Raw genomic sequence first — 188,300 nt, 5'->3', positions numbered from 1 at the left:
GGCTACTGTAGATACATCACATGCAAAGGCATCATGATGTTCTTTGAAGACATAAAATAGAAGTTTCTCTTGATTTTTAACACAGTACCTGACGAATATTAGAATAAATCACTTTGATTCTACCCGGTATTCCGATGGACTTAGATCCCACCGGCTTACATTTTATCCATCAAAAATCGAGATTACAGATGGTAGTTTGAAATTTACAGGAGCTGAGGTTTTAAATCCTGAAAATGCATTTAAAGCAGAAGTCTCTGGAAATTGGTCGTCCGAACTTTCAGTAACCGGCATTAAACGGGATCCGAATTGGCACACCTTAAGTGGTGTCATAGAAAACAGGTATTCATTTAACCCTGATTCCATGACCTTTTCCTCAGAAGAGGAAGACTTCACAAAAACGCAGCACGCCGTCTTTTCAGATTCCGGAACTTACACCTATAAAGAAAACTATTTGGAATTACATTCTTACCAAGGAGCTTTTTACGAACCGGGAAAAGTTGCTTTTGAAAACAATAAGTTCTACTGGATTTTTAAGGATAGGTACAGTAAAGCAAGGAATGCCACGCCAAATATTCAAGTTTTGGAAGCCGGTATTGTTATTGAAAAGTCATATGAATAATGGGCTTCAATTCCATTATAAGGATATATTTTTTTATCCTTTTTGAATGATTCTACCCCTTTTCTACTTTTCAGTGATATGGATCAACAACATTTTCACATAAAAAATATGGTTTGCAGCCACTGCGGTGAAGTACTTCGCGAAAAACTGCAGCAGGCAGGTTTTACCGTAGAAAAAGTAGAACTTGGCGAAGTTCACCTCGCCGAACCCATTAACACCGACCAACAAGACCGCTTTGCGAAACTGGTTCGAGAAAACGGCTTTGATGTCATCAACGACCAAAATAGCCGCTTGGTAGAACAGATCAAACAGCTCATCATTCAATTAGTACGGACCAGCGAAAAACTGGAGGGCCCACTTTCCGATTATCTCGCGCAAAAGGTTCACAGAGATTACCAGCAGCTTAGCCGCCTGTTTTCCAGTGTGGAAGGTAAATCCATTGAGCGCTACTATATTCTCCAAAAAATTGAACGCGCCAAGGAATTGATTGTATATGGCGAGATGAACCTCAGCGAGATTGCCTACGAACTGGATTATAGCAGCCAGCAGCATTTCTCCCGCCAGTTCAAAAAAGAAACCGGTCTCTCCCCTTCCCATTTCAGCGAGATTAAAGAAAACCGGCGTATCTCTATTGATGAGGTGTAGGTGTTTTAAGGGGATAAGGGAATAAGTTGATAGGGAAAATGTGGTGCATTCCGCAGTTTATCGCCCTCCCGAATTTCTTCTTTTGATGACCCCATCCTTCTTAATACACAATCCTGCACAAGAAATACACAAAAGTGTAAGACTCCCTCAGGCCCTCATATTACCTTTACGCCTGATATTGTTAACCTGCGTACAGCTTTTATTCTATGGAGTTTTTAAAAAAATATTATGAGGTTGCCTGGTCATCGGTCTTTTTGGTGGCTGCCCTGTTGGTCCAATACGGACTGTCTTTTGAAGGTCAGGCTTATGTGTACCTCCCCTTGTTTCTTGCTTCCTATTTATTTGTTGGGATTCCCGTTTGGATCAAAGCATTTAAATCCATCCGTAAAGGCACCATCTTCAGCGAGTTTCTGCTGATGGGCATCGCTACCGTGGGTGCTTTCGTACTGGGTGAATATGCCGAAGGCGTGGCCGTGATGCTTTTTTATATGATCGGGGAATATGCACAGGGCAACGCCGTAAGAAAAGCACGTGGCTCCATCGAAGCACTCATCAACCAGCAACCGGATGTAGCCTTGGTAGAACGGAATGGCCAAACAGAGCAAGTGCATCCATCCGAGGTTCAACCTGGCGAAATTATACAAGTGAAGCCCGGCGAAAAGGTTCCGCTTGATGGCGAGCTGGTTACCAACAAAGCATCCTTCAACACGGCTGCTTTAACGGGCGAATCCAAGCCGATGACTCGGGAACAGGGCGAGGAAATCTGGGCGGGCAGCATTAATGAGCTGGTACCGGTCCGTATCAAAGTAACTAAAGCCTTCAAAGACTCCCGACTCTCCGACATCCTGAATATGGTGCAGGAAGCCACGCAGCGCAAAGCCCCCACCCAGCGCTTCATGACCCGATTTGCCAAAGTGTACACGCCCATCGTGGTTTGGCTGGCGGTCGCGCTTACTTTTCTACCCTGGCTTTTTGTAGATACCTATGTATTTGAAGAATGGTTTTACCGTGCCCTCATTTTCCTGGTAGTATCCTGTCCGTGTGGTTTGGTGATATCGATTCCACTGGGATACTTTGGCGGCATCGGGGCTGCATCCCAAAACGGAATTCTATTAAAAGGCTCCGATTATCTCGATCAGCTCCGCAAAATGAAAACCCTGTTCCTGGATAAAACCGGCACTTTAACGGAGGGTTCCTTTGAAGTGCAGGATGTGATCACCCATAATGGATTGTCAGATAATGAGGTCTTGGTTTATGCCGCTTCCCTCGAGCAGCAGTCCACCCACCCAATTGGACAGGCTATTCTAAACTTCAAAAACGGACAGCCTTTGCATGACGTGGAAAATCAGGAGGAGATATCAGGCAAAGGATTAAAAGGCCTCATCAACCAAAAAGAAGTTTTAGTAGGAAACCGGGAATTACTTGAAAAGCATGGTGTAAAACTCTCCGGAGATGCTTACTCCGAACCATACACCTATGTGCACGTAGCTGTTGGCGGTGAACACGCAGGCACCATTACCATCGCCGACCGTATCAAAAAGGATAGCCAACAGGCCATCAGGCAGCTTCGTGAGAAAGGCGTGGAACGACTGGTGATGCTTTCCGGGGATAATCAGGAAGTGGCTTCCCATGTAGCCGCTCACCTGGGGCTGGATGAAGCCTATGGCGGACTGCTGCCCGACGACAAATACAACTATGTAAAAGAGGCGCTGCAATCCAATAGTGTAACCGGTTTTGTGGGGGATGGACTTAATGATGCCCCGGTAATTACCCTGGCCGATGTGGGCATCGCCATGGGCGGCATTGGCTCGGATGCAGCCATCGAAACCGCAGATGTAGTTATCCAAACCGATCATCCCTCTAAAATTGCGCAGGCGGTGGATATTGCCAACTTTACCCATAAAATTGTGTGGCAGAATATTGGCTTTGCCTTGGGCATCAAAGTGCTGGTAATGGGGCTTGCTACGGTTGGTATCGCGACCATGTGGGAAGCTATTTTTGCCGATGTAGGCGTGGCGTTGATTGCCATTGCCAATGCCATCCGTGTGCAGCGTAAGTTTGCCGGTGATGAAAAAACCAACTTACTCGATTTCTTTAAAAAAGACCCAAATCCATCATCTGAGAAGCCTGCCGCCTGCTGCGAGACGTGCAGTGTGTAACCGCAGAGACGCGAAGAGCGCAAAGGTAATTTTGTTTGAATAGAAAACAATAGAGAGCCAGTATTGAGTATCAAACAACAAGAACTATCTGCTCAAATCCACCGGCGAACACTGTTCTTGTATTCCTCAAATTCCCGGCCGAATTTCTCTTCCATCATAGCTTCTTCCGGTTTAATCTGAAAAATATTCATATACCAAATGAAGAGCGGGATAACGGCCAGCGTCAGCACATTTCCCCAGTATACTGCAGGAGCGGCCAATCCAATGGCAAGCGCTAAATACATGGGGTTTCGAGAAATGCCATAAACCCCGTTAGTCACCAAACTTTTGGTGTGTTCTGGTTTGTGTGGATTTACCGTAGTACCCTGTTTCACAAAATGCCAAACGCTTGCGATTCCTATCACCCCGGCAATAGCAAGCACTGCCAAGGCAAGGAAAGTTTGGCCAGGCAGTGAAAATTCCAATGACGGCAGCCTGCGGTGCAGAAACCACTGCGCCCCCAAGGCAAAGAAAAACACAACAACCGGTGGTACTTTTAATGTTAGCATGATGGATGATACAAAAAGCTACCGAGCCTTTGTTGTCGCTTGTTCTGTAAGTATTGCCGTATTTTGATTCTTTTTGATTTACCGCTCCAACGCAGAGCGTGTGGAGCGAGAGAAGGCAAGCCTTGTTACTCACTTTAAAAAAATCAACATAAAAAACCCCGCTCCACATAGAAATATGAAGCGGGGTGAGATATGGTTGTTTATCAGAATAGATTGCTCTTACTGACAAACCTTGTTAGCATCCAAAATTATAAATATTTGAGTGATACAGAGCCTCCGCTGGTTTTGGCTTCAATACGAATACCGCCGCCATTCATGGAGCCTTCCACTTCGTCACGTTCAGCACTACCGTTAAAGTTTCTAAGATCTACTGATACCCGGTTGGCATCCAGCTCCAGGTCGTAGCCCAACTCTTCAGGTACGGTTACGGTGATACTGCCACCACTGGTTTTCAAATCGACATATTCGGACGGAGCCAGTACTTCTGCATTGATAGAACCTCCGCTGGTGCGTGCTTCCACATTACCTTCGATGCCTTTCAGGCGAATAGAGCCGCCACTGGTTTTCACATCCAGGTTACCATAAAAAGCATCAACCCGGATGGTACCCCCACTGGTATTGGCTTCGGTATTGCCTTGGGCATCCGCAATGTTAATACTTCCACCGGATGTTTTTAGCGACATCTTACCGTGAATTCCTTCCGTGGTAATGCTTCCGCCACTGGTTCTTAGTTCCTGGCTGCCCTCCAAATTGCGAGCCGTCAAACTTCCGCCTGACGTTCTCAAACGGGTACGGGTTTCGACTGGAGCATAAACAATGTAAGAGATTGAAATGCTGTTGGAATTCCATCCCCAGCCAGAAGATTCCCGGTCGGCAATCACACGGATTGTATTGCCATCCTGGGTAGAGCTAATATCATAATCACTCAGATCTGCCTCACCAGGTTCCATATATTTGCCGCGTTTGCGCACATACATTTCAACCACTACTTCATCGGTTTCCGTGCCTAAAACTTTTATGGAGCCTCCGGAAGTCTGCACCTCCAGGCTTACTTCGCCGCTGGAGACGCTAAAACTCTCAGTGCTGTACACATCACGGGCGGATTGGGCTTGAATACATTGGGTGGATACGATCAGAAAAGCAGGAATCAAATAAGCAAAAAGACGGGTAGGAGAAAATTTGAATGCGTTCATAGTGGGCGTGGTTATATTAAATGACTGTTGATGTACACGTATCAAATTTGTGATAGTTACACTTGAATTTTATGCGCAGCATCTAACAATTGATTAACTTGGTGCCCGAAAAAAAATGGATGATTTATGAAGTTACCTTTCTTTTTGGCAAAACGGTTTGTGGCAGGAGAGTCTTTTACGGAGTCGGTACCCAAAGCGGAAGCCCTCAATCAAAAAAACCTGAAACTTACCCTCGACCTTCTTGGCGAAAATGTTAAGAATAAAAAGAAGGCCTCCGAAACCGTAGACTCTTACATACGCTTGCTGGATGGCATCCGGGAGCATAATTTGCAAAGCAGCATTTCCATAAAATTGACCATGATGGGGCTGGATATTGACCGGGATTTCTGCCGGGATAATTTGTTCCGCCTGTTGGACGTGGCCCAAAAACACGATCAGTTTGTACGCATTGACATGGAAGGTTCCGATTGTACCCAGCCAACGCTGGATATCTTCAATGAGGCATTTGCCGAATATGGCCGTCATGTGGGAACGGTGATACAGGCGATGCTCCATCGCAGCAAAAAAGATATCGAGGAGCTAGCCGAAAAAGGTGCCGACATCCGCCTTGTGAAGGGTGCTTATAAAGAACCTTCAAAGATTGCCTTACAGGATATGCCGGCTATCCGCGAAGCGTTTAAAGAGCAGTTTAAAGTGCTGTTGTCGAAAACCCCCTGCCCCCGCATTGCCACACACGACGACGAACTAATTGAGTGGATGAAACAGTACGCCGAGCAAGAAAATATCCCCAAAGACCGCTTTGAGTTCCAGATGCTCTATGGCCTGCGAGAAGACACCATGGTACAGCTTAACGAAGAAGGATATCAAACCCGCGTCTACGTTCCTTTTGGCTCCGACTGGCTTCCCTACTTCACCCGCCGGCTCACCGAGCGAAAGGAAAATATCTGGTTTGTGCTAAGCACGATGTTTAAGAAGTGAAAGATAGTGTTAGGGTGTTTGGGTGTTATAGTGTTACGGTGTCTTGTTCTGCAAGAATATAGCACCGTAACACTGTAGCACCTTAACACCAAAAAACTGTAACACAATCACCCAAGCCTATGATGACTTATTTAACCGACCCCACTATCCACCAATACCTCATCGGAGGGATGTTTGTACTTGCGGGTGTGCTGCATTTTATTTTTCCAAAAGTGTATATGAGAATTATGCCGGATTATATTCCATGGCATAAAGCGATGGTGTATCTGAGCGGAGTGGGTGAAATTTTAGGTGGCGCCGGCATGATGATTTCACTGTTACGGGAAGTTGCTTCCTGGGGACTTATTCTGCTGCTCCTGGCCGTTTTCCCCGCCAACATTGAAATGTTCAGAAAAGCCTATCGCCGAAAAGGATTTACCAGGTATACCAGCCTATTGCTGCTTCGTTTGCCCCTGCAGTTTGCACTCATCTACTGGGTATATTGGGCTGGACTTTTACACTAAATTCACTCTGCCGACACGAAGCCCACTTCCTTGTGAGATCCATCGCAGAATGGTTTGGTGTCAGAAGCACCGCATCTGCAAAAACTCATCTTTTTACTACAGGTTTCAGTCCCGGTATCATCCCCCACCAAGTCATAATTTCCCTGTACTAAAAAAGGGGCGTTATCAAACAGTTTCACAGAAAGCTCTCCGCCTTTACCCTCTACCGGTTCGGTTCGCAGGCGCTCGACATTATAGGAAGTATCGGCCTTGAAGCCAGCATCTATATGGGAGTTATCACACAGTGGTTTGTTTTTGGATTTTCCACACCGGCACATCGCAACCCGAGTATCCTTAAGCACCACATTCTCATCCATATCACGAATCACCACTTCGCCATGAATATAAATGGGGCCGTCTTCTTCTATGGTGATGACGTTTTGCTGGGGCGGCTGTTCTTTCTTCTCAGACTTTTTCAACTCGTAATGCAAAGCACCGGTGGGACAGCGCTCAATAACTTCGGTAAGCTCCTCCACCCCTGCCAGTTCAGGTTTCACCCATGGTTTCCGGTCGGGATCAAACACCTTGGGCAGGCCTCTCACGCATTCGGCCGCATGGATGCAGCGTTCTTTATCCCAGCTCACTTTGATGTCGTCGGTTTGGTACTTCAGTACAAGTTCTTTCATGATCGAATAGTTTTTTCTTTAAGCTAACAAATGAGCAGGTAAAAACAAGCGGCAACCATCACTTCACCCTTGCTCCGCGAAAAGTTCATCTAACTCGCTCAATATGTTCCTTTTCTTGGAGTGATTAAAATGGAGCTCTTCCAGTACTTTTTGATTATTCAGCAATTGTCCACAGTGCACAATATCGGCTTTCAGTAGCGCCTGCTTTTCTTTTTTGGTGAGGCTGTTCAGAATGGTAATGGGATGGATATTGGACCGCTCAATGAGATCTTTTAATCCCTCTTTTTGAGGATAATCCCAGCTCAACAACTGTAACCCCATGCATTTCGCGTAGTCAAGCGCATCCCCGGTAAAGCGAGTATTGGTAACGATGTAGCCCACCGCCTCTTTATCCTGATATTCCGGTTCTGATTCCCACGTATCCCGCACATCCAAAAAGCGGGACTGTATGTACAGAGGTGTTTGTATGGAGCTATTGTGATCTTTTCGGTTGTGAAACTTACACTCTACCATCAGCACCTGCCGGTCATCGGTAGCAATCACGTCAATCTCGTGCGAAACGCATTTTCCCTGTACTACTTTTCCAACCTTGGTTTGATATCCAAGCTTTTTAAACAACTCCGACACCAGCACCTCAAACGGATAACCGGAAGGTCCCATTTCAAACAATGCTTCTTTCAGTCTATAGCGCCGGGCTACGGGATGAGACCGTTTCTTCAGCAAGCGATAGGCTTCACGATAAATTTTTTGGGTAGTGATGCCGTCGCGGAAAAGTCCTTCTTCTTCCAGCGTATGGATCACCGATTTTATAACCGGACCACCAGCCCCGGCATTGCTAAGTGAGCTCCGCAACTTCTGCACTTGAAAGATTTCGCGTTCGCCGTTGGCCTTTACAACCTCAAATGATTCCATCTTTTTTTACTGTGATGATACTTCTTCATCCCAACAGTATACAAAAAGAACATTCTGATACAACCGGTTTCAAAACTTTTTTGACATGCTTTACAAAATAAATACGTAGGTGAAGGTAAGCGGACAACAATTGTGTGAATTCTGACGAAAGTACGCCAATGAGGGATATAAAGCTCAGAAAGTCATTTAGTGATCATCCCTGCGCACCTGTCCCGACAAACTTGTCGGTGAGACAGAGATCTAGTTGGATTTCGGGGATACGCCACGAAATGACCATTTAAGCTTCATTCTGCTTAATGCGGTCACCATTTCACACAAAACATCCGCTGTACTGATTAAAACTATGAGTTAACCTAAAGACAAATGTCCACCTTACTTTTTTCCTTAATCTTTGCCCTTCAACTGGTCACTCCTGCCGGGGCCCCTCCCGGCGAGAACCAACAAGCACGTGATGCAAAAGCGGCTACCACTTACATAGTAGATACCGTTGATAACGGAACCTGCAACAATCCTGAAACCGAAATCAATGAATGTGAAGACGGCAGCTGCATGGGCTATGATTCAGAAGGTAATCCCGTTGGGTGCTCGCTGGATGCTGCACTATCCGAGGCAGGCGGACTTGGTGGTGGCACCGTTGGGTTTGACATCAGCGGTACATTTAATACCAACATGACCCCTTTGGCCCCAAATGTAAGCATGGACGGGACTGGAAAAGATGTAACGATTACCACTGACACACCCTTTTTCACCCCTCCTCAAATATTGATAGCCGCTGGAAATAACTTGCTGAAAGGTGTTAACATCGCCTGTCAGTCTGGGCAAAGTGGCATTGCCGTTAACGCTAATTCAGATGTTCAAATCGGGGATTCAGGCAGCGGTGGCGTCAGGATCGACGGCTGCGATATCGGCCTTTCGATCACGTCGGTAGACGGAACTACCACCATCACAAACACGACCATCGTAAACAACCGCCTGGGGGTGAATGTCGCGGGTTCCTCTCGCAACATTATCACCAATAACTTTATTGGAGTGAATAATGATGGAAAAACGGCCAATGGAAATACGGAAGGCCTTAAAGTACTACCGATGGCCTCTAATACAAGTTTGGAAGGAAACGTAATTTCGGGCAACAGCGAATATGGTATTCGCCTTGTGGGTGAAATAGAAACAGAACGGCTGCAAAATGTAAAAATTCATGGGAACTTTATTGGTGTGGGTAACGACAGCACCACCGCCATCCCAAATGGACAGAGCGGTATCGAAATCTTTGGTCCGGCACGTAATATCGTTATTGGAGAAGATACGCTGGGCAATGGGCGTGGAAACGTAATTGCCCATAATGAACATCAGGGCATTCGCCTGATGGCTTATGAAGATACCGGCAACGGGCTTTCGGGAGCGCCCGATCAGGTCACCATTCTCAAAAACATCATCAAAAATAACGGAGCCAAGGGCATCTATGCTTCTGAATCTACGGTATTACCGGAGAAACCTGTGTTACAGGAATTGAAAATGGACACCACCGGTATAGCCCCCGACACTATACATGGAACTGCTTTTCCCGGATCCCGTGTAGATATTTACATCACCGATTCTCCACCTGACGAACAGGGTGCCGGTGAAGGAGAAGAATGGATTAGCACGGTGATTGCCGACAGTACCGGAGCCTTCAAATCGGCGGTCAAGGAATTGCCTCCTGCCGCATCCTGCAGCGAGGCCAGCGCTTACACGGCTACCGTTATTGACTCCATGGGCTCAACCAGTGTGTTTGCTGAAAATTATCGCCCTCTGGGAGCAGTGGTACAGCCGCAATACCGCAAGATTTTTCTGCAAGATGTTCCGCTTGAAAACAGGTTCACAGTCAAAACAGATTGGGGCAATACGCCTGTTGAGGACCGACTGGTTACAATTCGTATCAACGAAGTAAATCCATGGAAGGTTTTGCGGGACGCCCCCGATGAATTTGCCTTTAATGTAGACATGGGTAGCACCTCCAACGGCCTGAATGCTATGCCGGATAATGAAATCGAAGTGCGGATATCCGGCTGCCTCGGATCTGAGCAGGAAATCCTGCATACCGTTTCGGTGGTGAAAGCCCCTGACTGGCTGGAAACAGACAAGGTGGAAGTATTACCCAAAAACGGACACGTAATTTACCAGCGAGAATGGAAAATACCCGATGAACCTATTGAGGCTTCTGTTACTATTCCCAGCGAAGTGCCGTATTGGAGCGGCCTTTGGGGACTGGATAAAACCCAGTTTGAAGCCCGCTTCAACGCTTCCTCTTTGGGTGGCACAACCGAGGGCCTGATTGAAGGCAACACCGCTTTTGGACTGGGGCCTTACCTCCAGATAGCCATTACTGCTGAAGGTTTAACTGAGCTGGAGCTCACACCTCAACAACTGGGACCTTTTACTGGCGACCTTACTCTTGGTGCCTCGGGCAGTGCAAGCTTCCGCAAAAGCATTTGCATTCCCACCCCCTTTGGTTCTGATATCGCCTGTGTAAAAGGCGGTCTCACAGGCTCACTGGATCTCACCTACGACGCTCCCTTTGAATATGAGGATGAAGTAATCTGGGAAGACGGTGAAGGCACGGGACATCCCGCCCTTTCCGGCAATGTAGAAGCCAGTGTTTCCTGGCCGGTATCCATTTCTTTTGGAGTCACGGTGGATGGTACGGCGGTCATCAATTTTGGTCCGCCCGACAACCTGAACCTTAATGGAGAAGGAAAGGTAGTAATGACACCGCATATCGCAGCTTTCGACGAAAACTATTCCACGGAAATTGAATTGTATGACTTTGCCTTTGGCGGAGCGGCCAAACGCCCGGTTATCTTTAACACAAAAAAGAGAACATGGGCTGCAAAAAACCAGGATGGCGTGCGCGCAGCGATCCCTCCTTCTTCTGCCGTTTCTTCTAATGGCACCATTGCGCTGGCTGCTGTGGCTTCAGGAGATAACGATACGCGAGACATTCTCCTCCGGCTCAAAAAGGAAAACCAGTCAGAAATCTCCATGAACCTGACCACCCAGGAAGGCCGAAACCTCTATCCCACTGCTGCTTTCACCGGGGATAACGAGCTTCTGGTAGTATGGATGCACTCCGATGATTCTCCCCCTGCATCACTTGAGGAAGTTGAAAATTACGCTGGTTCATTTGATTTGTCGTACGCGCTGGTGGATGTGGCATCAGAAAGCATTTTGGAATCAGGACGCCTGACCGAAGACAGCCACGCCGATATGGATCCAAAATTAGTACAAGGTACCGGTGGCTCAGTATTATTGGCCTGGGCTTCGCTATCGGGTACATTTGGTGGCAGCGATGAAAATCCGATGAGTTTCAAATCCATACTTTGGAATAACGGACAATGGCAAGCCGAAACCGTGGCGGCAGAAAACCTTGGCAACATTTCCAGCTGGGATGTTGCCCACTTAGACGTACAAAACTCTCTGCTTACTTTTACTACGGATGAAAGTGAACAAGACGATGCCAGCTCTCTGGTAACTATTAACCGTACTGATGGAAACTGGGAATCGCCTTCTACCCTTAACAACGGATCGGTGCACGCAGCGGTGCATGCGGCATATGAATCATCTGGTGAAGCCAAATTATTATGGGCGCGTGATAGCATGATGGTGGCTTCTACTGCATCATCTCCAGCTAATGCAGACACGGTTTTCAGTATCATTCCAGATGATTACAATCTTTTGGCCGCCGGGGAGTTCTCCGCCACCAATGGACGGTTTTTCTTTGGCTGGCCTGGCTCCAATGGTCCTGAGTTTGTCACCGACTCCGCCGATACCTGGACCCGGCCTCAGTTATTGGATGGATTTGAAAAAGGAGCAAAAGCCATAACAGCTACCCCAATTCCTTCCAGTTCCGACAGTGCCAGGGTATATCTGGCCTCTCTGAATTACAGCGATGGTGCGCCTGTCACTGATATTACCAGCCGGCAGCTCACTATTGGAGAACGTTTAGCCACCAGTACGAGGCATCGAGAAGACAAAACCGGCAACGCCATTCCGGAAGGCTACACCTTACATCAGAATTATCCCAACCCATTCAATCCCAGCACTCAAATTCCTTTTGCCCTGCCTAAATCCAGCCACGTAAAATTGGCGGTCTACGATATCCTTGGAAGGGAAGTGGAAACGCTGGTTGACAGGCGCATGGAAGCAGGTCGACATACCGCCCGTTTTAATGCCCATGGACTTTCAAGCGGCGTGTATCTTTATCGTATCACTACCGGCGAGTTCACAAAAACTAAACAACTTATTTTGTTGAAGTGATGTGATATAGTCGAACTATTTAAGCTCTACGGTCACTTTGGGCGGATAGGCATAATCATTCCAGAGCTGGTTTAGCTCATCGGGGTTGGGTTCGCCGTCGTAGGTTACCATGCGGTATTGAACTTTGTAGGGCGTGCCCGGTTCAATCACCAGGTCGCCGCCCTGTACGGGTGCGTAGTTGAAGAAGGCCATATCCGGATGTATGCGTACCGGCTGGGGGTGGCGGATGTTTTGGGGATAATCCATAAAGGTGATTCCAGCCAGTGATCCATCGCTGTACCCGCCGATATGCACCCAGCGGGCTTTGGTAGCATGGCCCTCACGGCCTAATCCTTTGGATGTCAAAAATGATATATTTTCTGGATTATCCCAGTCGGCATGTCCTCGGAAACCCACACCGCCATAGCGGTATTCCGGTAATATCAGCGGCTGACCCGCATCGGCGGACTGCGTTATCATCAAATCAAACATCAGGAATTTGCCATTATGTAATGCCGGATACACCCTCACCTGCCACTCTTCCCGCAACGCAACTACCGGGGTATCTGTCGTCAAATCTATAAACCTATGCGTTGCACGAAATCCGCCCTGAACGGGGCCTTGCCAAGCTTCATATAAAGAATCTGCCTCCACCTTGCCGGTGTTATCATGAACATTCCAAAAATCGGGCTGGCGACCCTGGAACTCTGTTTTGGGCCAGGACGACCAAATGCCGAGGTGGTGCGGATGCAGCTCGGTATTCAGGTGATTGGTAAGCCGAACCCCATTTGGCGAATATACCGGATGTATATACCCGCCCCGTTTATAGCGTTGGTCCAATGCGGCAGGCGGATTGTTATCCCGGTAATAATAACTCAGCACCTCCTGATCATCCCCCAAAAAAGTGATGGTATTTTCGTCCGTACGACTTTGCACTTTGCCTTCAATCGCAACCGGTTCAGCTGAAAATTTGAATGTTTTCATATTCCCTGGAGACAGGTTTTTCAGGATGAACCATCCACGACCGCTATCATCAACCTGAAGGGGCATGGATTCACCCGATTCACCGGACATTTCGTATACGCCGGCTGCCAAACCTTTGGGAGCTTCAAACGACACCACCGTTTCCTGACGGTCAAATTCACCCGCCGAGACCGTTAGTTGGTAGCTTTGGGCTGAAACGATCGAAGTCCAAACAATCGACAAAAACATAAAACTCAGCATGAACGTGAAGCTGCCTAAATATTTCTTCGGGTTTATTGGATTAAAGCGGTTCATGCTATTACCTATAGGTTGAGTTGTAAGATTCGGCCGCCGACAGACTTTGCCCTAAAATCTACCCGTAGCCTCTATTAAAAAACGGCCTGCTTACCTTCTTTCCTGCTTCGCAAGCATAGGCGTACCACGCTTACAAAGCTGAATGCATACGCCCCAGGGATCGCGCATCATCACCAGGTGAGAACCATCTTCGAGGTGTTCATCACTGACTACCGAAGCTCCGGCTTCCTCTAACCGCTCTCTATCTTTTGTTGGATCTTCAGAAACATAAGCAATATGCACAATCAGCGGATCCATGTTTTTGTAGTCCGGCACTTGATCGGCGGGATTTTTATAGATTTCCAGCATCACCCGGCCGCTTTTATCGGCCAGAAAAGTCATAAAAGGCGCTTCATTCTGTTGTTTTTCAATATTCAGCCCCATATGTTTTTTATACCAGTCGGCCATAGCCAGCGGTTCTTCCACGTTAATTGCAAAGTGCTCTATCTTCATTTCCTTTAAATTTATTTATCTGAGAGAATGTTGAACTTCAGCATTCCATTTGTTTCTACCAAATCCAATCGGAAAAACTATGGCTGGCTTATTTCTTCTACTGCATCTCCACAGCTATGCATAGCCTGCCCGTAAAACGGATTTTCAACCTCCTCCTTTTTACTCAACCAGTTACTTCCGCCTTCATACATCGGGCAATATTGTTTGTATAAAGTACCATCATAGCCCTGATTTTCTACAGCCGTAATCAATTCTTTAGATACCTTTTGGAAAGCTGCTCGCAACTCCTCAATGTTCTCTGCAGCCGAAGCTTCCTCTACCGCAACTACCATGTTAGAGTGATGCTTTTCATGTTTTTCCGCATGTTCTTCATGCTGATTCATTTCACTGCTGCTGTGCACTTCATCAGCAAAAGCTTGCATGGAAGCTTTCGCCGACTCAAAATCATCCTGCACCAACGCATTCTTCGCATCCATGTAATGATGGATAAGCGTATCCAAATGCTGCGTATGCCGGTGTGCTTCCTGCATTTCTGCTTGTTGATGATTTTGGTGATCTCCTTGATGCTCATGTTGGGCTGTGGCAGAGAAGCTGATCAAGCTTAATAGGGTAAGTGTGAGTATTGTTTTCATGTTGTTTGTTAAAGGTGAAAAGTTAAAAGTGAAAAATTGTATTTATTCCTGAATTCGGTTCATAGACCGCTATACTGGTTAAAGTCTTGTAGTCATTTCGTGGCGCATGCCCGAAATCTAATTGCTTTGTAGGTTTCACCTAGTGATGTACTGGGAAAAAATAGATTCCTGCCTTCGCAGGAATAACCATTTAGGTCTTTTGAGCCATGTATACAAATACATTCAATGTTCGAGATTCAATGTTCCTTGAAACTCGTTCCGCTGCTCTGCTGCGGAATGCCTGCCGGAACCTCCGGTTCTAATTAATCTTCCATTTTCAAAAACCGTGCATTAATGGCAACGATTACTGTACTCAGAGACATCAGAATAGCGCCCACGGCCGGACTCAATATCACACCCCAAACATACAATGCGCCGGCAGCCAGCGGGATGGCCCCAATATTATAGCCGGAGGCCCACCACAGGTTTTGCACCATCTTCCGGTAGGTGGCTCTGGATAGTTTAACCAGCGCAGTTACATCTTCGGGATTGTCTTTTACCAATACGATATCCCCTGTTTCCACGGCCACATCCGAGCCGGCCCCAATGGCAATGCCGACGTTGGCCTGGGCAAGGGCAGGCGCGTCGTTCACGCCGTCGCCAGTCATGGCTACCAGTTTGCCCTGGTTCTGTACTTCTTTCACTTTGTCGGCTTTTTCATCCGGCAGCACTTCGGCAAACACCTGGTCGATGCCCAGTTCTTTGGCTACGTAATCGGCCGTTTGCTGATTGTCGCCGGTCAACATGATGCACTCAATGCCCATTTCATGCAGCGCATTGATAGCATTTTTGGAGGATTCCCGGATCTCATCACCCAGGGCAATGGCACCGGCCAGCTCATCTTCAATGATCACGAAGACTACCGTTTTTCCCTGGGATGAAAGTTCTTCCACATCCTCTTTGGGATAATCCATCTCCTGTTCTTTTACGTAACCGGGACTTACCACCTTCACGCTTTTCCCGTTCACTTTGCCTTCAATACCCTTACCGGTGATGGAGTTGAATTCCTCCGGTTCCCAGGTATCTTCCGCCTTCTCCAAAATGCCTTTGGCCAGCGGGTGCTCTGAATTGGTTTCCAGCGATGCCCCGTATTTCAGGATTTCCTCGTCCGAAAAATTATCCCCGAAATTTAGAATATCCGTTACGGTGAAAGTGCCCATCGTGAGGGTTCCGGTTTTATCAAAGATCACTGCATCCAGGTTTCGGGCCTGCTCAAAAGCGGCCCGGTCGCGAATCAAAAACCCATTGGTTGCCGCAATGCTGGTTGATCTGGAAACCACCAAAGGTATAGCCAGCCCAAGGGCATGCGGACAGGTAATGACCATCACGGCTACCGTCCGGTTCATCGCAAAATCAAAACTTTGCCCGGTAAAGAAAATCCAGGCACCAAAAGTAATGAGTCCGGCGGTGATGGCAACAATCGTCAGCCAGAAAGCGGCCCGGTTGGCCAGGTCCTGCGTTCGCGATTTGCTTTGCTGGGCTTCCTCCACCAGGTTCATTACTTGTGAAAGAAAAGAATCATCTCCGGTCTTGGAAATTTCAATGGTGATGGATCCTTTCTCATTTACCGAGCCGCCAATCACCTCGTCGCCTTCGGCTTTATCCACCGGCTTGGATTCGCCGGTCAGCATGGCTTCATTTACGCTCGATTTCCCTTTAACTACTACCCCATCCGCCGGAATTTTTTCGCCCGGTTTGATCAGCACTTTGTCCCCTTGTTGAAGCTCTTCAACCGGCACCTCTTTCGTGAAGCCGTCTTCTTTCACCAGGTGAGCTTCCCCCGGCAGCAGCTCAGCAAGTTGCTCGAGTGCGGCCGAGGCGCTCATTACCGACCTCATTTCAATCCAGTGTCCCAGCAACATAATGCCCACCAGGGTTGATAACTCCCAGTACAACAGATCGCCCTCGAAACCGAACACCACGGCCGTACTGTACAGGTAGGCAATAGAGATAGCAAGCCCGATAAGGGTCATCATGCCCGGCTGTTTCTTTTTGAGTTCATCTGCCAGTCCAGAGAGAAAAGGCCATCCGCCAAAGAAATATACAACCGTGGAAAGGGCAGCCAATATCCACTTACCACCGGTAAAGCTCCAATCTACGCCTAAAAACTGCTGGATCATGGGCGACAGCGCCATAATTGGAATGGTCAGCCCAAGCACCCACCAAAAACGGAATTTGAAATCCTTCACCATCTGTTTGTGGTGTTCATGATGGGAGTGTCCGCCGTGCTCTTCATGATCATGGCCGTTATGGCCCGAATGGTTCTCATGATCGTGATGAGCATGATTATGATTCTGGTGTTCGTCGTGATTGTGATTTTTGTGTTCCATGGCCGACTCCATGTCTGGTTAGTTTAATTGCGTCAATTCGATTTGGGATATCAACACGGCACCGTTGCCATTCAACTTCATCCCTGCCGCCCCGCTTTGGGGCGCATCCCCGTGACCATGCACTTTCATCTCCCGGTTCACATATCCGCGAAAGTGCGTTCCATCAGCCACCACGCGGACGAACAGCCTGCCTTCCGGGTCAAACGTTCCTTCTTCGAAAATGGTGGTTTCTCCATTTTGCATTCTGCCCTGACGAATGGTTCCATCCGAATTCAGCGATACGAAATCGTAATTACGCGCATCCTGCACATGATGCACCAGTTCTATTTCACCTGAGAAATCATCCAGGTTCAGGTAATAATCAATCTGCACATTTTGATAATCTGAGTTGGTAACAAAGAAAGAGGTTTCACCGCTGGCATTTAACCTTAGAAAAGATTCCTCACCGCTTACAATTTGGGGATTTAAACCCTGCACAGAGCCTTCAATCCACCTGAAATTTGCGATCAAATCACCCACCGACCTTTCCGTGATGTCCCAATTCCATCCGTTTTCTTTTTGGATGAAGGAAGAGGAAGCTCCCTTCAGGCTATCCGCGGCCGGGGCAGACTCTGTGTCTTGCTGAACCAGCTGCCCGGTTCCCACTCCATATCCAAACACCATCTTCCCGCCATATTCAGCGGTTTCATAGAGCATGAACAAACCCGGAAGTACCGTGATAAATGCTACGATTTTAAAGCTGATTTTTTTCATCAACCCGAACCAATGGAATACTCCCCGCAGAATTGCATACAGCACAAAAAACCAGAGGGTGTACTCTGCCCATCCTGCATGTTCACTCAATACGGATTGAGCCCCGGCCTCCAGGAATACCGAATCGGCGGCAGCCTGCCCCGTGTAATACACCACGATGGCTGAGAGTGCTCCAAGCACATACAATACCGTATTTTTTTGTTCATCCCACCATTTATCAGGCACAAAAAATGATGCCAGGCTTCCCACAGCGGCTATCAGCAACAGGGCAATGGGAAAATGTACCAGCATTGGGTGAATATTGGGAGCCCATTCAGGTAGAAGAAATTCCATAATAAATAGGTTTAGGTTATAATAGTTGGGTATAGGCAAACAGCCCAAGGCCCACCACATTTATCAGTATGAAAATACTGACAGCGATTTTTTTGATTTTTCCGCCGCCCTCCATCTTCATCATCTTCATATCATGGTCTTGCAGGTATTTTTTATTGAGCCATACCAGGATTCCGGCAATCACCGTGAATACGATATTCATCCAAAAGGTGTAATCTATTTTGAACTGCGTGATTTCGGATACCACGCGCTGGCTTTCCGGCACGATGCCCAACAGGGTAAACAAACCGTTCAGAATCAGGGCCGTGATCACAATACTGATGAACATCACCCCGGCGATATACAGAGCCACCCGCCAGCCGTAATACTTGGCGTTGATATGTACCAGCGGCGGCACCATCAGGTCGGAATAAATGAAACCCATGATACCTGCAAAGAGCACGCCATTTTCATTTAGCACGGTAGCCAGCGGGATGTTACCCATGGACCCGATAAATGTGGAAGCTGCCACAAAGGGAGCAATCAAGGCATTCTCGATCGCTACCAGCCATCCTGGAATACCTTGGGCATCGGCTAAAAACAGGGCCGACCAGAATGATTCCGGCACCAGCACGGCTACAAAACCGGCAATGGTGAAGCCAATCAGTATATCTTCCCAGGCCATCTTCCAGTCGTTTACAAACTTATGGCCTACCAGTTGCCAGCCTTCTTTACTTTTGATGCGTTTCTTCCAGTCAAAATCTTCTTCAATCTCCCCGCCTTCGTCTTCCACTTTTTCGCGGGCCGCATCCAGCCAGCTTTTGGGATAGGTTAGTTTGATGAGCACGCTACTGATGGCAATCAATATCAACCCACCGATAATTTCAGCCGCCAGGAACTGCCAGCCAAGAAAAATCAGGATGAGAATACCCAACTCGATCACCAGATTGGTAGAAGCAAACATAAAGGCCACTCCGGCTATAAAATGTGCTCCTTTTTTGATAAGAGCACGTGCCGCCGCCAGGGCTGCGAAAGAACAGGAAGATGAGGCTGCTCCAAAAAAAGTGGAAAGCGAGATACTTTTTAAATCCCCGTCTCCCATGTATTGAGTCAGTTTGCCTTTAGGCACAAAGGCCTGGATCATCCCGGAAACAAAATAACCCAGGATAAAGGCCCAGCCCGACTTCCAGAAGAAGCCCAGGGCTGTTTTTGCCGATTCTCCATATGATTGTATTAATGTCTCCATAAGTTGTTATTTATTATTCGTGAAAATTCTTTCTTAAATAATCTCAAGATTAGCCATCATCCCATTATCTTCGTGCTCCAGGTTGTGGCAATGAAACACATACATCCCTTTTTCTGCATCGAACTTCATGATCACACGCACAGTTTCTCCGGGCATAACCAGCACGGTGTCTTTCCATCCCGTTTCAGTAGGAATTAAACCTCTCGCCCCGCTTCGGTCCAATACTTTAAACTGAACCGCGTGTACATGCATGGGATGAGGCACATTCGAGTTGTTGATGAATTCCCAAATCTCTGTATCTCCCTGAGGCACCCGTTCATCCACCCGCTCCATCTCAAACTGACGTCCGTTGATGGTGTGGCCGGTCATCATTTCCATAGCCAATCGAATGGGACGCGAACGATTTGCATCAGCTTCTTTAGGAAAGGTGGATTCCGAAAGTTTATTCGGCAAGTCAACCGATTTGGAACTGGATGCCCCGTCAATCCTGAACTCCATCAGAGAAAAACCGCCCCCTTGTTCAGGCGCATCACTTCCCATCATATTTTGCATGCCGCCCATCATACCGCCTCCACCGGGTACATCAAAAGGCTTGCTCACAAGCTGAACACGATTCTGATTTTTTACCTTAGAAAAGTCGACCAGCAAATCGGCCCGTTCGCCGGGAGCCATCAGTAGCTCATCTGTTTCAATCGCTTCTGGTAATAAACCGCCATCGGTACCTATCACCGTAAACGGCAAGTCATGTTCAAAGGCAAGATTATAAATACGGGCATTTGATCCATTTAATATTCTCAGGCGATAGGTGCCCGCTTCCACTTCGTGAAAAGGAGCCGGCACACCATTCACTAAAATCGTATCTCCCAAAAACCCCGTCATCATTCGCTCGGGCATAGAAGGATCATACACAACCTGACCATTATCGTTCACTTTCCGGTCTTGTATAAGAAGTGGGAGTTCGTACTTTCCCCGGGGCAAGTTAAGAGCTTTTTCCTCCTCATCTTCAATAATGAAAAAACCGGCCAATCCCCGGTAGACTTGCTCTCCGGTAATTCGGTGAGGATGTGGATGATACCAATAGGTGCCCGTGCGCTGGTTCAGGCTAAACCGGTAGTCATAGCTTCCGATTGCAATTACATCTTTTGGGTGACCGTCCATCTCGGGAGGCACAATCAGTCCGTGCCAGTGAATGATGCTGTCTTGTCCAATGCCATTATTAAACTGAATATCGACTTCACTGCCTTTAGTTTGACGGATGGTGGGCCCCGGCACACTGCCATTGAATTGGAAGCCTGCCAGGGTGATATCATCAGACAGTTCAATATCAGCCGGTGAGGCCGTTAACTCGAAGGAGGTGTTATTGATTTCTCCCGGAAGCGGAAGTTTATTTATAAATTTTCCAACCGAAACTGAATCCGTAAAAGAAACGCAGGAAGTCAACCAGGGCGAAATGGCCAAAACCCCGGTTCCAAGGCCTACACTTTTTAAAAACTGTCTCCTTTTCATCGCATTAGTTTGTTAGTGGCTATTTGGAAACGTACGGCTATGAAAGTAAATCCTTTTTCCGTTCCTCGAATTCTTCTTTGTCAATTTCGCCCTTTGCGTACCTTCTCTTTAATATCTCAAGGGGTGTTTCTTCTCCTGTTCTTGGTTTTGGTGAACCAAATAGCATCCTCGCTACTATTACGATCAGGGCTATAATTACGAACCACCAAACAAACATCATCCAGCCGCCTCCGAAAAATTGAAAATCATGCATAATAACTCCGGTTTAATTTAAAGTTTGGGGATGACCCCAAGCTGCTTATTATGGGTTTCAATCTCTCCTAATTGTGATGATTCATTCCATTGCTTCGGGAAGAATCTGATTTCATTTTCATCTCCATGCCAGAATCCATCATTCCTCCTTTCATCATTCCTGAGTGCATCATTCGCATGCATTTCATATGCATCTTCATCATGTTGTCGTCCTTCATCATGTCCATCATTTGGGCATGGTTCTTGTCCCCGCTTTCCAGCATGGATTGCATTTTTTGAAGATGCTCCAACATCCGCTCTTTCATTTCAGGATTGTTCATCATGGCATGCATTCCCTTCATCATTCCGGAACTGTCATTTTGCATGACCATCATTCGTTGCATCATCATGGCGCGCATCTCCGGGTTCTGCATCATCTGATCCATCATCATGGTCCGTGAGGAAGAATCCTGCATCATGTGCATCATTTGTTGCTTTTTTTCAGCCATTGAATCCTGCTGAGCAAGAGCATTCGTTGAAAGTCCTATAATTATTACAATCGCTAACCAAATTTTGTTCAAATATTTCATGATTTCACCTTATTTATATTCATTATTTATTAGACTTAACTTAAAGGGATAACGCACCAACATCTTGCAGAATACTGACTCATGTTTGGCTTTCTTTGCTTTAAAAACCAAAACCAATACCATTTGCGTCAGTTTATGACCTGTGCCCCCCTCTCTCCGTCCCGGATTCGCACCATTTCCTCAATAGGCATCACATAAATCAGGCCATCTCCCCGGGATCCCGTTGAAGCCGTTTCGCGGATGATTCCAACAATGGAATCTACATCCTGCTCTTTTGCTGCTATTTCAATTTTAACCACATGCGAATGCATAGCTGGAAAGTTCAGGGAACCATGGGCGTGTTCCGGATCAGTGTATTGTCCGGCCCCTTCTCCTCTGAACACCGTAATACAACAGTGGCCTTCCGCTCTAAGGGCTTTGTACACTTCTTCCAAAAGTATCGGCCGGATGTATGCTTTCACTAATTTCATAATGCCTCCACGTTTTCGTTAAGGTTCGATGTTCTTAATTAGATGTTCCTTGTTCGGTGTTTAATTTTTCTACCGTTTCACCGCAGTTATGCATCTGGGAACCATAAAATGGATTTTTAATTTCTTCGCTATCGCTGACCCAATTGCTTCCCCCATCATACATGGGGCAGTATTGCTTGTATAATTCACCCTCGTAACCTTCCGATTCAATTCGGTTAATCAGCCTTTCAGATATCATTTTGAACTCCGCCCGCAACTCTTCTATATCTCCGAAATTATCTCTGCTGAACATCTTGATATGCCGTTGAGCTGCATCAAAATCATCTTCCGTTAAAGCTTCTCGCAGCTTCATGTATTCGGGAACCATTTCCTCAAGCCGCATATCCATCACTTCAGGGTTATTTGAGCCTTCCATCTCTTCTTCCATTTGTTCCATCTGATGTCCGGAATGATCCTCCGCATTTTCCGAAGAATCTCCCATGTCCATATTGCTGTGATCATGAGCTCCCCGGTTGGCCCCGCTGCCTGGATTACGGTTCATCATACTGAGCTTATCGCTGAGCTGTGCGGCGGCATCGATTTTGAATGTACCGTTTGTAACCACCTGCTCACCGGCTTCCAGCCCTGATTTTATCACATAGTCATTGCCGGCCCTGGAGCCCAGTACTACTTCCCGGGCTTCAAACGCAGGGTTGCCGTTTTGGGACACATCTACAAAAACAACCGAGCGTTCTCCGGTCCACAGTACCGCCGAGCGGGGTACCAGCAACTGTTGGTTTTGGTTTGATTGGGAAATGACTTCTCCCTCTGCAAACATACCTGGTTTCATTTGTGTATCAGGATTTTGGGCCGTCACCCGCACATTTACCGTCCGGGAAGCATCATTCAGAAAAGGCTCGATAAAATCAATGGTTCCGCTGAACTGCTCGCCGGGCAGGGAACTCACGGTGAAATCCACTTCATCCCCCTTAGAAAGCTGACTCACTTCCGACTCATACGCCTCAAACTCAACCCACACTTTCGATAAATCCGCTACGCGATATAGCACCGTACCTTCGCTGATGTGATCTTCACGCGAAATCCGGATTTCAGAAACATAGCCCGAAACCGGTGAAAAGAAATCCAGCTCTTCCATAACCTCTCCTGATTGCTCAATCTGGCGGATGGTTTCTTCGGGAAATTCCCATAAAGACAGTTTTCTCCGTGCCGCTTCATACAGCCTTGGATTCTGCTCTTTAAAGCGGGCGGTCTCCAGCAACTCTCGCTGGGCCGTGATCAACTCCGGGGAATAAATAGAGGCTAGTTTTTGGCCTTTGCGCACATAATCACCGGTATAATCCACATACAACTCGCGAACTCGTCCCGGGAAATGCGCCGTAATATTGGATACCAAATTCTGGTTCACCGCCACCTTTCCTGGCAACTGAACGGTATGCTCCGGAATCTCTTCCCGAACCGCCGTTGTCTGAATGTTCGCCAGGGCCATAGCTGCCTGCGATATCTTCACGGCATTGGGGTTTTGGCTTGAACCGTCGTCGTCTTCTGCCTGATCGGCTGGAATGAGTTCCATGCCGCAAATGGGACAATTGCCCGGCTCGCTTTCCCGCACCTGCGGGTGCATGCTGCATGTGTACACAATGTTGCCTGCCTCATCGGTATGGGTTTCGCTGATATGCTCGTCCAGAGTCTGCGGCTCGGATGTCCCGCCAAAGAAGAGGTATCCAAGCAGCAGTCCTCCTATGATCAAACCGGAGTAAATAAGTATGTTTTTCGTGTTCATGATGATTGTTTTTTAGTATTGAAAATGTTTAAACCGCAGAGGGCGCAAAGAGTGCAAAGTTTTTAATTGATAAATTGATCAAGCGAAGAGTGAACTGTTTGAGTCCACTTCGAATAAGTCTCTCCTTGAGGAGAGTACGGCTTTAGCCGGGAGAGGTGTTGGAACCAAAGGCTGTTATGCTTTTCTTCAGACTCGATTGCCCTCCAAACCAGCACCCTCCGTCTTGCTTCGCTATCGCTTCGCAATCCACCTCCCTTACCGAATACTCGGCACAGGCTAAGGGAGGACTTATCTGCCTGCCCGTTCAATGTTCAATGTTCACAATCCTGCCTCCTTCACATTATGGATTCCCGTCAGATATTCGATATAAGCCTCCGCTATATGTTGTGCGGTTTTGGCCTGAATACGTTTAAGCTGGTATTCCAGCTGTTTGCGTTGCATCCGCAGAATTTCTTCAAAATCGGAGCTGTCGGAACTGTAGGCCTCCATCATCACATCGATGGCTTGCTGAATACGCTGAATCTGCTTTTGATCATACAGCTCGTATCGGCGCATGGCATCCCGGTAATCCCGCAGAGAGGCATCCAGCTCGGTTTCCAGGGTGTTTTCGCGAGATGACAACTGGTATTGTGCTTCCTGCCGGTTACGCTCGGCTTGCTGAACCCGCGCACTGTTTTTATTGCTAAAGATGGGCAACCGAATCCCCCCCATCACCATCAGGGCATCCTTGCCGCTGTCGGTGATGTTGGGCATGTCGGTTTCTCCGGTGAAGATGTAATCCACTCCCACCATCAGGCCTGGCTTGTTTTGTTTTTTGGCCAGTGATTTCATTTCATCAGATACTTCTTCCTGATACCGCAATCGGTTTAGCGCCGGATTTTGCTGCCTCACTTGTGCCAGCAACGCTTCTCTGTTTGCCAACTCCGTTTCATCCAAATTATCAGGGATGGCAATCATGGCACCTTTCTCCCGGTTCAGCAATTCATTCATCTTTTGAAAAAGAACCTCGCGGTTGTCTTTCAGCAGCTCGATTTGAATCAGCAAATCTTCTTCTTCGATCTGTGCGCGTAATACATCTACTTGGGAGGCGCGGTCGGTCTCATAGCGCCGCAAGCTGATTTCCACCAATGAATTAAGGATCAACCGATTCTCTTCCGCAATGCGAATACTTTCTTCCAGTTCATATAACTCCAGCATGGTTTTTTCCACCTGGTAGAACAGTTGATTCCGTTCTTCCTGGAAGGCCTCAAATTTTGCTTTGGCCTTTAGATCAGAAGCCGTACGCTGACTAGCCAAGGTGCCAAACCAGGGCAGCATCTGGGAGATAGAAATTCGTCCCTGCTGTGGCCCTATCCGGGTTTCAATAGGTTTGATGAAATAGGAAAAAGAGACTTCCGGATCAGATAGCGTACCTACAATAGGCCGCTCCTCCAAAGCAGAAAGGTACTGCTGGTATTTGGCTTTTAACTCCGGATTATTCTCGGCGGCTTCCTGCTGGTAGTCGGCAATGGTTTGGGCATTTGCCGTAATAGACAACGTGAGCAGGGCAAGCAGTGTGGTTAAACGCAAAGGGCGCAAAGTTTTCGCAAAGAGCGTTAAGCACTTCCCAACCTGCCCATTCAATGTTCCTTGTTCAATGTTCCTTGTTCGATATTCTTTCATACCATTTCTCGTTTCATTTTAAACTCTTTCCACATATAGTATAGCACCGGAATCACCAACAGGGTGATGACTTGTAAAAACATCCCGCCCACACTGGGGATGGCCATCGGCACCATGATGTCGGAGCCGCGGCCGGTGGAGGTAAGCACCGGCAACAATGCCAGAATGGTGGTAGCCGTTGTCATCAAAGTAGGACGGATACGGCGGGTGCTGGCTTCAATAACCACTTCGCGAAGCTCGGCACTGGTTTGTGGTTTTTTGCGATCAAACAGCTGATCGAGGTAGGTGGCCATCACTACGCCACCGTCGGCCGCGATGCCGAATAAGGCGATGAAGCCTACCCATACAGCCACACTCAGGTTTACCGTGCCCATCTGGAAGAGGTCGCGCAGGTTTTGTCCGAAGAGCTCGAAATTCAGGAACCAGCCCTGTCCGTACAGCCAAACGAGTAGGAAGCCGCCAGCCCACGCCACGAAGATGCTGCTGAAAATCATGGAAGTGGTAGCCACCGACTTGAACTGGAAATACATGATCAGGAAAATGATGACCAGCGCGATGGGCAAAATGACGCCTAGTCGTTTTTCAGCCCGCACCTGATTTTCATAATCCCCGGCAAACTCAAAGTTGATACCGGCTGGTATTACCAAGTCTCCTGCTTCTTCCCACTCTTCAATTTCACGACGGGCATTTTCCACGACTTCCACTTCGGCGTAACCGTCCACCTTGTCAAAAATCACGTAGCCCACCAAAAAGGTGTCCTCACTTTTGATGGCTTGTGGTCCCTGTCGGTAGGTGATTTCAGCCAGCTGTGCCAGTGGAACCTGCGCCCCGGTTTTAGTCGGCACCAGCAATTCTCCCAGCACATCCGGGTTATCCCGAAGCTCACGCGCAAAGCGCACGCGGATGGGATAGCGCTCTCGTCCTTCTACCGAGGTGGAAACTGCCATACCGCCTACCCCCATCGCCATGAATTGCTGCACATCCTGAATGGAAAGTCCATAACGCGCCAGTTGCTGCCGGTTCCAATCCACTTCCAGGTAAGGCTTGCCCACTATGCGTTCCGCAAATACTGAAGAAGCCTTCACCCCTTCAGCCTGCCGGAGCACCTCTTCCAGCTTCAGCCCAAAAGCTTCGATTTCTTCCAAGTTGTCGCCCTTCACTTTTACGCCCATGGGAGCCCGCATACCTGATTGTAACATTACCAGGCGCGTTTCAATAGGTTGTAGCTTGGGCGCCGAGGTGGTTCCGGGAATACGGGCCGCATCCACAATTTCATCCCAGATATCATCGGGTGATTCAATGTGATCACGCCACTGCCGATAGTATTCGCCGTCTTCGTCAGGAATAAGTTCATCGTTCTCGTCTCTGACATATTCTCCTTCATCATTCACTCTAAACCGAATTCTGCGACCATTCGCATCGGTTTTGTATTCTGATTTATAAAGGATGACGTTCTCGAACATGGAAATCGGGGCGGGATCCAATGCCGTTTCGGCCCGGCCCATTTTCCCAACCACCAGATCCACTTCCGGGATGGCGTTTACTGATATATCAATCTTGCGCATCACGTCTTCAGCTTCTTCCACACCGGCGTGCGGCATGGTGGTGGGCATCAGCAGAAAAGCTCCTTCATCCAACGCTGGCATAAACTCCTCGCCTAAGCCGGGGAAAGCCTCGGAGGCAGCCCCCCACCCTGAGGTATCGCGAATATCCACGCCTACCACATCAAAGCTTTTGGCTACAAAGCCGAAGGTAGTGGCGAAGCCCAGCCAGATCATCACCCCAAACAATACAAAAGCAGACGGGATGGCCAGGAAGCTTTTCTTATGATCCAGACACCAGCCAATAATGGATTGATAATATTTGATGATGAGCCAGAATACAGCCAGAATAAGCGCAATCAACAATACGATGAAAATCATATTCCCTGCAAAGGAAACCGAAGGACCAAACGGCAGCCAGTATTCCGTCAATATCCAGGTAACCACCACCACCGACAATGCATTGTTTAAAAATGGAATTCGGTTTTTGTAATGCTCTCCGAGGAAATAACCCGCTCCGTTAATCAGTCCAAAACCCAAAATCAGCAAACCAGCCCATCCGGAAATAGTGAAAAAGGTTACGATACCTCCAATCACCAAAAGACTATTCCACCCGAGTTTGAGTTTTCGATTGTTGATCTTCAGCCCAAAGAACCAGTGGGCAAAAGGAGGAATCAGCGTGATGGTGATGATGATAGAGGCTATCAGCGCGAAAGTTTTGGTGTACGCCAGTGGCTTGAATAGTTTTCCTTCGGCGGCAATCATGGTAAATACCGGTAAAAAACTTACAATCGTCGTGGTGATGGCGGTCAATACAGCACCGGCTACCTCAACCGTGGCGTTGTATATCACTTCCAGTAACGACTCATTCTCGTCCATCTCCTCCATATGCCGGAGCATATTCTCGGAGAGTATCACTCCCATATCCACGATGGTACCGATGGCAATGGCGATCCCCGACAGCGCTACAATATTGGCATCCACCCCGAAGTACTTCATGGCAATAAAAGTCATGAGTACCGCAATGGGCAACATGGCTGAGATCAGGAAGGAAGTGCGCAGGTTCATCACCATAATCACAATCACGATAATGGTAATCAGGATCTGCAATGACAACGCTTCTTCCAGGGTGCCCAGTGTTTCGGAAATCAGCGTAGAGCGATCGTAAAAAGGCACCACGGTGACTTTAGATTCGGTGCCGTCTTCCAGTGTTTTGGAAGGGAGTCCGGCCGAGATCTCGGCAATCTGTGCTTTTACATTATCGATCACCTGCTGGGGATTGGCGCCCTGGCGAGCCACCACTACCCCACCCACGGCTTCGGCCCCAGCTTTATCCAGCGCTCCGCGACGTGGCGCAGGTCCCATGGTCACAAAAGCCACATCCTGAATACGCACGGGTGTGTTATCCACCACTTTTACTACGGCTGATTCCAGGTCTTCCAGGTTCTTGATGTATCCCAAGCCCCGTACCAGGTATTCGGCATTGTTCATTTCCAGGGTACGGGCGCCCGTCTCGGCATTGGCTTTGCGTACCGCATCCATCACTTGTGAAAGAGTGACCTCATAGGTTTTTAGTTTATTCGGGTCGATGTCGACTTGGTACTCTTTCACGTATCCTCCGATGGAGGCGACCTCAGCCACTCCCTCTGCGCCAGAAAGTCCGTATTTCACATAAAAATCCTGAATAGAGCGCAATTCCTGCGGATCCCATCCACCGGCCGGATCGCCGTTTTCATCCCGGCCTTCCAGCGTGTACCAGAATATCTGACCGAGTGCCGTGGCGTCTGGCCCCAAAGCAGGCTTAGCAGAAGGCGGCAAGGTACCGGCTGGCAGAGAATTTATTTTTTCAAGGATGCGGGACCGGCTCCAGTAATATTCCACATCTTCTTCAAAAATCACGTAGATGCTGGACAGTCCTGTCATGGAACTGCTGCGTACCGTTTTCACACCCGGTACCGTAAGCAGCTGTGTGGTTAAGGGATAGGTAATCTGATCTTCAATATCCTGCGGGGATTGTCCCTCCCACTCGGTGTATACAATCTGCTGGTTTTCGCCCAGGTTGGGGATGGCATCAACGGGAACACGGTCGCGGGGCAGAAAATCCAGGTTCCAGTTAAAAGGAGCCACGGACAGACCCCAGCCGGCAAGTACCAGTAACAGCAGTACAGCGACCAGTTTATTTTCCAGGAAAAACCGGATGGTTTTGTTTAGCATGTTTAGGGAATAAGTTGATTAGTGAATTAGGGAATAATGGATTGATACTCGTTCCGCTGCTCTGCTGCGGAATGCCTCACGGAACCTCTGGTTCCATGATGGCAGGTTCGAGCTTGGTTGCCCTCACAGCCCTCTCTTCCCGAGTCATTCGGGACAAGCTGCACCTTCTGTCTCTCTCCTCCTCCCGATACATCGGGATCGGAGCAGGCGTAGAGAGATAAATTCTTGTGCAGATTAAGCAGTAGAAATCGAACTGGTACTAAGTGTTGGAGCTCCAACACTTCTATGTTGAATGTTCAGTGTTCGATATTCAATGTTCTACAGCATGGAGGGGCGTCAGTGGTAAGGCAACCGACTCAATAAATCACACCATCCCTAATTCAGAAAAGACTCGTTGGCGAGATAGATGGGAGGTTGGGAATAGGTGTCCGAAACGGGAATTGGATAAGCATTGGCTTCGGATTCATCCGTGTGAATTTCTGCGAATGTTTGTACAACCTTCAGCGCCGGTACTTTCACTTTAATTTGAGCCGGGGCCTGGGTACTTAAAGGAGCTTCATCAACTGAACATGCACAAGCAAATCCCAAATCATGGGACTGGTGGTGTGTTTTGTCAGTTTTGGAGTGATGTTGATGGGCAGGCAGTTCCGCATGCTGGCCATTCATGGGGCAATCTTCGGCATGGTCGCTTACCGGTTGTTGAGGATGATGCATTTCCTGCATCTCATCACACAGCTCTTTCGACATAGCGTGTAATCCAGCCGGCACCGAAACCCCGATCAGGATACTCAAACTGAGCAGCGAGGCGATAAAACGATATGTAACAGATTTATTCACAAACCGAAGGTAGTTAGGAGAAAAGTGATATCAAAGCCTGAGGAATAGAAAGTCAGGATTTGATAAATGTTTGTAGATATTCTGTAAAGCTGAAGAATATCGAACACTGAACATTCAATATTGAATATTGAAGTTTAGACCTCTTTAAGTAAAGGTTTAGTCTTTTTTTTCAAACGCCACTTATTGATGCATGCTAACACTCAAGATGTTGATAAGTAAATCTGATCCAATACTCCCGATATTTCTTACTCTCTACAATATCCCGCCGGGATGATGATGGCGGTGATCTTCAAGGTTATAAGCATGCCAGCCGATAAATATCATGTAAGCCAGTGGGATAAATATCCCAAATCCCAGGGTGCCAAATGCGGCTATGGCACCCACCCAAATGATAAACGGACTAACTAAGATCAAACCAAAACCTGAGGCGAAGTATCCTTTATACACATGACCAAGCCCCGGAATAATACTTGAAACTGCAGCGATAATATTGCGGGTATGGATTAATTTTTGATGAGAAGCAGAGTTCTTAAGAGTATCCATGATTCCCTCCCTTTTTACTCTTGAATTCTATTTAAAATACAAAAAACCGCAGATTATTGATAGAGTGTCAATGGGCTTTTCCCGCTTAAAAATTTTAATAATACCTTCCAGAAATGTCTCAACAAATTGGCATACCATACAAAACGATGTATATTTATATACATCATATTTTATCGAGAACATGGAGAGAATTATGATTCGCACGCAAATATATCTTACCAAAAAAGAAAAGGAAGCCATTGAACGACTTTCGGATGAGCGGGGTACCACGCAGAGCAATATCATCCGGGAAGCGATTGATGAGTATGTGGCGGAGCTTACTGTAGAAGAAAAGAAGAAAAAAATAAAAGCAGCTGCAGGAATGTGGAAAGACAAGAAAGATATTCCTGACATACGAGAATTGAGGGAAGGTTGGAGCAAGAGAATGAAACGACTTGGCTTAGATGATCATTGATACCAACATTATTATTGATCTTTTAAAAGGAAAAGATGAAGCTCAATCTTTTTTAGAGTCCTCTATTGATACAAATCTTTTCCTTTCTGTAATTACTACATCTGAAATCAATACCGGGATCAGGGATGAACGAGAAGAACAGATCTTTGAGGAACTGTTAAGCATATTTGAAGTTATTCCTGTTACTCAAACGATTGCTATAGAAAGTGGCAAGTTGCGGAAAAAGTTTTTAGCAAGTCATGGGATTGAAACTCCAGATGCCATCATTGCAGCAACAGCCAACCTTTTAGAAGTGCCCATTGCTACCCTTGACAAAAAACATTTTTCGGTGCTCACGGACGAGCTTATTGTTCCCTATTAAAACAAAAACCTGAGGCCCAACTACCATGCAAGAACACGAAAAGATCGATTACGTAGAATTTCCGTCCCGGAACCTGGAAGCCACTAAAACTTTCTTCTCTAAGGCCTTTGGCTGGAAGTTCACAGATTACGGCCCCGAATACTGCGACTTTGCTGATGAAGGTATCAACGGCGGCTTCTACAAATCTGAAAAACAATGCACAACAGAAACGGGCGGAGCTTTGGTGATTTTCTACAGCAAAAACCTAGAAGCCACACAACAGAAGGTCGAACAAGCCAGAGGAACTATTACCAAAGACATTTTTGACTTCCCCGGCGGGCGGCGCTTCCATTTCACCGAACCAAGTGGCAATGAGTTTGCTGTATGGTCTGATTTAGAAGCTGAGTGATATTGCCACAAAAATAGTAATTGTTGTGTTAGCGTAGGTAATAAGTAGCCACCATTTCGACAGCTGTGTCCCTCGCGGAGGGACAGGAAAATCAACTCGCTGATTTTACAGGGAGGGTAGTGACTGATTTAGCACCCTTCCTTAATCACCGTAACCTCCCAATATCAAACCGCAGTGAAATACGGTGGGTAAAACCCAGGTCACTGGAGGCCCCGGCAAAGCTAGCGAAACCATAATCCAGCACAAAAGAAGAGAGCTTCAGTCCCACCCCCAAAGTGGGAGAAACGGAAAAGCCCGAAACAGGATCGGTGATAAAATCGGTGAGGCCGGCACGTAAGGCAATCACATCTTTATATGAAACCTCACCCCCTACGTGTGGCTCAAAACTCATGCGTCCTAAGTTGATGTAATAAGCCTGACGGTTTTCAAACAACACATCCACATCGGCGGCTGCGGTTACGAGAAAATCCTCTGAAATCACAAAGGGTCTGGAGGCTCCTAATTTCAAGGATGGCAGCACGTATTCATTTTGTCCGGTAGGTAAGGTAGCGCCGAGGCTGTCGAACTGGGATTCGTAATCCCCAAACTCTGCCTGATCTACATCCCACATTTTCTGCATAGTGGTAAGATCGCGAACGGAGACTCCGAAATCAGCGATTTCGGTTTTGTATTTTGCCCCTACATCCAGACTGTAGCCCCAAGCTTGCGCAAAAGGACCCAGTTTATGATGAATGATCTTGGCCGAAGCTCCATACGATAACTGCTCATTTCGCTGAGTGGCATAAGAAACGAAAACGGCCATATCGGCGGCACTAAAGCGGGTGATATAATCTTCTACATTTCCTTTGGGTTGATCGCGCTCACGGTCCCAGGCGTTCAAGGTATTGGCAATATTATCCACGCCCTGACGGAAAAAACTAATGGCCAGCACACCATCCTGATTCTTGAGTGGCATGGCTGCAGCTCCATAGTCGTAGCCTACAATGCCGCTAAAACGTTCGGAATGCATGTACATGATTTGCGGTTGTTGCATATCGGCCAAACCAGCTACGTTCCAGTAAGCGGCTGTTACATCGTTGGCGAGTGCGGCATGAGCGCCTCCCATCCCTAAAGCACGTGCTCCTCCCCCGGTGCTTAAAAAATCACTGCCGTATTTGGCCTGGGAGGACTGTCCCCACGCCATGACCGGAAACAGAAATAGAAGTGCAAGCGCTGGTATAGACTTTCTCATCTCAAGATAAAAGTAAATTGTTAAGTGTTACCGTAGCGCTAAAACGATATAATCCGGAACTTATTTGGGGTGAAAATTGCACTTTCTGCGGTTGCAGAGAGAGCCAGTATTTCTTAGTATAAGCACACTCCAACGAAAGGGCAACTTCTGTTTTAAAATTGCCCTTTAACCTATTTAAATCATGCATGTATGAAATTTTCTGTTTCGAGTAATGAACTGAACAAAGGGCTGTCGGCCGTGATTGGAGCCGTGCCATCCAAAGCCACTCTTCCCATTTTGGAAACTATTTTGTTTGAGAGCGAAGATGGCAAACTGAAGCTTACCGCTACCGATCTTGAGATTTCCATTATTGAATATATTCAGGCTGATATTGAAGAAGACGGCGCCGTTGCTATTCCCGCCCGCCGCCTGCTGGAAACCCTGAGACAACTGCCTAACATCCCCGTATTTTTTGATGTTGATGAACGTAAAAACATCAACTTCCGTACCGATAAAGGTACCTATAAACTGGTAGGCGATGATGCAGATGAGTTCCCTGAGGTGCCCAGTTTGGACGAAGGCACCACCATTGGAACCACCACGGAGTTGATGCACAACGCCATCCACAAAACACTTTTTGCCGTTTCCAGTGACGATTTGCGTCCGGCCATGATGGGAGTGTATTTCCAGATTGGAACCGAGGAAAGCAAGTTTGTGGCTACGGATGGTCACCGCCTGGTAAAATATACCAACCGCGAGATCAAAGCGGATAAAGACGTGAATTTCATCGTTCCTGATAAAGCGCTGAGCCTTATTCAAAAAACGATTGAAGGCGATGATTGCGACCTGACGGTAACTGAAGATCACGCACGCTTCAAAAGCGGTAACACCATTGTGATTACCCGCCTCATCAACGAGCAGTATCCTAATTATGATTCGGTAATTCCGCGCGATAACGATAAGTTCCTCACCATCAGCAAAGACCAGATGCTGGCTACCGTTAAGCGTGTATCTATTTTCTCAAGCTCTACGACTCGTCAGATTCGGTTGCAACTGGGTGGCGACAAGCTGACTATTCGCGCCGAAGATCTGGATATGAGCAGCGAAGCGAAGGAAACCATCGAATGCGAATATTCAAACGACGAGATGGAAATCGGCTTCAACGCCAAATACCTGGGCGATGTACTGAGCAATATCGATGATGATGAAGTGACTTTCGAATTCTCTTCACCCAACCGTGCAGGAATTGTGAAGCCTTCCGAAGAAAATGAAAACGAAGATATCCTGATGCTGGTGATGCCGGTGATGCTCAACAGCTATGCCTGATGAGTCAAATAATTACCCTTACAACGGATTTTGGCACCCAAGACCATTATGTGAGCGCCATGAAGGCGGTCATGCTGGGCATTGCCCCGGGTGCGCGTTTTGTGGACGTCTCGCATGAGATTCCCCCGCAAGACATCATGGCCGGTGCCTGGGTAATCCGTAACAGTGCGTTTTTGTATCCGCCGGAAACCGTACACCTTGTAGTGGTTGATCCCGGAGTCGGCACTTCCCGCCATCCGATCGCACTGAAAGTTAAAGACCAGTATTTTGTAGGCCCCGACAACGGTATTTTTTCGCTTTTCTTTGATGAGTTTGATTATCAGGCCTGCAAGCTTAATAACAAAAAGTACTGGCGCGAAGGCCTTTCTCAAACTTTTCACGGGCGTGATGTTTTTGCACCGGTGGCCGCTCATATGAGCAACGGGGCCTCACTGGAAGAAATCGGGGAGCCTATTGAAGACTTGGTAACGTATCACTGGGCCGTTCCTATTGCCGACAAAGACGGTCTGCAGGGCTGGGTGGTTCACATCGATCGTTTTGGCAACCTGATCACCAACATTTCGGATGACTTGCTCGACGAACACCTTAAGGATCATCAGTTAAAGATCTACGTGGGCAATACCATGCTCGATAAAATTGTAAACACTTTCGCCGATGTGGAAGACGGCGAGCCGGCCGCCTACATTGGCAGTTCGGGGATGCTGGAAATTGGCATCAACAAAGGAAATGCTGCCCGCATGCTAAGTGTTGACAAGGGTGCGCAAATATCGATTGTGTTGCAGAAGTAAGCTCGTTGCTCGAAACTGGTTATTTTTTACACCTGATTCAAGCGTCTCGCTTGGATCAAATTAATCTTATTCGCACTCGTTCCACACGCTCCGCGTTGGAACGAAAAGATGGCCCAGCAATTATTACAATCTCCGGTTCAATCGTTAAAAATTCAATGAGTCTGTAACACCATCCGGTATTAAGCGTATTCAACCAAAAAACAATGATTAGTTAGCTTATTATGAAGCTCGAATTACGCTCCCCCATAGATGAACGCGCCGGTATTTCCGTCCCCGACGAAATTACCAATTTGGCTACGCCTTTCAACGGCACGGTTGGCTCGCAGCAAGGCGATGAGTACAAGGTCAAAAATAATATCATCGACTTGCTTGGGAAAGAGCCGGAATTTACTTCTATTGCCCAAAGCACCAATCACTGGAAAATTACCGCAGCCATCTATGAAGATATTTGGCGTAAACGCTCCCTCTCCCTCCTCTCCGGTGAAGAATTTCCGATTGAAAAAGAACACGAACTACTCATTGACTGGACTGCCCCTGTAGAAGACGGCTGGTACCTGGATTTAGGATGTTCAACCGCTCTTTACGGTCGTGCCCTGAAGGCTGCCCAAAAACAGGCAAACATCGTGGCACTTGACTTCTCCTACCAGATGCTTGAAGAAGCCCGTCTCAAAGCCGAAGCCGACGAAACCGACATGTACTTTGTGCGTGCCGATGGCCGAGAGCTTCCCTTCTTTTCCAAAACCTTTGACGGTGTTGTTATGGGCGGCACCCTGAATGAACTCACCGATGAACTAAAAGTGCTTTACGAAAGTAAACGAGTACTCAAAGAAGATGGCACGCTGTTTATGATGCACCTCATCAAATCCGATGCATGGTACGGGCGACTGTTACAAGAATCCGTTTCCATTGGCGGCATCCGGTTCTGGAGCGTAGATGAAAGCAATAAGCTGTTCAATCGCGCCGGCTTTGAAGTAGAAGAGCAGTTGGTAAAGGGGATTGTATGCTTTACCAAGTTGAAGCCAGAGTAGCCCCCAAAAGTGTTGAGTTTTAAGTTTCGAGTGTTAAGTGGAATTCTCAAGACATCCACCTAACATTCATAATTCAACATTTAAAATTTCCAATTTCAATAAGAAGAAGCTTCATCAAGTAACCCCATATCTTCCGAGCTTAGTTCCGTCTCGGTTGCTTCCACAAAGGCAGAAAGGTGGTCCTTTTTAGTGGCACTGGCGATGGGCGCGGTTACATTGTCTTTGTGAATCAACCATGCTAAAGCAATTCCAGCTTGAGTCACTTCGTGTTTTTCAGCAAGTTGATCTAAGGCAGACAGGATACGGAAGCCACGGTCGTCCAGGTATTTATCGATGCCCTCGCCCCGAACACTTTTATCCAGATCGTCTTCACCACGGTATTTCCCGGTTAGGAAGCCACTCGCTAAAGAATAGTAAGTGATCACACCAAGACCTTCTTCATGGCAAAGATCCGCCACTCCATTCTCTTATCCCTCCCGATCATAGAGATTATATTCCGGCTGAAAAACTTCATAACGCGGTAAGCCTTCTTTTTCGCTCGCTTCCAAAGAGGCTTTGAGTCTTTCGGGTGAAAGATTGGAAGCGCCGATATTTCTCACTTTGCCTGCATTTATAAGTTTTTGGTAGGCGCCTAATGTTTCCTCAACCGGCGTTCGGTCATCATCCCAGTGAGTCAGGTACAGGTCGATCTGTTCAATTTGCAGTCTTTCAAGGGAATCATCCACCGCCTTGAGAATGTGTTCTTCCGAAATATCTTTTTGCCCCTGCCCCACATCAGATCCTACTTTGGTAATGATATTGACCTCATCCCTGATGCCACGGTCCTTGAGCCACTTGCCAATAATAGTTTCTGACTCTCCACCTTCATTGCCATCGGCCCAATGGGAATAGGAATCGGCCGTATCAATGGTATTGAAGCCTAATTCAACAAAGGCATCCAGAATCTCAAAAGATTCCTTCTCGTTAAGCGTCCATCCAAATACATTACCTCCAAAAACAATGGGTGCTGTTTGAATGTCCGTATTTCCTAATTTTCGTAATTCCATAATGAATAATAATTGATAGTTCTTTTCTCGTTGGATGTATCAACAAAATTAAGGTCGAAAGCGGTCAAAGTAATTTTCAGCCCCATATGATTGTAGAATAGAAGCCAATATTTTTACAGTCACGCGTTTACCGTTTGAAGTTCTTAAGAGAGAAGGAGTCATAACCATGGATGGATGAGCAATCAAGCCGGTCTTTGAAAACCCCGAACGGGGTTTAATGTGAATAGCCACGGGTGAAGGTCGGGCAGCGACCGCAACCCGTGGAAAACGGCACATTTAGATGCTAACCCTGAAAGGGTTCAACCTTGCGAAACATTTGTGTAAACACGGACAATATTCTTATTCAACCCTTTCAGGATGCAGAGGTTTTGGAGGAGACTGGCGAGTTTACGCCGTTCTGTGCTCATTTAAATTATATGCTAAGCAGTAAACGCGTTACAGTCCTCATTAATTAAAGTGAGATCGAGATAAGAATGACGAAAAACAGATGCTATTTTTCCTTAGTCCCCGAATGGGGACAAACAATAATAGCCCAGGGTAAATCCACGTATGTGGATGCAGCCCTGGGTAAACGACTCCCAAACGAAGAACCCGAGAGTTGAATGGTGTTCAGGCATACATGCTTACCGAGATTTGGCAATCATAGCTTTTCAGGATGGTTTGCCAAAGCTTCGTTTGAAATTATCGTTCCCTTTCTTCTTCGGGGCGAAGCTTGATGTTTTTGTTTTTAGAACCCCGGGTTGCGCCTATTTAGGCTTACCTTTAAACAATGTAATTCGCTACCCCGCCATCAACCCGGAGTGCAGCACCGTTGGTAGCTGAAGAAAGCGGACTGGCTACATAAGTCACCAGGTTAGCAACTTCATCTACCTTAGCAAAGCGTTGAATCAAAGAGGTTGGACGTACTTCTTTAAAGAATCCTTCCTCAATTTCATCTCGGCTTTTCCCTGTTTGCTTCACTTGTTCATCCAGCATATTATCTACACCGCGACTTTCAGTTGGTCCCGGCAGCACGCTATTTACCGTTACTTTTGTGCCCTTGGTAAGACGCGCCAGTCCACGGGAGATGGAAAGCTGGGCGGTCTTACTCATTCCGTAATGCACCATTTCTGTGGGGATATTCAAGCCCGACTCACTGGATATAAAAATGATTCTGCCCTCATTCTTATCCATCATTTTGGGGAGATAATGACGGGAAAGGCGTACACCACTCATCACATTCACCTCAAACATTTCAAACCATTCTTCATCGGTGATGTCTTCAAAATCCACTTCGTTGAATATGCCCACGTTATTGATCAGGATATCAACATCCGGAACCTCTTCCATCAGCTTACTGACTTCTTCCTTCTTGGAAAAATCGGCCGCAACACCCGATATGCTTTGGTTCCCGGTATCTTCTTTCAGCTGGTTTACCTGAGCCTCTACTGACTCTTTTGAGCGCCCGTTGATTATCACCTCGGCACCTTCTGTAGCTAATGATTCTGCAACTGCATACCCAATTCCTGCTGTAGAGCCTGTAACCAAAGCTCTCTTACCTTCTAATTGTAAATCCATTTCTCTGTTTTTTTGATGATTCTTTTTAATCTGATCAAAAAACAAAATCTGCACCCTTAACGTGCGCGCATATTTTCCGCATTCCGGATAAACGAAGACTATATCCTACCCCAAAAGTTAAATGCCGCCAGAAATCATCCTTCTAAACAGCATTCAACATTCAAAACTCAAAATTTCCATCACATCTGTTCCGGAGCGGTAATACCCAAAATACCCAATCCGTTTCTGAGGACTTGCGCCACCGCTTTAGCCAGCTCCATCCGGGCCTGGGCCAGCTTTTCGTCTTCGCCGAGAATGCGGCAATCGTGATAAAAACTGGTGAAGGCCGAAGCGAGCTCTTCCAGGAAATTAATCACATGATGAGGCTCCCGCAATCGGGCGGCATTCGCCACGTTCTCTGGGAATTTCAACATGGTTTTAATCAGAGTGATCTCGCTTGGATGAGTAAGCACACTCAAATCAGCCTGTGATTCAAAATCATATTCCTCTTCCACCTTGCGCAGGATGCTGGCGATGCGGGCATGCGCATACTGCAGGTAAAACACAGGGTTCTTTTCTCCGGCCTCTTTGGCGCGGGCAATATCAAACTCCAGGTGCGTGTTGGGCGAGCGCATCAGGAAGAAGAAGCGCGTAACATCAGCACCGACCTCGTCCATCAGTTCATCCAGCGTCACGAAGTTTGCTTTCCGGGTACTCATTTTGAACGGCTTGCCGTCTTTCACCAACGTTACAAACTGGTACACCACCACATCTACTTTTTCGGGATCGTAACCCAGCGACTTGATACCGTTCAGCACATCGGGGTAGGTGGCAATGTGATCGGCTCCAAATACATCCAAACACAAGTCAAAACCGCGGTCCAGCTTGTTGGCGTGGTAGGCAATATCCGGCAGACGGTAAGTGGGCTCGCCAGAGCTTTTCACCAACACGGTGTCTTTGTCTTTGCCAAATTCAGTGGTTTTAAACCAAACTGCGCCGTCTTTATCATACACCAAATCTTTGGCGCGCAGCTTCTCGATGGTTTCTTCAATTTTGCCGTCTTCATACAAACTGCGCTCATTAAAAAACGAATCCATCTTGATGCTCATCCGCTCCAGCGTACCGCTGATGTCGGCAAAAATCTCTTCTTCGGCTTTTTCTTTAAAAGGGGATTCATCCTTGGCATCCGCCAGCTCTTCTCCTTGTTCATCGATCAGCGCCTGTGCAATATCGCGGATGTATTCGCCTTCATAGCCGCCTTCAGGAAATTCGGCGTCTTTACCCAACAACTCCAGGTACCGGGCCTGTACACTTTCACCTAAAACACGCATCTGCCGGCCGGCATCGTTAAAGTAATATTCACGCTCCACCTCTGCGCCGGTCCATTCCAACAGACGGGCTACAGTATCACCCAATACGGCATTACGGCCGTGTCCCACCGTTAGTGGTCCGGTGGGATTGGCACTTACAAATTCTACCAGTACGCGCTGGTCTTTATTTCCTGCTGATTTTCCAAAATCGGCGCCGGCTTCGAGGATACTTTCCAACTCATCAAACAGATAGTCTTCAGCAAAACGGAAATTGATGAAGCCCGGTCCGGCTATTTCCACGGCTGAAATCTTGTTCTCGTCGTATTCCAGTCCGTCTACGATTTGCTGGGCGATAGCGCGGGGATTGTTGCGCAGGGGCTTGGCCAGCGTCATGGCAATGTTGGTGGCGGCATCGCCGTGTTCGGGTTGATTGGGGTCTTCGATCTGGATGTTTGGCTGCTCTTCCAGTTCAAACTGTTTCAGCGATTCGCTGATGATGTGTGCTAAATACTCTTTCATGGAAAAATCGGGTTTCAAAATTCAGCCCAAAGATAAGAGAAATGCACGGGAATGAATATCAAAGTTTTTTGCTGGTTGCTGGTTGCTGGTTGCTGAATTTACAAAGTGTTTGAGATAAGCAAGTTCAAATAACTTTTCAGGATTTGCTATGAGTTTGGACCGTGCGGTGACGCATTTCTAAGGAGTCGTTGTACAAGTAGAATTCTTATTTAAGGAGCAAACATTTCTTGTAATACACTCAACACTTTTTCTTTGGCTGAACCACTAATTGTGCCAAGTTGTTTTAACAAGCGGCTTTTATCCACCGTACGAATTTGGTCTAATACCACTTGTCCCCTTTTTCCCTGAAAGGTAGTAGTGACTCGCGTAGGATAATTTTTTATGGAGGAAGTCATAGGTGCAATGATTACTGTCCGGATATGCTTATTCATCTCATCGGGTGAAATGATGACACATGGTCTGGTTTTCTTGATTTCAGACCCCTTTGTAGGATCAAGGGAAATCAAGTGTACCTCAAACCTTTGAACTGGTGTTTTTGCTACCATTCCCATTCAGTTTCGTCCCAATCGGAAGGATTTTCTATGTCTTCCTGATCCAGCAGAGCATCGTCACCTTCCTTAGCCATCTTTTCGAAGGAATCTTCCCAGCCGTTTCGGGTTTTTTCTGCAGAGCGGAGAACAATCTCATTGTCTCTGAGAATCATCTCAATTTCATCAGTAATTCCACTTTCTTCAATCAGAGGTTTTGGAATTCTAACGCCCTGGGAATTTCCTATACGTATTATTTTTGTTTTCATGACTTGGGCATTGCGTGAACATTAATATAATTACAATGTACTTACATTTCAATGAAAGGTAACGGTTTTAGAGCTTTGAACAACTCTTTTATCCCGATAAGGCATTACCTACTAAACGTCGGGAACGAGTAGAATTAAACACTTTTCCCCAATGTAATCCCATCACCCAAAAAAAAAGCCACTAAAACAGCATTTCCCTTTCAGAAAACATCCGCTTTAATGGCTTTAACCAAACAACCTTAAAGTTCGTCCCTTCAGTATCAGGACTGCTTCATATAACTCTCAACAATGGTTTTGAACTGCTCGTAGGTGCGGGGGTTGCGCTCTAGCTTTTGGCCGTTGATGAAAAACGTCGGAGTAGAGTTTACATTTTTATTGAGACCTTCCCGCTTGTCTTCCATAATAATTCGCTGCATTTCAGCAGAGTTCATATCCTCCCGGAATTCCTCAATATCCAGCTTGAGGTCTTTGGCGTAGCCAATAAAAATAGATTCAGCATTGCCTCTTGACCACTGATCCTGTCCCTCAAAAATCAGGTCGTGCATTTCCTGGTACTTGCCTTGCTGGCGGGCAGCTTCGGCCACACGAGATGCCAACTGGGCGTATTGATGCATATTGAGTGGAAAGTGCTTGGTGGTAAACTCGATGTCATCCCCGAAATCTTCTTTTAACTGTTCCTCAAATGGTACAAAATATGCACAGGCCGGGCACTGGTAATCGCTGTATTTAACAATGGTAACTTTGGCCTCGCTGGCCTCTTCTCCCGACTGTGCAATGGCTGGTGCGGCTGCAAAAAATGCGATGGCGAGCGTAAGCAGAAATAATCCTCGTTTCATGATGTAGGTCCCTTCTTCGATTTGTAGTGATTCACTTTACTAAAGTGTCGTTCTAAAATAACACTCATTTTTTGAATTATCTGTGAAATTTGGTCAAATGTGTTGGCTTTTCCGAAGGACAAACGCACAAACTCGCGTGCTTGTTGTTCGTCTTTCCCGATGGCTGTCATGGTTTTATTGGGTTTCTCCGATCCCACCTGGCAGGCACTGCCTGTCGAAATAGCCAGGCCGGCCTGATTGCACTCCAGCATCAAAAATTGCCCTTCCATCCCCGGCACCCGGATCCCCAAAATATTAGGCACCTGCTTTTCAGGGTGTTCGATGATTTCCACCTCATACGGCAACTTTTTCAATTCCATCACAAATTCAGCCCGGAATTCAGCTATTCGCTGTTGCTCAATATCCATTTTTTGAGTGATTTCTTTGGCCGCCGTGGCAAAGGCTGCAATGGTAGGCACATCCGCCGTTCCAGGCTTAAATTTTTTGGGTTGATCCGGATTGGGAAACACCGGTTTCCAATGGGCTTTGGGGTTCATCCAAACCGCGCCGGCACCTTTGGGTCCATAGATTTTGTGGGATGAAATGGAGATCGCATCTATTTTCATCTGTTTTACATCCAGCGGCAGCCGGCCGTAGCTTTGCACACAATCACTGTGCAGTAATACGCCGCGCTCGTGCAACATGGCTCCAATCGCCTGTAAATCCTGTATCACACCAATTTCTGAATTAACATGCTGGATTGAAGCCAACACGGTATCCTCACGCAATAGATTTTGCAGTTCATTCAGATCTACCCGACCAAATTCATCTACCGGCACCTGGCTTACTTCATATCCTTCCTGTTCCAGCTTCAGAAAAATATTTCGTACAGATGAGTGTTCTATGGGTGTTGTAATGATATGCTTACCCTCCTTGCCTGCCAGTAAGGAATAGATGGCCAAAAAATTGGATTCCGAAGCGCCGGACGTAAAGAATACATCCTTAGGACGGGCATTCAAAGTAGCTGCCAGCGTATTGGCAGAGGCATTTAAAATCTGCTCTGCCGAAGAACCTTCATCGTGCATGCTGCTGGCATTGCCAAAATAATGCTTCGACACATTGATATACACTTCCATCGCCTTATTGCTGATTTGCGTGGTGGCAGCGTGATCGAGGTAAATCATGAAAATGACTCTGTTATGTGATTTAAAAACGGTATCTTAAAAGGCTTCCTTGCGAAGCATCTTTCAGTTTTAGGGCTTTGCAGAACAAGAGATTTTGATCTACAAGGCCACAAGAAAATAGACAATAAAATCGCCCTAATCACTCCATGAATCAGCTTGCCCTTTCCAAAATCATAGAAACCGCCTTTGCCGAAGATATGGGTATGGGCGATCTCACCACCGAATCTATTTTTTCAGGAAACCAGGCCGGCAAGGGCGTCTACACCGCCAAGGCCGATGGCGTGCTGGCGGGGCTCGATATCATCCAAACGGGATACGGTTTGCTGGATGAGTCTGTGAGTGTCACCCTGCATAAAAACGACGGACATCCCGTACAAAAAGGCGAGAAAATTGCCGAAGTAGAAAGCTCTGTGCGGACTTTGCTCAGCGGTGAGCGCGTGATCCTGAACCTGATTCAACATCTAAGCGGCATCGCCACAGCTACCCGCGAAGTGATTAACCTCCTGGATGATTCTTCTATTACCATCACCGATACCCGTAAGACGTTGCCCGGATTACGTGCCCTGCAGAAGTATGCGGTGCGGTGCGGAGGCGGCAAAAACCATCGTTTCCGCCTGGACGATGGCGTCATCATCAAAGACAATCACATCAAAGCGGCCGGCAGCATTCAAAGTGCTGTAAAACTGGTGCGTGCCCGCGTGGGACACATGGTGAACATCGAAGTGGAAACGGAAACGAAAGAGCAAATCCAGGAAGCCGTGAAGGCCAAGGCGGATGTCATCATGCTGGACAACCGATCTCCTGAAGAGGTTAAAGAACTGGCGCAGCTCATTCCCAACGAGATTATCGTGGAGGTTTCGGGCGGCATCACCCCGCAAAATATTGCCGGTTATAAAGGCTGCGGTGCAGATGTGATTTCCCTGGGCTGGCTTACCCACTCGGTAACAGCCCTGGATATCAGCTTTAATTTGGAGTGATCATTTTTGGACTTATAAGAGTTGAGTCTTAGTAAAAAGACCTCAACAGCTCCTCTGTGAATTTATAACCACTATTGTTACTAAAGACCAACCCTCGGCAAACACACATGCTTTAGCCCCATAGGTAACTCGGGTTTGTTGTTTTTTCTCTTTTACCCAGGGCTTCAACCGCTTATGCGGTTTTACCCTGGGCTATTCATGTTTGACCCCATTCGGGGTCTTTTAACTCTTACCAAGCCTCCCACAGGATCCCTCTTTGTTTCTCCCCTTCAATAAGGGGAGAGGACGCTTTGGTGAGAAATAAGTACCAAGTCAAACTAAGATTCGATTGCCATTACAGAGTCCTCTCCCTTGCCCTAAATCCTCGCGAGCAGACACAGAGGGAGCCGCTACCAAGGACTCGAATATCAGCTTATAAGAAAAGATGGTTCCATTGCAGTTCAGTCCCATTTGTGTTACTCTTTGTGTGAACGAACACTCATCGCCAAACCTTTTTCACTCATGCTGATTGGACTGATTTCTGATACGCACGATCACACTTCAAATCTTGAAAAAGCCCTGGAGGTTTTTAGAGACCGGGAAGTTGGGCTGGTATTGCATGCCGGAGATTATTGCAGTCCGTTTATGATCCCACCTTTTGAAGGCCTCAACTTGAAAGGCGTATTTGGCAATAACGATGGCGACAAACGACTGCTCATTTCTAAATTCCAGGACATTGGCGCCGAAATTGCAGGTGATTTTCTAAAGACAGAGGTGAATGGGCTTACCATCGCCGTGTACCACGGGACCTACGCTGAAATTACGGCCTCCCTCGCTGAATCAGGTCGCTACGATGTGCTGGTAACAGGACACACCCACGAGCAGGTTAATAAAACCCAGGGAATCACGTTGGTGATTAACCCCGGCTCGGCCCACGGTTTTGACGGCACGGCCTCCGTCGCCCTGCTGGATACTGAAACTAAAGAAGTGGAATTTGTGGAATTGCAGTAGTCCCCATTCCTGTTATACTATCCAATCAAAGGAGCTAAGTAATGATCAAACAATTTCAAATCAACGCCAACCACCGCAGCCGCGAGCGGCAAATCATCAATGCGCTGCTTACCCTGGCTACCGGCGTACTCACGCTAATATTTCCAAACTTTCTCTACCTGATTGCCGGAGCCTATCTTGTTGCTTTAGGGGTGATGTTTCTTACCTTCCGGTTCCCCACCTTCTTTGCGGCCGTTCCCATCATTGCGGGCGTACTGATTTTTATTTTCCCTGAACTCATCCCCCCCACCTTTGCTGCATTCCTTGGGCTTTTTGGGTTGATGTTTCTCTTTGGTCTGCAACTGAGCATCCTCGGCATTTTGATGATCGTCATTGCCGTCCTTATCGTAATGAACCCCGATTCGGTGGCTTACCTGATAGCATTTTTTATGCTGGTATACGCTACCTCCAACCTGTTTCAATTTTACAGAGAGTGGAAAAACAAACAAGACGAGGGCGATGGCTTTGACAATGATAAGGTGACGATTGAAGAGTGAGTTTAATAGAGTCCTATCCCATGTCCCGAATCCTCGGAAGGGAAAGACAGAAAGGGGTTGTGTAGCCAAGGGCTTCTAACCAATCGATAGCTTATATAGCGTTCCAAGTTTTGGCGATGAACTCCTAATGGACATCGATTCGCAACCCTCGACATACACTCGGACTTTACATATAACCTAAGCTCGGGTTTTCGAACTGGCTTTCCTGTCCACCGGCCTGAAGGCCGGAGCTATTTGACTTTTTCTCATCTTTATCGAAATGACAGACAAAGAGGGTGCGAATAGCGAAGGGTAAAATTTAGTATCAGGATGAAGCCCCATTCACCCTATTCACCGCATCATAAATAAAATAAGGCGGGATGTTCTTCCAACAGAATTCGGTGGTGAAATTGCCAAAGGCTTCCTGCAGAGGATCTTTTAAATGTCCCGAGGTTTGATAAGCCAGGAAGGAACCTTCAGGGCGTAGAGCTTCCCTTGTTTTTGAAAGGATATCTATTTTCATTTCCCAGTCGAAAAAAGAAAAGGGGATACCGGAAACCACGTGGTCTACACTTCCAACCACATCAGCGGGCAGCAGTTCCAGAAGGTCTTCCACGGTTTGGTGGAAAACAGTGAGCCGGTCGTCGTCGATACTGTTTAACAGGTCGTAGAAATTATCATTGGTTTCAAAAACAAATAACCGGGCATCCGGCCGCATCTTTTTGAGAAAGTGCTTGGTAAAAACGCCGGTGCCGCCGCCATATTCCACAATCACATCGGTAGTGGAAAAGTTGATATGCTCAGATAATTTGCGAACGCAATATTTTGAAGATGGGGTGATAGAAGCCACATCTCGGTCGGTGGCAAATGATTTCAAAAACTCAATAGTACCTTTCATGTAGTAAATGGATTAATGGTGTAATGGTTAATGGTGCATTTGCCTATAACAAATAACCATTAACCATTAACTAACTATAGTTCGTCTTCCAGTTTTGCTATCTGGTCGCGGATGCGGGCCGCTTCCTCAAACTCCATATTTTTCGCCGCCTGATGCATGGTTTCCCGCAAATGCTCAAGCAACTCGTCCTTGTTCTCGAAGGTCACTTCCTTCATGGCCGGACTCGCCTTGTATTGTATGCCTTCTTCCGCCACTTTGATCACCTCGAGAGCATCATCTTCCGGCTCTTCATCTTTCTTGGCAAAATCAAAGCTTTGACTCGAAATCAGGCTTGGATCAACCAGCGGCTTCAACTCCTTCTTGATAGTTTCCGGAGTGATGCCGTGTTCCTTATTATATTCTTCCTGAATTTTACGGCGACGGCGTGTTTCATCCACCACCTTTTGAATGCTGTCGGTTATCTTATCCGCATACAGGATGGCTTTACCGCCTACATTCCGTGCCGCTCGTCCTACAATCTGGAACAGCGACGTCTCGGAGCGCAGGAAACCTTCCTTGTCGGCATCCATGATGGCCACCAGGCTAAGTTCGGGAATATCAATTCCCTCACGCAACAAGTTGATCCCAACCAGCACGTCAAAATCGCCGCGCCGGAATTTATACAAAACTTCGATTCTTTCAAGGGCACTTAACTCACTGTGCATATAGGCCGCACTGATGTTGAGATTCTTGAGATATGCACTCAATTCCTCACTCAGGCGCTTGGTAAGTGTAATAACCAACACTCGCTCGTTTTTCTCAATTTTTTCACGGATTTCACCCAACAGGTCATCTACCTGATTATCCAATGGACGTACTTCAATTTCGGGCTCCATCAATCCGGTTGGGCGGATAATCTGTTCGGTGTACACCCCGCCGGATTTCTCCAGTTCGTAATCACTGGGCGTGGCACTTACAAAAATGGCCTGTTTTACCAGCCCTTCCCATTCTTCAAAAGTAAGCGGACGGTTATCCAGCGCAGAGGGCAAACGGAATCCGTGTTCCACCAGCTCCATCTTTCGGGAGCGGTCGCCGCCGTACATAGCATTTATTTGGGGGATGGTCTGGTGGCTCTCATCAATCACCAGCATGAAGTCATCCGGGAAATAATCAAAAAGACAGTACGGGCGCTCCCCGGGTTTTCGTGCACTCAGGTAGCGAGAATAATTCTCAATACCGGAACAATAGCCGATTTCCTGAATCATCTCGATATCAAACAACGTGCGCTGCTCAATGCGCTTGGCCTCCAAGAACTTCTCTTCATCAATGAGAATCTTTTTACGCCACTCCAGCTCTTCCCGGATTTGATCAATAGCCGTATCCAACCGTGATTTGGAGGTCACATAGTGCGAGGCCGGGTACACCCGAAATTCGTTCACATTTTCGATGATGGTGCCGTCGTTCACATCAAACAGCTGCAGCGATTCAATTTCATCGCCCCATTGAGTGATCCGCAACCCCTCATCAGAATAAGCGGGATACACGTCAATCACATCACCCCGCACCCTGAACGTACCGCGTTTAAAATCCAGGTCGTTGCGATTGTAGTGCAAATCCACCAGATCATACAAAATGGTATTACGTGGAATCTCCTGCCCTACTTCCAGGTTCAAAATGAGCTTCTCGTATTCCGAGGGCGAACCGATACCGTAAATACAACTCACCGAAGAGACAATAATCACATCGCGCCGGCCGGAAAGCAGTGAACTGGTGGCTCTGAGCCGCAGTCGCTGAATCTCATCGTTGATGGATAAATCCTTTTCAATGTACTTGTCCTGTGTGGAGATGTAGGCTTCCGGCTGGTAGTAATCATAATAGGAGATAAAAAATTCTACCCTGTTTTCCGGGAAGAAGTCGCTAAGCTCGCGGTACAGCTGTGCAGCCAGCGTTTTGTTGTGGCTCATCACCAGCGTGGGCTTTTGCACATTTTCTATGGTATTGGCTACCGTGCGCGTTTTACCCGAGCCGGTTATACCAAGCAGGGTTTGATACCGATCGCCCGCACGAATGCCCTCTGTGAGTTCAGCAATCGCTTTAGGCTGGTCGCCTGCAGGTTCGTAAGGAGAATGAAGTTTAAATTGAGCCATAAACAGCTTTTAAAGGTACAAACTGTAACGTAACTTAGGAAACCGTAAATTCGATAATTTAATTGCCACGGAAACACTAAAACGTGAAGGCTGAGATATCATTCCATGTTGGAACCTAGTTGCTGGATGTTCGATGCTGGTAACTCAAAATACTGTCTTATTCAATCCGAATAGACTGGTTCAAGCGTCTCGCTTGGACCAATCATTGTTTGCCACAAGCGAGACGCTTGCGGCAGGCACTTTAGCAACGAGCAACGAAAATTAGTGCTTCATTAGTGGCCAAACAAAAAGATACCAAATGTCTCACCGACATAAAGATTTAGAATCGCCCCGCAAACGCATTGACGAAATTGATGAACACATCCTGGACCTGCTGGCCGAGCGGGGTGAAATTGTGCGGGATGTCATCAAAACAAAAGTGGAAAACCAGCTACCGGTTTTTGTACCGAAGCGTGAGGAAGAAAAATCCAAAGCTTTTAAAGAGCTCGCCAAGTCCAAGGGTATTGATCCCGACTGGGCCGAAGATTTTCTGCGCATGATTATGACAGCCTCCCGCGCTACGCAGTCGCAGGAAAAATTTCCCATTGCTACCAAAGAGCCTAAGCATATTTTATTTATTGGCGGTGAAGGTGGCATGGGTAGCCTGTACAAGCGCATTGCCAGCCAAACGGGGCATCACACCTATTCCATTGATAAAAGTAACTGGTATGAGCTAGAAGAGTTGCAGCCAAAACTGGACATGGTAATTGTGACGGTACCCATCAAAGTTACTGAAGCGGTGATTGAGCGGTTGAGCGGGCGCCTCAAAAAAGAAACGATTTTGGCGGATTTCACCAGTAATAAATCTGCGCCTATTGAAGCAATGCTGAAGGCACACAATGGCCCCGTTGTTGGGCTTCACCCCATGCATGGGCCCGATGTACAAAACCTTTCCAAGCAGCTGATGGTCTTTTGTGATGCGCGCGGCGGCGAACATGCGCTGTGGTTTGTAGAACAATGCCGGCTTTGGGGTATGCGCGTCATTGAAGCCGATCCTAAAAAACACGATCACGTGATGCACCTGGTTCAGGGTTTGCGACACTTTGTAGCCCTGCTGCACGGTTCCTTTATGGAGGAATACGACCTGAAGCCAACGGACATGCTGGACTACTCCTCTCCCATCTATCGCGCTGAACTGATGATGACCGGCCGGATTTTTGCCCAGGATGCCGAGCTCTACGCCGACATTGTTTTCGCCAATAAAGAGCGCCGGGATTTGCTCCTGAAGTTCTTCAATCACCATAAAAAACTCGCAGAACTGGTTGAAGAAAACGACCGCGAGGGTTTTGTGAAAGAGTTTGAAGGTGTAACCGATTTCTTCGGAAAGTTTGCGACCCAGGCACTTGAGGAAAGCGGTTACCTGATCAACCGGCTGGCGGACCGTTTCGCATAAAAGCCAGGATGTTTCGTTTGAGGAATGCCGGATATTAAAGTATTGTTAGATTAACCGCCTTTAACAGGGGTCGTTTATTTAATTTTTTTGATGTACTATGGTTAAAGCCTTAGGAGTCCGCTTTCCTGAAAAATAACTCAGGATCTACTTTTTTTATATAAACCAAAAGAGATGCTATGAGGAATATTACATTCTGCTTGTTAATTATCGCTGTTTTTTTGAGCACAGCTACTCCAACAATTGCTCAGCAGCAGGTTTTCCAGCTCAATACCCTTCAACCCGAAACTAATTCCCTGGCCGCAAAAACAGATCGACAGTTTTTTAAGCTGAACGGAAATGTTTTTTCCAATCCCGAATTTAAGAAAGGGGCTGAGTTTACTTTTGACACCGGAGAAGATGAACCCACCCGTTTTGTCGTTACACGCCACACGGAATACCTGCCCGGCACGGTCTCCATCATTGCCCGTAAGGCCGACGGAAACAACCGCGTATTTACGGCAACCTATGCCAACGGGCGCCTCTTGGGTAATTACCATACCGAAAACCACCGCTCTGTCTCCATTTCTTTTGATGCACAAGCTGGCCAGCACTATCTAAGCCGGGGCAAGGTAGCGCAAGAAAAAGAATTATCCTGCGGACTGTATGGCAGGGAGCATGAATTTGTGGCCTGGCCGGATCGTCCTGATCAAAAAAGATCCTGGGCTAAAACTTCCGGTAGCACCTATCAATACAAACCTTCTTCATTAACTTCATCTATTGAAGACAGCACCACCATTGACCTGATGCTGGTGTATACCAATAATGCCGCAAGCTGGGCTTCAGATTCTTCCAGCTTTGGTAGCATTGATGTTATCCTTTCTCAGGCTATGAATCGGTCTCAGACTGCCCTTGATAACAGCCAGCTGGGCATTGAGCTGCGCCTGGTTCATGTATACAAAACCAGTTACGATGAAATTAACGACGGTGTGGAATCTAATGAATTACTGAAGCGACTCACCCAAAACCCTGACAATCCCGTTTATGGTTCGGACGAGGGCTATGACGGATATCTGGAAGAGGTACACGATTTACGGCAGGAATACGGAGCCGACTTAGTAGCTATGATTGCTCAAATTTGGGATGTTGGTGGTTTAGGCTGGCGCCTGGGTAGCACAAGTGGGGATCCGGTCCGTGGATTCAGTGTAAACCGTGTACAACAAATTGCTACGGGATACACACTGATTCATGAAATCGGTCATAACATGGGCAATTCTCATGCCCGTACACAGCGCGAATCAGCAGCGGATACCACCGGCGGTTTATTTCATTATTCAGTAGGATATCAGGATAAAGACGCAGGCATACACACTATCATGGCATATCGCAACAGTGCCGATAATATCAGACTTGAAGAGGTTCCTATTTTCTCCAGTCCCGATTTAGAGTGGGAAGGCGTTACCTTGGGCACTAACAACAATATCACACCGGAAAATAACGCGCTTAGCATGGCACAAATCAAGCGCACCGTTGCCAATTACCAACTCTCTGTGGTAGATCCCCCGGTGGCACAAACATCTACCGATGAAATCGCCCTAACCTTAAACCGGGAAGATGATTTTACTGTGGTCTATAATCTCTCAAACAGCGGGGCCAGCAACCTGATGTGGGAAGTAGATTTTGATTTCCCTGGCAACATTCTTAGCAAACAAAAAGCAAAGTCCAGCGGCCAAAAGCTGGTAAGTACGGAACCTGCTGAGTTACAAGACCCTGTTAGATATCCTGCCAACCTCGCCCCCTTTGCAGGCTCAGCCAAAAGCAGCCAGCGGCAGGAAGAAGTGATTTATGAAACCTCTTTTGAAGGCAGTGAGGGATTTGCCCCCGGCAGCTATAGTGCCATCAGCGACTGGCGGTTGGGCAACAACTCTGAATTTCTTATTTCATCTGCCAACGCCAATTCCGGCAATCAGCATTTACGCCTCGAATACGACGGGAATACCTATACCAACAATGACGGTGAGGAAGTCCCGTCCATTCAGTTTGTTTCAGCCCCTTTCTTTGGATACCAGCCATTCGGTAACTACGAAGTCATCATCAACTTTGAAATTGGCGGCACCGGCTACATCAACGAAACTTTTGACTTCTATCTTATGGATGGTCAGACTGGCAATTTTTCAAGTGGTGTCATTATTTCAAACAGTGATTTTGGGTACACCCTTTTTGCTGCAGATTTGGACGAAACAGGAGCTTTGACTTGGCTATCTAATGGTTCGGCCAACCCCACAAGCGGACGCTACCATACGCTTCGCATTCTATATAATGCCGATGAAGAACAAATCGAGTATTTCCTGAATGGCTCCCGTTTTTACACCGCCAGCTATCTTAACGGTAAAACCCCAGGTGAAATGCAGGTCCTGCACCGTAATTCAGTTGCAGGTACCTATATGAATATAGACGATATCGAAATACGCCGCCTTAATGCGCCAACGGAATGGCTTTCAGTGCCTGATCCATCCGGCATTACGGGTGAAAATGGAAGTTCTTCCATCAATCTGAATTTCAATACACGAGGCGTTTCAGCCGGCACGTATGAAACGCTAATGACCGTTGCCACTAACGATCCCATCAACCCGCTGATAGAGGTACCGGTACAGCTGACAGTCAATAATACGGTATCCAGCGAACTGGAGGAACGTCCACAAAAATTTGAGTTAAATCAGAATTACCCCAACCCATTCAATCCTACCACGGTAATTAGTTACCAGTTGGCTGTCAGCAGTGACGTACAGCTGGAAGTATTTGATATGGCGGGACGGAAAGTAGCTACGCTGGTAAATGAGCGACAAAACGCCGGACAGCACCGCGTAAACTTTGACGGAGCCAATCTTGCCAGCGGAATCTACATGTACCGCCTGAACACGCCCAACCAAACTGTAACCCGCCAAATGGTTTTAATTAAGTAAAATGAAATTCCCCAACTTTTTACATACTTCTCTTTCACTCTTTCTGATTTGCATTGTTGCCATTGGCTGTGGGCCCAGTGATAATAAAACCTCAGAAAAGCCCAACGCTGATTCAGCCCCGATTGAGGCCCCCAGCCAACCTACCCTCACCCAACAAAAGGAATACATAAAAACAAATGTTCCTATTTCTTCCTTAAACGAGCTATCGCAGGGTGATTCGATGAATATAACCAATACTATTCGCAATGAAACCTACACGCTAAAGATTCGCTCGGTTCGTAACACGTTGCCCACTGTGGTTTCTATTACAGCAAATATCGAAGATCGCGAAACGGGTCTCGCTACGCTGAGTATTAAAGACAACCAGCTCTTCGGTATGCTGGAGTTTTATAAAGAAAACCTTCGCTATCAGGTAGCTTACGATTCTGCAGCCGGACAAGCCTACCTGGTGGAGCGTCCTTTCGAAAATGAAGATGAACTCGAAGGCGGCACACCTTTGGAGTCTTCTGAGTATTAAACTGAGTTTGCTTTGACAACTCCCCTGACCTTTCTACCACTTCTATATTTTTTAAGGAAAGGGTGATATGGTGATTTAGTGATATAGTCTTCTTCTGCAACCGAGCTCTCATTCACACCATATTACCATATCACCTAATCACCCTAACATTTAGTCCTTCATCCGGCTGAAGCGCAGGGCCCCGATCATCCAGTTTGGCAGGTTCTTTTTGGGATCGCGCTTGGTCATATCAATGTACCAGCCAATCTTTTTGATGATCGGCACTTTATGTGTTTCCACAAATTCAATGAGAGTGCCGTCAGGATCTTCCACATAAGTAAAACGTCCGGCAGCTTCGCCCATATCAAAACTGTTGGCAGAATCTACCGTGAAAGGGAAACCTTTTGCCTCCAGCTCTTTTTCCAGAGCATCCATACCCTGCACATCAAAGCAAAGGTGAATAAAACCCAGGTCGCCCCAGTAGCGATCTTTAAAGATCTTCCGCGGAGTCCGCGCCTTAACGTCAATCAGTTCAATTTCTGTAGGACCAAACATGGGGCTAAAACCACCCTGCCTTGGTTTGGAATGGCGCAGCAGCACCCTTCTGAATGTGTGCTCGCCGCCAGGCAGTCCCTTCATATCGCTAAACTTTCCGGTTTCATCATACACCACTTCGTCGTAGCCCAGCACATCCGAGTATAGTTTGCGAGCCTCATCAATATCCGTGGATCCAATAACAGCTCCTACAACGCCACCGGTGGAGGCCGGTGTCTTCTCACGGAAAAACTCCCGGCCCTTCACCACCTGCCAGATGTTGCCATAGAGATCTTTAACAAAAAAGGTGTATTCTCCTGCAGGATTTTTCTCAAGCGGTGTCAGGATTTCAACATCAGCTGCTTCCATCTCGTCATAAGTGCCCGGCACATTGATGGATTTAATTTTTCCGCAATTGATACCCAAGTCTCCCATCATCAGGTCAAAATCAGCTGGCTGTGGGGTACGGCTGGTGTATTGCCAGATTTCAAAACCGCCTCCGCCTTTCATATTCAAGGTAAGTATGGCTGTGCGGTCGTGTGGTTTACCACCGGTGTACGGGAGCATCAGCTCGGCTGTAGCTTCATCCTCAAATACTTTAATATCCATCCCAAAATGCCGCCGATACCAGTCTGTAGCCTTATGCACATCCGGTATACCAATGCCTATTTGTTGTATTCCTGCTATTACTTTCTCCATACCTCTTTTATTATTACTTATGAAAAACTGACCAGCGCCAAAGTACGCTTTTTTACAGACGGGTGACAGGCTTATTTAAGTAATAAGGAAATAAGAAGGTAAGGTGATATGTTCATTATTTTTATAGCTACCTGCCCTCTGCAGCTGAAATGGCTTTTAAAAACTCTGTGAACTCCTTTGTGTCATATTTTGCCATGCCCTGATGTTCCATCATAATGCTGCCATCCGGGGCAATTACATAGGTGGTAGGCACTACGGAACTGTCGTAACTGCGAGGTTTGGAGAGTACCGAATACACCGGGAAAGTGAATCCTTTGCGCGCCACAAAATCCCGTGCTTTTTGAGGTTCTTCATCCAGCGAAGCCATCACAAATACAATGTCTTTGGAATGAACTTTTTCATACAAGCTTTGGATGTTGGGCATTTCAGCAATACAAGGCGGACACCAGGTTGCCCAGAAATTCAGGAAGATGGTCTTGCCCTCAAATTCTGCCAGTGAGGTCCGGTCGCCATCCAGGGTGAGTAAGGGCATGTTGTAATCAGCGGTTTGCCCGTGAACGATTGATGCGTCGGTATCCGGCTGCAAGATGCCTGTATATAACAGCACACTTTGCAAGCGGCCAATAACTTCGGCGTGATAGCCGGTTGCATACAAGCCTGCAGCCACCAGAAGTATCACGGCCCACTGGATGAGCTCTTTTTTCAGAGCAGTTTTTTTAGATGATTTGTTCTTCTTATCCATAACGTAAAGATCTGCACAAGTACTAACAATTGCCGGCTTGTTATCACAGGTTTAACTGTGATAGTTTTGATCTTCTGATATGCTGTGATTTATCGCTCATATGCTATATAAAGCTGGCGATCTCGTCGAGTGATTTCTTGGAGATGTCCGGGACTTTCACGTCATCGGCAGGATATCCCACCACCAGCAGCAAAAATGGTTTCTCATGGGATGGCCTCTCCATGATTTCATTCAAAAAGCCCATGGGACTGGGCGTGTGTGTAAGGGTGGCCAGTCCCGCATGGTGCAGTGCCGTTATCAGCATCCCGGTTGCAATCCCCACGGATTCTTTCACATAGTAGTTTTTCTCTTTCTCGCCATTTTCATTCAACGTATAACTTTGTGCAAAAATGCCAATAAGGTACGGAGCGGTCTCGAGAAAAGGCTTATTAGCGTCCGTGTTAAAAGGCTCCAGGTCCTCCAGCCATTCATCAGAAGCACGGTGGTCGTAAAACTTGCGTTCCTCCTCTTCAGCTTCCATCCGGATTTTCTTTTTTACTTCCGGATCACTCACCACCGCAAAATGCCAGGGTTGTTTATTGGCGCCATTTGGAGCTGTTCCCGCAGCCAGCAAGCATTTTTCAATAACCTCCAGGGGAACTGCTTTATCTGAAAAGTCGCGAACGGTACGGCGGCCTTTCATCTTTTCATAAAACTGATCCGCTTGCCGCTGCATCTCTTCAACCGGCAGTTCTTTATAGGAAGTGTGACGTATAAAAATGGCTTCTCGCATTATTTTTGGTTGGATGTTAGATCACAAATCAACCTAAAATACTAAAAAACGGCGTTCTGCTGAAGGCATAGTATAGCGCATATGAAATACCCAGTTCGGGATTGAAAAAATAATTTTCCTATATGGCAAATTCAGCTTTAGTTGGATGGGCGGCGGCAGGAAATCATCCACACTTTCCAACTAACACCCTCCGCCAGTTTTGGCAAACCAAAACCGAGCACCTCCCTCAAGGGAGGACTTTAAACGAGACCTAAAATCCTCCAGTGCCTTTTAATCAAACTTAGCCTAAAACTTAGAATTGAGAAAACACGGCCTTCAATGTAGACTTTGTTCGGTTGGCCAGGAAAAACATACATATTCAAAATTAGGCTTTATAAACATAAATGATAGCATTTCCCCACAACATAGAGCGTATGGAATTAGGACTTCACTGCCTCACACTCTACCAAATCACAGCATCACTATATCACCATATTACAATATCACCTTACTTAACCCCTGAACCTTTAGCCAGCCACCAAGGATGAACTTCCACAGCCAAACGACCTGCTTGTACCATCGGGTCTTTTTCAGCATACTCCCGGGCCTGCTCAATGGTTGCCACGTTGTATACCGAAAAGCCGCGGATATCGCCCTCACCGCCACTGGGGCCGTTTAGGTTGATGATGCCTTCTTCATACAAACCGCCCAAGTAAGCCAAATGCTTCTCCTGCAATTTCATGGCCTCCTCTTCGGTTTGGCTCCGATTGGGACCACTTTTCAAAAATACGATAAAGTACTTTTGCATGGTCATCTGCTCCCCGCCCCATTCGTACTGAAAGGTTTCAGGTTGGGCCGTCGAATCCGCTTGCTGTGCAATAACTGTTCCCGTCATCATCAAAAAGAAAATTACCAGAAATGATTTTTTCATAGCTATACCTGTATTGAGTGCATATTTGTATTCCCTATTGCCAATTATACTCTTTATTCCGATAACTTGAATGATTTTAGAAAAACTTCGCCACCTTCCGGCCATCTCGAGAAAGCAACATGATTACACCTGAGTTTTTATGTTTAGTGACGAAGCGATCTGTTGAATCTTATTTACTCTTTTCCCAACGATTCGTTGTTGCATATCCCAAATGGTATCAAGGAGATTGCCACGTCGGTTTGCACTCTAAACTTACCTTAGGCATAACAGACTCCTACCGATGACAGATTTAAAGACAAAAGTGGTTTATTCAAAAATCTACCCAACGCCTGTCCTCGCGAGGAGGCAAATTGCACGCACTCGAGCTTTACGGCTTTCGACGTGGCGATCTGTTGAATCATAGCAACTACTTTCCCAACGGTTCATTGATAAACATCCCAAGCGGTTTTAGAGAGATTGCCGCGTCGGTAGACATTTCAATCCTACTTTAGGCATTATGGGCTCCTCGCAATGACAGTGTTATTAAGAGATAAGAGTGGTTTTAAAGAAATCACCAATGTTCGGTTTGCCGATCACAGAACTGTCATCACCCCAATGGTGTTGCCCAGCTGCGGGCAAAATTAGTGGCTCGCAATGACGGTGGCGTTTATGGGATTAAAAGTGGTTTTATACTCCATCTTTTAAATCACTGGTTAAACCTTACATACGAAAGCGGGTTCACATGAACCCCATCTTTTATAATCTCAAAATGAAGATGTACGCCCGTTGAAGTCCCGGTATTTCCCGCGCGTCCCACAACCTGCCCTTTGCGCACCCGTTCCCCCTCTTTCACTTTGATGCGCATCATGTGGGCATACACGGTTTCATAGCCACGGGCATGTTTGATGCGAACCATCTTGCCATAACCGCGCCCCTCTCCCGCTTTCACAACCACGCCGCTTTCTGCAGCTACCACATCATCCCGCAATCCGGCTTTTAAATCGATTCCCTGGTGTGGCCGATTCCAGCGCTTTCCAAAGGGAGAGGTCACATAGGTATCTCTCTTTAGCGGCTGACCAAAACTCACCCCGGAAACACGCATCAATGGCGGTAGTTTCATTTCTTTCACTTCGGCCCGGGCCTTTGCGCGGCTGGTCCATGGAACACTTATGGAAATACCTACCGTAAACGAAACGGGATTGAAATCAAAAGACCGAAAAGCAGGATTGCGGGTAAAACTACTTTTTGGGATGATTTCTGTAGGAGGATTTTCCAATTGAGTGATTTCGGCCTGTAACCGTACAAAATTCAACAGGTAATATTTTACACCTGCCGTGAGAGCCGTGGTGTAGCTATCAACAGGTTCTACTGGTTGCGTCCAAAATTCACCGCCATCCCGGGTGGTGCCATGAATTTTCACATCCCAGATTCTGCCAATCTTCACCCCACCATATACGCCCCATTTTGGCCATTGCAAGCCCAGTAAGCCACTGGCATAGGCTTCCTGAAAATTTACGGGACCGCCAAACAATGCGTCCTCCTGATTCTGAAGCAGATATTCTCCTTTACCTGCCAGGTAAAACCGGTAAAAAAGATATCGCTCGAATTCCGCCTCAACCGTACTTTTAACCACCCGATCGATACTGCCACTGTAATTCTTATCCGGTACGTAACTCAGGCTTACACTTTTGATGTTATAACCTGCCGAAGCCCTGAAATGCTGACCTGTTGCAAGAGAATAAAACCCCATCAACGCTACCATCGCCAGCAGGCCTGTTTTGCTTAGAGATGCGAAGAATGTAGTTGCCATAGATGAATGGTAGCACTGGGATTAACGAGGCAGAAACTTGGGTATAATCTGCTTAACCTGCAACGTCAGGATTTAGGGGTATAAGTAGATAAGGGAATAAGGTAATTAGTGAATGTGTATAATTGGTGATGACGGCTTTAACTGTTTCCGGAGTTTTGTAGCATGAATTTCAGCCACTCTTTTTGCTGTTGCAAACGTTCCTGGTGTCGTAGGCGCAAGTCTAGATTTTCTGTTTTCTCTATCCATTTTTTTGCCAGATCATAGTGTCCCAAAAATACAAGCCGGTCAATCGTGCGTTCGTAGATATCAAACCAGTCTTCGTGAGCTTCCTCTTTTAATAACCCTGCTGCATATTTAGTCAGTGATTTATTCTCTCCCCTGCGTAAAGCCTGATCCACACTCAGCATTTTGTTGGGGTGATTAAGCTGTTCAAAAGTGGCGCTGTCCGGTAACCAATTATCATACCTTCGTTTAAGGTGATAGCTCCATTGCAGGCTGTCTGCCCGAAGGTCCAGGGTATACCGAAGATTTCGTGCTTCCGAAGATCGAATTTTGGGGGTATAAATTTGCAATAAAGAATCGGCAGCGGCATAGCCCTTTCCAAGAAATAGAGCGTCTGCATGCATTGCTTGCAAACTCAGCAAGCTGTCGTTTGGGGTGATGGCATTTGTCACGGCTTCCGGCTTTTGTTGCTGAAGCTGAGCCCGCTCCCAGGCTTCTTTAACCAAGGCATTACCCGAATTCATGGCATATAAATCCTCCAACACTTTCCAAATGGCGGAGGTATCATCCTCTGCCACCTCTTTTTGATACTGATCCCATAATCGCCACTCCGGATTCACCGCATGTGGACAGGTTTTCTGAAACAAAGATCGCCGGGCAAAAATGAACTCAGATAGCTGCCGGTCGGTAGAATCCAGCGGCGTAGCTTCCAGAACTTCATGCCATCCTTCGACCAGCTGCTGCGTAGTTTGGGGATATGCCTCTTCGATATCTCCACAGGCATAAGCCTCTTTCAGGAATTCAGGCGGATAATTATCTAATAGGAATTCGGTAAACGAACCGGTAGTGGTATAGCTGATGGCGCCTGCACTTCCATAGAAACCACGGATTGACATGGCGTGCTGCATTTGCCTGGCATCGGGCCAGGGCGTTTCGGCGGCTACAAGCTGGTGCAAGGTAGATTGCCCCGATGCATCTTTGGCAATGGCCTCGGCCAGCCCTTCGATCAACCCAAAACTATAGCTGCCGTTAAATAACCTGTTGCCAAACTGCTTGGAAACCACATGCACCAGCTCATGCTTCAACACGGCATCCAACTGCTGCTTGGCAATGTGCAATTGGTCTTGCTGCAACCAAATGGGTACATAACTGGTGAATTTTGCTCCGGTGATTTTTTTCTTTTGCCAGGCGTGGGCGTAGAGGTAGCTTTCTATTTTTCGGGATGAAGGATGGCTGACATTCAGGGCTTGCTCTATCTCTTCCAGGTGAAATTCGTGCCGGGCAGCCCAATACCGGATTTCCTGTTCGTCGTAATGCTCTTTATCGTAATAAATCTCAAAATGCCCTGATGTATGATGACCGCCCAGTTGCTGCTGTATACTCTGTCGCGGACTGATGATACCCATTTCATTCAGGCTAAGATAACTGAACATCAGGCTGAGCAGAGCCAATCCTGTAATGAGCTTGGTTTGCAATGTTTTGCTCCAGTCCGGGATCAGCCAGAACAACACGATCCAGAGAAAGGTAATCCACCGGAAAAAGAACAACGAACCCGTTAGCTGGATAGCTTCATCGTAAATAGGGCCCGGCCATACGCCCCAAACATGATTGTAGAAATAGACCTGCGGCAGGGTGAAAAACTCAATCAGCCAAATCCCAATGGCACAAAAAAGCAATACAGCTACAGTTATAGTTTTTGGGATAGGCACGTCAAATCGCCTGATTAAGCGCCCCACAGCGGAACCAAAAAATACGGAGGGAATGGGAATCATCAACCAAAAACCAACTCCGTCGATAGTCAGGCAGCCACTAAATAGAGTGTATATGAAAAGAGGAATCGCAGCAATATACAAATACCCCAAAATGTGGAGCGACGCCAAAATATCCTGATGTTTACCGGATTTAGCCGCCCTTATGCCTCCCCAAAAACATCCTAAAATTCCCGCCAGCATCGCTGATTCGAGGTGTAGATCCCTCAGCAGTGGGATGGCCAGTAAAACCAGACCAGCCAATAGTGCAAGCATGTATTTGTAGATTGATTTCAATCGGTTTTTTGTCTTTGAGATTCTCTGGTTAAGGTAATAAAGGTGACGTAAAATCCTGCTTGTATTTTGTTGGCCTTGTTGATAAAAGGCAAAGCCTTGCGCATCGGTTACTTTTGAGGTAGAACCTCAAAAGATCTTAGTATTGATTATATTCAGGTACAAAAAAATATTACAAAATTTTCCAGCCGTCTTTTTATGAACAACCCCAAACTCATCATTTCCATCGCCACTTTATTATTAGCCATTGCTGTGGCTGCCGGAGCTTTTGGTGCGCATGCGCTCAAAAACACACTAACCCCGGAACGACTGGATACCTGGGAGACTGCTGTTCAATACCATGCATGGCACGCTTTGGGACTTATTTTAGTGGCTTTAATTGGTGCGTACTTTCAGGTGAATATCATGTGGCCGGCATCTCTGCTTTTGGCTGGTATTCTCATTTTTTCGGGCAGTTTATACACCTTGTGTTTAAGCGGAATTGGCTGGCTGGGAGCAATTACTCCTATTGGCGGTGTAGCGTTTATTGCAGGTTGGATCGTATTGGCAATACAGTTCTTCCGGGCTGAGTTTTAAATCTTTTTTTCGAGGTTCCCGGAAGTGAATCGATCAAAGCTTATCCTATAAATTGCTTCCGCCATGAGAACCTTTATTCTGCTTTTGCTGTTTATGGTAATGATTAGTTGTGACGATGGAACGGATGGTACGGTTACTGCTAATGTACATCCGCCTGAAATCACACTTCACAATGAAACTAATAAACCGGTCCACTACTTTTTAATTGAAACCGGGACTAGTCATCTTATTGATCTTGCAGATCCCTGTTATAATTTTCGACCAAATTTGCCTGCAAACAGCGAGTTGACCCTTCCCTATGACGAGATTTATGGTTTCAATGAAGAGGCACGTTCCGCCTGGTTTTCTTGGACAGACTGTCAGGGAAATTCAGGTAGTGAGACCATAGAACTTTTTTGATTTATGTGTTACAGAACTATACTGCTGGTCTTAATTTTAGGATTTTGCTTCACTGCAATAAGCTACGCCCAAAACGAAGTGATGCGCGAGCAAGATTCCCTCTACGGCATCCAGGAATTTGGGGTGGTGGTGAATATTGAAAAACCCAACCGACTGGATGATGAAATCAGTCTTAAAGTTGACAGTGTTCGTTCCTTGTTGCTGAAAGAAATTGATGACCTTCCGGTCACCATCCTTGAGGATCAGACCCTTAGGGAATCTGATCAATTTCCCATTTTGCACCTTCATATCAATGTAATGTACACGGAAATTGGAGTATACCCCTTCACGGCCGAACTTAAATTCTACCAGCCTGTAAAGCTGCCCCTCAACAAGGATAACCGTACAATGGGCGCTACCTGGCACGATAGCTTTATCGGGGTTGTATCGCCTGACCTGATCAATTACATTGCGCAACAATCAGTCAACCTGACTGGCAACTTTCGAGATGCCTATTGGGCCGTTAATTAATTTTCTCAGAGATGCATATCGAAGCCTTTTACCACTTTTGTATGGATTTTCCCGGAGCGAAAGAGGACTTTCCTTTCGATGAAAATACCCTGGTTTTTAAGGTGATGGGCAAGATGTTTGCCCTGGCTGATGTAGATGAGTTTGAAAGCATCAACCTAAAATGTGACCCTGTTCGTGCCCTCGAACTCCGAGCTGCTTATGAAGAGGTACAGCCCGGTTATCATATGAATAAGAAACATTGGAACACGGTCAGTATGCAAGGCAACTTACCCGATGATTTGATCAAGGAACTCATCAAGCATTCCTATGAATTGGTTGTAGCCAAGCTGCCCAAAAAAGAACGGGAGAAATTGTGCTAGAAGTTTTAGTTATTAGGTGTGAGGTTTTAGTTTCTCTTGGCACCACCAGCCTATAAGTACCCCTCACTATTAGAGTAGTTATTCCGCGGCGTATCTGTCCCGACAAACTTGTCGGTGAGGCCCGGAATCGTATTGGTTGCCAGATATCAATAGTTGGGTTCAACGCAACATTGAGATCCCTGCCTTTGCAGGGATGACCCTTGGTTTGGGCATAGCAAGTCTTAATGCCTACTAAGCCAGGGTTGCAATTTGGTTCAGCAGCTCTTGGTTGCTATCGGTGTTTTTGAGCACCTTCAGCAAGCCAAGCATGGATTCTTTAGGTGACTTTTTCAGTAAATACCGTCGAACCATATTGCGCTCTTCCAGCGAATCGGTAATAAATTTAGCTTCATTCCGCGTGCCGGATGCACCAATGTTGATCGCAGGATAAATACGATCGTTGGCCAGCTCACGGTCCAGTACCAGTTCCATGTTACCCGTTCCTTTGAATTCCTCAAAAATGAGGTCATCCATCCGGGAGTTGGTTTCAATCAGGCAGGTAGCAATGATGGTAAGCGAGCCGCCGCCTTCAATTTTGCGGGCAGATCCAAAGATTTTTTTCGGGATTTCCAGCGCCCGAATATCCAAACCACCGGAAAGTGTACGTCCACTGTTAGACTGTATAGCATTATAAGCACGGCCTAAACGAGTAAGAGAGTCGATGAGCAGTACCGAGTCTCCGCCCATTTCGGCTTTTCGTTTCGCATATCCCAGCGCCATTTCGGTAATACGGATATGGCTTTGGGTATTTTTATCATTAGACGAAGCAAATACTTCAGCCTGGGTCGTTCTGATAAAATCGGTTACTTCCTCAGGACGCTCATCCACAAGTAGTACGCTTACGTGAATATCGTCGTAATTGTCATTAAGCGACTTGGCAATCTTTTTAAGCAATACGGTTTTACCGGTTCTTGGAGGAGCTACAATCAAAGATCGCTGCCCCTTCCCAATAGGAGAAATCAAATCCATAACACGCATTTCAACATCATCGGGCTGATAACCAAGCTTAATCCACTCTACCGGCATGATTGGAATTTGGCGTTCAAAGCGGCTTGATTTCTTCCATGCATCCACCGGCTGTCCGTTGATGATATCGACCGATACTACATGTTTGTGGCCTTTATTGTCTTCTTCAAACTCACCTTCCAACACTAAACCGGGACGCAAATCCAAGTCTTTTACTTCATCAGGTTTCAAAAACGGATCCTGGGGCTGGTAAGAAAATTCATAATCCAGCTTGCGGATAAAGCCCCATCCTTTAGAGTTAATTTCTAATACCCCTGCATACCTGCCGGCCACTCCCTGGTTATTTTTCCAGTGGAATTTTGGGATAAACACGTTACCGTTTTTGTTACGGTTACGGTTGTTTTTATTGCGCTTCTTATAGTTTTTTTTACGTGCCATTATTATCTACGTATTGTTTAATCCTTCTCCCGATATCGAAAAGTAGTGAAATAACTAAGCTGTACGTGAAAAGAAGGGAAGGGAAAAAAGAGGTGCGGATGTTATCTCCGCACCATTAAATCTTGAAGACAGGAAAAGATACAAATGTTTTTGTTGTTTGCCAATTAACGAACCGTCGTGGTTTCATTAATCCAGCTGTAGCAATCCATTCGTGAGCCATCTATGGTTATAGAATCTCCATCCTCAAGGCTCAGTGTAAAGAACTTGTCCTCGGCATTTGGAGTTACATCTTTATAGGTAGAAAGCTGACGATTCACTGTGTTGGCCACGGATGAATCTACCTGTTTCGCTCTGTTCAGGTAATCAATAACCACCCAGTATACTACTTTATCGGCAGCTTCAAGCTTGCGGTTTTCTGTACATTGCGTAACCGCAGCACCATATACGGTGGCCATTTTCAGGTATACATTCCCGTCATTAGGGGCAATTTCACGAGCTCGTTGTACATACTGTTTTGCTGCTGGCAATTGCTCCAAACTAATATAAGCATCTGCGAGGCGCATGTATAACTCTTCGCGCTGATCGTCAGTTTCTGCCCGGTCTAAGGCTTGCTTAAAATATTTTGCGGCATCAGCATAACGGGCATCACTGGCAGCCTGTTCGGCAACAGCATATGCACTTTCATAACTGCTTTCTAATTCATTCACTTTGATAAGAGCATTTCTCTGCTTTTGGCGCTCACCAACTGAACCATATGCTCCTGCCAAAGCTTTCCAGGCTTCTACATTTTCAGGTTCATCTTTTATCAAAGGCTCGTAGTATGCAATTTGCTCTTCAGGAGAACCCAACAGCTCCTGCTGTTTCTCCTTAATCATATCGAGGGTTTGTCCCTGAGCAACCGGCTCAGCAACATCAATTACTGTTTGAGCCCGCTCTTTCATATCGTTATCAACCAGATATTCCAGCAGTACTCGCAGGTAATAACCATCTCCTGCGCTCACTCCTTTTTCAGGATTAAGCTCAATCATTTTCTGATAGTCATCGTAGGCTTTTTGAAGACCATTTTCGATGGCATCGTAATTTTCCTGATAGAAACGTCCCCTTCGGAAAATGATATCAAATTCTTCTTCAGGAGTATCTCCAAAGAGTTCAAGGCTTTCATTGATCAGTGTCAAAGCGGTATCAATGTATGCTGATCTCTCTTCAGGATCTTCTTTGGCCCGTCCAATTTCAGTGTAGATATTTACCAGGCGATTGTACTGGGTATCTAACTTAAATTGCGGATTGCCCTCAATCTGGTCTGGTTTGGCGCATGCCATCCATTTGCCATACTTGAGAGCAAACTGATAATCGCCATTTCTGTAATTTTCATAGAATAATGAATAAGCAGCAATTGGTGAAAGACCGTCGGGCGGTGTTTCGTTACAATCTGCTTGCGCGCGTGTAAGGGAAGAGCTAACTAAAAGGATCCCTAAAATGAGTATTAACTTTTTCATTGGATTGATACTTGTTGAACCTGTTCGTATCTAAAACTGATTAGATACCTTAAATATTATTGGATTTATGTATTAGTTAAATTTTGGCCGGAAAAACATAAGTTCTGATAGATTAACAGACAAATTTAAGGACCAAATTCTTTCACTTATTAAGTTATTTGTTGTAGTGCCTCTGATGCCATAGCGTGCGCTAATGTCCACGGTGGAACGTGAGCGGCCGGAGACTAATCCAAGACCGGCTGAAAGCCAAAGGGTACTTATATCTTCGTTTTCAATGGTTAGATGGCCGGAATCGAATGATGAACCCAGACTATACCTAAAGTTCGAGAAAAAAGATGAGGAGCTTGATCTATATGGATGATACTCTACTCCCAGACCTAACTTTTGTCTGTCTGTCATCATAATGGAAGCATTGTCGGTATCAAAATCCGACTCATATTCGCTCCATTGCTGAAACTGACCTTCTAATGAAATATTTACCAAGCTACTTGGATAATAAGTTAATCCAGCATTTATTTCTACGGGAAATTTAATATCTCCGGATTCTTTTTCTGAAACCGCCACATCTTGCTCAACCTGGTTCACAATTTTAGAGCTGGTAACTTCTCTCTGTGCATCTATAGTAAAAGGTAAATTCACGCTGGCGCCGATACTCATCCGGTCTCTTTCAGATGCTATCTTACTGAATGACGCTAAAGCTCCAAATCGCTGAGAAAAAGTGCCACCGGTAATTGAACTGTTCAAACTACTGGTTCCGTAAGCTGAACGATCGAAGTATACATCTTCCGAGTTGTTCTGAGAAATAAAAGCAAAGGAAGGTGCATAACCTATAGAGAAGTTTCTGTTAATCTTCCAGCCAAAGCCAATTTCCAATTTATTGATTCCGCCGTCGCCTCTTAAATCAGATACATAGTTAATGTAATCGCTATTGGGTGACGCTAAAGAATCACTCTGAAAATAGCGGTAGTTGGAGCGGGTTACCGAATACATAGAAGCGGAAATACCCAGCTTCTGCCTCAGCACCGGGAAGGTAAACTGAAAGTAATTGGCTCCAAGATTCGCATTGGTACTGGACGTAAAAGGATCTTCGGATTCATATCGTGAAAGATGAAAACCGGAAGAAGCTGTTGTGAAGCTGTTATTGCCCCATAGTGCCGGGTTCTGCAGAGTGTTAGACTGTGTATTATCAAGTGAAACACCGATGATACTCAACCCCAGCTCGCGGGCATTATTGCTTTGGGAAGGATAACCCACCCCAAAAAGGGAATAAAACGACCCACTGTTACTTTTACTGGCTTCCTCTGTTTGTGCATGCAGCATGGTTGTGCCCAAAAGGCTTGCGACAGTAAACACCGTTAAAAAAAGAAGTGCTCTCAATCTCTTCATTTCCATTATTCAGCTAAGGATGTAAAAATTATTTTAGGAGTCAACGAGTCCGGCGCCGATTCATTATAAAGCAACATTGAACGCAGTGCACCCGAACTTGAGCCCACACCAATTAACATCTCATATCGATCCTCGCTACCATACACCACATTATTGATGTAGTTGGTAAGGTTTAGTACAAACTTTTTTGAACCAGTCTCTTCGCGAGAGGCAACAAAATCAACCGCTCCAAATTGGTATTCATAAGCAGCATCATTTTCTTGTAGAAAATCCAGACTTAATGAATTTATCACCAACCGATTATGATTGTCTGGCAGCATTTCTGTTGAAAACTCTTGATTTTCATATAACAAAAATTCTGCTCGCACCAGGTTTTTATCGCCCATCAGAGTCTTGATCTCTTCTTCCGGGAATTGCACTTTAGTCATTCCCTCTAAAGTAGAATGAAGTGCATTTGCTTCTGGCGGAATATTAGTGTTGCTGCGATTCAACGAATATGCCCAATCCATCAAGCCGGCACTCACAGTATCTGTTTGCGCCTCGTTGATGATCTTAAAACGTGATTCACTTGCCACTGCAAATGAAATCTTGCTGGAATTGTTATCGGGAACAATAGCCAAACCTTTAAAATCATAATTATAGGTTGAATCCAGACTGTTATCGGTCAGATATACTTCGTATTCATCTACCCAGTCCTGGCTCAGTTGCTCAACTACCATCGTATCCTCTGCACCAATCGTAAATGATGCCACAGGCCGACTCTCATCAAAATTTAATGCCTGATCGTGACGGAAAGCAGCCCCTCTCCAGTTGGAGGTAACAGGATACGCCGTAAAGCTGGTTTGAGATAGCGTATCGCCATAAGTGTTCAGGCTGTCTATGCCTATCTCCAGATACATGGAAAAATTACCCAGTTCGATGCTGTCCGAACTAATACGGGCAGGCCGGCGTATCGGCTTTACCATACCAATGGCTTCAACTTCGCCAAAAACGGCGTCGTCGTAATAACCTAAAGGTATGAAGGCCAGCCTTCCGGAGTACCCGGAAAAGCTACGGGTTTCGATTTGTGAAACGGCAAGGGTGTCGAAAGTGAGTTCAGGGTTATCAATGTAGTCGTTACCCACACTTCCGGGATTTTCTTTACACCCCGCAACTAGTAAAAGCAGGGCAAACAGGGGGATGCATAAGGAATACAGCCCCTTATTGGTTTTGCTCATCAAATGATTATTTAATTTATCTCTTTCTGTGATTATTCAGCGTCAGAAATAGTCCGGTAATATTCTGCAAACTTATCAGAAACGTCTTCGGGGGAACCCTGAATTTTCTCAGGTGTTATTCCCAGCTCTTCGAATACATCGTCAAATTCGTCTTTCAGGTAATTACCCGTAACAACATGATCGCTGTACTTGAGACCGAGTTTCAACAAATCCACCTTCCCTTTTTCTGTCAGGTTGTCGATATCGGTATCCGCCGGCAGGCCGAGCAACTCAAGTACACGTTGCGAATCTGAATCCCCTTCGTTGATGGGGTGATGCAGGTTATACACAATTTTTGTGTTCTTGAAGATGTCTTGGTCTTTGTACTTGGTACGTACCAAAAGGGGCACCAGTCCGGCAGGCCAGTCATGACAGTGAATAATGTCAGGTTCCCAGCCGAGCTTAATAACTGTTTCCAATACGCCTTTATTGTAGAAGGCCAAACGCTCGTCATTGTCCTCGTAGAACTCTTCCGTGTCAGGCTTTCTGAAAAGGCCTTTTCTCTTGAAATAAGTGTCGTTGTCTAAGAAATAAACCTGTAGCTTGGCATTGGGAATGCTGGCTACTTTAATTTTCATACTTTCTTTGGTATCGCCCACTTCAACCTCAATACCAGACAAACGGATTACCTCGTGAAGACGGTTACGACGGTCATTAATCGTACCGTATTTCGGAAGTAAAATTCGTATTTCAAATCCTTTGTCTTGTAATGAGGCAGGCAAGAACCGAAGTAAATCGGCCGTATAAGTCATGCGTGCAAAAGGGGAGATTTCAGCGGCAACATACAGTATTTTCATAAATAAGTACTCTCAGTGATTACTCTTCGTTAGAGATTTTATTGTCTTTCATTACGTTGTTTAAGTCCTCATCGTCATCCAGAGAGTAGAAATCCAAAAGAGTGTCTCCACGTAAGCCGAGACGCAGGGTTTCTACCGGAATCACTTCAGCGGGCTGAATATTTCCCAAATTCACATTACTGCCGAATTTGCGGATAAACCATACCTGCTGCTCTTTCTGAGGTGCTTCAAAAATCAGTTTTTCCTGGGGTATTTGGTCGGTAATTTCTTCAATTAAACCGGAACGTACTTCTCCATTGGGCCTGAACACCCCAACCGTTCCGCTTTCACGTGCTTCACAAATAACTTTTTCAGCGCCTGCTTCCAGCTCTTTTTCGATGATGCGCACCCATTTGTAAGGCGGGATAATGTCGTTCGGGTTTTTGCTACCCACTTCTGAAAGAACGTTAAACTCTTTGCTCAGTTCACGGATGATAGCCAGCTTTCGCTCGTCCGACAACCAAATGGTGCCATTCGAAACCTCCACATGACCAATTCCATAGCGCTTCATGAGTTCCACATAACCGTCCAGTTGGTCACGAAGTACATAAGCTTCAAACAAAGTACCACCAAAATAAACAGGAATGCCGGCATCATGATAGACCGCCACTTTTTCTTCCAGATTCTGCGTAACGTAGGCCGTACCCCATCCCAATTTGATAATATCTACATAATTGGAGCAGGCTTCTACAAAATCTTTGGCCTGACGTACGCTATACCCTTTATCCAAAACCAACGTTAAACCATCATTCCTTGGTTTTTCGGTCCGCTTCGGTAAATGATTTAATGAAAACGACATATATTTCTTTTGAAATTTCTAAGCCCTGAATATACAAAAACACGGCCTGTATATGAAATCGGGCAATTTTTAGTTAAAATTTTATTTCCTGCGCCGGTTACTCAGTTCGGCTAAATGCTTGATTTGTTCTTCATCTACCTTATCAAGCATGTTGCTGGTGTATCGCCACAACCAGTTGCCCGACGAAGTTCCGGGAATATTCATGCGATCTGCGCTGCCAAGGCCCATATAGTCCTGCAGGGGGAATATAGCCTGATCGGAAACGGAAAGCATTCCCAAACGAATAAACTCCCAGTTAATGGTTTGTCCGGATGAACGGGTGTAAATGCGCGCACGGTGCCGCTCTTGCTCATTGGTTGTATGGTACCATCCCAGTGCAGTGTCATTATCGTGCGTACCGGAATAAGCTACACTGTTTTGCGAATAGTTGTGCGGCAAAAAACTATTTGCAGAGTCCGAATCGAAGGCAAACTGAATGATTTTCATCCCGGGGAAATTATACTTATCGCGCAATTTCTGCACGCCTTCGGTCATAAAGCCGAGATCTTCCGCAATGATGGGAAGCTCTCCGCATTTGTCCAAAATGGTATCAAACAGCTTCTCACCGGGGCCATCCACCCATTCGCCTTTCTCCGCCGTTTTTGCGGATGCTTCCACTTCCCAATAAGCATCAAAGCCACGGAAGTGATCTACACGGATGGCATCACAAATGGTAAACATATGCCGGAAGCGGTCAACCCACCAGCTAAACCCGTCTTTCTCCAGTTCATCCCACTTGTAAAGTGGATTTCCCCAAAGCTGACCGGTTTTACTGAAATAATCGGGCGGTACGCCGGCTACCAATTCACGATTGCCTTGCTTGTCAACTTCAAAATATTTTGGGTTGGCCCATACATCGGCACTATTGTGATCCACAAAAATGGGGATATCACCTACTACACGAATGCCTTTCTCATTGGCATATTCCTTCAGGGCAATCCACTGGTTGTGGAACTCAAATTGCAACCAGTACTGAAACTCAATTTCTTTACTGAATTTTTTGCGATAAGCCTTCAGTGCCGCCGGTTTGCGCTGTGCGACGTCCTTGTCCCAGGTATTCCAGGGTTGTTTATCGTAATGCAGCGAACAGGCCATAAACAGCACAAAGTCATCCAACCAGTGCTTATTCTGCTTCTTGAATGCATTAAAAGCCTTTTTGTCCTTGGCCGTCATATTATCATAAAACCGGTCGCAGGCTTTTTTAAATACGCGGTCTTTATTAGCAAAGGCTTCGTCGTAGGCCGCTTCGGTGCCTTCAGGTAACTCAATTTCTTTTAGTTCCTTTTCCTTAAGCAGCCCCTTTTTTTGTAAAATATCAGGGCTGATCAGATATACATTACCGGCAAAAGCAGAATAGCTGGCATAAGGAGAGTTGCCGTAGCCCGTTGGCGTTAACGGAAGTACCTGCCATATAGTTTGATGGGTGCGTTCTAAAAAATCAATAAAAGTGCGGGCTTCAAATCCGAAATCTCCCATTCCGTATTTTCCAGGAAAAGAAGTGGGATGAACTAAACAACCGCACGAACGTGGAAATCTCATCTAAAAATCTAACTCTTTGGTTTTAATATTACACCAGCCAAAGGCGGTATGGTTATAGATATATGTGCTTTTTGATTGTGCCACTCTCCCCACTCGGCATGGATGTGGCTGTCTCCGGCATTACTGCCCCCGTAAAATTCCGAATCACTGTTCATCAGCACTTCGTATTCGCCGGCATGGGGCACCCCAATTTTGTATCCATATTGCACGGTAGGGGTAAAGTTTAAAATCACTAGTACAAAATCGTCAGGGTCTTTGGCTTTGCGAATGTACGATATAATACTGTTGTCTGCATCACTGATGTCAACCCATTCAAAGCCTCGCCAGTCAAAATCAACTTCATGCAGGGCTTTTTCTTTTTGGTTGATGCCATTCAGGTCTTTAACCAGCTGCTGCAGCCCTTTATGCTTTTCCCACTCTAACAGGTGCCAATCCAGTGAGCGATCTTCACTCCACTCAGACCATTGTCCGAACTCGCCCCCCATAAATAACAGGTTTTTCCCGGGATGCGTGTACATGTAGGTATATAAAAGTCGAACATTGGCAAACTTTTGCCAGTCGTCACCAGGCATTTTTGACAGCATGGATTCCTTCATATGTACTACTTCATCATGCGAAAACGGCAAAATGAAATTCTCGGAAAAAGCATAAATCAACGAAAAAGTCAGTTGATCCTGGTGGTATTTTCGGTAGATGGGATCTTTTTCAATATAAGACAGCGTATCGTTCATCCATCCCATATTCCATTTAAAGTCAAAGCCTAAGCCTCCCGTATCAGTCGGTTTAGAAACGCCACCCCAGGAAGTAGATTCTTCTGCAAAAGTAATCACACCGGGATACTGCTCATGGACCGAGTCATTGAAATTTCTCAAAAATTCGATGGCTTCAATATTTTCCCGGCCACCATATTCATTGGGCACCCACTCACCTTCATCACGGGAATAATCCAGATACAACATAGAGGCTACCGCATCTACACGCAGTCCATCAATATGGAACTTATCACACCAATACACGGCGTTTGAGATAAGGAAATTCTTTACTTCGTTACGGCCAAAGTTGAAAATGCTGGTGCCCCAATCTTTATGTTCGCCTTTGCGGGGATCGTCATGCTCAAAAAGTCCGGTACCATCAAAACGGCGCAACCCGTGTTCATCTTTGGCAAAGTGGGCCGGGACCCAGTCAACAAGCACACCAATGCCCGCCTGGTGACACTGATCCACGAAGTACATAAAATCTTCCGGCTCGCCAAAACGACTGGTTGGGGCATAATAGCCGGTAATTTGATACCCCCAGGAAGGGTCATACGGATGCTCGGCAACCGGCAACAACTCCACATGAGTATATCCCAAATTCTTAAGATAAGGCACCAGCTGGTCAGCCGTTTCCCGGTAATTCAAGAAGCCCGGCTCCTCGCCTACTTTGCGGCGCCATGATCCCAGGTGCATCTCATAAACCGAAATAGGCTGATCTTTAGCCTGGGTCTCGGTCCGGTTTTCCATCCAATTTTTATCTCCCCATTCATATCCTTCAATATCTTTTACAATGGAGGCCGTGCCGGGGCGCAACTCCGAATAAAAAGCAAAAGGATCGGATTTGAGCAAAGGCGGATCTTGTACCGGCGTCTTGATCTCGTACTTATAATAGTCGCCTTCAATTACATGCGGAATGAAAATCTCCCAAAGCCCCTGATCATGAAACTTACGCATGCGGTGCACACGACCATCCCAGTTGTTAAAGCCACCTACCACACTTACGCGCGAGGCGCTGGGGGCTGTCACCACAAAATGGGTTCCCTCCACACCATCCACCGTGCGCGGATGAGCCCCCATAAATTCATATGCTTTCTTATGGGTACCTTCTCCCCACAACTGCAGGTTAAAATCATCAATCAGCGAGTCGTATTGATAGGCATCACTGATGGTAAAGCTCTCGCCATCATAAGGTTCTACCTCTAACTGGTAGCTCACCTTGTTTTTACGGCGGGCAAAAACATATTCGAACAAACCCTCGTCAGAGAGTCGCTCTAACTCATATTTTTTCTTTCCGACAATAGCCGTTAATGCGTTAGCCTCTGGCCTAAAAGCCCGAAGCACTAATTTTGTTTTTCCATCCACCTTCACTTTATGAAGGCCAAGAACCGAAAAAGGATCGCCGTGTGAGCCGTCAGAAATTGAAGCTATTATGTCTTTAGAAAGCGTTGAACTCATCACTATTTTTGAATTCGAAGGGGCGCTTAAGATACTAAAACTTTCATAAAACTCAGTGTCCAATTCAAGTGCTTTCCACGCACTTATTCTATATTTTGGTGATATGAAGAATTCCGGATTCATCGCGCGGCGTTATTTATTTTCGCGTAAGCACATTTCACTCATTTCTACGCTGACATTCATCAGCATCACAGGTATCACCATTGGTACGGCTTTGCTGATTGTAGTACTGTCTGTTTTCAATGGTTTTTTTGATGTGATAAAAAGCTTCCTGCTCTCCTACGACCCCGATGTACGGGTTGAAGCCACCGGCACCTCTACTTTTGCTCAAAACCGTGAGGTGATGGAAAAAATAGAATCCTTGCCGGAAGTGCGTGTAATCTCTCCTTATATGGACGGGAAAGCACTGCTGGCCATGGACGGTGCCCGCAACGAAGTGGTGGATGTAAAGGGCATTGAGCGTGACCTTTTTTTTCAACTGGTAGATATTCAGCAAAGCATCAGTTCCGGTGTGTTTGATATTTCCGTGCGCGATCAAACGCCTGGCATTATCGTCCACGATGAGCTCAAAAACCGGCTGAACCTGCGCATCGGAGAAGACATTGCCCTGCTCAGTGCCGCCGGCATGAAAAATGCCCTTACCCAAATTACCGTGCCCCGCACCTACCGCTTTGATTTGCGCGGCTCCTACTTTCTGCAGCAAATTGTGGGCGGACCCAAAGTTTTTGTTGATATTGAAGCGGCCCAACGCCTCTTTCGCTCTCCTAATCAATTATCCGGTCTGGATATAAAACTACATGACAACGACGAGGCCGAACAGGTAAAAGAAGAATTAGCAACCATGTTGGGCTCCGATTTTGAGATTTCCACCTGGTACGATCTCCAGAAACCGCTCTACGATGTGATGCTATTGGAAAAATGGGGTTCTTTCGTGATTCTCATTCTCATTGTGATTGTTGCCGTGCTCAATATCATCGGTTCACTCACTATGATTGTGATTCAGAAGCAGCGGGATATCGGCATCCTTATGTCGATGGGATACAGCCGGAGCGGTATCAAAAACATTTTCCGCAAGCAAGGGTTTTACATCGGTTTGATTGGCTGTGGCATCGGCGGTTCGCTGGGTTTGTTGCTAAGCTGGGCCCAAATGAAATTTGGACTTGTTAAGCTCTCTTCCGCCTTTATCATTGATGCCTACCCCGTACAAATCCGTCCGCTCGATGTAATCATCATCCTGGCCGCCAGCCTGCTGTTGTGCGTGCTTGCGAGTTGGTACCCAGCCCATCGCGCCTCCAAAGTGCAGCCTGCGGATGCGGTGCGGTATGAATAAGGTGATTGAAGATTGAAAATTGCAGATTGCAGATTTTGAGGGATAAGGTGATAGGTTTTAGTTTTGGGCCTAATTTCTTTTTCCAATTAGGAATAAATAATCCTGCAAATCTTACTCATCCTTTTTAATCCTGGTTCAAAACTATTGGATAGCCAACACACCTCGTTCCACACGCTCTGCTTTGGAACGGAAAGAGCTCAAACAACCATTTTTGGAATCGGAGGTTCCGGCAGGTATTACGAACGAGACGTTCGTAACGAGGGCAATGGCTCTTCAATTAATATTTAGGTTTTGTTGCAATCATTGCTTGTGTCCTTCCCTAATTGGTTACTCTCTTGCCAATTGTTATAAATGCTTTTCTTCCGTCATAACCCACAGCCATAACCGCATTTTCTTTCATAGCTATATCATATAAATTGCCTTCAATTCCCTGCTCGTACAAAGTCCATACGCCCCCGTTGAAATGAATTATTTCACCATATCCGTCTACAGCTACCAAGTCATTTAGCCCATTGGCATCCATAGCAAATAGGTAGGGATGATCAATAACACTTTTGTCAAGAACTCTCCAAGGTCCTGTATAGTCTATGTCAGACTTTACAGAAATTCTGCTTCCCACTACATAGGTTACTCCAGAAGCATCAAACCAGATGCCACTAATACTGAACGGAATGGGTGTAGTGGATAGGGGTTTGGTGGTTAGATCTTCTTTTATCCTTACAATAGCTTTATCCGAGCTTACCGATTGCCGAGCCGCAATGGCCACCACGCCCTGCTGCTCATTCCCGTGGATATCATAAAAATCCAGCTCCGTGCCCGTTTCAATCTTTTGCCAGCTTTGGCCGTTGTAATGGGAAATTGTGCTATTATTTCCAACGGCATAAACGTTTGAGCTATCTGTTCCCCATAGTTTGTTCACAGATGTCGGAATGCATTCTGTCACTATTTGTTCTGTGCCATTGTAACGTGTTACTTGCGAAGCGGAAGAGATCCTAAGATCATTTTCAGAAAAAGCAATTACAGAAGTAGCTGGATATGAGCCTGTATTTGGTTGATTACAAAACGTATAAAATTGTAGTTTTTTAAAATCCCATTCAGTTCCATTCCAATGCGCTACATTATAAGCATCACTATCCGCCTGCCCGGTCGAGTCATTCATATAAATTTCCCCTACGGCCCAGATGTTGTTTTCATCAATAATGGAAACGCCATAGAGCACGCTGGAGGAATGCTCGCCAAAGGAGAAGGTTTGCCAGGTGAAGTTGCTGGAGGTGGTATCTAAAGTAGTGGCTTGCTGTTTGTGGTTTTGCCACCTACCGTTAATAGTGCTTTGGTTGGTTATGCTCCACGTGTAGGAGGTTGCGGGCTCCAGGCCGGTCTCGTAAATCAAGGTGTCGGGCTGGTTGAGACGGAAGGCGTAGCGCTCCTCTCCGCCCCGGGCAATGATAATCTGGTCGCCGGGATTTCCCTGTACTTCCAAAGCCACCTCAACGGCTGAGATAGTTTTTACCTTTAGCAGGGTGTTATCTTCATCACTACTTAAAATTCCGCAGGCAGAAACAAGGGTAAGCAGCATAATAAAACCACCTAATATCCAATACTCTCTTTTCTTATTTACCATCGACTTTCGGTTGGGGCATTATTGACTTCTCTTGTTGTTTCTGTCTTTAATCTAAGGAAAACTCGGCATGATGACTGGCTGATTCACCGAATTCAAAAATTATCCGTTTACATTTGTATGAGGTTTTAGTTTTGAGGTGTTAGGTTTTAGTTCTATTCCCAAACACTTTGACTTAGTGCGAAGATCATCCTGCAAATCTTACTCATCCTTTTTAATCCTGGTTCAAACAATGAACTGATTATACACACCTTGTTCCACACGCTCTGCGTTGGAATAATCAGGCCTCAAATACACAGTTTTGAACCAGAGGTTCAGACAGATATTATCGCGATAACTTCGGGAGGACGTTCATAACGAGCAAGAACGGTGTTAACTGTGATGGGTGAGATGAAGTTGATTCACTGTGATAAAGCACCTCATCTCAGTTTATCAAACACATCATGACTATCACAGTTATTTGGCAGGCGTAATGATTCCTTATTCTATTACTGCTGTACCATGAAATTATCCCCCTGGCAGCATTTACCCACTCCTTAATCCCCGCCCTCCGAATGCTCGGAGCAAGCTAAGCGGGGAAGCTCTTTGGTTAATTAGGAGAATAATAATTCAACATTCAAAACTCATCATTCAAAATTTCTAATTCCAACTACTCATTATACACATCGGGCAGGTCGTTCTCATAAAGTACCACGTCGCCGGCCCGGGCATGTTTTTTTACCAGATCGTTGGCTTCATACAGGGAATTGACCACCCGCACATTCATGGCCGCCCCGTCTTCTTCGCGGATGCCTTCCAGGATGGGCTGTGCACGCTCCTCTCCTACTAAAATCACCAAATCCAGATTGGCGCGTCCGATAGCGGCTCCGAATTTCTTGTTCTCTTCGGCTTCAATCTCACCTAGCTCAATCATTCCCGGGGTGATGATGATGCGCTGTCCGGAATTAAACTGCGCCAGAATCTCTACTGCATTTTTAGCTCCTACGGGATTGGAGTTGAATGCGTCATCAATCACCACTAAATCGCCTTGCTGTTTTAATTCCAGGCGGTGTTCCACAGGTTCAATCCTGGAAGCCGCCAGCGCCATGGTCTTCAGGCGAATGCCAAAATGATGCGCCACGCCAACGGCCAGCAGCAAATTCTGGACATTGTGTGCGCCTAATAACCTGGTTTTAAACTGTTCTTTTTCATCCCCTATACTCACTTCAAATTCCATTCCAGAAGTATCATAGGTGATATTGCTGCCTTGAATCTCGCCCGACTTCAAACCGGCCATGATGCGGGTAATCTCTTTTCGCTTGGCGCCCATTTGCGAAACGCGGGGATCATCGGCATTGAGTACGGCAACATCGCCGGCTTCCAGGTTACGAACGAGTGTCCCTTTTTCCCGGGCAATCACATCCTGTGAGCCAAAAGTCTCCAGGTGCGCCACGCCCACATTAGTTACTACCGAAATATCCGGTTTGGCGATATCGCAAAGCTCCTGGATGTTGCCTTCGTAACGAGCGCCCATCTCCAGGATCAGGATCTGGTGGTTGGACTGCAGGTCGTTGTTGATGACTTTACAAATGCCCATCGGCGTGTTGTAACTCCCCGGCGTGGAACACACGTTGTAGCGCTCCTTCAACAAATCACGAATCATGAATTTGGTGCTGGTTTTACCGTAACTGCCGGTGATAGCCACCACTTTTAAATCAGGCATAGAGGCCAGTTTCTTTCGCGCCTGTTTCTTGAATCCGTTCTGGATGTATTTCTCCACCGGCTTCGTAATCAAGCCCGAAAGAAGTACGTAGAACGGGATAATCATGGTACCAAAAGCCCAACCGAAAACCAGCATCACTAAATCAAACGACTGAAATCCAACAAAATAATTGGGCAGAGGCAACTGGTAATACGGGATGAAGCCAGTGTAGCTCATGTAGAGGAAAAGCGCCGGGAAAAAGACCGACAGCAACACATAAGGTACCAGGAATCGCTTAACCCGGGCGGTGTACACCAGTGGCTTTTTCACTTTCTCTGGCCGGTAGCGTTTCACCGAAGCAAACCACGCGATACTCAATCCCAGGAAAAACACGCTAAGTGACGAGTAGGTAAAGGTGGCCATCAGCCATCCATCAAACCAAAGAAAAACAAAAATGAGAATATTGAGAATGGCGATATCCGGAGGAATGATATAAGCATCCCAGTGGCTTTTCATCCACTGCCAAAATTCGTTGTTCTTATAGCCCACCTGTTGATAGTTGTGCAGAAAAAAGCGCATACGATACCACGTATAGCGGGCAAAAACGAGGCTGAACAGGATAGCCCCGATATCAATAAAAAGGTAATACCAGTTCAAACGAAGATGATGGTTTTTGAAATTTCAAAATTGTGGCCTGAAAATACATAAACAGGGGCAGATTTTTAGTGTTCTTTTAGTCTCATGTTCCATAATAGAAATAATGCTGAAGAAGCTATCGGAACTATTCATTTACCTGAGGATTATAACAAGTCCAGACCTGCTTTAAGAACTGTTATTAAATAATTCTATTTTTTGAATAGTCGAAATCGGAAAGCAGGCTTACTATATTCATCGCCAACAAATACCTAAATACTAATCAAGACAGATTAAGCTCATGAAATTAATAATTCCTATGGCCGGACGGGGTACTCGCGTTCGCCCGCACTCGCATACTGTTCCCAAGCCGCTTTTACCTGTAGCCGGCACCATGATTGTGGAGCGACTCGTAGAAACGTTCAAACGTACGCTGAACCGTGATATCACCGACGTAGTATACATTCTGGGACCAGATTTTGGGGATGACATCAAAGACATGCTGCGCGAGATGAGTAAACGGCAAGACGTGAATGCACTTTTTGAAGTGCAGGCCGAAGCTTTAGGTACCGCACATGCTGTTTCCTGCGCTAAAGAACATCTGGACGGAGAGGTAATCATCGCTTTTGCTGATACTATTTTTGACAGCGAGGAGCCTTTTGAACTGGGCGATGCCGACAGTGTAATCTGGTTGAAGAAGGTTGAAGATCCGTCTCGTTTCGGGGTTGCTACGCACGAAGGTGATACCATTACTGGTTTTGTTGAGAAGCCTAAAGAATTTATTTCTGATCTGGCCATCATCGGGGTGTACTATTTTAAAGATGGCAATTATTTCAAAGAGCAGATCCAGTGGGTTTTGGATAACGACATCAAAGGTCCGGGCGGCGAGTATTTCCTCACCGATGCCCTGGATAAAATGATTAAAGAAGGCAAAGTATTTAAAACGGCCACTGTCGACGAATGGCTGGATTGCGGCACCCTGCCCGCCTGGCTTGATACCACCGGCATCATCACCGAGAAAGAATTTGATGGTGTGGATGAAAGTAAATATCCCGACTCAAAAATCATCCCGCCGGTGTATATCGGGGATAATGTGAAAATCGAAAACAGCACCGTTGGACCAAAAGTAAGCATCGAGAACGATACGGTGATTAAAAACTCTAAGATTGAGAACACTATTATTCGTGATCATGCTGATTTGGATGAAGTGGAAACAGAGGGATCAACCATCGGCGCCCATACCACGCTTAAAAACGTGAAAGGCAAAGTGGATGTGGGCGATCATAGCAGTTTGAATATTGAATAGAGAATATTCAATTTTGAATGTTGAAGTTTTTTTGCCCCGGTTTATTCCGGGGCTTTTTTGTTTCTCACCTGCGTGTGATCTTAACGATCTTTTGAGGTTGTACTTCAAAAGTAAAAGCAATGCAAGGCTTAGCCTTGTGTGATACTGTTATAAGTTCTCTTATAGATATAATATACCCATTTACTCTTCTTCCCAGCTGTACAGATCAGGCAGCTCATCCTCAAAAAGAATGGATTCATCTTGATAAAACTCTACAAAATCATCCGCACTGACTTGCCCTGGATAAGGTGCGTAGTAATGATCGCGTTGCTCCCGTTCGAAATTGGCATTACGCCACACCTGGAGGTAAACAATTTTGCGTGATTGCTCTGTCGCGTTTATTCCTTCCATCATCACATCCGTCCACCAGGTTGAGTCAGGTATAGCCTCCATGCCGGTTTCGGTGAGGGCTGCTACCTTGTTCTTCTTATCTGCAATGGAGGTGGCCAGCTCAAGACTGCGAATAAAGTTGATGGAATCTTCTTCCGCAGAAGCATCATTAGCCGGGTGACCAACGTCCCAATAATTATCCAGGCCAATGATGTCCACATACTCATCGCCGGGATAGCCGTAATAATAAGCCTCCTCGCCCCCGTCCAAATCCATGCGGCTGCGGTCTGGCGAGAAGGCGTAAATCACATTGTGCACTTTTTTTTCATTCATCAGGTAGTCCACAGTAAACTGCCACAGAGTAATGTAATCTTCTTCAGAAGCCAAGCCCTTACCCCACCAAAACCAGTCTCCATTGTGCTCGTGATACGGACGAAAGATTATGGGAATGGGTGAGACATCATGGAAAAAAGAGGCCAATGTATCCAGCACGGTTTTGTAGTATGCATGATTTTCGCCTCCGGGAATGATGGTATACACAGCACTTGTGGTATCATAAAAAGAACGACCGGTAGCCGGATTTGCCTGATGCCACGCATAGGTATTTACGCCTCCCCTTTCGTAAGCTTGCTTCACCCATTCCATATGTTGTTTCTTGTTCTCGAGATAGCTTTCCTCATTCCGTGCAAAGCGTTCAAAGCCACCAAAATCCCAGCCATATACTGCCGGAAACGAGCCGGTCACATCTTTCACGTCCGAGCGGTTTTCTTCCCCTGCCCAGGTGTAGCCATAGTCCAGCGTGGCCTGGTGACCAAACATTGTTTGCTCCGGGGCAAGCTCGTGCAGGTTTTTATATAAAGCCACCGTTTGTGCATTCGCATTTTTGTCGATGAGACTAACTTCTGCTTCTCCGGAGTTTTGTGATTGCGGGCCAGAACAGCCAGTTATCAATATCAGTGTTACCAAAAAGGAAAGAAGCTTATCCATATTCTCCAACAGGTTTATTCAATTTGTTTGAGAATATAAGATTGACAGATTGCAGGCAAATTTTTTTAGCCAATCTAGAATCTGCGCGGCTTTAATGGGAAGGTAAAGGAAAGGGTGGTTCCTTCGCCTTCTTTGTTGATATCCATCTTGGCCTCTAACTTCTCGGTAAAAGAATCGACCAGCAAAGTACCCAAACTACCTCCGTCTCTTTTATAATAAGTATCGGGCAGTCCCGGACCATTATCCGACACTTCCAGAAGAATCTTGTTACGACGAACTTTCAATCGGATGCTAAGTACCCCTTGCTTATCTCTTTTGAAGGCATGCTTGTAAGCGTTTACCACTAACTCATTTACAAGCAACCCGCAAGGTATAGCCCGGTCGGTATCCAGTTCAATGGGATCAAGATCAAAGGTTAATTCAACCGCTTCATGATATTCCGTAAAAGTTTCGTGAATGGTTTCTACCAAATCCCGAAGGTATACATCCAATTCAACCCTGGCCAAAGATTCCGTTTTATACAACTTATCATGTATCAGCGCCACCGACTGAATTCTGCTTTTACTATTTTGCAGCACGCCTTTAGCTTCTTCGCTATCGGTTTCATGAAGCTGCAGTTCTATGAGCCCCGAGACTGTAGAAAGACTGTTTTTTACCCTATGATGTATCTCCCGCAATAACACCTCTTTCTCTTTTAGGGATGTTCTGATCTCAGTAGTTTCGGTTGTAACCCTTCGTCGCAGCATTATAACCCAGCCAGCGATGATAAGTCCCAAGAGTACTGCTCCTCCGACAACCAAATAAAGATAGAATTGAGGAAGCCCTGCATATTGAAGGTCTTCGGGAGTTCGCAAAAACACTTTGAAGATACGTTCCTCGGGGAAGTCCGGATTACTTTCACTTACCACACCTTTTATATCGATTTCATCCCCAACGCTAAGTACGCTAAAGTTAAAGTCTTCATATAATCGGTGAAAATTGGACACGTATACCATAATGCTCTCTTCGGCATCAGCAGGTTTAATTCGCAAGTATTTTCCGTTAAATGTATTTCCTTTTTCAATGATGCATCCCTCTCCTTCAATCAGCATCCCAAGATGGCTGGCAGGATTTTTTGCTGCATCTTTGAGGCTTTTGGGTTCAGGCTCTCTTCCAACATCTTTGTACACCTTATAGCTGTTGGCGTGAACCTCGGTAAGACCATTATAACGCTCTATCTTTCCTTTAACCACCAAACTGTCTCCCACTTCAAAGGGAGTATTAATCTGGTAAGCAAAAATGGACATTCCTGCCGAATCGTTTTGTATGAATACCTGAAGATAATATTCGTGTAAAAGACCGGTAGCTGTATTAGCAATTCCCGTTACGGTTACTTCCCGCCCGTAATAATCCAGATCATTATCGCCGTCCGCATCCATCCGAACTTCTGAAAAAGTCCAAATTGAGTCCTGTTCAACCTGCGAGAGAACCGAACTAGTGCAGGAAACATTAACCGTAATTACAGCTAAACAAAGGCCTATATACTTCTTATACACCCTTTTCCTCATCCAGATTAGCAATGTGCTGGCCTAAGCAATTCATTTTTACTCCAACCAAATCAGATAGATAATTCATCTCCAAAAAGTATTAATTCTTTTTAATATAATTCAATTAAATTATTGGCATTTGTTTTCAGTGATAAAAGGCATAAAGAATTACTCATCAGCTTGCACCATAAATGTACCCGGATTAGTAACAGACTAAGCAGCAGGCATTATATAAAAGTTTTACCGCTTACCATTTAATCCTCCGCTAAAAATACCTTATTTTAGTTGCGTGAAAGGGGTGCCGCCTTTAGAGTGGCTGAGATCATACCCACAGACCTGATCCGGATAATACCGGCGTAGGGATTACACCGCTGCTATTTATTTAGGAAGCTGTTTTTCTGCGCTGCTTATCTCCCCTCCTTTTAAAAAACGCCAAAACAGCACTCCATGAGCAATATTGAAAAGAAGGAATTTAGTCTTGTAACCAAACAACTGGATCAGTGGCAAGACCGTGAGGAATGGTTTTTTAATCGCGAACATACCGACGTTTATGAAGACTATTACGAAGGTCCGTACAAGCGGGCAGAAGTTTGGCAGAAAAAAATACTGGCCAAGCTCATTAAAAAAGATCCCCGCGTAGAAACCTTGCTTGAATATGGCTGTGGCACCACCCGCTTTACCCGCTGGTGGGAAGAAATTGGCATCGAAGCCATGGGCGCTGACATCTCCCCGTTCATGCTGGGGCAAGGTGTACATTTGTTTGACGGCGACCTGGTGCTGGCCGATTCTCATCATATGCCTTTTAAGGAGAACACCTTTGATGCCCTCGCTTTCATTGCCACTTTTGCGTACTACAAAGATCCTATTAAAGTAATCCGCGAGGCAGCCCGGGTTAGCAGGTACGGGTTACTGTTTGGCATTATGAACCGGAACTCTCCCAAGCTGATACGCCGGCGGGTACAGCAGGTATTTGGTAAAAATGAATATTACCGGACCGCCAACTTTTACACGCCCAACAAGCTGATTGAAACGCTGCACGAAGCTTTGGGTGACCGACTGTATAAAATTGAATGGACTTCAACCGGCTTGCCAAAATGGTTTCCGGTGCAACAGTGGGGACTGCCCATCGGCGACTTTTTTGCCTTACATGTTAAATTCACGGATGTAGAATGAGTGCTTTTGACAACAATTTTGGCAAGATAACGGACTCGGTTTTCAAGGATATCCTGCTCCCAAAAACAGGCAAAAAACGCCCCGAAGTTAAAAAGGGCGCCGCTTTTGGGGTTGATGTTTCTGTGATTGACATCGGAAATGGTCAGGGTTTGGCTATTTCCAGCGACCCGCTTTCGCTGATTCCCAATCTTGGATTGAAAGAATCGGCCTGGCTGTCGGTACAGCTGCTGGTGAATGATATGGCCACTACCGGTTTTGCCCCACAATTCGTGCAGTTTGTGTTAAATCTTTCGCCAGATCTGAGCCAGGAAACCTTTGAGGAGTACTGGAATCACATCCATCACTTTTGTGAACAGCGCGGCATTGCCATTACCGGCGGACACACCGGCAAAGTGCCCGGACAGAATTCCACCATTCCCGGAGGCGGCACCATGTTTCTGACCGCTCCGCTGGATGATATCATCAGCAGTGACGGAGCTGAGCCTGGCGACAAGATCATTGTAACTAAAGAAACGGCGCTGAACTCGACCGCCATCTTAGCCATGAGTTTTCCCGAGACGGTACAAAACAAGCTGGGTAAGGAAATCTATGACACGGCTTGCGAGAACTTTTACCGAACTTCCGTGCTGGAAGATGCTCTCTCTGCTTCCGAAATCCTAAAGCCAAACACCGAGCTTAAAGCTATGCACGATGTAACCGAAGGTGGCGTGCTGGGTGCCATCATTGAGATGGCGAAAGCCTCCGGTTGTGGTTTTACAGTGAATAACGATGCCCTGCCTGTTGGCGAAGCTCCAAAACGCATCGCCGAGTTGTTTGAAATTGATCATCGCTTTTGTGTAGGCGCAGGTGCCATGATTATGGCGGTTAAAGCCGGCTGTGAAGATAAACTTGTTGGCCATTTAGAAGCGCAATCCATCCCTGCCGCTGTGGTAGGAACTATGGGCGACGCTGAGGACGGCTTTAATCTCATCGAAGATGGAGCTTCAAATCCCATCTCATTTGAAGGGGATGATCCGTACTGGAATGCTTTTTTCAATGCGTTAAATGCGGGATGGAAGTAGCTATGTCATCAACCCAACAAAAAACCATTACCGGCGGCGTGTATTTAGTTTTGAACCCGGCTATGGATACATCTGAGTTACTCCATAAACTGAAGCAAGCCCTGGATGGCTCAGTAGATGTGCTGCAAATCTGGAACAACTGGCCGGATGACATCACCCCAAAAGAAAAACAAAAAATGGTGCAGCAGTTACTGGAGGTTGCAAAACCCTACGACGTACCCGTTTTGATTAACGATGAATGGGAGCTGTTGGCTGAAACCCAGCTGGACGGAGTTCATTTTGATAAAATCCCGGACAACCTGAAAGAAATTCGACAAAAACTTGACCGGGATTTTTTAATTGGGATTACCTGTGGAAATGATCTGCAGGTTATTCGCCGCGGAGAAGCTTTGGGGGCCGACTACTTTTCGTTTTGCGCAATGTTTCCTTCCAGTTCGGTGGATGACTGCGAGATTGTCCGCCCTGATACCGTACAGAAAGCACGCGAAATTACAGAGAAGCCGCTATTCGTCTCAGGCGGTATCACCCCGGAAAACCTGCCAAAATTAGAGAACCTCGACATTGAAGGCGTGGCTGTAATCTCCGGCATCCTGAGCGCTGACGATCCCCGCCAGGCCAGCCTCGACTATCATCAAGCTTTAAAAAATTTAAACTGAACTGAATTATGAAAGCATCACTTATCGACAAACTGTGCTGCCCCATGGACAAACACGACCTGAACATGCGGGTTTTTGTGAAACATGAAGACGGCGATATCATTGAAGCCCTGCTCACTTGTCCCGAGTGCCGGCGGTATTTCCCGGTCATTTCAGGTGTACCCATTATGACGCTGGATGAGTACCGGGATAAGTCCATAGAAGCTCCCACCTTGCAACGCTGGGGCGTTACCCCTGCTGCCCTTGAGGGTGAAAATAACTTTGAGCTGAAAGAGGAAGAGCTGCTTGCAGCAAGCGGACCGAAGGCTTTGGATGCGCCTGAGTTGCCTGGTGATGAGGGTTAGTTGTACTAATAGCCCCTGGCCACATAACCCATCCTGACTCTAATCCGAAAATCGGAGCTTCCCTCCGTTACGCTGGCGCTCCGCAAGGAAGGAGACGCCTTTAGAACTTTTTCTGAAGGTTTACACAGTTGGTCGTTAAATAGTACGAGTGTTAAGTCAATTGTAAACTGTTGGGTAAAGACCTGTCAGGTTTTATATAAACATCATTGAACTTATCAAATAGAGTCAAACCTGACAGGTCTGCGAATAAATTTCGATTGATAGCACACGAGTATTCCCAATGGTAAGAACCTATGTCCCTCATGGAGGAACAAAAAATTTATTAAAGCCGTCATTCTGAGGCTACTGCCGAAGAACCTTAGTCAGAAAATGATTACTAATAAGCTAAAGTTAGCGCGTTCAGAATTGTTGGAAATAACAGTTCAAGAATTATGTGCAGATGCTCTGCAAAATGAAAGGTCCATCGGAAGAATCCTCTGGATGACTGACTAGAGATTATACAGGGAATTTCAGTTCAGCGTAGTTTAATCATATACGCCTTACCACAGCCCAAACAAAGATCGAGCCGCCCACCAAAAAGCCAATACCGGTACCGATGTTGAAGAAGAAAATCTGCCCGAGTCCGTAGAGATAGAAGAAGATGGCCAGCAGCGACATGGCGATGTTGATGAGTGAGGGCCAGAGCGCGTCAGGTGACGGAATACCATCCGAATATTTTTTCCAGTTTCCCATTGGGTGCACTTTAGCGTAGAACTTCCGAAGGGTCTCTTCGGATTCGGGTTTGGTGATGAAAGTAGCTATCAACCAGGCTATGGTAGAAAAAGTTGTGGTGAAGATCATGCTGGCAGCAAAATCGTAGCCCATTTGGTTGGAGAAAATAGCTCCAATCATGGCGGCAATCATGGCGGTGATTTCACTCCACGCGTTTATACGCCACCAGAACCAGCGCAGCAACAGTACGCCGCCAATACCTGCGCTCAGGGAAAGAATAAATTCCCATCCCCCCGAAACCGAGTCAAAGAAATAGGAAACACCCACGCCTAATGCGGCCATCAGCAAGGTGGCAATGCGGGAGACAAACACGTAATGCTTTTGGGCTTTCTCTTTGGATGCAAACTCCTCCGGGGTTTTCATAAACCGCTTGTAGAAATCGTTGACTACGTAGGATGTTCCCCAGTTCAGCTGGGTGGAAATGGTCGAGACGAAAGCCGAAAGAAAGGCCACCATCAGCAAGCCCATCCAGCCGACGGGGAGCACCTCCAGCATCATCAGCGGGTAGCCTGTTTCTGGATCTTCGAGGTTGGGAAAAACCACCATGGCAACCAGTGCAACTAAGATCCAGGGCCAGGGACGTACGGCATACATCAAAATATTGAAAAGCAGGGTACCTCCCACCGCATTTTTCTCGTCTTTGGCAGAAAACATACGCTGGGCAATATAGCCACCCCCGCCCGGCTCTGCCCCGGGATACCAGGCCGCCCACCAGTTCATTCCCAACCAGATAAGCGCCGTGGTAATGGCAATCTTGGGATTGGTGAAAGGGTTGAAACTGAGCACATCGTAATCTACCGCCTGGGTTAGCTGTGTTTTGAGTTCGGCTAAACCGCCGATATGATCGACTGCAAAATAAGCGAGTGCAATGGTTCCAATCATCGCTAAAATGAATTGTACGAAATCGGTAACAATGACGCCCCATAACCCGGAAATCGCAATGTAGAGAGCAATCAAGCCGTATAGAATCAAAATAACAATCCATTGGTCGGCACCGGTTACTACTGTGAGGATTTTGGCCATGCCAACCGTTACCCAGCCCATTATAATACAGTTGAACGGAAAGGCAAAATACAACGCCCGGAAGCCTCTCAGGAAGCTGGCCGGTTTGCCTCCATAACGGAGTTCTATGAATTCTACATCGGTGAGCACATCCGCACGTTTCCAGAGTTTGGCATAGATAAATACGGTGACGATCCCCGAAATCATCCAGTTCCACCAAAACCAATTGCCGGCAATGCCTTGCTCAGCTACCAGTCCCGTAATGGCCAATGGCGTATCCGCAGCAAAAGTGGTAGCCACCATGGAGACGCCTACCAGCCACCAGGGCAGGTTTTTGCCACCGGCAAAAAAATCATCCAGGGATTCCTGTCCTCGCACTTTAGCCGCCCAGGCGACGGCGATCATCAATACAACATATCCGGCAACAACAAGATAATCTAAAGTCTCAAAGGGCATCTTAGAAATTGAAGATTGAAGAATTTAAAATTAAAGATGGCTTACGGGAGAGTATAATCAAAATTTTTAGTTAATTGTCTGTATATAAAAAAACACTTTACTACTTACTCCTACACCCCTAACCCTCTAACTATTTTTCTATTTACAAATTAACGAAATATCACCTTGGCTGTACCGGTTGGAGCTTGCAGGAATGGAAGGGTTCTTTTTTCAGGGATGATGCCAAGCCCGGACAATTCCTCTCCCAATATGCATCTGTATTTAATTCCGTAGAAGGCAATACTACTTTTTACAGCGTACCGGATCCGGAAACCATTCAAAAATGGGGAGAGCAAACACCAAAAGGTTTTAAGTTTTGCTTTAAGTTTCCGCGGTATATCACCCATGAAAAGCGCATGCATAATGCAAAGGGTGATGTGCTTGATTTTGTACGGCTGTTTGAACCCATACGGGAAAAAGTGGGGCCATTTATGATTCAGTTGCCAGACAGTTTTTCTCCTAATGAGTTGTACCGCTTGGAAGAGGTGCTCTCTGTGTTACCCAAAAGTTTCAGATATTCAGTAGAAGTGCGACACCGCGATTTCTTTGATCACGGTAAACACGAACGGAATCTGGTTTCCCTTTTAAAAAGCTATGATGTGGATCGTGTTATTTTTGATACCCGAAAGCTACATTCCGTTAAGTCGCAGGAGTCCAGTATTCTGGAAGCGCAGAAGAAAAAACCCAAAGTGCCTGTACGGTTTGACAATACGGCATCGCGTCCGATTTTGCGATATGTAGGTACCAATGATATTATCAACAATGAGCCGTACCTGAAAGAATGGGCCATTATTGTGGCAGAATGGATTGATGACGGGCTGCATCCATATATTTTTATACATGCGCCCAATAAAGCGGATCAACCCAAATTATGCCGGCACTTTCACAAGTTGCTGTCTAATTTGATAGATGTGCCCGAGTTGCCTGCCTGGCCTTCTGAAAAACAGAATAAGCAACTCGGACTTTTCTAATAACTGGGTAGAGCTTTTTTCTAATGAACTTGCATCCGGTCGCGTTGCACCGTACCTGTTTGTGACTCTTTCGCTTCCTTACTGTATTTAGCATGGGGCACCACTTCCAGTCGTTCTTTTGCAATGGGCTTACCGGTCACATTGCAAATGCCATAATTGCCGGCCTCAATTTTATCCAGGGCAACCTTGATATCTTCAATCTTTTCTTTTTCCCTTTCAATCATCGTGTAATACTTCTCTCTTTCCTCTTCCGATGAGGCAATATTACCTTGATGATGAGCTGCAGAAGATGTGGTGTCGTTAAGTTTCTCTTCTAATTCTTCCACTCGCTCCTGGAAGGTTTCAATTTTATTTTGAGCCTCTTCCTTTTCCTCGTTTAGAAGTTCTTTAAAATGATCCAGTTCTTCTTCTGAAAATGGCGTGTTATTAACCGGTGTTTCTTGCTTACTCATAATACTTTCTCTTTTTTTTTCAACTTCATTCTCATAACGCGAGTAAACTTGGCAGCATTTCATTTAGACCTATCGGACTCTAAGCATGTGGATATGACTCCAAATGGTAATACAAAAGGCTTATGCTTTCAGGCCTTTTCCGGGGATAACAGCCGTGCTTTCCAACTCAGGGCAGCTACCAGCAGCATGCATATCACAATAAACATAAACCCTCCTGATAGCTGGAAGTATTCAACCAAAGCACCCATAACCGGTTGAGAAATCATCCCACCCAAATAACCCATAGTTGCGACCGATGCTAAGGCAACAGCGCCCTCTCTGCCCGCGGCACTAAAAACCAAAGGAAACGTTAGTGCAACGCCCCCACCTGCAGCGATAAACCCCATCACCCCGACAATAGCATTTGGTGCAAAGATGGCAATTAGAATTCCCACAGCGGCTGTTATGGTCCCTGCCGTAATCAACTTTTGAGAGCCAAATCTTGGCTTAAGTCTATCACCTACCAAGCGCATGGCCAAAAGCGATCCGGCATAGGCTGCATAACCGATGGGAGCTAAACCATCAGACGTTCCGATGTGATCAGTGAAAAACAAAGCCACCCAGTTGGTTACAGAATCTTCAATGGAAGCACTCAGGAAGCAAATTAACCCCAGCCAGATGAGCCCGCCATGCGGTAATACAAAAGCTGGTTTCTTTACGGAACGATCCGGTTGATCTTCGGGCAAAAAACGGTAGATGGCTAGCATTAGCACAAGCAATACACCGGCTGTGCTCCAGAAATGAATAGAAGCTGAAATCTGTGAGGAAGCCAAAGCCGTGCCTAATAATGCGCCTGCGAAGTTACCCACACCAAACCAGGAATGAATCATCGACATATGTGATTTGCCCGTGGCCACCTCAATTTTGGAGCCCAACGCATTAATGGAAATATTGTAGCCGCTTGCACCTACTCCTGCCAAAAACAAAACCACGGTAAGAATCTCCCAATTTGGCGCCATGGTCATGGGTATGAGGGTTAAAATTACCATCAGCCCAAAAAGTAACGATGAAACTTTAGCTCCAAAACGGTGAATAGAAGCCGTTACCGCCGGCATGGTAATCACCATTCCGATCCCCTTACCTAATAGTACATACCCTAAGGTGGCGGGGGTAAGCAAGGAAAGATCGCGAATGGCCGGTATACGGGAAGCCCAGGTGGCGAAGGATGCACCCAGAATAAAAAATGCGGCACAGGTAGCTATCAGCTGTAGCCTTGGTGGTATTTCTTCTCCTTTCCGGAGTTTAAAAAACGAATACTGCATGAGTGATTTTAATCAAGAGTGCGGGCAAAAATACCGCGATTCAATAAGAGTTCATAAAGGCAATCACTTGTTACTACCTAACTTTTGCACGTATCTATCTACCCAAATAATTGCCCCGTTCTTTGCTTCTTTGAATGATCTTTCTGGAATGACTTTGAACCCATTTTCCTGAAGGAGCTTGCTGCTTTTTACATTATTGCGCTCAACTTCAGCCATTATTTTTTTGAGCTTCATATTTCCAAAACCATATTGAAGAATCCCCGGCAATGCTTCGCTCATCCATCCATGGCCTTGGTATTCGGGCAACAACCAGAAGCCTATCTCAGCTGAATGTTCCTGGTGGTTCCAGTCATTAAAGCCGCAAGCTCCTATTTTTTGTTTGGACTCCTTCTCGATTAGCTTCCACCAAATGCCTGTATTTTCTTTCATGAGTTTTGCATACCAGTCCATCTGCTCCTGGGTTTCCTCTAAGGTATCAAAATGCACGTCGTAGTGCCGGGTTACCTTGTGGTTCGACAGGGCTTCATGGATAAAGGGCAAGTCATCCGGTTTGATAATTTGCAGGATCAGCCGCTTGGTTTTTAGCGTATATTTATCTTCATTTGAAAGCATCCCTTAAGATATGCAAAAACTGATCTCCAGCGCATGCCGCAATTCGATATTGTCATCCTTACAGAATCCCGCTACCTGGCCCCAAAATCACCCACTGAGTATCAGAAAAATGTACTCAAAGAAGACATGCTTGTTAAGGATGCGCTCGAAGAAAAAGGGTTAAACGTCACCCGCAAGGATTGGGCGGATGATGGTTTTGACTGGAATAATACCTCAACCGCCTTGTTCAGAACCACTTGGAATTACTTTGACCGTTTTCAGGAATTTTCTACCTGGTTAGATCAAACTTCAACCGCCACAAAGTTTATTAACTCTGCCTCTCTTACACGCTGGAATACCGACAAACATTACCTTAATGACCTGGCTCGAAATGGGATCCCTATTGTTCCTACTCGCTTTATTTCTAGAGGGTCTGGACTTACCATAAATGAACTCCATGAAATAACCGGCTGGAAAGAAACCGTAGTAAAACCAACTATTGGTGGCGGCGGACGGTACACCTATCATATCACGCCCAAGAACCTTGAGGCTATATCCGAAAAAATGGATCAGCTGATGAAACAGGAAGATTTCATGCTGCAGCCTTTTCAGCGTAATGTACCGGGACAAGGTGAATGGTCGTATATGTTTTTTGGAGAAAGATTTAGCCACGCGGTGTTAAAAAAAGCTCGTCCCGGTGATTTCAGGGTTCAAGATGATTTTGGTGGAACGGTGCATCCTCATCAACCCAACCAAACTGAAATAGATTTTGCGCTGGCTGCCGTGAAAGCATGCCCCGAAACACCGGTATATTCGCGCGTGGACATTGTTATGGATAATAACGGAAGGCCCGCCGTTTCAGAGCTTGAGCTGGTGGAGCCGGAACTCTGGTTTCGTCTTGAACCGCAAGCGGCTGAGCTTCTGGCTGATGAGATTGTCGGCCGTTATTTTTGATAGGCATTCAGGTAATTCTTAATGCGTTGGGCATTCACTCCCAAATCCCCTCGTCCGATACGGGATTTTGAACGCACATCGATGCGACTTCCTTCTTCAGTTTCCGTGACGCGTATCACTACATCGTCAATAAAACCGAACCAAGCCAGCTTTTCATAGGCTTCAATGCGGCCTTCTCGCTGATTTTCTGCAACAATGGTCCAGTCCATCTGCCGGGCTGTTTCAAGCGCTTTGTTGTAGGCTTGGTCGTAGTTCAGATCGGTGTAAAGAGGTTCCAGATTCGTATAAAAGTTTCGTTGGGCCTCGGCCGTTTCTTGTCCGGCATAGTTAGCTGGGTTGGGAGCGTCGGCTCTCAGCGGTTCAATAGCTACAAACTCAGGCGGATTTTGCAGATCGGTTGTGATGTCGTGAATGGGAGGATACCCTTGCTGCACCTCGTTGTACCAATAGCCGATGTTGATGAGTGCGGCCAACCCCAAAACGGTACTGACCGTGCCCATAATCTTAAAGTTGGTGGAGATATCATCCATCCTGAAAAAACCAATGCCGGTTGCTATACCTCCCAATACAGCTGCTCCTGTCCCCCACGGTATGATGCTAAAGCCGGTTCCAAAATGCCACCAGCCCCACTGATATCCATAGCCGGAAAGTATCACAGCCAGCGCACCTGCAACCGATAATCCAAATCCCCATTTTACAAAACCTGATCCCTTACTTGCCACGTCATTCATAGCTGCTCCATTCTTTTGTGATGGTTTACCCAATATACATCACAAAAAGGAATTATCGTTCCTTTTCTGCTATGCAGGCAGTTTAAGCCATAAAAAAACCCCGGTAAGTTTTATATCACCGGGGTTTTACATTTTCTTTACCATAAACAGCGGCTAATCAAGTACCGCTTTAATTCGGTTAAAAATTTCATCTATGCTGCCCTGTCCGTTTATCTCGCGCACTTTGTCTTGTTCTTCATAATGGTCGAGTACGGGCTTGGTTTCTTCGCGATACACTTCTAAACGGGTTTTTATTTTTTCTTCTGTGTCATCACTCCGGCCTTCACCCCTGGATAAAATGCGTTTAATAAGCTCTTCTTCAGGAACGGTCAATGAGATGAATGCATCAAGATTATCATCGTTTTTTTCCAGAAAATCATCGAAAGCCTCCGCCTGCACCACAGTTCTGGGAAAGCCGTCCAGGATGTATCCTTCCTGATATTTTTCTTTGTTCAGTTCGTCGGCAACCAAATCTACCACCGTTTGATCCGGAACCAATTCGCCGGCATCCAGGATAGATTTAACTTTTACACCCAGGGGCGTTTTATTTTTGATGGCTGAGCGAAAAATATCACCGGTAGAAAGATGCGGGATACTGTATTCGTCTTGAAGAAGTTTAGCTTGTGTACCTTTACCAGCGCCAGGAGGCCCAAATAGAATGATATTCATCTGGATGATTTTTATTGGAGTAATTAAGGTTGGAACAGCGAAAACTGTATGGATCGTAGAATAACAGGACCACTGGTAGATATGATGCGGCCCGTTGGCTCTTAAGCAAAGTTATACAACATAAAAACAACTGAAACAGAACCTGATGGTTGCTGTTTCAGTGTTTAAATAGTTGTGACAGGCTTTAAAAGCACAAAGAGTGCAAGCTTATTTACTTGCGTCTACGCCTTTTTCTTTAATACGAGCAGCTTTACCACGCAGTGCACGCAGGTAAAACAGTTTGGAGCGACGTACCTTTCCTTTTTTCTTAACTTCAATCTTTGCAATGAACGGAGAGTTCAGCGGAAAAACACGCTCAATACCTATACCACCAGTTACTTTACGTACGGTAAAGGTCTTGTTCGGGCCGCTTCCACGCTCAGAAAGCACAATGCCTTCGTATTGCTGAATACGCTCTTTCTCACCCTCACGTACACGGTAGTGCACATTCACGGTATCGCCTGCAGTAAATTGAGGAATGTCCTCATTTATTAGGCTTTGCTCTACAAGTTTTAACTTATCCATTGTTTCAGTTTTTGATGCCCCCGAAAATCCGGGAGCGACGATTATTAATGTTCTTTCTTAAATTTTTTGTACAAATCTGTTCTTCGCTCTTTGGTGCGCTTTTCTGCTTGCTGTTGTTTCCATTCGGCTATCTTTTTGTGATTACCTGATAACAGTACTTCCGGAACCTGAAGTCCGCGAAAGTCCGACGGTCGCGTATAAACCGGACCTTCAAGCAGTCCATCCTGAAAGGAATCGTTTAACGCGCTTCCGGCATCTCCCAACACACCAGGGAGTAACCGCACAATTGCATCGGTTATCACCAGGGCCGGAAGTTCACCGCCCGACAATACATAATCACCAACCGAAAATTCGCTGGTAATCAGTTCATCGCGCACTCGCTGATCCACACCTTTATAGTGCCCGCATAAAATCATGATGTTTCCTTTCAGTGAAAGCTTGTTGGCATGTTCCTGCTCAAACGTTTCACCATCAGGGGCCGTAAATATGACCTCATCATAATCGCGTTCACTCTGCAAATGTTCCACACAGCTAAATATTGGCTGTGGGGTTAACACCATGCCCGGCTCTCCTCCGTAAGGATAGTCATCTATTTTATTGTGCTTGTCTTCGGTATAGTCCCGAAGGTCATGCACGTGTATCTCTACCAAACCTTTATCTAATGCCCTTTTCACAATACTGTGATTCAGGGGGCTTTCCAACAAGGCTGGAACGGCTGATATGATATCAATCCTCATATAATCAGATGCCCTCCAGGTCGTCAAGGTTTTGGCAATAGATGTTGCCGTTGCGATGTTCCTGCACAAAGTGTTCTACAAAAGGAATCAACCGACTGCCCGAGGTAGTTGCAACCACCAATATTGGGTGAGCCGGATTTTCCAGTACGTCCACAACCAAGCCGATAGCTTCATTCTGTTCGTCAAACACTTCGCAATCCATCAAAGAGTCTTCTGCAGACTCTTCCGGATCTAAAAAAGCAGTGGCATTTCCTGTTTCCAGAAATAGCCCTTTGTTTTTAACTGCTTCTGCTGCAGTGCGGTCAGCAATTTGATCAAGTTGTACAAAGAACGAAATGTTGTGGTTTTTGTCTTCCACACGCAGATTTGTAATACGTGCCGGATAAAAGTCACCTCTTTCGTTTCGAAGATACACCAGGTTTAATTGTTCAATATCGGAAAGCTCGCCTGCCTCAAAAAAAACTGCAAGTTCGCCATCCATACCGTGAGTCCCCACAACGTGGCCCACTTGTACAAAACCCGGGGTATTGGCGTCCCGATTCATAGGCGCCGGAGGTTAATTATCCTTCTTCTTGTTTGCTTTCCCAGGCACGCTGAACCGTTACACGGTCTTCGTCTTCTGTTACAAAGCCTTCCAGCTCACCAAGGTCATTTTCTTCAATATGATCGATAGCCTCTTTGGCTGTCATATCAGTAGAGGTCTGTCCGGATGCTTTTTCTTCAGCATCGCCTTCTTCTTCCTCTTCTTCAGAAGCATCAGCGGCCTCGCTTTCTTCAGCCACATCTTCCGTGTCAGGCTCTTCGTCAGCTTCAGCTACGTTTTCTTCAACGGCTTCAGCAGCTTCTTTAGCTTTTTCTTCTTCCGCTTCGTCATCAGCGGCAGTTTCTTCTTCTGCGGCTTCTTCGTTGGTTTCAGCCTCAGCAACCGGAGTTTCAGCTTCTTTATCCTCTGCTTCTTCCACAGCTTCAGCTGTTTCTTCGGCAGACTCTTCCGCTGACTCGGCTTTTTCTAAAGCTTCTTCGATTTTATCCGCGTCTGACTTTTGCCCTTCTTCTTTCTGGGCTTCGGCTTCTTCAGCTTCTTTGGCCGCTTTTTCAGCTTCTACTTCAGCAGCTGCTTTTTTAGCCTGCTCTTGTAGTTGTGCCTTGTATTCTTTTTCCTCAGCAGCAAGTACGGCTTTGTAGTCTTCCTTACGGCTCTTGGCATCTTCTTTCTTAGAGTCGCGGTATTCTTTCCACTCCGCCAGGGCTTCTTCAATTTCTTCTTCGCTTTTGCCCCAGTTCATCAGGTGGCGCTTGTATAGCAAACCTTCGCGACGTAAAATTTTGCGAACGGTGTCGGTAGGCTGTGCACCGTTGTCCATCCAATAGAAGATACGATCTTCCTCAATACGGACTTCTTTCTTTTCGGTGGCGTTATCATAATATCCAACACGCTCCACAATGCGACCATCGCGGGCTTCGTGTTTTTCGGCAACTACGATATGCCAGATTGGGCGTTTCTTACGTCCTTTTCGTTGTAATCTGATTCTTAACAATGCTGTTCTCCAATATGTGTGTTTGAATTATAAGTTCTTATCGGCCGATAGGCAGATTTTTCAGTCCCTGAAGAGCACGTCCTGCTTTACTCATTTTAGACATGGTCTTCATCATTTTTTTCATTTGATCGAACTGTTTCATGAGCTGGTTTATCTCACGAACTGTGGTGCCAGAACCTTTTGCTATCCGCCTTCTGCGGCTTCCATTTAAGAGCTCGGGGTTCTGACGCTCCTCCGGCGTCATTGATAAGATTATAGCTTCAATCGGTTTGAACGCATCATCGTCGATATCTGCAGTATCCAATGCTTTGCTGGCGCCGGGAATCATATTAACAAGATCACCGAAGTCTCCCATCTTCTTGATCTTCTGAATTTGTTCGAGAAAGTCATTCAGGTCGAACTTGTCCGACTTAATTTTCTTTTGAAGTTTTTCAGCTTCTTTCTCGTCAAATTCTTTTTGAGCTTTTTCAACAAACGATACCACATCCCCCATGCCCAAAATACGCTGGGCCATTCGGTCGGGATAAAAGGGAGAGAGAGCATCCAGCTTTTCGCCGGTACTCACAAACTTGATGGGCTTGTTTACAACGGTTTTGATAGACAGGGCAGCACCACCGCGGGTGTCACCGTCCAGCTTGGTTAAAACCACACCGTCGTAATCAATACGTTCGTTAAATTCTTTGGCTGTATTTACAGCATCCTGCCCGGTCATAGAATCAACCACAAACAGGATCTCATGAGGATTGACGGCTTCCTTAATTTCCGCAACCTCATTCATCATCTCCTCATCTACGTGCAAACGACCCGCGGTATCAATAATAACCGTATCAAGCGCCAAGCTTTTAGCCATGGAAACGGCTTCTTTAGCTACGCGAACGGCATCTTTCTGTTCGATGGAATACACCGGAACATCAATGGATGAAGCGAGTGTCTTAAGCTGGTCAACAGCGGCAGGGCGATAAACATCGGCGGCAGCAAGAAGAGGATTCCTTTTATGCTCCTGCTTTAAGTGTCGGGCTAACTTACCGGTGAAGGTAGTTTTACCCGAACCCTGAAGTCCGGCTATAAGAATTACAGTAGGGGGAGTTTGAGCTTGTGCGATATCGGCCTTTTCGCCACCAAAAGTCTCAACCAGATTGTCGTGCACAATTTTTGTGAACTGCTGGCCGGGATTTACGCTGGTGAGTACATCAGACCCGAGCACTTGCTCTTTAACATCATTTGTAAACTGGCGGGCCACCTCATAGTTAACGTCAGCATCCAGCAATGCACGGCGAATTTCACGGACAGTCTCCGCGATATTCACTTCCGTGATGCGTGCTTCTCCCTTCAGGGATTGAAATGCCTTATCTAATTTTGAGGATAAATCTTCAAACATAATAGTTACTGATTTTTTCTCCGCCAATTACAGAGCCTGTAAAAATACGGGTTCTTTCCGGCGTTATCAACATTAATGTGGATAATTATTTTTTTGTTTGGGGTGATAGTGATTTAGTGATGGGTAATATGGTGATTTCGGGGCTTTATAAGGATTTCTTCCATGATTACTTTTGGTTTTTGTAACTTGACGGACTATGTAGCCGTCAGTCCCCTGCCTATCTATACCTATCTGTTGTTCCATTCCCGTTTAGTAGAAGCCCTTCAGAAGTTTTGTCTCAATAACTAAATCTCATTCTCAACAAACCATGTCAATTATCGGTTATTTCATTATAATAGATGAAACCGTCCTAAAGAGACCAATATTATGAAAGAGATTATCCTGAGAATTCCCGATGAAAAGGTAGATTTTGTATTAGAACTCATTGAAGAGCTTGGCCTTGAAAAAGCTGATGATCTGAAAATTCCGGAAGAACATAAAGAAATTATCCGGAATCGGATTAAGACTTCGAATCCTGAAGATCTAATCCCTTGGGCAGAAGCCCGAGAACAATTCAAATTTAAAACAAAGGATAATGGCTTTTAAAGCTGTACTTGACCCAAGGGCAATGCAGGATATCCAAAAAGCCATAGATTACTATGATGAACAGCAAACAGGTCTTGGTGAAGTTTTTGAAGAAATTGTTCATCAGCATATTCTAAAACTCGAACAAATTCCTTTCTTTCAAACGAGATACGATAATTTCGCTGTTTACCCATTAGCAAATTTTCTTACATGCTCCATTACACCATTGATGAAGAAACAGAAATCATTACCGTTCATGGTGTAATTAATACCTATATCAATCCTAAAAATTGGAAAGACAGAAGCTGAAAATTCACTGCCCCTGTTTTGGCTTATGAAGTTCATGGCCTGTTAGATTGATGTAAACATTTTCAATCTTCAGACCGCTAAAATAACTCAGCCTCCACTTCATTTTTCCAAGGCGGTTGAACAAGTCCGAAATTTCGTGCAATTATTTCTACTCACCTTACGAATGATGTTAAAGACAGTGTTGCCTTTGGCATCTCCATCACCCGGCTCTGGTAGAAGTTGGCAATCCACTCATAATTCAACTGAGCCAAATGATGGGGTTTCTATTACTGCCTAATAGCTTCTCTACCCGATATAATTGCCTGTGGAACGAGGAGAATTCCCATTAGGCCTTTAGCTTTCCCCACTCTTATAATATTCTATAAACTTCTGCTCGTCTTCCGACTGCCCGATTAAAATGATTTCACTGTTTTCGGGGATGGGTTTACCCGGTTCTGGATTGATGTGCTGCTTGCCATCTACCTGCCAGGCAATCACGTTACAACCGGTTTTACTGCGGATATCACATTCTGCCAACGTTTGGCCCGTCAGCTTAGACGGTGTTTTCAGGCTAAATACATTCAGACCCTCCGCGATCATTACAATATCGTTTTCTTCAAAAATATTGAAAATGGCATTTGCGCCCATCGAGGCATACGACATCACAAAATCGGCGCCGGCGCGATGCAGGGTGTTTACGTTACGCTCTAAGGTGGAGCGCGCTATGATATGAATATTGGGCCGCAGGCTTCGTGCATAAATGGTCAGGTAAATATTTACATCATCCGCATGTGTCGTAATGATAATGCTCGGCGCTTCATCGATACCGGCTTTCTTCAGGGTTTCCAGATCAGCCGCGTCTCCATACACATAATGCTCGTCATCTTCCCGGATGCGATCGGGGTTTTTATCTACAATTCTATATTGGATATTTCGCTTGGCCAAATGACGTGCAGTAGCACGCCCCACGCGTCCTGCTCCAATGATGACAATGGGCTCGTCACTTACCCCGTAAATCCCAAATAGCTCGTCGTATTTTCGCAGCTGTTCTACCGAGCCAGCCAGCACCAGAACGCTGTAATTCTTTATTTCTACATCCGGGTGCGAACCGAGGAAGGTGCCCCGCTCCCAAATGCCCACCACATTAATACCCAGGTCCTCGCGCAGACGGCTTTCGCGCAGGGTTTTTCCAACCAACGGTGTGTTGTAGGTCGTGGCTTCAGCAACCACCAGCTCACCAAAACGGCCCACGGTGTGCACGCGCGCATCCTGCCCCAGCGTACGGCGAGATAAGGCTCGTCCTAAAATATTCCCCATATGCAGCACATGATCAGAGCCTGCCAACCTTAGAATATCGATGGAATCATAAGAATTGGCGGTGGAGATAATTTTCACCTCACTACTAAGCTCACGCACTGTATGCGCCACATTTGTATTAAACATATCGGTACCACCGGTTACTACCATGGCGGCATCCTGTACGTACATTTTCCGGTAGGTTTCGGGATCATCGGATTCACCCAACATCACCCGATATCCCTGATCATATAAATCCAGGGCTTTTTGCAGATCATTGACCAGCAGCACATATTCGTGGCCGTATTGTTCCAGCTTTTCAATAAAAGCGCGGGTAACCGGATCAAAGCTGGTGATGATAATGTGATCTTTTGTGCCCAAGGGCAGCTCACGCGGAGCCCGGGCGCGGTGTTGGGCCTCCATCCAGGGCGCGTAGAAAAACTCAATGAAGGTAAAGGGGAGCATGATCAGCAAAGAAATCACCCCGGAACCAAGTACCACGATGGAGAATATCCGGCCAATGTCTGATGTAAAGGTAATATCTCCAAAACCCAGGGTGGTCATGGTGGTTAAAGTCCAGTAGAAGCCGGTAATCCAGGAGTGGCGCTGCCCTTCGTATTCCATGATTTCATGAAACAGCACCCCATACACCACTATCATCAAAATTAAGATGAGGATAAACCGGATCAGCCGTTTTATGTTAGTTCGGGTATTCCGGTTGGAAACGAAATAGCTTATTTGCGAGGTAAAGAATTTCACAGCAAAGATTTAAAATAAAACATTTGGATTACCACAACTTATTAACCTATATACAATTTTAAATTCAATTAGTCTCCAATAGCTTATCCAACGACTCTTGACTCCCCATAATCACAAGACGATCCGTTTTTCGAATCATAGTTAAGGGACCTAAAACTCCCAGCACCTCATAATAGTAATCATCCGCTTGATACAGGCCATTTGAACCTTCATCCTTCCTCTGTCGTTTTATTGTAATAAGGCTCATATCATAACGCTGCCTTATTTTCAGCTCTTTGAGTGAATACCCAACCATCTTTTTAGGAGCATCAATTTCAAATATTCCTATCTTACTACTTAGTTTAAAAAAGTCACTTATTGAGGTACTGAGCAAAGAGGTAGCCATCCGCTTCCCCTCATCTTTTTCAGGGTGAACAACTTCCTTTATTCCAATTTTATTTAGAATAGCTTCTTGAGTATCGTTAGAAGCACGAGCAATAATTCGTCTTACTTTTGCCTTCAACAATTCCATAGCAATAAGTACAACTGGCTCAAAAGCCTCCCCGATAGTTATAATCACTACGTCAACCTCAAAAGCCCCATGTTCCTGTAGTAGAACCGGATCAGTTGCATCAAACTGAACCGCTTGTGCAACATACTTTTTTATTTCTTCTATACGATCATAATCATTGTCAATAGCTAATACATATGCCCCTTCCTCTGCAAGGGACTTTGCTAAAGAAAAACCATACTCTCCAAGCCCGATTACACAAAATTGATCCTTTGTAGTTGCCATAGTACTTCCTGTTAAGCTACAATTACACTTTCAGATGGATATTGATATTTGGTCGCTGTCCTTCTTTTTGCAAAAGCCAAAGCGAGGGTTACAATCCCAACCCGTCCAATAAACATAGATACAATGATAATGGATTTTCCTGCCGTAGTCAGTTCCCCGGTGATCCCTCTGGACAGACCAACGGTTGCAAAGGCCGAAAACTCTTCAAATAATAAATCTATAAAGGGTTGATCTTCAGTGATAGTCAACAAAAAAGTAAAAAAGAACAAACAAACAGCAGCGAGAATAAATACAGTCATTGCCGTAAAAACCGTGTCTTTGGCTATCTTTTTTTTGGCAAATTCCACATCTCGCTTACCAGTAATGGTGCTCCAGGCGGATAACAGTAACACGGAAACGGTCGTAGTTTTAATTCCGCCTGCCGTTGAAGCTGGCGATGCCCCAATAATCATTAGGGTCAAGAATACTAATGTCGTGCTAGTCCCAAGGCCTCCAATGTCTACTGTATTAAAACCAGCTGTACGGGTTGTTACACTTTGGAATAAAGATAAAAGAATTTTATCTGATGTCTGGTAACCTGAAAGCACACCATTCCATTCGAGCACTAAAAATGCAACCGTTCCTACAGTAATTAAAATTCCTGTAGCCCAAAGCACTAAACGGGTATGGATGGAAAATTTCCAATTCCGAAGCCGGTGATGCGGATTCCCTTTTATAAGCTCCCAAAGAGTAGTGAAACCCAACCCGCCTGTGATAATCAAAATCATGGTTGTGATGTTTATACCATAATTAAGGGCATTCACCTGATCGGCTAAACTATTGGTAAATACTGAAAACCCAGCATTACAGAAAGCAGAAACTGCATGAAACATAGAAAAAAATAGTCGCGTTGAATTATCATCAAACAAATCATGCCAACTAAGATAATACCCTAACGCGCCACAGGCCTCAATTAGGAGAGTAATTCCCACAATGCGCTTTATAGTTTGAAAAGTTTCGCTTGTTCGGGTTTCTCCAACAGTTCCTTTTAATAATGTCATTTGGCCAACTCCTAAACCGGAGCTTACAAATAAGGCAAATAAAGTGGCGATGGTGAGTAAGCCTAAACCACCAACTTGAATGAGTATCATTACAATTACCTGGCCAAACATTGTTAAATGGGTAGCAGTGTCAACTACAATTAAGCCGGTAACACAAACCGCGCTTGTAGATGTGAATAACGCGTCAATTAAATCTAATCCTTGTCCATCAACGGTTGCTCTTGGGGTCATCAACAATAAAGCGCCCACGGCAATTACAGATAAAAAACTTCCCGCAACTACTTGGGTCGGCTTTCTTTTTAGAGAAAGAAGAATTGGAGCCGCCCGAATACTCCGTTCAATAATGAGAAGAATTAAATATATTTTTGTAGCTAAAATAAGGATTGGCCAAATCTCCTTACCCCCAAAGAGAGTCGCCACATACTCCAAAAAATCCTGTCCTCCGATTAAATAACTTATTCCAATTAGAGCTAATGAACTAATGAGTATGGTCTCAAAAATCCTACTTCTAACAAGCTGAATTCTTTTTGATGTGAGAAATAGACGCAAGAAATAAGAAAGCGAAAAACCCAGAATAATGGTCAATTCCAGATAATTGTTCCACCTTTTGTATGGAGCTTGCAATTCAAACCCCTCGGCGGCAACCAAGCTGGCAATAGCCAATAAAACCAATAACAAATTAAAGCTATGAACAAATGGCTCTACCACCTTATTTAGGTCATAGAGCTCAACTTCTACATCCTGAAATCGGTTTCGAAACTGCTTTCGGGACTTTTTGAACCTGACCAGGAAATTTATGTAGGTCCGCCTCCATTGCTTTGGTAATTTCATTCAGCAAATATATCAATATTGACGAACCATTTTCGGAAAAGCATGTCTACCAACTAATCATTGGGCTGCCAAGAAAAAGAATACCAAGCTCGATATAATTTTTGGTCAACAGACCACCGTCCCCCACCTTTTATAATTAAAAATAAACTTCCAAGCCACATTGCAAAATCGGTTCGCAGTTCGTGTGCCATACTCCAGAAACCATACACTTCAAGATCCCTGAGAACAAAAGGTCCAAAAGACTCCCTAAAAGCAATCGGTATTTTAGTTGTAATAATAGCAACACTCATGATTGTGATCGTAGAAAAGGCACCGACTCGAGTTAGAACCCCCATTAAAACCATCATTCCTGCCAATAATTCGATAAAACCAATAAAATTCCCAAAAAATTCAGGATAAGGAAAGCCCATACTTTCAAACCTGCCGGTGCCTCTTGCCATTGGATATAAAAACTTTTGAATACCTTCGGAAAAAATCCCCCCAACCATTATTCGTATTAACAAAGTTGTTTTTGAAACATCCGTCTGCAATAATTGCCGCATATGCTCTGTTGATTTTACAAAATTACTATTTGATTTCAATGTATAATATATTCGTTCAATTATAAATTAAATGGGAGGCTATATGGAATTTTTGGGATCATACCGTGGAGCTGCACTTTTTAAAGACCTTGAAGACCTTAATGCACCAGAGAAAGATGTCTTAACTAAACGAGTCAGATCGGAAGGCATACATCCGCATAGTGAAAATTTAAAGGTTGATTTTTCAGCAGAAGGAGAAAACTGGAAAGAAGCTGAAAAAAAGGTCGTCCAGCAAATTGATGCCTATTTAGATAAACACGATTTAGAAACATTCAATTTTGATGCCTTAGACCTTAATAAATTAGAATGACCAAGATCAATAAACTGTGTCAGCAGGAAATGAATGGTCTAATTTCAAGAAGTTAAATTTATGTATGTGGTTAAGGATTCAGCCTGTATTTTCTTTTCCAAAGGCTACATCGCCTTAGTTTAAGTATTTCTTTTCGAACAGTTGAGTGCTATCGTCGGTTCCGGCAAGTATTACGTCATCGCCGTCCTGAAATTCAAATTTTTCAGGATGTAGCGTGGTGATTTTCTTCCCGTCGCGTATCACCCCTAAAATAGTGCAGCCCGTTTCCGCCCTCACGTTGCTCTCGGCCAGCGTTCTACCTACCAAATCCCCGGCCGGCAACTGCACCAGGTTAATTTGTTTTTCTACGGCCAGCGAGCGCTCGTCTTCAAAGATGCACGAGGCCAACATACGCCCGGTTACCGTAGCCAATGATTGCACATAATCCGCTCCGGCTTGGTAGAGCTTCTGCACATCTTCCACGTCATTGGCGCGCACAATGATGTTGGCTTTTTTGTTTTTATTGCGGGCCATAAGCGTGGAAAACAAAGCCGCTGTATCATCTTTAATGGTGATGATAATTGCCGAGGCATCCTCGATATTCATTTGGTCGAGGGTTTCGGGTTTGCTTACGTCGCCCACCATATCCACCCCTTCTTTTTCTTTGATATCCATGATGCGCACGTCTACACTTTTGTCTTTTAAAAACTCAGCCGCCGCCTTACCTGATCTGCCATAACCGAAAATGAAAACCTCATTCCGTATAAAATGCCGGGTTTGAGCCTCTGCTTTTTTCGTTAGTTGTTCCAGCTCGCTTACATCTCCTGCAACCAATAACCGCGTTTTTGAGTCCAGCACCAGGTCCACATCCACCGGACTTTTAAAATCACCATTCAGCCATGCGCCTATAATATTTATGTGGTGTTCATTAAGCAGGTTGGCCTCATGAATGGTTTTATTGCACAGTTCACTGCCTTCTTCAATATCAATTTCCACCAGCTCGATGGTGCTGTCAATTTCTACGCTTTCGTTGATGGAGACCGCCGGAATCTGGGTGGCCAGGCTTTTCCCCACCAGCTGGCGCGGACTAATGGTGATATCAGCACCATTAGTCCGCGCCAGCTTATAATAAATGTCCATATTGTCATCGCGCAGGATGGCAATCACTTTTATGCCCGGCTCAATGTTTTTGGCCGTAAATACAATGCTGATGTTTTTATAAATCTCCGAGTGCACCACCGCCGTAGCCTCCGAAATACAAGCCGCCCGTAAGGTGTCTTCCGATTCAGGATCGCCGGTCATCACGTTGTATCCGTTGGATATCAGCTCCAGCGCATTTGTTTCATCCTGTTCAATGATGATGTAGTCCTTATCGCGGGATTTCAGTTCTTCAATCAATGCATTGGTGTAGGATGAATACTCACAAATAATAACATGGTCTTTCGTATCCACGGCCCGGGGAGCCGTTTTTCCGATGGCATCCCGCAGGTAAGGCAGAAAAAACACCGGAAAGGCAACAAACACCAGCACCACCCCGGTTAAATTCATAAGCAGTACAAAATAATTCATAAAATCACTTTGCCAGGGAGCGAAGCCCCCATAGCCCGTAGTAGTCAACGATTCAATAACCACCTGCACCGATTGCGGGAAAGTAACCGAATGGTTTTCAAATACCGGCATGGCCCACTGGAATATGCTTGAGTACACCCCAACGATAATAATGACAGTTAAAACCGCATTTATGATTTTATTCCGCCAACTTTTTAGCATGATTTCTTTCGTGCTGTCTTTTTTGCTGATTAGAGAAACCGGTATTACATAATACCGGCTGCCTGTTATACTTTTAAATTTTAATGCGAGTGGTTAAGTCTGCTTATTATTATGAGGATAATATGGAACAGTATCTATTCAAATTTTGAAAGATTTGTAACTTTTTTGCAAAAATTTAGTCTGATGTCTTCAGCCCACAGTTCCACATAAAATATTCTATGCGATTTCATTTCCTACTAATTTTGTTAGCTGGACTTTTTGTCAATTTACCGACCGTTGGCCAACCCCTGCCAACTATCACTCCGGAAGAAGCCGGTTTTTCTGCTGAAAGATTGCACGAGCTGGAGGATTTTCTGGAACAGTCCGGTTCTTCTTCTCTTATGTTGGTGTATGATGGAAAAGTATTTTTTGATTGGGGAGCCTCGCATCAAAAACATCTCATCCATTCCATTCGCAAAACTCTCCTAAATAGCCTTTATGGTATTTATGTGGAAAAGGGGGTGATTGACACCTCTGCAACCTTAGCTGAATTAGGCATCGATGATATTGAACCAACACTGACCGAACAAGAGAAACAAGCCCGCATCGCAGATTTGTTGAAATCAAGGTCCGGCATATATCATCCCGCTGCAGCTGTTTCTCAGGGGATGCTGCGCGGAATGCCGGAACGCGAAGCGCATCAACCCGGAGAGCACTATTATTACAACAACTGGGATTTTAATACCCTGGGACACATTCTGGAAATGAAAACCGGCGAATCTATTTACACCTTATTCAAGCAACACATCGCTGACCCTATCGGCATGATCCATTATGAAGGCGCTTATACCAGCATCGACCTGGACAACGATGATAGTCCCATTCCTGATGCAGATGGTTTTTACCAGAATGAACCCAGCAAATCGGATTACCCGGCCTATCACTTCCGGATGTCGGCCCACGACCTCGCTAAATTCGGCACTTTGTATCTTCAGGAAGGGAGGTGGGATGGAAAGCAAATCATTCCCGAAAGTTGGATTGAAGCCAGCACCACGGCCTATTCCATCACCAATCCCCGCATTAACATCGGATACGGCATGCTATGGAACGTGCTGATACCCAATGAAAATCGCGCCACCAAATCCTTTTTCCATACCGGCGCTGGCATCCACATGCTGGGCGTGTATCCTGGTTCCAAACTGGTAATGGTACACCGGGTGGATACCGAAGGCGGACACAATTTTCAGCAAAACAGTTTATACCAGATTATTGACCTGGTATTCGCCGCACAACAAAAATAGACGGTGTGCTTTTAACGGCGGTTTTTCTATCTTTTTGCCTCATTAAATAACTACCGTTGTGCACTACTTCTTTCCTCCAAGAGAGCCTTTTAATGCGTACTCCCATTACCTGGGCGCTTTTATTTCTATCATCTGGCTGGGCTTTTTACTTCATGCCGGCTGGGACGATCCCATCACCTACAAAGTGGCGTTCCTGGTATATGGATTGTCTGTGTTTTTGATGTTTTTCTCCAGCGGTGTGTATCACACCCTAAATGTTGAGAATCGCACCGAAGAGCTTTTCCGTTTGTTTGATCACATCTTCATTTACATTGTGATTGCCGGCACCTATACCCCAATGTGTGTTATTGCACTGCAAGGCGCATGGCAATGGGGCATGTTATTGGGCATCTGGCTTTTTGCTATAGCCGGTATTTTAAAGAAAACGTTTTGGCTGAATGCCCCACGCTGGTTTTCTACGGTTATTTATTTGCTGATGGGCTGGGTATCGGTCATCATACTTCCGGTTATCTGGGATATTTTACCGCACGCTTTTATCTACTGGATTGCTCTCGGCGGATTCTTTTATACGGCAGGCGCCGTGATCTACGCCATTAAAAAACCCAATCCCATTCCCGGTCGCTTTGGCTTTCATGAAATTTGGCACTTGTTTGTTTTAGGCGGTGCCTTTTCGCATTATTGGGCTATTTACGCGTACTTGCCTAACTTCAATATCCCCAGCCTATGATGCGTTTCTTCTTTTTATTGATTGGATTGTGGTTCTTTGGCTCGTCTCAGGGTTACGGGCAAGGATACCTGAACTCGCTGCAACACCGCGCACCAGGCGTAGAATGGCAACAAATTCATACTCCTCATTTTCGCATCATCTTTCCTTCTGCAGATGATTCCCTGGCTTATCGCTCTGCCGCTATTCTTGAAGCTCAATATCCTTCCGTTGCCGAATTAGCGGGCGGAACCTTAAAAAAATTTCCTGTCATACTGAGCAGTTTTACGGACCGCTCCAATGGATATGTGAGTCCCTATAATTTTAGATCAGAAGTGGATTTGGCTCCCATCAAAGGGAAAGGCATGAACCCACAAACCGGCGGATGGCTGGAAACTGTATTGCCACATGAATTGGTTCATGCCTCGCACATGAACGTGCAACAGCCGTTGGATGAGAAAAAAGTCAGCCTGTCCAATTTTATCAGTTTATTTTCTCCTGATGCTGGCCGACTCATCCATGCGCTGGTACCAATGGGGGTTCATGAAGGACTTGCCGTCTATCACGAAAGTGAAGCCATCACCGAAAACGGAGGGCGTGGTAACTATCCCTATTTCCTGAATCGCTTTAATGCCAATTTTGCTTCACCAGACCGGTGGAATATGGGCCAAACCTTCATTCCCTCCGAATATAGTCTGCCGGGTGATCGCCACTATATTGCCGGCCATGAATTCACGTACTGGCTGCAAGAAAACTACGGGGAGAAAGTTTCACGGAAAGCCATCCGCTACCATTATCATCATTTTTTTCTGGGATATGGTTTTGCGCTATATAAAAAAACCGGCAAATGGCCCGGTGAGTTATACAAAGAGTATGAAGCAGACATCCTGGAATCAGAAGAAAAGCGCCTCTCTGAATTTGAAGAGAACACCAGCCAACACTCCCGTATCATTGAACTCCCCTTTGATGGCGAAGAAGTACATGGACCTCGCTGGCTTACAGAGAATGAAATCCTATACAGCGGCTCCTTTCACAACGGGCGTTTCGGATTTTACGGATACGATATAGAAGATGGTTCTACCCGACTGGTCAAAGAAACTTTTATGGTAGGCGACTATCATTACCAACTACTGGAAGATAAACACCTGATCTATGCCGCCTATACGGCACGCCCCACCTACAGCGCTTATTATTCGGATTTATACCGACTGAATCCCCGCTCAGGGAAATCTGAGCGAATCACCCAAAATGCACGCGTTCATTCTCCTACTCAGTCAGGTGAAAAGTTACTAGCCATTCAATCTTTAGGATCTGTAAAACGAATTGTAGAGGTACTCGAAGATGGCTCCCTGGAAACCATTAAATTATTTAGCGAAGCCGAGCCAATTAGCATCACCGCTAATCCCCTTAAGCCGGAGCAGTTAGCTGTAATCATCAACAAAAAAGGCGTGCAGGCCCTTTGGCTTTCATCTTATGAATCACTCCCTCAAAGTTTGGATGCCCCGCCAACCCTGGCTTTTGCTGAAGCTTCTGTATTTGATGCACACTGGCACCCCGACGGAGATCGGCTGCTAGTTAGCCTCGACATTGGCTCTACCCTAAACATCTATGAGTACAACTTGAATAGCGGACAGGTGGTCCAAATCACTAATGCACCATACAATGCTTTTGAAGGTGCTTACAGTCCAGACGGCTCCAGGCTGGCCTATATTATTCAACAGGATGATGAACGAAAACTCGCCATCCTGGATCAGTCAGACTTTCTTAACGCTCCCCTTTCCCCTTTACATTTCTTATCCGCTCAGGCATTTGAAGAACAACAGAATCATCCGTTGCTGGGAGCTTCTTGGTCAGATAGCCTTCAGGATTTGAAGCCAGAGCCCTACCGTAGTGGCCTTGGGTGGCTTAAACCCCGTGCCGTCTACCCGGTATATACCCAAACTGCCGGAACCAATGAACTGGGAGTTTCACTATCCAGCATCGACGCCCTTTCCTCTCAAGCTTATAATATCGAGATCACTGGCATTCAGGATCGGCTTTGGTATGATGTGACCTATGCCAATAAGATGTTCTACCCGGGTTTTGAACTTCAGGCCTACAGCGATCCTTCCTTCACCTCTTTGCTTGTGAACAACGGGCGATATTCCATCATGCGGCAAGAGCGCGGCTTATCTTTATCCCTGCCCTTTAGTTATACCTTCCGGGCCAATACGCGGCTTTCCTCTTTGTATATCTCACCCGAAGTCTCCGCTGAACAACTTCGCTACTTCGATTTGCAGCCTGAACCGATTTCAGATTTTTCTACCCGATACCGCGCAGGTATCTTTTCTCAACTCAATCTCGGTATTTTGAACCTTCGGCGAGATGTGCAGCCTTCGTCCGGCTTGGGGCTATTTGGTTTTTTTGAACGTACCCTCAACAAACCGGAGTACCAATTAGACCTTGGCAACCTATCCCCAAATCTTGTGTTAGATAACCAATGGACGGCCTATTATGGCGCTATGGGTTATGTATCACCGTTGCGCAAATGGAATCAATCCCTCCGGCTTGATCTGCAGTTTTTGCAGCAAAGTGCCTCTCCCATTTATTCCAACGACACTATTTTACCTATGGGTTTTTCCGATATGCCTTTTCCAAGTCCCGCTTCCGGCGACCGGCTCAGGCACCTGGGACGTTTCAGCACCCGCTATACCATTCCGTTGTTTTACCCCGATACCGGCTACTTCACCGTTCCTTTATACGTAAACAGTATCTATTTAACAACTTTTACACACACCCTAACCGATATGAACTCCAATAACTTAGTGGCCTCAAGCAGGAGTTTGTTTGGTGCGGGCCTCCATCTGCAGTTTAAAGTATCTAACTTATTGTTAGATTTAGGTTTCGGGATTGCATACGAACCCACCCGAAATAACACTCAAATTATTTTAGGTCAATTTTGATGAAATCGCCTTTTTCTTCTGTTTTACTCAGCCTGTTTATTGCCTCTGTATTTTTTGCAGCCGCCTGTCAGTCTCAGGAGGACAATACTGATGATTCAAACAATGATATTGGCCACCGTAAAAGCCCGATAGCCATTTCCGCTATCAACCATGCTGATACTTACATAAAAGTGGTATACGGTCAGCCTTACAAACGAGGCCGGGTTATCTTTGGAGAACTGGAAGCCTGGGGCGAGATTTGGAGAACCGGCGCCAATGAAGCCACTGAAATCATTATGACCGACTCTGTAGTGATGGGTGATGAACTTGTTGAACCCAGCACTTACGCATTATTCACTATTCCCCAACCCGATTCTTTTACAGTAATACTCAACCATGAACTGGGACAATGGGGTGCTTTCGAATACGACTCTACTCTGGATTACAAACGCATGAAGTTTCCCGTGCAGAACCTGGAAAGCCCGGTAGAAGCCTTCACTATTGAGTTTTCAGAACCGCAGGATAATGAGACGGTGATGTCGCTGCGATGGGATACGGTCCAGGTAGATGTACCGATTCGTTTTGAGTAGCAAGTTTTTAGGTGCAAGGTTCAAGAAAGTTAAGATTGAAAATTAGAAGATTAAAGATTCTCCCTACCCAATTTCCAGCTGACTTAAGCCTCCCCTAAAGATCAAAGATCTTTTGAGGTTGCACCTCAAAAGTAAAAGCTCTGCAAGGTTGTACCTTGCCTGGCCCAAACGATCCTTTCTTTTAACAACAAGACCTCCAGGCTTTTTGAAACCTTAGAGGTCTGTTCCACTTTCGCGCCCTTAGCGGTTAAACCAAATCCAGTAGCTCATCCGGAACATCGACATCCATCCGAAGAACCTGAGAAGCATGGGTTTTACCCTGGGCATCCAACTTCAGGGAAACCGTACCACCGCCGCCAAGACTTTCATGCAAAATAAAATTAAGGGCACCGATATTTGGCAGTTCGTAGCGCTCCACCTCTCCTTTGCACACATATTTCATATGTTCTTTCACCCGCTCAGCCGTCAGGATCTCTTTAAGGAAGGGATAGATATCCGGATGACGGGCGATGATTCCCACATTACTTCCATTACCTTTATCGCCGCTGCGGCCATGTGCTATCTTCAGGAGTTTTACCGTTGGCATGGTTATTTGGTGAATTAGAGATTTGTTGATTGGTTGATGAGAAGATAATTGAATTGAAGGGAGTTCCCAATTTCGCAAATCTGAATTTTTGGGGATTAAACCCTATTAGCAGTTAGCAGCTAAGCGATAGAAAGGTTAACTTTGGCATTCATTTTAAACCAAGCCCGATTATGTATAAAGCCAAAGTAACCGTAACTCTCCGTCCATCTATCCTGGATCCCAAAGGAAAAGCTGCGCATCACGCCTTGCAAAACCTTGGTTTGAACGAAGTGCAACAGGTGCGCATTGGCAAATTTATTGAACTGGATGTAGACGCTAAAGACGAAGCCGCCGCCAAAGCCGTGGTCGAATCGGCCTGCGCCCAGTTGCTTGCCAATGAAGTGATGGAAGATTTTGAGATTGTCATAGAATCCTAATAAAAGCCAATACCCATGATGTGGTCCTTATCTCAACATATTACTGTAATGGATGCAGATAAGCCCGGGGTAAAGGAAGTCACGGAAACCGAAACCAAGGAAGAAGAGAAAACCGAGGATTCGGTAAACACGCCCTGGCGATTATTTTTGTATGATGATGACATTCATACTTTTGACGAGGTGATCTCCCAGCTAATGAAAGCAACCGGCTGCGGACGCGGTAAAGCCGAAGATCTCACCTGGAAAGTACATAACGAAGGCAAAGCACTGGTGCACGAAGGCGAATTTGAAGAATGCCTGCGTATAGACAGTGTGCTCAAAGAAATTCAACTGGTTACCGAAATAAAAGGATAAAACAATGGCCACATTTGGCGTAATAGTATTTCCCGGCTCCAACTGCGATCACGACGCATACCACGCCATCAAACATGTGATGAATGCAGAAGTAAAATTTCTATGGCACAAGGAGACCGACCTTAGCGGCATCGATTTTCTGATTGTACCCGGCGGTTTCTCTTATGGTGATTACCTGCGCTCCGGAGCCATTGCCCGCTTCTCTCCTATTATGCAGGAAGTGGTGAAATTTGCTGAAAAAGGCGGCCCCGTTCTCGGCATCTGTAATGGATTCCAGATTTTACTGGAAGCTGGCCTGTTGCCCGGCGCCATGCTGCACAACGAAAAGCTCCGGTTTGTGTGCAAGAATGTGTTTATCCGTTGTGAAAGCACCGATTCCTTATTTACCCGTGACCTTGAAAAGGGGCAAGTGCTCGATATCCCCGTCTCGCACGGCGAAGGCAACTACTTTATTGAAGAAGACGGGCTGAAAAACCTGCAGGATAACGACCAGGTGCTGTTCCGCTACACCAATGCCGATGGCAAACTTGTGAAAGAAGCCAACTTCAACGGTTCTGTGGATCATATAGCCGGTATTTGCAATACCCAGCGCAATGTGTTGGGCATGATGCCCCATCCTGAACGCGCCATGGAAAAAGTATTGGGCTCCCAAGACGGTAAAATCATTTTTGAATCTATTCTCAATTCCCTCTCTGTTGCATAACAACCAAAGCTGATATATGGTCCCGGAAACCCCATCACAACTAAAGCTGCACAGCCAGGGACTGGTAAAACGCTATCGCAAGCGTACCGTGGTGGATGATGTGTCCATCAACGTAAAACAGGGAGAGATTGTGGGGCTGCTGGGTCCCAACGGCGCCGGTAAAACCACCACGTTTTATATGATGGTGGGTATTGTGCGTCCGAATGAGGGAAAAATCTATTTAAACGATCGTGATCTGACCCGGGAACCCATGTATAAACGTGCGCGGCTGGGTATCGGTTACCTGGCGCAGGAAGCTAGCGTATTCCGCAACCTCACCGTACGTGAAAACCTGGAATCTGTACTGCAATTCCTGTCTGTTCCCTCCAAAAAAATCAAAGAAAAAGCAGATAAACTGATTGAAGAATTTGGCCTGCAGAAAGTGGTGAATAGCAAGGGCTACAGCCTTTCCGGTGGCGAGCGCCGGCGGACCGAAATTGCCCGTGCCCTGGTCACTGATCCAAAGTTTATTTTGCTGGATGAGCCCTTCGCCGGAGTTGATCCTATTGCCGTGGAAGACATCCAACAAATTGTGGCCGGCCTCCAAAGCCAGAATATCGGCATTCTTATCACCGACCATAACGTGCACGAGACTTTGGCCATCACCGACCGCGCGTACCTGATGTTTGAGGGTAAGATTTTAATGGAAGGTTCGGCCGACCGGCTGGCTGAAGATGAAGAAGCCCGACGATTGTACCTCGGCAAGCAGTTCCGTTTAGACCGTTACAACACAGAGGAATAACCCATTCAACTAAACCATAAATGAAAGAAATTAGCGTACAAGAACTAAAAGAGAAGAAAGAAAACGGCGACGACTTTTTGTTGCTGGATGTCCGGGAAGATTTTGAGTACCTGGTCTCAAATATAGACGGCACCAACATTCCCATGAACCAGCTTGAGGATCGGCTCGAAGAACTTGATGAGTATAAGGACAAAGAAATTGTGGTGATGTGCCGCAGTGGCAACAGAAGTGCCAAAGTAACCGGCTACCTGCAAAAGCAGGGGTTTGATGGAGCTACCAATTTGAAGGGCGGCATCAAAAAATGGGCCAGTGAAATTGATCCCAGCTTGCCGGTAGCTTAGGAACCTGACTTGGTAGGGATAAACCGGCCTATGCTTCTTTTGAAAAAGGCCCAAAAGAAATCAAACTGTCCCAGCAAGGTGCCATAGGCCAACAATAAAATGTTGTATAGCGGAAAGATTAAAAGAATCCACAACACGGCTTTAAACCAAAAAGGATCACTTTCAACCACTCCAAGGAAGTTAAACGCCCACTTGCGGGCAAAAACTACGGTCATGCCTGCAAAAGAAAATACGGCCATGATAATGAGGACTTGCCAGTTACTCTGTATGCCCCACCGGGATTTCAATTTTTCAACAATTTGCATAAAGAAAGATTAATTTCCTTAAAAATATCCTTTTTATATCATAATTAAAGACGATAATTAGTATTCGTTAGGTTTTTATTTTTTTACATTTAATGAAAATCCCGTCTTGCAATTACTAAACCGGGAAAGTAGTTTCAGCTCAACGGAAGGACATAGGAGAATTTTTTGAAGACTAACAAACTGGGTATGAAATCCTACGTAATGGAGGCTATTGGCGCCTTCTTCCTGGTATTGGTATACGGCTTTACAAGCGACGCACTTGCCGTAGGCTTAACCTTAATGGCACTGATTTATATCGGTTTCAAGGTTTCCGGAGCCCATTATAACCCAGCTGTGTCTATTGCCTTTTTTCTTCAGCGTAAAATTTCTGGTGCGGATTTAGCCGGTTATGTAGCCGCACAGCTCATAGGCGGCTTCCTGTCAGCTGGCGCGTTATTTTTCCTTTCGTCCGGAGTGTTTTATTTAGATCCACCCCCCTCTACCGATCTTTATCAACAAGCTTTTGCTGAAGTTGGCTTTACTTTTTTGTTTGTGATGGTGATGCTCACCTTTAGCCTTCCCAAATCTCCCCGCAATTTCCAAACCGTTGGACTAGCCGCAGGTTTAACCTTTACAGGGATATTATTGGCAGGAACACCCGTTTCCGGTGGAGTCTTTAACCCCGCTATCTCTATTGGCACCGCCTTGTTTGATTTACTCTCGGGCGGAAACTCATATGTCCATGCACTTCTTTACACCCTGGCTCCCGTAGCCGGCGGCTCCATTGCAGCGGGTTTGTATTCCTATCTGTACTCCGGCAATAAGTAGCCAAATACATCTGCGAAATCCTTCAATCCGCCAAATCCGTGATTCTATTTTGAAACACGGATTAATTGGATTTCGGGATGAGCACGAACTTTTCTCTAAGGACCTTTTGAAGTTGTACTTCAAAAGAAATTGCTTATAAAGGCTGTGCATTTAGCCCTTTTCCCCTTCCATAATTACTATAGCCCATAAATGTAGTTTAATTAGATTATATCAAAACCTATTTTACTACATCCATAATTAGAAAAAGAGAGGAACTTAAATGAATAAACTTATTAGCATATTTTTAGTCTTAGTAGTTATAACTGGATGTGGACTATTTAACACTGGTCAAGATGAATCTAAAACGTGCGATGAGCAATTCTTTGAAGAGATAAGATCAAAGAAGTCTTTACCAATTAGTATCACATATGATATTAGGTACAGTAACGAAGAAAATCTAAGTGAGGAAAAAGTTCTAAAACAAAGGGAAAGAATAAAAGAAACTCATGCAAAATTTCTTAAGTCATTAGAAGGTTTTGAGTTTTCCAGTGTTAGAAAATCTGATTACTTCCCGTGGATAAGCATGTTTGTGAACGATGAAAAAACTCTTTCTTTTGTATGTTCAAATAAGTTGGTATTGGACGTAAGAAAAACTGAATTTGGATCACCCTACTAATTAAAACCAGAAAAAAGATGTTTACCCTCGTTACGAACCTTCCGGTTCCAATCAGTTCCCTTTGCCCCGTCTAGATCTTTTGAAGTTGTACTTCAAAAGGAAAAGCATATAAAGGCTGAGCCTTAATAAACGCCCCTACCCAACCACCGGCAACTGAAAAAAGAACCGACTGCCTTTACCCTCTTCGCTTTCTACTTTGATTTCACTTTGGTGAGCATTCAGGATCCCTTTCACCACTGAGAGTCCGAGACCGGTTCCTCCCTTGTCGCGCGAGCGCGCTTTGTCGGTGCGGTAAAAGCGGTCAAACAGGCGGTCAAGATGTTCTTCCCCAATACCCGGCCCAGTATCCTCAACATACACTTCTACCAACCCTTCCTTTTTTTTGAAACCAACTTCTACGCTACCTTCCGGGGTATATTTAATCGCATTAGAAACCAGGTTATCCAAAACCTGTTCAATTTTATTCGGATCGGCATTTACATTGCAATTGCTCAGTTTGGCAAGCTTAAGCTTCAGGCCTTTCTTCTCTGCCATGGGCTGATGCGCCGCCTCTACTTCTTTCACCAACTCTTTTAGGTTAAATATTTCCCGGTTGATGAAGTTCTCATCAAAATCGTAGCGCTGTAACGTCTTGATATCTTCAAAAAGCCGGGCTACCCGTTTAATTTGCTTTCTGGCAGTTACCATATATTGCTTTTTCTTCTCGGCCGGGAGATTGGGCAGTTCCAGCATTTCCAGTGAGCCGGAGATGGTGTGCAATGGATTGCGCACCTCATGAGTGATATCCGCAAAAAACTGGCTTTGCTTCTCATTCAGGCGCTTCAGCTTTTCATTATCGGCGCGAAGCGTACTGGCCATATGGTTCAGAGAGTCAGCCAGGGTGCCGAACTCATCATTCCGGTTCAAATCAATTTGCCGGTCCAGGTTACCCTGTGCGATATCCAGTGCGGCTTCGTTCAGCTGCTGAATGGGTGTTGCCATATATCGGGCAAACAGGAAACTCACTATAATTACGGCTCCAATAGAGAAAAACATCCCCGCATAAATAATATGCCGAATACTGGCCACCGCGGCATAATATTGGCTTTTATCCTGGCTGATGCGCAGGTAATGGGCCGCATTATCAGAATTGGTCAGCTCTACATACGCAATCAGCTTTTCGGTATTTTCATTGTTGATGATAATGGGACGACCTTCCTGTTGCTCAAGCCGGTCAATCAAAGTGCTTTCGAGATAGCGGGAAACATCTTCAAAGGCATATTGAGGAAAAGTTAAAAAACGAACACCATCGTTATCATATACCGCCATCTCGTAACGCGATAGCTGGGCCTGGCGCTGTATCCTGTCATCAAATTGGGCGTTATCCTTGAAACTGCCGGCAGCCAAAGCCAATGATAAGGCATCCCGCTCAAACTGTTCGGCTCCCTCCTCCAACAAATAGCTGCGTATGGTAAGTATAGAATACGCGCTGATGGTTATGATGCCGATAATGAGCAGGATGATGTATGTCCATGCCAGTTTGGAGCGTATTTTCATGCGTGGAGGTATTCTTTATTGAATCCATAACCTACGCCACGATATGTTTTGATGAGTTTCCCTTCGTCTCCCATTTTCAGGCGAAGGTTTTTTACGTGTACATCCACGGTGCGGTCAAATACAAATTTATCTTCATCCGAGATTTTCTCCAGAATCTGTTGGCGGCTGTAAACCAGCTTCGGGTTTTGGAAAATCATTTCCGCAATCGTGTACTCTGTGTGCGTAAGCTCGATGAGCTCGTCGTTGATATACATCTCTTTGGAATCAAGATCTACATAGACGTGACCGTACTGAATCCAGTTACTTTTATCGGGAGAACGCCGGCGGAGTTGAGTTTCCACATGCGCCTTTACCAGGTTCAGGCTGGCAGGTTTTTTAATGTAGTCGTCGGCGCCCAGTTCGAGACCTTCAATTTCGTCTTTTTCTTCATCGCGTGCGGTAAGGAAAAGCACAGGGATATCGTAAATTACCGGATGCTGACGAATTTGTTTACAAATTTCTTTTCCATCGTGATGAGGAACCATGATGTCCAATATCGCCAGATGAATATCATTGGCGTTGTCATCAATATATTCGAATGCTTTTTTGCCGTCTTTGGCCCAGAGCACATCGTAGTTATTCAACTCCAGAAAGTTGGCTAACATTTCTCCGGATTCTTCCTCGTCTTCTACTAACAGAATAGTGTGTTTATTGCTCATATTTGGTGTGATGGTATTACGATGTTAAAGTGTTTGGGTGATACAGTGTTGGGGCGCTCGACAAGCCGAAATGACATTGTAGCACACAAACACTGCAACACCATCGCACTTTAGCACTATAGATGTGTGCGATTCTGTTCAAATGTTTACCTTTGGCTAAAAATCCGAATTTACGCATGAATTACCAAGGAAAAACCATATGGATTACCGGTGCCTCTTCAGGAATTGGAGAAGCCTTTGCGAGAGCCTTGTATAAAGAGGGCGCCAACCTGATCTTATCTTCTCGCCGAGAAGGGGCATTAAAGCAAGTAAAAGAAAGCTTGGGAGCAGACAAATCACGAGTATTCATACTTCCGCTGGATCTCACCCAAACTGAAACTTTTCCTGAAAAAACCGAGCAAGCGCTAAAAGCTTTTGGCCAAATTGATATGCTGATGAACAACGGCGGGGTAAGTCAGCGTGCTACCGTGGCTGAAACAGAAATGGACACCTACCGCCGCCTGATGGAAATCAACTATTTTGGGGCAGTGGGTTTAACCAAACAGGTGTTACCCCATATGGTGGAAAGGCAAAGCGGACACATTGTGGTAACCAGCAGTGTGGCCGGTAAAATTGGAACCAAACAGCGTTCGGGATATGCTGCCAGTAAACATGCCGTTCAGGGCTTTTTCAATTCACTGCGCCAGGAAATGTATGAACACAACGTTGCTGTTACTTTGTTGTGCCCGGGCTTTATCAAAACCAACATCAGTAAAAATGCATTGACCGGTGACGGGGCCAAGTTTGGAAAGATGGGTGATGCCCACAAGGATGCCATGACCGCCGATGAAATGGTTAAAAAGGTGATGCCTGACATCAAAAAGCAGAAAGAGGAAATTTATGTGACAGGGTTTAAAGAAGGACTCGCTATTTGGGTACAGCGTATCTCCCCTACTTTGCTGAATAAAATTTTGAAGAATCAGAAAGTTACTTAAGATTTATATATGGTAATATGAATAGAAGCCGTTTGAGTTAAAAATGTTTACACCATAATGATTATCAAACCTTTGGAATCAGGCTAGGTATTCAAAAAAGCTTCAACAGAGAGGTCTTCATCAAGTTCTTCCCAATGAATACCGACTCCTCCACCAATAAACCTCCAGGCTTTAAGTTCTTCTATGGATGCCTCTCTTAATTTTGGGAACCATTCTAACGGTACTGCGATCTCTCTCCCATCCTCCAAGAGAACACAAAGTTTTTTATCCAAAAACCAAACTTCTTTTGCCTTTACAGGTTTATGTATTACTAAAGAACTCATGCCAAGCAGTTTCTAATTCATCTTTATGTTCTTCCACCAGTTTTCGAATCTTATTCAATTCTGCAGAATGATAGCCACTTGAATAAGCAAGTGTAATAGATTCAATCCAAAATTTACAATACCCATCTCCACTTTCAATATGGATGTGTACTGGTTCATTTCCTTCATTGCTAAAGAAAAAGAAGCGATATCCTTGTATTCTAAGCACAGTAGGCATTGCTTATATTACAAAAAACACCCAAAACTTTTTGAAATTATTGCTACACTTCAATTCTATTTGCCTTATCACAACGACCCCAACCGTATGCTTCTATCCCTTTTAATCCTCATTTCTGCCTTTTTGCTAAACCTGTTTCTGCCCTGGTGGAGTATTGCCCTGCCCGGTTTAATTTTGGGCTATGTTTTTAACAAGCAAATGTGGGTTTCTTTCGGATGGGGATTCCTGGCTCTTTTCCTGCTTTGGGGCGGACAAGCCCTGTACATCCACCTGGCAAATGATGGCATACTTAGTTCGCGTATTGCTGAGATGCTTCAGGTGGGCTCGCCGTGGCTCGTAGTGCTGGCTACGGGAATACTTGGCGGCCTGGTGAGCGGGTTAGCGGCCTTAACAGGTGCAGCCCTTAAAAACACTCCCCGCTCTTTTGAGCGTTGAATTAAAATTCCCGGGATAACTTTTCACAGATCTCTTCCAATAGTTTTTGCTGTTCGTCTGTGATCGATCCTTTGGTATTGGAATCAATATCCAGCTGAGCTACAAACTCCTCGCCCTTCATTATGGGCACCACAATTTCAGATTGCACCGATACGCTGCAAGAAAGATAGTTTTCTTCGCTCTTCACATCCTGAGAAACAAAAGTCTCATGACTTTCAGCGACCTGCCCGCAAATACCACGGCCAAAAGGAATGCGTTTGTGATCGGTAGCAGGCCCTACAAAGGGTCCCAGCACCAGCTCTTTCTTTCCTTCGGGATCTGCCATATAAAATCCAACCCAGTCGAAGGTATCTACGTTGTCGGCCAACAGCTCGCAAATGGCAAAAAGCTTTTCGTCTCGGGTTACTTCTTTGTTTAATATCTCGTCGGTCTTAGAAACCAATGTTTCATAAGAGGTAAGTTCGGCAGTACTCATAGCTCAATTAATTCTACAATGTTTAATGATGAATGGGTGATGTCTCTTATTATCGGTAAAGATACGCTTTGTGTAAAGCAAAAAACATGTTCATGAAATTCCCTAAATCCTCTGTATCTTTGATGGTCTATGGAAGAGTTTTTTACAGATATTATCCCGTTTTCTACTATGTTCATGAGCGCACTTGGTCTTTTTGCGGCCAGTTTTTCTTCGCTGTTTTCCGTGGTAAATCCTTTTGCCACTATGCCGGTGTATATTTCTTTGATGGAAGGCCATACTGATGAGGAAAAGAAATGGACCGCCCGCAAAGCCAGCACCTACATGTTTTGTGTGCTGATCATCTTTCTGCTGATCGGAACCTACATTCTCAGCTTTTTTGGAATCAGCCTGCCTGGTATTCAAATAGCCGGGGGTTTGGTAATTGTACGCTCCGGATTTTCGATGTTGAGTCCTCAAAATGGCGGGCGTAAACTTAGCAAGAAAGATCAAGTGGCAGCCAAGGAAAAAGAAGATGTTTCCTTTAGCCCCCTAGCCATGCCTCTGCTTTCCGGTCCAGGTAGTATTGCTGTGGTGATTGGATTTGGATCAGAAGCACAGGGCGTCACCGACTATTTCGTAAGCGGCCTGGCCGTGTTTGCCACCGCTATCCTGGCTTATCTGATTTTGCGCGTGGCACCACGATTGGTTAAATATATTGGTAGCTCCGGCATGACCGTCATCACCCGTATGATGGGGTTCATTGTACTGGCTATAGGCGTGCAGTTTATCATCAACGGTATCTCCAAGTTTTACGGGATTGGATGATTTAGTGGTAAGGAGATATAGTGATATGGTAATATGGTGATTTAGTATTTGGGGTTGGGTCTAAGGGTGTGATCATTTGGGACTGGTCTCTATGCTCCTGCTTGGAAATCTTGGTTTGTAGCTCCAGCTTCATTGCAATTATACCGGCAATTTTGTTTTAATTAAGCCTCCTCATTACTATCTCCTGTATAAATCATCCCCAATAAATTCCAGAAGTTTTATGGACCTTAACCAACTCATCGATTACGACCATTGGGCCAATCAAAGGATTTTTGATGCCATACGTAAGGTGAATAACGACGCAGAAGAATTACCCGAAATGCACCATATGTTTGCGCACGTTTTAGGGGCTCAGGATGTGTGGATAAATCGTATCAACGGGGAAAAACCAGCGTTAGCTATTTGGCCGGAGCTAAGCATGGAAGAAATGGAAAGGAGGCTTGGAGTTACTACATTTTAGTAGACAGGAAGTTAAGGTATATTGTGGCTGAACTAACAACACCTACAAATGGGAAATAAACCGACACGAAAAAAATATAGTAAAGAATTCAAGCTGGATGTTATCCAACAGAGTTACCTTCGTGATAACATCCGGGAACTGGCTGGTGAATTAGGGTTACGACCGGCGTTAATTTACAAGTGGCGAGCTGCTTATGAACAACGTGCAGGCTCAGATACTCCTGTGTTTACCGGTCAAGGCGTAGCTGCTATGAGCCCGGAACAACAAGAGATTGCACACTTAAAGCGTCAGCTAGCCGATGCAAAAATGGAGCGAGATATCTTAAAAAAGGCCATTGGCATCTTCGGCAAGAGCGATGGGTGATTTACCAGTTTATGGCCGATTACAGCCACCGGTTCCCCATTCGGAAGATGTCGCAAGTATTTGGGGTGTCCCCCAGTGGATATTACCGGTGGCTTGGGCGTCCGCCAAGCAAACGGGCGAGGCAGAATAGGCGACTTAAAGAATCTATTCGGCTGGTTTGGGTACTGTCCAAGCGTATATATGGAGCCCCGCGAATTTACCAGGAGTTGCTACGTCGGGGCTGGCAGGTATCGCGTCCACGCGTGGCCCGGCTGATGAGGAAAATGGGTATCTCCAGCCAGTTGCGCAAGAAGTGGGTAAAGACCACGAATTCGAAGCATAGCCATCCGGTGGCGGGGAACCTGCTGGACCGTCGGTTTACCCCCACGCAGTTGAACCAAGTATGGGTGAGTGATATTACCTACCTGCCCAGCCAGCAAGGATGGCTATATTTAACGACGGTTATGGACCTGGCCGATCGACAAATACTGGGATGGTCCCTGTCTACCTCCATGAGCGCTGAGCAAACTACAACGGCCGCCTTTTGTGAAGCGCACACCAAACGCCCGGCCCGGAAAGGGATGATCTTCCATTCCGACCGGGGCATGCAGTACGCATGTTCAGCGTTTACCAACCTGCTTAGCAAACACCAACTCATCCAAAGTATGTCACGCAAAGGCAATTGTTGGGATAATGCACCGGCGGAAAGTTTCTTTAAAACGCTGAAAGCAGAACTGGTATCACAGACGGGCATCTTTCGGGATTACCAACAAGCACGTGCAGCCATATTCGAATATATCGAAGGCTGGTACAACCGAAAACGCCTACATTCTTCACTGGGATACAAAACACCAGCTGAGGCTGAGCAAGAACTTAAACAAAAACTACAACAGGCTGCATAATCATCCTTAATTCACTGTCCACTTTTTTGTTGCAAGTCCAGCTCTCTCATCACCCCAAAAAAATTACATCTTTGATTCCTCGCGCCGGTGAAACTATTCAATATCAAAACTCAAAGGGCGAGACTTTTACAAACACAGTCGAAGAAATCCTGATGCACCTAACTATCCATGGGCAACATCACCGGGCCCAAATAGCCAGACTCTTGCGGCAAGCCGGGGTCACTCCACCAGGCACCGATTTTATCTTTTTTCTGAGAAAATAATTTCGTTTCGGTATAGCTTAACTCGTTCTCCCCGGTAGGTGATATCGATATTCCCCCAACCCTGACCATTGGCTAGCTGGTTTTTAAAATGCACGGTAGCCTCAAAAACCACTTCTTTATGCGGGTAAGATAACTCCACCATTTTCGAATAAGATCCTCCGCCATAATTAACCACCCCCGGCATAAACAGCCGGTTGCCAGTTTCAGGGAGGAAATCCACATCGCTTATGATATTGGAAAACAATTCTTCGCCTCTTTCCCGTCCATAGCTCCAAACTTCGCTCACGGTCATGTTTTCCTCATCAATTTCGTATTCTGTGATGAGTGAATAGTCAGAACCGGCCTCACCAAAGTTGCGGTTAAAGCCATTATCAAACACCAGGAGGTTCCCATTCGGAAGAATTAAGGGGGCATGCTGTCCCCACACCCATGAAAACTGGTCGCTTTCTTCCGTGCCCAGCTGAACTTCTTCATTATACGGCGTGCCCGTAAATCGATTTACCGCCGTTAAAAGATAGGGTTCGGTGTCCCCGGTTTTTTCGTAGCGCCCCGCTTGTCCCCAACCTTTATGAGGAGCCAATATCCATTGCGGGTCGTTATCCTGATCAACCTTTACCAACCCCTGTTTTCTGCCTGAGATAATCAGCCCGCGGTCGTTGCTGTCATACCAAATAGCATTCATATGAAACCAGTCTTGGCCGCCGTCAACCAAATCGGTGCGATTGACATCCAATACTTCTGCCATGTCCCACTCCTTCACGATGTTTCCTGCCTGGTCCACTTCAAAAACAAAATCTTCCAAACTGGTCTTTTCCTGCCCATCCTGAATCATCGTGGCCCCATCTTTATTCACTGCCACCAGGTAATTACCATTGGGGATTTTTCGTACTTCGTGATGGGTGATATGTCCGCCCATATTGATCTCATTCAGTTCATTCCCCAGCATATCGTATTCAAAAATAGAACTGCTATGGGTAAAGTAAAGGGTGTTAGCTTTATTATCATAAAAATGAACCGACCAAACCGCCTTACCCACATCGGATAAATCCATCACCCATCGGATATCTCCGTTATTATCAAAAATAAACGGGTAGGAATTGAACACCCCATTGTTGCCAATATGGAAATCGTTGAAATGCATGCCCGGTTCCATTTGGTCTTCTTTCACTATGTTTATTTCTGGGGTCGGAAAAAAGTCAGGCAGAGGCTCAGTTTCCATTATTAACGTATCGCGCGCGCTTTGGCCGTCGTTATTATAAATGTATAACACCACCTGATTTTGTGTATCCGGGTAAAGACCTAATACCGGTATCGAATTTTGTGCGTCCTCAAGTATGAAGTTTTTTTCAATTGGAATATCGCCTAAAACATCCATATTTACGGATATAGTTTCGCGTTTCTTTAAATGTACCAAGGCAGCCAAAGGATTCTTTCCACTGGGATTGAGCTGAACCTCTGGTTCTTCCAACAACAAATAATTCATCGGAAGATCCCGGGTTAAATACACAAAATAAGTTTGTTGTGTGGCTTCATCTTCAGAAATGATGGTATAAAAGACCCCCTCTGAGAAATCATTTACCGTTTCACCCGAAACCTGTTCCGTCTCTTGCACCAACACCTTTGCCCCCTCCGACACCTCAAAAGAAGCCTTAAGCGATGTCCAGTCTACCTCTCCGTCAATAGACGAACGGTTAGTTACTTTCACCAAGCCATCTTCTTCATCAACCGAAAAAACCGTGTTTGGAAGCTCTTCGATAGTGAATTCCAGCAATGCGGCTTCTTGATTGGGACTACTTTTGGTTCCGTTTTTGCACCCCATAAAGTACAGCGCAAACAGCACCCATATACCTAAAATAATTTTCCTCATAACTCTCGTCTCTTGTTTTCTTTGATGTTAAAGCAGTTTAGGAAATGTTCTCTTTAATCTAATGGTTGAAGAGAAAAATCGGAAAAATTATCTTCAATCCGCATTTAAGCTATCTATTCATTAGTTTCACCGCTCAATTGTAATTAAACGGACAATACCCTGGCACTCCTCGAAGAACTTCTTGCGTCTTTTTCCTCCTTCATGTGGGGATACCCGCTCGTCATTTTATTGGTCGGTGGCGGACTCTTTTTCCTGATCTCCTCCGGCTTCACTCCTTTCCGCTTTTTCTTCCACGCCATCGATTTGGTGCGTGGAAAATATGATAACCCCGATGATCCCGGCGATATCAATCACTTTGAAGCTCTTTCCACGGCCCTGGCGTCAACCGTAGGCATGGGAAATATCAGCGGGGTGGCTGTGGCTATTTTTATGGGAGGACCCGGCGCGCTGTTCTGGATGTGGATGAGCGCCATCGTGGGCATGGCCACCAAGTTTTTCACCTGTACGCTTTCCATCATGTACAGGGGTGAAGACACACAGGGCAAAATCCAGGGTGGCCCTATGTACGTGATCCGAGAAGGACTCAGCAGCAAATGGATGCCATTGGCCTACCTGTTTGCCGTTGCCGGATTATTTGGTCCGCTCCCCATTTTTCAAACCAACCAGCTGGTACAGATTTTACGCGACTTTATTTACATCCCCAACGGCTGGGTAGAAGCTGATGCCGCCTTCACCGGCAACCTGATTACCGGGATTGTACTGGTAGCACTCGTTTCACTGGTTATTTTTGGCGGGATTACCAAGATTGGCAAAGTGGCCTCCAAGCTAGTCCCTTCTATGGTCGTGATTTATTTTGTGTCTGTTTTATTCATCCTGGCCGTACACATTGATGATATCCCCTATTACCTCGGGTTGATTGTAACCGATGCTTTCACCGGCAAAGCCGTGATGGGCGGTGCTGTTGGGCAGTTGATTATCATTGGTGTGCAGCGCGCCGCCTTCTCGAATGAGGCCGGCATCGGAACCGAATCGCTGGCTCATGGCGCTTCCAAAACCAAAGAGCCGGTTCGTGAAGGACTGGTAGCCATGATGGAACCCGCCATCGATACCCTGATTGTGTGTACCATGACCGCCCTCGCTATCCTGGTAACGGGCGTATGGCAAACGACTGAAGCCAACGGAGTGACCCTTACCCTGAATGCTTTTAATGAAGCCCTGCCGGTCTGGGGCACCTACCTGTTGCTGATTTCGGTACTCACGTTCAGCGTGAGCTCTATGCTATCTTATTCTTACTACGGCTCAAAATGCCTGGGCTTTTTATTAGGCGCCGAACGGCAGCATTACTACAACTATTTTTATGTCCTTTCCATCGTATTTGGAGCGGTAGCGTCTCTGGATGCGGTCATCAACCTCATTGACGGCATGTTTGCCCTTATGGCCGTTCCTACGATGATTTCAGCCTTGTTGCTTTCACCCAGAGTACGGGAGGCTTCCAAAGATTATTTCAATCGATTAAAAGCCGGGGAGTTTAAGGAGTATAAGAAGTAGGATACTCTACTTGATAAAAAATAGTTCAGTTCCATTATCCCAAAAGAAAATCTTCCTTTGAAGCTCCGAGCAGTCGGAGGGCTTTTCCCGGGTGGGATGTTAGTGCCAACGATATCAATCTTGGGTTTCATATCCATTTAAACCATCGTACATCCCCCTGAAAATGAACAAGTTCATTTTCGGTCCCTCTTCAAAGAGGGATTTTCCCCTTTTACTACTCGCTATAGAAAAAGCTCAAACCAATGATATGAATATTGATGGCAGGCATAGATAAGTCCTCCCTTGAGGGAGGTGCCATGTTTTGATGTATCAAAACATGCGGAGGGTGTTCGTCTATATAAGCACCTCAACATGTAAAACCTTTTTCGCTGTCTGTCCCGTCGGTTTTATTATCCCCTCTACTTTCGCATATTCACAGAGCCCATTCAAAATTCAACATTTATAATTTTCAATCTCACTCCAATGAAAAGAGCGATACTAGCTTTGATGCTGGCTTTGGTTTCCAGTTCCGCCATTGCCCAACTCCCCACGATCTCCGAAAAAACCGAAAGCCTGACTAAAACCGAAGGCTTTTTTGATTATTACTACGATGAAGCCCAAGACCAACTCTGGCTGGAAGTCGACAAGCTTGATTCGGAATTCATTTATGTGAATTCCCTCACGGCTGGCATTGGCTCCAACGATATCGGCCTGGATCGCGGACAACTGGGAGACACCCGCATCGTTTATTTCGAGCGCCGGGGACCCAAAGTACTGATGGTACAACCCAACTACGAATATCGCGCAGAAACGGATAATGAACTCGAGAAGAAATCGGTCCGGGAAGCTTTTGCCAAATCTATTCTGGCTGGCTTTGAGGTTGCCGCTGAAGAAGATGGCAAGGTGCTCATTGACCTCACTCCTTTTTTACTGCAGGATGCTCATGGCGTAACGACTTCTCTGCAGCGCCAAGACCAAGGTTCCTACAGCCTGGATAAAAATCGCTCAGCCTTATACTCCGAAGGCACCATGAACTTCCCTAAAAACACCGAATTTGAAGCGACGCTTACTTTTGCCGGCAGTAGTCCCGGGGGTTATGTGCGTTCGGTGGTTCCCACGCCGGAGGCTATCACCGTGCGGCAACATCACTCTTTTGTGGAACTACCCGATGATGGTTATGAGAAGCGAGAGTACGATCCCCGAGCCGGCTATTTTGGAATCACCTATCAGGATTATGGCACACCCATCGACGAGCCACTGGTAAAACGATTTATCTCACGTCACCGTCTGGAAAAGAAAAACCCGGAAACTGAAATCAGTGAACCGGTTGAACCGATCGTGTATTACCTGGATAACGGAACGCCCGAACCCGTGCGTAGCGCCTTGCTGGATGGCGCCCGTTGGTGGAATGAAGCCTTTGAAGCCATCGGCTACAAAGATGCATTTATAGTGAAGGTGTTGCCTGAGGATGCGCACCCGCTGGATGTACGCTACAACGTCATTCAATGGATACACCGCTCCACCCGCGGTTGGTCGTATGGTTCGTCAGTCCGTGACCCGCGAACGGGTGAAATTATCAAAGGCCATGTATCACTCGGGTCTCTACGTGTTCGGCAGGATTTTCTGATTGCCGAAGGTTTGCTGGCTCCATATGCCGACGAATCAACCCAAAACACAACTATGCAGGAAATGGCCCTGGCGCGTATTCGCCAGCTTTCTGCGCATGAGATTGGTCACACTATCGGTATTGCCCATAACTTTGCAGCAAGTATTACGGGTGATGCTTCGGTGATGGATTATCCGCATCCCCAACCCAAAATCGTGAATGGCGAAATCGACCTTTCTAACCCTTATGACACAGGAATTGGTGAATGGGATAAACTGGCCGTAGCCTATGGCTACCAGGATTTCCCGGAAGGAACCGATGAAGATGCCGCATTAAACGAGATGTTGGAAGAAGGCTATGGTTCAGGCTTAAAATATATTTCTGATCAGGATGCTCGTCCACAGGGCGGAGCGCATCCATATGCCCATTTGTGGGAGTTTGGGGATGATCCGGTAGCACAGCTGCCTACCATCATGGATATTCGAAAAACAGCACTGGAGAATTTTGGAGAAGCCAACCTGAAAACCGGTCGCCCGCTGGCAGAGCTGGAAGATGTGCTGGTTCCCATCTACCTCTTCCATCGCTACCAGGTAGAAGCTACCGTTAAGCTCATCGGTGGATTGGATTACACCTACAAAGTGAAAGGCGACAACCAAGCCTATCCTGAAATTGTAGACAAGAAAACACAGCAAGCAGCTCTGGATGAAATGCTCAAAACCATCACTCCAGAAGCGCTGGCCGTTCCTGAAGATTTGCTGGAACTGATTCCTCCCCGCCCTGCCGGACTCGGATATTCCCGTGAACTTTTTAATGGCAATACCGGTCCTACTTTGGATGCCTTAGGCATAGCAGAAACCGCTGCCGAATTGCCCGTAAGCCTGATCTTAAATCCTGCACGTGCTAATCGCTTAGTGGAATACTCTGCTCGGGAAGGCAATCTTAGTTTGGAAACGGTATTAAATGAATTAGTTGCCGCCAGCTGGGGAAAGAAAGCTCCAAACGGGTATTATGGCTCCATTCAACGCATGGTAAATCACGTAGTGCTGCGAAATATGATTCTGCTGGCGGCCGCTGAGGATGCCAACCCCGTCACTAAAGCCATCACGCATAAAGCCCTGCGAGATCTCCAATCCCGCCTTTCACAAAGGGATGATGCCGACAGCAAATTCGCGGTGTATACCATTGGCAACTTCCTCACCAACCCGGAAACCTTTGATGTGCCACAAGCGCCGGCAACCCCACCCGGTTCTCCGATTGGAAGTGATGCAATATATTTTTGTAAGTTCTAAATGTGTTACAGTGAGACCGTGTTACGGTGTTATGTTCTTTTGAATAACTAATAACACCGTAACACTAAAACACCCTAACACCGAAGTCCATGCGTATCATCCCACCCGAAAATCTGTTAGAGGCTTATTCCCAGGGCATCTTCCCCATGGCCGATCATAAAGAAGCCGAAAACGTAGAATGGTACTCGGCGCGCAAGCGGGGTATTATTCCCATTGGAAATTTTCACACCTCTAAAAACCTGGCACGGGTCATTCGCCAAGAGCGCTTTCAAATCCGGGTAAACAGCAACTTTCGGGAAGTAGTTAAGAATTGTGCCAATCGTGAGACCTCCTGGATCAACGACCTCATCGTCAACTCCTACGATGTACTCAGTCAGTATGGCAATGCCTACAGCGTGGAGTGTTATCGGGATGATAAATTGGCTGGCGGGCTTTACGGCGTAAAACTGAAAGCTGCCTTCTTCGGGGAAAGCATGTTCAAAAAAGAAAAATGGGCGGACAAAGTAGCACTTTACTATTGCCACGAAATCCTGCAGAAAAATGACTTCCTGCTGTGGGACACCCAGTTCTACACGGAACACTTGGCCCAATTCGGCTGTATAGAAATCGAAGCCTCAGAGTACGCCCAAATGCTGGATCAGGCTTTAGTCAAAGAGTGTGAGTTTTTATTATAGTGTTACAGTGTTACGGTGTTATGGTGTTACGGCTCTAAGCCACTATAGCATTGTAACACCATAACACCTTGGCACATTAACACCACATTTTTGATAACTTAATTCTACCTTACCCCCGATATCACCTAAAGCCACCATCAGCCCTTGACCAAACTCAAAGAACTTTTTTCGGATACCATTGTGTACGGCATCAGCAGTGTGCTGGCACGGTTTATCGGCTATCTGTTGGTTCCGCTGCATACGGGGGTTTTCCAGGAAGATCAGTACGGGGTGATCAGCCTGGTATTTGCGGCTATTGCTTTCTTCAATGTGATTTTCCAGATGGGGATGGAGTCGGCCTACATCCGTTATGGCAAAGATCGTGATAAAGCCAAATCCATCTTCAAAACCCTGCAGCTGTTTTTGCTGGGATCATCGGCAATATTGGTTGCCATCATATGGCTGGCACAACCTTTAATCGCCCCCCTGGTCGGTTTGGAAACCGGAGATCCCATTCTCTGGATGCTGCTGGGGATTCTCTTTTTTGACACCCTTGCCATCGTACCCTTTGCCGAGCTCCGGCTGGTCCGCAAATCCATCTCTTTTGCCATTATCAAAACCGGGAATGTGCTTATCAACCTGGGCCTCAACTTCTACCTGATCCTCGGGCTCAACTATGGCATAGAAGCCGTCTTCATCAGCAACCTCGTAGCTTCCCTGCTTACCGCCATCGCTACGGCGCTCATGACTCTCCCCCTCTTCAAAGGCAGTTGGGACACCGACTTCCTTAAAAAAGCCCTGCTGTTCGGCCTGCCCTTTATTCCCGCCGGCTTTGGTCACGCCATCAACGAACTGGTAGACCGTTTTTTCCTCAAATCCATGGATCCATCAACGGTGCAACAACTGTACGGACAGGATTATACTTCAGATGATATCGTAGGCATCTACGGCGCCTGTTACAAGCTGGCGGTTTTCATGCTGCTCATCGTACAGATGTTTCGAATGGCCTGGCAGCCGTTTTTTATGCGCCAGTCGGAGGAGCAATCTGCCCCTCAAACTTTTGCCCAGACCTTTAGTTTCTTCAACCTGGCTGCCGCAGCTGTTTTCCTTTTTGTAGCTCTTTTTGTGGAACAGATTGTCTCCATCAAAATCCCCATCCTCGATTTTTACCTGGTCGATGAAAAGTTCTGGGAAGGGCTCATCATCGTACCTGTGCTATTGATGGCCTACTGGTTTCAGGGCTGGTACATCAACTTTTCAGCGGGCATTTTCATTAGTGAAACGACTAAACGCCTGGCCCAAATCACCCTGATGGGCGCCGCTATTACCATCATTGCTAACCTGGCGCTTATCCCCTATTTCGGTATGATGGGCTCAGCCATTGCCACCCTCATCAGCTACGCCTCCATGGCACTGCTCATTTTCTACTACTCCACCAAAGCATTTTCTGTGCCCTACAACCTGCTATCCGGTTTTGGGGTGATGGTGATTGTGGCCGGACTTTATTACCTGAAACCAAGCATCATCAGTTTTGGGTTGAATGAATGGGCGGCCTCCCTGTTGTTGTTTATCTCGGGGCTACTGGCGGCTGGGGGCATTACTTATGCTTCAGTGAAGTCGATTTAGGCGATGAATAGTGTTGAATGTTGAGTGGTTAGTGTTGAGGTTTTTTTTGGATGACTAAATCCCGCAGGGATGATCGAATGTAGCCACGGACTTTAGTCCGTGGTAAAAAACCGCCCAATTAAACCTGCGCCCCGTTTGATGTTAGTGATTTTCATTGGTTACAGGAGGTTAGGCTATTGCTCCTATTTTACTTTTCTGAGCATTACTCTTCCTAATCTTTCTTAGTTAATGTTCCGTGGTATATTAAATTTGTTCCCTCAACATAGTCATTTGCAAAGAAGAAGACATCCTTCTCAAAAAGCACTGCACTTGGCTGAACTACATCATTAACTAATAACTGAATGTCCTCTCCATTATAATGCGCTATCCCGTCCTCTGATGTAATGAACATATCCTTCTCATGACGACCATTTACATGATAAACATCCTCCGAGAGCGTAAATGGCAAAATGCTATTGAAATATTTATCAGTGACCTCATTTTCAATTACAAAATATATCCTATTGCCAAATTTATTAAGATTTACAGAACTTGCCTCTTTTCGACTTTTTGAATACAGCACGTTTAAACTTTTGTTATTTAATATATACAAAGAGACACTGTCAGAAATGGTTTGGTAGGAGTAGGGACCTGATCCAGACAGGTATATACCCCTGTTTTCTTTTCTGATTCTATTAAACTGCATGCCAAAATCTGTCACCAGCAATTCTCTCCAGCGCCTTCCATCGTAATGCAAGATAAATCCTTTATAGGATGGATTATCCAGGCCAGTAGACACGGTACCTACGGCATAGATATCTGAAGGAGAAGTTCCCCAGATGTCAAAAATATTAGGCCCACCCAATCCTTCGGGGTTATAGGTATAAAATAATTTCCAGGTACTCCCATCAAAATGCCAGAGTTCTCCATCGCCTCCGCCCATCCAAACATCATCCTGTGCAAATCCATAGATGCTGTAAAAACTACCTGTAAAACCATCTGGCCCCTCCCGATAAGGCCAGGGGCTCCAAGTTTCTCCATCATAGTGCCAGAGATTGTAATAGCCCCCACTTAAGCCAATCCATACATCGTTTGGGGCCGAGCCCCAGATGGTGTTCGCCCACCCGACCCACATATCGGGGGCTCCACCCACGCTATCTACTGTCCACTCATAATTTCGCGGCCCGGGGTCAAGGGATTCATTATCCTCATCAATTCCTAAAATTTCACAAGAAGAAAAAAAGGAAAGCAATGCGATAAAAATAATTAATGGCATGTTCTCTTGACACATTTTATATATCCACATGAGATTTTAAAAAAGGATTATTGGTTTCTCTTGTTATTACCAAAAGTAGATCAGGAGCTACTTATTCACGCATTAAGGTAGAAAATTTTTCAGCAAATTATTTTTGCTTAGGACTTAGGTTCTGGATCCTACTTTTTTAGGTTTTAGTATTATTTTTTTCGAATATAAATCTCGGAGGGATAAGCGAATGTAGCCTCGGACTTTAGGCTATATTTGCTAATCAACCATTTGGAACCAGAGGTACCTGAAGGTTCTTCTCATTGGGCTTCACTCCTATTTTATTTGTATTAGCATTATTCCCCCTGTTCCTCTTCGGTTAATGTTCCGTGGTATATTAAATTTGTTCCTGCGCCATAGTCATTCACTAAAAAGAAGATGTCTCTCTCAAAAACTAACTCTCTAAATACATATGAAACTTCGTTTTCAAGGTTAACCAGAGTGTAATAATCCTGACCATTATAATGGGTCACTCCATTTTCTGTCACAATAAAAAGGTCTTTCTCATGTCTGCCGTTTATTCCTATCGGAGTACTATTTTCGGTAGTTGAAAGAAACGTTTTAAACGCTCTGTTGCGTCTTTGTTTAAGTTCATTTCCAACAATATAATAGATGTCTTCTCCTACATTATTCATCCACAGGGTTTCCACTTCACCTGCTGTTTCGGAAAGGAGTGTTTTAAATTGATGATCAGAGTATTTGAAAAAAGATAATGTACTTGGTTCCCCATCTGCCCTATGTGAACCCCTTATTATTAATCCTTCTTTACCTTTGCGCACCCGCTGGAATTGAGCTCCAAAATCAGTCACGAGTAGCTCTTCCCACTTCTCTCCATCGTAATGTAATAAGAACCCTTTATAACTAGAGGTTTCATTTTCAATAGCATTCCCAACGGCATAAATATCGGATGTGGCAGTACCCCAAATGTCGCTAACAAGAGTAATATTATATCCTTGCTTCTCAAATCTATAGAACAGCTCCCACCTTTCCCCATTATAATGAAAGATTTCTCCATCGCCTCCCCCCATCCAAACATCATCCTTAGCAAAGCCGAAGATGCTGTAGAAATCGCCTGAAAAACCGGAGGGCCCTTCCCGGTAAGGATAGGGAGCCCAGTTAGCGCCATCATAATACCAGAGTTTATCGAAGCCACCAGCTGAACCAATCCACACATCATTTGGCGAAGCCCCCCAATTTGTCATCAGAACTGAGTAATCCGCAGGCAGAAAAAAGAGTTAGAAAGACAAGTAAGCAATAATTCCGCATGTTCTCTTGACACATTTATCTATCAACATGAGCTTTTAAAAAGGGTTAATGGTTTCTCTTGTTATTACCAAAAGTAGATCAGGAACTACTGTTCATGCATTAAGGTAGAAAATTTCTCAGCAAATTATTTGTAACTCAAAAATCAGGGTTTAGGCGCAAGGTGCTGTGAGTGTATAGGTTTTGGAAATATAAATCCAAAAAGGATGTCGAATGTAGCCGGGGATTTTACTCCTTGGCAATAAAACGTACCGTACAAAGCCTTCAGACAGGTAATCTTCCAAAAAGTTGCTTCTCTGCTTTATTTTTCGGTTAATTGCCTGGCGGACTTAACGTTATAATTAGGGAATACGAGCCGCTTCTATTATTAATAAGATCAGTTGTTGGAATACTATTATGAATACGAAGGAACGAGTAGGCATCTACGTGGATGCGGTAAATGTAACTATGAACGGCGGTTATGGCCTGCGATATGATATCTTGAGAAGGTTTGCCTGTCGGGGCGGAGGCATTCCTCAGCGATTAAATGTGTACCTGTGCTACGATGAAGAACGCCTGAAAACAGACAAGGAATACCGACACAAAACACGTTGCTTCTGTGATATGCTGCGTGATTTTGAGTTTAAAGTCACCAAAAAGCCGGTTCATACCTACACCGATCACGAGACCGATGAAACAGTAAGCAAGTCTACTATAGATATGGATATGGCGGTAGACATGATGGTACAAGCTGATCACCTGGATAAAGTGGTTCTGCTAAGCAGCAGCGGAAGCTATGTGAGTGTGGTCAATGCCTTACAAAACAAAGGTTGCAGGGTTGAGCTTATTGGTTTTGATAATATCTCCGGTTCGCTTAAAAAAACCGTGGATTCTTCTGTTTCGGGATACCTTATTCCCGGGCTTCTCCCCATTGACTCTCCTTATGATTGGGGCGAAAATGGATCACGTGTACGGGGCGTTTGCTATGATTTTAGCCAAGATGAAGGCTATGGCTTCCTGCGCTTTCTTACTCCCGGAAGCAACAAACTCTGGATCACTGACTCCCGTGACCCCGACTCTCCCTACAGCACCGTATTTGCTCACATTTCCCAATTTGAAGAAGATTTCGATTCTAACTACCTGCCCAGTCGCGAGCTCATTTTTGAATTCGATATTACCGAAAATGACAAAGGCCTGATTGCTAATGATATTGTGCTGGTGAGTGCGCCTTAGGGTGTAGATCTTAGGAAAAAAGTTGATAAGGAAATAAGCGTCCACTCTACGTTCCAACGCAGTGTGTGAGGAACGGGGACCAAACAAGTATCAATCACAGATTCTCCCCTATTCCCTTATCAACTTATCTCCTCAACATGACTCCTCTTCAGGCTTCCTTCCCAGCTTTTTGCAAATACGAGCCAGTTGATTTTTCTCTTCAGAACTTAACTCAGCAAATTCTTCTTTAATCTTTTCGAGGTGACGCGGAAAAACGTCTTCTATGTACTTTTTTCCTTTTTCGGTGAGGCTGATGATTACAGCGCGACGATCGTTGGGATCGGTTTTCTTTTCAACCAAATCGCTTTTTTGCAGGTTATCAATCACCAGCGTGATGTTGCCCCCGCTCTTCAATAGCTTTTGGCCCAACTCTCTTTGATTTAAAGGGCCCAGATGCAACAACGCCTCAAGCGTACCAAATTGCGTTACGGTCAGGTTGGCTTCTGAAAGATGTCTTGAAAGCCGGCCGTTCACACTTTCGCTGGCGCGTGTTAATTTTATAAACGCATTCAGCGTTTCCTGCTCTTCTTTGCTTCCTTTGTAATGTGTTCCCATAACTGTGATCAGGTATGTATGTTGCTGACCGGCTTAAACCTGCTACAGGATTTATCCGTTCAGTTATAACTTGTAGGATATACTCACCGGCGCGTGATCCGACAAGTCCCACTTCATTTCAATTTCAGCTTCTTCAGCCTTTTCTGCCATCTTAGGTGTTGCCAAGTGGTAGTCAATCCGCCAGCCTTTGTTCCTTTCTTTTGATGCGGCCCGATAACTCCACCAGCTATACAAGTCTTCTTCGCCAGGATGCAATTCCCGAAACACATCTTGATAACCCACTTCAAGAAACTCAGTTACCCACTGGCGTTCTTCCGGTAAAAATCCGGAAGTTTTGTGTTGTTTTGATGGATTATGGATATCAATTTCGGTGTGACAAATATTATAATCCCCACAAAATACCGAAGGCTTATCATCATTGGCATAGCGCTCACCAAATCGAATAAAGTCCGCCAGAAACTTCATTTTCATATCCTGGCGCACGTCACCGGTGGTTCCGCTGGGTGCATAAATACTGAAAACCCGGAACTTTTCAAATTCCGCCATAATGATGCGACCTTCCCGGTCAATCCAATCTACACCAATACCGTGTTCTACTTTCAGTGGTTCTTCTTTGCTATAAATAGCCACGCCGGAGTAGCCTTTCTTATCAGCTACATGGTAGTTTTCGTGATAATCGAGCTCACGAATCTGTTTGGGCACCTGATTTTCCAGGGCTCGCAATTCCTGTATGCAGATGATATCGGGGTCGCTTTCCTCAACCCAATCCACAAAACCCTTACGGTGAGCGGCTCTAATTCCATTAACGTTAAAAGAACTGATTTTAATCAAACCGAATTACTTCGCTTTTAAAATTCCGAAATTTCGCTTTCCTACTTTGAGAGTAAATTCATCACCTTCTTTAAAAGTCAGCGAGTAATTTTTATCGGTGATTTTTTTGTCATCTAAGGTCACTCCTCCCTGCTTAATCATGCGCTTGGTTTCTCCGTTACTGGAAGTGAAGCCTGTTTCTGAAATAATATCCAACAAGCGAAGTTCTTCACCGGTTTCAAACTGAAATTCGGGAGCATCATCCGGAACCTCTTTGTTGATGACGGTTTGCTCAAAGTGTTTCACGGCCGCTTTGGCAGCTTCTTCCCCATGATACATACGCACAATAGTGAACGCCAAATCATGCTTTGCGTTGCGTGGATCGCTTTCAATTTTTTCTTTGATCGCGGGGAGTTCACTGGTGTCCACATCCGTCACCAATTCGTAGTAGGTGTAGATCAGGTCATCGGGAATAGACAGCGACTTGCCGTACATATCATTAGGCGCTTCGTTGATGCCGATGTAGTTGTCGTACGACTTGGACATCTTCGCCGAACCGTCGGTTCCCACCAACAATGGCATCATCAGGCAAACCTGAGGCTCCTGTCCGTCTTCTTTCTGAAGCTGTCGTCCAACCAGCAAGTTAAACTTCTGATCGGTTCCCCCCAGCTCTACATCCGACTTCAGGTGTACCGAATCTTGTCCCTGCGCCAGCGGATACAGAAACTCGTGCAGCGAAATGGGCTCGTTGTTTTCAAAACGTTTGGAGAAATCATCCCGCTCAATCATGCGAGCCACAGTCAGCTTAGAGGATAGTTTTATCACATCCATGAAATCCATCTCGCCTAGCCAGTCGTAGTTGTTAGTCAGCGTAAGCTTACTTTCATCCAAGATACTATTGGCCTGCTCGATATAGGTTTCGGCATTTTCCCTAACCTCTTCCAGGCTCAGTGGCGGACGGGTTTTATTCTGTCCCGTAGGATCCCCGATCATAGCGGTAAAACCACCGATAATTAAAATTACCTCGTGGCCTAAATCCTGAAACTGGCGCATCTTTCGTAAAATAACCGAGTGGCCCAGATGTAAATCAGGCCGGGTTGGGTCTACACCCAGTTTAATTTTAAGCGGTTTATTTTCTTTTCTGGATTTCTTCAGCTTTTCAATCAGCTCTTCTTCAGGGAGAATCTCAACCGTACCGCGGCGAATGATTTCCATTTGCTGATCAACAGGTATAAATGACATGTGTTTGTTTAATTATCGTTTAAAAATGGAATGTTTTCTAAGGGATTGTATTCCCCAATATTCTTCTTCAGGGTCTCGGTATAATTTTCTGCCCCGGGGTAAATTGATGCAATAGCGTTGTAAGTCATTGGCGCAATATAAATTACCGCCGGATAAAGATAAGACTCTTCACGGGTTTGTTCAGACGGTATATTGAAACCAGCCAGTAGTAATAGAATAGCACTCACCACCACTCCGCTTTTCAAAGCTCCAAACAGTGCCCCAAAAATCCGGTTTACCAAACTCAGGTTTACCGCTTCCAGCAGTTCTTTGGTACCCCACGCAATCAGGGCTACTACAATCAGGGTGCCTAAAAAAATCAATGCTCCGGAAACAAAAGGAACATACGAGGCACCTTCTTCAAAGAAAGGCGCTATGATACCGGCAAGGGCATCCATGTAATTAAAGGTGAGAAAAACGGCGAGGATTATCGCCACGATGTTGAGAATCTCTTTCACCAAACCATTGACAACACCTCTGTAACCAAAGTACAAAATGGGAATTCCAATGATGAGGTCGAGAACGGACATCCGGGCGTGGTTAGTTAATGGCTATTTGTTTAACTCTTCTTTTACAATTCGGCTTACCAACGAACCTTCCGCTTTTCCTTTCAATTGTCCCATCAGCGGACCCATAACTTTGCCCATATGTTCGGGACCGGAAGCACTCAATGCTTTTATCTTTTCTTGAACTACACCCCGCACTTCGTCTTCAGTCATCATTTGCGGTAAGTATTCGTCGATGATTTTCAGCTCTGCTTTTTCATTTTCAGCAAGGTCTTCACGGCCTCCCTGTTCAAACTGTTCGATGGATTCTTTTCGCTGTTTAGCAGCTTTCATCAGCACTTCCACCGCTTGTTCGTCAGTAAGCTCTACATCGTTACCTTTGCGCTCGCTGATCTCTTTTTCCATCAGCTTGGCTTTTAAAGACCGTAGCACCCGCAGGCGATCCTGGTCTTTGGCTTTCATAGCTTCTTTTATATCCGCAATAATTTGATCTTTGATAGTCATGTGCATCTCCGTTTAGACAAAAATAAGCAAAAAAAAAGGTTACACAATGCTCTTGCGTAACCTAAGATATTCCAAAAAACAGGATTTATCAGGATTTATTCTGTTGAATGTACTCCTGTACATTATCCTGCTCAACCATTACTTCTTTGTAGGCGTATTTCCCTTTGTTGTTTTTGGTTGCCACAATAACCTTCGCCATCTTACGATGGGCAGCTTTCGCCTGTAATGCTTCTTGTCCGAATGCTTGTTGCTTAGCCATATCTCTGCTTACTTAATTTCTTTATGAATGGTATGTTTGCGAAGAACCGGGTTGTATTTTTTCAGTTCAAGTCGTTCAGTCGTCGTTCTTCGGTTCTTAGTCGTAACATAGCGGGATGAACCGGGCTTTTCGGTGCATTCCAAAATTACTTGAACTCTGTTTCCTTTTGCCATAGTTCTATACGTCTTTTAAAAGAGTTCCTTTTTTCCGCGCTTCCTTCAATACTGCGGAAATTCCTTTTTTGTTTATCGTTCTGACGGTTTTAGCGGATACTTTCAATGTGATCCACCGGTCTTCTTCCGGCACATAAAAACGACGCTTCTGCAGATTCTGCTGAAAGCGGTGCTTGGTCTTATTATTTGACTTGGAAGAACGGTAACCGTTCAGGGCTCCTTTTCCTGTAATATCGTCTTTTCGCGACATCTGTATATTCTGTTAATTCCTTTTGAAAATAGACACCAAAGATAGAGGTATAAATATCAAAGTTCAATGTTTTGCACCATGAAAATTCAAATTATTCACAATTTCTTGAGTTATCCACATTTTACATCTTTTCTATAAAGCCGAATTTACCCCCTGAGAGCTCATCTCTTTTATTTGCAACAATTGGCTACCCTTTTTTTGATTTTGCACGTGCAAACCCTATTTTCCGGCGTCAATAAACACATCTTACAAAGCTATCACTCCATAATTATGGCAAAAAAACAAAGTTCCGACTACAAGGCTTCGAATATTCAGGTGTTGGAGGGTCTCGAGGCGGTCAGGAAGCGACCCGCTATGTACATTGGCGACACCGGCCAGCGCGGACTTCACCACCTTATTAATGAGGTGGTTGACAATTCCATTGACGAAGCACTTGCAGGATATTGTGATTATATAAATGTAACGATTAATGAGGACGGATCGATGACCATTTTTGATAATGGTCGTGGAATACCGGTAGATACCCATGACAAACTTGGTATCCCCGCTGTTGAGGTGGTACTCACCAAATTGCACGCCGGCGGTAAGTTCGACAAAGATACTTATAAGGTATCTGGTGGACTGCACGGTGTGGGTGTAAGTTGTGTGAACGCGCTTGCTTCATGGTTCAGTGCAGAAATCCACCGCGATGGTGAAATCCATGTGATGGAGTTCGAGAAAGGAAAAACAACCGTTCCGCTTTCTGTGAAAGGAAAAACCAAAGAGACCGGAACCAAGATCTCTTTCAAGCCGGATCCGAGTATTTTCACCCAAACTACCGAGTTTAAGTTCGACATTATTGCGGAACGCATGCGCGAACTGGCTTTTCTGAATCCCGAAGTGACTATTGAGCTAATTGACGAACGAGAAGATGACGAAGAGCTCAAAAAGGAAACCTACCATTATGAAGGTGGCGTTAAAGATTTTGTGGACTTCCTGGATGAGCACCGCGAATCCATGCTGGATACACCTATATATATAACCGGCGAAACAGACAACGTTCCTGTTGAGATCGCGATTCAATATAACAGCTCCTTTTCCGAAAATGTGCACTCTTATGTGAACAACATAAATACCCGTGAAGGCGGTAGCCACGTTTCCGGTTTTCGGCGTGCACTTACCCGCTCGTTGAAGTCTTATGCTGAGAAGAACAATCTCATTAAGTCTAAAAGTAAGATCTCTGTATCCGGAGAAGATTTCCGTGAAGGAATGACCGCGGTATTGAGTGTTAAAGTTGCGGAACCTCAGTTTGAAGGACAGACGAAAACCAAGCTGGGTAACTCTGAAGTCCAGAGTGCCGTTGAAGTTATTGTTTATGACCAGCTGAATGAATATCTGGAGCAGAATCCAAAAGCGGCCAAAAAGGTAATTGAAAAAGTAGTGCTTGCTGCTGAAGCCCGTGAAGCCGCACGTAAAGCTCGACAACTCGTTCAGCGTAAAAGCGTGATGAGCGGTGGCGGTTTGCCCGGAAAGCTGGCCGACTGCTCCATTAAAGATCCCGAGCACAGTGAAATTTACCTGGTGGAGGGTGACTCTGCCGGTGGTTCCGCTAAAATGGGCCGTAACCGAAGTTTTCAGGCTATCCTGCCTCTGCGTGGTAAAATTCTGAATGTAGAGAAGGCTAAAATCAACCGTATTCTCGAGAACAAAGAGATCCAGGCTATGATTACAGCTCTGGGTACCGGTGTTGGCCATGGCGATGAAGATTTTGATATGGAAAAGCTCCGTTATCATAAAATCATCATCATGACGGATGCCGATGTGGATGGCTCTCACATTCGAACCTTATTATTGACCTTTTTCTATCGATACATGCGTCCGCTTATTGAAGCCGGCTTCGTATATATCGCTACCCCTCCGCTATACCGCATTACTACCAGTAAAACACTGGAATATGCCTGGGATGATGATACCCGCGATAAAATGGTTCGCGATCTTAAAAAATCCCGCAAGAAATTTGATGTGTCCCGATATAAGGGACTCGGTGAGATGAACCCCGAACAGCTTTGGGAAACCACCATGGACCCGGAAACACGCACCCTTCAGCAGGTAAATGTTGATAGTGCGGCCGGTGCCGATAAATTGTTCTCCACTCTTATGGGAGGCGATGTGGAACCCCGACGCGAATTCATCGAGCGTAATGCTAAATACGCTACCATCGATATCTAACCTATTGTTAAACGTATAATTAAGACATTTAACTGATTTTTTACTTAACTGATTTATGGCCAGAGAAAAAATAATTCCTATAACTATTGAAGACGAAATGCAGTCGTCCTACATCGATTATTCGATGTCGGTGATTGTATCGCGTGCCCTTCCGGATGTGCGTGACGGATTGAAACCCGTTCACCGCCGTATATTGTTCGGTATGAACGATTTGGGTATGTACCATAATCGAAATTACAAGAAAAGTGCCCGTATTGTAGGTGAGGTATTAGGTAAATACCACCCGCACGGCGACTCGGCCGTATATGATTCGATCGTTCGTATGGTTCAGGATTTTTCCCTGCGCTACCCGCTGGTAGACGGCCAGGGTAACTTTGGCTCCATTGATGGTGACAGCGCTGCGGCGATGCGTTATACAGAGGTCCGTATGGATCGTCTCTCCGAAGAGCTGCTTTCTGACATCAATAAGGAAACGGTTGACTTCAGTTCCAACTTTGATGACACCCTGGAAGAGCCTACCGTGCTCCCCAGCATGATTCCTAACCTCTTATTAAATGGCGCTTCCGGTATTGCCGTAGGTATGGCCACCAACATGGCCCCCCACAACATGACGGAAACCATTGACGGTATACAGGCTTACATTGATAATCCTGATATTGAAATTAAGGAGCTGATGCAGCACATCAAGGCTCCTGACTTCCCAACGGCCGGTATTATTTACGGATATGAAGGTGTGAAGGAAGCCTATGAAACAGGACGTGGTAAAATCACCCTGAGAGCTCGTGCTAATACCGAAGAGCTCCGCGGAAATCGCGAGCAAATCGTAATCACCGAAATTCCTTACCAGGTAAACAAGAGCACGCTCATCCAAAAGATTGCGAGCCTTGTAAACGATGAAAAGATTACAGAAATCTCTGAAGTTCGGGATGAATCGGACCGTGAAGGTATTCGTATCGTTATTATTCTGAAGCGTTCAGCTAATGCCGGTGTAGTTCTTAACCAGCTGTACAAATACACCCAAATGCAGACCACTTTTGGAGTGATTAACCTGGCGCTGGTTAAAGGGCGTCCTAAGGTTATGAACCTGAAAGAGCTGATTTACCACTTTGTTGAGCACCGTGTGGATGTCATCATTCGTCGTACCATGTACGACTTGGATCAGGCAGAAGCCCGGGCTCATATTCTTGAGGGGCTCAAAATTGCCCTCGACAACCTGGATGAAGTTATTAAAACCATCCGGGCCTCTAACAGTCCGCAAGAGGCCAATCAGGAATTGCGCAAGAAATTTGCCTTGACCGACATCCAAGCCAAGGCCATTCTGGATATGCGTCTTCAGAAACTGACTGGACTGGAGCGTGAAAAGATTGACGGTGAGTATCGTGAGATTATCGATAAGATTAACGATTACCGCGAAATCTTATCTGACCGCAGTAAGCAAACGGCAATTATTAAAGACGAACTTTCGCAACTTAAAGATCGCTACGGTGATGAGCGACGTACACAGATTGTGCACTCCGCTGACGATTTCAGCATCGAAGATATGATTGCGGATGAGGATGTGGTAGTTACCATTTCCAACAAAGGCTTTATCAAGCGTATGCCTGTAAGTGGATACCGCCGACAACGACGTGGTGGTAAAGGCATGAAAGGCACGACTACCCGGGATGAGGAATATGTGGAACATCTGTTTGTGGCCACAACCCATAATTATATCTTATTCTTCACCGAAAAAGGAAATTGTTACTGGCTGAAAGTCTATGAAATTCCTGAAGGTGGACGACTTGCCCGTGGACGAGCCATCGTGAACCTGATTGAACTGGAAAAAGACGATGCCATTAAGGCCTTTGTTCCGGTCAAGACACTGGAAGACGAAGATTACATCAACGACCACTCCATTATCATGACCACCAAGCAAGGGCAGGTTAAGAAAACCACCCTTGAAGCATACAGCCGTCCGCGTCGTGATGGAATTATTGCCATCAACATTAAAGAAGGAGATAGCTTATTGGCTGCCGAACTTACCGATGGCGACAGCAATATCATCTTAGCTAACAAGAGTGGCCGGGCTATCCGCTTCCACGAGAGTGATGTTAGAGAGATGGGCCGTAACACTTCCGGTGTGAAAGGCATGGATCTCGGCAAAGATGATGAGATTGTAGATATGGTGGTCATCCGGAATACACACGAGGCTACCGTACTCGCCATGTCAGAAAATGGCTACGGTAAGCGTTCGCTTGTGGATGACTACAGAGAGCAATCTCGTGGCGGTAAAGGTGTGATTACATTGAAGGTTACGCCGAAAACCGGAGCTCTTATCGCACTTAAAGAAGTGACTGATCAAGATGATTTGATGATTATCACAGAGCAAGGAAAAGTAATCCGAATGAGCTGTGACGGCATTCGAACCATGGGAAGAAATACGCAAGGTGTTCGTATCATGCGTCTTGATTCCGACGGATCTATCGCCGCTGTAACCCGCGTTGTTAATGAAGATGAGGCAGATACGGATACAGATTCTGACTCGGATTCCGACGACGAATAGCAACTATTTGTACCAATAGTGATTTACTTAAAGGCTCCAAATTAATTTTTGGGGCCTTTTTTTATGCGAAATATTTACTTTCGTTACGTATTAACAATGTTTTGTAAATAATCTTTGCGCTAATACTACTCCAGACTTATAACCTCAGACTGGTGCCGGTTATGGGTTATTCATTGTTCATCAAAGCCCGGCCTAATGAATTCTTCTGCATTTGGGAAGTGGTGCTCGATAAGTTCCTGTAGCTTGTTAAGATATTTTTTATTCAGTTCTATCTCTTCTTTCCCTTTTTCCAGGTGACGTTCAATACTATTCCACGCAAATAGCGAGCGTTCCACACACAGGTTTAACACCTTAGCCGTACCATTCATATCATTTTGTATCTCATCACCCCACTCCTCTTTGCCAATGCCTGCTACTGCTCGTTTAGCTTTTACAGGAATCATGGAGTGATACCAGTTTATTATGTCATATAAATCATTTAAAATCAGATATATATCCGCGCTCTTTCTCTTCTTCTTTACTCCTGATTGGTACTTTATCAAGCGACCTTTTCTTTGTAACAACTGCCCGTTATTTAGCAACCAATCTCTGGCTAAAAAGAAGTATTGTTCGGCAGCTTTGGTCACCGGATGTTTTAGAATAGCTTTTTCTTGTTTTGATCCCTCATCAATCTTGAGCTTATCAAGATCATCAGTATCCAGATCCATTTCTTCTGCCAGTTCAATGACTAAGTCATGAGTCTTTTTCAATGTGCTTTTCAGCTGTTCCCAAAAGTCTTCCTCCCTTTCATTTGCAGAATCATAATTTTTCTGTCCATTTATACTCTGATGCTCCATTTTATAAACGAGGCAATACGAAGAGAGTCGACAACGCTCACACCATCGGTCACAATAGTTAAATATTCCTGGTATCAGCTCCGGATCATTATATTCATTTCCAAAATCTTCAAGGCTCATACCCCTCCACTTTTCCAAGCATTTCTCTTAGTAATTTTTTTCTCTCCTCAATTAAGCTTTTGGGAGCAACAACTTCAACTTTTTTTCCAAACTGAAGCAGCCATTGGTTGATATAACCCAAATTATCAAAATAGAACTCAACCTTAATTTTTTTATTTTTTTGGGCTGTTTTCTTAAAAATTTTAGCCGGCAAATTCGCCTCCAGACGCTCTATCTCAGATTTTTCGACCTGTAGTATTATTAATTGCGATGTGCTGTCAGAACGGAAAATTAAGCCCTCTACGTCCAATTCATTATCAAGTTGGTATTTTTCGTCTAAAATTAGCACCTCTTCAACATTTTCGAGGATAAAATTCCGAATTTCACCTCTCAAATGTGATTTACCAATTACATTCCAGTGATCTTCATAAAAGACCAAAATATACGGGTCGATTTTTCGTGTATCAGTTTCTCCGGATTTGGTAGTATATCTAAACTGAACTCTTTTCTTCTGGGCTATGGCACTGCTAAGTAAATACCAACTCCCTCCTTTTTTCTTTTTCCCTCCAAACTTTAGATAGGGATCCACTATAGTTCGGCCCTCCAGGGAAGTCATAAATGTTTTGAGTTCATCCGGGAGCACGTTCTTGATTTTTAGCTCAACCCCCTTCGCATCATCTACCAATTCCTGATTAACCTGAGATTTCACAAAATTCAATCCAACCATAATGGTTGCAAGCTCTTTAGAGGTGAACATCAAGGGCGGAATCTTATACCCTTCAATGACGCCATACCCGGAATACCGATCCCAGGTAACAGGCACATTCATTTCATCTAAGGCATTAAAATCTCTGAATATAGTACGCCGGCTTACCCCAAAACGTTCTGCCAGTTCATCTACCGTCAAACGCTTACCAGGTTGCTGAAGAAGAAGGATTAGCTTCATTCTCCTTTCCGAGTTTTTCATATATGACTATTTCTTTTTTGTGATTTCTACTAAAGCTTTACCCTTATAAAAAGGATCTTCAAAACCGGAATATAAATCAAATACCTTTATTTGCAATGAACCCTTCACCCCTTCTAACTCTTGCCTAACATCATCTTTTCCCTTTAATAGTATTACCCCTGAGTAGGGCAAGCGCCCAATCATTCCATACAAATCATTGATTTTAAATGCATGTTTGGAGACTAACAATGCCCCTTCATTCGGCTGGACTTCTTCCACGGAACGCGCCCCCCCTTCTACATTCTTCAACTTTAACACTGAAGCCATGTGCTTGCAAGCTGTTATCTTCTTCGATACAATATCATTAAGCACCATCTCTTTATCCGAACTGACAATTGCTAAAGGAATTCCCGGCAATCCGCCCCCGGTTCCGGAATCAACTATAGATGAAGCTTTGCTATATAACTCAGATGTAGCAATAGTAAGCGAGTGCTCAACATGGCGCATCAATGTTTCACGTGAAACATCTCGACTTACAAGGTTTATTTTCTTGTTCCACCACATCAATTTAGAAACATATTCCACTAAAGATGACTCGTTATCCTTAAAGAGTTTTTTTGTTTCAGCTACACTCTCCGGGCTAAAATCGAGATAGTCTATGCTATGTTTCACGTGGAACATTCCATTTAGAAAGGTTTAGTTTTTCAGGTATACCATTAGTACAGAGAGGTCGCTGGCAGAAACCCCACTTATCCTGCTTGCCTGACCAATCGTTTCTGGCCGGATTTTATCAAGTTTCTGCGTGCCTTCTGTGGATAAACTCTTAATATGTGAGTACTCAATTTGCTCTGGAATGATCATATTCTCTTGTTTTTCCATTTCTTTAACCATCTCAAACTCTTTCTCAATATACCCGGCATACTTAATTTGAATTTCCACCTGTTCTAAAGCCTTCTTGTCAGTGGTAATTTCATGTACTTTTTCAGAAAGTTCAGAATCAGCTTTAAGCATATCATCTAAAGATACTTCTGGCCGTAATAGGATCTTTTCTGCCTTCATAGGCTGACTCATGGTTGAGCTATCTTTGGCTTCAAGCATTGGGTCCATTTGTTCCGGCCGAACCGTATAATCTTTAATTAAATCATCCAGTTGATCTATTTCTTTGCGTTTTTGCTTCATCTGCTCATAACGCTCTTCACTGGCAAGCCCCAACTTATAGCCTATTTCTGTTAAGCGAAGGTCCGCATTATCCTGACGTAAAAGAATCCGGTGCTCAGCCCGGGAAGTGAACATACGGTAAGGCTCCTCTGTACCCTTATTAATGAGGTCATCAATCAATACACCGATGTATGCCTCAGATCGCTGGAGAACTAAAGGTTCCTTCTCCTGTACAGAAAGAGCTGCATTAATTCCTGCCATAAGTCCCTGGCAAGCAGCTTCCTCATACCCGGTAGTACCATTGATTTGTCCTGCAAAGAATAAACCATTGACTCTTTTGGTCTCCAAAGTGCGCTTAATTTGATGTGGTGGGAAGTAATCATATTCAATCGCATAACCAGGACGAATCATAATTACTTCTTCAAAGCCAGGAATAGTTCGCAGTGCTTTATATTGAACATCCTCTGGTAAGGAAGTTGAAAATCCATTCAAATACATCTCATAGGTGTTCCATCCCTCCGGCTCCAGAAATAACTGATGTCGATCCTTATCAGCAAATCGATTGATTTTATCCTCAATACTTGGGCAGTAACGGGGGCCTATTGACTTTATCCGGCCATTAAACATCGGACTTCGGTCAAAGCCGGTGCGTAGCATATCATGCACTTCTTCATTGGTATATCCAATCCAGCAAGAAAGTTGCTCCTGCAGAGAGGGCAATTGGTTTGTCGTGAAAGAAAAGCCAGAGGGATCTTCGTCACCAAATTGTTCTTCAAGCTGACTGTAATCAACGGTACGGCCATCTACCCTTGGAGGAGTACCTGTTTTCAAACGACCTACTTCGAAACCCAATTTTTCCAATGCCGCAGAGATACCAATAGAGGCTCTTTCTCCTGAACGCCCTCCTCCATAATTCGTTTCTCCGATGTGAATCAACCCATTCCCAAAAGTACCGGTAGTTAGAACAACAGATTTGGAATAAAACTTTTGCCCTGTTTGGGTGACCACGCCTTTAATCTTGTCGTCGTCTTCCGAGATCAGGTCCACTACATTATCTTGCCGGAAATAAAGATTCTCTTTCTGTTCTAGCTGTTCCCGCATTTTCTGGGAATATAACATACGGTCGCTTTGACAACGAGGACTCCACATTGCCGGGCCTTTACTCAGGTTAAGCATTCGGAATTGAACACCAGTTTGATCACTGACAATTCCGGATAATCCGCCCAAAGCATCGATTTCGCGCACTAACTGTCCTTTAGCCACTCCCCCCATAGCCGGGTTGCAAGACATTTTTGCAATGGCTTCAAGGTTCATAGTAATTAAAAGGGTTTTAGCTCCCATCTGTGCTGCAGCACCCGCGGCTTCACTTCCGGCGTGGCCTGCGCCTACTACAATAACATCATATTGAGGATGTAATACCGACATTACTCTCTGTTCTGTTTATAGGATTCGTTGATTAGAATGCAAGCATGAAAGATAACAAATAATTCAATCCCCAAGCTAATAGTATACTCTTATACAAGTCTTAAGCAGATACCCTTTAGTCAAAAGACAAAATACCTTAGAAAAGAAATGTACTTTTACAACATAAACACAACACAATCAATTGTTTATATAAAATAAAACCTATAGCAAACTTATTTTAAAGGTAATACTGTGTTTACAAGGCATTCATTATTTAGGAATGCTAATTACATCTCTTTTAAATCAATCATATGAAGTATTCTCTTTTATTTCTGATACCCCTTTTGTTAACATTCAGCTGCGACAAACTAAAATCCTCCAAAATTGAACCAAATTGTGAGAATATTAAAGCAGACAACGCCGATCAGTGTCTCCGGTTAAATCAAATACAGGTATTAGGCACCCACAACAGTTATAAGCTAAAACCATCCGATTCACTCATACAGAAAATTAACAGAGAAACCCCCGGATGGTCTACCGGATTAGAATACGAACATCGCCCATTATCCTATCAACTTGAAAACCTGGGTATACGTAAATTTGAATTGGATATTTATGCAGATACTGCCGGTGGCCTATTCGCAAATCCTAAAGGAGCGCAATTAATTGGTGATGGAGAATACCTGGGTCGTACTGAAATGCAAAAACCTGGTTTTAAGGTGATTCATATACAAGATATTGATTACCGAAGCACCTGTTTAACATTGGTTGACTGTTTGCAGGAAATCAAAGACTGGTCAGTACAAAACCCGAAACACCTTCCCATCATGATTATGCTGGAAGTTAAACAAGGTACCCCCTCCCCCCGAGGTTCTTTCACTTTTACAAAGGCACTGGATCTTAATGAGGAGTTAGTAAAAGGAGTAGATGATGAAATCTGGTCGGTTTTTGAGAAAGATCATGCAATCACCCCTGATGATGTGCGGGGCAATTATGATACTCTCGAAGAAGCCATTCTCACAAACGGCTGGCCGTCTCTTGAGCAAAGTCGGGGAAAAGTTATATTCGCTTTGGACAACACGAACGAAGTTCGAAATCTATATTTAGCAGGAAATGAAGTTTTGCAGAATCGAGCTGCCTTTGTGAGCTCCTATCCGGGTGAATCAACTGCAGGCTTTATTAAAATGAACGATGTACCAGAACAAGGGGAAGAGATAAAAGAGTATGTGGAAAAAGGCTACATCATTCGTACCCGAGCGGACATACCAACTCAGGAAGCCCGTTCAGGGGATACTACACGCCGTGACCTTGCTTTACAAAGTGGAGCCCATTACATCAGCACCGACTACCCCGAGGCCAGTCCTTTTGACTCTACCTATATAGTGCGACTTCCCGGCACCAATAATCCGGGGCGTTGTAATCCGGTGAGTGCTCCTTCCTCATGCAAAAATGAATTCATTACCGAATAAACCTCAGATGCGCACGAAAAGTTAATCTACCCTTCTGTATCATTCTCAGGTACAAACAAAAGTCTTGTCCCATCCTTGTCCCAAAATCTGCAAAAGAAAAAAACTGAGCCAATAAAAAAGCCGCTAACTCTTTGAGAATTAGCGGCTTAATATGTGCGATCCGGAAGGGACTCGAACCCTCGACCTCCTGCGTGACAGGCAGGCGTTCTAACCAACTGAACTACCGGACCTTGTTTTCGAGAGCATCAAATATACAGACGATTCCGAAAGGATGTCAAGCTTTTTCCGAAATTAATTCCAAAAAAATGAGGATTGCGAACTCAATCGCAATCCTCTTATCGGGATGGTAAATTTAAACGCTTTAAACGTACGTTTTAATCTTTCTTCAGTTCCGCTTCGATTGCAGAAATAAGTTCTTCACTTTCTGGTTCTACCTGACTTCGGAACCTTCGTTCTAAAGAACCATTTTTATCGATCAAAAATTTCTCGAAATTCCATTTTATTTCTCCTTCAAAATCTGGATTTGGCTGAGAAGTCAAATAACTAAACAGAGGAGCCTGATCATCCCCTTTCACCGAGACTTTTGAAAACATAGGAAACTCAACACCATAGTTTAAACGACAGAATTGTTTAATGTCTTCGTCCGAACCAGGCTCTTGATTATTAAAATTATTGGCAGGAAATCCCAAAACCACTAAGCCATCATCTTTATATTTTTCATAAATAGCTTGCAATCCGTCATATTGCGGGGTATATCCACATTTTGAGGCAACGTTAACCACAAGTATTACGTTGCCTTTATAAGCTTCTAAAGTAACGGGTTCACCGTCAATATTTTCGACTTCAAAATCGTATAGTGTTTCACTTTGTGAGATCATACCCATAGCAGCCATTAAAGAAATCAGTGTGATTATAAGTTTCATAGTACTATTTTTTTCTTCGCTCGTTAGTGTGTAAACTGATTGTTGTATAAATATCATTCCCATGAAAATAATTATTCTTTCCATACTCTCATTCATTTTTATTCTTCCCGCGGAAGTTCATGCCCAGATGTTCTCGGTAGATGATGAAAACCGGAGGCAAGCCAATCCATTTTCTCCTTATGTGCGAGGTGGAGTGCGCATCATCGATTTTGCCTACCAGGGAAATGCTTCCACTACCTCAGGAATCCCTGCCGATCGTTTTGCTTTTACAGGAACAGCGGCACACTTAGGTTTTGAATCCGGTGGTTTCAGTTTAAGCGCCTCACTCGGCAACAACGCTACAGGTATTGATGATGTAAAATATTTTGACCTCAATCTAAATTTCAGCAATGCCTTTTTCCTAATACGTGAACCCCGCTTTGCAGCCGGCTTCCCTATTCAATTAGGCAGTAAGCTCACTAATGTTAACCGAGATGATATCAATGACAATTTCTCACAAACCAATTTAAGCATTGGCGGCGGGGGTATCTTGAGCGTATATGTTCCACAACGGTTTTCTATTACTGCCAACTTTATGCCACACTATGGCTTTAGTACGGCCCGGGGCGGATTGTTTGGCGGTAGTGTATTTTCCCTCACCGGCGAAGCCCGCGTCAATTTCCTAAACCTTATTTTTGGCCGAAATGTAAGCTTAGGCTATAATTATGATTTTGATTCATATAACATTGATGGGGAAGATTTAGATTACGATTTTACCGGACACACTATAACACTCGGTATATCACTGTGAAACCAGAAAAATTCCTTTTAGAGATGGAGCAAATCCTTGAACAGGCAGGCTACTCCCTGCGCAAAGAACGTGGTTCGTTCCGGGGAGATGAATGCATTATGGAGGGAAATAAACTGGTAGTGGTAAACAAGAATAAACCGATAGAATCGCAGCTTGGTACTATGGGCAGAGTTTTAAGCCAAATTGACCTGGCAGGCGTGTATATTAAACCGGCCGTACGTAAACGGCTGGAAGAACTGTGGGATCAGCTGGCTGTGACGCCCGAGGAAAGCCCGGAAGATTTTGAGTTAGAATGAATATTACTTTTTTAGGAACCGGTACATCCATGGGCGTTCCTGTAGCCGGGGGCTTTAGGCGTGAAAACCTCATACACGACCCCCGAAACGAACGTACTCGCTGTTCGGTATGGGTGCAAACGCCGGAAAAATCAATTTTGGTGGATGCAGGGCCGGAATTTCGTATCCAAAGCATCCGGGCCAAGATTCAGCATATCGATCATGTGCTGATCACTCATCAACATATGGACCATATCTCGGGTATCGACGATCTCCGGATATTTTCCTATCTCAATGAGGAACCTATTCCCGCTCACGCAAACGAAGAATGTATTACCTCCATCAAAAAAAGGTTTGATTATCTATTTGGAGATAACCGCTATCCCGGTGCTACTTCCCTGGATTTACATGTTGCAACCGCTCCCTTTTCTATTGGAGATGTTAAAGTAACCCCATTACCCGTGCTACACGGTGAACTGGAAATTCTGGGTTACCGGATCGATGACTTCGTGTACCTGACGGATGTGAAATACATCCCCAAAAAAACAAAAGAGCTTATCAAAGGAGCTAAAGTCATTGCCCTGAGTGCTCTCCGTTGGGCGCCGGAACATCCTACCCACCTCACCATCCCGGAAGCTGTAGAAATCATCGAAGAGTTGGATATTCCAAAGGCCTATCTCATTCACATGAACAGCTACGTGGATCACGAACCCACCAATCAGAAACTCCCTGATCATATCCGTCTGGCGTATGATCAACAAATCATTGAAATATAATTCAAGATTAAAAATTACAGATTAAGGATTCGTTTTAGCCAAAGTTCTTGAAATGGATTCAATACCTCTGCCCCATCATTCGGCTCAGTCTCAAAAGCTCAAAATGTCCTCCAAAAATGAGCCGGGTGATGGTGCAGGCAAAGGAAACTGAAGTTTATCAAGGCCTACAAAAACTTTCTAAACTCTTCCTTGTCTTTCAGCTGCTGAACGATATCCTTCACGTTCTGGGCTTTGTCGAGCTTACACACCAGGATGGCATCATCGGTTTCCACCACGGCCACATCCTCAAGACCAACCACAGATATCATCTTACCGGAATCAGAAGAGACGTACACATTCTTTGATTCGCTAAACGTGGCTTGATCTGCATTTACCACATGACCGTCCTTTGTTTTATCAGCCAGCTCGTAAGCGGCGGTCCAACTGCCCACATCATTCCAGCCAAATTCGCCGGGTACTACAAACACCTCTTTGGCATCTTCCATAATGCCGTAATCAATAGACACCGACTCGCAAGCATGGTAAAAGGTGTTGATGGCTTCCTCATGATTCTCCTCATACAAACCGGAACGGCTTTCCTGCACCTGCTCGTACATTTTGGGTAGATGTGCCTCAAACTCCTGCAAAATGGTGTCGGCCGACCAGATGAACATCCCGCTGTTCCAAAAATAATCGCCTGAAGCTACAAATTCCTTTGCCGTCTCCAGGTCTGGTTTTTCTTTGAACGCTTTGACGGGATGTACCTCGTGCCCGTTATAACTTTCTTTCAAGGCATCATCGGCGTGGATATAGCCGTAGCCCGTTTCCGGCCGGTCCGGGTTGATTCCAATAGTTACCAAATTTTTGCCGCTCTTGGCTTTCTCGATGGCCGATTTCAAAATCTCATTAAAAGCCTCGGGATTGGTAATGTGATGATCAGCCGGCAACACCACCATCACTGCTTCCGGATCTTTCTTGTGCAGCATTTGCGCCGCAATGGCTACACAGGGCGCGGTATTTTTCGCCACCGGTTCACCCACAATATTTTGGTCGGGCACACCGGGAAGCTGTTCCTTCACGATGTCTGTGTAATTGTCATTGGTAATCACCAGCGTGCGTTCTTGCGGAATCAACTCCTCAATCCGATGGACCGTATTCTGAATCATCGTGCCTTCCCCAAAAAGTGAAAGAAATTGCTTGGGAAGCTTTTTGGTGCTTTTGGGCCAAAACCTCGTACCGGATCCCCCGGCCATTATTACTGCATAAACCATAATGTATCGTTGTGTTTGTACTCTTTTGATTTTGGAAGAAAGGTTAACAGGAATACGGAGCATGTGCAAGGCAAGAACCTGATTTTTAACACGATCCTGCATTAGGATTTATTTATGACAGTATTAAAACAATTAGCACCGAAGTTGTTTCTGAATTGCAGATATTCTGAACCCAACAGATGTGAAACCCCAAGCTACTCTTTTCGTTAAGGCGTGCCATGCAATCAAAAAAAGTTTTGCCCATCATAGCGGCACTTGGATTTATAAAACTCACCATTCACTGGTTTGGCAATCAAAATTATGGTTTTCACCGTGATGAGCTGCTCCACCTTTCCGTAAGCGAGCATCTGGCCTGGGGTTATTTTGAGTTTCCGCCACTCATTGCCTGGATTGGAAAACTCTCCTGCCTGCTCTTTGATTATTCTCTCATGGGCATGCGCCTCTTTCCCACCCTGGCGGGACTGGGCATTCTCATCCTCTGCTGTTTGATGGCAAAAGAAATGGGTGGCAAAAATAAAGCCGTCTTCCTGGCTGGGATTTGTACGCTTGCATTCATTCCCTTCTTTCGTAATCACCTGTTATTTCAGCCCGTAGCCTTTGATCAGTTCTTTTGGACCCTCGGTTTCTACCTGCTTATCAAATTCATCAACACAGAAAAAAAAGAGCACTTGTTACTCCTGGGATTAGTGGCCGGGCTTGGCCTTCTCAATAAATACACCATGCTGGTCTGGGGCTTTGGCATTGCTATTGGGTTGATGTTTTATGAGCGTGGGAGGCTTTATAAATCAATCTGGCTGTATGTCTCCGGTGTGATCGCTTTTCTCGTATTCTTGCCCAACCTGCTGTGGCAAATTCAGCACGACATGCCCTTTTTCCTGCACATGGAATCCCTGAATCAAAAACAGTTGTCCGGCATAGATCCCTTCGAATTTGGACTCGCCCAGCTGGAGCTTCCCTTTACGCTAGTCGTCAGTTTGATTGGTCTATATGGGGTGATATTTACTCAGCACCTAAAAAAATACCGGAGCGCAGGCATCGCCTTTTTAGTGATTTTTGCTACGATGTGGATTTTGAAATCCAAGGCCTATTATTTCTTTGCGGCCTACCCGGTGATGTTTGCGGCCGGAGCCGTTCAAATTGAGCACTGGTTCCAAAATCGACCCAAACTAAACTACGTAGTCGCAGCTGTGATACTACTCCCCATAATTCCTTTCGTCCCCGAAGCCATCCCGATTCTGCCTATCGAAAAACACATTGCTTACATGGATCTTGAAGAAAATGAAGATGGCCGGGTTGAGCTCACCGGTGATTATGCCGATATGTTTGGCTGGGAAGAACAGGTGGCACTGGTGGATAGCGTGTATCGATCGCTTAGCCCGCAAGAGCAGGAAAATGCGGTCATCTGGGCAGAAAATTACGGGGAAGCTGGGGCCATTAAAATTTTGGGTGATAAATATGGTCTACCGGACCCCATCAGCCGGCATGGTAGTTTTTGGCTGTGGGGCTATGGCAATGCCGATGCCGAGGTGTGGATCAGCCTGGGGAATGAGCCGGAGGCCGTACATCACGTTTTTGAAGAAGTGGAGCTGGTCAAAATCATCACCCACAAATATGCCATTGGGGAAGAAAACGGCATTCCGCTATATATCTGCCGAAAACCCAAAGTGGTTATCCCGGAATGGTGGCAAAGTTATGAAGAGCATGTGTTTGATTGATGCCTGGAATTAAGTTTTTTATCCTATAAAGTTATAAACATTAGCATCTTAAGATTTATATTAAAATGAAAAGAAAAGTCACCTGACTTTATTCAAAATTTTATCCTGCCAATTACTCAAGTAATTAACTAAACTCATTTTAACTAATAATATCTAAATAGGTAGCCTACTATGGAAAGTAAACGACTTGTACCAATGAATGTTCATCACGGTGGCATGAAAGATTTGAGAGATGCACTTTATCTTATTGCTCGTGAAATTGAATCCGGATTTTTAGCCATGGATGCAATACCAGGCGAAGATTACACCCGTAAAGACCTTATGAAAATGGCTTTGGATTTTGCTATAAGCGGAGAAGAGTATTCAATAGAAACTACCGTGTATGAATAAAAAAAGTCAAGACCACTTATTTGCTTACAGCAGCTAAATTAGTTTATTAAAAACGCGTTTACCGGCTAAAATTTTTAACAGATCAAAAGTTATACCTATGGACGCACAAGCAATCCTCTCACCCCTGGAAACCCCCGAATGGGGTTTAACGTGAATAGCCACGGGTGAAGGTCGGGCAACGACCGCAACCCGTGGATAAATATGCATTTGGATGCGAACCCTGAAGGGGTTCAACTTTTGGGAGACATTTTGCATACATACGGGTGGTTTTCTTGTTCAACCCTTTCAGGGTTGGGCCTTTTTGGGGATTTTATTCCCCCCGGGTTGCGCAGGCTACACCCGGGGTTATTCACGTGGCATCCCTTCAGGATGCTGAGGTTTGGGGGCTGGCAATGTTACTCCGTTCTGCCCCCCATTTAAATGATATTCTAACCGGTAAACCCGTTTATTAAAATAATGTTTAGGCAAATTTTTCAACACTAGATAATAACTGATAAATCTATCTTCAGTTGGGAAGCCATCTTAATATGATCAAACCCATTCCCTCCTAAAACTCTACCTTATAATTAATAGAAGGCAGCAAAATCACGGTTTCTTCACGTTCCAGGGTGTTGGTTTCGTAGTTGTACTCGTAATCATACTTGGTGGGAGCACCTAAGAGGTTTTTAACTTGCAGGGCCAGCACGTGGGCTGCGTGGCGATGGTTCATCCGGTAGCTGAGTGTCACATCCAAAAAGATGCTGCCATCCAGGGAATGCTCGAAGGCCCGGCTTTCATCCAGCACAGCCCGTTTTTGTTGCATAGATTCTTCCCACAAAAGCGGATAGGTTCTTTCACCGCCCATATAGGTGAGACGCGCATTCACCCCGAAAATATTGTTTTCCTTTACGTTGAATTCCTTCCCACCCAAAAAATTGAAGGCATACTTTCGGTTGTACCGCGTATCCCGCTCCACTCCATCACCGCCTTTGTACCTGGAATCAAAAACAGAAGCTGTAGCCATATAGTAATAGCCGTCACTCAGGAATTTCTCCAGTGTGAAATCAACGCCATAGTTTTCACCGGTACCTTCATTCCTCATGGGCTCATTGATATAACGCTCGTCCCTCAGGTTGATCATGGAGAATGAGCTGTCCGGGATCACCGGAACATCAAACAGGTACTGGTAATACGGCTCAATTTTGATGCGGGTGTTGGGTGTTAAGCGAACATCATAGCCCAATACGAAGTGATCGGCCCGGGTAAAGTCCAGGTTTTTATTGGGTTGATAGGACCCCGTTTCGGTTTCACGGACGCCCAGGTAATACTGCAGATCTTCAAGCTGGCTGTGACGACCGTATCCAAAACTTAGCCGGTGCCGGGGATGCACTTCCCAGCTGATACCAGCCCGTGGTTCCACCGAGTAGTTATCATTCAGCATAAAGTACTGAAAGTGCACGCCACCGGTCGCTTTCACCGTAGGACCAAAGCTGTACTGAGCCTGCGTAAAAGCCTGAACAAGCTGGCTGTTGCCCTGTTCCGCTACGTAAGTTTGGTAAGTATCAGGATCATCGTTGGTGGTAGCTTTGAAATCCATATCATAAAACAGGTAATTCCAGATAATGCCTGTGGTTTGATTGAACCGTGCACTAAATTTGTGATTCACTTTAGAGGTCAGCGTAAGTTGGCCGCTCAGACTTTGGATGTATTCATTATCGCGAAGGGTGAGGTTGTCATCCACCCGGTCCATATCATACCAGATATCCTGCACCGAGACCGCTGCCGTAGAATTGATAAAGGTGGATTTCCCCAGAATGTATTTATGATTCAAACCCAAAGCCCCTACGCTGAAGCCGGCTTCAAAATCCATCCGGTCATACTCATATTTCCATTGGGTAGAATCTTGTTCTTCCGCTTCATCCAACCCATCAAGACTGCCGATACCCCACAGGCCAAAAGTACCGGCTTTGCGAGTAGGAAAATTTAGTTTAAAAGACAGATCCTGGTAGCGAATTTCCTGCTCGGTATCGATGAATTGCAGGTCGGTCATCAACCCAAGTGTGGAGTATCGGTAGTTGATAAGGTAAGAAGCATTGCTGCGTGTAGAGAAAGGGCCCTCGGTGGCAAAATCGAGTCCCATCATCCCGGCCTGGAAGGTGTACTCCCGTACGTCGCTGTTTCCGTTGCGCAGTTTCATGTCAAAAACCCCGGACAGGGCGTTGCCGTATTCGGCCGGGAAAGCGCCGGTGAAGAAATCGGAGTCCGCCAGTAGCTGGTTGCTGAAAATAGTAAACAAGCCGCCACCAATTACGTTGCCTTCCGGAAAGTGGTTTGGGTTGGGAATTTCAATGCCTTCCAGGCGCCAAAGCAATCCCTTCGGCGCATTTCCCCGAATGATAATGGCATTATCCTGAGGATTGCCATAGGTGACGCCTGCAAAACTGGATGCCAGCCGCGCCGGGTCGTCAAAACCTCCCGCATAGCGCCGGGCTTCTTCCACCACGTCTTCTTCCAGCTCAACATTCAGCACTACTTGCTTGGCAGAACCCACCATTATTTCGGGGATGATGCGTGGCTTGTATCCCACATACATCACCTTAAACGTATGCCGGCACAGCGGGACCTTATGAATAATAAAATCTCCATGGGAATTTGTGGCTGCACCGATATCGGTTCCCTGTACAATTACGTGGGCGCCAATTAACCCCACTTTGGTTTGTTGATCAATAACCCGGCCTTTTACCACCTGGGTAACTTCAGGCGAGGTATCGGCAGGGAAAAGCAGCACTTTTTCTCCTGAAATTTTGTAAGCTATCGATTGCTCCTTAAAAAGGTGCTCGAGAAAATAATCCAACTGGTGCGTTTCCGGCTCGTAATCTACGGGGAAGTCCAGCGATATGGCGCTGGAATAGGAAAAAGTGATGCGTTCATTTTTTTCGATGGAATCCAGCAGCGCTTCCGCCGTTCCCTGGAAACCGGGTACCTGAATAGAGGGATTGGATTGAGTAGGTTGTGCCGTGAGCTCTCTTGCAGAATAATTTAGTAAACAGGCCAAGATGAGAAAGCCTTTAGTGACGAGGGGTAAATATGATCGTGTCATTTCTGATGGTGGTTGAAGCGTTTAATAACAGCTGTATTTCATCCAAAACAGCTTCTAATGATGGTTGATCAAAGGTGGTGGTAAGTTCAGGCGCCGGTCGGTTGGTATCATGCTCATATACCATGGGCTGATTGTAATACGCGGCCAGCTGTTGTAATGCTTCCTGCACCGGGGTATGATCGAAGGTAAAGACGCCCGTTTTCCAGGAAAGGAAATTGGGGTTGTCAATCGGGGCCTTGGTAACTGCTCCAAGCTGAGGACGATACTGCCCTTCCTCGCCTTTTTGCAGCCTGACTTTAGCCGTGGTGTCCTCCGCGAAGAACTCTACTATGCCCGTCACCACCGATACCTTTACCTCTTTCAGTGAATCCGAAAAAACATTAAAACTGGTACCCAACACGCTGACCGTTGTATTCTGCACACCGACGACAAAAGGAAGGTCCTCATTCCTTTCAACCTCGAAAAAGGCTTCGCCTTTAAGCGAAAGCCTGCGGTTTGTATCCCCGAAATTTTCCATGATGGTTAGTTCGGCATCGTTGTTCAAAAACACCTGTGATCCATCCGGCAACACATAGGGCGTATCCGGCCCGTAGTTGTTGCCCGAAATAATAAGCTGTTCAGGTTGTGAAAGGATGTGCATCAACAGAAAGGAAGCGCCTATGAGAAAAACCACGGCCGCTGCCACACGAAGCATCTTTTGGGAGATCCCCCATAGCCGAGTAGTGTTGGCCGACGGGAGTTCAATATACGATGGCACGGGTTCGCCGCTTTTTGCTTTTCGCGTGATGGCTTCCCAGCTTTTCTCTGCAGATGTTGTAGACCATAAAGTGAGTTCAGCCGTCTTTCTAAACTGACGGTAGAGTTCTTCATGCTCTTTGGATTCCTTCAGCCACTCTTCAAAAAGGTCTTCTTCCCTTTTTGTCGACCGGTTTTCGAGTATCCGCAGCATGATCACTTCATCAATATGTTTCTGTTGTTTACTCATCCTTTGTACTTGTATGACAACTCACTTTGCATTTACCCTACACCTGTGATCAATTTTTTTTAAATAGTTCCAGAATCAGTAGTACGAGCAGCAGCAGCTCATTTAATTCTCCCCTCAAAAAACGATATGCTTTAGAGATATACTTCTCTACGGTTTTCTGGGAAATATTCATGCGTGTGGCGATATCCCGGTAGTTAAGTCCCTGATACTTGCTCAAAACCAACGCTTCTTTCCAGTGTGCCGGCAGCTTGTTGATAGCGTCGTGCACCTGCCGCTGGGTTTCTTCACTGATAATTTTTTCTTCCGGGGATGAAGCCGTCTCCTGCCCGCCCGACTTTTCTTCCTCCACATATCGCTTACGTACTTCCACATGTTTCAGGAAGTTCAGGGATGAATGTTTGACCGCCTTGTACAAATAGGCTTCCTTATCGCGGACCTGCTGAAGTTGGTCTACGTTCTGCCACACTTTTACGAACACGTCCTGCACAATTTCCCTGGCTTGCTCGTAGTCCTTCACATACCGGTAAGCGTGAAATACCAGGGGATAGAATTGTTCATCAAAAAGTTGACGTAAGATCTTTTCAGCTTCCAAGATGGCGAGAGTTGAGAAAAGTAGAAGTGCTAAGCTAAAATATTTTGTCTTCTAAAACCTGAATAAGCGGTAAATATGGTGAGGATTATTCAACCTGTTTAAGACCACAAAGACACAAGGGCACGAAGATTCACCAAGTAGCTTTTCATCATTCCTTGTGATCCTTAGTGTCTTTGTGGCGTTACTAAGCGGTGAACTGCTTCAAATATCGGTGTCCATGGTAAATTCGGTCGGTGAGTCTGCATTCATTATCACATTTTTGGTAAAGGGATGTAAGTGCGAGCGGGTCTCGTAAAAATGCATCATATAACCGGCCGTGTTGGGAAAAGCAATGACATCCCCAATTTCAGGAAGTTGAGGAAGCGTGATTTTCCGTTTCAGGATGATGTCCTGCTCAAGACAATAAGCCCCGGTAAAATAGACGGATGCCGGTTCCTGTATCTCTACTGATGGCTGCATGGAAACAAAAAGGGGATCAACCAGGAAATCCTCGCTGGAACTAAACAGCTGACTCCGATTCATTTCCAGCCCCACCAGCCAATCACCTCGCATATCTTTCTTGCGATGGGCCACTTTGGCCATCGTCATACCTACCTGGTCCAACAGCGATCGTCCCGGCTCAATACGAAGCTCAATATCCTGCTCACGTAACCGCTCAGCAACCGTGTTCCCCTGTGGGTCTTCATAGGACAGCACATGTTCAAGAAACTTTGCCTTGGGTGTCTCATTAAAATAGGGATACACATTTGGCTTGCCCTCTACCTTATCCTCTCTGGTTACAAACCCCAACGGGTTATTCCCAAAAGTGACCGGCTCACGCTTACCTTGTAGTGCCTTTTTAAGTTCCTCCCAAAAAGTCATCCATTCATCCCGGGCTGCTACGTATCTCGTCAACAAGCCTCCTCCTATATCAATAAAAGAAGTTTCAATGTGTTGTCCGGCCAACGTTTCGCTCAGTTCTATGGTCTGCAATAACGCTTCGGCGCGTTGTCTTATAGAGTATCCATCCAGGTGAAAATGAAAGCCGCCAAACCGGAGGTTATGATGTGCGTTATGCGTCCCTAAGCCTTGGGTAATAAATTCCTGTGCTTTTTCGATGTCAAAACCGAACCGGCTGTAGAGTTTTTCGCCTTCAAACCGGAATCCGCTAATGCGCAAAGCTACGGTGGGCGTCTTGCCAAGCTCGCCGGCTATGCGATTTATAAGAGAGCATTCCTCTTCATTATCCAACACAATGAGCACGTCATTAGCCAACGCCAAACGAACCAATCGTTCAGTTTTTATGGCGGCGGTTAATACCAGGTTTTCTGAATCACATCCCAGATCCAGGCATTGCTTAAGCTCCTGATAACTCGCCACATCCACCCCTATATCCAGTTCCTTTGCTTTCTGTACATAAGCCCGACATTTGTTGGCTTTGCGGGCAAAAAACACCTTATGCTTAACCTCATGCCGATTAAATACCGCCTGATACGTTTCGTAATTAGCCTCAAACGGCTCCATCTGATGCACATTTATCGGGGAGCCATGCTGCTCAAAAAGGGTTTTCAAGGCCTCTTTGTCGGCCAATAAATCATGCATCCATGGCGAAGTAATGGGAGTAAGAGGTGGAAAAAAACCGGTGTTCATATCAGGGGTTTAGGATTTTATTGGAGATGGGACGCGGTGCGACTTTCGAACCATTGCCGCCCAATCACTTACAAAATTATTTCGGTTTCGGGAAAGCGCATCATTATCAAAAGTTACGCCCTCGGTAGGGGTGCCGGTACATGCAATGGAGGGATTAGGGTTGCCGGATTCATCCACCGTAAACCCTTCGCGTGAAATAGCCGCACAGCCGGGCTGGTAGACATGGTTTTGGGCTTCATTTTTGAATAAGGTGATGAGCCCACGCTGCTGCAGGTTTTTATAGAGCAACGATTGATTCTCATCGATGGAAACATTGGCAATCCGGGCATCAATCAAATAATTGGTGGCTACACTTTCATCCAAATCTTCCGAATAGAGCACAAAGGTATGATCATCTTCACTCGTTTGTAAGGAAGGATTTTGAGCCATCCGGAAATTTAGCATACCTGCCTTTATCAGTGCCAGGATTTTCTCACTGCTTTCTATGGGCGGACCGAATGTTACGCGGTTCAGCAGGCGCCGGAATCTGCTATCAACATACGCTTGTGATTCTGGCTCCAAACCGCCGAAAGCATATAAATCGCCAAATACCGGGGTGGCCTTACGCCATACCGCACTTGCCGCCGCCCAGGGACTGTGTAACTCGCCCTTCTTTGCTTCGGCTAAAAAGAACTCCAGGTACTCTTTAATTTTGGCGTGAAATGAATCCGCATGGAGGAAATCCGGCCCATCAAGATGAGATAAAAATAAGACCGGATCAAAGCGCTGAATGTCCGGATGTTGCTGATGAAATCGCTCAATATGATGTTCTATTTCCGCATATGTTTCACAGTCCTGCAGGTCTACCTTGTATTCGTACTTTTTCAGCTGAACATCATAAAAAGCAACATTCATCTCCTGGTACAACACCGGCAGAATGTGTGCTTTAAAATCAAGCTTTGCTCCGTGTAAATCTGCTTTTAACCGGCTGAATGCCTTTTTGGTGAAGAATTTTAAGGGCGTGGGATTTTGGGGAGCGGGTCCGCGCGGAATCATCGGCAAGCCGCTGCGGGAAAAAGGATACATTACCTTCGGCTCCTTTCCAGAGGATACATATTTGAGCGAATCACCCTCGCGTTCAAAGGTGCCGCCCCGGCCTTCTGTTAAGGCGAGCACTGCATCCACAAACGTAAGGCCGATGCCTTTCACCGCTACGGAACTGCCGGCTGCAACCTCTTGCAGTTCAGAATTTACCGGGTATATAAAAGGAACAAAACCAGTGCCTTCATTCTGTTGAGCAAATTGTTGATACTCTTTTTCTTCTTCCGTCAATTTATTTTTGGGATGTCCGGTAGCAAGCAGCACCTGATCGTATTGATGCGGCATCTTTTGGACATCACCGCGAGCTGTTTTTACGTGGATGGAATAGCACTCATCTTCGTTCTCTTTTTCAAGATCAATGACTTCTCCCTGAAAGTATGAACCTCTTACACCCTCCGGCAAGTGGTTCGCAATTGCATTGAAGCCATCTTCCAGATATTCGCCAACCAACGCCCGGCTTGCATACTCCTTTTCAATTACAGTACGATTCTTTTTCTTTTGAAGCCATTCGGTTAGCGACAGAGGCTCGGGTACTACCGGACGCGGCTGCTCATCAATCCACATATTGACATCCCCAATCGGGTTATTCATTAGTAAATACTCCGGTTGGTTAGGTTGATAAATATCGCCCGCACCAAAATGGGCCGTTTTGTTGTACACGTGGATTTCAACTTTATGCTCTACCAGGTGCGCCTTGAATTGAGCCGCCAGTCGTTCAAAGCCATACATTCCTTTGGGTCCGCCGCCTATGATGGCAATTTTTTGGAGATCATCACTTTCTTCTGCATCAACTTCTACTTCTTGTGCTCTGCCTTTGACAGCGATTGAACATTCTGATTTCTCAAAATGAGCCTTTATCCATTCATCATTATAAATAGTATCCAGGTAGCGCTCGCCATTATCGGGCAAGATGAGCGCGCAGCTTGATCCATCCGGAATTTGCGACCTCAATTTCTCAACTGCAGCAATAACAGCACCCGACGATCCCCCGGCAAGAATCGCTTCTTTGTTCAGCAATCTATGGCAACCGCCAACACATTCCTTGTCGTTGATGTGTACCACGTGATCGATAAAGTCTTTATTTAACAGTTTAGAAGAACGCCCCGCTCCATGACCGGGCACCAAACGTTCTGCTGCAGAAGAACCAAAAATCACACTTCCCAAGGCATCAACGGCCACCATTTTGGTGTGTAAATTTTGGCTTCGTACATATTCGGCACATCCCATAATGGTGCCGCAGGTACTGGTGGAGGCAAACAGGTAATCGGGCGGATTATCCATGCTCTCCACGATCTCTGCCATGGTTTGGTGATGCGCGTGTGGATTGGCCTTATTCGCATATTGATTAGGCCAGTAGCTATTCGGAATCATATCTAACAAATCCTGCACCCTTTGCAACCTGCCGGAGAGATAATTACCGTGTTCATCGGGCGTTTCCACCTTTTCGATGCGGACTCCAAAGGCTTTAAGAATGTTTAAAGTATGGCGGTTAATTTTAGGATCCACCACCACAACCAGGTTCAAATCATAATAACGGCACAACTGGGCGAGGCCAATCGCCATATTGCCGGAACTTGATTCAATAACGGTAGCGCCCGGTTTGAGATCTCCGTTTTCTAAAGCATCAAGGATAATTCGAGAGGCAGGGCGGTCTTTAATGCTTCCGCCGGGGTTAAACATTTCCAGCTTGGCATACAACCTCAATGGAAAATCAGCGCACACCTTTTTCAACTCAATGAGTGGTGTACGCCCAATTGTAGATAAAATTCCTTCATTAATAGTATTCATGCTATGTAACCAAATAAAATGGCGGAAAACTTTTACTTAAAAGACTTGAGGCTAATCAGGTATTGTTGTTTTAATATGCCCTCTTCCATATCAATATCAGTGAATACAGAGACATGGCGAAAATAGTCTGATACTCTTCTTTTTATCGTAACAAGTTAGATGCAGTTAGTGCGCAAATGTTCCTTAAAAGACTGAAGCTGTCTTTCCTTCTCAGGTTTGCCGGGCCACATAATAATAGTTCTCTCCTTCATCTATATATTGATCAATGAGGGATAATCCGGCGGAGGATAAAATGCGCTCATATTCCTCAGCTCCCAGCGACCGAGATGTTGCACCAGCCATTACATCCGTCCACCGACAGGCTTGTTTGGGAGAGGTGAACAAAAACTGTCCGCCCGGTTTAAGAATGTTTACTACGCGATGGATTAATTCGGATTGGGCATTTTCATCTAACAAAAACATCAAACCCCAAGCTATCACCCCATCAAATGTTCTGCTGAAGAAATCCGAACTTTCTACGGGCTCACAAGCCACAGGCACATCAGGAAAGTGTTCACGAAAGGATTGCACGAGCGTTGGAGAAGCATCGACCCCATAAAGAGTGTGACCCTCTTGCACCAACGTTTTGGTAATAGGAATGCCGTTGCCGCAACCCAGATCCAGGATCGTGGCATTTGGCTTCAAGGTTTGTGCCCACAAACGAACTTTATCTGCCCCAACCGTTGATTGACTGCGGTGAGCTATAAACTCCCTGGCTACTGATTCATAACCGTTGGCAGGGTCTTTTTTCATGGTTTATCTGGTTGGATTCCAGACCTTCGGCTTGTTCTCAGGTGTTAGGAATTTGCATCAATAATTTTTTACTTTTTCCAACAGTACAGGAACCCGATTTACTGCAAAATCCCACATTGCTGCCTCATCAATTATATCATACCCATGAGCTATGATATTTCTGAAATCTATAATTTTGCGGTATTCAGGAATTTTATCTGCAAGCGAATCTTCTTCAATTCGGGATAACCTGAGCAACGCTTCCCCGATGATTTCAAACTCTCTTTCTATTGCAAGCTGGAGTATGCGTTCCTCCTGAAAATCCTCAAAACTTTTACCCTCAATAAAATCCAGAATTTCCTGACATGAAAGGCTTATATCAAGGAGTAATTTTCTGGCTTTATGCGGCATAGAGAAGCTCTTTGGTCTGTTCTACTTCCTGCTGAAAGATCGAATTCCTGAACTTTTTGAAGTGATATAAGTCTACAGGCCGGCCATAAATTTGCTCCAACTCCTGCTTGAACCCAATAAATTGATCAAATGCACCTTCAAAACCCTGACGTTTAAATTTAACCATGAAATCCAAATCACTGTCTTCAGTGAAATCATTTGTAATTGCAGATCCAAACAGATATAGCTTCTCCACATTGTACTTCTTACAAAGTTGCTTAAGTTGTTCAGAATGGAAATCTATATTCGTAGCCATTGATACAATATCATTTTTGCACTCAATCAATTTAATTAAAACGGACAGACTTTTCTATCAGTTATTAACCTTATGGACCGTGTGTTTCATTCAACCACTCCAACTTAGTAATTGGAAAATAGATTAAGGACTACTGCTTCATAAGCGTTGGTGGGGTCTTTTTTCATCTTTTTTTGTTAGATTTTCCCCAATAGTTGCATGCGAAGTACTTCTTTGTTCAGTTCGGTGATTCGATATCGCAATATTTCATCATCTTGCTCAATGATTATAACTTTATGATCTTGGGCATCCAGCTGCCACTTTCCGGGCCTGAAATGATGCCCATCATCCGGAGCAAGATAAAACCACGTGCAATAACCATCTGCTTCAAAAATATACTGCATTCTAAAGCGACTCGGAGGGAATTCCTTGTAATCATGAGGCCTGTAAACACTCACGTCGCTGCCCTGCGGCTCTTCCTCATAGGAATGAACCCAATGTTGGGTTAGTTCTTCCAGATTGATATCCGTGGAGGAATCATCGCCATTTGTTTTGAGTGAACAAGCGGAAAACAACAATATCGAACAAAAAAAAGAATAGCTTATTAGACGCATAGTATTTTTTTCTACCTAGGAATTTGGCAACGAGATTAATGTGGGTATACAAGTCTTCTGGACCAGGTGGTCCTTTCAGGCATCCCCAACTGGGTATTTCAGCAAAAGTTTAGAGATCTAAAAGTAGAAAAACCGATTTAGCAGTATCATACAGAATGAGAATAGCATAGACAAAAATTCCAATAATGATAGTGTCAATAAAGTAATCCTTAATACAAATTGAATTATATAAGTGCGAGTATTTCAAAAGCATAACCACTACTGAAAAAGCTATAAGACCTATTTGCTCTTTAATTGAAAGTAGCATTTCATTCTTTGTTTGAAGAAAATTTGCAGAACTATTCTTATCAATAAGGTCTCTTAATTTAGTTAGAATTATTCCAAGGGTAGCAGAATTAATAGCAAGTAATGCCACCAAAAGAGTGATTAAATTGTTTTTTAAAAACTCATTTAAATATTCTGAGTTAACAGAAGTTTGTATCGCCACCAAGATGAATGCGATTCCAAGTGAAATAAAAATATTTTTAAAAACATCATTCATTCCAAAAGATCCTTCAACAAATCAGTTATTTCCTTTGAATTAATACCGGAAATATAAATATCGTCAATTTCAATAGTTTTGACTGATTCTCCTAAACTTATCATTTTTTTTAAGTTTTTGATTCTGAACTTGATATCACCTCCACCTTCACTCGAATAATCAACTAAACCATCTATATTCTTGTTTTCTTCCTGAATATCCAAATGAGAAGACTTATCAGATTGAATTTTCATGTTTGTCTTTTGCGAATTTGTAGCCTTCGCAAAATCCTTTAACTCATCGCTTAACTTCCCAGATATGTTAGCCAGATTTGGAGTTATTAATTCAAATTCAACAGCAACTATTCTTTCCTGATATTCATCAACTACAGCCCAAAAAGAATTCTCTTCAAATAATGGTTCAATCAAACATACAAGATTATACCTTTCCAAAACTCTATTTACGTTCTCTTCGAAAAGTTTAACAAAGGATTTAGTTTGTTGAAATGCGTCTCTTCTTTCTTCAACAACAAAAAATTGTTTATCAGGACTATTCCAAATACCAACATAAAAAGAGGGCCAATTGTCAATTTCTTCTTCTGTAAATTCTCTAGTTTCTCTACTAATGGACCTGTTTACCCCAAATTTAAATAGAAAAAAATCATCATCCTTGTGCCTAATTTTGTGTGCAAGCTCTGAATAAGAATAATCAAAGTCATTTATTTTAAGAATTGCCTCTTCGAAAAATTGATTTTTCTTTGCAATCAATTCTTCAATTGATTCAATTCCATCAAAAAAATCCTTCTGTATATTTCTGGATATTGGAAGAATTTGATATCTGTAAATTTGAAAATCTGTCTTCTTTTTTCTGGCCATAAGTTTTATTCTAAATGAAAGCTGATATCATCTTATGAGAAGAAAATGGAATTAAGGCGAACAACCCAAAACGACTTTATATGTCCCAAACCTTCTTATTCGCATAAACTCCCCGAATTCCTCTCCAATATAACAATCTCCCCCACTTTAGCAAGCAGAGATAGCTCTAAGAAACAGCATATACAAGAACTTATTGTAGAAAAATGACAGCTCTTAGCAACTAGCCTTACAGATCACTTATCCCCAGACTTCCCTTTCTTTCCACCTATAAAACTACCAAAGCTGGCACCTATGGCAATTCCAATACTCAGCCAAAGCGCCAGGTTATCGAGAGCCACACCGAGGGCTGTCCCAATGGCCAAGCCTAAACCCACGCCCATTCCAGTGTTGTTTTTTTTTCTGATCTGATTTACCCGTCATATGAAAACCTGTTTATTTGTAAATCTACATGGTCGCTAAGATGTAGCCTTTTTCTCGTTAAGAACGGATGCCAACCTCTGAAAACCAATATCACCTGTAAACCAACCGGGCAGAGGTTTGTTGTCTTTGTTGATCCATTTCTACCCACATTCTGATCCTACGGATCATTTTTTTATCTCAGGCAGGATGCTTAAGTAAAATAGAAAATCTACAAAACCACCCGGCTAATTTTCACTTTTCCCCTTTCACTTTTTACTAAAAACCCACCTACCTACCCCGAATTAGCCAGAACCACCCAAGCAGAGAAAGCTCTTAAGTCAAACGCCAGTTCACTAAACACTCAAAACTCAACATTCAAAACGTCTAAACCCTAACCATATCCGCACGGTGCAGGCTAATGGTAAAGGTAGAGCCTTTGTTGGGTTCGCTTTCAATATGGAACTTCTCCCCGTGGGCTTCCATGATGTGTTTTACAATGGCCAGTCCCAGTCCGGTGCCGCCCCGTTCTCGCGACCGCGATTTATCAACCCGAAAAAAGCGTTCCGTTACCCTTGGAATATCTTTTTCGTCGATACCAATCCCCGTATCCTTCACCGATACAAACACGCGCTCGGGCTGTTTCGGCTTCACGTACACATACACTTCCACTTCCCCGTTGGGCACGTTGTACTTAATGGCATTTTCTATCAGGTTGATGAACACCTGCTTCACCTGGTTCTTGTCCACCTTCACCTTCAGGTTCTTATCAAAGTCGTGGATGGTGAGCTTAATGTTCTCCTTCTCGGCCTTGTAATTCAGGCTCTCGATAATGTCATGGATTACCTCGTAGAGATAAATTTCCTCAATCTCAGATTTAAGCTCCCCGGTTTCCAGCTTGGAAATCTCCATAAGATCTTTGGTGAGATAGATCAGCCGGTTCACATTTCGCATAGCTTTGCGAAGAAACTCCCGGTTCACCTCTTCATCTTCCAAAGCACCATTCAGCAACGTTTCGATAAAACCCTGGATAGCAAAAATGGGTGTTTTCAGCTCATGAGAAATATCCCCAATAAATTCCTTGCGGTAGTTTTCAATCCGGTTCAAGCGCTGAATCTCCCGCTCAATCGTCCGGCTTGATTTGATGCCCTGTTTGGTCAGGTAATCCAGTTCATCACGCTGCGAAGAAGAAACCTCCGCATATTCCATAAACCGTTTGCGCGCAATGTTTTTAAACAGTCGTTCAACAATCTTGAAGCGTTGCTTGGCATAAAAATAACTGATGCCGTAGGTGAGCAGGAGAATAAATAGTCCCGTTATTAAAGCAAGACTAGCGGCTTCCTTTGGTACAAGCTGCAAATACAGCCAAAACAAGAGGTACAGAAACACAGCGGAGGCAGCCGCCACCCGAAATGCTATCCTGAACCCAAAGCGAAAAAGTAACTTTTGTTTATCCCTTTTTGATTGGCTCATTCCTTAAAACGATATCCTACCCCTTTTACTGTTTCAATGTAGTGGTCACCCAGTTTTTCCCGGATTTTACGCACGTGAACGTCCACCGTGCGATCCACCACATAGATGTTATCTCCCCAAACTTTATTAAGCAGTGTTTGCCGGTCGCGTACTTTTCCTTTGCGGCTGGCCAGGTAATACAGCAGTTCAAATTCTTTACGTGGCAGCTGGAATTCCTCATCGCCTTTGGTCACAATGTAGCGATCTTTGTCGATAGACAGGTCGTGTACGTCCAGGCGATTCACTTCTTCCTGGGTTTCTTCAAAGCGGCGCATTACAGCCTTGATTCTGGAAATTAACTTGGTAGTACTGATCGGCTTGGTGATGTAGTCATCGCCGCCTTTATCCAGGCCTTCCACTTCGGTTTTTTCATCACTGCGGGCTGTTAGAAAAATGATGGGGATGGCTTTCAGCTCATCATCAGCGCGCATTTTCTCCACCGCTTCCATCCCGTCCATCTTGGGCATCATAATATCCATCAACACAAGGTTGGGATTATGCTCTTTGGCTTTTTTAATGCCTTCTTCTCCGTTCTCTGCTTTAATTACATCGAAACCTTCCTTCTTCAGGTTGTATTCAATCAGGTCCAGAAGATCCTTTTCGTCGTCAACTACAAGTATGGTTTGCTTAGCCACGGTGTTGGTGTTTTGTGATGAGTTCCGTATTTGATAGGTACAAAGGTACCGTTTTAATATAAGATTTAGCGCATTAAGAAATTGTTACGGCCTTTTTTGGATTCAAGATTAAAAATTGAAGATTGCGAAGTCTGACTGCTGGTTGCTGGTTGCTGGTTGCTGGTTGCTGGTTGCTGGTTGCTGGTTGCTGGTTGCTGGTTGCTGGTAAATTCAAGATTTCTAATTCATCATTCCAAATTACTTCGAAATTCAATGTTGAATATTCAATATTCGATATTCCGACCCTATTTTTTGTTGATAGTTTGTTAGTAAAATTCATGACTAATTGCCCTTGGCAGCATTGACCCTCCCCTTAATCCCCTCCCAAGAGGGGAAATACATTGGCATGATTTAAAGTCGAGCAAGTTTCATCCAGCTATCAAGAAATTCAAAACTCAACACTCAAAATTCAACATTCCTTGCCCTCCATTCTTCTCCTCCTTTTTATGAGTAATTTCATTAATGTTGTAACAATCAGAAATTCATTCCTAATCCTATGAAAAAGATCGTCGGTTTTATTGCAATTCCTGTTCTGTTAATCACCTTGTATTTTGCAGGACCAAAACTCGGAGAAGGCTCTATTGTTGAAGATTATGACTCTCCCGTTTATGCCTTTACCAATGTAAATGTGCTGCCAATGCACGAAGAAATTATACTGGAAAACTATACGGTCATCACCCGCGGCGACCGTATCGTTGAAGTAGTCCCATCCTCTGAAGCAAAGATCCCCAAAAGTGCTACTGTAATTGACGGCACGGGCCAGTACCTGATGCCCGGTCTGGCAGAGATGCACGGCCACGTGCCACCCACCGATCCCGGCCCTGATGCCCCCGCCTATTTTGATGATGAATATGTGGAAAGTACGCTATTCCTGTATGTCTCAGCCGGTATCACCACCGTGCGCGGAATGCTGGGATATCCCAATCAGCTGGAGCTAAAAGATCGGGTAAACAGCGGTGAGCTTATTGGTCCCAACCTGTACTTGGCCGGACCCAGTTTTAACGGCAACACGGTATCCTCTCCTGAACAAGCCGCCGAGCGGGTACAAGAACACGTGGAAGAAGGCTGGGATCTACTGAAAGTGCACCCCGGCTTATCGCGGGAAGAATACGATGCGATGGCCAACGCCGCTCATAAAAATGATATCACCTTTGGCGGACACGTTCCCGCCGAGGTGGGTGTAGTGCATGCCATCGAAAGCGGGCAAATATCTATCGACCATATTGACGGCTATGTGGCTTATCTGGATGCTTTTGAGGAAGCAGAACGGGAGCAGAAGATGGCCGACATCATCCAGATGACGATAAATCATGGTGTATGGATTGTACCCACCCAAGCACTTTGGGAAACCATTATCGGCGCAGCCGACTACGAAGCAATGAAGCAGTACGATGAACTCAAATACATCCCAAAAGCGGTAAAAGAAAACTATTTTGCTTTTGCGGATAATCCCGGAAGCAGCTATACCATTGGCAGCCCGGAAGAGCAGGCTGAATTACGACGCAAGCTGCTCGAAGAAATGAACAAGGCCGGCGTTAACATTCTGATGGGTACCGACGCCCCACAGCTGTTCAGCGTGCCCGGCTTCTCTATTCACCGCGAGCTGCCTCATATGCAAGCCGCAGGCATGACCAACTATGAAATCCTGCAAAGCGGCACCCAAAAAGTAGGCGAATATTTTGCGAATGAAGATGAATTTGGAACCATTCAAAAAGACCAACGTGCCGATTTGGTGTTAGTGAATGGCAACCCGCTGGAAGATTTATCTGCAATCCAAAATCATTCCGGGGTGATGGTGCAGGGTAAATGGTATTCGAGAGAAATGATCAATAAAAAACTGGAAGAGATAGAAGCTTATTATGCTAATTAAGCGGTACAAAAAACATCCTCACTTTATATTTTTTCTGTCTGCTATACTACTTTTTACGGGTATTGCAGGATGTAGCGGCAATGATAATGATGACAATGACAATCAGGAACTAAGTGCTACCCAACGCGAAGCCATCGATTATTTTAAAGAAATCGCCCTTGGTTTTGAACTGGGCAGTGCTTCAGAGATAACCCGTAAATGGGATGAAGATATGGTCATCTACGTGGGCGGAGAGAAAAAAGACTATCTGATGACTGAGCTGGAGGATGTAATACTGGAGCTAAATGAAATGCTGGCTGCCGACGGAGTTGAGATTCGTACCACAGCGGACTCATCCCGTTCCAATTTCTATCTATTCTTAGGTTCAGGTCAGGAGTTTGAAGATCGTTTTGAGCCCGCCAGAGGTCAAACAGCCAACAACTATGGGCTTTTTTGGGTGTATTGGAACAGCCGCAATGAGCTGAATCGCGGAGCCATGTATGTAGATCTGTATCGCCCCGAACAAGTAAACCAACTCCACTTGTTGCGGGAAGAGCTAACGCAATCACTGGGGCTGGCCAAAGACTCTCCCAAATACCAGAACAGTATTTTCCAAAGTTCGTATTCCGGTTCGGTCACCGAATATTCCGATCTCGATAAAGCCCTGATCTCTTTGTTATACCATCCAGAAATGGACACCGGCCTGAATGCTTCCGAAGTAGAACCGGTTTTGGAAAGGATTGTTACCGAAGTGGTGGATTAAGTTGCCAGCTTGTTGCTTAGTACTTATCTCTGTGTGAGTTGATTTTTGGAATGATTGGTAATCTTAGTCTAATATCCTTTCTCTGGCCACATCAACCCACCCCTTAATCCCCGCCCAAGCGGGGAAACGCTTTAGTTTCGACTATATTTAACAGACATGAAAAGAATTCAAAACTCAACACTCAAAATTCATCATTCAAAATTACTTCAGCGTTCCTCGTTCAATATTCAATGTTCGATATTCTTCAGTTCCCCAGCAGATCCTGCACTTTATCTTCAATTTGATCCGTTATGCCGCCTTTAACCGCTTGCTCAACCGCTTCTTGCAATAACGGTTCCATTACCTGCCTTATGCTCTGCTGAACGGTATTGCTGCCATCCTTACCAATACCTTCCAGTTCAATCTCGGAAAGACTTGCCTCGGCAGTGCGTTCGCGGTCAATGGTTGTACTGACTTTCACTTTTCCATTTTCAACCCGCAGGTAGTTGATGACCAGGCTGGTTTCGGAAGAGGTATCCTCGCCACTGCTCATGTTATCATTCAGGGTTTTAAGATTAGCCCCGATACCCTTCTGCTCAAAAAATAACTCCGGACTTTTCACTATGATCTCTTCAACGATAATCTGATCCGAAAACAGCGAACCCAAATCCACCTGCATAGAAGCCTGACCGATCTCTATAGCTGGTTCATCACTAAAGCCTTCGGGATTCTCCACAGTAAAACCATTGATGCTGCCACTGCCATCAAACAGGGAAACATCCACATCATCCACTGAAACTTCGGTACCCAGCAGCTCCGAGCCGTTTTCTTCTATCCCCGACTTTACCATCCCGTCAATAGATAAAGTAAACACGGAAAAAGCCACTATTAATACCGCCACAATTCCGCCAACAATTTTGATTCCTTTATTTTTCATCACGTTGTTTTAGTTAACATTCATTGGGTTAAAAGGCAGAAAGGGTGATTTTGTTCCATGTTGAAGAGGTTGGGAAGAATTTCAGATTACAGATTATGGATTGTGGTAAAAGGATTAGCTGCTTTCGATTACTCAGTTCCTGGCTACATTTTACCCACCCCTTAATCCCCGCCCGAGCGGGGAAAACTCGGTAGCTACATTTTGTATCGAAAGTACCCATCCAGCAAGAAACCAAATTCAAAATTCAACACTCAAAATTCACCATTCCCACTTACTTCACCATTCCTTGTTCATTGTTCAATATTCAATATTCCCTGATCTTCCGTTTTCCTCTTTTTACGAAACTCCGCTTTACTACCTGCCCTTTTTTTCTAAATTGATGCCGCTATTATGCTTAACAGTTAACACTAACTACGATATACACATTATGAAGCCAATCCGAAGCCTGTTGCTCGCGGTGGCTTGTGTGCTGTTGTTTGGGGTGAATGGATTCTCGCAATCCACTCCCCAGGCCTTTACCGGCGCACAAATCATCCCTATCTCCGGCGAGCCGATAAACAACGGAGTTCTTGTAGTACACAATGGAAAAATAACAGCGGTAGGCGGGTCCAATACCCGTATTCCCAATAATGCTGACGTGCACGACGTCTCCGGCAAAGTGATCATGCCCGGACTTGTTGACACCCACTCTCACATTGGGGAAGGCGATGGCGGCGACCGTTCTGCGGCCATGCACCCGGATGCCCGCATTATGGACTCCATCAACCCGAGAAGCGACAGCTTTAAACGGGCACTGGCCGGTGGCATCACCTCCGTAAATGTAATGCCGGGCTCCGGATTGCTTATTAGCGGACAAACCGTGTACCTGAAACTCCGTGATGCCAATACCATTGAGGACATGCTGTTGGTGGTGGATGAAGAAAATAACATCTACGGCGGACTAAAAATGGCCAACGGAACAAACCCCATGGGTTCTGGTCCAAGGCCAGGAACCCGTGCCAAAGCGGCGGCCATGGTTCGTGACTTGTATGTGCAAGCCCAGGAATACAAAAAGAAAATTGACGCTGCTGACGGCGATGAAAGCAAAATGCCGCCCCGTAACCTGCAGCTGGAAACACTGGTGGAAGTACTGGAAGGCAAACGAACCGTACACAACCACACCCACAAGCATCAGGATATTTTAACCGCCGTCCGTCTTTCGCAGGAATTTGGCTATCGCCTGGTTCTGCAACACGTGAGTGAAGCATGGAAAGTGGCCGATGAAATTGCAGAAGCCGGTGTTTCCGCCTCTATCATTACGCTGGATTCTTTTGGCGGAAAAGTAGAAGCGGCCGAAATCAAAAACTCCAACGGGGCGATTCTGGAAGATGCCGGCGTATTGGTTGGCTTCCATACCGACGATGGTATCACCGATTCCCGCTTGTTCCTGCGCTCTGCTGCTGTAGGGGTTAAAAACGGAATGAGCCGCCAAAAAGCCCTTGAAGCCGTAACTATTGCCAATGCTAAAATGATGGACATTGACGACCGCACTGGCACCCTTGAAAAAGGCAAAGACGGCGACTTCATCATCCTCTCCGGCGATCCCCTGAGCGTATACACCCATGTGGAAGAAACCTGGATTGAAGGGGCCAAAGTATGGGACCGCGCCAATGAAGAAGATCGCAAATACGCCACCGGCGGTTATCAAATTTACCCGGGTACTATTCACACCCATCATGAAGGAGGTTCACAATGAAATTGATCAAACTTTTAGTACTGATACCAGCCCTGCTGTTATCAGCTTACAGTACGACGGATGCCCAGATTGCCGTTAAAGGCGAAACCGTTTACACCATGGCGGGTGATCCCATCTCAAACGGAGTAGTACTCATCAAAGATGGAAAAATTGAACGCGTGGGATCTGCTTCCAGCATCAATATTCCTTCCAATTATGAAGTGTATGAAGCCATGGTGGTCACACCCGGCCTCATTGATGCCCATTCCGTGGTAGGCCTGGCCGGATACTTAAATGTGGATGCCGATCAGGATCAGCTGGAAACATCCAATCCCATTCAACCTGAACTGCGGGCTATGGATGCCTATAACGCACGGGAAGCTTTGGTAGGCCATCTCCGTAATCATGGCATCACCACGGTACATACGGGTCACGGTCCCGGCGCCCTCATCAGCGGCCAAACCATGATTGTGAAAACCACCGGCAATACGGTGCAGGATGCTTTGGTAGATTCAACCACCATGCTGGCTTTTACCCTGGGTAACAACCTGAGCCGTGCATTCAGCAAACCCGGTACCCGCGCCAAAGGCATCGCCATGCTGCGGCAGGAACTGATTAAAGCGCAGGACTATCTGGAAAAGCGCAACAGCGACAATCCTCCTTCTCGAGACATCGGCATGGATGCCCTGGCTGATCTGCTGGAAGGAAAGATCAAAGCGCTGGTTACGGTACACCGCGCCCATGATATTATGTCGGCCATTCGCCTGCAGGAAGAGTTTGGCTTCCCGATGGTACTGGATGGGGTAGCGGAAGCCTACCTGATTATGGACGAACTCAAAGAAGCCGGTTACCCGATAGTGGTGCATCCCACTATGATACGTCCCGGCGGCGATGCCAAAAATGCCTCCATGGAAACGCCCGGTAAATTGTATGAAGCCGGTATCCCCATCGCTTTCCAAAGTGGCTTTGAAGGCTATGTGCCCAAAACGCGCGTAGTACTTTATGAAGCCGGATTAGCGGCGGCCAACGGACTGGGCATGGAGAACGCCCTGAAAGTACTGACCATTGATGCCGCCGAACTACTTGAAATCGACAACCGTGTGGGTTCTCTGGAAGCCGGTAAAGATGCCGATGTGGCTATGTTTGACGGCGACCCGCTAGAGTACCTCACCAAAGTAACCGGTGTGATCATCAACGGCGAAAAGGTGAAGTAAACCACGAACTACAATTCACCATTTTTCAGACATCTATATACAAAAGCCGCGTTACCGCGGCTTTTTTTGTTGTGATAGAATATCTAAAAACATCATTGTTGATCTCTTAAGTCTTACAGCGAGCCCACCGTGTTTTAATTGAAGAACACATTTATCGAGCGCTGACTTAAGAGTACAAGCCAAGCAAGTCTCTGACTTGCATTCCACCAACACAATTCATCCTCGTTCCGTCAGCTCTGCTGCGGAATGCCTCGGCGAACCTCCCGGTTCGCGTAATTTTGAAAGCCTGGATTGTTAGATTAACGTCCGTTCGAGATAAAATCTCGACTTTCACTGTAATTGCTCCGGTCTTCAGGTCGGAGCAACTTATTTCTTATCACGAACTGAGTTTAGATCATCTCTTAAGTCGTACAGTGAGACTACATCTTTTTCAAAGCAAGATTCAAACATTTTACCCTCAATAGAAGCCAAAGACTTCCTGAGCTGGAACTTTCCAGTCATCGCTGCGCTTTAGACTGAAAAGATCATTACCATCTTTCTTATGTCTAATACCTTCAAAAAAGCCAAATCACCGGAAAACATCCCCACCCTATTTGTGGAAGCCTGGATGCAGCGCGATGCCGATATGCTGGCCTCGTTATTTGCAGAAGACGCGGAATTTGTAAACGTGGTGGGCTTATGGTGGCATAACCGAAAAGACATCCGAAAAGCGCACGCTTATGGTTTTGAAAAGATCTTTGGTGATTCGGATTTGCGCCTGATGCAAACTTCAGTGAAAAACCTATCCGAAGATATTACTGTTTTACATGCTCGGATGCGACTCAAAAATCAAAGCCCAAAAGGGAATGTGGAAACTCCTTCCCTCCGGCAAAACCTGTTTTCATTTGTGGTTCAGAAAGAGGGCGATCACTGGATTTGTGTATCCGCCCAAAACACCGATATAGTACCCGGCGCCGAAACCAACATCATCGATGAAGACGGCAATTTTAAATCGGTGAATTACCAGAAGTAAAGAAAAAGGTTGTATGCCCGGCATTAACTCTCGTTCCGTCAACTCTGCTGCGGAATGCCTCAGCGAACCTCCGGTTCGCGAGAAAATAAACAGCTTTGGGTGTCTTCCCTGCAGGACTATTTCGCCTCACCCAAACCATCATATTCTCATTGGATCATCCCCATCAAATCGTATACATCAATAAAGACATGCTCCTAATTCTTCCAGCAGAATCGGTTTCTATTTTAAGCAATTCACTTCGGGACTGAAATACCCCTTGATCGGTCTTCTTAATTTTTCCGGTATGATCGGTTTCTAGCACCCGAATATCAATATCTCTTTTACCTTCTCCAGATTTTATTTTATTGGCAGTAGGAAGAAGCTTATCTACTTCCATTCCTAATGAAAAAGATGTGTCACCGAGTTTTAGGTTTGATTTATTTGTTATGAAATCAATTCTGCTTAAAACATACTTCCCGTTCTTTTCTGGAAAAATAAGCCTCAATCCCGGGTAGTAACCCATCTTTCTTTCAAACAAAACCGTCCCGTCATTTGCTACATCCTGTTCTGATTTGATGTTAATCGGTTCACCCCAAATCCTGATCGTCTCTTCCAACGTTTTGTTGTTTAAAACCTCTTTTAGATTTAGAGTATGATTAATCCTTCCATCTATAAGAGTTTGGGCAGTGATATAATTTATGACGTGACCGTTTTGCCCTTCTGTCTGGTTAATCAATCTATCATTTGTCTGGGCAAAGCCATTCAAATAAATGCTAATGAAAATTATTATGGATAAAGCTTTCTTCATTGATACGTAATCTAAATGATAAGCATTAAATCAACCCATCCTTGGCCCTCGTTCCGCCGCTCTGCTGCGGAATGCCTGGTCGAACCTCCCGGTTCGCGTGAAAATTAATACCCTTTTGAAACATTACTCACCCCTCAATCCCCTACCAAGAAGGAAAGTTCATTGACTAAACTCGGGATTGCATGTATTCAGCAACTCTATAATTCAAAACTCAAAATTCCTCATTCCAAATTACTTTTACTGAATACTAAACTGATCTCCCTCGGTTAACAACTTAAAATTCACCCCGCGGTTTTCGGATTTCTGCATTTCTTCGTTGAAATCGTTAATAGGATCCATCTGCCCGTCATCGGCCAGCGGGAAGGTGCCGAAGTGCATGCCAAAGCTGATGTCGGCGCCAACATCTTTGTGAATTTGGATAGCCTCGGCAGGATTTACGTGCATGGGCTTCATAAACCAGCGTGGTTTGTAGGCCCCGATGGGTATCAACCCAATTTTTATGTTGGGGAATTTCTCCCCGATTTCTGTAAAAAAGGGTGCATAACCGGTATCCCCGGCAAAATAGATATCACCATGGGCGGTTTGGATGATGTAACCCGCCCACAACGTTTTGTCCCGGTCAAACATGCCACGAGCTGAAAAGTGCTGGGCCGGAACCGCATGGATGGCAATCTCATCCATACCGGAAGTATGCTCCCACCAGTCCAAAGCTTCTGTATCCTGGATGCCGTATTTATTCAACATCAGCGGCACGCCCAATGGAGCAATTACTTTGGGTTGATACGATTGATTCAGCTTTTTCAGGGTTTCGATATCGAGATGGTCGTAGTGATTATGACTGAGTACAATCAGATCAATTTCCGGCAAGTCTTCAAAGCGGATGCCCGGTTCGCGGTAGCGTTTCGGTCCGGCAAAAGTAAAAGGACTCACACGCTCGCTCCACACCGGATCGGTGAGGATATTGAGTCCATCCACCTGAATCAAAAAAGTAGAATGATTTACGTAGGTGATTTCGAGTCCGTCTTCAATACGGTCGGCCGGTTGCGCGGGCGCTGTTTCTGGCCGGCCCGCAGACTCACTCCATTCGCCCTGATCGCGGTTTATGTACCAGCGCATTACATCTGTGAATCCTTTGGAAGGAATGTCTCCCGGATTCTCAAAGGTAGTGCCGTTAAAGTGGTCAGTTTTGGGGCCCTGGTAACCGGGTTCGGAAATCATCCAGCCTACTGTAGCTATTGTCACCGCAGCGATTAGGAAAATTCCAGCAATCCATAAAATCATCTTCTTAAAAAAACTCATGATGGGGTTTATTTTTGTGTGAGATGATACAACGCTTTTTCCTAAACAACCATTTATAGTAGAATCTGTTTTTTGTGATTGAAGATCTTTGACAGGATAAATCACAGGGAATAAAAAAAGCCGGAGCGAATAACACACTCCGGCTTAAATCGTGATTAACAATGCCCATGTCAATCATTCTGTACAGATTCATCCAGTTCTCGTCCTAATTTTTCATACAGGCTTCGCCGGCCTTCTTTATCGCCTTCTAAAATTTTGAAGGCAAATTCGGCTACGGCCAGGGCGTGCTTACGCGGCACTACAATTACACCGTCACCATCGGCCACAATAACATCTCCCGGATTAATTTGAACTCCTCCAATACTCACCGTCTTGTTTACGGATTCTACCTCATTGCGCCCGGGACGAATACCTCTTCCCCTGTTTTCCTCATCATAATAAGTAGGAATACGCTGTAGTATAATCTCATCGGTATCCCGGATGCCACCATTTGAAACGATGCCTACTGCTCCGCGGCTCACCCAATCCAACGAATTATAAGACCCCACCGTGCCCGTATCTCCGTCTCCCTCCACATCCAGCACTACTATTGTTCCGTCTTTTATGAATTCAACAAAGGGTTCAGGCGAGAGGTCGTTATACCAATTCCCCTCCCAGGCACGATATTCTTCATAGGTTTTGGGCGCATCCTGTACCGTTTTATTGGTAGGAATATAGCGGGCCGTTACAGCTATGCCCCGAACCACATGATCCATAGTTTGTACATCCCGCCAAAGTGGGGTAATTGACTGATCGAGCAGACCGGTATTCCAAAGTCCTACAAAGTCCATCCCGTCGGATACATCCGCTACACGCAAATCTTCATACAAACGTAGTATTTCTTCATCCGTAAGTTCTTTTTCCTGGCCGAAAACCATTCCGCTTATAAAACAGAAAGCTAAAAATAATAATGAGGTTCTATACATATCAGTTACCGTTGGTTAGATTAGCGATTGATATTACCTCAATTTAATTGAATAAAGAGTGTTTGTCTACTTCAATGCATTCATGACTTTCTTGAGTGTGCTTCTTATCCCTCACAGTCTACATGTTGGCGGAAACAGACAGATATACCTGCGTGCCTGCATTTAATCCAAAAATTAGCTACACTATTTTCAGAGCACTGAAAAACCGGTCGAGTGGTTTAGTGACGGGGATATTTTTAGATAAACGAAGAGAACCATGGGGTTTAAAAAGCTAAAGAGATCTTTCTTTTTCTGGATGGAAAAGCTGCAAATATCCAGAAGTGAGCGCATTGCCTTCTCGGTATTGCTTGCCGTGTTAGGGACTTCTTTTTTGATGCATTTTTTTCTCAATCGCAGTTTCAACTATGATCAACAGCAGTACGACGAAATCATGGCGGAATTTGATCGCCGCAGTGCAGAGCTGAAACAGAAAAAGGAGGAGATTGCTGAAAAATACCTTCCGGACACCTCATCCAAAGCTTCAAATGAACAGGCCGATGCCTACGAACCGGAAGACTCCGATCAACCCAAAACAGAAGAGGCGGAACCATCAGCTTCAGATGTAGTGTATACCTCAGAAACCATCAACATAAACACAGCGAACAGCCAACAACTGCAGCAACTGGATGGTATCGGTCCCGCTTACGCCCGGCGTATTATTGAATATCGCGAAAGCAACGGTGGCTTTGAAACCATTGACGAACTGCTTAACGTGAAAGGCATTGGCGAAAAACGTCTTGCAGGTATCCGTCCATTTATAAAACTTGAAAATTAATCCGTACACATCATCCTGAATACAGGAAATGCGTATGTTGGTTAAGTTTGCACTGCAATATTCATTGAGAACATCCTTGCTTCGAAAACCAAAATAACCGGATATAATTTTTTATTTTATCTGAGGAAATAAATCCGCTGCCTTTTGGTTTTTAATGCTTTAGTGGCAATCCTAAAATCAACAGAAATTCATGCCAAAAATACTCTGGGCCGATGATGAAATAGATCATCTGCAATCACACATTATCTTTTTAGAGAAAAAGGGATTTGAAATTACCCCGGTAACCAACGGCGATGATGCGGTAAGCATGATCAGCAAGGAATCCTATGACATTGTGTACCTGGATGAGCAGATGCCGGGGATGGGTGGCATTGAAACGCTGGAGAAAATTAAATCGCTGCAGCCCTCACTGCCCGTGGTGATGATCACCAAAAGTGAGGAAGAGTCCATCATGGAGGATGCCATTGGCGGCAAGATCTCCGACTATCTCATCAAACCGGTAAATCCCAACCAGATTTTATTGACCACCAAACGTCTGCTGGAACGCGGGCGTTTGCAGTCCGAAAAATCAGCCCAAACCTACCTGCGCCAGTTTAATGAGTTGTCGAACCGGATCCATCCCTCCACCCACTGGGAAGAATGGATTGATATTTACAAAGAACTTACCAATTGGGAAATTGATTTGGGCTCCGGGGATGAAGGCCTCAAGCAGGTACTGGCTGACCAATTTCAGCAAGCCAACCGTGAGTTTGGGAAGTTTATAGACAACGAATATATCGAATGGATGGGCGGTGATGACGGACGCCCCCTGCTCTCGCCCGAGATTTTTAAGCGGTACGTAAATCCGCTGCTGGAAAAGGATGAAAACGTAATGTTTTTCCTGATTGACTGCATGCGTTACGATCAGTGGCTGATTTTTGAGCCTTACCTGGCTAATCACTTTTCTATTGATACCGATTTCTACTACTCCATTTTGCCCACCGCTACGCCTTACTCGCGCAATGCTATTTTTGCGGGATTATACCCGGCTGATATCGAGCGCATGTACCCGGATTTATGGCAACAGGGTCAGGATGAAACCTCCCTGAATCGCCATGAAGAGGAACTATTGCGATTGCAACTGGAACGGGAAGGCCTGGATCTAAACTTTAAATATGAGAAGATACTGAACGCCGAAACCGGCAAGAAAGTGGCTGATAAAATGCACAGCTACTCCCAGTCAAAACTGGCGGCTTTTGTGTTTAACTTTGTGGATACGCTGGTGCACTCCCGCTCCGATTCGGATGTAATCAAGGAGCTGGCACCGGATGTTTCAGCTTTCCGTTCGGTAACGGATGCCTGGTTTCAGCACTCAACCTTGCTGCAGATGTTTAAAGCACTGGCCGAGGAAGATGTCACCATTGTGATCACAACTGATCATGGTTCGGTTCGCTCTTTGCGAGATACCAAAGTGTACGGCGATCGCGACACAGCTACCAACCTACGCTATAAGTATGGCCGAAATCTCAAAGCCGATGAACCGGATGCCGTACTGTTTATGGATAATCCCGAAAATTATCGCTTACCAAAACCCGGAGGGGTGAATAATTACATCATTGCACGTGAGGATTTCTATTTTATCTATCCTACCAATTACCACAAATATCAAAACCGGTATCGGGATACCTTTCAGCATGGCGGAGCTTCTATGGAAGAGATGATATTACCGGTGGCTACGCTGCGACCGAAATAACGAGACTGGATTTGATACCGTGACTACCTTCAAGAGTTCTTCCGTAGATGAAACGATGCGCTTTGCATCCGAGTTTGGTAAACAACTTAAAGCCGGGGATGTGGTTTGCCTCACCGGTGATTTAGGTGCGGGCAAAACCCATTTTGTGAAAGGAGTAGCCGAACATTTTGGCATCAAGCCGGAAACGGTGAGTTCTCCAACCTATACCCTCATTCATGAATACTCGGGAGCTTTGCCGGTGTATCATTTTGATTGCTACCGGCTGGAGCATGAAGAGGAGGCCCTGGAAATTGGCGCAGAGGAATACTTTTACGGTGAGGGCGTTTGTTTGGTGGAATGGCCGGAGCGAATAGAGTCCCTTATTCCCGAGGAAGCGATTTGGGTAAAAATTTTACATCTTAAGGGCCATCAGCGACAAATTGAAATTCATCACTCCGATAACACCGAATAAGAATTAAGTAGTACCAGCGATGGGAAAATCTAAAAAAAGACAATTATCGTACCGGCTTGATTTACTTCCGGTCATTTTGCCCTATCATCGCCGGGCAAATAACAACCTGAGGACCGGCGATCTGGTGTATTATGGACCGAGTCCGGAGTACTACGGCATCGGTGAAGTGGTACAAACCGCAGAAAAAGTATGCATGGTGGATTTTCGCGGCACCGGTGAATTGGGAATTCACAAAGATGAAATGCTTTCCTCCTACCTCATTCCCATCCACAAGCTTAACCTATCTGGCGTATTAAAAGGGAAGTAGAATTCTTTCCCCATTTCGTTCCAACGCAGAGCGTAGGAACGAGGGGTAGTATTAAACAATGTTTTGATTACTGATAACTGATCACTGAAAACTGATTTCAGTCTTCGTAGTTGCGCAGCTTGGGAATAGGTTGAATCAGCTCTTTTGAATTGTTGGAAGGATCGTTCACCAATTCGGGTACGCGGAATACCGTCATATCCGGCAGCAGGTG

179 protein-coding genes, 1 tRNA gene, 2 pseudogenes and 1 riboswitch (1 of these 183 only partly in view) are annotated in these 188,300 nt (G+C 45.4%); of the genes and pseudogenes, 75 read left to right on the top strand and 107 right to left on the bottom strand.

The window, feature by feature from the left end:
• Positions 1-196 precede the first annotated feature (196 nt).
• The 3 genes from FN815_RS08735 to FN815_RS08725 all read left to right on the top strand — a co-directional run bounded on the left by FN815_RS08735 (position 197) and on the right by FN815_RS08725 (position 3,423).
• Complete coding sequence (locus FN815_RS08735; protein WP_142454244.1) at positions 197-619, top strand: hypothetical protein; 423 nt, start codon at positions 197-199, stop codon at positions 617-619.
• A gap of 78 nt (positions 620-697) precedes the next feature.
• Positions 698-1,264, top strand: a complete 567-nt coding sequence (locus tag FN815_RS08730; protein ID WP_142454243.1) for a helix-turn-helix domain-containing protein — start codon at positions 698-700, stop codon at positions 1,262-1,264.
• Positions 1,265-1,470: 206 nt separating this feature from the next.
• Positions 1,471-3,423: a heavy metal translocating P-type ATPase gene (locus tag FN815_RS08725; protein WP_142454242.1), complete on the top strand. Its 1,953-nt coding sequence runs from the start codon at positions 1,471-1,473 to the stop codon at positions 3,421-3,423.
• A 92-nt stretch (positions 3,424-3,515) separates the two neighbouring features.
• Here FN815_RS08725 and FN815_RS08720 read toward each other — a convergent pair whose 3' ends face one another.
• Together FN815_RS08720 and FN815_RS08715 are read right to left on the bottom strand one after the other, a co-directional pair.
• On the bottom strand, positions 3,516-3,971 hold the full coding sequence (locus FN815_RS08720; protein WP_142454241.1) for a methyltransferase family protein: 456 nt from the start codon (positions 3,969-3,971) through the stop codon (positions 3,516-3,518).
• A 248-nt stretch (positions 3,972-4,219) separates the two neighbouring features.
• Positions 4,220-5,164, bottom strand: coding sequence for a DUF4097 family beta strand repeat-containing protein (locus FN815_RS08715; protein WP_142454240.1), 945 nt, complete (start codon positions 5,162-5,164; stop codon positions 4,220-4,222).
• Between the two features lie 126 nt (positions 5,165-5,290).
• On the opposite strand from FN815_RS08715, the gene FN815_RS08710 reads away from it, so the two are divergent.
• Together FN815_RS08710 and FN815_RS08705 are read left to right on the top strand one after the other, a co-directional pair.
• Positions 5,291-6,142 carry a proline dehydrogenase family protein gene (locus FN815_RS08710; RefSeq protein WP_142454239.1) on the top strand — a complete coding sequence of 284 codons (852 nt, stop codon included), beginning with the start codon at positions 5,291-5,293 and terminating at the stop codon, positions 6,140-6,142.
• A 119-nt stretch (positions 6,143-6,261) separates the two neighbouring features.
• The gene (locus FN815_RS08705) at positions 6,262-6,645 is read left to right on the top strand and encodes a DoxX family protein (protein ID WP_246075210.1); all 384 of its coding nucleotides are present in this window, start codon (positions 6,262-6,264) and stop codon (positions 6,643-6,645) included.
• Positions 6,646-6,647: 2 nt separating this feature from the next.
• On the opposite strand, the gene FN815_RS08700 is transcribed toward FN815_RS08705, so the two are convergent.
• Both FN815_RS08700 and FN815_RS08695 read right to left on the bottom strand, forming a co-directional pair.
• Entirely contained in the window at positions 6,648-7,310 is a 663-nt protein-coding gene (locus FN815_RS08700; RefSeq protein WP_142454238.1) for a CDGSH iron-sulfur domain-containing protein, read from the bottom strand.
• Between the two features lie 63 nt (positions 7,311-7,373).
• The gene (locus tag FN815_RS08695; RefSeq protein ID WP_142454237.1) at positions 7,374-8,222 is read right to left on the bottom strand and encodes a restriction endonuclease; all 849 of its coding nucleotides are present in this window, start codon (positions 8,220-8,222) and stop codon (positions 7,374-7,376) included.
• Between the two features lie 363 nt (positions 8,223-8,585).
• Between FN815_RS08695 and FN815_RS08690 the strand changes: the two genes are divergently transcribed.
• Entirely contained in the window at positions 8,586-12,515 is a 3,930-nt protein-coding gene (locus FN815_RS08690; RefSeq protein WP_142454236.1) for a T9SS type A sorting domain-containing protein, read from the top strand.
• Positions 12,516-12,530: 15 nt separating this feature from the next.
• Here the strand turns inward: FN815_RS08690 and FN815_RS08685 are convergent, their stop codons facing one another.
• From FN815_RS08685 to FN815_RS08615, 15 genes are all read right to left on the bottom strand, one after another.
• Entirely contained in the window at positions 12,531-13,772 is a 1,242-nt protein-coding gene (locus FN815_RS08685) for a DUF6807 domain-containing protein (protein ID WP_142454235.1), read from the bottom strand.
• 90 nt (positions 13,773-13,862) lie between these two features.
• The gene (locus FN815_RS08680; protein WP_142454234.1) at positions 13,863-14,264 is read right to left on the bottom strand and encodes a VOC family protein; all 402 of its coding nucleotides are present in this window, start codon (positions 14,262-14,264) and stop codon (positions 13,863-13,865) included.
• 77 nt (positions 14,265-14,341) lie between these two features.
• Entirely contained in the window at positions 14,342-14,896 is a 555-nt protein-coding gene (locus FN815_RS08675; RefSeq protein WP_142454233.1) for a DUF3347 domain-containing protein, read from the bottom strand.
• Positions 14,897-15,198: 302 nt separating this feature from the next.
• On the bottom strand, positions 15,199-17,265 hold the full coding sequence (locus FN815_RS08670; RefSeq protein WP_142454232.1) for a heavy metal translocating P-type ATPase: 2,067 nt from the start codon (positions 17,263-17,265) through the stop codon (positions 15,199-15,201).
• 18 nt (positions 17,266-17,283) lie between these two features.
• Positions 17,284-18,351, bottom strand: coding sequence for a DUF2231 domain-containing protein (locus tag FN815_RS08665; protein ID WP_142454231.1), 1,068 nt, complete (start codon positions 18,349-18,351; stop codon positions 17,284-17,286).
• 16 nt (positions 18,352-18,367) lie between these two features.
• Complete coding sequence (locus FN815_RS08660) at positions 18,368-19,576, bottom strand: permease (protein WP_142454230.1); 1,209 nt, start codon at positions 19,574-19,576, stop codon at positions 18,368-18,370.
• A 33-nt stretch (positions 19,577-19,609) separates the two neighbouring features.
• Complete coding sequence (locus tag FN815_RS08655) at positions 19,610-21,082, bottom strand: multicopper oxidase family protein (RefSeq protein WP_142454229.1); 1,473 nt, start codon at positions 21,080-21,082, stop codon at positions 19,610-19,612.
• Between the two features lie 37 nt (positions 21,083-21,119).
• Positions 21,120-21,335, bottom strand: coding sequence for an SHOCT domain-containing protein (locus FN815_RS08650; protein ID WP_142454228.1), 216 nt, complete (start codon positions 21,333-21,335; stop codon positions 21,120-21,122).
• 67 nt (positions 21,336-21,402) lie between these two features.
• Positions 21,403-21,903 (bottom strand): hypothetical protein, encoded by a 501-nt coding sequence (locus FN815_RS08645; protein ID WP_142454227.1) that lies wholly within the window; start codon positions 21,901-21,903, stop codon positions 21,403-21,405.
• Between the two features lie 128 nt (positions 21,904-22,031).
• Entirely contained in the window at positions 22,032-22,373 is a 342-nt protein-coding gene (locus FN815_RS08640; protein WP_142454226.1) for a P-II family nitrogen regulator, read from the bottom strand.
• Between the two features lie 34 nt (positions 22,374-22,407).
• On the bottom strand, positions 22,408-24,153 hold the full coding sequence (locus FN815_RS08635) for an efflux RND transporter periplasmic adaptor subunit (RefSeq protein ID WP_142454225.1): 1,746 nt from the start codon (positions 24,151-24,153) through the stop codon (positions 22,408-22,410).
• A 318-nt stretch (positions 24,154-24,471) separates the two neighbouring features.
• A complete protein-coding gene (locus tag FN815_RS08630; RefSeq protein ID WP_246075208.1) occupies positions 24,472-25,722 on the bottom strand; it encodes a TolC family protein in 1,251 nt (416 codons plus the stop codon).
• Between the two features lie 89 nt (positions 25,723-25,811).
• Complete coding sequence (locus tag FN815_RS08625) at positions 25,812-29,570, bottom strand: efflux RND transporter permease subunit (protein ID WP_142454223.1); 3,759 nt, start codon at positions 29,568-29,570, stop codon at positions 25,812-25,814.
• A gap of 375 nt (positions 29,571-29,945) precedes the next feature.
• Positions 29,946-30,407, bottom strand: a complete 462-nt coding sequence (locus tag FN815_RS08620) for a hypothetical protein (protein WP_142454222.1) — start codon at positions 30,405-30,407, stop codon at positions 29,946-29,948.
• A 252-nt stretch (positions 30,408-30,659) separates the two neighbouring features.
• Entirely contained in the window at positions 30,660-30,950 is a 291-nt protein-coding gene (locus tag FN815_RS08615; RefSeq protein WP_142454221.1) for a hypothetical protein, read from the bottom strand.
• 193 nt (positions 30,951-31,143) lie between these two features.
• On the opposite strand from FN815_RS08615, the gene FN815_RS18875 reads away from it, so the two are divergent.
• From FN815_RS18875 to FN815_RS08600, 3 genes are read left to right on the top strand one after another with little or no spacing between them, the layout of a single operon-like run.
• On the top strand, positions 31,144-31,404 hold the full coding sequence (locus FN815_RS18875) for a ribbon-helix-helix domain-containing protein (RefSeq protein WP_185957225.1): 261 nt from the start codon (positions 31,144-31,146) through the stop codon (positions 31,402-31,404).
• A complete protein-coding gene (locus FN815_RS08605; protein ID WP_142454219.1) occupies positions 31,394-31,765 on the top strand; it encodes a type II toxin-antitoxin system VapC family toxin in 372 nt (123 codons plus the stop codon). Before FN815_RS18875 ends, FN815_RS08605 begins: the two co-directional genes overlap by 11 nt.
• Before the next feature lie 25 nt (positions 31,766-31,790).
• Positions 31,791-32,153 carry a VOC family protein gene (locus tag FN815_RS08600; protein ID WP_142454218.1) on the top strand — a complete coding sequence of 121 codons (363 nt, stop codon included), beginning with the start codon at positions 31,791-31,793 and terminating at the stop codon, positions 32,151-32,153.
• Positions 32,154-32,298: 145 nt separating this feature from the next.
• On the opposite strand, the gene FN815_RS08595 is transcribed toward FN815_RS08600, so the two are convergent.
• A complete protein-coding gene (locus FN815_RS08595) occupies positions 32,299-33,384 on the bottom strand; it encodes a PorV/PorQ family protein (protein ID WP_142454217.1) in 1,086 nt (361 codons plus the stop codon).
• 189 nt (positions 33,385-33,573) lie between these two features.
• Between FN815_RS08595 and dnaN the strand changes: the two genes are divergently transcribed.
• The 3 genes from dnaN to FN815_RS08580 all read left to right on the top strand — a co-directional run bounded on the left by dnaN (position 33,574) and on the right by FN815_RS08580 (position 36,505).
• A complete protein-coding gene (gene dnaN, locus FN815_RS08590) occupies positions 33,574-34,689 on the top strand; it encodes a DNA polymerase III subunit beta (RefSeq protein WP_142454216.1) in 1,116 nt (371 codons plus the stop codon).
• Positions 34,689-35,477 (top strand): SAM hydrolase/SAM-dependent halogenase family protein, encoded by a 789-nt coding sequence (locus FN815_RS08585; protein ID WP_142454215.1) that lies wholly within the window; start codon positions 34,689-34,691, stop codon positions 35,475-35,477. Before dnaN ends, FN815_RS08585 begins: the two co-directional genes overlap by 1 nt.
• A 221-nt stretch (positions 35,478-35,698) precedes the next feature.
• Positions 35,699-36,505, top strand: a complete 807-nt coding sequence (locus FN815_RS08580; RefSeq protein WP_142454214.1) for a class I SAM-dependent methyltransferase — start codon at positions 35,699-35,701, stop codon at positions 36,503-36,505.
• A gap of 95 nt (positions 36,506-36,600) precedes the next feature.
• Here the strand turns inward: FN815_RS08580 and FN815_RS19130 are convergent.
• Positions 36,601-37,551 (bottom strand): annotated as a pseudogene (locus FN815_RS19130) (aldo/keto reductase).
• 473 nt (positions 37,552-38,024) lie between these two features.
• On the opposite strand from FN815_RS19130, the gene FN815_RS19225 reads away from it, so the two are divergent.
• A complete protein-coding gene (locus tag FN815_RS19225; RefSeq protein ID WP_281286783.1) occupies positions 38,025-38,153 on the top strand; it encodes a hypothetical protein in 129 nt (42 codons plus the stop codon).
• A 160-nt stretch (positions 38,154-38,313) separates the two neighbouring features.
• On the opposite strand, the gene FN815_RS08570 is transcribed toward FN815_RS19225, so the two are convergent.
• The 6 genes from FN815_RS08570 to FN815_RS08545 all read right to left on the bottom strand — a co-directional run bounded on the left by FN815_RS08570 (position 38,314) and on the right by FN815_RS08545 (position 43,711).
• Positions 38,314-39,108 (bottom strand): SDR family NAD(P)-dependent oxidoreductase, encoded by a 795-nt coding sequence (locus tag FN815_RS08570; RefSeq protein WP_142454213.1) that lies wholly within the window; start codon positions 39,106-39,108, stop codon positions 38,314-38,316.
• A 179-nt stretch (positions 39,109-39,287) separates the two neighbouring features.
• Positions 39,288-40,916, bottom strand: coding sequence for an arginine--tRNA ligase (gene argS / locus FN815_RS08565; protein WP_142454212.1), 1,629 nt, complete (start codon positions 40,914-40,916; stop codon positions 39,288-39,290).
• A 209-nt stretch (positions 40,917-41,125) separates the two neighbouring features.
• Positions 41,126-41,467 (bottom strand): type II toxin-antitoxin system PemK/MazF family toxin, encoded by a 342-nt coding sequence (locus FN815_RS08560; protein WP_142454211.1) that lies wholly within the window; start codon positions 41,465-41,467, stop codon positions 41,126-41,128.
• The gene (locus FN815_RS08555) at positions 41,455-41,712 is read right to left on the bottom strand and encodes an AbrB/MazE/SpoVT family DNA-binding domain-containing protein (protein ID WP_142454210.1); all 258 of its coding nucleotides are present in this window, start codon (positions 41,710-41,712) and stop codon (positions 41,455-41,457) included. The genes FN815_RS08560 and FN815_RS08555 overlap by 13 nt, the downstream gene beginning before the upstream one ends.
• Positions 41,713-41,972: 260 nt before the next feature.
• Complete coding sequence (locus tag FN815_RS08550; RefSeq protein ID WP_142454209.1) at positions 41,973-42,548, bottom strand: DsbA family protein; 576 nt, start codon at positions 42,546-42,548, stop codon at positions 41,973-41,975.
• Positions 42,545-43,711, bottom strand: a complete 1,167-nt coding sequence (locus tag FN815_RS08545) for an IscS subfamily cysteine desulfurase (RefSeq protein ID WP_142454208.1) — start codon at positions 43,709-43,711, stop codon at positions 42,545-42,547. Before FN815_RS08545 ends, FN815_RS08550 begins: the two co-directional genes overlap by 4 nt.
• A 146-nt stretch (positions 43,712-43,857) precedes the next feature.
• On the opposite strand from FN815_RS08545, the gene nadC reads away from it, so the two are divergent.
• The 3 genes from nadC to FN815_RS08530 all read left to right on the top strand — a co-directional run bounded on the left by nadC (position 43,858) and on the right by FN815_RS08530 (position 46,214).
• Positions 43,858-44,688 carry a carboxylating nicotinate-nucleotide diphosphorylase gene (gene nadC, locus FN815_RS08540; protein ID WP_142454207.1) on the top strand — a complete coding sequence of 277 codons (831 nt, stop codon included), beginning with the start codon at positions 43,858-43,860 and terminating at the stop codon, positions 44,686-44,688.
• Positions 44,689-45,189: 501 nt separating this feature from the next.
• Complete coding sequence (locus tag FN815_RS08535; protein WP_142454206.1) at positions 45,190-45,678, top strand: metallophosphoesterase; 489 nt, start codon at positions 45,190-45,192, stop codon at positions 45,676-45,678.
• Between the two features lie 41 nt (positions 45,679-45,719).
• Positions 45,720-46,214, top strand: a complete 495-nt coding sequence (locus tag FN815_RS08530; protein ID WP_142454205.1) for a hypothetical protein — start codon at positions 45,720-45,722, stop codon at positions 46,212-46,214.
• A gap of 304 nt (positions 46,215-46,518) precedes the next feature.
• On the opposite strand, the gene FN815_RS08525 is transcribed toward FN815_RS08530, so the two are convergent.
• Both FN815_RS08525 and uvrB read right to left on the bottom strand, forming a co-directional pair.
• Positions 46,519-47,091 (bottom strand): class I SAM-dependent methyltransferase, encoded by a 573-nt coding sequence (locus FN815_RS08525; protein ID WP_142454204.1) that lies wholly within the window; start codon positions 47,089-47,091, stop codon positions 46,519-46,521.
• Positions 47,092-47,165: 74 nt separating this feature from the next.
• Positions 47,166-49,217, bottom strand: coding sequence for an excinuclease ABC subunit UvrB (gene uvrB / locus FN815_RS08520; RefSeq protein WP_142454203.1), 2,052 nt, complete (start codon positions 49,215-49,217; stop codon positions 47,166-47,168).
• A 298-nt stretch (positions 49,218-49,515) separates the two neighbouring features.
• Between uvrB and tyrA the strand changes: the two genes are divergently transcribed.
• From tyrA to FN815_RS08505, 3 genes are all read left to right on the top strand, one after another.
• Complete coding sequence (tyrA, locus tag FN815_RS08515; protein ID WP_142454202.1) at positions 49,516-50,649, top strand: bifunctional chorismate mutase/prephenate dehydrogenase; 1,134 nt, start codon at positions 49,516-49,518, stop codon at positions 50,647-50,649.
• 176 nt (positions 50,650-50,825) lie between these two features.
• Positions 50,826-53,588 (top strand): zinc-dependent metalloprotease, encoded by a 2,763-nt coding sequence (locus tag FN815_RS08510; protein ID WP_142454201.1) that lies wholly within the window; start codon positions 50,826-50,828, stop codon positions 53,586-53,588.
• A gap of 1 nt (position 53,589) precedes the next feature.
• A complete protein-coding gene (locus tag FN815_RS08505) occupies positions 53,590-54,105 on the top strand; it encodes a hypothetical protein (protein ID WP_142454200.1) in 516 nt (171 codons plus the stop codon).
• A gap of 150 nt (positions 54,106-54,255) precedes the next feature.
• Here the strand turns inward: FN815_RS08505 and FN815_RS08500 are convergent, their stop codons facing one another.
• From FN815_RS08500 to FN815_RS08475, 6 genes are all read right to left on the bottom strand, one after another.
• A complete protein-coding gene (locus FN815_RS08500) occupies positions 54,256-55,317 on the bottom strand; it encodes a VOC family protein (RefSeq protein WP_142454199.1) in 1,062 nt (353 codons plus the stop codon).
• A gap of 127 nt (positions 55,318-55,444) precedes the next feature.
• Complete coding sequence (locus FN815_RS08495) at positions 55,445-56,059, bottom strand: TlpA family protein disulfide reductase (protein WP_142454198.1); 615 nt, start codon at positions 56,057-56,059, stop codon at positions 55,445-55,447.
• A 103-nt stretch (positions 56,060-56,162) separates the two neighbouring features.
• Positions 56,163-56,831: a nitroreductase family protein gene (locus FN815_RS08490; RefSeq protein WP_142454197.1), complete on the bottom strand. Its 669-nt coding sequence runs from the start codon at positions 56,829-56,831 to the stop codon at positions 56,163-56,165.
• Positions 56,832-57,318: 487 nt separating this feature from the next.
• On the bottom strand, positions 57,319-57,741 hold the full coding sequence (locus FN815_RS08485; RefSeq protein ID WP_142454196.1) for a YciI family protein: 423 nt from the start codon (positions 57,739-57,741) through the stop codon (positions 57,319-57,321).
• A gap of 685 nt (positions 57,742-58,426) precedes the next feature.
• Positions 58,427-59,530, bottom strand: coding sequence for a M23 family metallopeptidase (locus FN815_RS08480; RefSeq protein WP_142454195.1), 1,104 nt, complete (start codon positions 59,528-59,530; stop codon positions 58,427-58,429).
• A gap of 137 nt (positions 59,531-59,667) precedes the next feature.
• Positions 59,668-61,776 carry a hypothetical protein gene (locus tag FN815_RS08475; protein WP_142454194.1) on the bottom strand — a complete coding sequence of 703 codons (2,109 nt, stop codon included), beginning with the start codon at positions 61,774-61,776 and terminating at the stop codon, positions 59,668-59,670.
• Between the two features lie 216 nt (positions 61,777-61,992).
• On the opposite strand from FN815_RS08475, the gene FN815_RS08470 reads away from it, so the two are divergent.
• The 4 genes from FN815_RS08470 to FN815_RS08455 all read left to right on the top strand — a co-directional run bounded on the left by FN815_RS08470 (position 61,993) and on the right by FN815_RS08455 (position 63,638).
• The gene (locus FN815_RS08470) at positions 61,993-62,370 is read left to right on the top strand and encodes a DUF423 domain-containing protein (RefSeq protein WP_142454193.1); all 378 of its coding nucleotides are present in this window, start codon (positions 61,993-61,995) and stop codon (positions 62,368-62,370) included.
• Between the two features lie 63 nt (positions 62,371-62,433).
• Positions 62,434-62,769, top strand: coding sequence for a hypothetical protein (locus tag FN815_RS08465; RefSeq protein WP_142454192.1), 336 nt, complete (start codon positions 62,434-62,436; stop codon positions 62,767-62,769).
• A gap of 3 nt (positions 62,770-62,772) precedes the next feature.
• Entirely contained in the window at positions 62,773-63,279 is a 507-nt protein-coding gene (locus FN815_RS08460; protein WP_142454191.1) for a hypothetical protein, read from the top strand.
• A gap of 11 nt (positions 63,280-63,290) precedes the next feature.
• Positions 63,291-63,638 (top strand): MmcQ/YjbR family DNA-binding protein, encoded by a 348-nt coding sequence (locus FN815_RS08455; RefSeq protein ID WP_142454190.1) that lies wholly within the window; start codon positions 63,291-63,293, stop codon positions 63,636-63,638.
• A 231-nt stretch (positions 63,639-63,869) separates the two neighbouring features.
• Here FN815_RS08455 and rho read toward each other — a convergent pair whose 3' ends face one another.
• The 8 genes from rho to glgB all read right to left on the bottom strand — a co-directional run bounded on the left by rho (position 63,870) and on the right by glgB (position 74,642).
• Positions 63,870-65,081, bottom strand: a complete 1,212-nt coding sequence (rho, locus tag FN815_RS08450) for a transcription termination factor Rho (RefSeq protein WP_142454189.1) — start codon at positions 65,079-65,081, stop codon at positions 63,870-63,872.
• Between the two features lie 164 nt (positions 65,082-65,245).
• Positions 65,246-66,577 carry a tetratricopeptide repeat protein gene (locus FN815_RS08445; RefSeq protein ID WP_246075207.1) on the bottom strand — a complete coding sequence of 444 codons (1,332 nt, stop codon included), beginning with the start codon at positions 66,575-66,577 and terminating at the stop codon, positions 65,246-65,248.
• A gap of 72 nt (positions 66,578-66,649) precedes the next feature.
• Positions 66,650-67,963, bottom strand: coding sequence for a hypothetical protein (locus FN815_RS08440; RefSeq protein ID WP_142454188.1), 1,314 nt, complete (start codon positions 67,961-67,963; stop codon positions 66,650-66,652).
• A 5-nt stretch (positions 67,964-67,968) separates the two neighbouring features.
• Positions 67,969-69,180: a hypothetical protein gene (locus FN815_RS08435; protein ID WP_142454187.1), complete on the bottom strand. Its 1,212-nt coding sequence runs from the start codon at positions 69,178-69,180 to the stop codon at positions 67,969-67,971.
• A gap of 32 nt (positions 69,181-69,212) precedes the next feature.
• Positions 69,213-70,016, bottom strand: a complete 804-nt coding sequence (locus FN815_RS08430) for a glycogen/starch synthase (RefSeq protein ID WP_142454186.1) — start codon at positions 70,014-70,016, stop codon at positions 69,213-69,215.
• A gap of 19 nt (positions 70,017-70,035) precedes the next feature.
• A complete protein-coding gene (locus FN815_RS08425) occupies positions 70,036-70,854 on the bottom strand; it encodes a phosphosulfolactate synthase (RefSeq protein ID WP_142454185.1) in 819 nt (272 codons plus the stop codon).
• Between the two features lie 81 nt (positions 70,855-70,935).
• Positions 70,936-72,432, bottom strand: a complete 1,497-nt coding sequence (gene malQ / locus FN815_RS08420; protein ID WP_142454184.1) for a 4-alpha-glucanotransferase — start codon at positions 72,430-72,432, stop codon at positions 70,936-70,938.
• An 8-nt stretch (positions 72,433-72,440) separates the two neighbouring features.
• Positions 72,441-74,642, bottom strand: a complete 2,202-nt coding sequence (gene glgB, locus FN815_RS08415; protein ID WP_142454183.1) for a 1,4-alpha-glucan branching protein GlgB — start codon at positions 74,640-74,642, stop codon at positions 72,441-72,443.
• A gap of 103 nt (positions 74,643-74,745) precedes the next feature.
• Here glgB and FN815_RS08410 point away from each other — a divergent pair, with 103 nt between their 5' ends.
• Positions 74,746-75,972, top strand: a complete 1,227-nt coding sequence (locus FN815_RS08410; RefSeq protein ID WP_142454182.1) for an FtsX-like permease family protein — start codon at positions 74,746-74,748, stop codon at positions 75,970-75,972.
• A 319-nt stretch (positions 75,973-76,291) separates the two neighbouring features.
• Here the strand turns inward: FN815_RS08410 and FN815_RS08405 are convergent, their stop codons facing one another.
• Positions 76,292-77,593, bottom strand: coding sequence for a glucosyl transferase (locus FN815_RS08405; protein WP_142454181.1), 1,302 nt, complete (start codon positions 77,591-77,593; stop codon positions 76,292-76,294).
• 646 nt (positions 77,594-78,239) lie between these two features.
• Positions 78,240-79,928, bottom strand: a complete 1,689-nt coding sequence (locus FN815_RS08400) for a UDP-N-acetylmuramoyl-tripeptide--D-alanyl-D-alanine ligase (protein ID WP_142454180.1) — start codon at positions 79,926-79,928, stop codon at positions 78,240-78,242.
• A 277-nt stretch (positions 79,929-80,205) separates the two neighbouring features.
• Between FN815_RS08400 and FN815_RS08395 the strand changes: the two genes are divergently transcribed.
• Positions 80,206-81,210 carry a sugar phosphate nucleotidyltransferase gene (locus tag FN815_RS08395; protein ID WP_246075205.1) on the top strand — a complete coding sequence of 335 codons (1,005 nt, stop codon included), beginning with the start codon at positions 80,206-80,208 and terminating at the stop codon, positions 81,208-81,210.
• Between the two features lie 180 nt (positions 81,211-81,390).
• Here the strand turns inward: FN815_RS08395 and FN815_RS08390 are convergent, their stop codons facing one another.
• The gene (locus FN815_RS08390) at positions 81,391-82,566 is read right to left on the bottom strand and encodes a glycoside hydrolase family 26 protein (protein WP_142454179.1); all 1,176 of its coding nucleotides are present in this window, start codon (positions 82,564-82,566) and stop codon (positions 81,391-81,393) included.
• A gap of 74 nt (positions 82,567-82,640) precedes the next feature.
• Entirely contained in the window at positions 82,641-84,101 is a 1,461-nt protein-coding gene (locus tag FN815_RS08385; protein ID WP_185957223.1) for a histidine kinase dimerization/phosphoacceptor domain -containing protein, read from the bottom strand.
• Positions 84,102-84,376: 275 nt separating this feature from the next.
• Positions 84,377-84,473, top strand: a riboswitch (TPP riboswitch).
• Between the two features lie 66 nt (positions 84,474-84,539).
• Here FN815_RS08385 and FN815_RS08380 point away from each other — a divergent pair.
• From FN815_RS08380 to FN815_RS08365, 4 genes are read left to right on the top strand one after another with little or no spacing between them, the layout of a single operon-like run.
• The gene (locus tag FN815_RS08380; RefSeq protein ID WP_142454177.1) at positions 84,540-85,265 is read left to right on the top strand and encodes a class I SAM-dependent methyltransferase; all 726 of its coding nucleotides are present in this window, start codon (positions 84,540-84,542) and stop codon (positions 85,263-85,265) included.
• On the top strand, positions 85,262-86,326 hold the full coding sequence (locus tag FN815_RS08375; protein WP_142454176.1) for an AIR synthase-related protein: 1,065 nt from the start codon (positions 85,262-85,264) through the stop codon (positions 86,324-86,326). Before FN815_RS08380 ends, FN815_RS08375 begins: the two co-directional genes overlap by 4 nt.
• Positions 86,327-86,328: 2 nt before the next feature.
• Positions 86,329-86,982 carry a thiamine phosphate synthase gene (locus tag FN815_RS08370; protein WP_142454175.1) on the top strand — a complete coding sequence of 218 codons (654 nt, stop codon included), beginning with the start codon at positions 86,329-86,331 and terminating at the stop codon, positions 86,980-86,982.
• 8 nt (positions 86,983-86,990) lie between these two features.
• Positions 86,991-87,326 (top strand): Trm112 family protein, encoded by a 336-nt coding sequence (locus FN815_RS08365; RefSeq protein WP_142454174.1) that lies wholly within the window; start codon positions 86,991-86,993, stop codon positions 87,324-87,326.
• Positions 87,327-87,854: 528 nt separating this feature from the next.
• Here the strand turns inward: FN815_RS08365 and FN815_RS08360 are convergent.
• Positions 87,855-89,555 (bottom strand): sodium:solute symporter family protein, encoded by a 1,701-nt coding sequence (locus tag FN815_RS08360; protein WP_142454173.1) that lies wholly within the window; start codon positions 89,553-89,555, stop codon positions 87,855-87,857.
• Between the two features lie 185 nt (positions 89,556-89,740).
• Here FN815_RS08360 and FN815_RS08355 point away from each other — a divergent pair, with 185 nt between their 5' ends.
• On the top strand, positions 89,741-90,565 hold the full coding sequence (locus tag FN815_RS08355) for a DUF72 domain-containing protein (RefSeq protein WP_185957222.1): 825 nt from the start codon (positions 89,741-89,743) through the stop codon (positions 90,563-90,565).
• 20 nt (positions 90,566-90,585) lie between these two features.
• Here the strand turns inward: FN815_RS08355 and FN815_RS08350 are convergent, their stop codons facing one another.
• The 3 genes from FN815_RS08350 to FN815_RS08340 form a co-directional block, all read right to left on the bottom strand.
• On the bottom strand, positions 90,586-91,017 hold the full coding sequence (locus FN815_RS08350; protein ID WP_142454171.1) for a TraR/DksA family transcriptional regulator: 432 nt from the start codon (positions 91,015-91,017) through the stop codon (positions 90,586-90,588).
• A gap of 128 nt (positions 91,018-91,145) precedes the next feature.
• Entirely contained in the window at positions 91,146-92,318 is a 1,173-nt protein-coding gene (locus FN815_RS08345) for an MFS transporter (RefSeq protein WP_142454170.1), read from the bottom strand.
• Positions 92,319-92,381: 63 nt separating this feature from the next.
• Entirely contained in the window at positions 92,382-92,930 is a 549-nt protein-coding gene (locus FN815_RS08340; RefSeq protein WP_142454169.1) for a GNAT family N-acetyltransferase, read from the bottom strand.
• Positions 92,931-92,963: 33 nt separating this feature from the next.
• On the opposite strand from FN815_RS08340, the gene FN815_RS08335 reads away from it, so the two are divergent.
• Positions 92,964-93,863 (top strand): ATP-grasp domain-containing protein, encoded by a 900-nt coding sequence (locus tag FN815_RS08335; RefSeq protein ID WP_142454168.1) that lies wholly within the window; start codon positions 92,964-92,966, stop codon positions 93,861-93,863.
• Here the strand turns inward: FN815_RS08335 and FN815_RS08330 are convergent.
• The 7 genes from FN815_RS08330 to ffh all read right to left on the bottom strand — a co-directional run bounded on the left by FN815_RS08330 (position 93,854) and on the right by ffh (position 99,519).
• Positions 93,854-94,594 carry a DUF1499 domain-containing protein gene (locus FN815_RS08330; protein ID WP_142454167.1) on the bottom strand — a complete coding sequence of 247 codons (741 nt, stop codon included), beginning with the start codon at positions 94,592-94,594 and terminating at the stop codon, positions 93,854-93,856. The genes FN815_RS08335 and FN815_RS08330 overlap by 10 nt on opposite strands.
• A 153-nt stretch (positions 94,595-94,747) precedes the next feature.
• On the bottom strand, positions 94,748-95,302 hold the full coding sequence (locus FN815_RS08325; RefSeq protein WP_142454166.1) for an adenylate kinase: 555 nt from the start codon (positions 95,300-95,302) through the stop codon (positions 94,748-94,750).
• A 207-nt stretch (positions 95,303-95,509) separates the two neighbouring features.
• Entirely contained in the window at positions 95,510-95,866 is a 357-nt protein-coding gene (gene rplS / locus FN815_RS08320; RefSeq protein ID WP_142454165.1) for a 50S ribosomal protein L19, read from the bottom strand.
• Positions 95,867-95,910: 44 nt separating this feature from the next.
• Positions 95,911-96,603, bottom strand: a complete 693-nt coding sequence (gene trmD / locus FN815_RS08315; RefSeq protein WP_142454164.1) for a tRNA (guanosine(37)-N1)-methyltransferase TrmD — start codon at positions 96,601-96,603, stop codon at positions 95,911-95,913.
• A 4-nt stretch (positions 96,604-96,607) separates the two neighbouring features.
• Positions 96,608-97,147 (bottom strand): ribosome maturation factor RimM, encoded by a 540-nt coding sequence (rimM, locus tag FN815_RS08310; protein ID WP_142454163.1) that lies wholly within the window; start codon positions 97,145-97,147, stop codon positions 96,608-96,610.
• 16 nt (positions 97,148-97,163) lie between these two features.
• On the bottom strand, positions 97,164-98,141 hold the full coding sequence (gene rpsP / locus FN815_RS08305; protein ID WP_142454162.1) for a 30S ribosomal protein S16: 978 nt from the start codon (positions 98,139-98,141) through the stop codon (positions 97,164-97,166).
• A gap of 37 nt (positions 98,142-98,178) precedes the next feature.
• Complete coding sequence (ffh, locus tag FN815_RS08300) at positions 98,179-99,519, bottom strand: signal recognition particle protein (RefSeq protein ID WP_142454161.1); 1,341 nt, start codon at positions 99,517-99,519, stop codon at positions 98,179-98,181.
• A gap of 366 nt (positions 99,520-99,885) precedes the next feature.
• On the opposite strand from ffh, the gene FN815_RS08295 reads away from it, so the two are divergent.
• Positions 99,886-100,104, top strand: coding sequence for a hypothetical protein (locus FN815_RS08295; RefSeq protein WP_142454160.1), 219 nt, complete (start codon positions 99,886-99,888; stop codon positions 100,102-100,104).
• On the top strand, positions 100,094-100,348 hold the full coding sequence (locus FN815_RS08290; RefSeq protein ID WP_142454159.1) for a hypothetical protein: 255 nt from the start codon (positions 100,094-100,096) through the stop codon (positions 100,346-100,348). Before FN815_RS08295 ends, FN815_RS08290 begins: the two co-directional genes overlap by 11 nt.
• A 377-nt stretch (positions 100,349-100,725) precedes the next feature.
• On the opposite strand, the gene FN815_RS08285 is transcribed toward FN815_RS08290, so the two are convergent.
• The 4 genes from FN815_RS08285 to FN815_RS08270 form a co-directional block, all read right to left on the bottom strand.
• Positions 100,726-102,426 (bottom strand): potassium channel family protein, encoded by a 1,701-nt coding sequence (locus FN815_RS08285; RefSeq protein WP_142454158.1) that lies wholly within the window; start codon positions 102,424-102,426, stop codon positions 100,726-100,728.
• A gap of 64 nt (positions 102,427-102,490) precedes the next feature.
• Complete coding sequence (locus tag FN815_RS08280) at positions 102,491-103,201, bottom strand: potassium channel family protein (protein WP_142454157.1); 711 nt, start codon at positions 103,199-103,201, stop codon at positions 102,491-102,493.
• An 11-nt stretch (positions 103,202-103,212) separates the two neighbouring features.
• Positions 103,213-105,072, bottom strand: a complete 1,860-nt coding sequence (locus FN815_RS08275) for a TrkH family potassium uptake protein (protein WP_142454156.1) — start codon at positions 105,070-105,072, stop codon at positions 103,213-103,215.
• A 53-nt stretch (positions 105,073-105,125) separates the two neighbouring features.
• The gene (locus FN815_RS08270) at positions 105,126-105,653 is read right to left on the bottom strand and encodes a DoxX family protein (RefSeq protein WP_221930283.1); all 528 of its coding nucleotides are present in this window, start codon (positions 105,651-105,653) and stop codon (positions 105,126-105,128) included.
• A gap of 43 nt (positions 105,654-105,696) precedes the next feature.
• Between FN815_RS08270 and FN815_RS08265 the strand changes: the two genes are divergently transcribed.
• Positions 105,697-105,963, top strand: a complete 267-nt coding sequence (locus tag FN815_RS08265) for a hypothetical protein (protein ID WP_142454155.1) — start codon at positions 105,697-105,699, stop codon at positions 105,961-105,963.
• A gap of 114 nt (positions 105,964-106,077) precedes the next feature.
• Here FN815_RS08265 and FN815_RS08260 read toward each other — a convergent pair whose 3' ends face one another.
• Positions 106,078-107,712 carry a potassium channel family protein gene (locus FN815_RS08260; protein WP_142454154.1) on the bottom strand — a complete coding sequence of 545 codons (1,635 nt, stop codon included), beginning with the start codon at positions 107,710-107,712 and terminating at the stop codon, positions 106,078-106,080.
• 242 nt (positions 107,713-107,954) lie between these two features.
• Here FN815_RS08260 and FN815_RS08255 point away from each other — a divergent pair, with 242 nt between their 5' ends.
• The 4 genes from FN815_RS08255 to FN815_RS08240 are packed head-to-tail and all read left to right on the top strand — an operon-like array spanning position 107,955 to position 113,206.
• On the top strand, positions 107,955-108,992 hold the full coding sequence (locus tag FN815_RS08255; RefSeq protein WP_221930282.1) for a serine hydrolase domain-containing protein: 1,038 nt from the start codon (positions 107,955-107,957) through the stop codon (positions 108,990-108,992).
• A gap of 58 nt (positions 108,993-109,050) precedes the next feature.
• A complete protein-coding gene (gene trhA, locus FN815_RS08250; RefSeq protein WP_142454152.1) occupies positions 109,051-109,719 on the top strand; it encodes a PAQR family membrane homeostasis protein TrhA in 669 nt (222 codons plus the stop codon).
• The gene (locus FN815_RS08245; protein ID WP_142454151.1) at positions 109,716-112,637 is read left to right on the top strand and encodes a TolB family protein; all 2,922 of its coding nucleotides are present in this window, start codon (positions 109,716-109,718) and stop codon (positions 112,635-112,637) included. Before trhA ends, FN815_RS08245 begins: the two co-directional genes overlap by 4 nt.
• Complete coding sequence (locus FN815_RS08240; protein ID WP_142454150.1) at positions 112,637-113,206, top strand: DUF2911 domain-containing protein; 570 nt, start codon at positions 112,637-112,639, stop codon at positions 113,204-113,206. The genes FN815_RS08245 and FN815_RS08240 overlap by 1 nt, the downstream gene beginning before the upstream one ends.
• Positions 113,207-113,453: 247 nt before the next feature.
• Here the strand turns inward: FN815_RS08240 and FN815_RS08235 are convergent, their stop codons facing one another.
• The gene (locus FN815_RS08235) at positions 113,454-113,792 is read right to left on the bottom strand and encodes an AtuA-related protein (RefSeq protein WP_142454149.1); all 339 of its coding nucleotides are present in this window, start codon (positions 113,790-113,792) and stop codon (positions 113,454-113,456) included.
• 170 nt (positions 113,793-113,962) lie between these two features.
• Between FN815_RS08235 and purS the strand changes: the two genes are divergently transcribed.
• Genes purS through FN815_RS08210 form a run of 5 tightly spaced genes read left to right on the top strand, consistent with a single transcriptional unit; the run spans position 113,963 to position 116,387 of the window.
• Positions 113,963-114,208 (top strand): phosphoribosylformylglycinamidine synthase subunit PurS, encoded by a 246-nt coding sequence (gene purS, locus FN815_RS08230; protein WP_142454148.1) that lies wholly within the window; start codon positions 113,963-113,965, stop codon positions 114,206-114,208.
• A 15-nt stretch (positions 114,209-114,223) separates the two neighbouring features.
• Positions 114,224-114,562, top strand: coding sequence for an ATP-dependent Clp protease adaptor ClpS (locus tag FN815_RS08225; protein WP_246075203.1), 339 nt, complete (start codon positions 114,224-114,226; stop codon positions 114,560-114,562).
• A gap of 4 nt (positions 114,563-114,566) precedes the next feature.
• A complete protein-coding gene (purQ, locus tag FN815_RS08220; protein ID WP_142454147.1) occupies positions 114,567-115,265 on the top strand; it encodes a phosphoribosylformylglycinamidine synthase subunit PurQ in 699 nt (232 codons plus the stop codon).
• Positions 115,266-115,281: 16 nt separating this feature from the next.
• Positions 115,282-116,046 carry an LPS export ABC transporter ATP-binding protein gene (lptB, locus tag FN815_RS08215; RefSeq protein WP_142454146.1) on the top strand — a complete coding sequence of 255 codons (765 nt, stop codon included), beginning with the start codon at positions 115,282-115,284 and terminating at the stop codon, positions 116,044-116,046.
• Between the two features lie 20 nt (positions 116,047-116,066).
• Positions 116,067-116,387: a rhodanese-like domain-containing protein gene (locus tag FN815_RS08210; protein ID WP_142454145.1), complete on the top strand. Its 321-nt coding sequence runs from the start codon at positions 116,067-116,069 to the stop codon at positions 116,385-116,387.
• Here the strand turns inward: FN815_RS08210 and FN815_RS08205 are convergent.
• The gene (locus FN815_RS08205) at positions 116,384-116,692 is read right to left on the bottom strand and encodes a DUF6787 family protein (protein WP_142454144.1); all 309 of its coding nucleotides are present in this window, start codon (positions 116,690-116,692) and stop codon (positions 116,384-116,386) included. The two genes, FN815_RS08210 and FN815_RS08205, sit on opposite strands and share 4 nt — an antisense overlap.
• 186 nt (positions 116,693-116,878) lie before the next feature.
• On the opposite strand from FN815_RS08205, the gene FN815_RS08200 reads away from it, so the two are divergent.
• Positions 116,879-117,499: an MIP/aquaporin family protein gene (locus FN815_RS08200; RefSeq protein ID WP_142454143.1), complete on the top strand. Its 621-nt coding sequence runs from the start codon at positions 116,879-116,881 to the stop codon at positions 117,497-117,499.
• 259 nt (positions 117,500-117,758) lie between these two features.
• Positions 117,759-118,154 (top strand): hypothetical protein, encoded by a 396-nt coding sequence (locus FN815_RS08195; RefSeq protein WP_142454142.1) that lies wholly within the window; start codon positions 117,759-117,761, stop codon positions 118,152-118,154.
• 135 nt (positions 118,155-118,289) lie between these two features.
• Here FN815_RS08195 and FN815_RS08190 read toward each other — a convergent pair whose 3' ends face one another.
• Positions 118,290-119,690, bottom strand: a complete 1,401-nt coding sequence (locus FN815_RS08190) for a sensor histidine kinase (protein WP_142454141.1) — start codon at positions 119,688-119,690, stop codon at positions 118,290-118,292.
• On the bottom strand, positions 119,687-120,388 hold the full coding sequence (locus tag FN815_RS08185; protein WP_142454140.1) for a response regulator transcription factor: 702 nt from the start codon (positions 120,386-120,388) through the stop codon (positions 119,687-119,689). Before FN815_RS08185 ends, FN815_RS08190 begins: the two co-directional genes overlap by 4 nt.
• Positions 120,389-120,564: 176 nt before the next feature.
• Between FN815_RS08185 and FN815_RS08180 the strand changes: the two genes are divergently transcribed.
• Entirely contained in the window at positions 120,565-121,362 is a 798-nt protein-coding gene (locus FN815_RS08180; RefSeq protein ID WP_142454139.1) for an SDR family oxidoreductase, read from the top strand.
• Positions 121,363-121,445: 83 nt separating this feature from the next.
• Here the strand turns inward: FN815_RS08180 and FN815_RS08175 are convergent, their stop codons facing one another.
• Both FN815_RS08175 and FN815_RS08170 read right to left on the bottom strand, forming a co-directional pair.
• On the bottom strand, positions 121,446-121,685 hold the full coding sequence (locus FN815_RS08175; protein WP_142454138.1) for a DUF2442 domain-containing protein: 240 nt from the start codon (positions 121,683-121,685) through the stop codon (positions 121,446-121,448).
• On the bottom strand, positions 121,663-121,902 hold the full coding sequence (locus FN815_RS08170; RefSeq protein ID WP_142454137.1) for a DUF4160 domain-containing protein: 240 nt from the start codon (positions 121,900-121,902) through the stop codon (positions 121,663-121,665). The genes FN815_RS08175 and FN815_RS08170 overlap by 23 nt, the downstream gene beginning before the upstream one ends.
• 87 nt (positions 121,903-121,989) lie before the next feature.
• Between FN815_RS08170 and FN815_RS08165 the strand changes: the two genes are divergently transcribed.
• Positions 121,990-122,337, top strand: a complete 348-nt coding sequence (locus FN815_RS08165; protein ID WP_142454136.1) for a hypothetical protein — start codon at positions 121,990-121,992, stop codon at positions 122,335-122,337.
• Position 122,338: 1 nt separating this feature from the next.
• Here FN815_RS08165 and FN815_RS08160 read toward each other — a convergent pair whose 3' ends face one another.
• Positions 122,339-122,812 carry a GAF domain-containing protein gene (locus FN815_RS08160; protein WP_142454135.1) on the bottom strand — a complete coding sequence of 158 codons (474 nt, stop codon included), beginning with the start codon at positions 122,810-122,812 and terminating at the stop codon, positions 122,339-122,341.
• A 129-nt stretch (positions 122,813-122,941) separates the two neighbouring features.
• On the opposite strand from FN815_RS08160, the gene FN815_RS08155 reads away from it, so the two are divergent.
• From FN815_RS08155 to FN815_RS19320, 5 genes and pseudogenes are all read left to right on the top strand, one after another.
• Positions 122,942-123,616 carry a MarC family NAAT transporter gene (locus tag FN815_RS08155; RefSeq protein WP_142454134.1) on the top strand — a complete coding sequence of 225 codons (675 nt, stop codon included), beginning with the start codon at positions 122,942-122,944 and terminating at the stop codon, positions 123,614-123,616.
• 220 nt (positions 123,617-123,836) lie between these two features.
• Complete coding sequence (locus FN815_RS08150; protein WP_142454133.1) at positions 123,837-124,076, top strand: hypothetical protein; 240 nt, start codon at positions 123,837-123,839, stop codon at positions 124,074-124,076.
• A gap of 48 nt (positions 124,077-124,124) precedes the next feature.
• The gene (locus FN815_RS08145) at positions 124,125-124,439 is read left to right on the top strand and encodes a transposase (protein ID WP_142454132.1); all 315 of its coding nucleotides are present in this window, start codon (positions 124,125-124,127) and stop codon (positions 124,437-124,439) included.
• Positions 124,415-125,320, top strand: a pseudogene (locus FN815_RS08140) (IS3 family transposase); the annotation flags it as partial. The gene FN815_RS08145 and the pseudogene FN815_RS08140, both read left to right, overlap by 25 nt.
• Positions 125,321-125,472: 152 nt before the next feature.
• Positions 125,473-125,583, top strand: a complete 111-nt coding sequence (locus FN815_RS19320) for a DinB family protein (RefSeq protein WP_425461074.1) — start codon at positions 125,473-125,475, stop codon at positions 125,581-125,583.
• Here FN815_RS19320 and FN815_RS08130 read toward each other — a convergent pair.
• Complete coding sequence (locus FN815_RS08130; protein WP_142454130.1) at positions 125,561-127,450, bottom strand: aryl-sulfate sulfotransferase; 1,890 nt, start codon at positions 127,448-127,450, stop codon at positions 125,561-125,563. The two genes, FN815_RS19320 and FN815_RS08130, sit on opposite strands and share 23 nt — an antisense overlap.
• A 201-nt stretch (positions 127,451-127,651) precedes the next feature.
• Between FN815_RS08130 and FN815_RS08125 the strand changes: the two genes are divergently transcribed.
• The 4 genes from FN815_RS08125 to FN815_RS08110 all read left to right on the top strand — a co-directional run bounded on the left by FN815_RS08125 (position 127,652) and on the right by FN815_RS08110 (position 134,151).
• Positions 127,652-128,998, top strand: a complete 1,347-nt coding sequence (locus FN815_RS08125) for an alanine/glycine:cation symporter family protein (RefSeq protein ID WP_142454129.1) — start codon at positions 127,652-127,654, stop codon at positions 128,996-128,998.
• A gap of 462 nt (positions 128,999-129,460) precedes the next feature.
• Positions 129,461-131,872 (top strand): zinc-dependent metalloprotease, encoded by a 2,412-nt coding sequence (locus FN815_RS08120; RefSeq protein ID WP_185957220.1) that lies wholly within the window; start codon positions 129,461-129,463, stop codon positions 131,870-131,872.
• 89 nt (positions 131,873-131,961) lie between these two features.
• Positions 131,962-132,546, top strand: a complete 585-nt coding sequence (gene aat / locus FN815_RS08115; RefSeq protein ID WP_142454128.1) for a leucyl/phenylalanyl-tRNA--protein transferase — start codon at positions 131,962-131,964, stop codon at positions 132,544-132,546.
• A gap of 144 nt (positions 132,547-132,690) precedes the next feature.
• Entirely contained in the window at positions 132,691-134,151 is a 1,461-nt protein-coding gene (locus FN815_RS08110; protein WP_142454127.1) for a lipopolysaccharide biosynthesis protein, read from the top strand.
• A 211-nt stretch (positions 134,152-134,362) separates the two neighbouring features.
• Here FN815_RS08110 and FN815_RS08105 read toward each other — a convergent pair whose 3' ends face one another.
• Both FN815_RS08105 and FN815_RS08100 read right to left on the bottom strand, forming a co-directional pair.
• Positions 134,363-135,436: a hypothetical protein gene (locus FN815_RS08105; RefSeq protein WP_221930280.1), complete on the bottom strand. Its 1,074-nt coding sequence runs from the start codon at positions 135,434-135,436 to the stop codon at positions 134,363-134,365.
• 293 nt (positions 135,437-135,729) lie between these two features.
• Positions 135,730-136,635, bottom strand: coding sequence for a hypothetical protein (locus FN815_RS08100; protein WP_142454125.1), 906 nt, complete (start codon positions 136,633-136,635; stop codon positions 135,730-135,732).
• 457 nt (positions 136,636-137,092) lie between these two features.
• On the opposite strand from FN815_RS08100, the gene FN815_RS08095 reads away from it, so the two are divergent.
• Positions 137,093-137,908, top strand: coding sequence for an NYN domain-containing protein (locus FN815_RS08095; protein ID WP_142454124.1), 816 nt, complete (start codon positions 137,093-137,095; stop codon positions 137,906-137,908).
• Positions 137,909-138,040: 132 nt separating this feature from the next.
• Here the strand turns inward: FN815_RS08095 and FN815_RS08090 are convergent, their stop codons facing one another.
• The 8 genes from FN815_RS08090 to rpmB all read right to left on the bottom strand — a co-directional run bounded on the left by FN815_RS08090 (position 138,041) and on the right by rpmB (position 142,285).
• On the bottom strand, positions 138,041-138,502 hold the full coding sequence (locus tag FN815_RS08090) for a MarR family winged helix-turn-helix transcriptional regulator (RefSeq protein WP_142454123.1): 462 nt from the start codon (positions 138,500-138,502) through the stop codon (positions 138,041-138,043).
• A gap of 63 nt (positions 138,503-138,565) precedes the next feature.
• On the bottom strand, positions 138,566-139,330 hold the full coding sequence (locus tag FN815_RS08085) for an exodeoxyribonuclease III (protein ID WP_142454250.1): 765 nt from the start codon (positions 139,328-139,330) through the stop codon (positions 138,566-138,568).
• Positions 139,331-139,339: 9 nt separating this feature from the next.
• Positions 139,340-140,554: a tyrosine--tRNA ligase gene (gene tyrS, locus FN815_RS08080; RefSeq protein WP_142454122.1), complete on the bottom strand. Its 1,215-nt coding sequence runs from the start codon at positions 140,552-140,554 to the stop codon at positions 139,340-139,342.
• An 8-nt stretch (positions 140,555-140,562) separates the two neighbouring features.
• A complete protein-coding gene (locus tag FN815_RS08075; RefSeq protein WP_142454121.1) occupies positions 140,563-141,123 on the bottom strand; it encodes a CvpA family protein in 561 nt (186 codons plus the stop codon).
• A 21-nt stretch (positions 141,124-141,144) separates the two neighbouring features.
• A complete protein-coding gene (locus FN815_RS08070) occupies positions 141,145-141,603 on the bottom strand; it encodes a GatB/YqeY domain-containing protein (RefSeq protein WP_142454120.1) in 459 nt (152 codons plus the stop codon).
• 88 nt (positions 141,604-141,691) lie between these two features.
• Positions 141,692-141,862, bottom strand: a complete 171-nt coding sequence (locus tag FN815_RS08065) for a DUF4295 family protein (protein WP_142454119.1) — start codon at positions 141,860-141,862, stop codon at positions 141,692-141,694.
• A gap of 8 nt (positions 141,863-141,870) precedes the next feature.
• On the bottom strand, positions 141,871-142,035 hold the full coding sequence (gene rpmG, locus FN815_RS08060) for a 50S ribosomal protein L33 (RefSeq protein ID WP_142454118.1): 165 nt from the start codon (positions 142,033-142,035) through the stop codon (positions 141,871-141,873).
• A gap of 4 nt (positions 142,036-142,039) precedes the next feature.
• Entirely contained in the window at positions 142,040-142,285 is a 246-nt protein-coding gene (gene rpmB, locus FN815_RS08055; RefSeq protein WP_142454117.1) for a 50S ribosomal protein L28, read from the bottom strand.
• Between the two features lie 270 nt (positions 142,286-142,555).
• Between rpmB and gyrB the strand changes: the two genes are divergently transcribed.
• Both gyrB and gyrA read left to right on the top strand, forming a co-directional pair.
• Positions 142,556-144,493: a DNA topoisomerase (ATP-hydrolyzing) subunit B gene (gyrB, locus tag FN815_RS08050; RefSeq protein WP_142454116.1), complete on the top strand. Its 1,938-nt coding sequence runs from the start codon at positions 142,556-142,558 to the stop codon at positions 144,491-144,493.
• Between the two features lie 55 nt (positions 144,494-144,548).
• Entirely contained in the window at positions 144,549-147,035 is a 2,487-nt protein-coding gene (gene gyrA / locus FN815_RS08045) for a DNA gyrase subunit A (RefSeq protein WP_142454115.1), read from the top strand.
• Positions 147,036-147,205: 170 nt separating this feature from the next.
• Here the strand turns inward: gyrA and FN815_RS08040 are convergent, their stop codons facing one another.
• Genes FN815_RS08040 through mnmG form a run of 4 tightly spaced genes read right to left on the bottom strand, consistent with a single transcriptional unit; the run spans position 147,206 to position 151,499 of the window.
• Positions 147,206-147,991 carry a hypothetical protein gene (locus tag FN815_RS08040; protein WP_142454114.1) on the bottom strand — a complete coding sequence of 262 codons (786 nt, stop codon included), beginning with the start codon at positions 147,989-147,991 and terminating at the stop codon, positions 147,206-147,208.
• Positions 147,981-148,916 (bottom strand): helix-turn-helix transcriptional regulator, encoded by a 936-nt coding sequence (locus FN815_RS08035; RefSeq protein ID WP_246075201.1) that lies wholly within the window; start codon positions 148,914-148,916, stop codon positions 147,981-147,983. The genes FN815_RS08040 and FN815_RS08035 overlap by 11 nt, the downstream gene beginning before the upstream one ends.
• 27 nt (positions 148,917-148,943) lie before the next feature.
• Positions 148,944-149,588 carry a 16S rRNA (guanine(527)-N(7))-methyltransferase RsmG gene (locus FN815_RS08030; RefSeq protein ID WP_185957219.1) on the bottom strand — a complete coding sequence of 215 codons (645 nt, stop codon included), beginning with the start codon at positions 149,586-149,588 and terminating at the stop codon, positions 148,944-148,946.
• A 24-nt stretch (positions 149,589-149,612) separates the two neighbouring features.
• Positions 149,613-151,499 (bottom strand): tRNA uridine-5-carboxymethylaminomethyl(34) synthesis enzyme MnmG, encoded by a 1,887-nt coding sequence (gene mnmG / locus FN815_RS08025; RefSeq protein ID WP_142454111.1) that lies wholly within the window; start codon positions 151,497-151,499, stop codon positions 149,613-149,615.
• Between the two features lie 290 nt (positions 151,500-151,789).
• Here mnmG and FN815_RS08020 point away from each other — a divergent pair, with 290 nt between their 5' ends.
• Positions 151,790-152,947 (top strand): phosphatidylinositol-specific phospholipase C1-like protein, encoded by a 1,158-nt coding sequence (locus FN815_RS08020; protein WP_142454110.1) that lies wholly within the window; start codon positions 151,790-151,792, stop codon positions 152,945-152,947.
• 156 nt (positions 152,948-153,103) lie between these two features.
• On the opposite strand, the gene FN815_RS08015 is transcribed toward FN815_RS08020, so the two are convergent.
• Positions 153,104-153,177, bottom strand: a tRNA-Asp gene (locus FN815_RS08015).
• Between the two features lie 144 nt (positions 153,178-153,321).
• Positions 153,322-153,870, bottom strand: a complete 549-nt coding sequence (locus FN815_RS08010) for a glutathione peroxidase (RefSeq protein WP_142454109.1) — start codon at positions 153,868-153,870, stop codon at positions 153,322-153,324.
• 61 nt (positions 153,871-153,931) lie between these two features.
• On the opposite strand from FN815_RS08010, the gene FN815_RS08005 reads away from it, so the two are divergent.
• The 3 genes from FN815_RS08005 to FN815_RS07995 are packed head-to-tail and all read left to right on the top strand — an operon-like array spanning position 153,932 to position 155,711.
• Positions 153,932-154,660, top strand: coding sequence for a hypothetical protein (locus tag FN815_RS08005; protein WP_142454108.1), 729 nt, complete (start codon positions 153,932-153,934; stop codon positions 154,658-154,660).
• Positions 154,657-154,956: a hypothetical protein gene (locus FN815_RS08000; RefSeq protein WP_142454107.1), complete on the top strand. Its 300-nt coding sequence runs from the start codon at positions 154,657-154,659 to the stop codon at positions 154,954-154,956. Before FN815_RS08005 ends, FN815_RS08000 begins: the two co-directional genes overlap by 4 nt.
• The gene (locus tag FN815_RS07995) at positions 154,953-155,711 is read left to right on the top strand and encodes an MBL fold metallo-hydrolase (RefSeq protein WP_142454106.1); all 759 of its coding nucleotides are present in this window, start codon (positions 154,953-154,955) and stop codon (positions 155,709-155,711) included. The genes FN815_RS08000 and FN815_RS07995 overlap by 4 nt, the downstream gene beginning before the upstream one ends.
• Positions 155,712-155,875: 164 nt before the next feature.
• On the opposite strand, the gene FN815_RS07990 is transcribed toward FN815_RS07995, so the two are convergent.
• On the bottom strand, positions 155,876-157,063 hold the full coding sequence (locus FN815_RS07990) for a mannose-1-phosphate guanylyltransferase (protein ID WP_246075200.1): 1,188 nt from the start codon (positions 157,061-157,063) through the stop codon (positions 155,876-155,878).
• Positions 157,064-157,179: 116 nt separating this feature from the next.
• Between FN815_RS07990 and FN815_RS07985 the strand changes: the two genes are divergently transcribed.
• Positions 157,180-158,676 carry an ArnT family glycosyltransferase gene (locus FN815_RS07985; protein WP_142454105.1) on the top strand — a complete coding sequence of 499 codons (1,497 nt, stop codon included), beginning with the start codon at positions 157,180-157,182 and terminating at the stop codon, positions 158,674-158,676.
• A gap of 171 nt (positions 158,677-158,847) precedes the next feature.
• Entirely contained in the window at positions 158,848-159,066 is a 219-nt protein-coding gene (locus FN815_RS07980; protein WP_142454104.1) for a hypothetical protein, read from the top strand.
• Positions 159,067-159,613: 547 nt separating this feature from the next.
• Here FN815_RS07980 and FN815_RS07975 read toward each other — a convergent pair.
• From FN815_RS07975 to FN815_RS07915, 14 genes are all read right to left on the bottom strand, one after another.
• Entirely contained in the window at positions 159,614-162,100 is a 2,487-nt protein-coding gene (locus tag FN815_RS07975; RefSeq protein ID WP_185957218.1) for a TonB-dependent receptor, read from the bottom strand.
• A gap of 13 nt (positions 162,101-162,113) precedes the next feature.
• On the bottom strand, positions 162,114-163,130 hold the full coding sequence (locus tag FN815_RS07970) for a FecR family protein (protein WP_142454102.1): 1,017 nt from the start codon (positions 163,128-163,130) through the stop codon (positions 162,114-162,116).
• Between the two features lie 49 nt (positions 163,131-163,179).
• The gene (locus FN815_RS07965; protein WP_185957217.1) at positions 163,180-163,722 is read right to left on the bottom strand and encodes an RNA polymerase sigma-70 factor; all 543 of its coding nucleotides are present in this window, start codon (positions 163,720-163,722) and stop codon (positions 163,180-163,182) included.
• Positions 163,723-163,923: 201 nt separating this feature from the next.
• Positions 163,924-165,351, bottom strand: coding sequence for a Y4yA family PLP-dependent enzyme (locus tag FN815_RS07960; protein ID WP_142454100.1), 1,428 nt, complete (start codon positions 165,349-165,351; stop codon positions 163,924-163,926).
• Between the two features lie 9 nt (positions 165,352-165,360).
• Complete coding sequence (gene sbnA, locus FN815_RS07955; protein WP_142454099.1) at positions 165,361-168,219, bottom strand: 2,3-diaminopropionate biosynthesis protein SbnA; 2,859 nt, start codon at positions 168,217-168,219, stop codon at positions 165,361-165,363.
• A 210-nt stretch (positions 168,220-168,429) separates the two neighbouring features.
• A complete protein-coding gene (locus FN815_RS07950; protein WP_142454098.1) occupies positions 168,430-169,011 on the bottom strand; it encodes a class I SAM-dependent methyltransferase in 582 nt (193 codons plus the stop codon).
• A 57-nt stretch (positions 169,012-169,068) separates the two neighbouring features.
• On the bottom strand, positions 169,069-169,401 hold the full coding sequence (locus FN815_RS07945) for a HepT-like ribonuclease domain-containing protein (RefSeq protein ID WP_142454097.1): 333 nt from the start codon (positions 169,399-169,401) through the stop codon (positions 169,069-169,071).
• Positions 169,391-169,696: a nucleotidyltransferase family protein gene (locus FN815_RS07940; RefSeq protein ID WP_142454096.1), complete on the bottom strand. Its 306-nt coding sequence runs from the start codon at positions 169,694-169,696 to the stop codon at positions 169,391-169,393. Before FN815_RS07940 ends, FN815_RS07945 begins: the two co-directional genes overlap by 11 nt.
• Before the next feature lie 176 nt (positions 169,697-169,872).
• Positions 169,873-170,289, bottom strand: coding sequence for a hypothetical protein (locus FN815_RS07935; protein WP_142454095.1), 417 nt, complete (start codon positions 170,287-170,289; stop codon positions 169,873-169,875).
• A 109-nt stretch (positions 170,290-170,398) separates the two neighbouring features.
• Positions 170,399-170,830, bottom strand: coding sequence for a hypothetical protein (locus FN815_RS07930; RefSeq protein WP_142454094.1), 432 nt, complete (start codon positions 170,828-170,830; stop codon positions 170,399-170,401).
• Positions 170,827-171,684, bottom strand: a complete 858-nt coding sequence (locus FN815_RS07925) for a hypothetical protein (RefSeq protein WP_142454093.1) — start codon at positions 171,682-171,684, stop codon at positions 170,827-170,829. The genes FN815_RS07930 and FN815_RS07925 overlap by 4 nt, the downstream gene beginning before the upstream one ends.
• Positions 171,685-171,917: 233 nt before the next feature.
• Positions 171,918-172,088: a glycine zipper domain-containing protein gene (locus tag FN815_RS18870; RefSeq protein WP_484103617.1), complete on the bottom strand. Its 171-nt coding sequence runs from the start codon at positions 172,086-172,088 to the stop codon at positions 171,918-171,920.
• Between the two features lie 379 nt (positions 172,089-172,467).
• Entirely contained in the window at positions 172,468-173,553 is a 1,086-nt protein-coding gene (locus FN815_RS07920) for a sensor histidine kinase (protein ID WP_142454092.1), read from the bottom strand.
• Positions 173,550-174,227 (bottom strand): response regulator transcription factor, encoded by a 678-nt coding sequence (locus tag FN815_RS07915; protein ID WP_142454091.1) that lies wholly within the window; start codon positions 174,225-174,227, stop codon positions 173,550-173,552. Before FN815_RS07915 ends, FN815_RS07920 begins: the two co-directional genes overlap by 4 nt.
• A 122-nt stretch (positions 174,228-174,349) precedes the next feature.
• Here FN815_RS07915 and FN815_RS19315 point away from each other — a divergent pair, with 122 nt between their 5' ends.
• The 3 genes from FN815_RS19315 to FN815_RS07900 all read left to right on the top strand — a co-directional run bounded on the left by FN815_RS19315 (position 174,350) and on the right by FN815_RS07900 (position 176,878).
• Positions 174,350-174,571 carry a hypothetical protein gene (locus FN815_RS19315; protein WP_425461073.1) on the top strand — a complete coding sequence of 74 codons (222 nt, stop codon included), beginning with the start codon at positions 174,350-174,352 and terminating at the stop codon, positions 174,569-174,571.
• A 191-nt stretch (positions 174,572-174,762) separates the two neighbouring features.
• Positions 174,763-176,136, top strand: a complete 1,374-nt coding sequence (locus FN815_RS07905; protein ID WP_142454089.1) for an amidohydrolase family protein — start codon at positions 174,763-174,765, stop codon at positions 176,134-176,136.
• The gene (locus FN815_RS07900) at positions 176,126-176,878 is read left to right on the top strand and encodes a DUF2927 domain-containing protein (protein ID WP_142454088.1); all 753 of its coding nucleotides are present in this window, start codon (positions 176,126-176,128) and stop codon (positions 176,876-176,878) included. Before FN815_RS07905 ends, FN815_RS07900 begins: the two co-directional genes overlap by 11 nt.
• Positions 176,879-177,122: 244 nt before the next feature.
• Here FN815_RS07900 and FN815_RS07895 read toward each other — a convergent pair whose 3' ends face one another.
• On the bottom strand, positions 177,123-177,794 hold the full coding sequence (locus FN815_RS07895; protein WP_142454087.1) for a DUF748 domain-containing protein: 672 nt from the start codon (positions 177,792-177,794) through the stop codon (positions 177,123-177,125).
• A gap of 427 nt (positions 177,795-178,221) precedes the next feature.
• Here FN815_RS07895 and FN815_RS07890 point away from each other — a divergent pair, with 427 nt between their 5' ends.
• The 3 genes from FN815_RS07890 (at position 178,222) to FN815_RS07880 (ending at position 181,734) form a co-directional block, all read left to right on the top strand.
• Entirely contained in the window at positions 178,222-179,529 is a 1,308-nt protein-coding gene (locus tag FN815_RS07890) for an amidohydrolase family protein (RefSeq protein WP_142454086.1), read from the top strand.
• Positions 179,526-180,722, top strand: a complete 1,197-nt coding sequence (locus FN815_RS07885; RefSeq protein ID WP_142454085.1) for an amidohydrolase family protein — start codon at positions 179,526-179,528, stop codon at positions 180,720-180,722. The genes FN815_RS07890 and FN815_RS07885 overlap by 4 nt, the downstream gene beginning before the upstream one ends.
• Before the next feature lie 541 nt (positions 180,723-181,263).
• Positions 181,264-181,734 carry a YybH family protein gene (locus FN815_RS07880; protein WP_142454084.1) on the top strand — a complete coding sequence of 157 codons (471 nt, stop codon included), beginning with the start codon at positions 181,264-181,266 and terminating at the stop codon, positions 181,732-181,734.
• Between the two features lie 163 nt (positions 181,735-181,897).
• On the opposite strand, the gene FN815_RS07875 is transcribed toward FN815_RS07880, so the two are convergent.
• The 3 genes from FN815_RS07875 to FN815_RS07865 form a co-directional block, all read right to left on the bottom strand.
• Positions 181,898-182,521, bottom strand: coding sequence for a hypothetical protein (locus tag FN815_RS07875; RefSeq protein ID WP_142454083.1), 624 nt, complete (start codon positions 182,519-182,521; stop codon positions 181,898-181,900).
• A gap of 237 nt (positions 182,522-182,758) precedes the next feature.
• Positions 182,759-183,820: an MBL fold metallo-hydrolase gene (locus tag FN815_RS07870; RefSeq protein WP_142454082.1), complete on the bottom strand. Its 1,062-nt coding sequence runs from the start codon at positions 183,818-183,820 to the stop codon at positions 182,759-182,761.
• A gap of 170 nt (positions 183,821-183,990) precedes the next feature.
• Positions 183,991-184,785 carry an RraA family protein gene (locus tag FN815_RS07865; RefSeq protein ID WP_142454081.1) on the bottom strand — a complete coding sequence of 265 codons (795 nt, stop codon included), beginning with the start codon at positions 184,783-184,785 and terminating at the stop codon, positions 183,991-183,993.
• A 256-nt stretch (positions 184,786-185,041) separates the two neighbouring features.
• On the opposite strand from FN815_RS07865, the gene FN815_RS07860 reads away from it, so the two are divergent.
• The 4 genes from FN815_RS07860 to FN815_RS07845 all read left to right on the top strand — a co-directional run bounded on the left by FN815_RS07860 (position 185,042) and on the right by FN815_RS07845 (position 188,089).
• Positions 185,042-185,599, top strand: coding sequence for a ComEA family DNA-binding protein (locus tag FN815_RS07860; RefSeq protein ID WP_221930278.1), 558 nt, complete (start codon positions 185,042-185,044; stop codon positions 185,597-185,599).
• 190 nt (positions 185,600-185,789) lie between these two features.
• Entirely contained in the window at positions 185,790-187,331 is a 1,542-nt protein-coding gene (gene porX, locus FN815_RS07855; protein ID WP_142454080.1) for a T9SS response regulator signal transducer PorX, read from the top strand.
• A gap of 19 nt (positions 187,332-187,350) precedes the next feature.
• Positions 187,351-187,782 carry a tRNA (adenosine(37)-N6)-threonylcarbamoyltransferase complex ATPase subunit type 1 TsaE gene (gene tsaE, locus FN815_RS07850; RefSeq protein WP_246075198.1) on the top strand — a complete coding sequence of 144 codons (432 nt, stop codon included), beginning with the start codon at positions 187,351-187,353 and terminating at the stop codon, positions 187,780-187,782.
• 19 nt (positions 187,783-187,801) lie between these two features.
• Positions 187,802-188,089, top strand: a complete 288-nt coding sequence (locus tag FN815_RS07845) for a hypothetical protein (protein WP_142454079.1) — start codon at positions 187,802-187,804, stop codon at positions 188,087-188,089.
• A gap of 97 nt (positions 188,090-188,186) precedes the next feature.
• Here the strand turns inward: FN815_RS07845 and FN815_RS07840 are convergent, their stop codons facing one another.
• A protein-coding gene (locus FN815_RS07840; RefSeq protein WP_142454078.1) for an SOS response-associated peptidase crosses the window boundary here: on the bottom strand, positions 188,187-188,300 show its final stretch. Its footprint extends 555 nt past the window's final position; 114 of the gene's 669 nt are visible here — the last part of the coding sequence; the start codon falls outside the window, past its right edge — the gene reads right to left on this strand; it ends in the stop codon at positions 188,187-188,189.

Source organism: Gracilimonas mengyeensis (assembly GCF_900182705.1).
Lineage (GTDB): Bacteria > Bacteroidota > Rhodothermia > Balneolales > Balneolaceae > Gracilimonas > Gracilimonas mengyeensis.
The sequence above is the reverse complement of the archived record's forward strand: the minus strand, read 5'-3'. Positions and strand labels throughout refer to the sequence as shown.

What these genes read in the sequence shown, in the direction of transcription:
- FN815_RS08730 (WP_142454243.1), top strand. Translation starts at nt 698, where the DNA reads ATGGATCAACAACATTTTCACATAAAAAATATGGTTTGCAGCCACTGC.
- FN815_RS08725 (WP_142454242.1), top strand. Translation starts at nt 1,471, where the DNA reads ATGGAGTTTTTAAAAAAATATTATGAGGTTGCCTGGTCATCGGTCTTT.
- FN815_RS08720 (WP_142454241.1), bottom strand. Translation starts at nt 3,971, where the DNA reads ATGCTAACATTAAAAGTACCACCGGTTGTTGTGTTTTTCTTTGCCTTG.
- FN815_RS08715 (WP_142454240.1), bottom strand. Translation starts at nt 5,164, where the DNA reads ATGAACGCATTCAAATTTTCTCCTACCCGTCTTTTTGCTTATTTGATT.
- FN815_RS08710 (WP_142454239.1), top strand. Translation starts at nt 5,291, where the DNA reads ATGAAGTTACCTTTCTTTTTGGCAAAACGGTTTGTGGCAGGAGAGTCT.
- FN815_RS08705 (WP_246075210.1), top strand. Translation starts at nt 6,262, where the DNA reads ATGATGACTTATTTAACCGACCCCACTATCCACCAATACCTCATCGGA.
- FN815_RS08700 (WP_142454238.1), bottom strand. Translation starts at nt 7,310, where the DNA reads ATGAAAGAACTTGTACTGAAGTACCAAACCGACGACATCAAAGTGAGC.
- FN815_RS08695 (WP_142454237.1), bottom strand. Translation starts at nt 8,222, where the DNA reads ATGGAATCATTTGAGGTTGTAAAGGCCAACGGCGAACGCGAAATCTTT.
- FN815_RS08690 (WP_142454236.1), top strand. Translation starts at nt 8,586, where the DNA reads ATGTCCACCTTACTTTTTTCCTTAATCTTTGCCCTTCAACTGGTCACT.
- FN815_RS08685 (WP_142454235.1), bottom strand. Translation starts at nt 13,772, where the DNA reads ATGAACCGCTTTAATCCAATAAACCCGAAGAAATATTTAGGCAGCTTC.
- FN815_RS08680 (WP_142454234.1), bottom strand. Translation starts at nt 14,264, where the DNA reads ATGAAGATAGAGCACTTTGCAATTAACGTGGAAGAACCGCTGGCTATG.
- FN815_RS08675 (WP_142454233.1), bottom strand. Translation starts at nt 14,896, where the DNA reads ATGAAAACAATACTCACACTTACCCTATTAAGCTTGATCAGCTTCTCT.
- FN815_RS08670 (WP_142454232.1), bottom strand. Translation starts at nt 17,265, where the DNA reads ATGGAACACAAAAATCACAATCACGACGAACACCAGAATCATAATCAT.
- FN815_RS08665 (WP_142454231.1), bottom strand. Translation starts at nt 18,351, where the DNA reads ATGGAATTTCTTCTACCTGAATGGGCTCCCAATATTCACCCAATGCTG.
- FN815_RS08660 (WP_142454230.1), bottom strand. Translation starts at nt 19,576, where the DNA reads ATGGAGACATTAATACAATCATATGGAGAATCGGCAAAAACAGCCCTG.
- FN815_RS08655 (WP_142454229.1), bottom strand. Translation starts at nt 21,082, where the DNA reads ATGAAAAGGAGACAGTTTTTAAAAAGTGTAGGCCTTGGAACCGGGGTT.
- FN815_RS08650 (WP_142454228.1), bottom strand. Translation starts at nt 21,335, where the DNA reads ATGCATGATTTTCAATTTTTCGGAGGCGGCTGGATGATGTTTGTTTGG.
- FN815_RS08645 (WP_142454227.1), bottom strand. Translation starts at nt 21,903, where the DNA reads ATGAAATATTTGAACAAAATTTGGTTAGCGATTGTAATAATTATAGGA.
- FN815_RS08640 (WP_142454226.1), bottom strand. Translation starts at nt 22,373, where the DNA reads ATGAAATTAGTGAAAGCATACATCCGGCCGATACTTTTGGAAGAAGTG.
- FN815_RS08635 (WP_142454225.1), bottom strand. Translation starts at nt 24,153, where the DNA reads ATGAACACGAAAAACATACTTATTTACTCCGGTTTGATCATAGGAGGA.
- FN815_RS08625 (WP_142454223.1), bottom strand. Translation starts at nt 29,570, where the DNA reads ATGCTAAACAAAACCATCCGGTTTTTCCTGGAAAATAAACTGGTCGCT.
- FN815_RS08615 (WP_142454221.1), bottom strand. Translation starts at nt 30,950, where the DNA reads ATGGATACTCTTAAGAACTCTGCTTCTCATCAAAAATTAATCCATACC.
- FN815_RS18875 (WP_185957225.1), top strand. Translation starts at nt 31,144, where the DNA reads ATGATTCGCACGCAAATATATCTTACCAAAAAAGAAAAGGAAGCCATT.
- FN815_RS08605 (WP_142454219.1), top strand. Translation starts at nt 31,394, where the DNA reads ATGATCATTGATACCAACATTATTATTGATCTTTTAAAAGGAAAAGAT.
- FN815_RS08600 (WP_142454218.1), top strand. Translation starts at nt 31,791, where the DNA reads ATGCAAGAACACGAAAAGATCGATTACGTAGAATTTCCGTCCCGGAAC.
- FN815_RS08595 (WP_142454217.1), bottom strand. Translation starts at nt 33,384, where the DNA reads ATGAGAAAGTCTATACCAGCGCTTGCACTTCTATTTCTGTTTCCGGTC.
- dnaN (WP_142454216.1), top strand. Translation starts at nt 33,574, where the DNA reads ATGAAATTTTCTGTTTCGAGTAATGAACTGAACAAAGGGCTGTCGGCC.
- FN815_RS08585 (WP_142454215.1), top strand. Translation starts at nt 34,689, where the DNA reads ATGAGTCAAATAATTACCCTTACAACGGATTTTGGCACCCAAGACCAT.
- FN815_RS08580 (WP_142454214.1), top strand. Translation starts at nt 35,699, where the DNA reads ATGAAGCTCGAATTACGCTCCCCCATAGATGAACGCGCCGGTATTTCC.
- FN815_RS19225 (WP_281286783.1), top strand. Translation starts at nt 38,025, where the DNA reads ATGACGAAAAACAGATGCTATTTTTCCTTAGTCCCCGAATGGGGACAA.
- FN815_RS08570 (WP_142454213.1), bottom strand. Translation starts at nt 39,108, where the DNA reads ATGGATTTACAATTAGAAGGTAAGAGAGCTTTGGTTACAGGCTCTACA.
- argS (WP_142454212.1), bottom strand. Translation starts at nt 40,916, where the DNA reads ATGAAAGAGTATTTAGCACACATCATCAGCGAATCGCTGAAACAGTTT.
- FN815_RS08560 (WP_142454211.1), bottom strand. Translation starts at nt 41,467, where the DNA reads ATGGGAATGGTAGCAAAAACACCAGTTCAAAGGTTTGAGGTACACTTG.
- FN815_RS08555 (WP_142454210.1), bottom strand. Translation starts at nt 41,712, where the DNA reads ATGAAAACAAAAATAATACGTATAGGAAATTCCCAGGGCGTTAGAATT.
- FN815_RS08550 (WP_142454209.1), bottom strand. Translation starts at nt 42,548, where the DNA reads ATGAAACGAGGATTATTTCTGCTTACGCTCGCCATCGCATTTTTTGCA.
- FN815_RS08545 (WP_142454208.1), bottom strand. Translation starts at nt 43,711, where the DNA reads ATGATTTACCTCGATCACGCTGCCACCACGCAAATCAGCAATAAGGCG.
- nadC (WP_142454207.1), top strand. Translation starts at nt 43,858, where the DNA reads ATGAATCAGCTTGCCCTTTCCAAAATCATAGAAACCGCCTTTGCCGAA.
- FN815_RS08535 (WP_142454206.1), top strand. Translation starts at nt 45,190, where the DNA reads ATGCTGATTGGACTGATTTCTGATACGCACGATCACACTTCAAATCTT.
- FN815_RS08530 (WP_142454205.1), top strand. Translation starts at nt 45,720, where the DNA reads ATGATCAAACAATTTCAAATCAACGCCAACCACCGCAGCCGCGAGCGG.
- FN815_RS08525 (WP_142454204.1), bottom strand. Translation starts at nt 47,091, where the DNA reads ATGAAAGGTACTATTGAGTTTTTGAAATCATTTGCCACCGACCGAGAT.
- uvrB (WP_142454203.1), bottom strand. Translation starts at nt 49,217, where the DNA reads ATGGCTCAATTTAAACTTCATTCTCCTTACGAACCTGCAGGCGACCAG.
- tyrA (WP_142454202.1), top strand. Translation starts at nt 49,516, where the DNA reads ATGTCTCACCGACATAAAGATTTAGAATCGCCCCGCAAACGCATTGAC.
- FN815_RS08510 (WP_142454201.1), top strand. Translation starts at nt 50,826, where the DNA reads ATGAGGAATATTACATTCTGCTTGTTAATTATCGCTGTTTTTTTGAGC.
- FN815_RS08505 (WP_142454200.1), top strand. Translation starts at nt 53,590, where the DNA reads ATGAAATTCCCCAACTTTTTACATACTTCTCTTTCACTCTTTCTGATT.
- FN815_RS08500 (WP_142454199.1), bottom strand. Translation starts at nt 55,317, where the DNA reads ATGGAGAAAGTAATAGCAGGAATACAACAAATAGGCATTGGTATACCG.
- FN815_RS08495 (WP_142454198.1), bottom strand. Translation starts at nt 56,059, where the DNA reads ATGGATAAGAAGAACAAATCATCTAAAAAAACTGCTCTGAAAAAAGAG.
- FN815_RS08490 (WP_142454197.1), bottom strand. Translation starts at nt 56,831, where the DNA reads ATGCGAGAAGCCATTTTTATACGTCACACTTCCTATAAAGAACTGCCG.
- FN815_RS08485 (WP_142454196.1), bottom strand. Translation starts at nt 57,741, where the DNA reads ATGAAAAAATCATTTCTGGTAATTTTCTTTTTGATGATGACGGGAACA.
- FN815_RS08480 (WP_142454195.1), bottom strand. Translation starts at nt 59,530, where the DNA reads ATGGCAACTACATTCTTCGCATCTCTAAGCAAAACAGGCCTGCTGGCG.
- FN815_RS08475 (WP_142454194.1), bottom strand. Translation starts at nt 61,776, where the DNA reads ATGCTTGCACTATTGGCTGGTCTGGTTTTACTGGCCATCCCACTGCTG.
- FN815_RS08470 (WP_142454193.1), top strand. Translation starts at nt 61,993, where the DNA reads ATGAACAACCCCAAACTCATCATTTCCATCGCCACTTTATTATTAGCC.
- FN815_RS08465 (WP_142454192.1), top strand. Translation starts at nt 62,434, where the DNA reads ATGAGAACCTTTATTCTGCTTTTGCTGTTTATGGTAATGATTAGTTGT.
- FN815_RS08460 (WP_142454191.1), top strand. Translation starts at nt 62,773, where the DNA reads ATGTGTTACAGAACTATACTGCTGGTCTTAATTTTAGGATTTTGCTTC.
- FN815_RS08455 (WP_142454190.1), top strand. Translation starts at nt 63,291, where the DNA reads ATGCATATCGAAGCCTTTTACCACTTTTGTATGGATTTTCCCGGAGCG.
- rho (WP_142454189.1), bottom strand. Translation starts at nt 65,081, where the DNA reads ATGGCACGTAAAAAAAACTATAAGAAGCGCAATAAAAACAACCGTAAC.
- FN815_RS08445 (WP_246075207.1), bottom strand. Translation starts at nt 66,577, where the DNA reads ATGAAAAAGTTAATACTCATTTTAGGGATCCTTTTAGTTAGCTCTTCC.
- FN815_RS08440 (WP_142454188.1), bottom strand. Translation starts at nt 67,963, where the DNA reads ATGAAGAGATTGAGAGCACTTCTTTTTTTAACGGTGTTTACTGTCGCA.
- FN815_RS08435 (WP_142454187.1), bottom strand. Translation starts at nt 69,180, where the DNA reads ATGAGCAAAACCAATAAGGGGCTGTATTCCTTATGCATCCCCCTGTTT.
- FN815_RS08430 (WP_142454186.1), bottom strand. Translation starts at nt 70,016, where the DNA reads ATGAAAATACTGTATGTTGCCGCTGAAATCTCCCCTTTTGCACGCATG.
- FN815_RS08425 (WP_142454185.1), bottom strand. Translation starts at nt 70,854, where the DNA reads ATGTCGTTTTCATTAAATCATTTACCGAAGCGGACCGAAAAACCAAGG.
- malQ (WP_142454184.1), bottom strand. Translation starts at nt 72,432, where the DNA reads ATGAGATTTCCACGTTCGTGCGGTTGTTTAGTTCATCCCACTTCTTTT.
- glgB (WP_142454183.1), bottom strand. Translation starts at nt 74,642, where the DNA reads ATGAGTTCAACGCTTTCTAAAGACATAATAGCTTCAATTTCTGACGGC.
- FN815_RS08410 (WP_142454182.1), top strand. Translation starts at nt 74,746, where the DNA reads ATGAAGAATTCCGGATTCATCGCGCGGCGTTATTTATTTTCGCGTAAG.
- FN815_RS08405 (WP_142454181.1), bottom strand. Translation starts at nt 77,593, where the DNA reads ATGGTAAATAAGAAAAGAGAGTATTGGATATTAGGTGGTTTTATTATG.
- FN815_RS08395 (WP_246075205.1), top strand. Translation starts at nt 80,206, where the DNA reads ATGAAATTAATAATTCCTATGGCCGGACGGGGTACTCGCGTTCGCCCG.
- FN815_RS08390 (WP_142454179.1), bottom strand. Translation starts at nt 82,566, where the DNA reads ATGGATAAGCTTCTTTCCTTTTTGGTAACACTGATATTGATAACTGGC.
- FN815_RS08380 (WP_142454177.1), top strand. Translation starts at nt 84,540, where the DNA reads ATGAGCAATATTGAAAAGAAGGAATTTAGTCTTGTAACCAAACAACTG.
- FN815_RS08375 (WP_142454176.1), top strand. Translation starts at nt 85,262, where the DNA reads ATGAGTGCTTTTGACAACAATTTTGGCAAGATAACGGACTCGGTTTTC.
- FN815_RS08370 (WP_142454175.1), top strand. Translation starts at nt 86,329, where the DNA reads ATGTCATCAACCCAACAAAAAACCATTACCGGCGGCGTGTATTTAGTT.
- FN815_RS08365 (WP_142454174.1), top strand. Translation starts at nt 86,991, where the DNA reads ATGAAAGCATCACTTATCGACAAACTGTGCTGCCCCATGGACAAACAC.
- FN815_RS08360 (WP_142454173.1), bottom strand. Translation starts at nt 89,555, where the DNA reads ATGCCCTTTGAGACTTTAGATTATCTTGTTGTTGCCGGATATGTTGTA.
- FN815_RS08350 (WP_142454171.1), bottom strand. Translation starts at nt 91,017, where the DNA reads ATGAGTAAGCAAGAAACACCGGTTAATAACACGCCATTTTCAGAAGAA.
- FN815_RS08345 (WP_142454170.1), bottom strand. Translation starts at nt 92,318, where the DNA reads ATGCAGTATTCGTTTTTTAAACTCCGGAAAGGAGAAGAAATACCACCA.
- FN815_RS08340 (WP_142454169.1), bottom strand. Translation starts at nt 92,930, where the DNA reads ATGCTTTCAAATGAAGATAAATATACGCTAAAAACCAAGCGGCTGATC.
- FN815_RS08335 (WP_142454168.1), top strand. Translation starts at nt 92,964, where the DNA reads ATGCCGCAATTCGATATTGTCATCCTTACAGAATCCCGCTACCTGGCC.
- FN815_RS08330 (WP_142454167.1), bottom strand. Translation starts at nt 94,594, where the DNA reads ATGAATGACGTGGCAAGTAAGGGATCAGGTTTTGTAAAATGGGGATTT.
- FN815_RS08325 (WP_142454166.1), bottom strand. Translation starts at nt 95,302, where the DNA reads ATGAATATCATTCTATTTGGGCCTCCTGGCGCTGGTAAAGGTACACAA.
- rplS (WP_142454165.1), bottom strand. Translation starts at nt 95,866, where the DNA reads ATGGATAAGTTAAAACTTGTAGAGCAAAGCCTAATAAATGAGGACATT.
- trmD (WP_142454164.1), bottom strand. Translation starts at nt 96,603, where the DNA reads ATGAGGATTGATATCATATCAGCCGTTCCAGCCTTGTTGGAAAGCCCC.
- rimM (WP_142454163.1), bottom strand. Translation starts at nt 97,147, where the DNA reads ATGAATCGGGACGCCAATACCCCGGGTTTTGTACAAGTGGGCCACGTT.
- ffh (WP_142454161.1), bottom strand. Translation starts at nt 99,519, where the DNA reads ATGTTTGAAGATTTATCCTCAAAATTAGATAAGGCATTTCAATCCCTG.
- FN815_RS08295 (WP_142454160.1), top strand. Translation starts at nt 99,886, where the DNA reads ATGAAAGAGATTATCCTGAGAATTCCCGATGAAAAGGTAGATTTTGTA.
- FN815_RS08290 (WP_142454159.1), top strand. Translation starts at nt 100,094, where the DNA reads ATGGCTTTTAAAGCTGTACTTGACCCAAGGGCAATGCAGGATATCCAA.
- FN815_RS08280 (WP_142454157.1), bottom strand. Translation starts at nt 103,201, where the DNA reads ATGGCAACTACAAAGGATCAATTTTGTGTAATCGGGCTTGGAGAGTAT.
- FN815_RS08275 (WP_142454156.1), bottom strand. Translation starts at nt 105,072, where the DNA reads ATGAAATTACCAAAGCAATGGAGGCGGACCTACATAAATTTCCTGGTC.
- FN815_RS08265 (WP_142454155.1), top strand. Translation starts at nt 105,697, where the DNA reads ATGGAATTTTTGGGATCATACCGTGGAGCTGCACTTTTTAAAGACCTT.
- FN815_RS08260 (WP_142454154.1), bottom strand. Translation starts at nt 107,712, where the DNA reads ATGCTAAAAAGTTGGCGGAATAAAATCATAAATGCGGTTTTAACTGTC.
- FN815_RS08245 (WP_142454151.1), top strand. Translation starts at nt 109,716, where the DNA reads ATGATGCGTTTCTTCTTTTTATTGATTGGATTGTGGTTCTTTGGCTCG.
- FN815_RS08240 (WP_142454150.1), top strand. Translation starts at nt 112,637, where the DNA reads ATGAAATCGCCTTTTTCTTCTGTTTTACTCAGCCTGTTTATTGCCTCT.
- FN815_RS08235 (WP_142454149.1), bottom strand. Translation starts at nt 113,792, where the DNA reads ATGCCAACGGTAAAACTCCTGAAGATAGCACATGGCCGCAGCGGCGAT.
- purS (WP_142454148.1), top strand. Translation starts at nt 113,963, where the DNA reads ATGTATAAAGCCAAAGTAACCGTAACTCTCCGTCCATCTATCCTGGAT.
- FN815_RS08225 (WP_246075203.1), top strand. Translation starts at nt 114,224, where the DNA reads ATGATGTGGTCCTTATCTCAACATATTACTGTAATGGATGCAGATAAG.
- purQ (WP_142454147.1), top strand. Translation starts at nt 114,567, where the DNA reads ATGGCCACATTTGGCGTAATAGTATTTCCCGGCTCCAACTGCGATCAC.
- lptB (WP_142454146.1), top strand. Translation starts at nt 115,282, where the DNA reads ATGGTCCCGGAAACCCCATCACAACTAAAGCTGCACAGCCAGGGACTG.
- FN815_RS08210 (WP_142454145.1), top strand. Translation starts at nt 116,067, where the DNA reads ATGAAAGAAATTAGCGTACAAGAACTAAAAGAGAAGAAAGAAAACGGC.
- FN815_RS08205 (WP_142454144.1), bottom strand. Translation starts at nt 116,692, where the DNA reads ATGCAAATTGTTGAAAAATTGAAATCCCGGTGGGGCATACAGAGTAAC.
- FN815_RS08200 (WP_142454143.1), top strand. Translation starts at nt 116,879, where the DNA reads ATGAAATCCTACGTAATGGAGGCTATTGGCGCCTTCTTCCTGGTATTG.
- FN815_RS08195 (WP_142454142.1), top strand. Translation starts at nt 117,759, where the DNA reads ATGAATAAACTTATTAGCATATTTTTAGTCTTAGTAGTTATAACTGGA.
- FN815_RS08190 (WP_142454141.1), bottom strand. Translation starts at nt 119,690, where the DNA reads ATGAAAATACGCTCCAAACTGGCATGGACATACATCATCCTGCTCATT.
- FN815_RS08185 (WP_142454140.1), bottom strand. Translation starts at nt 120,388, where the DNA reads ATGAGCAATAAACACACTATTCTGTTAGTAGAAGACGAGGAAGAATCC.
- FN815_RS08180 (WP_142454139.1), top strand. Translation starts at nt 120,565, where the DNA reads ATGAATTACCAAGGAAAAACCATATGGATTACCGGTGCCTCTTCAGGA.
- FN815_RS08175 (WP_142454138.1), bottom strand. Translation starts at nt 121,685, where the DNA reads ATGAGTTCTTTAGTAATACATAAACCTGTAAAGGCAAAAGAAGTTTGG.
- FN815_RS08170 (WP_142454137.1), bottom strand. Translation starts at nt 121,902, where the DNA reads ATGCCTACTGTGCTTAGAATACAAGGATATCGCTTCTTTTTCTTTAGC.
- FN815_RS08165 (WP_142454136.1), top strand. Translation starts at nt 121,990, where the DNA reads ATGCTTCTATCCCTTTTAATCCTCATTTCTGCCTTTTTGCTAAACCTG.
- FN815_RS08160 (WP_142454135.1), bottom strand. Translation starts at nt 122,812, where the DNA reads ATGAGTACTGCCGAACTTACCTCTTATGAAACATTGGTTTCTAAGACC.
- FN815_RS08155 (WP_142454134.1), top strand. Translation starts at nt 122,942, where the DNA reads ATGGAAGAGTTTTTTACAGATATTATCCCGTTTTCTACTATGTTCATG.
- FN815_RS08150 (WP_142454133.1), top strand. Translation starts at nt 123,837, where the DNA reads ATGGACCTTAACCAACTCATCGATTACGACCATTGGGCCAATCAAAGG.
- FN815_RS08145 (WP_142454132.1), top strand. Translation starts at nt 124,125, where the DNA reads ATGGGAAATAAACCGACACGAAAAAAATATAGTAAAGAATTCAAGCTG.
- FN815_RS19320 (WP_425461074.1), top strand. Translation starts at nt 125,473, where the DNA reads ATGCACCTAACTATCCATGGGCAACATCACCGGGCCCAAATAGCCAGA.
- FN815_RS08130 (WP_142454130.1), bottom strand. Translation starts at nt 127,450, where the DNA reads ATGAGGAAAATTATTTTAGGTATATGGGTGCTGTTTGCGCTGTACTTT.
- FN815_RS08125 (WP_142454129.1), top strand. Translation starts at nt 127,652, where the DNA reads ATGTGGGGATACCCGCTCGTCATTTTATTGGTCGGTGGCGGACTCTTT.
- FN815_RS08120 (WP_185957220.1), top strand. Translation starts at nt 129,461, where the DNA reads ATGAAAAGAGCGATACTAGCTTTGATGCTGGCTTTGGTTTCCAGTTCC.
- aat (WP_142454128.1), top strand. Translation starts at nt 131,962, where the DNA reads ATGCGTATCATCCCACCCGAAAATCTGTTAGAGGCTTATTCCCAGGGC.
- FN815_RS08105 (WP_221930280.1), bottom strand. Translation starts at nt 135,436, where the DNA reads ATGTGGATATATAAAATGTGTCAAGAGAACATGCCATTAATTATTTTT.
- FN815_RS08100 (WP_142454125.1), bottom strand. Translation starts at nt 136,635, where the DNA reads ATGACAAATTGGGGGGCTTCGCCAAATGATGTGTGGATTGGTTCAGCT.
- FN815_RS08095 (WP_142454124.1), top strand. Translation starts at nt 137,093, where the DNA reads ATGAATACGAAGGAACGAGTAGGCATCTACGTGGATGCGGTAAATGTA.
- FN815_RS08090 (WP_142454123.1), bottom strand. Translation starts at nt 138,502, where the DNA reads ATGGGAACACATTACAAAGGAAGCAAAGAAGAGCAGGAAACGCTGAAT.
- tyrS (WP_142454122.1), bottom strand. Translation starts at nt 140,554, where the DNA reads ATGTCATTTATACCTGTTGATCAGCAAATGGAAATCATTCGCCGCGGT.
- FN815_RS08075 (WP_142454121.1), bottom strand. Translation starts at nt 141,123, where the DNA reads ATGTCCGTTCTCGACCTCATCATTGGAATTCCCATTTTGTACTTTGGT.
- FN815_RS08070 (WP_142454120.1), bottom strand. Translation starts at nt 141,603, where the DNA reads ATGACTATCAAAGATCAAATTATTGCGGATATAAAAGAAGCTATGAAA.
- FN815_RS08065 (WP_142454119.1), bottom strand. Translation starts at nt 141,862, where the DNA reads ATGGCTAAGCAACAAGCATTCGGACAAGAAGCATTACAGGCGAAAGCT.
- rpmG (WP_142454118.1), bottom strand. Translation starts at nt 142,035, where the DNA reads ATGGCAAAAGGAAACAGAGTTCAAGTAATTTTGGAATGCACCGAAAAG.
- rpmB (WP_142454117.1), bottom strand. Translation starts at nt 142,285, where the DNA reads ATGTCGCGAAAAGACGATATTACAGGAAAAGGAGCCCTGAACGGTTAC.
- gyrB (WP_142454116.1), top strand. Translation starts at nt 142,556, where the DNA reads ATGGCAAAAAAACAAAGTTCCGACTACAAGGCTTCGAATATTCAGGTG.
- gyrA (WP_142454115.1), top strand. Translation starts at nt 144,549, where the DNA reads ATGGCCAGAGAAAAAATAATTCCTATAACTATTGAAGACGAAATGCAG.
- FN815_RS08040 (WP_142454114.1), bottom strand. Translation starts at nt 147,991, where the DNA reads ATGAGCCTTGAAGATTTTGGAAATGAATATAATGATCCGGAGCTGATA.
- FN815_RS08035 (WP_246075201.1), bottom strand. Translation starts at nt 148,916, where the DNA reads ATGAAGCTAATCCTTCTTCTTCAGCAACCTGGTAAGCGTTTGACGGTA.
- mnmG (WP_142454111.1), bottom strand. Translation starts at nt 151,499, where the DNA reads ATGTCGGTATTACATCCTCAATATGATGTTATTGTAGTAGGCGCAGGC.
- FN815_RS08020 (WP_142454110.1), top strand. Translation starts at nt 151,790, where the DNA reads ATGAAGTATTCTCTTTTATTTCTGATACCCCTTTTGTTAACATTCAGC.
- FN815_RS08010 (WP_142454109.1), bottom strand. Translation starts at nt 153,870, where the DNA reads ATGAAACTTATAATCACACTGATTTCTTTAATGGCTGCTATGGGTATG.
- FN815_RS08005 (WP_142454108.1), top strand. Translation starts at nt 153,932, where the DNA reads ATGAAAATAATTATTCTTTCCATACTCTCATTCATTTTTATTCTTCCC.
- FN815_RS07995 (WP_142454106.1), top strand. Translation starts at nt 154,953, where the DNA reads ATGAATATTACTTTTTTAGGAACCGGTACATCCATGGGCGTTCCTGTA.
- FN815_RS07990 (WP_246075200.1), bottom strand. Translation starts at nt 157,063, where the DNA reads ATGCAGGATCGTGTTAAAAATCAGGTTCTTGCCTTGCACATGCTCCGT.
- FN815_RS07985 (WP_142454105.1), top strand. Translation starts at nt 157,180, where the DNA reads ATGCAATCAAAAAAAGTTTTGCCCATCATAGCGGCACTTGGATTTATA.
- FN815_RS07980 (WP_142454104.1), top strand. Translation starts at nt 158,848, where the DNA reads ATGGAAAGTAAACGACTTGTACCAATGAATGTTCATCACGGTGGCATG.
- FN815_RS07970 (WP_142454102.1), bottom strand. Translation starts at nt 163,130, where the DNA reads ATGAGTAAACAACAGAAACATATTGATGAAGTGATCATGCTGCGGATA.
- FN815_RS07960 (WP_142454100.1), bottom strand. Translation starts at nt 165,351, where the DNA reads ATGAACACCGGTTTTTTTCCACCTCTTACTCCCATTACTTCGCCATGG.
- sbnA (WP_142454099.1), bottom strand. Translation starts at nt 168,219, where the DNA reads ATGAATACTATTAATGAAGGAATTTTATCTACAATTGGGCGTACACCA.
- FN815_RS07950 (WP_142454098.1), bottom strand. Translation starts at nt 169,011, where the DNA reads ATGAAAAAAGACCCTGCCAACGGTTATGAATCAGTAGCCAGGGAGTTT.
- FN815_RS07945 (WP_142454097.1), bottom strand. Translation starts at nt 169,401, where the DNA reads ATGCCGCATAAAGCCAGAAAATTACTCCTTGATATAAGCCTTTCATGT.
- FN815_RS07940 (WP_142454096.1), bottom strand. Translation starts at nt 169,696, where the DNA reads ATGGCTACGAATATAGATTTCCATTCTGAACAACTTAAGCAACTTTGT.
- FN815_RS07935 (WP_142454095.1), bottom strand. Translation starts at nt 170,289, where the DNA reads ATGCGTCTAATAAGCTATTCTTTTTTTTGTTCGATATTGTTGTTTTCC.
- FN815_RS07930 (WP_142454094.1), bottom strand. Translation starts at nt 170,830, where the DNA reads ATGAATGATGTTTTTAAAAATATTTTTATTTCACTTGGAATCGCATTC.
- FN815_RS07925 (WP_142454093.1), bottom strand. Translation starts at nt 171,684, where the DNA reads ATGGCCAGAAAAAAGAAGACAGATTTTCAAATTTACAGATATCAAATT.
- FN815_RS07920 (WP_142454092.1), bottom strand. Translation starts at nt 173,553, where the DNA reads ATGAGCCAATCAAAAAGGGATAAACAAAAGTTACTTTTTCGCTTTGGG.
- FN815_RS07905 (WP_142454089.1), top strand. Translation starts at nt 174,763, where the DNA reads ATGAAAAAGATCGTCGGTTTTATTGCAATTCCTGTTCTGTTAATCACC.
- FN815_RS07900 (WP_142454088.1), top strand. Translation starts at nt 176,126, where the DNA reads ATGCTAATTAAGCGGTACAAAAAACATCCTCACTTTATATTTTTTCTG.
- FN815_RS07895 (WP_142454087.1), bottom strand. Translation starts at nt 177,794, where the DNA reads ATGAAAAATAAAGGAATCAAAATTGTTGGCGGAATTGTGGCGGTATTA.
- FN815_RS07890 (WP_142454086.1), top strand. Translation starts at nt 178,222, where the DNA reads ATGAAGCCAATCCGAAGCCTGTTGCTCGCGGTGGCTTGTGTGCTGTTG.
- FN815_RS07885 (WP_142454085.1), top strand. Translation starts at nt 179,526, where the DNA reads ATGAAATTGATCAAACTTTTAGTACTGATACCAGCCCTGCTGTTATCA.
- FN815_RS07880 (WP_142454084.1), top strand. Translation starts at nt 181,264, where the DNA reads ATGTCTAATACCTTCAAAAAAGCCAAATCACCGGAAAACATCCCCACC.
- FN815_RS07875 (WP_142454083.1), bottom strand. Translation starts at nt 182,521, where the DNA reads ATGAAGAAAGCTTTATCCATAATAATTTTCATTAGCATTTATTTGAAT.
- FN815_RS07870 (WP_142454082.1), bottom strand. Translation starts at nt 183,820, where the DNA reads ATGAGTTTTTTTAAGAAGATGATTTTATGGATTGCTGGAATTTTCCTA.
- FN815_RS07865 (WP_142454081.1), bottom strand. Translation starts at nt 184,785, where the DNA reads ATGTATAGAACCTCATTATTATTTTTAGCTTTCTGTTTTATAAGCGGA.
- FN815_RS07860 (WP_221930278.1), top strand. Translation starts at nt 185,042, where the DNA reads ATGGGGTTTAAAAAGCTAAAGAGATCTTTCTTTTTCTGGATGGAAAAG.
- porX (WP_142454080.1), top strand. Translation starts at nt 185,790, where the DNA reads ATGCCAAAAATACTCTGGGCCGATGATGAAATAGATCATCTGCAATCA.
- FN815_RS07845 (WP_142454079.1), top strand. Translation starts at nt 187,802, where the DNA reads ATGGGAAAATCTAAAAAAAGACAATTATCGTACCGGCTTGATTTACTT.